We start from the raw sequence: 226676 nt of genomic DNA, 5'->3' as shown, positions 1-226676 counted from the left end.
CCCTGCGCCAAGCCTTGGCCATTTCCAGCAGGCCCCAGTTGGCCAAGAACCGGTAGTGCAGCCAGTATTGTTTGATTTCGGTGAGCTCGTGACGCAGTCCCTTGTTAAGATACTCGATGACTCTGGGGTCGCCCTTCATGATGAACTCCAAGGCTTGAGGTTGGGCCTTTTCCCTTCTTAGTTTAGAACGCTTCTGAGAAAAACTACCAAGCATCCCCGAGACGAAACCGAGAGCCACCTACCGAGAAAAACCAAGGAAGTTGGTCGCTGCGGCTCCAACTCTGGGCTCGTCCTGCGCGTCATCCTTGATCCGGCGATGCGGACAGTCGGCCTGACAGGCTAGCGCACATTCCCTATACGCCTCGTCGATGATCGTCTTGATGGTGCGCGCGCAGCGGCCACACTCAGCGCTGCAGCCGAGACAGTCATAGATCTGTTTGGCATTGCGCAGCGCATCCTCGGCCGTGTTCACGGCGTGGCGAACATCGCGGTCGGTGAGGACATTGCAGGAGCAAACGATCATGAAACCTTAAAAGGACGTCTCAGCAAGGCGGTTGAGATCGATATTGGACGGCGGTCGGGCGCCTAGAATGGTCCAAAGAGCACGGAGATGATTGAGTGGTGACCCGCCCTTGGAAGTCTTTCCCTGACCTTTGTTCCTTGCAGATCAGCAGAACTTTGTATGTTCACTCGCTGCGACCGCTAACCGCAGATCCGGCCGAGAACACGGGAACGCCGCTCCGTTCCGCCCAAAGATCGACACTCTCGGTTAGCGTAGATGACACAACTGGAGTCTGCTGGCCCTGAGATGCAGTCACCACTGCATTCTGGGTATTGTTGAAGACCTCCTCTATCCCCCTCGAAGAATCCATCTGCGTAAGAAGAGCGGTCATCAGCCGGCTATGTAGTTCATCAGGGTCTTCGACGATTGCACCAGGCGCGGCTGAGCTCAGGGTCAGCGCATTCTCAACTCCTTGAATGGGCGCAAGCCCATGTGAATAAGTCCTGAAGCGTCGCTCGTAAGGGTTGCGGCGCGAAGCCTCAATAACTAGGAGCCTGACGCGTGCTCCTGAAGTCTGGAGTTGCGAGAGGAGATGGTCAATGCTTAGCCCTTGTAGACGGATATCTTCTTCACTCCAAATCTTCGCATCGACTGGGATTAGATAATTGTGTCCGTCAGACTGGATTCCGTAACCTCCGAAATAAACTAACACAGTCGAGTTCGAATGTACTCTTGCCCTTAGATGATCGACTGCGTGTGTCATGTCCGAACCCGTGGCATTTTCAATGGCATCGACCAGAAAGCCGTGCTCGCGAAGAGCATTTGTCAGGCCTTCCGCGTTGCGTGTTATTATGGGAAGAGGAGAGTCAGCATCGGGATAGGCCGAATTGCCAATCACCAGCGCCAGTCGACTAGTATCGAGGGGCGCGGATTTGCCTGACCAGATGGGATCGCTGATGGGCCGAGGCGTCTCCCGTTGCCTTGTCCCGTCGAGACTGGTTAAGAGCAAGCTGAGCGAGACTGCGACGCCGACTAGTCTGGGAGATCTCATTCCATTATGGTCTCCGACGAAACGCGCGTTTCCGTTTGCTGTCAATTCCGTCGCGCCGTCCAGTAGCCTGAACAGCGCGCTGATCCTGAGTGGCCGCTCCAGGTCCCCCGACCGGACGTCGCAAACAGTTTGCCCGCGCCCGCGGCATATTTGTCTTGGACCGTCACGGAAGCGCGAACCGCGCCCGTTTTTGCAACGTATCCTCGAAACTTCACGAGATTGGGATGCGTGACAATTCCGTTGGTCACATCGACAGTGAAGCTGTAAGTGGAATCGCAGGTTCCTCTTTGCGTCACGAAGACGAGGTCCCAGGAGCCGTCGTAGGACGATGAACCGTATGCTGCCCGTGCAGAGTGGTGACTCCGCCGAGCCAATAAGTGCACGTCTGTCGTCAAATCCGGTATCGTCGCCCTGGTCGACGCGCCATTGATCGGTGAGGCTGACGATTTGGCCGTGGCGGCGATCGCGATAGGAACAGCAATTGCGAGCGCACTCGCGAGCTTGCAGACCTGAATCCTCATGGAAGCTCCTGTTCGCTTTAAACCACGCAACGAGAATGACCTTGCAACTCGGTCGAGGGAAATCACCTCTCGCCATGGAGTCGATAGACGACCATTATTGCCGCTTTGCTGGGCGAAACTACAGTGAGGAGGCAGTTCAAGGCGACGACGAGTTAGGAGCCTCTGCGGACGTGGCGAGCAGACAATCATGTAACCACCCATGGCGCGGCGAACTCATGCGCTAGAGCGTGATGACACCAACTTCGAGTGATACGCATTCGAAGAACCAAAGTTTCCGTCGTGGTAAAGGACACCAGTGGACGACGGGCTCTTGTGGCCGAAGGAACCCCGGCGCATCGCGACGCTGGTTTTGCGCGGATTGACGGTTGGTACCCTCGAACCCGGTCGGGACGGCCGCGCCCCCGACGTCCTCGGTGCGCGGAGCTTGCTTAAACCGACGCCTCGAGTGTTAGAAATCCGTGCGAGTGGCGGACACCGTACTACGGTGGAAGGCGCAAAGCCATGTCGGGCCGTGTGCCTTCAGAGGGACAGGCGGTTCTTCTCTCCGCATCGATGCGGTGGGAGACGGCGAGGTGAGGGGCCGGTCTTTCTGCAATGCTCTGGGTCACGGTTTACTCGCAGCTCCGATTGCGGCGGGGTGTACGGGCGCTTGGGCTTTACGACCGCGCTCGCAGCACTAGTGTTTTTGCCGAGAGATCAGCTCCGCCGAAAGTATGACCGCGTGAGCACCTCTTCGCGCCAGCCGAGAGTTCCGCTCCGGGCCGCAGCACGTGACGCACTACTTTTGCTGTTCCGATAACGGCTGGCTATCGACTTCATGGCGAGAGGTGATTTTCTTTTCCACCGTCGCTGACCCAATCTTAATCAGTCATCGCCCGCTCGCGGCTGCGGCCGAAGTCGGCCTTCCGTTGGACGATCACAAGAGGTCCGACATGCACATCGAAGAGACGGCCCGCATTTCCTTGCCCCGCTCTGTCGAACACCCGCCGTTGGAGAATGCCGTGGTGCTCGTGGAGGCGGCGAGTGTTGCGAACGGATTGGAGCGTGCGTTCAGCACAAGTGTGAGTTGCGTGCGCGATGACGATACCGGCTGCATTGCGTCGAGATGTATGGAGATCCCAGTCGTCGGATCCAACGGCGAGGTGTCGGGCGTCTTGTGCCATACCAATCTGTTCGATGCGCGAGCCGCGGTCGCTGCTGGCGAGCGGCCCCCTGTGAGAATGGCGCGCAAACACTTGGGCTCCGTTCAGCGATGAAGCTTATGATCCCGCCCGGCCGCCTCGATCGTGCAGTCGATCACAAAACAGAGCACGTGCTCGGCCCCGCCGATGCCGAGATCTCGCTGGTTGAGTACGGCAGCTACGCCTGTCCGCACTGCAGGGCTGCCAACGAGCGCATCGCGCAGGCGCGCGATCAACTTGGCGACCGCGTTTGCTATGCCTTCCGCCACAGGCCGCTCACGGACAACAGTCTTTCCTTCCGTGCTGCGGAGCTCGCTGAGCTTGCTCAGACGCCAGAGACGTTCTGGTCCGCGCACATCAAGCTGATGACGAGGTCGATGCAGCTCACAGAGGACGACCTTTCGGCGGTGGCCGCTGACCTAGGTGTGCATGCCAACCCCACGCTTCGCGATAGCGACGCGGTTCGGCGCGCGAAGGCGAGGGTGGAGTCGGACATCGCGAGTGCACGCGCGAGCGGCGTGAGATTCACGCCGACATTTTACATTAACCGCCGGCGCTACGACGGACCCTGGGACGAAAGTTCTCTCGTTGATGCAATGCTTGGCACGCTTGGCCACCGCGTCGGTACGGCTGCCCTAGACTTCGCGAGCTGGGGCCCGTCCGCCGGCATTTTGCTCGTCGTCGCTACTGTGGCGGCGATTGTCTTGACGAACTCGCCGAGCGGGCCGGCATTCGAGGCGCTCTGGCGCTGGGAGTTCGGCGTGAGCTTGGGCAGCACAGCCTTTCGGATGTCCATCCTCCATTGGGTCAACGACGGGCTGTTGACGCTGTTCTTCCTCGTTGTTGGATTGGAAGTGAAGCGCGAGATGACAGTCGGACACCTCGCAAGCCGTCGCTCCGCGGCGCTTCCGATCGCGGCCGCGCTCGGCGGCATGGTTGTGCCGGCGTGTCTGTATTCGCTGGTTCTCCCCGTGGGGCCGTGGTCGTACGGGTGGGGCGTTCCGATGGCGACCGACACCGCGTTCGCGATTGCCTTGATTGCAGTGATGGGCTCCCGCGTCCCCGTCGAGCTGCGTATCTTCCTCACCGCGGCGGCCATCGTTGACGACATCGGTGCGATCGTCGTCGTCGCCGTGTTTTACTCCGGCGAAATCCATCTGGCCTACCTTGCTGCTGCGGCGATGGTTATAGTTGCGCTAGTGCTGCTGAGCCGATCTGGGGTGTACCATCTCTCGCCCTACATCCTGATGGGCGCTGCGCTGTGGGCGCTCATATACGCGAGCGGTCTCCACGCTACATTGGCCGGCGTGTTACTTGCCTTGTTCATTCCGACGCGACCGCCCGCCAATCTGGCAGCCCTGATGACGCAGGCGAGCACCATCATCACGTCCGAGGCTCGGCATGAGGGCGAAGTTCTCAGGCGCGGCCCCTCCACTCCAGCCCTGCAGGCGCTCGACGCAATCTACGATAGGATTGAATCGCCCGCCGATCGACTGCTACGACACGCCGGCGCGCGATCGAGCTACGCCGTCCTCCCTATCTTCGCATTGGCGAATGCCGGAGTGACGATCAACCCAGGCGTCCTCGCTGGCCATGGCCGTCTCACGGCTGCGATCGTCGCTGGTCTCGCTATAGGAAAACCGCTCGGCGTCTTCCTCGCGGCCGCAGCGGCAGTGCGCACAGGCATAGCCGTCAAGCCGACCGAATACACGTGGCGGCAGCTGGGCGGGGCGGGAGCCCTCGCTGGCATTGGCTTCACGATGTCGCTCTTCATCGCCGGACAGGCATTTCCAAGCGCCACCGACTTCTCGGCCGCAAAAATCGCTGTGTTCGCCGCCTCGAGTCTTTCTGCCGTCGTCGGGACTGGCCTGCTCTGGGGAGCTTCGCGTCAGGAGCTTATCGGAGATGTGCCGCAGGGCTCCGGCATGAAATCATCGTAGCTTGCCGCCGCTTATGCCTGACCGTGAAAGGAGATGATTCCACCTGCGACGAGGCGGTCCGCCTCTTCCACATCGCAGGCGTGAAACTTAGGGGCATTTGGTCGTGATCTCCTGGTATCCCGCCGTCGAGGACACCAGCAACGCAGAGTTATCGCGGCGAACCGTCGCATTTGAAGGAGTCGAAATGACGCACGTATATTTCCACTGCGCGAACACCAAGAAGGTTTTCGTCGATCGCCGCGGCGCCGTCGTGGATGATCTTGCTGAAGCGCGGGCTCATGCGAACCGCATCGTGCAGTCCGTCACCAAAGAGCGCAGCCTTGAGGATTGGCGTGACTGGGTTCTGCATGTCAGCGATGATCAGGGCGATGAGCTCTTCGTGGTGCCCTTCGCTTTCGTGCTCGGGGAGCCGAATTGAGGTCGCCGTGTTCCAAGCGCTCCTTTGAACCAACGCGCATATGTGCCACTTGAAAAGCAGGCCGCTGGTGCCCTAACGAAGACTATCTTTAGCGTCAGCGCCGCAACGCGCCGGCACGAATTGCGGAGGAGTGCTTGCGCGCGCTGGGCAGCTAACGTGGCCGCCAGCCTTGCGTTTCGGTGGTGGGCCAGGTTTCAGGCTTTGCAACTGGTCGCGCCGAAATCGCATGCGGTGACCAAAGACCGAAGTCCTTCGTCATGCCAGGTATTGAATTCAGATTGGCCTTTGCTCTTCCATGATGCGAGGCACAGCCTTCAATATCTCCTCCGCACCTCGCTGAAGAAGTTTGTCTCCTAGACGTGTGCCTATTGCGTCGGCTTGATCGGCCGTACCGACGCATTCATCAGCAATCTTCGTGTGGCCATCTGGATGAGTCACCTGTCCTCGAAGCGTTAATGTCCCGGCGACCCATCTGACAGAAACCCCGAGCGGTAAGCTGCAACCCGCATCGAGACTTCTCATCAATGCGCGCTCTGCGTCTACTTCGGTACGCGATTTCCGATCTTCAATCTTTTGAAGCAGTGCTATGAGTGCCGTATCTTCTTCGCGAGCTTCGACCGCGAGGGCGCCTTGGCCGACTGCATACGGGAAAACATTCGCGTCTAGAATCTGTGAGGCCTCAAGTAGCAATCCTAGCCGTGACAATCCCGCCGCTGCCAAAAGAGTAGCGTCTATTCCCTCTCGGTTCTTTGCCTTACAAAGCCTTGGATAAACGTTTCCACGGATGGGTCGAACATCCAAACCACCGCAAAGAGCGAGAAGTTGCGCTTTGCGGCGAATTGATCCAGTGCCGACGCGCAGCCCCGGTCGTAGCTGATCTAGTGTAACGCCACAAATTGCGTCACGAGGATCCGCTCTTTTGGGAACGGCCGCCAATACCAAACCGGGCTGCAATCTGGTCGGAAGATCCTTGAGAGAGTGAACGACCAAGTCAACTTCTTTGCGCGTAAGCGCGTCTTCGCTCTCCTTCGTGAATGCTCCGAGGCCGCCAAACTGTTGAAAGGACGACCGTCGATCTCTATCGCCAACCGAACTTGTGAAAACGAGTCTTACCTCAGCGGCCGGCTCGACGCCATGAATAAGATCGGCGACATGACTGGCTTGCCAGCGGGCCAAATCACTTCGCCTGGTGCCGAGGCGAATTTCCATGATCAAGACTCTGATTGTTGTGTAGCGCGCCGACTTCTAGCGCTGCGTAAGTAGCAATAAGGTCGGCACCTGCTCGTTTCAGCCGCACGACAGAACTCTGGTGCGTGAGTATCTTTCCTCGGTCCGTATTTCATCAATTCACGCCGCCCGAAACGGATAGCAGCCCCAGGATCGCAACTTCGAAAGTTGCTGGACCAAGTCGAGAACGAGGATGCCGGTTCGACGAGAATGGAATTTGAGCCTTTAGATACGAGTGCATCGATTGATTCCCCGCATCCTTCCAAGTCGAAGGGATCGACCTGTAAGGCGTCATCTGGGCTGCCGTCACTTGTGTTCATAACGAAGCGATAAAGGTAGGAACGGTGATCGAAAAATCCTGTGGTCATTATGCCAAGCCAACGGGGAGCCTCCATGATCAAGAGCCGAAGCCGCTCGATTGGATCGCGTCGCTTTCTAGTCGCCTCCTCGCACTGTGTCGTGAACGCGCATATTCGCTCGGAGTCGCGGAAATCCGGATGGATCGGTGGCGCCGGGGTGGTCACTTCGGGCAGGATGCTCACCGGCAATCCTTCGACGATAGGGGCGATGACCTTTCAGCCCTCATTCGCTGATATTCCGCAGCGGCCTCCTCGGCCGTCGCGAAGTTCTTGCTATAGATGAAGTTTTCGCAACCATTGCTGATGCGTGCATAGTAGGGTTTTCGCCGCCTAGCACAGTCCGACCGCTTCCTGACGCCGGGGAAGCCGTGTTTGTTGACTATGGTGCGTGGCATGTGAACTTGATCCCTGATGCTGGGGCGAAGCCCCTCATTGTTAAGCTCGCTTTTCTAGCGGCGCGCTATTTGAATGGATTCATTGACGTGGAATAGGTCGGAGTTTTGGCGTAGTTCGCGGGAACGTTCCAAAGCGTCGCGACATACCAGGCGGTCCAAGCAACGATCAGCAGGCTTAGCACCCAAACCCAAACAGGGATTGGCGAGGGCGATTCTGCCCGGTGCGGCTCGAATGGTTCTTCGGCTCCAAAGGCGTTGACCATGAAGCGCAGCGTACCGTGAACGACGGCCCCATCACCGAGCCCGCTGAGTGTGATCCCGGGCCCATTGCGGACCTGGAACCGAAGGCGTCGGACGCCGACTTGGCCAGTGGCGTCCTGGGCTTCGATGCGCAGGCCGTGTTCGCCGTCGGCAAGGCTCTTGGTGTCGAGCGCTATCTGCGCCGGTGGCCGCTGATCGGTGACGGGATCGGTCGCTTCGTCGAGATAGATGCGGATGCGCGGATCGGACACGTGTTGCAATCCTCTAACGGTCGGCATGCAGGACGCGATATTTTGGATGATAGGGATCCCGTTCGCCGGGGGCGACCAGCATCCACACCGCCGCCACGATGCAGCTAAGTGTCACGAGCCCGGCCCCGCCCGCCACCAGCGCGTTGCCGAGTAGTGGTCCGCCAAGACTAGGACCGCCAGCGCCACCAGCGATCGAAGACGCAGTGCAGAGGTAGCCAAGCGCCGAGAGAATCCAGGTGGTAATCGTATCGGTCATCGTCGCCTCCTATTTTTCAGCACGGAGCTTCGTGATCTCGGCAGGCGTCACCAACGGCCCGTGGTTACCCCATGACGTGCGCTCGTGATTGATGATATCGGCGATCTGTTGATCGGACAGTCGGTCAGCGAACGGCGGCATCTCTACTTCGTACTGCTGGCCGTCGATTGCCTTACCGCTAAGGCCGCGCAGCATGGTGGTGATATGTTCGGCAGGGTCAGTGGCATTAACGACCGGATCGCCTGCAAGCGGCGGAAATGTGCCAGGAACGCCTTTGCCCTCGGCGCCGTGGCAGACGCCGCAGTTGTCGGCGAAGAGCTTCGATCCTTCCGCAGCAACGAACGTCGGTGCCGGGGGCGCTACCGGCGAGACCTGTTTCGGCGTCGTTGCCTGCTTCTGCAGTGGTTCGTTGGCGCGAGCCGCGACGACATCAGCCGCACTGATTAAGGCACCACGATTGCCCCACGAGGATCGCTCGTAATCGATGATGTCAGCAATCTGCTGATCAGACAATTGATCGGCAAACGCCGGCATTTGTGCTTCATAGCTCTGGCCATTGATTACCCGCCCGCCAAGTCCGTGCAGCACAGCGCCAATATGTGCCGTGGGATCGGCATCGTTAACCACCGGATCTCCGGCGAGCGGCGGAAACGTTCCCGGCACACCCTTGCCTTCCGCACCATGGCAGGATGCGCAGTTGTCGGCGAACAATGCGGCACCCTTGGTGGCGTCAAACCCCAGGGACCCGCTCGAAGGACTCTCAGTCGCGGCGCGGGACTGCGTCGGAACGAGCGGGGGCTGCTTCAGCGACAACAAATAGGCGACGAGCGCCTTGCCGTCGTCGTTGGGGATGACGGTACCGCCTGGCGCGAACTGGGGCGGCAATGGCACCGCTGTTTCTCCTGGAGGTAGTTTGTCCACAATCCTGAACAGCCAGGGGAAGGCCGGCATGATCGATTGCGGCACAACTGCACGCGGTTGATAGAGATGGATGTACTGCCATATGCTGCTCGACTGCCGCGCGCCGATATTGCTCAAGTCTGGACCAGTGCGCTCCGAACCTAGTAATTCCGTAGTCTGGTAGGCATAATCGCCCGGCGCAGAAGGGCGGCCAAACGGCTTATCTCCGGAGAGCGGGCGTACTTGCTGGGTATGGCAATAGAAGCAGCCTTCGGAGACATAGACATCCCGACCCCGCGCCTCGATCGAGGTTAGTGGCTTAAGGCCCGGCGTCGGTGGCACCTTCGACAGCCAGATCCCCGGCAGCACGCCCATAAGAATCGCTAGTCCAGTGTAGATCAGCGTCGAACCGCCAGAAATGGCCAATGTCCTGTTCATGCCGGCACCGTCTTGGCTGCCGCAAGCTCGGTGCAGGACCTACCGTAGGTCATTGTCCAGACGTTGAAAGCGAAGACAAGATGGCCGGCGAACATCAGCGAGCCGCCGACGGAGCGCCACAGCCAGTATGGCGCGGCATCTTCGACCGACTGGATGAAAGTGAGCCCTCGAAGCCAATCGAGCCCCTGAATGGTGCCGGCGGCCGAAAGCGCCGCAACGTAGATGACAACGCCGACGGCGGACAGCCAGAAATGTATACCCATGCTCAGGTTGTAGGGATACTTGCCGGTGGCGCGCGGCAAAAGCGCATAGATGCCACCCCAGATCGCGAAAGTGACGAAGCCATACATCGTCAGGTGCGAGTGCCCTACCGTGTAATTGGTCAGATGCCAAAGCTGCTGCAGCGAGCGAAACGCCTCGAATGTGCCTTGTATCGAACCCAGTAGATAGCCGTAGACGCCGACGAGGATGAAAACCGCGGGCGAGCGATATATCCATTCGTGAGTCCCCCGGAAGGTGAGAAGGAAGTTTGCGGTGCCGCTCAGCACTGGAACCAGCATGGCCACACTGAAGACGATGGCCGTAGTCTGCAGCCACCATGGCAGTGGACTGAATTCAAAATGATGAGCGCCGATGATCGGATAGAAGATGAGATTGGTCCAGAATGCAAAGACGCCGAGAGAATATGAATAGATCGGCCGGTTCAGGAGCTTCGGCAGCGCATAGTAGGACACACCGAGCGATAGAGGCGTGAACCATAGTCCGACGGCGTTATGCATGAAGAAGGCCTGCACCGCGACCTGACCCAGTCCGTACTGATACCAGGGCAACATCGACACCACGACCATAACAATCGTCCACAGCGTGCCCCCGATAGTATACCAGTTAGAAATATAGATATGCTCGTCATCCCGGCGCTCGACAGTGGCGATCATATTCCAGACCGCGGTGATCAAGCCGAGTCCAAGGATTGCGCGAATCCACCACAGCCATTCGCGATACTCCTGGCCGTAGGTGAAGCCGAGATCGAGTGTGACCGTGCCCAGCACGGCGGCGAGATTGAGAAGCGCAAGACTGATCCATGCGAGGCGCTCGCTGTAGAGCCTTGCGCCAGAACTGCGCGCGGCGACAAACAGCGCAAGCCCAATCAGCGCCTGGCTCGCCCAGGCATAAAATGTTCCGCTGGTGTGTATCGCGCGCAGCCGACCGAACGAGAGCGCCGGCGTGGTCGCGAAATCCGGGTAAGCGAATTTGAAGCTGACGAAGAGCCCCACGGCCGTGGCGAATACAAGCCAGATTGTTGCCGACGCCACGTACGCCGCGAGCACTCGCGCCAAAACACGGTCATCCGGAGGGAGCGCGCGAAGTGGAATGGCTGCAGCGCTATCGGACATCATCCGTCTCCTCGACGACGTTGTTCAGCGCTGCCCTGAGGCGCGCCAAAAGCGTGACGTCAGCGGCATTGCAACCGGGCCGGCTGGAGAATCCGGCGCGATCACGTTGTCCTTATTTTTGTAGCTGAGCTGGTCGGAAACATGGATCGTTTCGCCAATCCTGTCCGCCGTTACGTACCGGTAGCCATCTTCCCATGGTTCACCGAAATCGGCGGCTTTACCACTTACTGAGGCCGGGTTTACGCCGTTGCTTTGCATATCGAGCCTCCTGGCTTCACAATCTGAGCGCGTGTTGGTGACGTCATTTGAAAGCTGCGATATGACGACGCGTTGGAGAATGAGCTTGCAAGGCCCGCCAAGGGAAATCACCTTTCGACATAGAGTCGATATACGATCGTTATCGCCGACCAACGGCGTCGTAGTGAGGAATGCCACCCGTCGCATCTCCAGAGATCCAGGTTGCCCTACGCTGATCGCCTAGGTTGCGACAAGGGTAAGCAGGCGTCGCTATGGAACGAGCAAAACTCGATCTGTCCAAAGGCGCGAGCGCCAGTCGCTTGGATATGCGCCTGCAGGCATTCCACGCTATGGCGTCGTCACACCGCGGAGGCGGCAATAACGATCGTCTATCGACTCCATGGCGAAAGGTGATTTCACTCGGTGCAGTTGCATGGTCATTCTTCGACTATCGTCATTCAAATACTAAATGCCGCCAACGAGACGCGACCAGCGTGAAAAGCAACGAGGGGCAATATGAAAGACAACAGTTTGAGGTCGGTGATGCGACCCGTGTCTCGGGCCAACTCAGCCGGCACGAAAATCGCAACCTGATAGCGCCTGCTTCTCGATGAATTCGGTCGGCTCGCGGAGATCTCGATGATGGAACGACAGATGTGGGCGACCGACGCCAATGCCGTCAAGAGTTCAGCGCGCTTCGGAGCAACGTTGGACACCGCCGTTCAGGAGAGGCTTCATGTCCTCGTCGTCGCCGCACTCGCCGCGGCGGGCAACGTGCGCAGCCAGGCGTGCGGCACGCCTCGATGCGCCAGCAACCTGGTCGGTGTGGCGAGACTGGCCTTTCCTGAACAGCTCGTCGAAATCACCTTCAGGGTGACGCTGCCCGGAGCCAGAGGCGAAGCGGCGGTGGTGAATTTCCAAGTTAGGTAATCGCTTTGCGCAGCACTTCTTCTCGCTACGGCGCCGGCGCCCTATTGTTCCATTGGCTGACGGTCATGCTGGTTCTTGTCGCTTATGTGCTGAGCAGTGGCGATGGCTACTCGCTCTATTCCGCCTCCGCGGACGGGCTCCGGAGGATTCACGAGACGCTCGGAATTTTTGTTTTCAGTGTCGTCGTACTGCGGTTGGTATGGAGGCTGATCGACAGCGCGCCAGCGAAGCAGCCGACGCCGCGATGGATGACCCTGATCGCGCAGCTCGTCCACTTCGTGCTTTATGTGTTCCTCATTGCGATTCCAACAACGGCCGTGCTTGGTACCTGGCTTGAGGGGATTCCCGTCACTCTTCCCGGATTCGACATCGCTCCGCAGATCACGAAAGCGCATGGTCTGGGTCATCTGATGATGGAAATACATGCCACGCTAGGTAACGCCATCCTCTGGGTTGCCGGCGTGCATACAGCCGCGGCCCTCTTCCACTACTTTTATCTGCGTGATGAAGTGTTTCAGTCGATGATTCCCGGCGCATGAATGATCAGCCCGAGTACCGCGAAGAGCCGTATTCCCTCTGAAATTGGCGATGTTTGCTTGCAAAATTCACTGAATCTCATGCGCTGCCGCTCCAACTGACAGGAGTTCGTCGCGACAGCGCACTAACACAAATACGGTAGATGGTGTCAAAGTCCGTGCCTCCTGCAGGAAGCCGAGGTCGCCCTCGACCGGTTTTAGCTGGTGCAATTTGAGTCGCCGAATTGCCGATTACCCAATCAAGTCTAGCGACATTGAGGCGCTTGTTCGACGTCGCGCAAGTAGTTTGCGCAATCGTAACGCGTGAAGATCTGCGTTGGGGTTGCCGATCCTGCCGCAAACAGCCTCGACGGCGCGGGCAGTTGGCTTGTCGTAGAATGTGCTAGCGAGCGTGGTTAAGATCCGTTCGATGCGGTGCAGGCCCGGCGAACCGAGTGAACGCATTGTACTCGTCTATCGTTAGCTCCTTGAGGACGTTCGTTGCTCACTGCGTCTGAAGCGTCAGTTGGCAGGAGTGGTGAGCGGGCTGTCATTGGTGTCAAGGACGAACAGGGCGAGCAGCTTCGCCGGCTCGGTCTTGCTCGCGTTGCGGCTGATCGAGTGGAGCGAACCCGGAGATTCAGACCAGCTCTCGCCGGCCCGATAGATGCGCGTCTCGCTATCATTTACCTTCGACTCGATCGCGCCAGAGATCACATATGCATAGATAAAAGCAGAGTTCGCGTGGGTGTGGGGCGGAGAGGCCGCGCCCGGTGCGTAATCGACTTCCACAGCAATCAGCGACTTGCCAGGGATATTGGGAATAGCCGCCTCGAAGTTCTTCGTGACGGTTTCCGCCCCGCTATCATGGGCGCAAATAGGGCCGGTCATCGAGAAGGCGAGAGCGGCGCTGAGGACGATAATGGTTTGGATCTTCATGGGCTTTGTCCTTTTGAGCAACAAGTCGGAAAGATGATGATCCTCGATGGGAAAATCACGATCATATCCGTTATAACGGGCGGGAAGAGGTCGTCACGAGACTGGCTATTTCAAATGTTATCTGAAACTCGTGGTGGAACGTTGGGCTCGCTTGAGCGATGCTAAGCTGACGTCACCTCACGGGAAAATGTCTGACTGTTATGGTTTTTATTCCAACGCGTCCATTGTGCTGATGAGGTCCGACGCGAGACGAGCCCGCGTGCCGCACGCACCTGGAGAATTAGGTGTGCCACGTCAACGCTACACATGACGTCATTGGCGCCATGCAATGTCAGTCCAGGAGTGGATAGGCGGCCGTTTGCCGCAGGCTGGGACGTTGATCGATTGCCGAGGCGGCGGTTTCTGCAGACGCGGCCACTGGCATCTGGCTCGGGGGCGCACTGCGCGAGTGACTATAACTATCGTTTATTGATTTTATGGCGACAATCAATTTTGCGTTGCCGACGTCCTTTGGTCAATCTCCGAGCTAACGTCGTATAATTCGATCCTGCGACCGACATACAATGTCGGCTTGAGAAGCTAGGCGGCTCGATAATGCGAAGCAACGACCTCATCGTATCGGCGCGCCTTCCGGAGATGGGATCAGCGAGGAGACCTGGCCACCGGATGCGGGGCCGTTCTTGAGGAAGCCGCGGGCGGTTTGAGCGCCTTGCGGTTCAAACAGTGAGGCCGATTATGATGCTGCAAAACGGCGACACCTTTCCATCTCTTACCTTCGCTCGCGTCGGGGGCGGAAAAATCAGCCTGCCTGCCGATCTTGCAGGTTGGTTCGGCGTGGTTTTATTCCATCGTGGCTCCTGGTGCCCGTACTGCAACGCTCAGCTCGCCAGTTTCGCGCGAGCGGCAGACAAATTTGTCGGTGAAGGCATCAAGGTCGTCTCGGTATCGGTAGACGACCGGGAAAAGTCGGAGATGCTCGTCGAAAAGCACAAAATCGGTTTCCCCGTCGCTTACGGTGCTGACGCGCGAGCGGTTTCCGCGGTGACCGGCGCCTTCGTTAATGACGATCCCGTCTGTCTCCAGGCAACCGGCTTCGTCCTGAACCCCGAAGGCCAAGTGGTGACGGCCGTCTATTCGACCCGCGCGATCGGCCGTCTGATGCCCGACGATGTGCTCGGTTTTGTCCGCCACCTCAAATTTTTAGCAAAAAATTGAAAGCAGCAAAGCAGCGGGGGATTAGCTGGGAGATCGATGGATGGCGCACGTGTCTGGATGGCGCTTGGCCAAGGACATGATTCAGGAATGTTTTGCGTGGTTGGCTAGGGTTCGGCCACGACGTCTGCAGCGGCTCACCTAGTCAGATAACCGCAACACTTTCGACTAAGTGCTGGCATTCCGGTTTTGCAAGCTATCTAAGTTGGCGAACGTTGCTAGTAGCAGCTCCCATCAGGGCGAAGGTCATTTCCTGCAACCAAACAAAAGATCGCGCTATGATCTCCGCCTAGCTAGGCCGAACATCAGCGAAACGAAGGCGGAACCCAGCGACCATCCGACGTAGCGAGCCGCAGCATTCATCCCACTTGCAGCTGGGCTACGTTCTATGGATCCAGCCGTCATCATCGCAGTGTTTGTTCGGGGTTTAGAAAAGGCCGAAGCCGACACCCACAAAGGGCTAACTCATAATTGATGCTCACCGCCTTACGCCCGATATACCGTCCGAGAAAGCCGAGCTTGTCGTTCGATTGATCCTTCTTGAGCAGGATGAGCGGCATTTTCTCAATGGAGACTGGATTGATCCTCAAGGCTTGGCGACAAAGAGCAAGAATAGCTTTTGCGATCGATCAACTCTCGGTCGGGCGTTCAATCTCGCGCGCCGCGGCAGATGTCGGCTTCAGCAGCGTTGCCGCGTTCTCGTTTTGCCTTCCGGCAGTTAATGAAAATACCACCGACTGCCTTTCTTCACTATCTTCCGAAGCGGGTCGTCTCGTCAGTAGGAGAATGCGAGAGCACGCCTTAGATTGGCTATAGGGTAGCTGCAGCACCGCAAGTGCCGATGACCTGGGCGATGGAGCGTAAACGGAAGCGGGTCGGGACTTCTCCGCCAGGTCCCATCGGCGATCGCCGGATCGTAGTCATCGCTTGGCAGCGCCATACGATGAGACGTATGGTTTCCACGGGCCTCGCTGAAAAAGGCGTATGCCAGGCAGTTTTGTGGTCGAAACTCACGAAGCGAATGCACCGATTCTGATTCCAGACATTCCGGCGATTATCGCTGATGCTACGACGGTGCTTATAGCGATGCAGACACCCCAAAGTCGACCGGCAGTACGTTGATCGACACCGTGTGCGATCAGCACCACCCTTAATCCTGAAGCGAGGTGGCTCAAGACAAAGAAGACGCCGAGCGCGTAGTGAGGGAGCAGACGGATGTTCCAAGCGTCATGAATGAGCCCAGTCGGAGCTCCGATCGCGAAGTTCCAATCCGTGGGTATGCCGAGAAAGCTTCGTGCGTAGACGAAGACCGAATTCATGTGGCCGAGAATGAAGACTGAGAGATAGGCGCCCGAAGCGACCTGATAGGTCCTCTGGAAGTCATGCGCCGAGGCGCTCCACCGCCACGCCAGAAGGAGGCCGGTCCCTATCTGGAAAAGCATGGTTGCAACCAACAAGGGTTCACCTACGGCAGAGCGATAAACCACGCGTCCGATCTTCATAACTGCGGCGTGCGCATCAGGACCTATCAAGCCAAACAGATGGTTCGCTAGATGAAACACCACATATAGGCTCAGGACCACGGCCGTTACTCCATGGACAACCCGCCAACCTCCGACCACAGGCTCAGCTGATTCAGCCGGACCTCGTGCAGACTGCGACCATTTCGCGATTGCGAGCCAGATCGCGCACCAGATCACCTCATCGGGAATAGGGCTCTTGATTAGGGCTTGCACAACGCCGAGAAAAACATAGAGCGTCGGCGACACAACGCTCGCATAGGCGAGGCGTCTTGAACCGGGATCGGACGTTGGTCGACAAGCTAGAGCGATCCCGAGGAACGGCACCACGAACGCAACGACCAAAACACTGGTCGCGCAGGCGATTGCGACGGGTGGCAGGCTTGCGGCTTGCGTGCCGACGATAGCATGGAAAGCATTGAGCAGAAATGGATAACAAATCGCCGCCGCCGCCGGCGCAAGAGCGACATAGCCATCGCGCTTCTCGAGACGCCTACTGCGATTTTGCCCGTGAACAATTGCGTCCATCATCCACCCTACAGAGTCACGGTTAAGAAACCGGGTTCGAGACGACTTCCGAGATAGGCGGGCCTTCGAGTATTGTCTGCGTCGCGCATCGGTGTTCCGATCAATCGTTCATTGCTGGGTGGAGTGTCTCTTTCGATCAATCACCGTCTTCATTGTGCTTTTGAATGTTCGACCGGTGTCATAGCAAGAGACGGTAGCGTCAGTCGAAGCTTCCGCCGAAGGCAAGTAATGTCCTGATAGAATGGCGGATCTTAGCACACAAGCTGCCCAATTCGCCTATGAGCCGCCGGCTAAAATGTATTTGAGTTATTCATGCGCATCATGAATGGCTCACCTTTACTGTTCGTAGTGCGTGTCGCTCGCGCAGGTTACTGATGAGCGTCTCTTCGAGCTCGCGACCGAAGTCGCGGCAACGGTGTGCGTGTCGTGACGCCGTTCGTTGCGGCTCAACGCGGCTCAGGAGTCTTTGCTGAAACGAAGCGCCGGGCTCAGCGTGCGGTGTGGTCGTGCATTTCGACTACATAATCATGCTAATCGGAAAGCAGCAATAACCATCGTTTATCAAGTCGATGTCGAATTGTAATTTCCCTTCGCCGTGCTGCAGGGTCACTCTCTAAAGCATCTTCGTGTCGTAACGTTCAACGCTGAACCGACACGCGGAACACGATGCTATTGGAGAGTCGACATGCAATGCAGCGGCGCAATTGAGGCTGTCGCGTCTCTTGGCGGTGCCGTCAGCCAAGTTATCTACTTCCAAGACATTGCTGCCGTTCGTGCGGTAATTGCCTTTGTATCGATCGAACATGACCGCAAACTTCGCAAGGCCGCAAGATACCTGTCTCAGTCAATGCGGCGTTCTAGCTCGCTTGGGAGAGCCGGAAGTGAGCGCAGCTGAAAGAATGGCTGTGGCGATCCAGTTCATCGGACGTCCGTTTCGTCGCTTTCGCAGATGCGTTGGCGCATCGATCTGCATGCTACTTGCGCTTACGCTCGCGGGCTGCAACGAGAAGGCGCAATCGCAGGTGGTCGCGCCTCCGCCGTCCGTTACGGTGGCGCAACCGGTCAAACGCACCGTCACCGACTGGGACGAGTTCACCGGCAGGTTCGAAGCGATCCAGGAGGTGCAAGTCCGTGCCCGCGTCGGTGGCTTTGTCACCAGTGTCGAGTTCAAAGACGGCGACATGGTGCACGCCGGCGATCTGCTCTACATCATCGACCCTCGCCCGTTCGAGGCGGTGGCGACCCAAGCGGACGGTCAGCTCGCCGATGCGCGCGCCAAGACAGAGCTGGCCAAGCGCGAGCTTGAGCGCGGGCTCACCCTCGTAAAGACCAGTGCTGTCTCCGAGCAAGTCGTCGACCAGCGTCGCGCGGCATTGGAGGCCGCTCACGCCGCTGAGACTATTGCCGAAGGCGCGCTAAAGGCCGCCCAGCTTAATGTCGAATTCACGCATGTGGTGGCACCGATAACCGGCCGCGTCAGCCGCCATTTTGTGAGCGTCGGCAACCTCGTGCAGGGGAGCGACAACGGCGGCTCGACGCTACTTACCACGATTCTTTCAATGGACCCAATGTACGTATATTTCGACGTTGACGAGGCGACCTATCTTAAGAACAACAAACTGTGGTTCGAGGGTAAGCGGCCGAGCTCACGCGATACGCCTAATCCAGTGCAGGTGGCGCTGACCGGCGAGACCAAACCATCGCACGACGGCCATATGGATTTCATCGACAACCGGCTCGACGTCTCCACCGGCACGCTTCGCAGCCGCGCGATCATCCCGAACCACGATCTATCCATCCTGCCCGGCCAGTTCGGCCGCGTGCGGCTAATTGGCTCCTCGCCCTATGAGGCGCTTCTTTTGCCAGATGTAGCGATCGCGACCGATCAGTCGCGCAAGATCGTGTTCGTGGTCAAGGATGACAACACTGTGGAAGCGCGTGCGGTTGAACTCGGTCCGTTGGATCAGGGACTGCGCGTTGTTCGCACAGGCCTGAAGCCGGAGGATCGTGTCATCATCGACGGCCTCCAGCGAGCACGCGTTGGCGCTAAGGTGAGCCCGCGCAGCGTCGAGATCAGCGGCAGTAAGTCATGAATCTCGGACGTCTTTCCGTCAATCAGCCCATTCTGGCGATGGTGCTGTCGATCGTGCTCTTGATTGTGGGCGCGATCGCGTACCAGACGCTGCCCGTCTCTGAATATCCGCAGGTAGTGCCGCCTACGGTTACGGTCACCACGCAATACCCCGGCGCCTCGGCACAGACTGTGTCCGATACGGTCGCAGCTCCCATCGAGCAGGAGATCAATGGGGTCGAGGACATGCTGTACTTGTACAGCCAGGCGACCTCCAACGGCCAGCTCACGATAACCGTGACTTTCAAGCTTGGCACCGATCTCGACAAGGCCCAAGTGCTGGTGCAGAACCGCGTCGCGATCGCGCAGCCGCGGCTGCCGGAGGAGGTGCAGCGCAACGGAGTAGTCACCCGTAAGAACTCACCCGACATCCTGATGGTCGTGTTCATGCTGTCGCCCGACGATAGCTTCGACCAGCTCTACATATCGAATTATACGCTGTTGCAGGTGCGCGACCAGCTTCTGCGGCTCGACGGCATTGGCGACATCCAGATGTTTGGCGCGCGCGAATATTCGATGCGGTTGTGGCTCGATCCTGACCGGATCGCCAATCTCGGTATGACCTCAAGCGACGTCATTGCCGCGGTCCGGGCCCAAAACCTGCAGATCGCGGGCGGCCAGATCGCAGAGCCACCGATTGCGGATCGCGCATTCCAGCCGAACCTGGTCTTCACTGGGCGCCTCAAGGATATCAGGCAATTCGAGGACATCGTGGTGAAGGCTGGTTCCGACGGCCGTACCGTACGGCTGCGCGACGTTGCGCGGATCGAGCTTGGCGCGCTGGCCTACACTACCAACAGCTTCATACTACGAAAGTCAGCCGTTGCGATGGTGGTGACGCAGCGGCCCGGATCGAACGCGCTCGCCACCGCGAAACATATCTCCGACACGATGGTGCAGCTCAAGACGAGCTTCCCAAAGGGGCTCGACTACAATATCGGCTACAATCCGACCGAATTCATCGCCCAGTCGGTTCATGAGCTGATCAAGACGATTTACGAGGCGATGGCGCTCGTGGTCATCGTGGTGCTGGCGTTCCTTCAAGGTTGGCGGCCTGCGATCATCCCAATTGTTGCGATCCCGGTGTCGCTGGTCGGCACATTTGCAGCGATGGCGGTGCTCGGCTTCGGCATCAATAACCTTACGCTATTCGGCCTCGTACTTGCGGTCGGCATCGTGGTAGACGACGCCATCGTGGTTGTGGAGAATGTCGAGCGACATCTCCAGGCAGGTATGAGCCGGCGCGAGGCGGCTCTCAAGACGATGGAGGAGGTCGGCGGCGCGCTGGTCTCGATCGCCCTCGTGCTCTGCGCGGTGTTCGTGCCGACCGCGTTCCTCGGCGGCATTTCCGGGCGATTCTTCCAGCAATTCGCCGTCACAATCGCGGTCGCGACCGCGATCTCTTGCTTCTGTTCGCTAACGCTGTCGCCAGCACTGGCCTCCCGAATTCTTACTCCGCATGAGCAGAAACGTCCAACGGCGCGCTGGAACATCGTTGCACGGGGTTGGGACGGCTTCACCGCGCTTTTCAATTGCATCTTCGAGCGCCTAGCGCATGGCTACGCGGCCGCCACCGCCTTCGTGATCCGACACACGGTGGTGATGCTGGCAATCTACCTCGCGCTGATCGGCGGTGCTGGCTGGCTGCTCGCCACCACTTCTCAGGGCTTCATCCCGGCGCAGGATCGTGGTTATCTGATCATCTCGGTGCAATTGCCGGGCGCCGCGTCGCTGGTGCGGACCACCGCGGTGGTGCGGGAGATCGAGCGAATTGCGCTGGATACGCCAGGGGTCATCCGTGTCGCGGCGTTTGCTGGCTTCTCCGGCGCGACCCGCACGCAGGCGGGCAACGCCGCGGCACTGTTCCCCGTCTTCGACGACCCCGAGGCGCGAGTTAGGAAGGGCCTGACTGCCAGCGTGATCACTGCGGATCTGCGAAAGCGGTTGTCGGCGATCCAGGGCGCCTTCATCATCGTCATCCCACCGCCTGCGGTGCCAGGCATCGGCACCGGCGGCGGCTTCGCCATCCGCATCCAGGATCGACAGGGGCGCGGTCCCGAGTTGCTCGGAGCTGCCACGGACGAACTCGTGGCCGCCGCGCGGAAGTCGCCAAACCTAACGTCGGTGTTCTCGCCGTTCACGGCGAATACGCCGCAGCTATTCGTCGACATCGATCGCGTGAGGGCGCAGAAGCTCGGTGTTCCCATCGCCAGCATTAACGATGCGATCCAAACCTACTTCGGTTCGACCTATGTCAACGATTTCAACCTGTTTGGGCGCACCTATCATGTCACCGCGCAGGCCGATCTGCCATTCCGAAGAGAGGCCTCTGATTTGGCGCGGCTGCGTACCCGCAACGCGGCCGGTGACATGGTTATGCTGGGGAGCGTAGTAGACTTCAAGGATATCTCCGGGCCCGATCGTGTCGCGCGCTACAATCTCTACTCAGCATCCGAGCTGCAGGGCGAGCCGGCGCCAGGCGTGAGCTCGAAGACCGCGCTCAACACCATCAAGCTATTGGCCGACAAAACATTACCGAGCGGTTTTTCTTTCGAATGGACCGATCTGTCCTATCAACAGGTGACGGGTGGCAATGCCGGGCTCTATGTGTTCCCGATCTGTGTGCTGTTCGTCTATCTGGTGCTGGCGGCGCAGTACGGCAGTTGGACGCTACCACTCGCGGTGATCCTGATCGTGCCGATGTGCCTCTTCGCGGCCACCATCGGCGTGCGCATCATGGGCGAGGACATTAACATCCTGACCCAGATCGGCTTCGTGGTGCTGGTGGGACTTGCGGCCAAAAACGCGATCCTGATCGTCGAGTTCGCGCGGGACATCGAGCTTGAGGGTAAATCGCGCCTGGAGGCGGTGATCGAGGCTTGCCGGTTGCGACTGCGGCCGATCCTGATGACCTCGTTCGCCTTCATCCTCGGCGTGCTGCCGCTCGTCGTCTCCACCGGACCCGGATCGGAGATGCGCCAGGCCGTCGGCGTCGCCGTGTTCTTCGGTATGCTCGGAGTTACGCTGTTCGGCCTAATCTTCACGCCGATCTTCTACATGGTCGTGCGCAACCTCGCGGAAGGAGCGGATGAGGGCAAGCCGAACCACGCGATGGCCGCCGCGGCGGAGTGAGTTGCGGTTACGCCGAGATGAAGCCAGAACGGCCGCCGCCGAAGAGGCAAATTACCGAGGAGAGAATTCCCATGAAGGCGATCATTGTGACGGACCGGGCTGCGGGAACGGCCGGTATGAAGCTGGTGGAGCAGCCCGAGCCACAGGCAGCGATAAACGACGTCGTCGTTCAGGTTCGTGCGTCGGGTTTCACGTGGGATGAGCTGACGTGGCCACCGACCTGGACCGATCGCTTCGATCATGACCGAACACCGTCGATCCCTGGGCACGAGTTGGCCGGAGTGGTCACCGCGCTCGGCTATGGCACGACGGGGCTGTCGGTGGGACAGCGGGTTTTCGGCCTCACGGACTGGTATCGCGACGGAACACTGGCTGAGTATGTCGCGGTCGAGGCGCGCAACCTCGCGGCGCTCCCGGGCGACGTCGATTTCACCGTGGGCGCGAGCCTGCCGATGCCGGGCCTGACCGCGTGGCAGGGACTGTTCGAGCACGGCCGCCTTCAGGCGGGGCAGAGCGTCCTGGCGCACGGTGCGGCTGGCGTAGTCGGTTCGATGGTGAGCCAGCTCGCGCGAGAGGCCGGCGCCTATGTCATCGGCACCGGACGCGCTGCCGACCGTCAGAAGGCGCTCGACTTCGGCGCTCAGGAGTTCGTCGACCTCGAGAACGATGTTTTGGAAGACGTCGGCCAAATCGATCTGGTTTTCGATGTCTTCGGCGGCGACATCGCAAAGCGGTCGGTGCGGCTGGTTCGAGCCGGAGGAACCCTTGTTTCAATCGTCGGGCCAAGCGAGGAACGGCCCGCCAACGGCTTGGCAGTCGATTTCATCGTCGAGTCCGATCGTGCCCAACTGCGTGAGATCGTCCAGCGGGTACGGGACGGGCGACTGCGGACGAACGTTGGCAACATCGCGACCCTCGACGATGCCGTCGCTTCTTTCAACCGGACCGAGCGACGCAAGGGGAAGACTATCATCCGCGTTCGTCCGTAGGGACCAGTGCCCCTTGATGCATGCAGTCGGCCGGCGCGGTCCGGGTCGACCGCCTGCGTCTTATCAGCCCTAGCCACCACGAGGCATCCATGGTTTTCACGTTAAAGATCAACGGCACACCCCATGAGGTCGATGTCGACGGCGACACCCCGCTGCTGTGGTGCTCCGCGATGTGCTCTGTATGACCGGGACCAAGTTCGGCTGCGGCCAGGCGCTGTGCGGCGCCTGCACCGTGCATGTCGACGGCCAGCCGTTCCGCTCTTGCCAAACACTGGTCGACAGCATTGGCGATAGCGCGGCCACCACGATCGAGGCGATCGGCCAGGCGCCGCAGGGTGCAGCCTTACAGAAGGCATGGCTGGAGCTGGAGGTGGCGCAGTGCGGCTACTGTCAGTCCGCCCAGATCATGTCGGCGGCTGCGCGGCTCAGGCCGCTTGTTCCGGATTTTTCTTTCCACGTTCGCTCATCAGACACGGGATCAGGCAATTGGGATGCTTGCGCAGACGAGGCGGCAGTAAAAAGATGCTTAGACGTTCAACTGAGCCGTGCCCTGCCAAGGTCTCGCCCAACGATCCGCTACTTCAACGTCGCAAGATAGGCATCGAGGTCAGCCCGGTCCGTCGGGTTCTTCAGCCCTGCGTAGGGCATCTTGTTTCCGGGAACTACCTTCTGGGGCGATTCCAAATACGCATCGAGGATCTTCGTATCCCAGACAATATCGGACTTCTTCATCGCGTCACTGTAGGGGAACCCGGGAGCCGTACCCGCCTTTCTGCCGACGATTCCTCCCAGGCCAGGCCCCACACGATTGGCCTGATCCGTAGCGTGGCACGTTGCGCAAGCTTGGAAGATGGTCTTTCCGTGCGCGGCGTCCTGCGCGTGGCCTGGATTGGCGGCGGCTCCCGCAAACAAGAGCGCCGCGAGAATCGCACGAAGTGTTCCTGCGCTGTTCATTACGAACATCCTTTCTTATCGGGATCAGAGGTGGCGCGGCTGCGCGAAATCGTTGAGATCGTCTCCGAGTCGAGGCGGGTGGCGCCGAGCAGACCAGATCCGCGCGGCTACAGCCGGGCCCTACATTGGTACTTTCATCGCGCATCCTTCGCTGGCCGCGCGCGTCACGGCGAATCGCGCGATAGTTTCAGTCCTTAACGGGACGGCCGCGTGCGCTCGACCGCCCGCCACACCGAAAGATCGGATACAGGGGACAAAATGAGAAATTCCTTTTGGACATGCATTCGATAGGCGTGAGATATCGTCCAAGAGGCCTGTGGGCGTGGCGTAGGACGACACAAAAAGGGCAATTCGTGATCACTCTTTCCCGTTGGGTTGCTTCGAAACGTCATGCGCGAGCACTCCTTCCAGCTCGAGCCTGGATCCGGCTCCAGCGCTTCGCGGGGAAACAGGTAGGGAAGCACCAAATCGGCCCGGATTGACTTCGGCGTGACGATCGCGACAGAAACGACGAGATCGCGACAAGTGCGCGGCTTGAACCGCGGTAATACTCACCTGCGCGCGGCTTTTGATCTGGAACGTGCCCATCCCCCGCCTTACGATTCGTCGCATACGAGTTGCTAGGGGGGCGAGCAGTCCGCGGTCACATCACGACCTGCGGGTCCGACACCCGTGCCTACGATCGGTCCGTGACGAAGCCAGCTGTTGCTGACGCGCGTCGGCGTGCGTTCACGCGAATTCATAAAGTTCCCAAGTCGTTGAGACGCTCAGCGGGCTCATTCATGTTACAGCTGAATATATCTAATTCGGCTGTCACCACTACTGGGTCAGCCGCAAGTGGCTATTTGTCCTGCGTGTTTAGTCGGAGGCAACGAAGACCGAACCAATCAAAATCCCAGATCAAGTTAAGGCGCGGAAGGACCCTTCGCTCGGTTGCGAGATTGGCTGCTTGCGAGATGCGTCCTCTCGCCGCCCGCGCTGAGCTCATGAACCTGAGTAACATAGAGGCGTTTTGGACGTGGCAGGTGAGCCATTCTGGCGTATATCGCGACAAGACCTCGACAAGTTGATGACCACATTGGACGTCACCTTCGTCAGACTATCGCAATGCGTGCTTGCGACGGGGGCTCACCTGGGCGTCGCCTGCGCGGATGCCACCACCATCCACTACTGTCTTCGAGGCGTCGGGTTCATTCTCCTGGAGGGTGAAACGCCCATCCGCCTGACGCCGCATACGCTGGTGATAGTCCCGCCTGGACGAGCAATGACAATTGTCGCCACGGAGCGCCCGACCGCACTACGGAAGGTAGGCAAGGGCGGCGACTGCCTCTTCGTGCCCGGCTCGACGTACCGGCACACCATCGGCGATGGCGAGCCGACACTGGTGCTTGCGTGCGGCATGTTTCGAGCCACCTACGGCCCAGCACTGGACTTGTTCGCATCCCTTGCAACGCCCATTGTCGAGACGTTCGACGTACATGACCAACTCGACCAAGTGATAGCCTGCGCAATAGCCGAGCTCGCGGCCCAGGACGTCGGTGTGGGGCCAATGTCGGCGGCGCTGCTGAAGCTCGTGTTGCTCGCGTTGCTTCGACGTTGCCTAGTCTCGACGAAATCGTGGGTCGAGCGCTTCGCGATCTTAAGCGACCCGCCGATCGCACGAGCTTTCGCCGAGATGGCCTCGCGCCCCTCCTTTCCGCACACCGTACAAAGTCTATCCCAGGCCGTCGGTCTCAGCCGCTCAGCTTTCATGGCGCGCTTCTCAACTGCCTTCGGTGAGGCGCCCATGTCTCTCCTGCGCCGCCTTAGGATGCGCCTCGCTGCTGACCTGCTCTCAGCCAACGCGCTATCGATCGACCAGGTCGCCCTAAACGTCGGCTACCAGAGCCGGAGCAGCTTTACGCGCAGTTTTCGTCGGTACTACGGCAGCGACCCTTCAGAATACCGCTCCAAAGCGCAGAGCGCACGGTCCTCAAGGGCTGTTCCAACTGAGGATGCGATCGAGCAATCCGATGCCGCGTGAGAATTTCGTCCGCAAGAGCGTTGGCGCCGCCGCCGGCGAGCTCATTGCGGCCTTGTGATGACACCCGAGCTCGATCAACTCAGTGCCCTCTTGGGTCGGGGCGCGAGCTAAGCGTCGACATCTCAGGCGGCGCGCTGCTCGTGGAGCTGGCTCCGGCATCTCGGTGAACGAATTCTGCGGAATCCCGACCTTCAACGAGTTGACGCCACGGCTGCATCGCGCATCCAGTCGAGGCTCGGTGCGGATTCAGGCGAGCGTCTTAGCTCGTTTGCACCGCGTAAGCCCTCGGGCCATGAGATCGACGCGCTGGAAGCCGCTCGCCCTCTGCGTGCTCGCCGGCGCGGGCGCGCTCGCCATCTCCGGGAGCCTTTCGTGCGGCATTTCCTTCTGGGGGGCTTCGATCGACCAGTCTCGAAACCGCGCGACTTTGATAAAAGCGTCCAGCGCCGGCGAGTAGCGGCGCCCCTGCACGGCCAGCAGCCGCACCTCCCGCGAAATCGGGTCGCCTTCGAGCGGAATAGTCTTGAGCGTCGGAAGGCATGGCATGTGCTCGGGCGCGAGTACCACGCCGAAGCCAGCGGCGGCCAGGTACTGGAGGTGCAAGTCGTGACCGCTGCAGTGGCCCAGATGCGGCGGTTCCTTGGGGAAATACGACCGTTGAATCTTTGGGGCGACGTCGCATCCGACGCGCTCCAGCAAGACGGTCTCGCGGAGGTCGTCAATTCCGATCGAGGGGCGATTTGCGAGCTGGTGTGTCGGCGCCAGAACCGCGACGTAGCGCTCTTCGAAGAGCAACCAGTCGTCGATGCGGGCGGGTATGTCCTGCACGTCCCCGACGATTGCGGCGCTGATCTCCCCCTCAAGCAGCAGGTCGATGAGCTTCTCCGCCGTGCCCTCGCGCAGCTCGACATTAAGTCCTGCGACGAACTTTGCAATCTCAGTGATCAGATCGACAATGAGCGAAGCCGAAATAGAGGGGGCGAGGCCGATCTTGAGTGGCGCGATCTCCTTGCGTTGAAATTCTTTAGCTCTGCGACGTGCCGTTTCTGCCGAGGCCAGTGTGCTGGCCAGCATCGGAAGAACCTCCTTCCCGAGGTCGGTGAGCTGCGTCAGCTGGCGCTCACGATAAATTAACGGGCCCCCAAGTGCCTGCTCCAGCTTCTGGATCCCCTTGGTCAAAGCGGGCTGTGTTACATTGCACTGCTCGGCCGCGCGGGTGAAGTTAAGCGTGGACGCGACCGTGAGGAAATAGCGAACTTGATGAAGCTCCATGGGTCTCCGATAACTTGCTCCTGTCTATGCACTTGACGCCGTGACGGGGGGCCGCCGAAATGACGGCATATGGATGCCACTTGCATGCACACGTTGGAACGGCTCAGTCTATTGGTTTGGACGCACGGACACGCTTTCTGGAGGCTCTGAGAGCTGGGCTAGTGCGCAGCGAGGTGGGCGGAGCTCCCTGACGAGGAAATCGGCAAACCCCTCACGAAAAGCGCATTCAGTTCTATCGAGCCGAAATCCCATTCAGGCAGCACCCGCACGAGCTGCCCAGTCTCCAGCTCTGCCCGCACGCTGATTTCGCCCGACGCGGCAATCCCTAGCCCGGCGACGGCGCTTGCTGTGGCTCCTTCGCTGGTGGTGATCGCGAGCTGACTCTCAACGCGCTCGGAGGTGATACGGCCGTCTTTTGCGTAAGGAGAGTCGGCGACGAGTGCGCCGGACTGACGATCACCGAGTGGTGCGCGAGGTCCGAGAGCGTGTCGCTCTCGTAGGTAGTCCGGAGGGGCCGCAGTACCCTCGGAAGCTGTATGATTGACCCTTCTTCATTTTAGCAAGAATGAGGGATTTGCCCGCCATACTCACCACGGCGACCGCAGCTCAAGGGCGAAAATCCGCGTCACGAATCTGATCCGAAAGTTCCGTCGAGCCGATCCTCATCGACGAGTGCGCCCTCTTCCCGCGGCAAGGCGAGCCTCAGTCCTCCCAGCGACGGTCGGCCGGCAACTCCAAGACGAAATATAGTTTTCTTTCAACCGGCCTCATCGAAAATATAGAACCTAGCATCGCCCGCTCATCGTGTACGGGCCGAAATCGGTTTCGCGTGAAGGTGCGAGCCTGATTGCGAAGCAAATCCCGCAGGGATTGTGGCGTCCGCCGGTTCGAAGCGGACGAACTCTACGATTTGTTCGAGTGCATTAAACCTTCGGATCGTCGTCCCACGCCCTTTTGGGTGCCCGAGCTCAACCGGCGCTCAATTGAGCCGCTCGTGACAATCGCCTTAACTTGGCGCAACGGAGATCAAAGAAAGACCTGGATGCGTTAGCGCCCGGCCGAAATGTAAGTCCCTCGCAACACCTGCCATTCTGGAGCCTGATCATGAGAAGAATCACTGTTCTCGTCGCCTCGGCTCTGATCATTGCATCTACTAATGCCGGGCCTGCCGCAGAGTCCAACTTAAACAAGGATGTTATCGCCGCTCGCGCGGCCTTGGCGACGGTGCACAGAAAACCCGCCAATGCGGCCGACAAAGACGAGGCTTGCCGCGTCTACCTCGCCTCATTCTATCAGTCCGCGATGCTGCGGCAAGCCGCTGCTGGCGGCGTCGACGGCGCGAGGGTGTTAACTGCGCTCGATTCCGTGATCAATATTTTCAACGATCTGTTGGCGCCGAAATGCGGCGGTTGACCCTCACTGTGCTCTGACAATGACCAATGGGCGCGGGGCCGCAGATGATCGTATTCCCGTTTACAACCACCTGGATATGGTTTGAGACCGCCATGGCAATTCACTCAATCTCCAACACTACACTCCACAATTTGGTCGCAGGTCCCACGATCTTTATCTGCGACGAGTGCGTCGAGCTCTGCAGGGACGTCATCCGCGAGGAGAACAAGTCCTCGCTGGTCAAGTCGCGCGACGGCATTCCGACGCCGAAGGAAATCTGCAAGGTGCTGGACGATTACGTGATCGGCCAGAGCCATGCGAAGAAGGTCCTGTCGGTCGCGGTGCACAACCACTACAAGCGCCTCAACCACCAGACCAAGCACAACGACGTCGAGCTCGCGAAGTCGAACATCCTGCTGATTGGTCCGACCGGTTCGGGCAAGACGCTGCTCGCGCAGACGCTCGCCCGCATCCTGGACGTGCCGTTCACGATGGCGGATGCGACCACGCTGACCGAGGCCGGCTATGTCGGTGAGGACGTCGAGAACATCATCCTGAAGCTGCTCCAGGCCGCCGACTACAATGTCGAGCGCGCCCAGCGCGGCATCGTCTACATCGACGAAATCGACAAGATCAGCCGCAAGTCCGACAATCCCTCGATCACGCGCGACGTATCGGGTGAGGGCGTGCAGCAGGCCCTGCTCAAGATCATGGAAGGCACGGTGGCTTCGGTCCCGCCGCAGGGCGGCCGCAAGCATCCGCAGCAGGAGTTCCTGCAGGTGGATACCACCAACATCCTGTTCATCTGCGGCGGTGCCTTCGCCGGCCTCGAGAAGATCATCTCGGCGCGCGGCCGGTCGACCTCGATCGGCTTCGGCGCCCAGGTGCTCGCGCCGGAAGATCGCCGCACCGGCGAGATCTTCCGTCACGTCGAGCCCGAGGATCTCCTGAAGTACGGTCTCATCCCCGAGTTCGTCGGCCGTCTGCCGGTCGTCGCGACGCTCGAGGACCTCGACGAGACCTCGCTGAAGAAGATCCTGACCGAGCCGAAGAACGCGCTGGTGAAACAGTACCAGCGCTTGTTCGAGATGGAGAACATCGAGCTGACCTTCGCCGACGAGGCGCTTGGCGCGGTCGCCCGCAAGGCGACCGAGTGCAAGACCGGCGCGCGCGGATTGCGCTCGATCCTCGAGGCGATCCTGCTCGAGACCATGTTCGACCTGCCGGGCCTGGAAGGCGTGGAAGAGGTGGTGATCTCCCGCGAGGTCGTGGAAGGCACGGCGCGTCCGCTCTACATCTATGCCGATCGCTCGGGGCGCACGGTGGGAAGCCGCTCTATAGCGTACTAACTCGACCGGGCCGAACGACTGACGCCTACAACATCCGATCCGTTACTTGTTCTTACCCCCTCGTTTGCTAACTGCACGGGTGTCCAAATCGACGTCAACGAACCTTAATCGCTAAATAGTACGATAATGTGCCATGATAGGAGTGAAACGTGGGTGAGATCATTCGATTTGCACCAAAGTCAGAGCGAGAGCGAGCTCGCCTTGTTCGAGAAGCTCGAGCAATCTATGACAGCGTCTTCCCGCCGTCTGAATTCGCCTGCGACCAGTCGGACAATGCATGCGCAAGCCACATGCGCGTGGGCGCAGACATCCATCGCGGCGATGGGGGCGTATCATGATCGCGATCATCGCCGTACTCTGCAGCCTTTCTTCTCCAGCAAATTGCCACGAGCAGACCGTCACCACCTCGAACTTCGCTGACATCTCGATGCAGTCCTGCCTGATGGGGGCACCGCAGCTTGCCGACTGGATGAATCAGCATCCGACCGAGCGCCTCGCGGCATGGCGCTGCGTGCTCGGCAAAAAGGATGGCAGGGGCGCTTAGGGTCCCCGGGCCGATTTTGCTCCTCAAATAGGTTCCGCGACTCCGCGCTCGATCAGCGAGGAGTCAATTTGCTTGGGTCCAGGCGGGCATGAGGAAATCCGCCAGGACTGGGATGAGATAAGCGCGGCCGAGCTCGACCAAGGCGGTCATGATCAATTTTCTGATCGGAGTGAAGTATTCGCCGTAGGCGGCAGCTAACCGGTCACGTCAGCGACAGACGTCGATCACCACCTGTGCGCCGGCCGTGGCTCTTTGGCCATCTCCAGTGACGATGTTGATGAACACGACGCCGCGACGATGTCTTGCCCCCTGGAGTAGAACGATCTTCGAGCTAATGATGCCTGTGCCGCCGATCACTATCTCCACAGGTTACTTTCCTTCGACGGTCGCGGGACGTTCACATTGTTTCGATACTCCACCGAGGAGCTGCAGGCTCTTCCTGGCACGTCCAGTAGAAAGTAAAGAAAACAAACTTCGTAAACGCGCCCATGGAAGCTCCCACCGTCGCGGTTGAGGCGTCGCGGGTAAATTCGATGGCATGGACCGCTTCCGCCCTACGACGAAAGACCCTCGCTCCTCTTAAGTCCTAAGGGGGTTATTTGATGAGCGCGGTAAGCGCCTTGTCATTGGTGTCGAGGCAGTAGACAGCGAGCAGCCTCGCGCCTGAACTCACATCAGCGTGGGGCGGCCATCGATAAGGCTGCGCTACGCGGCGGTCGAGATAATGGTTCGGATCTTCGCGGACTTTCTACCTCTGGGTATCTACCAGCCTTTTTTCGGAGCCGGAACTTATGCCCCGATGGGCTTCACACCGTACTTTTGATAGTAGGTACTCCTGATTTCGTCCTGACTTCGAGGAGGGCGGGCGAAGACATGGGCTGGAGATAGCAACGGGCTGATTGAAGTGGTTTCGATTTTGACAACGTGATCGACAGGATACTCTAGGCCATTCGTCGCCCGAACCCAGTCGGCGATCATTAAGGACTCGCCATCTTCTGGCGGCAGTATCAACGCACGGCCCTTGAATCGGTAGCCGCGCCTCTGGAAGATGTCGACGACGTTAATTTCGACAGCGGGATTGCGCTTCAAGTTCAATATCGTCCGAGGCGAGGCGATGTCGGCGAAGTATAGAATGCCGGTTCTCACCGTCAAAGACGCCTTCGGGGAAAGATTTGGCGTTCCATCCTCGTTGACTGTCGCCACAAACGACAATATCGCTTGTTTGATGATTGCCTCCATGTCGGCAGTGATTTCAATCATAGATACCATCTCCTTGCTCTTCGCGAGCGCTTCTAGCCAGCTGTCACTTGCAGCCCGCGTTGCACCGCCGGCCGCGCGAGGCCACGGGTGAGCCACGCCTGCACATGAAGAAAGCGGTCGAAGCCGACGAGATCGCGTGCTTCGTAGAAGCCGATCAAATTGCGCACCCAGCCGAGCAGCGAAATGTCGGCGATGCTGTAGTCGGCCCCCATCACCCAGTCCCGGTCCGCGAGCCGTTGGTCCAGGACACCGAGCAGCCGCGCTGATTCGTTCGCGTAGCGGTCGCGCGGGCGCTTGTCTTCATAGGCCTTACCGGCGAATTTGTTGAAGAACCCGACCTGGCCGAACATCGGCCCCACTCCGCCCATCTGCCACATCACCCACTGGATCGTTTCATAGCGAGTGTTTGGATCGGCCGAGATGAATTGTCCGGTCTTGTCGGCAAGGTAGAGGAGAATCGCGCCCGATTCGAACAGCGCGAGCGGTGTTCCGCTAGGCCCATCAGGGTCGTAGATTGCGGGAATCTTTCCGTTGGGGTTGAGCGCGAGAAACGCCGGGTCGTGGGTTTCGTTCGCCATGATGTCGATCCGGTGCGGCTCGTAAGGAAGGCTCGTTTCCTCAAGCATGATGCCGACTTTCACTCCGTTGGGCGTGGAAGTGGAAAAGAGTTGCAGCCGATCGGGATACTGCGCCGGCCAGCGCGCAAAAATTGGATGATCGACGGTCACTTTCTTCCTCCTAGATAAGCGGGCCGCGCCGGGCCGGGGCAAAGGCGAATTCTCCGCCAGGATGCGAGCCGAGCTTGCCCGCTGGTGCATCCAGAAAAGCAGGCAACGATACGGCCGCGGTATGGCATGGGTATCCGGGCACGACCTTGGAAATCAGCTGAGAGACGACGGGATGGATGGGCACAGCCTGCCCCACGCACAGGCCCGCGGGGAAGCGTTGACAATCCATGGGGGAGGGGATAACCGCTCGCCTTCGCTGCTTCCTCACGGACGAACTCGGATGATCGTTTTCCCGCTGATCCGTCGCGTCGGATTGAAAGCGGCGACAGCCTCATCAAGGGGCGCGATGTTTCCGATGTTTGTACGCAGTCGTCCGTCCCGTACCCGCTGGACGATCTCACCCAGTTGCGCGCGATCGGACACCAGAACAAAGTCGATCGCCAAGCCGTCGGCGGGCCGCGCTTCGGTCGGCCCGGCGATGGTTACCAACGTTCCTCCGGTTCGAACCAGGCCGGCGGACCGCTTACCGATCTCGCCCCCGATGACGTCGAAAACCAGATGGACACCGCCGGCGCCTTCGAGATCGTCGTTCTCGAGGTCGACGAACTCCTGCGCGCCGAAGTCGATCGCTTTCTGACGGTCGGCGGCACGTCCCGTGCCGATGACGTAGGCACCGGCCTCTCGTGCGAGCTGTGTCACCATCGAGCCGACCGCGCCGGCCGCGCCGTGCACGAGAACGCTCTGCCCCGCCTGAAGGCGACCGTGCACGAACAGTCCCTGCCAAGCAGTCAGGCCCGGCATCGCCACGGCCGCCCCCACCGAGAACTCGACGTCTCCTGGCAGCGGTGCGAGATTGCGTGCCTCCACTGCCACATACTCGGCCAGAGTGCCGCCGCGATACGAGTCCGAGAGACCGAACACCCGTTGTCCTACCGACAGTCCGGTCGTGCCATAGCCGAGAGCGGTGACAATACCTGCCAGCTCCTGGCCGGGAATCGTTGGCGACCGGTCACGGTCGAGACGATCGGTCCAGGTCGAAGGCCACGTCAGCTCGCCCGAGGTGAATCCAGACGCATGAACCTGAACGACGACGTCATTTATCGCTGCCTGCGGCTCGGGTCGCTCCACCAGCTTCATCCCCGCCGTTCCCGCAGCCTGGTCCGTCACAACGATCGCTTTCATGGGAATGATCTCCTCTGTCATTTGTCTCATTGCTGGGTATGTTGCGGCGATAATCTGCGCTTCAATCCGGATAAAGCGGCGCCCAGAATAGCGACGATTCTCATGACACTGTTCCCTGTACTGGTGAACCGCTAGCGGTCGAGCCGTCGGACGTGCTCTTCCCGGTCCTGTCGATGTGCGGATTGCGCGCACCGAGAAGGGTGAATAGGGTGGCGACGACGGCAAGTCCGCCGTATCCGAGCGTGATCTGCGGAAGCGAGAACAGGCTGGAAAGTTGCCCGGAGATGAGGCTCGGGAAGGCGGCGCCGCTGTAGCAGAGAAGGTAGATCGCGCTGAAGATTGGTGCCCGTTCGGCGAGAGTGCTCCCGTGCAGCAAGCCGCGTGTGGCGGCGCTGATGGCGATGCCCTGGCCGGCACCGGCAACCATGGTCGCGGTGATGAACAACGCCAGTGCGCCGGCTAAGATTGCAGTGCTGATGCCGATCATTCCGGCCACGAAGGTGATCATACCGACGCGTTGGGCTACCGCGGATGTGAACCAGCCACCAATGGGAGCGCCCAGAACGCTGGGGGTCATATAGGCAGCGAACACTAGCCCGAGGATCAACGGGCTGCGGGTGTGGAGTTCATCTTGTACAAGCGCAGGCATGAACGCTTGGTAGAAGCCCCCGCTGGCCCAAGTAGCCAGAAACACCGCCGCCGCGACAGGGAGCAGATGCCTGACCCGCGCCGGTACGCTGACTTGGGGTAACAGCGATCGCCAAGCGCCCGGAGTCGGAGTTGCTGTTTCCGGACTGATTGCGACGAGTGCAACAGACAGTAATAGGAAGCAAACGCAGACGAGATAGATGAGTTCGCGCGGCCAGGGGCCGAACTCAACAAGCGCGCCGGATGCTATGGCGCCGATAGCGACGCCGAGCATCGGTCCTTGACTAGTGACAACGGACGCCAACCATTCCGGTCTGCTGGGTGCCGCATCGACGATGTAGGAGGTCAGACTGCTGCCAGCCAACCCGGTGCCGAGGCCGACGAGGAGCCGACCGGCCAGCAGAGTGTCGATGTCGTGCACATTCAGCAACAGCAGACACCCCAGCAGGAGAAGACCGAGGCTAGTGATCGCAGTGACCCGGCGGCCCAGATGATTGGACAGCCGTCCCAGTACCAACAGTGCGGATATGGTGCCGACGGCGTACGCAACGACGGCCATCGAAATACCGGCGTTAGTGAACCCGTCTTCTGTCCGGTAGGTGTTGTAAAGGGGGATCGGAGCGGCCGCAGCGGCGAATGAGACCACCAAGGAAACTACCGCTGATAAAAATGCCAGCGGGAGCATTCCGCTCCTGTAAGACTTGCTGATCACTGGTGGCAAGTTTTGCATCGAGTAGCGAATCGATCGTCTTCCAAAGAAATCGGGCGCGCAGATCCGAGTTCTCCGGTTGGTTTGCTTCACTAGGTGGCGGTGATATTGGTGCCAAGCTGACGAGTGGCCCCATCGCTGAGAACTGCCACATCTGTCCTTTGGATATTGTCGATCAGGTACTGCCATCGTCGATCCGCGTGGCGTACGACGCCGCTCGCTGAGCCTTCAACGTATTTGCGACTTAGACCGTTGCCATCAATTGACCGATCCAGCCCGATCAGCGCGAAATCGCCGTCAACGTACACATGACGCGCGCTGGCCTTGAGCGGCAAACCGTACTTGAGATCGCACTCGAGTCGAGCGGCGATTTCGGTGGTAGTAGTTCGTCCGTCACTCGTAATGAAGACGGGCTTTGGGTCATACATTGGCATCATCGCGCCGACCTTCGGAGTGAAAACGCTCGAGCAGCGACGTCAGAATGTTTTCGGGTTTGGAAGCGAGCGGATTGGGTCCGGACATCAGGGGTTTCCTGCTCGTGTTGGCTGAAACGGTTGTCCTGGTCGTTATTCGACTGAGTGGCTGTCAAGGTCGCAGCGCGGCTCGAAAGTTTCCAATAGCCAGTACTTATGGTTTCCATAGCGGGGGGAATTGTGCGGCGACAATCCTCAATCCCGTTCTTAGATCAAGGCAAGTTGCTTAGCCGCGGCTGTGTCATCTACGTTAACCGAAAGCGTTGATCTTCGGCCGGCGTGGAGCGGTGCTTCTGTGTTCTCCGTCCGATCTGCAGCTACCGGTCGCCCCCGATTGACCAAGCAGAATTTTTGCTGACCTCCAAAGATCAAAGGTCAAGGCTGACTCCCGCGGCGGTCGACACGCAACCATCTCCTCCTTGTTTGGAGCCTCCGACGCGCACTGGCTTCGTCTCCTATCGGTGACGCCGTATCACTGAGGGGCTTCCTTCGAGTTTCATGATCATCTGCTCCTGTAATTTCTTCAGCGACAGGGATGTTCGCCACGCAGTGAACACGGCTGACGCCGCGCTGCGCAATGCCAAGCAGATCTATGGGCACCCCGGTTGCACGGCCGCTGCGCGCACACCGTGAGGACGATTATCGACGAGGCGTACAGGGAGCGTTCACTAGCCTGTCAGACTTGCCGCCCATGGTGGGACCAAGGATGAATGAGTCCAAACTCGCGTCGAAAATAGCCTAGGTTCCCTTAATTTACCGGACAGCGCCTCTCGGTTTCACGACCAGAGAATGCCTGTCTGCTTGTTCTTCGTCAGAATCGTTCTAAACTTGCGAGGGTCAAGAACGAGCCTCAAGTCTTGGAGTTCACCATGCAGGGCGACCCGAAAGTCATCGAGTATCTCAACAAGGCACTGCGTCACGAGCTCACGGCAATTAATCAGTACTGGCTGCACTACCGCTTCCTGAATAATTGGGGTCTCCTAGAGATGGCTAAGGTCTGGCGCAAGGAGTCCATCGAGGAGATGGAGCACGCTGACAAGCTCACCGACCGCATCATCTTCTTCGATGGTTTCCCAAACATGCAGGTGCTCGATCCCCTGCGCATCGGCCAGAACGTCAAGGAGATTATCGAGTGCGATCTCGCCGCGGAGATGAGCGCGCGTGCCCTATATGAGGAAGCGGCGACCTATTGCCACGGCGTAAAGGACTACGTTACGCGCGACCTCTTCGAGAAGCTGATGAGCGATGAGGAACATCACATCGACTTCCTCGAAACCCAGCTCGATCTAATCGGCCGCATCGGCCCCGAGTTCTACACCCAGAAGCATGTCGGCGGGCTCAAGACCGAAGAGCACTGAATTGTTGCGCCGTCCATGGCAATCGAAGAGGTGTGGCGACGAGCAGCTGTAGCGATTGGTGCCGCTCACGCTTCAGTTGTGCTCGATCGCAGGCAACCGTGCGCTTTGCGACCACGACGTTCCAGCGCCGCGGATGCCGGTTCATGGAGGGCCGTGGTTTCGCCACCGGCGAATGACGAGTTTTCCATGATTGCCGACCGGGTCCGTGCAACGAATGGCCCGGGGTATTCTGTCCATCCTCTCGTCAGAATTGAAACCACTTCAATTTCACGGCTTCTTTCTCGCGCTCATGTCTTTGCTGATCCGCCTTGGGAGCCAGGAAGAGATCAGGAACACATACCGTGGAAAATACGAGCTGATCTCCGGGCCGTAGTAATCAGAAGCGCGCTCGGCGCAATACAGTATGCTGCGTGGCAATTCAGGTTCTCGAGGTTTTATGTCTCAAATCGACTGGTTGAGTCATCTCCTGCAAATCATCACCGTTACCGGCCAGCTTGAGGTCCGCTGCGCCTACGGCGCACCATGGCGTATTATCTGGCCGAGGGCGGCGGCGAACGAGATCCCCTACCATGTCATAATCAAGGGCCGTGCCATTTTCGAGGACCCTGAATCGAGAACGGTGCAGGAGCTTGGGAGCGGGGATATCGTGCTGCTCCCTCACGGTTCGGCGCATGTGCTGCACGACGGTAGCGGCCAAACGCCGATCAACACGCACGAAAGCAGGGGCTCCGCAGGATGGATGTTGAGCGAGAACAATGGACCGGGTGAGCAACTAGATCTGCTGTGCGGACGATTTTTCGTCGTGCCACCCCATGATCGATTAGTCCGCAACTACCTGCCAGCAAATCTGGTCGTGCGGGCTCTGAAAAACCACGGGGAAGAGGACATCGCGTCGGCATCGAGTCAACTTTCCGGACTCGTCAGCTTAATGCGAATGGAGTCCGCTGGGGATAGAGCGGGAGGACGCGCCATTCTGAACGCGCTTTCTTCGATCTTGTTCACTCTGGTTCTCCGCGCCGCGAGCGAATCTGGAAAATCCACCGAAGGCTTGTTGGCCCTTGCTGGCCATCCGAGATTGGCGCCGGCCATTGCGGCGATGTTCGCTGATCCGGCGCGACCTTGGAAGCTTCCCGATCTGGCCGATCTATGCGGCATGTCACGCGCGACATTCATGCGCCAGTTTCAGGACAAGTTAGGTCGCTCCGCCCTCGACCTGTTGACCGATCTGCGCATGAGCATGGCCGCCAACGAGCTCAAGAAGCTTAGGATCAGTACGGAGGCTGTGGCTGAGACGGTCGGGTATCAATCGGTTTCGGCCTTCCGGCGTGTATTTGCGGAGAGGATGGGGATGACACCAGGCGAATGGCGCCGACTGGCGCACAATGGCGATGAGTCCGAACCTTCGCCAGAATGATCCTTTTGAGCGCCAATTTGAGCCAATAGAGGCTAGAAAAGATCATACCCCACGGTAAATTGGGCTCCGTCACTTGATAACGGAGCAACCCAATGAACCAAGCCGCTACAACTGTTGCCGCTGCCGATCCGGAGCCCTGCCGTTCACTTGGGCAGCCGCTGCCGACAAACGCCGTGATCGAAACTATTCTGAGCCGCAGTGCTGCGAAGTATTACGACTCGACGGCCGTCCTCAGCGACGATCAGATCCGCGACCTCGTGCGGATCGGCACGTCAGCGCCGACATCCTTCCATCTGCAGAACTGGCGCTTCATCGCCGTGCGCTCACCCGAAGCAAAGGCTCGGCTGCTTCCGATTGCCTGGAATCAGCCCGCAATTACCGAAGCAGCCGTCACCTTCATCATGGTCGGCCAGTTGGCCGATGCCAGCACCGTCCCTGACCGTCTGGCGCCAGTCGTGGAAGCGGGGATCATGCCGGCACAAATGGTCCCGGAATGGGAGGGGCCCGCCCGCGGTCTTTACGACAATCATCCGCAGCGCCAGCGCGACGAGGCTGTACGCTCCGCTACCTTCGGCGCCGCAGCCATCATCTATGCAGCCCGCTCGCTAGGCCTGAGTTCGACACCGATGATCGGCTTCGATGCAGAAGCCGTGCACAAAGAGTTCGGCCTGGCCGAACACGAAATCCCGGTCATGCTGTTGACCGTCGGGCCGGAGCGGCCCGGCAACTGGCCGCAGAAGCCGCGTCTGCCCGTGGCCGACGTGCTGCACTTCGCATAACCAACTCTGAAATCAACTATCCAAGGAGAAATATCATGGCCAGAGCTGTCGCTCTGAAGCCGGACCACGTTCCGGCCGATTCGAAACCGACCCTCGATATGTTCACCAAGAACATCGGGTTCACGCCAAACATGCTTGCGACCTTCGCGCAAAGCCCGATCGCGTTCAACGCATGGGCCGCTCTGCTCGGCTCCTTGAGCAAGGCACTCGACGTCAAGACCCGCGACAGTATCGGCCTTGCGGTCTCCGAGGTGAACGGCTGCAACTACTGCCTGACGGTGCATAGCTTCACGGCGGAGCATATGGCCAAGCTGCCGGCGGAGGACATTGTTCTCGCCCGAAAGGGTCACGCAACCGACCCGAAGCGGGATGCCGCCGTCCAGTTTGCACGCAAGATCATCGAGAGCCGAGGCCATGTCACAGACGCCGATCTGCAAGCCGTCCGCGATGCTGGCTACACGGATGCGAATATCATGGAGATCGTCGCGCTCGTGGCCATGTACTCGCTGACGAACTTCTTCAACAACGTGTTCAATCCCGACAAGGACTTCCCCGCAGTCGCACCGGCCGGCTCGATCTGAGCCTGCCAGTGGTATCAACCGCCTCCAAGGAGCTATGGAGGCGGTTGATGCAAGAGCTTCCTAGCCATTTGGATCCCTCGCATGAATATCCTCCATATTGATAGCAGTCCTCGCTTGAAATCTCATAGCCGTGAGCTTTCGGCGGCGATCGTCAAGAAGCTTCTTCAGGTTGCGCCGGATGCGAGCATCAGGCAGCGTGATCTTGGAGCTGATCCTCTGCCTCACGCCACGGCTGACTACGCGGATACGCTGTCATCGCCGGCCACACTGGCGGCACCGCTGAAGGGCGCTTTGGACCTTGCCGAAACACTCATTCGGGAAGTCGAGGCGGCTGATGTGATTGTCATTGGAACGCCAATGCACAACTTCACTATCCCTTCGGTTCTTAAAGCGTGGATCGACCAGGTCCTGCGCGTCGGCCGCACAATGGAGTCAACGCCCGTCGGGAAGGTGGGAATGCTTCCGGATCGTCCGGTTTTTATCGGCGTCGCTTCCGGCGGCGTCTTTACCGCAGAGCGAGGAAATCAGCCTGATTTTCTCACGCCCTATCTGACGCTGGCACTGAACTCTATTGGGCTAAAGACGCTGCAATTCCTTCCGCTGCAGGCCACCGCGTTTATTGAAGAGGGCCAAGCTTCGCTAGCGAGCGAGAAGGCAATTGACGGTATCGACTTGACAGTCGTGCGAGAGCTTCGAGACGTCGCTGCTTGATCAGCCGTGCTCTCGAGTATCGCCAGACCGTATCGCAATGCTCTCCGTGCTCTGGACAAAGTCGCACCAGCGGCATTCTGAGGGCCCATGGCCAGCCTTGACAAGCGCCCGTTTAACCTCCGGCCCCCCGCGGGACTATCAACACGAGGTCTTCCGATGATTAGTACGCTTCCGCAAATCGGCGACAGGATCAACGACAAATCAGCATCGCCCGATGAAAGCAGCGTTCGCGACTGGATCGGAGCAGATGGCTTCGAATACTGGGCCAAGCTGCGGTCCTGGATCGATGAATCTTACCCCGAAGTTTTCGCGCCGGATTGGCTCTACGGTGGAAAGAACCGCGGTTGGTCCCTGCGTTACAAGAAGACCAAGGCGTTCTGCCACCTGGTGCCGGAATTCCGACGAGTTTCAGCTGTGGTGGTCATGGGTAGAGCAGAGCGAGAAAAGTTTGAGGAGCGACGCTATGTTTGGCACCCGCAATTGATCAAACTCTACGATGACGCGAAAACATACATCGACGGAAAATGGCTAACGATTGCCGTCGCATCGGCAGATGATCTGCATGATGTGACGAACCTTCTGACTATGAAGCGCCCGCAAAAGTCGCGCGGTTGAAGGTCAAAGGAATGCTGGTTTGCTGGCGATAGCTCCAAGGATATGAATCTTTCCGCTTCAATCGGAGTCTGCCGCGCCGCCCCGACGCCGAGCAGCAGCCCAACGCCGCCTGCCTTTATGCCCGTCGCAGGCTCCTGCAGCCGGCTGGGGGGCTCCTGGCGGCTAGGCAGACTTCGCGACCAGCATTGCCTGTTCGACGCTCACTGATTGGCTCATGCGTGCCGATACAGAATGATTGGAACGCCCGGAGCAAATTGGCTCAGGAAGTCGAAGTCCGGCTCGCACAGCGGGCCGGCGTGGCTCGTGCCAAGGAAATTGCGATGCTCGGGCGTCGACATACCCCCGCTGTGACTCGAACCCCCGACCGGTCGACAAGGGCGAGATGGTCGCGTGAGAGGAGATCGGGATCTGACCACCGATTGACCATCGAAACGACGGGAACAAACGGCGATAAAGGTGGTCAATCGCGAGCAATTTTCATTGTTTTTGTTGATCTTTTCGGCCGCTATTTACGTTCGGGACGCAGGGGTCGCAGGTTCGAATCCTGCCACTCCGACCATTCTTCCAAAAGTCGACGTTTTCCAAAGGCTTGGCGGACCGGCCGCCGGCGCCTCGGAACGCCTTTTTGCAACGATTTCGGGATCGGGTCCACGGCCGATTTGGCCGGGCAGGGCCGCTTGTTGCGGCGACATGGCTTGTTGGTTGTCGGCGCTGACGCGCCGCAGGTGTGGGTCCCGCCTACCGCCGCGCCACCACCACGCCCACCAGGAACGCCACCATCAGCGCCGGCAACGGGGCCTCGCGCACCATGCCGCGCACGACGTCGGGCCAGTGCTGCTCGGGGACCAGTCTCGGCGATCGTACGGTAGGCGCGGACTCGATATCCCAGTGTGATGCGAGTTCGGCGATCTCGCTTTGCGCGAGGCGCACGCCGTCACGCACGCGGTAGATCGCGGCCTCCGATCGCTCGCGCGGCGCGAGCGCCGTCAGCGTCGCGATGGCCGTGCGCAACGTCATCTCGCCAAAACCTTGCAGCCTCACCTGCTCCTCGGGATCGGACGTCATGCAAAATCCCTCACAGCGCAAAGTGGCGCGCGACGGCGAAGGCCGCCGTCGCGCACAGGACCAGCGTGGAAACTGCGCCGGCGATGCCGCGTGCGAGATGGGCCCGTGTAAGATGCCTGGTCATGATCGTGCTCCATGCTCTGCATGGAAATGGCGGCGATGGATCTTGGTTCCTGCGCGCAAGAAGCGAATCGGCGAACTTACTTCCGCAGCAACTCGCTCAATGCCGCCGTCGCCTCGGCGCAGCGGATGTCGTCGATCTCGCGCGACAGGCTGATCGCGCTCGCTCTCAGTTCTTCGAGTTTCCAGGTCTCCGGATGCTGGTTTTCGAGCTGAACAAGACGCTTGTTCAGATCGTCCAGTCTCGATTGGAGCTGCCCGATGCTGGCGTCTCCATTCACCTTCCAAACGCGCTGTGCACGCATCGTCGTTCCCTTAGCTGTCTCACGGCCTTGTGAGAGCGGTTCGTGGCCGGAATGGGAGTTTGTTTTGTCCGGCTTCAGATCGTGGGGAACCGTTGCAGATTCGCAACGATTTTCGGGGGTGATGCGCGGCCGCCGACCGCTGCACAATGATACCCACAGGCATGGAATTTGATTGTGCCTGCATCGGTGGCAGTTGCATCATCGGGCCCTCGGGGGAGATCACCCGCGAGATGCACGACCACGGGCGACGAGATCGCGCTGGCGCGCTGCGATCCCGATCTCTGCAACTCGTACAAGCGCACCACCTTCAATTTCGACGTTCACCGCCAGCCGCAGGCATGGGATGATCGTGGAACGGAAGGATGTGACGATGACGGCGCATGGGACGCCGGTATTGCCGAAGGGGGATATCCGTAGCCCGGATGGAGCGAAAAGCTAATCCGGGGCCGCTCGCCCGGTATTGCGCACTCCATCACCGTCACCCTGAGGTGCTCGCCTCTTTGGCGAGCCTCGAAGGGCGACGGCCCGACTGTGGCCGTCCATCCTTCGAGGCTCCCCATGGGACGCCTTGCGTCCCATGTCTCGCACCTCAGGATGACGGAATGAGCGTCGGTGTGTCGGCCGCTGTCAATCCACGCGCGCAAAAATATTCCACTTTACCGAAATTCGGTTTCGGCGTATGTGTCGCCCATCCCGGCTCACCCAAGAGGGGCGACTATGTGGTCGTCACTGTCGCGAGCCGGGTCTGCGGTGGACGCGGCAGCGTCGGCACGAGAGGCGCGGGCAGGGCGGGTAGTCCCTGTGAGCCCGAGGCTTCGTGCGGATGAGCGGCGCTGCTAGGCTTCGTCTCGTCTGTAAGTTTCCGGCTTCGTCGACAGGGCTGGAAAAACTGCGGCGAAATGGCGGGCCGTGCGTACGGCAAAACCGTGTGGTCCTGGCCGTCGTTGCTACGGTCAAGTCCTTGCGAAGGTGCGAGCGAGCCCAACCGGGCAGACTGCATCATCCAAATTCGCGGGGCGAGGGAGGCCAGAAGGAATGGTCGGCTCCCGGGAGATCACGGCATAAGCCGTCCAGCCATCGCGCAGGGAAGGCCGAGTGATCGGCCACACCTGTATGCTGCTGTGCGGTCTCCTTTGCGCGTGCGCTCTTCGCGCAGCAGACCGCGGGTGCGAGCCGGCACCCGGCCTTCCCTGCGCCCTCTTGGATGAGAGGGGAGCGAGACGAAGCAAAGCTCGGGCGAATGAAGCCGCGAGATCGGGAAGGCGTGTCTGCGACTTGAGTGCATGCCACAAACCAGATCTCGTAGGGTGGGCAAAGCGCAGCGTGCCCACGCCTTGTCGCTCATGGAGGGAGATCGTGGGCACGGCGCTATGCGCCTTTGCCCACCCTACGGCACCGCCGCTGGGATGTGCACTAGAGTATCGCAATGACGATGCTGAAGCAGCGAGATCTCACTCCATGACCGTCACCCTGAGGTGCGCGCTCGGCGGCGCAACCGCGCCGCGGAGCAAGCCTCGAAGGGCGACGGCCCGGCTGCCAGCTCGGCCGTGCATCCTTCGAGGCTCCCGATGGAGCGCTTCGCGCCCCATCACTCGCGCGTCAGGATGACGGCATCACAACCAATTGTCTTTATTAGGAAACAATCATTCCCTAATAACCCGCAATGCAAAAAGCCGCCCGCCGATCCCCGTCTGCCGCCCGTCCGCCCGGTCGTCCCCGGGAATTCGACATGGATACGGCGCTGGATCGCGCCGTGCGGGTGTTTCGCGAGCGTGGCTATCATGCGACCTCCATCGGCGACCTCACCGCGGCGATGCGGCTGGCGACGGGGAGTATCTACAAGGCGTTTCGCGACAAGCATGCGGTGTTCCTGGCTGCCTTCGAGCGTTATACGGCGCGGCGCCAGGAGCAGACCCGCAGTGCCGCCGCGCGTGGCACAAACGGACGCGATCGGGTCCGCAATTTGCTGCTGTCCTATGTCGCGCAGTCCCAGGGCACCGAGGGACGGCGCGGCTGCCTCGTGGTCGGCAGCGCGGTCGAGTTGTCGGCAGTCGATTCCGTCGTCGCCGCCCGCGTCGGCGCGCAGCTCAAGACCAACGAAGACTTCATCGCCGGCCTCATTCGCGAAGGGCAGGCCGACGGCTCGATTCCCGGTCATGTTGCGGCTGACGACACCGCGCGGCTGATGATCTGCATCACGCAGGGCCTGCGAGTCGTCGGCAAGGCGCGCCTGCCGCTCGACGGGACCCGCCTCGTCGGCGTCGCGATGAAACTGCTCGCCTGAACTTTTGACTTGTTAGGGAACGATCGTTCCCGATTCCGGAGACCGTACGTTATGACGATGAATGCCACGATCGAGACCGCGCCCGGGCCGGATGCGGTGTCGCAGCGCCTGACCTTCGTGCTTGCCGCGGCCTGTGGCATGATCGCGGCCAACATCTACTACGCGCAGCCCCTGATCGCCCCGATCAGCGCCGCGCTCGGCCTGTCGCACGCAGCGGCCGGGCTGATCGTCACCATGACGCAGATCGGCTACGGCACCGGGCTGCTGCTGATCGTGCCGCTCGGCGATCTCGTCGAGAACCGTATCCTGATCTGCTCCGTCATCACGCTCGGCGCCGCGGCCCTGCTCGCCGCCGCGTTCGCCACCCATGCGCTGCCGTTCCTGATCGCCGCGCTGTTCATCGGCCTCGGCTCGGTCGCGGTGCAGATCATCATTCCCTATGCCGCGCATCTGGCGCCGGAAGCCATCCGCGGCCGCGTCGTCGGCAACGTCTCGACCGGCCTGATGCTCGGCATCATGCTGGCGCGTCCGGTTTCGAGCTTCGTCACCGCGGCGCTGTCGTGGCACGCCGTGTTCTTCGCTTCCGCCGCGTTGATGATCGTGCTGACGGCCGTGCTCTGGATGTCGCTGCCGAACCGCAAGCCGGTGACGCGGATGCACTATGGCGAACTGTTGCTGTCGATGCCGCATCTGGTGCGAGCAACGCCGCTGCTGCGGCGCCGGGCGCTCTACCAGGCGAGCCTGTTCGGCTGCTTCACTTTGTTCTGGACGGTGGCGCCGCTCCAGCTTGCGGACGCGTTCGGCTTCACCCAGCGCGGCATCGCGTTGTTCGCGCTGGCCGGCGTGGCCGGCGTGTTCGCGGCGCCCATCGCCGGACGGCTCGCCGATCGCGGCCACAGCCGCATCGCGACGCTGGTCGCGATGTTGCTCGCGGCCGGGGGCTTCCTCGTGACCTATCTCGGCGCGCCCGGCTCGATGCTGAACCTGGTCTGCCTGGTTGCGGCGGCGATTGCCATCGACGTCGGTGTCCAGGGCAACGTCGTGCTCGGCTTCCGCGCAATCTTCGCGCTCGGGCACGAGCACCGCAGCCGCCTCAACGGGCTCTACATGGCGACGTTCTTCGCGGCCGGTGCAGCCGGCTCAGCGGTCGGCGCCTGGGCTTTCGCGCAAGGCGGCTGGACGCTCGCATCGGCCATCGGCCTCGCTCTGCCCGTCATCGGCTTGCTCTATGCGGCGACCGAATAGCCGCCGGCCGCAGCAATTGTGCGATGCGGGCGTTTACCAAGGCTCGCACACGAAGCCGCGGGCGGCGCAATTTCCGTCTCGCGATTTCGGTGCCGCTGTAGTACTTTGGTCTCAAGCGGGCCAGGTTAATGGGCGGCAGGGGGAGGCTGATGAGGCGTGCGGGGCTGTTTGGCGTACCGCGGGTACGGCCATGGTCGTGGCAGGCGTTTCTGCTCGGATGCGTCGTTGTCGCCATGTCGGCTGCTTTTCAGGGCATTTGCGTCGCGCTCGGCGCAAAGCTCTATTTTGCAGCATTCCTGCCCGGCCTGTTCATGCTCGGCATCGTTGCGGGCACGCCGGCGGCGGGATTTGCCGCGCTGTTCACCATTCCCCTGGTGTGGTGGGCGTTCATTCCGCCCTTCTTCGAGTTCAACGCGCTGAGCAGCGCAAATACCGATTCCATCAACCTGTTCTGCCTGCTCGCGGTGCTGCTGATTGGCCTTGCCGATCTCTGCCGCGAGACCATGAGGATCGTCAGCCAGGGCGGGCTGAAGTCCCCGGGCGAGAGCGCGGCAACGAATCCGCAATAATTCGCCTTTGCACGACCGTGCGCGTTGCCTGCGCGCAACAGTCCGGCAACCATCCGCAAGCTTGCCGCGCGCCGCTAACTTTTCGAAAAAGATTTGGCCGCAGGTTCTCCCCCGGGAATGACGAGGGAGTTTTCGGACATGAACGGTCAAGCCATCTTGGAGAATGTGCGCCGCTATCGCGGCATCGCATCGCTTTATCGCCAGACCGCTGCGTTCCGCCCGGGCCAGAGCTGGTCGCTGCTGGAGCAGGCGAAGGATTGGGAAGCGCGGGCGTTGTCGGAGCTGGAAGCCTATTTCGCGTTGCGCGCGGACTACGCCGCTCCGCTCGCAGCCTGATTGTTAACCATCGCTCACGATATGATCGTCAGATCGGGCGCGGGCACCACGAATTGTCCGCCCCAGGCGCGAACCTCCGCCAGCTGGGCGATGATCTCGTCTTTCAGATTCCAAGGCAGGATGAAGACGTAATCGGGCCTGGCGGCGATCAGGGCGGCGGGATCGCGGATCGGCAGATGCGTTCCCGGCAGCAGCAGGCCCTGCTTGTGGGGATTGCGGTCCACGGTAAACGGAATCAGCTCGCGCGTGATACCGCAATAGTTGAGCAGCGTGTTGCCCTTCGCGGGCGCGCCGTAAGCCAGCACCGTCTTGCCCGCGCGCCCCGCCGCGACGAGGAAGTCGCGGATCGTCTCGCGCTTGGCCGCCACCTTCGCCTGAAAATCACGATAGATCGCGGGCTGGTCGAGCCCCGCCATGGCCTCGCGCCGGCGCAAATTATCGAGCGCAGGCGAGGCTCTCGGAGGCGCGGTCTCGCTGCAGACGTGCAGACGGAGCGAGCCGCCATGCGTCGGCAATTCATCCACGTCGAAAACGCGCAAGGCGTGTGCGCGAAACACCTTATCGAGGGTCGCGAGCGAGAAGTACGACAGGTGCTCGTGATAGATCGTGTCGAACTGGATGGCTTCGATCAGATGCAACAGATGCGGAAGCTCCAGCGTCGCGCGCCCGGTCTCGGGCAGGAGAATGCGCAGGCCCACGACGAAATCGTTGATGTCGGGAACGTGCGGCAACACGTTGTTGGCGACGATCAGCTCGGGCCTGTGGCCTTCGGCGCGCAGCGCGGTCGCGACATCGCGGCCGAAATAGCAGGTCCGGGTCGGGATCCCCTTGGCGGTCGCAGCGGCTGCCGGACCGCTGGCCGGCTCGATTCCGAGCGCGCGGATGCCGGCGCGCTGGAAATATTGCAGCAGATATCCGTCATTGCTGGCGATCTCGATCACCTCGGACGCTGCGCCGAGCTTCGCGCGGGTGATCATCTCGGCGGCGTAACTCTCCGCGTGTCGCAGCCAGCTCTCGGAATAGGACGAGTAGTAGAGATACTGCGCGAAGATGTTGGCCGCCGGCTCGAATTGCGGAAGCTGCACCAGCCCGCAGGCACCGCACGCACGGGCATGCAGCGGATAGGTCGGCTCGGTCGCATCCGCCTGCTCCGGCGGCAGATAAGAATTCGCCAGAGGCGACAGGCCGAGATCGACGAAGGTCTCGTCGAGCTCCTGCGCGCAAAAGCGGCATCGGTGCCTGTCCATGAACGGATCGTCCCGTTGTGCCGTCGTGCCGCGGCTGTTAGTGAATTCTCTCAAGCCACGGAAATTCCGACAAGGTTGCGCATGATGCAACCGAAAAGGCGTTTCGGTGAACCGACGTTCGCAACGGCGGCGTCGCGGCGCGGAGGCCCGGGATGAAGTTCACTGCATTGGCTCTCCCAGGCGTAATTGAAATCGGGATCGAGCCGGAGACCGACGCGCGCGGATTCTTCGCCCGGCTGTTCGACACTGAGGCCTTCGCGGCGCAGGGCCTGCCGACGCATTTCGCGCAACACAGCCTCTCGCATAACGAGCGCGCCGGCACATTGCGGGGCCTGCACTACCAGGCGGGCCGGCCGGAGGCCAAGCTGGTGCGGTGCGTGGCCGGCCACGCCTTCGACGTGATCGTCGATTTGCGTCGCTCGCTGCCGACCTACGGACAATGGTGCTCGGTCGAGCTCGCCGCCGATCGCCGCAATGCGGTGTTCATTCCCGCTGGATGCGCGCACGGCTTCCAGACGCTCGTCGATGGGACCGAGTTGATGTACTGCATCGATGTGCCCTATGACGCGCAAGGCGCGGCGGGCATTCGCTGGGACGATCCATCGCTGGCGATCGATTGGCCGCTTGCCGATCCGATCCTGTCCGCGCGCGACCGCGCGCTGCCGTGTCTCGCATGAGGCGGGTGCTGGTCACGGGCGCGTCGGGCTTCATCGGCCGGGCGCTGCTGCCTGTGCTGGCTGTTCGCGGCTTCGAGGTCCACGGCATCGCGCGCGCGGCTCAACCGACGATGGCCGGCGTAACGTGGCACGCGGTCGATCTTCTCACCGAAGCCGGCCGCGCGCATGCGCTATCCGCATCGCGTCCGACCCATTTGGTTCATCTCGCTTGGGAAGCCCGGCCGGGCCGTTATCGCGAGGATCCAGTCAACCGTCTCTGGGCAGAGGCGAGCATTGACCTGTTGTCACGGGCGCGAGCCTGCGGCACCAAGCGCATCCTCGGCATCGGAAGCTGCTTCGAATACGGACCGCAGAGCGGCCTCTGTGAGGAACGCACCAGCCAATGCCGTCCGACGACATTGTACGGACGAGCCAAGCTCGCTACGGCCGAGGCCTATGTCGCGGCGGGCGCCGCCTGGGGCCGGGTGTTTGTCCCGTTCGGGCCGCACGAGCCCGAGGCGCGCCTGATCCCTTCGCTGATCCGGAGCCTTCGCGCAGGAGCGAACTTCGATTGCTCGCATGGCGGGCAGCTGCGCGATTTCGTCTATGTCGATGACCTCGCGCAGATGATCGCCGCCGTGCTCGACAGCGAAATCTCCGGCGTCGTCAATCTCGCCAGTGGCGAGACGCGCAGCCTGCGCAGCGTGATCGAGCATGTCGCAGGTCTCCTCAAGGCACGGCATCTGGTCAGGTTCGGCGCCGTTGATGCAATGGGAGTCGACGCCGAGCCGATCATTGCCGCCGACGTCCGCCACCTCCGCGGCGTGACTGCGGGCGTGCCGGTCATCGGATTCGAGGAGGGCGCCGCGCGCGATCTCGCATGGTGGATCGACCGTCTGCCGGGGAGGGGATGACGTGCGATCTCCTCGCAACAGGCCGGCGGCAAGCGGCACCCGTGGCAATTACGGAGTTGTCTGGCTGGGTGCCTGTGCTAGCAACGGGCCGACCGAAATCTCCCTCACGTCGGCCGGGGCAAGCAATGATCACGTTCAACCGCATCTTCACGACCGAGCGTCTGCTTCAGATCATCGTGATTCTGGCGGCGACCGTTGCCATGAAGCTGATGAGCTGAACGCGGGCTGGTTATCGCGCGCCGAACTCGGGCACGTCGGGCAGATAGTTCGACCCTTCCGAGCCCAGAAAATCGAACATCGCCTGCGCCGGCGGCAGCAGCACCTTGTCGCTGCGGCGGATCACGTACCATTGCCGCACGATCGGCAGCCCCGCGACGTCGAGCACGATGAGCCGGCCCTCGGTGAGCTCATGCGCCACCGTGTGGGCCGAGATAAAGGCGATGCCGAGCCCGGCGATGACGGCCTGCTTGATGGTCTCGTTGCTGCTCATCTCCATGCCGATGATCGGCTCGAGATCGGACTTCTGGAACATGCCCTCCATCAGCGTCCGTGTGCCCGAACCGGGTTCGCGGGTGAGGAAGGTCTCGTGCACGAGGTCGGTCAGGTTGAGGCCGGAATCGTTCTCCAGCCAGTGTCCCTTGCGCGCGACGATGATGTGCGGATTGCGCCCGAGCTGGCGGACGTCGACCGTGACGTCGGCCGGTGGCCGACCCATCACCGCGAAATCGAGGTCATAGCCGTGCATGGCCTCGCGGATCTCCTCGCGATTGCCGATGGTGAGCTTGATCTCGATCTTGGGGTACCGCTTGGAGAACGCCGCGATCGCATGCGGCACGAAATATTTCGCGGTCGAGACCGCGCCGAGATGCACTATGCCGCCGGTCCGCCCGGCGAGCAGATCGAGGGCGCCCTGGCAGTCCATGATGGCGGCCTCGACGCGTTCGGCCAGCGTCAGCACCTCCTTGCCCGCCTCGGTCAGCAGCATGCCGTCGCCGGTCCGCTGCACCAGCGGCAGGCCGGCGAGGTCCTGAAGCTGCCGGAGTTGCTGGGTCACGGCCGGCTGGGTCAGCCCGAGATGGCCGGACGCGGCCGTCACGCTGCCCTTGGCCGAGAGCGCCGCAAGCGAACGCAGCTGCCGGATCGTCAGATGCCGGAGCTGGGCCGCCGCGTGGCCAGGGCCATTATAAGAAAATTCTTTGACGCTCATTATGAATAGAAATTTTCCTTATTAAGCTGCCCCTGTCAATCTCCTGATGCCGGGACTGACCGTACCGACCTCCAGAGGGGAGGGAACTGGATACGGCGCCGGCAAAGGGGATGCGCAGATGACCGGGCAACTGAGGCTGGACGACCACCTTCAACGGTATTCCGAGACCGCACCTCACGCGCTCGCCGTGGCGGCTGCGGTCGATGCCATCGCGGCAGCGGCGATCGAGATCGCCGACCTGATCGCCACCGGCGATCTCGCGGACGCTTCCGGCCTGACCACCGGCCGCAACAGCGACGGCGACGTCCAGCGCGATCTCGACGTGCAGGCGGATGCGATCCTGCGCCGCTGCCTCAGCAAGCTGCCGGTCGCGGCGCTCGCGTCGGAAGAGATGCGCGAGGCCCAGATCGGCGATCGCGAGGCGAAGATCTGCATTGCGATCGATCCGCTCGACGGCTCCTCCAACATCGACATCAACATGACGGTCGGCACGATCTTCTCGATCCTGCCGGCGCCCGATGATCTCTCGCTCGCCTTCCATCAACGCGGCTCGGCGCAGCTTGCGGCAGGCTTCGTCACTTACGGGCCGCAGACCTCCCTGGTGCTGACGCTCGGCGAAGGCGTCGATATCTTCACGCTCGATCGCAAGGCGGGCTGCTTCCGCCTCGCGCGCAGCGGCGCGCAGATCGCCGAGGCCTGCGAGGAGTTCGCGATCAATGCGTCGAACCGCCGGCACTGGGATTCGCCGGTGCGTGCCTTCGTCGACGAGTGCCTCGCCGGCGTCGAGGGGCCTGCCAACCACAATTTCAACATGCGCTGGGTCGGCTCGCTGGTCGCCGAGGCCTACCGCATCCTCACCCGCGGCGGCATCTTCCTCTATCCCTCGGACGCGCGTGCCGGCTACGGCGACGGCCGCCTGCGCCTGACTTACGAGGCGCATCCGATGGCTATGATCATCGAGCAGGCCGGCGGCTCCGCCACGACGGGGCGCGAGCGCATCCTCGATCTCTCGGCGCAGAGCCTGCACCAGCGCGTGCCGCTGATCATGGGATCGAGCAACGAGGTGCGCCGGGTCGAGGAGCTGCATTGCGATCCGCTGCTGGTCGCCAGCGTCTCAGCGCCGCTGTTCGCGCGGCGCGGATTCTTCCGGCTGTAAGGAGGGCGCCCGATGTCCAGAAAGCATCCGATCATCTCCATCACCGGCTCCTCCGGCGCCGGCACCACCTCGGTCAAGAAGACCTTCGAGCAGATATTTTTCCGCGAGAAGGTCAACGCGGCCTACATCGAGGGTGACGCGTTTCATCGCTACGACCGCGCCGAGATGCGCGCGCAGATGGCGAAGGAGGCCGATCGCGGCAACAAGCATTTCAGCCATTTCAGCCCCGAGACCAATTTGTTCGAGGAGCTGGAGCGCGCGTTCCGCGACTATGGCGAGACCGGCACGGCGACGACACGGCATTACGTGCATGACGCCGAGGAGTCCGCGCTGCATGGCGCGGCACCCGGCACCTTCACCGACTGGAAGCGGCTGCCGGAGAATTCGGACCTGTTGTTCTATGAGGGCCTGCACGGCGCCGTCGTCACCGACAAGGTCAATGTCGCGCGCTATGCCGACCTCAAGATCGGCGTCGTGCCGGTCATCAATCTCGAATGGATCCAGAAGCTGCACCGCGATCGCAGCGCGCGCGGCTATTCGACCGAGGCGGTCACCGACACCATCCTGCGGCGGATGCCCGACTACATCCACTACATCTGCCCGCAATTCACCGAGACCGACATCAACTTCCAGCGCGTGCCGACGGTGGACACCTCCAATCCGTTCATCGCGCGCTGGATCCCGACGCCGGACGAATCGATGGTCGTGATCCGCTTCAAGAACCCGCGCGGTATCGACTTCCCCTATCTCCTCTCGATGCTGCCGCAGAGCTGGATGTCGCGCGCGAACTCGATCGTGTGCCCCGGCGCAAAGCTCGATCTCGCGATGCAGCTGATCCTGACGCCGCTGATCATGCAGCTCATCGAGCGCAAGCGCAGCTTGAAGTGAACCAGGAGAGAATCCGATGAACATCTCCGTCCACGCCGAAGCCGACCTCACGGCGGTCACGCACAACGATCTCGCCAACGCCGTCCGCTTCCTCGCGGTCGACGCCATCGAGACCTCGCAGTCCGGCCATCCCGGCCTGCCCATGGGCATGGCCGACGTCGCAACCGTGCTGTTCTCGCGCTTCCTGAAGTTCGACTCGGCGCACCCCAACTGGCCGGACCGCGACCGCTTCGTGCTGTCGGCGGGCCACGGCTCGATGCTGCTCTACGCACTGCTGCATCTGACCGGCGGCGACGTCAGCCTCGATGACATCAAGGCCTTCCGGCAATGGGGCTCGAAGACGCCGGGCCATCCCGAATATGGTCACACGCCGGGCGTCGAGATGACGACAGGCCCGCTCGGGCAGGGGATCGCGACCGCGGTCGGCATGGCGCTCGCCGAGCGGATGGCCAATGCGCGACATGGCGACGGTCTCGTCGATCATTTCACCTATGTCATCGCCGGTGATGGCTGCCTGATGGAGGGCCTCAGCCAGGAGGCAATCTCGCTCGCCGGCCATCTCGGGCTTGGCCGCCTGATCGTGCTGTTCGACGACAACGGGATCTCGATCGACGGGCCGACCTCGCTGGCAACGTCCGACGACCAACTCGCGCGTTTCGCCGCCTCCGGCTGGTCGGTGCGCAGCATCGACGGCCACGATCCCGAAGCGATTGCGCAGGCAATCGCAGAGGAACGCGAGACCGCAAAGCCGTCGTTGATCGCCTGTCGCACCATCATCGGCTACGGCGCGCCTGATCGGCAGGGCACGGAGAAAGCCCATGGTGCGCCGCTCGGCACCGAGCAGACCGCGGCGGCGCGCCGGACGTTGGGCTGGGACTATCAGCCCTTCGTGGTGCCTGTTACCGTCCAGAAGGCGTGGCGGATGATCGGGCAACGCGGCCAGGTCGATCGGCTCGCCTGGCTCGATCGCTATGAATGCGCGACGGCCGAGCAGCGCGACATGTTCATCGAAGGCAAGGCGGTTGCCCTGCCAGCCGCCTATGCGATGGCCGCGGCGAAATTGCGCGAACGCTTTGCGTCCGAGCGGCCGAAGCTCGCGACGCGGCAGGCCTCGCAACAGGTGCTCGACGGCATCGCCGGGACGATTGCCGGCCTGGTCGGCGGCTCCGCGGACCTGACGCATTCGAATCTGACGCACGCCAAGGTGCAGGCTCCGGTCAAGAATGGCGCGTTCGGCGGCGACTACATCCACTACGGCATTCGCGAGCACGGCATGGCCGCCGCGATGAACGGCCTCGCGCTGCACGGCGGCTTCATCCCGTACGGCGGCACGTTCCTCGCGTTCTCCGACTATAGCCGGCCGGCGATCCGCCTTGCGGCGCTGATGCGGCTGCGCGTCATCCATGTGATGACCCACGACTCCATTGGCCTCGGCGAGGACGGCCCGACGCACCAGCCGGTCGAACACCTTGCCGCGCTGCGGGTGATCCCGAACCTGCTGGTGTTCCGTCCCGCCGACGCGGTGGAGACGCTGGAGGCCTGGGACTGCGCGCTCAATTCCGAGAATCGTCCGTCTGTGCTGTGCCTGTCGCGGCAGGCGTTACCGACCTTCCGTAGCGATGCGCGCGGCAGAAACCGCGTCGCACACGGCGCCTATCTCGTCGTCTCGCCGGATGGCGGACGCGACGTGACACTGATCGCAACCGGCTCGGAAGTCTCGATTGCACTGGAAGCCGCCCGCCTGCTTGCGACCGAGCACATCCGCGCCGCCGTGGTGTCCGCGCCTTGCTTCGCCCTGTTCGAGGAGCAGCCGGACGAATACCGCGCCAGCGTGCTCGGCACCGCGCCGCGCGTCGGGATCGAGGCGGCCGTGCAGGGCGACTGGTCGCGCTGGATCGGCACTGAGGGCGAATTCGTCGGCATGCGCGGCTTCGGCGCCTCGGCGCCGGCGCCGGTGCTGTACCGCGAATTCGGCATCACACCGCAAAGCATTGCGGAAGCCGCCCGCCGGGCGATCGCTCGCAAGCGACAATAAGGAGGACTTCACGTGGCCCGTATCACCCTTCGCCAACTGCTCGATCACGCCGCCAGCCACGGCTATGCCGTGCCGGCGTTCAACATCAACAATATGGAGCAGGGCATCGCGATCATGCAGGCGGCGGCCGAGGTCGATGCGCCCGTCATCATCCAGGCCTCGCGCGGCGCGCGCAGCTACGCCGGCGATCTCATGCTCTCGCACATGATCGATGCGCTGGAGCGGACCTATCCCGACATCCCGCTCTGCATGCATCAGGACCACGGCAATGACGAAGCGACCTGCGCCTCCGCCATTGCCCACGGCTTCACCTCCGTCATGATGGACGGCTCGCTCAAGGCCGATGCCAAGACGGCGGCCGATTACGAGTACAATGTCGCGATCACGCGCCGCGTCGTCGATCTCGCCCACTGGGTCGGCGCTTCCGTCGAAGGCGAGCTCGGCGTGCTCGGCTCGCTCGAGCACGGCGGCGGCGAGCAGGAGGATGGCCACGGCGTCGAGGGCACGGTCAGCCACGACCAGCTCTTGACCGATCCCGATCAGGCAGTCGACTTCGTTCGGGCGACCAAGGTCGATGCGCTCGCCATCGCGATGGGCACCTCGCACGGCGCCTACAAGTTCAGCCGCAAGCCGGACGGCGACATCCTGGCGATGCGTGTGGTCGAGGAGATCCACCGCCGCCTGCCGAACACGCATCTGGTGATGCACGGCTCCTCCTCGGTGCCGCAGCCGCTGCAGGACATGTTCAACCAGTTCGGCGGAGAGATGCCCCAGACCTGGGGCGTGCCGGTCGAGGAGATCGTTCGTGGCATCAAGAGCGGCGTGCGCAAGGTCAATATCGACACCGACTGCCGCCTCGCGATGACGGCCGTGTTCCGCAAGGTCGCCGCGCAAACGCGTTCCGAGTTCGACCCGCGCAAATTCCTCAAGCCGGCAATGGACGCGATGCGCGAACTCTGCCGCGACCGTTTCGAGCAGTTCGGCACCGCGGGCCATGCCAGCAAGATCAAGGTCGTTCCCTTAAGCGAGATGGCACGACGCTATCGCGCCGGCGAGCTCGATCCGCGCATCGACGCCCGCGAACCCGTTGCGGCTTAGTCAATCGGAAACAACAGAGAAAACAACAGGAGAGAGACATGAACGCACATGCAGGCACGGTTCGCGGCAAAGAGCGCTATCGCTCCGGTGTGATGGAATACAAGCGCATGGGCTATTGGGAGCCCGATTACACGCCAAAGGACACCGACGTCATCGCGCTGTTCCGCGTGACACCGCAGGAGGGCGTCGATCCGATCGAAGCGTCGGCCGCAGTGGCCGGTGAATCCTCGACCGCGACCTGGACCGTGGTGTGGACCGATCGCCTGACCGCGGCGGAGAAATATCGCGCGAAATGCTACCGCGTCGATCCCGTGCCGGGCACGCCGGGCTCGTATTTCGCCTACATCGCCTACGACCTCGACCTGTTCGAGCCGGGCTCGATCGCGAACCTCTCGGCCTCGATCATCGGCAACGTGTTCGGCTTCAAGCCGCTCAAGGCGCTGCGGCTGGAAGACATGCGTTTCCCTGTCGCCTATGTGAAGACCTTCCAGGGGCCGGCGACCGGCATCGTGGTCGAGCGCGAACGGCTCGACAAGTTCGGCCGGCCGCTGCTGGGAGCGACGGTGAAGCCGAAGCTCGGGCTTTCGGGCCGCAACTATGGCCGCGTGGTGTACGAGGCGCTGAAAGGCGGACTCGACTTCACCAAGGACGACGAGAACATCAACTCGCAGCCCTTCATGCACTGGCGCGACCGTTTCCTCTACTGCATGGAGGCGGTGAACCGCGCGCAGGCGGCTTCGGGCGAGGTCAAAGGCACTTACCTGAACGTCACCGCGGGTACGATGGAGGACATGTATGAGCGCGCCGAGTTCGCCAAGGAGCTCGGATCGTGCATCGTCATGATCGACCTCGTGATCGGCTACACCGCGATCCAGTCGATGGCCAAATGGGCGCGGCGCAACGACATGATCCTGCATCTGCATCGCGCCGGTCACTCGACCTACACGCGGCAGAAGAGCCATGGCGTGTCGTTCCGCGTCATCGCCAAATGGATGCGGCTCGCGGGTGTCGATCACATCCATGCCGGCACGGTGGTCGGCAAGCTGGAAGGCGATCCCAACACCACGCGCGGCTATTACGATGTCTGCCGCGAGGACTTCAACCCGACCAAGCTCGAGCACGGCCTGTTCTTCGACCAGTCCTGGGCGAGCCTGAACAAGATGATGCCGGTCGCCTCCGGCGGCATCCATGCCGGCCAGATGCATCAGCTGCTCGACCTGCTCGGCGAAGACGTCGTGCTGCAATTCGGCGGCGGCACCATCGGCCATCCCATGGGCATTGCGGCCGGCGCGATCGCCAACCGCGTGGCGCTGGAAGCGATGATCCTCGCCCGGAATGAGGGCCGCGACTACGTCCACGAGGGGCCCGAGATCCTGGCTAGGGCGGCCGAGACCTGCACACCGCTGAAGGCCGCGCTCGAGGTCTGGAAGGACGTGACGTTCAATTATCAATCCACCGACACGCCGGACTTCGTGCCGACCGCGCTCGAAACCGTTTGAGGAGACGCAGCATGAAACTCACTCAGGGTTGCTTTTCGTTCCTGCCCGATCTCACCGACGACCAGATCTATAAGCAGGTGCAATATTGCCTTGGCAACGGTTGGGCGGTGAATATCGAATTCACCGACGATCCTCATCCCCGCAACACCTATTGGGAGATGTGGGGCCTGCCGATGTTCGACCTCCAGGACGCCGCCGGCGTGATGATGGAGCTCGCGGAGTGCCGCAGGGTGTATGGCAACAAGTACATCCGCATCAGCGGCTTCGATTCCAGTCACGGCTGGGAATCGGTGCGGATCTCCTTCCTCGTCAATCGGCCTCCGCATGAGGCGGAGTTCGAGCTGGTGCGGCAAGAGGTGGGCGGCCGCGCGATCCGTTACACCACTGTGCGGAAACCAGCCCACGCGTCGACTTAACGATCCGCTTCCGCGCGGAGCTCTCCCTGCTCCGCATCCTTGGCGGACCAACTGCTTCGCCGCTCCCCCGCGGCGAAGCTCTTTTCTTCGAGGGTAGCCATGCTCGATGTTCCCCACGCAACCACGACTGAGTCCAACGAGACCCAATTCGATCTCCGCAAGGAAGCCGAGGCAGCCGGGATCACCGACACGCTGCAGCAGCTCGAGCAGGAGCTGATCGGATTGAAGCCGGTGAAGAACCGCGTGCGCCAGATCGCCTCGCTGCTGCTGATCGAGCGCATCAGGCAGCGCGCGGGCCTGGCATCGGCTCCGCCGACGCTGCACATGTCGTTCACCGGCAATCCCGGCACCGGCAAGACGACCGTCGCGCTGCGCATGGCCAAGATCCTGCACGGGCTCGGCTTCGTGCGGCGCGGGCAGGTGATCTCGGTGACGCGCGACGATCTCGTCGGCCAATATATCGGCCACACTGCGCCGAAGACCAAGGAGATCCTGAAGAAGGCGATGGGCGGCGTGCTGTTCATCGACGAAGCCTATTATCTGCATCGCCCCGACAACGAGCGCGACTACGGTCAGGAGGCCATCGAGATCCTGCTCCAGGTGATGGAGAACCAGCGCGAAGACCTCGTCGTGATCCTCGCCGGCTATGGCGAGCGCATGACGAGCTTCTTCGCCTCCAATCCCGGCTTCCGCTCGCGCATCGCCCACCACATCGAATTCCCTGATTATGCGGAGGCCGAGTTGCTCGTCATTGCCGAGCTGATGCTGAAGGAGCGGGGCTATCGCTTTTCGGCCACGGCCCGTGAGGCGTTCGAGAAATACATCGCATTGCGTCGAACTCAGCCGTTCTTCTCCAATGCGCGTTCGATCCGCAACGCCGTCGACCGCATCCGCTTGCGGCAGGCCGATCGCCTGGTGTCCGACCTCGACCGTATGCTCGATGTCGACGATCTCGAAACCATCGATCCCATGGACGTCCTGGCGAGCCGCGTCTTCAGCGGTGGCGCCGATGCGCGGAGTGCAAAGCCATGACCAGAGAGATCATGATTGCTCCCTCGATCCTGGCCGCGGATTTCGCGCGCCTCGGCGAGGAGATCGCCGCAATCGACACGGCCGGCGCCGATTGGATCCATTGCGACGTCATGGACGGACACTTCGTGCCCAACATCAGCTTCGGTGCCGATGTCATCAAGGCGATCCGCCCGACGACGAAGAAGATATTCGACGTGCATCTCATGATCGCGCCTGTCGATCCCTATCTCGAGGCGTTCGCAAAGGCCGGGGCTGACGTCATCACGATTCACGCCGAAGCCGGCGCCCATCTCGACCGCTCGCTGCAGGCCATCCATGCCCTCGGCAAGAAAGCCGGCGTCAGCCTGTGTCCCGCGACTCACGAGAGCGCGATCGAATATGTGCTCGACCGCATCGATCTCGTGCTGGTGATGACGGTCAATCCGGGATTTGGCGGCCAGTCCTTCCTCGAATCCCAGCTCGAGAAGATCGAACGGATCAAAGCCATGATCGGCGACCGGCCGATCCGGCTGGAGGTCGATGGCGGTGTCACGCGCGACAATGCCGCTGCCGTGGCGGCCGCGGGCGCCGATACGCTGGTGGCGGGTTCCGCCGTGTTCCGCGGCAAGAGCGTTGCCGAATATGCCGCGAATATCGAGGCCATCCGCGTCGCCGCCGAGACAGGCCGGGTTGTGAAGCGGCAAGATAATTCTACGCAGCCGCTACGCGTCAGCGAGGCAGGCCGTATCCGGTAGACTACGGAAGGCGCAAGCCGGAAGATCCGCCCGTGCCGGTTGTCCCACGGCGTGGCACATATCTCCGGGGTTCCACGGAGGTTGCGGCAAAAAGCGATCGCGTCTTTCAGGTCGGGGTAACCAACGCATTCGAGGCGAAAATTCGATTAACGCTCGCGCAATGCTGTGCATCGCAACCTGCGTGCAGGAATGCCAAGAGAGCGCGGGGATGCGGATCAAGGCTATTGCCAGGCATGAGGCCTGCGCGCGGCATGGGGCGATGGCGTGAGCATGCATCGCTTGTTCGCCGAGCAGCTTCGCTGCGCGACCGATGCGGCCGGACATGTCGACGTCCTCAAGCTGGGCGAGCTTGTCAGCGCGGCCTATGACGCGAGCGATCGCGACCGCCAGCGGATGACCGACGCACGCGCTCACACGCACGATGAGGTCGAGCTTGATCTGCTGCGAACCCAGGAATTCCTCGACACCATCGTCGAGAACATTCCGATCGCCGTCTTCGCGAAATGCGCGAAGAGTTCGCGCTATATCCTGCTCAACCGCGCCGGGGAAGACTATTACGGCGTGCCGCGCGAACAGATGCTCGGCCGAACACCTGAAGAGATATTCCCGGCCGACGTCGCGCGCGTAGTCATTGAACAGGATCGTCGAGTCGTTGCCAGCGGCATGCCGATGTTCCTCGAGGAGCATCTGCTCGACATCGGCGTCAAGGGCCACGACCGTGTGGTCAATTCACGCAAGATGCTGATCGCGGATGGCGCCGGCGAACCGCAATATCTGGTCGGTGTGATCGAGGACGTCACCGAGCGCGTCACCACCCGCGAACGCATTAGCCATCTTGCGCATCATGATGCGTTGACCGACCTGCCGAACCGCAGCGCCTTCAACGCCGTGCTCGGCGAACGGCTGGAGCGGGCGCAGGAGGCGGCGACCAGTTTTGCCGTGCTCAGCCTCGATCTCGATCGCTTCAAGGAAGTCAACGACGTGTTCGGCCACCCCGTCGGCGATCTGCTGATGCGGGCAGCGGCGGACCGCCTTGCCGAGGAAGCCGACAGCGCCTTCGTCGCCCGTATCGGCGGCGACGAGTTCATGATCCTGATGCCCGATGACATCAGCCGCGATGACGTTCTGGCGCTCGCCGAGCGCCTGGTCGAGAGCATCGGCCAGGAGCTGGAGGTCGACGACTATCTCTCCCATGTCGGCCTCAGCGTCGGCATCGCGTTCTATCCGGACGACGGCGTGAATGCCGCCACGCTGCTCGCCAACGCCGACTCGGCGCTCTATCGTGCCAAGCGCGAGGGCAGGGGCCGGGTGCGCTTCTTCGAATCCGAGATGGACCAGGAGCTGCGCGACCGCAGGCTGTTGCAGCACGACCTGCGACAGGCGCTGGAGCAGAACCAGTTCCTGGTCTACTTCCAGCCGCAGGCGCGGGTGGATGGCGAGGTCATCGGCTTCGAGGCTCTGCTGCGCTGGAACCACCCGACGCGCGGCTTCGTGCCGCCGGACCAGTTCATTCCGCTCGCCGAAGAGAACGGGCTGATCGTCCAGATTGGCGAATGGGTCTTGCGCGAAGCCTGCCGCGAGGCGGCATCCTGGCCGCGGCCGCTGCAGGTCGCCGTCAATCTGTCGCCGATCCAGTTCCTGGCCGGCGATCTCGAACGTTCGATCCACCAGATCCTGCTGGAGACGGGGCTGACGCCGACGCGGCTCGAGGTCGAGATCACCGAGGGCGTGCTGATCGGCGATTTCACCCGCGCGCTCAATCTGCTGCGGCGGCTGAAGGCGCTCGGCATCCGCATCGCGATGGACGATTTCGGCACCGGCTATTCCTCGCTGTCCTATCTCCAGTCGTTCCCGTTCGACAAGATCAAGATCGATCGCAGCTTCATCTCCAATCTCGAGGCGACGCCGCAATCGGCCGAGATCGTCCGCGCGGTCCTGAGCCTCGCGCACGCGCTGCATATCCCGGTCATTGCCGAGGGGGTGGAGACGGAAGCGCAGCGTGCCTTCCTGGCGGGGGAGGCCTGCGAGGAGATGCAGGGCTATCTGGTCGGCCGACCCGCCCTGATCGAGCGCTATCTCGACCTGGTCGGCATGACCGTGGAGAGCCGGCTCTACGCCTAGAGCGCGATGCGATTAGAATGAATCGTCATCGCGCTTTAGGTTGTTATTTAAGCATGATCCGGAAAACCGCTGCGCACTTTTCCGGATCGTGCTTTAGTCCCTGGCTCCGGTGGCGGGTTACCGAGTGTCAGTCATCGACATTTGGAACCTTGGCCCGGATACGCGCTTCCCAAGAACGAGCCGAGGTCAGGCGCGCGACGGGCGCAGCAAATCTTTTGCATAATCGCCATCGGCCTGACGCAAATCGGGGCAATAAGCCTTGTGAGTGCGAGGGAGGGTCTCATGGAGAACGTACGTCGCTACCGGGCGCTGGCGTCCCTCTGTCGTCAGCAGGCGGCCTACCGGCCGCTACAGAACTGGGAACTCCTCGGCCAGGCCGAACATTTCGAATATCTCGCTGAGGTCGAGCTCAAGGCGCATTTCGACGCGTGCAATGTGCAACACGACGAGGGCGCTGCCGCGCCCGCGACGTGGGAGACCCCGGTCGCCGCGTGACGGCGCCGGGCCGGCCCGGCTCAATGCGACATCAGCGTCGGGACCGTCATGGCCTGCAGCATGGCGCGGGTGACGCCGCCGAGAACGCGCTCCTGCAACCGCGAATGGCCGTAGCCGCCCATCACCAGGAGATCGAGCCCCTCATCGGCCGCCAGTGACAGGATGGTCGGCTGGATGTCGGCGCGCGTCGCTGACAGGCCGACCGTGCGGGTCGACAGTCCGCGCCGGCCGAGGTGTCTTGCCAGGCCGTTCGCTGAAGCTTCGTCGGAGACCGCGGCGGCCTCGTTGATGGTGATGATCACGATCGCATCGGCGCGCGCCAGGAACGGCGCCGCGTCGTGCACGGCGCGAGCCGCGAGGCGGCTACCGTCCCAGCAGATGCCGATCCGGTTCGCCTTGAAAGGTCCATGGAAGGTGTAGGGCAGGAACAGCACCGGGCTGCCCGCCTGAAACAGGATTTCGCCCGGCACGTCGTTGTCGAACGAGCTTTGCGCCGGATCTGGCTGCAGCACGACGCTGAGGTCGTGCAGTCGCGCCATCTCGCCGAGCGAGCCGGCCGCATCCACCGGGATCGCGCCCAGCGCGCGGCAGCCGTAGGAGATGCCGGCGTTCGCCGCTTCGATGCCAAACACCGCGAGCGCGGCCTCGGCCCGCTCGACTGCGCGCTCGCGCTCCAGTTCGAACACGGCCGCCACCGCGGCGCCGCCCTCCATTACGTAAGCCGCACTGGTTGCGACATAGCCGATCGCAACTGCGTCGAGATGGGCGTTGAACTGCGCCGCGAGCGAAATCGAGCCGTCGATCGCGGAACGCATGGGACGTTCGGTGGGGATGTGAACGAGAATGTCTTTGTACATGGCGCGCCTCCGATGAACATCAGCCGGTGGCCGCAGTTTTTCACCGCCGGAAGGGCACGCGTTGAGCTGCATCAAATGCGCAGGGGAGGACTTCCGCTGGGGCGCGCGCATTGTTTGCCAAGATTTAATCGGATGGACGGGACGTCGTAAGGTGACGATGGCCATGTTGGAGGCAAGGCGACACCTTATCCAACATGGACATTTCGACATGAACGATCGCGTCAATTCCGACACCACGACGTCCCGCAGGATCTTGAGGCCGCGCCGGCTTGCGCTGCTCGGCACCGTGGCCGCGCTCGGCGTGGCCGTGCTGGCGGCTGCTCCCGGCTCTTCGCCGTTCGGTCCGAGCTCCTTCATTACCCCGGCCGAGGCCGCCGAATCCGCTGCGACGCCGCCGGGCTTTGGTGACCTCGTCAGCAAGGTCAAACCCGCCGTCATCTCGGTACGGGTCAAGATCGACCAGGACAACGACAAGAGCGCGATGCTGCAGCAGAACCGGATGGATCAGGACGAGGACACCCCGTTCGACCAGTTCTCGCGGCAGTTCGGCTTCCGTGGTCCGGGCGGCATGAACGGCATGCCGCGCCAGCGCCATCAGATGATCACGGGCGAAGGCTCCGGCTTCTTCATCTCCGCCGACGGCTATGCCGTGACCAACAACCACGTCGTCGACCACGCCGAGTCGGTGCAGGTGACCATGGATGACGGCACGAGCTACACCGCCAAGGTCGTCGGCACCGATCCGAAGACCGATCTCGCGCTGATCAAGGTTGACGGCAAGAAGGATTTTCCGTTCGTCAAATTCTCCGACCAGAAGCCGCGCATCGGCGACTGGGTGGTTGCGGTCGGCAATCCCTTCGGTCTCGGCGGCACCGTGACTGCCGGCATCGTCTCGGCCAGCGGCCGCGACATCGGCAACGGCCCCTATGACGACTTCATCCAGATCGATGCGCCCATCAACAAGGGCAATTCCGGCGGCCCGGCCTTCGACATGAGCGGCAACGTGATCGGCGTGAACACCGCGATCTTCTCGCCCTCCGGCGGCTCGGTCGGCATCGGCTTCGACATTCCGGCCTCGACCGCAAAGCTCGTCGTTGCGCAGCTGAAGGACAAGGGCGCGGTGACCCGTGGCTGGCTCGGCGTGCAAGTGCAGCCGGTTACCGCCGAGATTGCCGACAGCCTCGGCCTGAAGGAGGCGCGCGGTGCGATCGTCGACAATCCCCAGGATGGCAGCCCGGCGGCCAAGGCCGGCATCGAGGCGGGTGACGTCATCACCGCCGTCAACGGCACCGCGATCAAGGATTCGCGCGACCTCGCCCGCACGATCGCGACCCTTGCGCCTGGCAGCTCAGTGAAGCTCGACGTCTTCCACAAAGGCGACAGCAAGACGGTGACGCTCGCGCTCGGCGAACTGCCGAACGAAAGGCAGGCCAAGGCCGATGTTGGCAAGGACCAGCCGGGCCCCGGCACGCCGCGCCTCGGTCTTGCTTTGGCTCCGGCCGGTGACGTCCAGGGCGCTGGCCAGAAGGGCGTTGTCGTCACCGAAGTCGATCCGCAAGGGCCGGCGGCGCAGCGCGGCATCCAGACCGGCGACGTCATCCTCAATGTCGGCGGCAAGGCCGTCGCCAATGTCGGCGACGTCCGTTCCGAGCTGGCGCAAGCCAAATCGTCCGGCAAGCGCAGTGTGCTGTTGCAGGTCAGAGGCGCACAGGCGACCCGCTTCGTCGCGGTCCCACTCGCCTGAGGCGAACCTCGATCGGCATAGATCAAGAAAGGCGGCCCTCGTGGCCGCCTTTTCCGTTCGGCTTCAGGACTGCCGGGAAGCGATCGATAACATTCTCGTTAACGGCAGCGACGATGACGCGGTTCGTCCGAAAAAGCCGTGTTCGCTCATCAAAGTTCCGAACCGTGCAGGTCGCCGGCGGCAACGATGCCACCGGGACGCAAGCGTGGAACTTCGAACTTGCCGCCGGCTTCTGGAACTGGCCGCTGGTTCGCATTTGATCGGTGCCGACATGGATCGATTGAAGCTCTCGCTGAGGAGTGCGCTGCTCGTGGCGCCATTCGTGCTGTGGGGCGGAGACGCTCTCGGGCGGGACGACGGCCGCTACGCGGATTCACCCCTGAAGCCATGGTTCGACAGTTTGCGCAGCCACCTTGGTCCGTGCTGCTCGGATGCGGATGGCTTTGCCGTCGCCGATCCCGACTGGGAGTCGCATAACGGGCATTATCGCGTGCGTCTCGACGGTGAGTGGATCGAGGTGCCGGACGAAGCCGTCATCACCGAGCCGAACCGGGCCGGCCGCACCATGGTGTGGCCGGTGAAGACCGCGTTCGGGGTTTCGATCCGCTGCTTCATGCCGGGCAGCATGATCTGACGCGGGTCAGCGTCAGCGCTTGCTGGATTTGCGCTTCGACGATTTCCTGCTTGTCTTCTTCGTCGTCCTCTTCTTGGACGTTTTCCTGGAGGTCTTCTTGGCAGCCTTCTTCGGGACCTTCTTGCCCTTCTTGCGTGCCTTCGACAGTCCGATCGCGATCGCCTGCTTGCGACTCTTCACGCGTCCGCCACGGCCTTTGCGACCGCTCTTTGCCGTGCCCTTCTTGTAGCGGCGCATCTCGCTCTCGACATCGCTGCCGGAGCTGCGCGAGTAGCGGCGCTTCTTTGCCTTGCGTGCCATGCATGTTCTCCCTTGGCCGGGGAGAACCATTCGACACGGGCATGGTTCCCGAAGGACGCGGACAGCGTTCCAGGCGCAGCCTAGAAGGAATTCGCCAGCTCGATCTCGGCTTCCAGCACCTGGATGCGACGTGCGGCCTCGCTGAAGGACAGATCGCGCGCATATTGCGCGGGCTGATACGCTTCTTCACTCAGCCGTTTCAGCCTGAGCCCCTGCGTCCGTGTCATCTGCTCGGCAAGGAAAACCCTGGCGTCGTATTTGCCTTGAACCTGCATGTCGCTTCTCCGCTCTGAAATCGTGACTTGACTATATGTTCTTATTTTGTTCTAACAAGCCATGGACAACAGAATTAACGAAATTCGACGTCAAATCAGCGCCTTGAGGGTTGAGATGGCCGGCGTCGAGGCCTCCGTGCGCGATCTCATCAACGGCGACCGCGATTGCGTCCAGCAGGCCTTGGCGCAGATGGATTTGCGCCGGAAGGTCAATTTGCTGATCGGCGAATGGAAGGCTGCCGGCGGCGGCGATGTCCTGCCTGACGTTCGCGACCGGGTGCGCCTTCGTCTCGTGAAGACAGTCGTTAGTCCCGAGCGCGCGAGCACGCGGCGCTGAACCTTTTGGGGGGGGGCGCCATGGAGGAAGACCCGGACACTTACCGGATCTTGAGGTTGCGCGCCGAGATTCTCGAATTGGGCTCTGCCATCCGGCAATTGCAGCGTGCGGGTCTCGACGATGCTGCGGCCCAACTTCTGATCGGACGCAAGCGGGCGCAGCTCGAACAACTCGTGAAGACGAATGCTGCGAGCCGCGCGCTCAACTCTGAAACGCGTCGCCCGTAATGTGCTGACGCGGGCGCTCGACGGTGTGGCGGCTCGATTGCTGATCGGCATCAAGAAAATAGAAAAAGCCCCGCGTCGCGGCGGGGCTTTTGATGTCGTGTCGGCCTGAGCTCACTTGGTATTGCTCATGCCCTTGCTGCTCTGGTTCGTCATGGTGCCGCCCTGGTCCGAGCCGGGACCGGAGCCGCCTTGGCCGGAAGGATCCGCGCCCTTCGAGGCCTTGGTGTTGGCGCCCGTGGTCTGCGAGGACGACATCGATGATCCGTGTTTCGCCTTGTGCGACTTGGCCTGTGCGGCGAGCGGCGCGGCGGCGAGGCCGGTGGCCAACATTGCGGTGAGAACGAGCTTGGCCGTTGTCATGCGGGGAACTCCCTGAGTTAAATTGACGCAGGCAGCCAACCGCCATTTGCCGAAGGAGTTCCCGACAAACGCATCTGTCGCGCGCACGCGCGCTTCAAGATTGCTTGTCCTCAGCGAGGATGAACACGACGCCGGTGAGTGTCGCGCCGATCGCGAACGTCGTCACCAATGTGAGGGCGAAGACGATTACGGCCTGGCTTCCGCCGTGATCGAGCAGCCTGGCGACGGCGGGATTGGACAGGATCAGCGCGAGGCTGAAGGCGAGGCCGAGGGCTGCGCCCATCATCGCATGCGTCATCAGCTTGATGAGGCCGGTGGGAGAGATCAGGTCCGACGACTTTTTTGCGCGCATGGGAACTGCATCCCGAACTGACATGCAAACGCGGACGATATTCACCGGTTCCAAACCCATGAAGGAATTGTCATCACCGGCTTCATCCGACGTTCATGCCGGGCCTGCGAGGATAAGCGTCGGCAAACCGGGAACATTCGATATGGGTAAGGTAGTCTTTCTTTACCGCTCGCTGGCCTATCGCAACGCGGCTGCGGACATGCTGCGCAAGGCCCGCAAACTGCCGCGCGGCGCGGAGCGAAGTGCGGCCCGCCGCTACGCGAGGGCGCTACGCGATCTCGCTCAGACGGAAGCCTGGCTCGAAGGCCGCCTTGCCGAGGAAGCGCGGCCGGCGCGGCAAATCAGGATGGCGGCGTCGGGCTAAAGCATGATCCGGAAAAGTGCGCAGCGGTTTTCCGAAAAGATCATGCTCGAATAACGACCTAAAGCGCGATGACGATTCATCCTGATCGCATCGCGCTTCAGCCCGAGGCGCGTTGCAATTCGGCGGAGCCGGGGGCGTCGAATTTTCCGGGTGCGGTCGTCGCCGTCTTGCGTGTCAGCGGCACCTCGAGGCGGCACAACAGTCCTTCGGCTCGCCAATCGAATTGCGCCTGTCCACCGAGCTGGGACTCGACGCTCGCAAGCAGGCTCCGCGTGCCGAAGCCGCGAGATTTCGGGGTCATGACGAGCGGACCGCCGGACTCTTCCCACCTCAGCGTCAGCAGCTGGTCCTCGACCTGCCAGCCGATCATGAGCCGTCCCGACCTGGTCGAGAGTGCGCCATACTTGGCCGAGTTGGTGAAGAGCTCGTGCAACGCGAGCGCCAGCGTCTGAGCCGTCGCCGGCACCAACTGGACCTCCGGACCCGCCAATACGATCTGGCCGCCGAGCGAATAGGGCGCAAGCTCCTCGTCGATCAGCTTGGAGAGCTCCGCGCCCTGCCAGCTCGACAGCGACAGGATGGTGTGCACGCGCGCCAGCGCGTTGATGCGTCCCTCGACGGCGTTGACATAGGCCTTGACCTCGTCGGCACGGGTGAGACGCACGATGGACTGCGCCAGCGCCAGCGCATTCTTGGCGCGATGATCGACTTCCCGCGCCAGCAGATTCTGCCGTTCCTCGGCTCGCTTGCGTTCGGTGATGTCCACGGTGACACCGCTCACACGCACGACACGACCGCTGTCGTCGACCGTCGCGGCCGCCGTGCCGACGCACCAGCGCACCTCACCGTCGGGCCGCACAATGCGAAACTCGGTCTCATAGGCCCGCGTGCCCTTGTTGAACTCGGCGATCGCCTTGCGCAACTGATCGACGTCGTCGGGATGCAACAGCGCCTGAACGTTGGCCGGATTGACCTCGAAGCTCTCCGGGCCGACGCCAAAGATGCGATATTGCCCCTCGTCCCACATCCAGTCGCCGCTGATCCAGTCCCAATCCCAGGAGCCCATCTTGCCGGCGGCGATCGCCATGCTGCGCCGCTGCTCGCTTTCGCGCAGCTTCGCGGTGGAGTTCTCCAGTTCCGCGGTGCGCGCGCGGACGCGGTCCTCGAGCTCCTGGTTCAGCCGTTCCAGCTCGCGGGTCTTGCGGTACAGCTCGGCAAACACCTTGATCTTGGCGCGGAGCACCTCGGGCACGACCGGAACCGGCACGTAGTCGACCGCGCCCATCTCGTAGCCGCGCAACCGGTCGATGTCGCTGACCTGGATGGCGGAGATGAAGATCATCGCGGTCTTCTGGAAGCGCGGATGCTCGCGGATCATCGCGGCGAGCTCGAAGCCGTCGAGCTCGGGCATGCAGACGTCGACCAGGATCACCGCGATCTCGGTCTTGAGCAGCACCTCCAGCGCCTCGCGTCCGGACGAAGCGATCACGAGGTTCTCGCCGAGTTCCTTCAGGATCACCTCATAGGCGAGCAGCTTGGCCGGCTGGTCGTCGACGAGCAGGATGTTGACCTTTTCGTGGTCCATTCGCGGGCCCAACTCAGCGGTGCAGCCACATGCGGATCGCAAGCAGCAATTGATCGGTGTTGACGGGTTTGGCGAGGTAATCGGACGCGCCGGCTTCGAGGCATTTTTCCCGGTCACCCTTCATCGCCTTGGCGGTCAGCGCGATGATCGGAAGGCGGGCGAAGGCCGGGTTTTCGCGAATGACGCCGATGGTCTGGTAGCCATCCATCTGCGGCATCATGATGTCCATCAGAACGATGGCGATCTCCGGATTGGATTCGACCAGGGTGACGGCTTCACTGCCGGTCGTGGCAGTCAGCACCTTCATGCCGCGCCGTTCCAGCACGCTCGACAGCGCGAAGATGTTGCGGGCGTCGTCGTCGACGAGAAGCGCGGTCTTGCCGATCAAATCCTCGTCGGAACTGTTCAGCTTCTCCAGCATGCGCTGCTTCTCGACCGGAAGCTCCGTGATCACGCGGTGCAGGAACAGCGCGGTCTCGTCGAGCAGGCGCTCGGGCGATTCCACGCCCTTGACCACGATGCTGCGCGCCATGGTGTGGAGTTCCGCATCCTCCTCCGCCGAAAGCTCGCGGCCGGTGAAGACCACGACCGGAACGTTCGACAGCGCCTCGTCGTTGCGGATCTGGTCCAGTACCTCGAAGCCGCTCATGTCGGGCAGCCGGAGGTCGAGCACCACGCAGTCGCAGGGCGCCTCGCGCAGCGTCGAGAGCGCGCCGGCGCCGGTGTCGGTCGTCACGATCTCGATGTCGTCGTGGTGCAGCAGCTCGCGGATCGAAAGCTGCTCGGCCTCGTTGTCTTCGACGATCAGGAGCCGCTTGCGCCTGGGACGCGCATATTCCTTGATCTGCGTCAGCGCCGCCGAGACGCCCTCGGTCGTCGTCGGCTTGTTGACGAAGGAGAACGCGCCACGGGCCAGCGCATGCTGGCGGTCCTCGTCGAGCGTGATGATCTGCACGGGGATGTGGCGCGTCAGAGGATTGTGCTTGAGCTGGCTCAGCACGGTCCAGCCGAGCATGTCAGGCAGGAACACGTCGAGCGAGACTGCTCTCGGCTGGTACTGCTTGGCAAGCTCCAGCGCCTCGGCGCCGCGGCCGGCGACCAGAACCTTGAATCCCTTGTCGCGCGCGAGGTCGACCAGCACACGTGCATAATGCGGGTCGTCCTCGACGATCAGGAGGATGCTGTCGCCAGGCTCGAGGTTGAGCCGGTCGTCGGGAAGCTGCTCGATGACGCGCTGCTGCTCCGGCGCGGCCGGCTGCAGCGCCGGCGGCTGGTTGTATTGCTGCGGCGCGGGTGCGGCGCGCGGCGCGAGCGTCGGGCCGGAATATTTGAGCGGCAGATACAGCGTGAACGACGAGCCCTTGCCTGGCGAGCTGCGCAGATGAATCTCGCCGCCGAGCAGGCTTGCCAGTTCGCGACTGATCGCAAGCCCAAGGCCAGTGCCGCCATATTTCCGGCTGGTGCCGGCGTCGGCCTGCTGGAACGCCTCGAAGATCAGCTTCTGCTTCTCCAGGGGAATGCCGATGCCGGTGTCGGACACTTCGAACGCGATCACCGCCGGCGCGGAGTTCAGTACCGGATGATCCGTTCCCCAGCCGCCGACCGCGGCGGCGACATTGAGGCGCACCTCGCCTTCGGCGGTGAACTTGAAGGCGTTGGAGAGCAGGTTCTTCAGCACCTGTTGCAGGCGCTTGGAGTCGGTGACGATGCTGCGTGGGAGGGCCGGATCGACGTCGATCTTGAATGACAGATTGCGGTTGTCCGCCTCATGCCGGAACGGCCGTCCGACGGTCTCCAGCAGGTTCGCGGTCAGGATTTCCTCGGCGTCGACCGTCACCGTGCCGGATTCGATCTTGGACAGATCCAGAATGTCGCTGATGAGATTGAGCAGGTCGGTGCCGGCGCCGTGGATGGTGCGGGCGAATTCGACCTGCTTGGCCGAGAGGTTGCCGTCCGGATTGTCGGTGAGCTGCTGTCCCAGGATCAGGATCGAGTTCAGCGGCGTGCGCAGCTCGTGGCTCATATTGGCGAGGAATTCGGACTTGTACTTCGAGGTCAGCGCGAGCTCGGTCGCCTTTTCCTCGAGGGCGCGGCGGGCCTGCTCGATCTCCTGGTTCTTGCGCTCGACCTCGACGTTGCGCTCGGCGAGCTGCTGTGCCTTCTGTTCGAGCTGGTCGTTGGTCTGCTGCAATTCGCGCTGCTGGGTCTGGAGTTCGCCGGCAAGCTGCTGCGACTGCTTGAGCAGGCCTTCGGTCTGCATGGTCGCTTCGATCGAATTGAGCACGATGCCGATGGAGTCGGTGAGCTGCTCCAGGAAAGTCATCTGGGAGGTCGTGAAGGAGACGAGCGAGGCGAGCTCGATCACGGCCTTGACCTGGCCCTCGAACAGCACCGGTAGCACGACGAGGTTCTTCGGCGCGACCCGGAACAGCGCCGAGTTGATCGGCACCGCGTCGGACGGAATGTCGGCGACCACGCGCGGCCGCTTGTCGAGCGCGCACTGGCCGATCAAGCCGTCGCCGAACTGCAGCACGCGCTGATACGGGTAGATGCCGTCACTGGCATAGGAGGCCAGCAGCAGGAGCTGCGGATTGTCCTCGCTCTCGACCTGGTAGATCACGCCGGTATGGGCGTTCACCAGCGGCGACAGCTCGGTGAGCAGCAGCCGGCCCACCGTGGTGAGGTCGCGCTGGCCTTGCAGCATGTTGGTGAATTTGGCGAGGTTGGTCTTCAGCCAGTCCTGCTCGGTGTTCACGTCCGTCGTGAGACGGAGGTTCGTGATCATCGTGTTGATGTTGTCTTTCAGCTCGGCGAGCTCGCCGCGGGCGTCGACCTGGATCGACCGCGTCAGATCGCCTTTGGTCACGGCGGTCGCGACTTCCGCGATCGCGCGCACCTGCGAGGTGAGGTTGGCCGCGAGCAGGTTGACGTTACCAGTGAGGTCCTTCCAGGTGCCGGCGGCGCGGGGCACGTCGGCCTGGCCGCCGAGCCGGCCTTCGACGCCGACCTCGCGTGCCACCGACGTCACCTGGTCGGCGAAGGTCGCGAGCGTCTCGGTCATGTTGTTGATGGTATCGGCGAGAGCGGCGACTTCGCCCTTGGATTTCACAGTGAGGTTCTGCTTGAGGTCGCCGTTGGCGACCGCGGTCACAACCTTGACGATGCCGCGGACCTGCTCGGTCAGGTTCGCCGCCATGAAGTTGACGGTGTCGGTGAGATCCTTCCAGGTGCCGGCGACGCCGGGCACCTGGGCCTGGCCGCCGAGCTCGCCCTCGGTGCCGACCTCGCGCGCCACGCGGGTGACTTCGCCCGCGAAGGCGTTGAGCTGGTCCACCATGGTGTTGATGGTGTTCTTCAGCTCGAGGATTTCGCCCTTCACGTCGACGGTGATCTTGCGGGACAAGTCACCGCGCGCGACCGCCGTGGTCACTTCGGCGATGTTGCGGACCTGGGTGGTGAGGTTCGCCGCCAGCAGGTTGACGTTGTCGGTCAGATCCTTCCACGTGCCGCCGACGCCGGGCACGACGGCCTGACCGCCGAGCCGGCCTTCGGTGCCGACCTCGCGCGCCACGCGCGTCACTTCGGCGGCGAAGGAGCGCAGCTGCTCGACCATGGTGTTCAAGGTGTCCTTGAGCAGCAGGATCTCGCCGCGCACGTCCACCGTGATCTTCTTCGACAGGTCGCCGCCGGCGATCGCGGTCGCGACCTCCGCGATGTTGCGGACCTGAGCCGTGAGGTTCGAGGCCATGAAGTTGACGTTGTCGGTGAGGTCCTTCCAGGTGCCGGCGACGCCGGGCACTTCGGCCTGACCGCCGAGCTTGCCTTCGGTGCCGACCTCGCGCGCCACGCGCGTCACTTCGCCGGCAAAGCCGTTGAGCTGGTCCACCATGGTGTTGATGGTGTTCTTCAGCTCGAGGATTTCGCCCTTCACGTCGACGGTAATCTTGCGCGACAGGTCGCCGCGCGCCACGGCGGTGGTCACTTCGGCGATGTTGCGGACCTGGGCGGTGAGGTTGCCGGCCATTGAGTTCACGGAGTCGGTCAAGTCCTTCCAGGTGCCGGCGACGCCCGGCACGTTGGCCTGACCGCCGAGGCGGCCTTCGGTGCCGACCTCGCGCGCCACGCGCGTCACCTCGCCCGCGAAGCGGTTGAGCTGGTCGACCATCGTGTTCAGCGTGTCCTTGAGCTGCAGGATCTCGCCGCGCACGTCCACGGTGATCTTGCGCGACAGGTCGCCGCCGGCGATCGCGGTCGCGACCTCGGCGATGTTGCGGACCTGGGCGGTGAGGTTGCCCGCCATCGAGTTCACGGAGTCGGTCAAGTCCTTCCAGGTGCCGGCAACGCCGGGCACGCCGGCCTGGCCGCCGAGCTTGCCGTCGGTGCCGACCTCGCGGGCGACGCGCGTGACTTCGCCGGCGAAGGCGTTGAGCTGGTCGACCATGGTGTTGAGCGTTTCCTTCAGCTGAAGGATTTCGCCCGACACGTTCACCGTGATCTTCTTCGACAGATCGCCCTTGGCGACCGCGGTCGCGACCTCGGCGATGTTGCGGACCTGGCCGGTGAGGTTCGAGGCCATCGAGTTGACGCTGTCGGTGAGGTCCTTCCAGGTGCCGCCGACGCCGCGCACGACGGCCTGGCCGCCGAGCTTGCCTTCGGTGCCGACCTCGCGGGCGACGCGCGTGACCTCGCCGGCGAAGGCGTTGAGCTGGTCCACCATAGTGTTGATGGTGTCCTTCAGCTCCAGGATCTCACCGCGCACGTCCACCGTGATCTTCTTCGACAAATCGCCGCCGGCAACTGCCGTCGTCACTTCCGCGATGTTGCGGACCTGCGCGGTCAGGTTCGAGGCCATCGAATTGACGCTTTCGGTGAGGTCCTTCCAGGTGCCGGCGACGCCGAGCACGTTGGCCTGGCCGCCGAGCCGGCCCTCGGTGCCGACCTCGCGTGCGACGCGCGTCACTTCGCCGGCAAAGGCGTTGAGCTGGTCGACCATGGTGTTGAGCGTCTCCTTCAGCTGAAGGATTTCGCCCGAGACGTTCACCGTGATCTTCTTCGAGAGGTCGCCGCTCGCGATGGCGGTGGCGACGTCGGCGATGTTGCGGACCTGCGCGGTCAGGTTCGAGGCCATGAAGTTGACGTTGTCGGTGAGGTCCTTCCAGGTGCCGGCGACGCCAGGCACCTGCGCCTGGCCGCCGAGCTTGCCTTCGGTGCCGACCTCGCGCGCCACGCGGGTCACTTCCGAGGCGAACGAGTTGAGCTGGTCCACCATGGTGTTGATGGTGTCCTTCAGCTCCAGGATCTCGCCGCGCACGTCCACCGTGATCTTGCGCGAGAGGTCGCCGCGCGCCACGGCGGTGGTGACGTTGGCGATGTTGCGAACCTGCGCGGTCAGGTTGCCGCACATCGCGTTGACGGAGTCGGTCAGGTCCTTCCAGGTGCCGGCGACGCCGGGCACGATCGCCTGGCCGCCGAGCTTGCCGTCGGTGCCGACCTCGCGCGCCACGCGCGTCACTTCGGAGGCGAAGGAGCGGAGCTGGTCCACCATCGTGTTGATGGCTTCCTTGAGCTGGAGGATCTCGCCGCGGACGTCGACCGTGATCTTCTTGGAGAGGTCGCCGTTGGCGACCGCGATCGTCACCTCGGCGATGTTGCGAACCTGGTTGGTCAGGTTGTTCGCCATCGAGTTGACGCTCTCGGTAAGGTCCTTCCAGACGCCGGTCACCTCAGGCACCTGGGCCTGGCCGCCGAGCTTGCCTTCGGTGCCGACCTCGCGCGCCACGCGCGTCACCTCGGAGGTGAACACGCCGAGCTGCTTGATCATGGTGTTGACGATGGTCGCCGACTGCAGGAATTCGCCCCGGAGCGGACGGCCATCGACGTCGAGCTTGACGGTCTGAAGCAGGTCGCCTTGCGCCACCGCGGCGACCGCACGCGTCACCTCGCGGGTCGGCCACAGCAGATCGTCGATCAGCGTGTTGACGGAGCCTTCCATGTCGGCCCAGGAGCCGGAGGCGAGGCCGAATTTCACGCGCTGGCGCGTCTTGCCCTCGCGGCCGACCACCTGGCCGACCAGCTCGAGCTGCTGCGCCATGCGCTGGTTGGCGGCGATGATTTCATTAAAAGTGTCGGCGATCTTGCCGTCGATGCCGAGATAGTCGCCGCTCATCCGGACGGAGAAATCGCCGCTACGCATGGCCTGCAGGGCGAGCAGCAATTCGGCCCGGGAATCCGGATCCGATACACCATTGGGTTTTGGCTTTGGGACGCGACGACCGGACCGTGATGCAGATCCGGGATCGAGGTCGCTCATACTGATTCCCCCGCAGGTGTCGGCCGAATCCACGGCAAGACGCAATTGTCAAAATAGAGCGTCAGCCAAATTCGAAATCAAGCGCCAACGTGTGACGCGAGGTATGGAACCTGTCTTGCTCAGCCCGACGGCAATAACCGCAACCCGCTGAATTGGTTCCATTGGGGTCCAAAAAAGAAACCGCATCGGCGACCCGCCCCATTGTCGGTCCCCGGAAGGCCCCTTCGGAACGGAGCGCCGAGCCTCGCGGTTAGCCCCAAAACAGGGAGAAGGGATATGAAAGCAGGACTTGCTGCGATCGTCGTCATGCTGTTTGCCGGGTCAGCCTTGGCACAGGGCGGGGCGCCCAGCGGCCGCGGGGCGGTGACCGGCGATCCCGCCGCGAGCTCCGCCAGCCCGAAGGCGGATTCACCGACCACGGGGGCGGCGACCCGGTCGAACCCGAGCGGAAGCGGCACCTCATCTTCGGGCGGCAAGGATGACAATGGCGATGCGGGTCGGGACAAGATGCCGGAGAGCGACCGCACCGTGCGGCCGCAGAGCCAGCAACATCATCCGAACTCCAAGTAAGAACTCCAAGTAACGAGGCTACTTGTCCGCCATGGTGCGCTCGGCGTTCTTGACCTGCGCGCGCAGCATCGGGAGCTGCTCGCGCGCAAACGTTGCGAGCGCCGCATTGTCGGGCGCCTTCAGGTAGCTTTCGAGCAGCTTGATGGCCGATTCGTATTCCGGAATCTGCGAGGCATAGAAGCTTCGGACGTAAGTCGGTCCGTCCGAGGTTTCGGGCTCGATCAGGCTGGCGCCGACGGACGTCGTCTTGCCGACGCGCGGCTCCGCGCCGATCGCCTCCTGGATCTGCTTCAGCGCCTTGTCGCGCTTGGCAGCTTCCTCGGCACGCAAGGCGGCGAGGTTCTTGACCTCGGCGTTGCCCTTCAGATCGGTGCTCTCCAGGAGGCCCTGCTGGAAGCGGCTGAAATCATAGAGGCCGCTGATGACGTCGGTCGCGCTCGGAGGGCGGTCGCCAGACTTTCGTTCACCGGTGCTGTCGGCAAGCGCGGCGGTGCTGATGAATGCCAGGACGATCGCGACAGGAACTCGCATCGATATCAAACAGCGAATCACGGGCGAAGTTCCCTGAACATTACGATCCGGAAAGCGGGTTGCGACGCGAGAGTTCCGTCCCCACGTCTTCAACATGAAACAGTCTGACATCTTCAGGGATAATGCCGACAACTGTCTTCAGCTCGCTGAGCGCGCCGAGGGACAACCCGCTCATAAGCGCTTTTCGCGCATGGCGGACGCCTGGACGGCGCTCGCTCACGAGCAGGATTGGCTTGATGGCGAAATTCCGCCCGTCGTGGTCCGTTTCCCTCAAAAGCAGGATGCGTGAGGGCCCTCTCTTCGTGAATCCGCGTGTGAGACCGCTCACGGAACACAAGTGACCAATCCAGGATGATCAGGGAATAGTCGATCGCGTTGGTTTTCGCTTCCAGAAGGAGGTTTTGTGATGGCTCCACGTCTGGCTCTTCTTTCACTCATTCTCGCCTTTGGTGTCTCGGTTGCGTTCGCGACGGTGACGACGGTGCGCCAGGTTCATCTGGAGAAGGCATCGGCTGCGGTCCACGCGGCGCACAGCTAACGCCGCGCCGGAACATTCGACGCCGCAGTGCGTAACCGCTTCGACACATCAGGAGAGGCGAAGCACATCATGGCCCATTCCGACCACGGCATCGTCAAGGACAAGCGGGCGGAGGAACAGCCGCGCGACAAGCAGCGCGCGCAGTCCGTGCACAAGACGGATCCGCAAAAGACGGGTTCGAAAGGCTCACCGTCGCGGGAGGCGACGCGCGATCCCAAGCTGAACGACAACAGCAAGACCCCGGGCTCAGGCATGACGCCGGACGATTCCGGCGACGCGCCGAGCGGCTAACATCGCATCGCGCTTTAGACGCAACGGATTAGCGCGAGGAACGAATCCTCGCGCAAGGCGTCGACAGGTTGCTTCCGGTTGTCATGCCCCCGGTGCGCCGGAAGCAATCTCCAAGGACGGCCCTGGCATCCACCGTGCCGGGGTCGTTCGCTTATGAACGGTTCTTGCGGGTCAGCCCCCGGTGCCGTTCTCGGGATCTTCCTGAGTATGTCCGTCGGGTCCGCGGCCGAACACGCCGAAGCTGCTCGACTTCACACCCGCACCTGCGTCGACGCCGACGGCGGCCAGTCCGAACCTGAGCAGTTCGCGGACCGCTGCCGCACGCGTCGGCATGCGATGTTTGAACCGGAAATCGTCAACGGCGGCCAACTCGTCCGGCGAGAGCATGACCTGAAGGCGCTCGGCGCGAAGGTCGTTCATGGTCGATCACGCAATTGAGTAGATTGAGTAGGTTACTCAACAAACTAACTTGGCGGGAGTTCCACAAGAGTCGAAAAAGACGCCAAATGAGTAAGAAAGTATAGCAAAATCAATAGGTTATTATTGAAACGACTTTGGCGGTGGCGCATTCTCTTGGAAAGGGAGAGAAGCCATGACGGACGAAGTCAGGTTGCCCCGAAAGCTTTCCGAAGAGCCGGAAGCCCCCAAGCCGGTGCGTCCCAGCCACCAGAAGGTCATCGAACAAGTCGAGCGCTGGGCCAACAGCCCGGGGCTGCAGCCACCGAGGACGGAAGATGCGAAGACGATCTGAGCCACATACATTCGAGCAGCGTCTCGGGGCGCAGAAGCTGCGGCTGGAGCACGAACTGTCGGGCTTGGCGGACGGCCCCCAGCGTGACGTTATTCTGGCGCGCATCGATCAGCTTCAGACGGCCGCCGAAATGTATGGTTTTCTGAAGCTACGGGAAGAGGCCGCGGCCCCTCGCTGATGGCCCCATGGGTTCGGTCTGCGTGGTGCGCGAGGTGATGCGAAGCTTTCGTCGCAGCCACCACGCCGACACCGACACGGCCGCCCATACCAGGATGGCGGCCACGAATGCGCCGATCACGGTTGTCGAAACCACGACATAAAAGACTGCAGCAAATGCCGCCAGGCCGATGCTTCCCAGGCCGGCACCGGCGGCATCGAGCGCCGCGGCCTGCTGCCCGCGTCTGTCTCCGCTGAGGCCGGCCTTTTCCTTGGCGCGGCGCTGATGGCTTTCGATCAGCGTTGCGCTGGCGCAGAAGATGGCGGGGAGCGCGAGGAAGAGACCGCCGACGGAGACGCCGAAACCTGTGGTCACGGCCCCCGCGAGGACGGTCGCCAGTCCGCCGAGCAGAAAGCGGATACCATACTCGTACCACCGCGTCTGTTTGAGCGCCGATGTAGACAGTTTGACCAGCATCAGGCAGCACCTCCGAAACCCGCGAGCAGAGCGAAGGCGACGACGAGCCATGCGGCAAAAGCGAGGGTGGTGGCTGGCAGAGCGGAGAAGTGAAACCTCATCAGGAGATGGCAGACGACGAGGCTGTAGCAGCCGAGTGCGATGGCACCATAGATCATCGTCCAGCTTTCGGCGGCGACATATCGCGGGCCGTGCTGGACGACGGCTATGCTGAGGGTGGCCAGCGCGACCGACGGCGCCGCGCCGAGCAGGCCGGCAAAGCTCTTCGGTCGCAGCATGTCGCCCAGGATCGCGAAGGCAGAGACGATCAGGCCGCCGGCGATGAAGCGCAGGAGATATTCGGTCATGACCGGACCCGCGAGGCTTTAGGCCGCCGTTTCGCCAGCGTGAACGGCCTGAACAGTCGCTCGACGGCGACGCCAAGCGTAAAGCCCGCCACCACATCGCTGGCCCAATGCGCAAGCACCACGACGCGCGTCAACGATAGCACCACGGCAAGGGCGCGGACCGCCCGACGCCGGGCAGGCGGAAACAGGCCGGCCGCCGAGGCGAGAGCGCCCATATGCACGGCGTGACCGGAGGGAAATGCGTCGCGGGATCGCCCCGAGAAGGGGACGCCACGCCAATGACCGGTGACGGTCAGCCGGTCCGGCCTGGTCTGATCGAACACGGACTTCAGAACATGCGGCAGTATGGCCGTCGCCAGCGAGACCATCAGAACGTGATCTGCAACGGGACGCTGCTGCGGGTGCCGCAGCCGGGTGTAGAGCCATCCCGCAGCGGCCAGCGCGATGAGCACATGCTCGTCGGCCCCCCAGGTCAATATCTGGGTGGTATGCTCAAGCCCCGAGTTGGTGTTGTGTGCGATCTCGTTCGCGATCGCCGTATCGATCCGGGTGGGTTTGACTGTTACGAGCGCCATCGGTGAGCCGGCGATATTTCCTCCATGACAGATTTGTAAAAGCTTGGAGACAAAGATGGTTCCTGAGCTCCAGCGAGCGTCCCAGCTCTGCTAAGGCTGCCCCGATCCACCCGCCGCCCCGTAAACCTGGCCGGTCGCATAGCTGGCGTCGGCGGCGGCAAGCTGCACGTAGATCGAGGCGAGCTCGACCGGCTGGCCGGGGCGGCCGAGCGGCGTCATGCCGCCGAATTTCTCGAGCTTCTCCATCGTTGCGCCGCCGGAGACCTGAAGCGGCGTCCAGATCGGTCCGGGCGCCACGCCGTTGACGCGGATGCCCTTCGACGCCAGCTGCTTGGCCAGTGCCTTCACATAGTTCATCGTCGCTGCCTTGGTCTGCGCATAATCGTAGAGATCGGGCGAGGGATCGTAAGCCTGCTCGGAGGTCGTGCCGATGATGCAGGATCCGGGCTTGAGATGCGGCAGCGCCGCCTTGATGATCCAGAATGGCGCGTAGATGTTGGTCTTCATGGTCGCGTCGAAGTCCTCCGAGGAGACGTCGAGGATGGAGGCGCGCGCCTGCTGCCGGGCGGCATTGTTGACGATGATGTCGAGACCGCCAAGACCTTGCACGGTCTGCTCGACCAGCCTTTTGCAGAAGGCTTCCTCCTGGAGATCGCCGGGGATCGCCAGCCCGGTGCGGCCTTCCTTCTTGATCAGCGCGATCACCTCCTGCGCATCCGGCTCTTCCGCCGCCAGGTAATTGATGGCGACGTCGGCGCCTTCGCGCGCATAGGCAATGGCGGCGGCGCGGCCCATGCCGGAATCGCCGCCGGTGATCAGCGCCTTGCGGCCGGCGAGCCGACCGGAGCCCTTGTAGCTGGTCTCGCCATGGTCCGGCCGCGGCTCCATCTTGCCGGCGAGGCCCGGCCAGGGCTGCGACTGCTTTTTGAACGGCGGCTTCGGAAAGCGGCCGACGGGATCGATCAGCGGCTGCTCGGCCATGTGCGGATCTCCTTTCGCGGTCGAAGACGCCGGCGTGCCGCGGCGAGCGACATGCTCGCGGCGCGAACGACGTGCCGGCTGGATATTGGGGTCCTGTCCTGCTGGGCCACGATGCTCTCCGCGACGTCCGTGATCGCAATCCACGGGAGACAGGCATCGGTGCCGGGACGCAGAGGACGCCGGCAAAGCCGGCGCCCGCGTTCGAGGTTTACTTCGCCTGGCCGACGCTCGGCGCCTTGCCGAGCTCCTTGGCCATGTCGAGATGGTGCTTGAGCGCCGGCAGAGTCTTGCCGGCCCAATCCTTCAGCGTGGAATTGTCGCCGCCCTTGGCGTAGCGCTCGAACAGCGACACGGCATCCTCATGGGCGCTCACCTGATAGGAATTGTAGTCCGAGCTGAAGTCCTTGCCATTCGCACTCTTGAGCTTGTCGAGCTTGCTCTGGTGCGAGCTGTCGAGCGCCGTCGGCAGGGTCGCCTGCACCTTGCCGTCACCGACGAGGCCCTTGAGCTCGGTGCTGGTCTTGGTGTGGTCGGTCACCATCTGTTGCGCGAAGCTCTTCTCCTGCGCGTTGCCCTTTTGCGTGGCAAGCTTGCTCGACTCGATCTCGAACATGTCGCTGATGGCGACCTGCTTGACGAAGTCGGCAGTCGTTGGCGCGACACCGAGCGCCGAATTGACGCCGGTCTTCTCGCCCAGCGACTGGGCGATCGCGGGCCCGGCGACAAGCACGCAGGCAAGGGCGATGATGGTACGTTTCATGGTTCGGTCCCTCCGTGGGCGCGCGGCCTCTTGCCGCGTGGTGTTGCGCCGATCAACACGTCGCATGCACCGAGGTTCCTAACGACTAATCCGTCGGATTCCGCCCGGTGCGCGGATTGATGGGATCGGTCGGTTTGCGTCGAAGCCGCTCGGGCAGAAACGGCTCGGCGGGGGCGGCCGTGGCGTCGGCACGCACATCGGCATGGTGCTGCGCGCGCTCGTGCGGAGTCCTGTTGTCGTTGAAATGGTATTTCACGTCGACGCCATCGACGGGATCGTTGACGCCGTGCTGGATGTCGCGAAAGTCGCTCATGGTTGACCTCATTGCTTTCCGGGCAGGATCGTTTCGAGCACCTGCCGCGCTGCTCCCTTGATCATCCCGCTTTCGTTCGAATCGCCCTTCAAGAGGGCGAGCGAGAAGTTCTTGGCCTGCTGAAGCGTGATATGCGGCGGCAGCGGCGGCACTTCGGGATCGGTCTTCACCTCCAGCACGACGGGCATCTCGCTTCCCAGCGCCTGCTCCCAGGCCGAGCCGAGCAGCTGCGGGCTGTCGACGAAGATGCCGCGCAGGCCGATGAGCTCGGCGAAGCGTGAATAGGAGACGTCGGGAATTTGCTGCGAGGCTTCGAATTTGGGATCGCCGTTGATGATGCGCTGCTCCCAGGTCACCTGGTTGAGGTCCTCGTTGTTGAAGACGCAGACGATGAAGCGCGGATCGCGCCAGGAGCGCCAGTATTTCGCGGCGGTGATCAGTTCGGCCATGTTGTTCATCTGCATCGCGCCGTCGCCGACGAGGGCGATCACCGGACGGTCCGGATGGGCGTACTTCGCGGCGAGCGCATAGGGCACCGCGGCGCCCATCGAGGCGAGGCCGCCGGAGAGCGAGGCGATCATACCACGCCGCATCTTCAGGTCGCGGGCGAACCAGTTGGCGCAGGAGCCGGAATCGCTGGTGATGATCGCACGGTCGGGCAGGCGCGGCGACAATTCCCAGGCGACGAGCTGCGGATTGACCGGCGCTGCCGGCTGATGTGCCCGGCCATCCAGCGTTTTCCACCATGTCGTGACGTCGTCTTCGATACCCTGGCGCCAGGCGCCGTCGCTCTTGGGTTTCAGCCGCGGCAACAGAGCGCGCAGCGTCTCGGCGGCGTCGCCCACGAGGCCGACCTCCATGGGAAAGCGGATCGACATCATGCCGGCGTCGATGTCGATCTGCACGCCGCGCGCTGCGCCTTCCTTCGGCAGGAACTCGGCGTAGGGGAAGGCGGAGCCGACCATCAGCAGCGTGTCGCATTCCATCATCATGTTGTAGCTGGGCTCGGTGCCGAGCAGGCCGATCGAGCCGGTGACCCACGGCAGGTCGTCGGGCAGCGCTGCCTTGCCGAGCAGCGCCTTGGCGCAGCCGGCCGAGAGGCGGTCAGCGACGGCGATCACCTCGTCGGTTGCGCCAAGCGCGCCGGCGCCGACGAGCATCGCGACCTTCTTGCCGGCATTCAGCACTTCCGCGGCGCGATCGAGATCGGCCTCACGCGGCATGATGCTGGGCGCGCTATAACCAATGCCGGAATGCAGCGTGCCGTGTGCACGTGGCGGGCTCTCGAAAGCTTCTTCCTGCAGGTCGTTGGGCAGGATGATCACGGTCGGGGTCCGCCGCGCCAGCGCGATCCGCACGGCTCGGTCGATCAGGTGTCGCACTTGCGCAGGCGAGGATGCCTGCATGACGTAGGCGCCGGCGACGTCCTTGAACATCGAGAGAAGGTCGAGCTCCTGCTGATAGTGTCCGCCGAGAGCGTTGCGGGCCTGCTGGCCGACAATCGCCAGCACCGGCTGGTGATCGAGCAGCGCATCGTAGAGCCCGGTGATGAGATGCGAGGCACCTGGGCCCGAGGTCGCGATGCAGACGCCGAGCTGCCCTGAGAATTTTGCGTAGGCGCTGGCCATGAATGCCGCCATCTCCTCGTGCCGCGCCTGCACGAAGCCGATCTCTTCTGCCTTGCCTTGGGCCCGGCTCATCGCGCCGAACACGCCGTTGATGCCGTCGCCGGGATAGCCGAAGATGTGTCGCACGCCCCATTGATGCAGACGCTGGACGATGAAGTCGGAGACGGTCTGGGACATCGCGCGTGGCTCTCGGTTGTGCGTGAAGTTCAGAGAACGGCTCCTTCCCTGCGATGTTCCTGGCCCGCTTCCGGGAACATCTGCGCCGGAACGATCGCTTGCTCATCCGGTTGATTCATATTGGCTGAGTGGAGGATTAAGATGCTGAATCAAGGCGAGCTGGGCCGCAGCGAGATGGGACGGCTGATCGGCAGCGACAAGGTCGAGGGAACGTCGGTCTACGGCGCCGACCGCAACCGGATTGGTTCGATCGAACGCGTGATGATCGACAAGGTCAGCGGCAGGGTGTCTTACGCCGTGCTCGGCTTCGGCGGATTCCTGGGCCTCGGCAACGACCACTATCCGTTGCCCTGGCAGTCGCTGAAATACGACACGGAGCTTGGCGGGTATGTCACCGGCATCACCACCAAGGAACTGGAAGGGGCCCCGAAATATGGCGAACGAAGCGATTGGAACTGGGGTGATGACGCAGCTGTGCGCGGCATCAACTCCTATTACGGTGTTCCCTTCGCTTGACGTTCCCGGAAAGGGAGATCGATGAGCAAGGAACGGCCCAACGACGATCCCCGGCAGCAGAACGACTGGGGTTCGCATCGGCAGACGGACAAGCCCTGGAAGGGCAATCCGGAAAAGGAGCAGGGAGCGGACGAGGAGAAGCCCGATCTCGAGAAATGGCACGAGACGAAGACGCACTGAGACAGGCGGGTTTCCCGTGAGACGTCAGAGACAGCGCGGCACGCAACTGTGCCGCGCTTCCTTTTTGAGCAGGCATTCACGAATGGCGGCGGGCCTCTCGCGATGCGGAACCATGCTTCGGTGCTGCGGTTAGGCTCGCGGCGGGCGAGGCGGCTCGTTGCCACCTGCCGCCGGTTGAGTCCCGAGAAAGGTGTTGGCCGTGGATGCTCAAACCCGGGAGCGTGGGCCGTCCGCGGAGCAACCGCAGAGGGCGAAGGAAGCGCCAAGAACGCCTCCCGATCATACAAGCGAGACCAGTCAGCCGGCGAAGGCGCCGTCGCTGCGAGACCGGCTTCGTCAGCATTGGCTGCTGGCAACCGCCGGCGCCTTCGTGCTGATCGCCGCGCTCGTTGGCGGTCTGCTCTATTGGCTCGAGGCGCGCCACTATGAATCCACCGACGATGCTTTCGTCGCCGCGCGCAGCTTTTCGGTGGCCTCGAAAGTCGGCGGCTACGTGACCGACATCCCGGTGACGGACAACCAGCACGTCAGTGCGGGCGATCTCCTCGCCAGGATCGACGAGCGCGACTACCGTATCGCCATCGATCAGGCCAATGCGCAAGTCGCCAGCGCCAAGGCGAACGTCGCCAACGTCGAGGCGCAGATCGATTCGCAGCAGGAGCAGATCAAGCAGGCCCAGGCACAGCTCGAACAGGCGCAGGCTCAGCTGCAGTTCTCGCAAGAGGAGTTCAAGCGCGCCGAGGATCTCGTCGAGAAGGGGGCCGGCACCGTGCAGCGCCAGCAGCAGACCCGTTCCGACCTTCAGGCCCAGCAGGCCAATACCGAGCGCGCCAAGACCGCGGTGACGGCGGCGCAACTCGGCATCAAGACGCTGCAAGCCCAGCTCGAAGGCGCCAAGGCGCAGCTTGAGCAGTCGCAGGCGCAGCTCGATCAAGCCAAGCTGAACTTGCAGTACACCAACGTCGTCGCGGCGCAATCGGGCCGTGTCGTCAAGCTCTCGGGCGCCAAGGGCACCTTCGTCACGGCGGGACAGAGCCTGATGATGTTCGTGCCCGACGAGGTCTGGATCGTCGCCAACTACAAGGAGACGCAGCTGAACGACATGCGTCCGGGCCAGCCGGTCGAGATCCGCATCGATGCCTATCCCGGCCGCAAGCTCACCGGCCATGTCGATTCCGTGCAGCCGGGCTCCGGCACCGCGTTCAGCCTGCTGCCGGCGGAGAACGCGACCGGCAACTACGTCAAGGTGGTGCAGCGCGTGCCGGTGAAGATCGTGGTCGACAACTGGCCGGCCGATCTGCCGGTCGGTCCCGGCATGTCGGTCGTGCCCTGGACCAGGGTGCGATGACGGACGCTGCGCAAGGCGGCGCATCCGCAGGCGGCTGGTCGCCGGAGCGCTCCGCGGCCGGCGGGCACAATCCCTATTTGATCGCCTTCGTGGTCTCGATCGCGACCTTCATGGAGGTGCTCGACACCACCATCGCCAATGTCGCGCTTCGCCACATCGCCGGCGGGCTCGCGGTCGGCATCGACGAGAGCACCTATGTCATCACCAGCTATCTCGTCGCCAACGCGATCGTGCTGTCGATCTCGGGCTGGCTGTCGACGGTGATCGGCCGCAAGCGCTTCTACATGATATGCGTCGCGATCTTCTCGATCGCATCGCTGCTGTGCGGCTTCGCCTGGAATCTGCAATCGCTGGTGCTGTTCCGCATCCTGCAGGGCCTCGGCGGCGGCGGCATGGCCACCAGCGAGCAGGCGATCCTCGCCGACTCCTTCCCGCCGCACAAGCGCGGCCAGGCTTTCGCCATCTACGGCGTCGCCGTCGTGGTCGCGCCGGTGATCGGTCCGACGCTGGGCGGCTGGATCACCGATACCTACAGCTGGCACTGGGTGTTCCTGATCAACGTGCCGATGGGGCTGCTCTCGCTGTTCCTGGTCGGTACGCTGGTCAAGGAGCCGTCGGGAGCGGAGGAGGAGAGGGAGAAGCTGCTGAGCAAGGGCCTGCGCGTCGACTATGTCGGCTTCCTGCTGGTCGCGATCGGGCTCGGCTCGCTCGAATTCGTCCTCGACGAGGGTCAGCGCAACGACTGGTTCGGGTCGAACATGATCGTCGTCTTCGCGGTGCTGGCCGCGGTCTCGCTTGTCGCGCTGATCCCGTGGGAGCTGACGCGGGAAGATCCGATCGTCGATCTTCGCTTGCTCGGCCGGCGCCAGTTCGCCGCCTGCTTCCTGGTGATGCTCGGCACGGGCGCGGTGCTGATCTCGACCACCCAGCTGCTGCCGCAACTGCTCCAGACCGAGCTGAACTACACGGCGATGCTGGCCGGCCTCGCGCTGTCGCCCGGCGGCATCGCGACCCTGGTGCTGATGCCGGTGGTCGGCCGCCTCGTCAGCACGGTGCAGCCGAAATATCTGATCATGTTCGGCGCTGCCATCGTCGCGTTCTCGATGTGGCATCTCACCGGGCTCACCGGCGACATCACCTATAGCTATGCGGCGCTGTCGCGCATCTTCCTCGCGCTGGGCCTGCCATTCCTGTTTCTGCCGGTGACGACCGCGTCATATGACGGCGTTCCGCCTGACAAGACCAACCAGGCCTCTGCGCTGATCAACGTCGCCCGCAACATCGGCGGATCCATGGGCGTCGCGCTGGCGCAGACGGTTCTGGCGCAGCGCCAGCAATTCCACCAGAGCCGACTGATCGAGCACGCCGCGCCATCCGACCTCGGCTATCAGCAGACCATCGACGCGATGACGCGCTACTTCCAGGCGCAAGGGTCGAACGCGAGCGATGCCGCGTCACAGGCGCTCGCCTGGGTCGGCCGCACCTTGCAGCAGCAGGTTGATTTGCTCGCCTATATCGACGTGTTCTGGACGCTGGCGATCATTGCGGTGCTGATGATCCCCACGGCGGCGGTGCTGCGGCCGATCAAGCTGGGCGCGCCGGCGCGGGGACATTGAGAGTATGCACTGTGGCTTGGTCTTACCGCGATTGACGCTGTCTCCCCGTCACCCTGAGATGGCCGCTTCTTCAGCGGCCCTCGAAGGCGACGGCCCGGCTCGCAGCTGGGCCGTACATCCTTCGAGGCTCACCTAGCGGCGCGCCGCGCCGCTAGGATCGCACCTCAGGATGACGGGACTTGCAACCAGACTTGGTGTCTCGACTCACCTCCTCGGCTCCTTTGGCCCGCTCCCTCGGAGAGAAATGGTGACCGCGGCGCAAAAGTCCGGCTAGACTGAACCCAACCTGAGCAAATTCCGGGAGGCGAATTAAGTGAAGACCGCGATCACCGAGCTGTTCGGCATCGAGCACCCCATCATCCAGGGCGGCATGCATTTCGTCGGCTTTGCCGAGCTGGCCGCTGCCGTCTCCAATGCCGGCGGGCTCGGCATCATCACCGGCCTCACGCAGAAGACGCCGGAATTGCTCGCCAAGGAAATCGCGCGCTGCCGCGACATGACCGACAAGCCGTTCGGCGTGAACCTCACCTTCCTGCCGACCTTCGCGGCGCCGCCCTATTCGGAATACATCGCGGCCATCGTCGAGGGCGGCATCAAGGCGGTGGAGACGGCGGGCCGCAGCCCCGAACAATACATGCCGGCGCTGAAGGCGGCGGGCATCAAGGTCATCCACAAATGCACCTCGGTGCGTCACTCACTCAAGGCCGAGCGGATCGGCTGCGACGCCGTCAGCGTCGACGGCTTCGAGTGCGGCGGTCATCCCGGCGAGGATGACATTCCCAACATGATCCTGCTGCCGCGCGCGGCGGAGGAACTGAAGATCCCGTTCGTTGCCTCCGGCGGCATGGCCGACGGGCGCAGCCTCGTCGCGGCATTGTCGCTGGGCGCGGCCGGCATGAACATGGGCACGCGCTTCATCGCCACCAAGGAAGCGCCGGTGCATCAGAACGTGAAGAACGCTCTGGTCGCGGCGACCGAGCTCGACACCCGCCTGATCATGCGGAGCCTGCGCAACACCGAACGCGTGCTGAGGAACGCCAATGTCGATCGCCTCATCGAGATCGAGCGCGAGAAGGGCGACAAGCTGAAGATCGACGACATTCACGACCAGGTCGCGGGCGTCTATCCCAGGATCATGCTGGAGGGACAGATGGACGCCGGCGCCTGGAGCTGCGGCATGGTCGCAGGGTTGATCCATGACATCCCCTCCTGCAAGGAACTCGTCGATCGCATCATGAGCGAGGCGGAACAGATCATCCGCAGCCGTCTGATGGGGTTCCTGGATGGGACGGGGGCGACGCGAAAGGTCGCCTGACACCGCCAAACTTCTTAACCACGGCGGCAAATGGACGCTGGAATCGCGCGCGAGGCCTCCTAAATAAGGATAAAATACCTTCAAAATCAATTTCAGGAGGCATCCGTGGTCCTGAAAAGCGTTTCTTTTGCAGTTGCCGTTGCCCTCGTGATCGCATGGGGTGGCTTCGCGCGCGCTGACGACTACAAGCCTGATGAATATCTCGGTCTCGACCTTTCGAAGGCCGTTCTGTCGCCGAAACGGCTCGGGCCCGAGACCCAATTCGCGCCGGTTGCACTCGAGGCGAAGGGTGGCAACGAGGCGCAGGCCCGCGCCGAGCCGGTCGACGTGCCGAAGAAGGTTGCCGCTGAGCGCGTCCGTGTAGCCGAGCCGAAGGTCGCGCACGGCAAGCCGGCGCAGCCGCGCGGTGGAGCCCGCGCCAAGCTCGCGCATCGCCGCAGCAATCCGCTTGATGCACAGGCGAGAGATACCCGCATCCAGACCTGGCCCTGTCGTTCCGGCGGCATCTGCAACTGGCAGCGCTAGACGCTTCGTTTCTTCTACGCCTCTCCCCGCCTGCGGGGCTATCTCGCCCCGTCATCCGCGCGTCGCAAAACCGTAGGCGCGGAGTCAAGAAACCGTAAGGGTAGGAGTCAAGGAGCGCAGGCACCTTCCGTCGCGATTCGACGAAGGTTTCCTGAATGGCAACGCTCCGCGCTTCGCGCGCATGGACCCGGCGGCAATTCCTGGTCCGCTCGACCTCCAGCCTCGCCGTCGCCTCGCTCGGCACGCTCTCAATGCCGCACCTCAGCCGCGCCGCCGACCGGCCGCAGATCGCGGGCGGTATTCAGTCCGGCGATGTTTCTGGCGACTCCGCCGTGATCTGGGCGCGCGCCGACCGGCCCGCGCGGATGCAGGTGGAATGCTCGACCGTCGAGAGCTTCAAGACCATCATTGCGTCAGCTTCGCGCGACGCTCTGCTTGATGCGGATTTCACCGCAAAGCTGCTGCTGAACGATCTGCCGCCCGGCCAGGATATCTTCTACCGCGTGCGCTTCGACGACGTCGCGACCGGCATTGCCGGCGAAAGCCGCATCGGCCATTTCCGCACCGCGCCGTCCGCTGGCCGCTCGATCTCGTTCCTGTGGTCCGGGGATGTCGCGGGGCAGGGCTGGGGCATCGACATTTCGCGCGGCGGCTATCGCAGCTATCGCACCATGCTCGACAACCGCCCGGATTTCTTCATCCACTCCGGCGATCACATTTACGCCGACTGCACGGTCCCTTCCGAGCAGAAGCTGCCGAACGGCGAGATCTGGCGCAACCTCGTGACCGAGGAAAAGTCCGAGGTCGCGCACACGCTGGCGCAGTTTCGCGGCAATTACAAATACAACCATCTCGACGAGAACTTTCGCGCCTTTCACGCCGAGGTGCCGATGTTCGCGCAGTGGGACGACCACGAGGTCACCAACGACTGGTCGCCGGCCTGCAGCCACGACGAGGCCGGCTATGAGGACGACGGCACCCCGCGCCTGATTGCGCGCGCCCGCCGCGCCTTCTTCGACTTCATGCCGATCCGCGATATCGGCGCAGAGCAAGGCCGGGTCTATCGCAAGATCGCCTACGGCCCGCTGCTCGACGTCTTCATGATCGACATGCGCAGCTATCGCGACGACAGCTGGAACAAGGGCGGCGATCACCGCGGCTGGATCTTGGGTGCCGAGCAGCTCGCCTGGCTGAAGCGCGAGCTTGCGGCCTCGCGCGCAACCTGGAAGGTGATTGCGGCTGATCTTCCGATCGGCCTGATCAGTCTCGACGCCGTCGCGCTCGGCGATGGGCCGCCCGACCGGCGCGAGCACGAGATCGCCGACCTTCTGGCCTCCATCAAGCGCGCCGGCGTGCGCAATATCGTCTGGCTCACCGCCGATATGCACTACACCGCCGCGCATTATTACGATCCCGGCAAGGCGCAGTTTCAAGACTTCGAGCCATTCTGGGAGTTCGTTTCCGGCCCGCTACACGCCGGCACCTGGGGCCCGGGTGAGCTCGACGACACCTTTGGTCCGGTCCCGATGTACCAGAACGGCTGCAGTGCGGCGCAGGGCGAGAATTTGGCGCCGTGTTTCGGACTGCAATTCTTCGGCCGCGTCGACATCGACGGCGCCAGCGGCGTGATGACCGTGACCTTGAAGGACGTCGACAATCGCGACCTCTGGTCGGTCGACATCGTGCCGCAATCGCAGATCCGCCCGGCCGTGGTGGCGCAGCATTCGTGAGGGGCGATACGCTGTGCGCGGGTCCGGCCATGACGAAGGATAGGCATGGCGCGCCGCTAACCCGATCTTGATTGGCCGCGCTGCCCATGCCGGGCTATGCTGCTCGCTCCCGCCATCTCTTTTCCATCACCGAAGAGTCCGCCCACGCGGCAACGCCGCGTGCTTCCAGCGGGTTGAACGACGTCAGGAGCCTGTTCATGGACAATCTGAAGACCCAGGGCATCAGCATGCCCAAGCTCGGCCTCGGCACCTTCCGCCTGCAGGGCGATGCCTGCCGCGCCGCGGTCGAGAGCGCGCTGTCGATCGGCTATCGCCACATCGACACCGCCGAGATGTACGCCAACGAAGAACCCATCGGCGCTGCCCTTGCCGCGGCTCGCCTTCCGCGCGGCGAGCTGCACGTCACGACCAAGGTCTGGCATGAGAACCTCAGCCCCGACGCGATCCGGCGGGCCTTCGATGCCAGCCTGAACAAGCTCAGGCTCGATCATGTCGATCTCTATCTCGTGCACTGGCCGTCGAAGGCTGCGAACTGGGGTGCGGTGTTCGAGACCCTGATGAAGCTGAAGCAGGAGGGGCGTACGCGGGCGATTGGCGTTGCCAATTTTACCACGGCGCTGCTCAAGACCGTGGTTGAGGACATCAGGGCGCCGATCGCCTGCAACCAGATCGAATATCACGCCATGCTCGATCAATCGAAGGTGCTGGCCTATCTCGCCGCGAAGTCGATCCCGCTGGTGGCCTATTGCCCGCTCGCGCAAGGCCGCATCGCTTCGGAGCCGGTGCTGGCGGAGATCGGCGCCAGGCACAACGCGACCGCCGCGCAGGTGGCGCTGAAATGGCTGCTCGACCAGGACGGCGTCGCCGCGATTCCGAAGGCCTCGCGCCGGGAGAGCCAGCAGGCCAATCTCGATGCGCTGAAGATCACGCTCGACGATGCCGACCGCAACAAGATCGCGGCGCTGCCGAAGGACCGCCGCTGCGTCAATCCGGGCTTTGCGCCGGCTTGGGATTAGCTTCGTTTCAAACGCGCATGGCAGGCTCGTAGGGTGGGCAAAAGGCGCACTTGCGCCGTGCCCACCGCCTCTCGGCACTATGGAAGCGGTGGGCACGCTTCGCTTTGCCCACCCTACAAGACTGACGACACGCAAAAGAAATGGCCCCCGAGAGGGGCCATTTCCATGATGCGTCGCGCGTTAGTCCCAGTGGTGATGGCGATGGCTGCGCTTGATCACCACGACCTTGTCGCGATTGTGCCAGCCACGATGCCAACCATGGTCGCGATGGCCGCGGAATTCGGCGCGAGCGCCGTACGGCCCGTGATGATGGTGGTGGTAGCCGCCGCGCTTGATCACCACCGTCTCCGCGCTCGCCAGCGTCGGCGCCGCGATCACGAGCGCACCCAGGGCCGCAACCACATAACCAAGCTTCTTCATGATGTCCTCCTCCAATCGAATGCAAATCTAAACCGCGCATTCGCGCGAACGTTCCGGAGGAAACGCGGGAGAATTCTGAACAGCTGTTCAGGTGACTAATCGCAGCGTTGCTGCGCCGGCGTCGGCGCGCCTGTCGCGACGTACTTGCCGTCCCTGATCGTGTACTCGCCGCGCTCGCTGCGATTGTAGATCGCGCGCAGGCTGCCATCCTTCGCCAGCAGCAGCCCGAACTCACGCGCCTGGTGCAGCGAGGGGAAGTACACCATCACATTGAGCAGGCCCTCGGCGCCGACGGTGGCCGACACCACCTCGTTCTCGTCATTGGCCTCGCCGAAATTGCGCCGGTACATCACCCGGCCGTCCTTCCGGATTTCGTAAGTCAGGAGCGCGCCCTTGTCACGGTCGGGCCGGACGGCGCAATCGACCGCCCACGAGCCGAGCAGGCCCCATTGCTCGACCGTCGCGGTCAACGTCTCGGCACCTGCCGTGGAGGTGATCGCCGCCCACAGCATCGCAGCCGCGATCCAGCGGCTCAAACAACGCGTCATGTCCTGAAGAAACCCCGCCTCGAAGAATTCCAAAGTGTAGCATCCCGCCCGCTTCCGTCCATGGCTGCGGCCGATCGCTCGCGAATTTGATCCGCGTCAATGAGGCCGGTCTTTTCCGGGGTAGGATGGCGTTTCCCGAAGGCGAACCTGGATAGACCAATGCTGAATCAAGTCATGGATTTTGCGGGCGAAGTGCTGCCGGGGAGCTGTGCCGTGCCGCCCTATTCCGAGACCGCGTTTCTGACCGAGCTGGGCGATCGCTTGAGGTCCTCGCGCATGCGCTGCGACCTGTCGCGCCGCGAGCTGGCCCGCCGTTCCGGGATTTCCGAGCGCTATATCGCCCAGATCGAAGCCGGCAAGGGCAACGTCTCGATCGTCCTCTTGCTGCGGCTGGCCTCCGCGATCCACGGCAGCCAGCCACAGGCGGCTTGACGCTTCGAGGTGACCGCCATGGGGCAACTCGTACTCGCGGCCAAGGTCACCCACGTTCCATCGCTGATGCTGTCGGAGCTATCAGGCAGCCCGTTACGCGACGCGCGCAAAGCCGCCGTCGATTCGCTGCGCGAGCTCGGCCGGCGGGCGAAAGAGCGCGGCGTCACCTGCTTCGTGGTGTTCGACACCCACTGGCTCTCCAATTTCGGCTACCACATCAACGCCAATGCGCGGCATTGCGGCTCGTTCACGAGCCACGAGGCGCCGCAGATGATCCAGGATCTGCGTTACGATTTGCCGGGTGACACGCGCCTGGCCGAAGCCATCGCCGACAGGGCCGGGGACGCCGGCCTGAACGTGATCGCCCATCAGGTGGCCAGCCTCGGGCTCGAATACGGCACCGTCGTGCCGATGCACTACCTGAACCGGGACGGCTTCGCGAAGGTCGTCTCGGTCGCCTCGCCGCTCTTCACCTCTTTCGAGGAGAGCCGGATCCTCGGTGAAGCGACCCGGCGCGCGATCGACGAATCCGGTGAACGGGTCGCCATCCTCGCCAGCGGTTCGCTCTCGCACCGGCTCTGGCCGAACAAGAAGCTGGGCCCCGAGGCCTGGACCTCGGTCGCCAGCGAGTTCAACCGTCAGGTCGATTTGCGCGTGCTCGAGCTGTGGCAGAGCCGCCGCTACCGCGAATTCCTCGACATGCTTCCGGATTACGCCACCAAGTGCAACGGCGAAGGCGGCATGGCCGACACGATCATGCTGTTCGCCGCGCTCGGCTGGTACGACTATCGCGGCGCCGCCGAGCAGCTCTGCGACTATTTTCCGTCCTCCGGGAGCGGCCAAGTCAACGTGGAGTTTCACGTCGAGGCGTGAGGCCGCGGCCTCAAGCCCGCTTCTCGACATTGGCACTCCGGGCCGGCACCCCGAACTCCTTGCGGCAGACCTCGGCCAGCACGGCGACGCCTTCGCGGATCTGCTGATGCGTCGGGCTCGCAAAGCACAGCCTGAGGCGCGAGCTGGCATGGCTCTTGTTGGTCGACCATTCCGGCCCCGGATTGATCGAGACCCCGGCGGCGAGTGCGGCCTGATAGAGTTTCAGCGTATCGACCTGGTCGGGCAGCTTGACCCAGAGGAAGATGCCGCCCTTCGGCTCTTCGAATTCCGCTGCCGTGCCGAACTGCTCGTTCAGCGCCTCCATCAGCGTGTCCAGCTTGGTGCGCAGCGCCTTGGTCAGCGCCGGCACATGGCTCGCGAAATGCGGCTTGCAATAGGCGGCGAGCACCATCTGCTCCAGCGCGCCGGAGCCGGCATCGGTCTTCAGCGCCAGCATCCGCGACATCACCGCCCAGGGCGCCACGATGAAGCCGACGCGCAGCGCCGGCGCGATCGATTTGGAGAACGAGCCGATATGGATCACGCCGCCGTTTGGGCTCATCGCATGGATCGCCGGCGGCCGCTGCCCCGACCAGACGAGGTCGGCATAGCAATCGTCCTCGAAGATCGGCACGCCATACTCGGTCGCGAGCCGTACCAGCTCAGTGCGGCGGCTCTCGGGCATGATGCTGCCGGTCGGATTCTGCACCGTCGGAATGGTGTAGATGTATTTCGGCCGGATGCCGCGGCTCTTCAGGTCCGCCAGTGTCGCGGCCAGCACGTCCATGCGCATGCCGTCCTTGTCGAGGGGGACGCCGACCACATTGACGCCGAGCCGCGCCAGGCGGGTCAGCGAGCCCTGATAGCTGTCCTGCTCGAAAATGACGGTGTCGCCGCGGGTCAGCAGCGTCGCGTTGACGAGGTCGAGCGCCTGCAGTGAGCCGGAGACGATCAGGAGATCGTCGACGGTGCAGTTGATGCCGGCATCGCGCTTGAGCTTCGTCACCAGGAATTCGCGCAAGGGCAGGTAGCCCTGCGGGCCATGCGCCAGCCCATAGGTCGCGAGTGAGCGGCCCTCGCGTTGGAGCGCGAGGTTGGTCGCCTCGATCAGGCCGTCGAGCGGCAGTTGCTCGGAATCGTTGTTGCCGCCGACGAAACTGTATTTGGCAAGGCCCGTCCAGCGCGCAGAAGGGGCCGGCAGCCCTGCCGGAAACAGGGGTGCGAAATCGAAGCTGGACGTCATGGGGGTGTTCCTCGTTTTGTTCTTGTTGAGCCAGCCGGTGTTGCGCCGGCCAGCCTTACTTCTTGCCAGCCGTCCGGGTCGGACGGACTCACTTCTTTGTGGCCGTCCTGGTCGGACGGCCCTGGCTGATGAAAGCGTAATGCGCATTGGCGACGCCGCCAACCATGAGGGCCTCGACCACGGGCTCGGCGATCTCGCCCGTCGCAGCCCAGTCGACCAGGAAATTGGCCCCGGTCCCGCCGCGCACGTCGTCGGTCGGAATGAAGATCGAGACGGTGGCAAGTGGCCTCAAGGCCACGGGCGCCTTCAGATAACTCTCGACCTGCTTGCCTGCGGTGTCGAAATAGGCGATGCGTTTGATCACCAGTGCTTGCGTCTCGGAGGCGTTGTGAACACTCAAGGTCACCGAGAAGTCGACGCGCAGCTTGCCCTGGCTCATTGCGACGCTGGAATAGGCAGGCACGTAGAATCCACCGGAGATTGCAAGTTCCTCCTTCGGCAGCGCGGCGAGGGAATCGGCAAAGTTCTGTTCAATATTGACCTTGGATTGTGCGGCGGCGGGCACGGCAAAGGCGAGGGGGCATAGAAGCATTGCTGCGAACAGCCCTTTTCGCATGTGACGAATTGCTCGCTTGCCGCGCCGCAACCCGTCTCTAGGGTGCGGCAAAACGGACCAATTTGGCATGCACGAGCTCATTCGCGACATCACTCTCTGTATTCTGTTTGCCTGGATGCTGGGCCTTCTCGCCCATTTCTCCCGGCAGCCGCTCATTCTGGCCTATCTTATCGCCGGCTTTTGCATAGGTCCATTCGGCGCCGGCTGGGTCCATTCGCAGGAATCGATCGGCGTCATCTCCGAGCTCGGCCTGATCTTCATGCTGTTCATGATCGGGTTGGAGATCGACCTGAAGAAGATCGTGCGGGCGGGAAGGGTGATCCTGTTCGCGGCGGGTGGCCAGCTGCTCGGCGGCTGCCTGCTCGGGGTCCTGTTCTTCGTCGGCATCGGCCTGTCGCTCGGCGGCGGGCACTTCGATGCGGTCTATCTCTGCGTCGCCTGCGCGCTGTCGAGCACCGTGATCATCGTCAAGGTGCTCTACGAGAAACGCGAGCTCGACACGCTGCCGGGGCGCATCACGCTCGGCGTGCTGGTGCTGCAGGACATCTTCGCCATCCTGTTCCTGGCGGTGCAGCCCAGCCTTGCCAATCTGCAAGCCAGCGTCATCCTGCTCTCGATCGGCCGTGTCGCGGTGCTGGTCGCCGCAGCTCTGCTGGTGAGCCGCTACGTGCTGCCGCGGCTGTTCCACCAGATCGCCCGGCGGCCCGAGCTGATCCTGCTCGGCGCACTGGCCTGGTGCTTTCTCGTCGCCGAGACCGCCGAGCGGCTGTCGCTGTCGCGCGAGATGGGCGCCCTGATCGCCGGCGTCTCGCTCTCGACCTTTCCCTACGCGCTCGACGTCACCGCCAAGGTCACCACGCTGCGCGACTTCTTCATCACGCTGTTCTTCGTCGCGCTTGGCATGACCATTCCCGTCCCCGGCCTCTCCGTGATCTGGCTGGCGCTGATGATCGCGGCTTTCACCGTGGTGAGCCGCCTCGTCACCACCTTCACGCCGCTCTATCTGATGAAGCAGGGCTTGCGCGCCAGCCTGTTGCCGGCGCTGAACCTCGCGCAGATCTCCGAGTTCTCGCTGGTGGTGATCCAGACCGGCGTTGCCGATCACCATATCGCAGCGCAGACGGCGAATGCCGCCTCCTTCGCCTTCGTGGTGCTCGCGGTGCTCTCGACCTTCGCGATGAGCCGCAGCGACGAGATCACCCGCTGGGCCATCGGCCCCCTGAAGCGGATCGGCCTGCGCGATCTCGACCACGGCAACGGCCATGCCGAGGAGGGGCACGAGGGCGGCCATGGCGAGGCCCGCCGTATCGTCATCCTCGGCTTTTTCCGTGCGGCGAGCGCGCTGCTGGCCGAGATCGAACGGCAGGCGCCGGTGCTGCTCGAGCAGATCACCGTGGTCGATTTCAACCCCAATGTGTACCAGACGTTGCTGTCGCGCGGCCTGCACGTGATCTATGGCGACATCAGCAGCGCGGATACGCTGCTCCATGCCGGCGTCGGCAAGTCCGAGATGATCATCCTCAGCGTGCCGGATTCGCTGCTGAAGGGCGCCAGCAACGAGAAGCTGGTCCGCCACGTCCGCGCGCTCAATCCGACCGCCCTGATCGTGGCCACGGCCGATCTCCTGTCGGACGTGGAGGAGCTCTATGCGGCCGGCGCCAGCTACGTCACCGTGACCCGCCTTAGCGACGCTCATGAGCTGTTTACCGTGATCGAGGCCGCGCAGGCCGGCCTGCTGACCGACAAGCGCGCCGAGCTCGACCAGCGGCTCGGCGAGCGCCGCGAAGTGCTGCCCTGACGCGGGGACCGGCCGTCTTCCTTCCCGGCATTCCGCGCCTATATCCCTGGTATCTTCGGTGCAAGCCTGCCCACCTTGGCAGGCCTGCCGTCGGGCATATGCGGTTGCGTCCAGGACACTAGCGCCCCGGCCCAAGTCCGGCTAAGCCTCCCGCCCATAACCGATAGAGATTGGGACATGCCCGATAGCGTCCAGGAAGTCTTGCAGGCCTTTGCCCGGGGTGAGCTCGTGGTCGTCACCGACGACGAGGACCGTGAGGGCGAGGGCGATCTGATCGTCGCCGCCTCGCTCTGCACCGCCGAGAAGATGGCGTTCATCATCCGCCATACGTCAGGCATCGTCTGCGCGCCGGTGACCACCGAGGACGCGCGCCGCCTGCGGCTCGATCCGATGGTGGCCCACAACGATTCCGCGCACACCACCGCCTTCACGGTGTCGATCGACTACAAGCCCGATGGCGGCACCGGCATCTCCGCCGAGGAGCGCGCCTCCTGCTGCCGCGCGCTGTCCAATCCCAATGTCGGCGCCAATGATTTCGCCCGGCCCGGCCACATCTTCCCGCTGATCGCCAAGGATGGCGGCGTGCTGCTGCGCTCGGGCCATACCGAGGCCGCCGTCGATCTGTGCAAGCTCTCCGGCCTGCCGCCGGTCGGCGTCATCAGCGAATTGATGAACGACGACGGCAGCGTGATGAAGGGCGAGCAGGTCGCCCGCTTCGCCGCCCAGCACAAGCTGAAGCATGTCACCATCGCGGACATGATCGCCTACCGCCAGGCGCGCGAGAAGCTGATCGAGCGGGTCTCGACCTTCGTCACCGAAAGCCCGATCGGACCCTTGCAGGGCTATGCCTATCGTTCGCCGTTCGATTCCATCGCCCACGTCGCGTTCGTCTACAATGGCGTCGGTGACGGCAAGAACGTGCTGACGCGCTTCCACAAGCCGAACATCGTCAAGGACACCTTCACCGGCCACAAGCGCATGGCGGCCGTGCTCGAGCATTTCAAGAAATCAGGCCGCGGCGTCCTGGTTTACTTGCGCGACGGCGCGGCCGGTGTCCCCGTGTCCCCGTTGCCCGACGAGAGCGCGACCGAGGCCGACCGCAACCGCCAGTGGCGCGAGGTCGGCGTCGGTGCGCAGATCCTGCGCGATCTCGGCGTCACCTCGATCCGGCATCTCACCTCCTCGGTGCACGACTACAAGGGCCTGTCCGGCTTCGGCATCGAGATCGTTGCCAACGAGCAGCTCGAAACCTGACAACGGCATTTCCGGTTCGTCGGTGTTGCGCCCCGGAACGACCGAAACCAGGATGCAATTGCACTTGTTGCCGCGGCGCTTTAGTTTGTCGGGCAAATTTTGACGGAACCAGACGAAAGGACGTTTCATGAGCGTGCGCCCTCAGGCCAAGGACAAGCCGGCTGCGGCTTCTTTCCAGTGGGACGATCCGTTCCTGCTCGACGAGCAGCTGACCGAAGACGAGCGCATGGTGCGCGACACCGCCCGCGCCTACGCCCAGGACAAGCTGCTGCCGCGCGTCTCCAAGGCCTATCTCGAAGAGAAGACCGATCGCGAGATCTTCAACGAGATGGGCGAGCTCGGCCTGATCGGCATCACGCTGCCGGAGGAATATGGCTGCGCCAATGCGAGCTACGTCGCCTATGGCCTCGTCGCGCGGGAGATCGAGCGGGTCGATTCCGGCTATCGCTCGATGAACTCGGTGCAGTCCTCGCTGGTCATGTACCCGATCTACGCCTATGGCGACGAGAACCAGCGCAAGAAGTACCTGCCGAAGCTCGCCAGCGGCGAGTGGGTCGGCTGCTTCGGCCTGACCGAGCCCGATGCCGGCTCCGATCCGGCCGGCATGAAGACCCGCGCCGAGAAGGTCGCGGACGGCTATCGTCTCACCGGCAGCAAGATGTGGATCTCGAACGCGCCGATCGCCGACGTGTTCGTGGTCTGGGCCAAGTCGGCCGCGCATGACAACCAGATCCGCGGCTTCGTGCTGGAAAAGGGCATGAAGGGCCTGTCCGCGCCGAAGATTGGCGGCAAGCTCTCGCTTCGCGCCTCCATCACCGGTGAGGTCGTGATGGACGGCGTTGTGGTTCCGGAAGATGCCCTGCTGCCCAACGTCTCCGGTCTCAAGGGTCCGTTCGGCTGCCTCAACCGTGCCCGCTACGGCATCTCCTGGGGCGCGCTCGGCGCCGCCGAGGACTGCATGCACCGCGCGCGCCAGTACACGCTCGACCGCAAGCAGTTCGGCAAGCCGCTTGCCGCGACCCAGCTCGTGCAGAAAAAGCTCGCCGACATGGAGACCGAGATCGCGCTCGGCCTTCAGGGCTCGCTTCGCGTCGGCCGCCTGATGGACGAGGGCAAGTTCGCGCCCGAGATGATCTCGATCATGAAGCGCAACAATTGCGGCAAGGCCCTCGACATCGCCCGTGTCGCGCGCGACATGCACGGCGGCAACGGCATCTCGATCGAGTACCATGTGATGCGCCACGTCCATAACCTCGAGACGGTCAACACCTATGAGGGGACGCATGACGTCCACGCGCTGATCCTGGGGCGCGCCATCACGGGCATTCAGGCGTTTTTCTGAGCGGCTACGCGGTGAACGCGTGAGGCACGAGAACTCTCCAACTGCGTCATGGCCGGGCTTGTCCCGGCCATCCACGTCTTAAGCCACGCGAAGAACGTGGATGCCCGGCACAAGGCCGGGCATGACGAAGTCAGCAAGGAATGAGCAAGCCATGTCCGACAATGACGACGTCCCGTTCAACCGCAACTTTCCGCTGAAGCCGGGCGTCGTCGAGGAAGTCCGGCCCGGCGTGCGCCGCGTGCTCTGCAACAATCCGAGCCCGTTCACCTTCACCGGCACGGTCAGCTACATCGTTGGCAAGGGCAATGTCGCGATCATCGATCCCGGTCCCGACGATGCGGCGCATGCGGCTGCGCTGCTCGATGCCGTGCGCGGCGAGACGGTGAGCCATATCTTCGTCACCCACACCCATCGCGACCATTCGCCGAACACCGCGCGGATCAAGCAGGCGACCGGCGCGCCGGTCTATGCCGAGGGCCCGCACCGGGCCTCGCGCCCGCGCTTCGAGAGCGAGAAGCACAATCCGGAATCCGGCTCCGATCGCGACTTCGTACCCGACATCCGGATCGCGCATGGCGATGTCGTCGAGGGCGACGGCTGGCGGCTCGAGGCCGTTGCGACGCCCGGCCACACCGCCAATCATCTGGCATTCGCCTGGCCGGAGCGAAAGTTCAACTTCGTCGGCGATCACGTGATGGGCTGGTCCACCTCGATCGTGGCGCCGCCCGACGGCTCGATGATCGACTACATGGACTCGCTCGACCGGCTCGCCGCACGCGAGGAGGATCTCTATTTCTCCGGCCACGGCCCCGAGATCCCCGACGGCCAGCGCTTCGTGCGCTTCCTGATCCGGCACCGCAAGGCGCGCGAGGCCTCGATCCTGCACCGCCTCGCCAAGGGCGAGACCGACATCCCGACCATGGTCCGCGCGATCTATATCGGTATCGACCCGAGGCTGACGACGGCCGCCGGCTATTCCGTGCTGGCGCACCTGGAAGACCTGGTCGCCCGCGGCGTGGTGGCGACCGACGGCGATCCCGTGATCGGCGGGACGTATCGGATGGCGTAGGGGCGAATGGGGAGTAGCGAGTAGCGTTCCATTCGCTATTCGCTATTCGCTACTCGCCATTCGCCAGTTTCATTTCTTCACCGTCTTTGCCGGCGCTTTCGGCGGCGCCACCGGGGTCTTCTTCACCGGCTTGAGCGCGTCGGCATCGGCGGCGGTGTTGAGATCGTCGATGAATTTCTTGACCCGCGCGGCATTGCTGCCGAGATCGCTGTCGAAATTGCGCGAGGCAGAGCGGATGTCGACGCGGGAATCATCGCCGTCCGGCACGAACCTTATCGAAATGTCTTCGCGAAACCCCATGATCGGCGTGCGCGCCACCGCCTCGATGCGGCCGATGCGGCGCGGCGGCTGCGGTGCGCGCTCGTCGATGATGATCCATTTGCGCTTGTTGACGAGCTGGAGCGCGATCGCATAGGCGCGGTCGACGGAGATCTCGAGCTCGACGGGCTCGATATCAGGGTAGAAGTGGCGCTGCTGCTCCGCCGAATAGAGGCCGGCATAGACCGCGGTGTTGGTGCCCTCGCCGGTGCGCAGGCGCGCCAGCGCGTCGAAACGCGGCGGATCGATCGGGTCGGTGGTGATGTCGTAGATCGCCGGCAGCTTGCGATATTGCAGGGCCAGATAGGCGGGATAGGCGAGGATCGCCCCGTCGATCAGCAAAGCGAGCAGGATGCGCGCCATGCCACGCGAGCCGTTCTGCCAGATCGCGGCAAAGCCGGCGAGCCCGAACAGGATCGACAGGCCTGATATCGCGAGCCCGCCGAAGAAGGTCGCAAGGGCCGGCTTCGGCTCCAGGAAATCGAAGCGGACGATGATGATCGAGACCACCACCGCCACCACCGCGAACACGGCCAGATTGCGCGCCCAGCTCGCGAGGCTGGACACGGGCTCCGACTGATAGGGAGCGGAAAACCTGCGGGCCATCGAGTGAGCTCTGCCGGGGTTGGCGATGCCGGCCAGTTCGGCGCGACGAGGGCCGTTGAGACCACGGCGCGGGGGCAAATTCAAGGGAGATCGGGCTGTTATGACCGGTCATTCCGGGGCGGCTCAAGGAGCCGAACCCGGAATCTCGAGATTCCGGGTTCGATGCTTCGCACCGCCCCGGAATGACGTTGCTTGCTTTGCCGCTACGCCGCCGCGTTCGGGAAGCGATAATCCCTAAACTGGTCGCGCAGCGCCGTCTTCAGGATCTTGCCGGTGGCCGTATGCGGAATGCCCTCGACGAAGGCGACGTCGTCGGGCATCCACCATTTGGCGATCTTGCCGTCCATGTATTTGAGGATGTCCTCGCGGGTGGCCTGCTGGCCCTGCTTGAGTTGCACGATCAGGAGCGGCCGTTCGTCCCATTTGGGGTGGAACACGCCGATCACGGCGGCTTCGGCCACGGCCGGATGGCCAACCGCGAGGTTTTCGAGGTCGATCGAGGAGATCCACTCGCCGCCGGACTTGATCACGTCCTTGGAGCGGTCGGTGATCCGCATGTAGCCGTCCTCGTCGATGGTCGAGACGTCGCCGGTGTCGAAGAAGCCGTCCTCGTCGAGGATGTCGGTGTCGACGCGGTAATAGGCCTTGGCGACGGCGGGGCCGGAGACCTTGAGGCGGCCGAAGGTCTTGCCGTCCCAGGGCAGCTCCTTGCCGGCGTCGTCGGTGATCTTCATCTCGACCGCGAAGGGCGCATAGCCCTGCATCTGCAGCACGTCGAGCCGCGCATCGCCGGTGGCGTTCTGGAACGGCGGCTTCAGCGCCGCGACGCTGCCGATCGGGCTCATCTCGGTCATGCCCCAGGCGTGACGCACGTTCGAGCCCATGTCGAGGAAGGCCTTGATCATCGAGCGCGGCATCGCCGAGCCGCCGCAGATCACCATCTTCAGGTCCGGCAGCTTGAGATTATTGGCGGTCATGTGCTGGAGCAGCATCAGCCACACCGTGGGCACGCCGGCGGTGTGCGTCACCTTCTCGGTCGAGAGCAGCTCGTAGACCGAGGCGCCGTCGAGCTTGGCGCCGGGCATGACCAGCTTGGTGCCCTGCGAAGGCGCGGAGAAGGCGATGCCCCAGCTGTTGGCGTGGAACAGCGGAACCACCGGCAGCATCGTCTCGGACGCGCTGGTGCCGAGCGCGTCGACATTGTTGGCCATCAGCGCGTGCAGCACGTTGGAGCGATGCGAATACAGCACACCCTTCGGGTCACCGGTCGTGCCCGACGTGTAGCACATCGCGGCTGCCGTGTTCTCGTCAAAGTCCTTCCATTTGAATTTGCCGTCGGCCTCCGCAATCCAGTCCTCGTAGGCGACCACATTCTTCAGCGTCGTCTGCGGCATGTGCGCCTTGTCGGTGAGCACGACGTAGCGTTCCACGCTGGTCAGCTTGTCGGCGATCTTCTCCAGGACCGGAACGAAGGTGATGTCGGTCATCACGATGCGGTCCTGCGCATGGTTGATGATCCAGGCAATCTGCTCGGGGAAAAGGCGGGGATTGACGGTATGGCAGATGGCGCCGATCCCCATGATGCCGTACCACACCTCGAGATGGCGCCAGGTGTTCCAGGCGATCGTCGCGACACGGTCGCCGAGCTTGATACCGTCGCGCTCCAGCATCTGCGAGACCTTGAGCGCGCGCTTGTGGATCTCGGCGTAATTGGTGCGATGGATCGGTCCCTCGACCGAGCGGGTAACCACCTCCTGCTTGCCATGAATTTTGGCGGCATGTTCGATGATCCGGTGGCAGAGCAGGGGCCAATCTTGCATCAAACCAAGCATTCCGACGTTCCTCCGAGAAGTCGCTGGGCGCGTTGTCGCTCTCAGCGTTGGGCCAAAGAATTGTCATGAGTTTTAGCCTGCCGGACTTTCGCCGCAAATGGTCTTGTCGCGGCTATATGTCCGCTGGCGCGGCAATGGTTACCGCTGCGCTCGGGCTGTCGCTCGTCCTCGCCGAGAGGGCAGAGGCGCGAAAATACACATCCCCACTGGATATCTTCGGTATCGCCGCACCACGGTCGCGCCCCGCGGTTCATTCCGCCAGGATCCCGCTGCCGAGACCGCGCCCCGAGGAGGCGCCCAAGGCATCGGACAAGGCATCGGACGAGGCTCCGCCGGACGCGGACGGCAAGCCTCTCGCGGACAAGCCCGGCGCCGACAAGCCCGCCGAGGCTGCGGCACCAGCCCAAAAGCCGGTCTCGGCCTGCCGTCTCGCGCTGACCGAGGAGATCGCGATCGCGCCCTCGATTCCGGATATCCGCGGCCCCGGCGCCTGTGGCGGCGAGGATCTGGTGCGGCTGGAAGCCGTCGTTCTGCCGGACAAGCGCAAGGTGACGGTCAAGCCGGCGGCGATTCTTCGCTGCACCATGGCGTCGGCGATCGCCGATTGGCTGCGCAAGGACATGGCGCCGCTGGCCACCAGCCTCGGCTCGACCATTGGCGAACTCGACAATTTCGATTCGTTCGAGTGCCGCGGACGCAACCGCGTCGTCGGCGCGCTGCTGTCAGAGCACGGCAAGGCCAATGCCCTCGATGTCCGGGCCATCAAGCTGACCAACGGGCAGTCGATCGGCCTCACCGACCGCACCATGTCGCGCGACGTGCGCGAGCGCGTGCTGCACTCGGTCTGCGCGCGCTTTTCCACCGTGCTCGGCCCGGGCTCGGACTGGTACCATGAGGACCATATCCATCTCGACCTGGCGCAGCGGCGCAACGACTACCGGATCTGCCAGTGGAACGTCTGGGATCCCCTGCCGCAGGTCGCCCCGCTGCTGCCAGCGGAACGCCCCGAGGAGGCGCCACCGCGCGAGGTCGCGGCCAAGCCCGAGGTCAAGCCCGAGGCCAAGCCTGAAGAAAAGGAAGGAGCTGACGACGAGGAGGTGGAGAAGTCTCCGGCGCCTGCGAAAAAGCCGGCGGCCGATGCCAGCAAGTCCCAGCCGCGCAAGCCGGCAACAAAAAAGCGCCGGTGAAACCGGCGCTTTTCGATCGCAGAGATCAGCAGGCGATCAGTAGCTGCCCGCCTGGCCGGTTTGGCTGCCGCCGAGCGCCAGCCGCGAATTGTAGGGCGAATCGCCATGCTTCGGCTCGAGCACCACGACGAGGGTGCCGAGCTTGACGCGATCATAGAGATCGATCGCGTCCTCGTTGGTCAGACGGATGCAGCCCGAGGAGATCGAAGCGCCGATATATTCCGGCTGATTGGTGCCGTGGATGCGGAACAACGTGTCTTTCCCGCCGGAATAGAGGTAAATCGCGCGAGAGCCCATCGGATTGTCCGGGCCGGGTGCGACATAGGTCGGCACGCCCAGGCGCGAAATTTCGCCGGGGGTGGGGTGCCAGGCCGGCCACTCGGTCTTGCTGCCCACCTTGGCGATGCCCGACCAGGCCATGGCCTCTTCGCCAACGGTGATGCCGTAACGGATCGCCTTGCCGCCATCCAGCACGTAATAGAGATAGTGATTGTCGGAATCGACCACGATCGAGCCCGGCGATTCCTTGCGGTGGTATTGGACGATGGCGCGGCGGAACGGCTCGGCAACCGGGGTGTTCTCGTACCGAACTTTGGCGAGCAGTTCCTTGTCCTTCGGCTTGAAGGCTTTGGTGTCGGTCGCCTCGAAATGCGTGGCCTGCATGCAGCCCGACAGCATCAGGCCGGCGGCCAGAATTCCCAACTTAACTTTCAGCGACGACATGATTTGGTTCCAATCAAAACAATACCGTGCGGAAGGCCTGAGCTTACTGCCCAAGTTCCTCGACTCCGTTAATCCCATTATCGTTGAAATCTGCCACAATTCCAGCACTGAAGGCCTTATCCCGCGCTGCGAGACCCAAGCTGTGGCTTTTCTGCCGCAAGTTTTGCGGCCCCGTGAAGATTTTTGGGCCAAAGGGGGCCGGACTGTCGATTCCGTACCACAGTTGAGCCATGGCCGCGCCACAAATGCAAACGCTCCATTAATGTGGTTGTCATCGTGAACTTGTCAGAATCGCGCTAAGGGCTGTCATTCTGCCGCAGGTTCTCTGGAGTCGTGCATGTTTTCGGTGTTTGTTCCCTCCGAGTCTGTCCTGAAGAAGGTTGTCATCGAAGATCTTGCCGCGGTGCCCGAAAGCGCGGTCTGGATCGACCTCGTCAACCCCACCGCGGCCGAGGACAAGGCAGTGGAGCGGCTCGCCGGCATCGCCATCCCGACCCGGGAAGACATGCAGGAGATCGAGATCTCCAGCCGTCTCTATATCGAGAACGGCGCGCGCTACATGACCGCGACGCTGATGTGCCACTCCGATACCGACATGCCCCGGACCACGGCGGTGACCTTCATCCTCGGCGACCACCGCCTGGTGACGGTGCGCTACGACCTGCCGAAGCCGTTCGCCCTGGTCGAGGCCAAGCTTGCCCGCTCCTGCACGCCCTCCATTACCGGCGAGATGGTGCTGATGGAGCTGCTGGACGCCGTGATCGACCGCTGCGCCGACATCCTGGAGCGCTGCGGCGCCGAGATCGACCAGGTCAGCCACGACATCTTCGAGCCCGAGAGCGAGCGCCACGGTCACGCCAAGCAATATTCCCAGATCCTGATCTCGATCGGCCGCAAAGGCGATCTGACCTCGAAGGTTCGCGAGAGCCTGGTGTCGATCGGCCGTGTCGTCACCTTCCTTTCGGCGGTGGTGGAGGGGGTGAAATGGTCGAAGGACATGCGCGAGCAGCTCAAGACCATGCAGCGCGACGTTGCCTCGCTGACCGACCACGCCTCCTATCTCTCCAGCAAGATCACCTTCGTGCTCGATGCCATGCTCGGCGTCGTCAATCTCGAGCAGAACAACATCATCAAGCTGTTCTCGGTGATGGCCGTCGTGCTGATGCCGCCGACGCTGATCGCCTCGATCTACGGCATGAACTTCAAGATGATGCCGGAACTCGAATGGGCGCACGGCTATCCGATGGCGCTGGTGATGATGCTCGTCGCCGCGATTCTTCCGTACTGGCTCTTCAAGTGGAAGAAGTGGCTCTGATCCCGTCGCGCTCGGAAAATAGCTACCGAGACCTTACGCCGGTCGCACAGACACGGTGAATCGTGTCGCAGAATAGATCGGGATTGCGGCCGCGCCGTGATGTGTTCGCCGTGCCGCAATTCCTCCGGTAAAATTTGAGCGGTGGGCTGAACGTTTGCGCGAAACTTGTCTGCGATAAGCAGTGCGTAGCCGCGAGGAACAACCATGGTTGAAAAACACATAACGTCGCCCCGCAACGTCATCGACCTGGCGAACTATCGTCAGGTCCTGGCGAGCGGCAAGGCGTCGTCGATGTCGGCACGCATGTGCCGGCACTGTGGTGCTCCGCTGCTCGACGGTGAGAATGACGACGACTGCTCGACCGCATTCAGCACGGCCGCTCCACGGCCGCGCGACAGGTCACGTCGGATTCGAATCGATTGAGGAACGGAAGGCGAGGGCGATCCAGGTCTTGCGGCGGCGTTGTCTGGATCGCCTTGCTTCCCTTTTGTTCAGGACAATCGGCTGTGACGTCCGATTGGCGGGTGCGTTAGAGACCGGCTGAACCCCCATCCAGCCAAAACGGGGCCTGTGTCGGGCTCTGTCAATCCAAGCGCGCGAAAATATTCCACTTTACCGAAATTCGGTTTCGGCGTATGTGTTGCCCATCCCGGCTCACCCAAGAGGGGCGACTATGTGTCGTCACTGTCGCGAGCCGGGGTTGCGGTGGACGCGGCAGCGTCGGCACGAGAGGCGCGGGCAGGGCAGGTAGTCCCTGTGAGCCCGAGGCTTCGTGCGGACGAGCGGCGCTGCCAGGCTTCGTCTCGTCTGTAAGTTTCCGGCTTCGTCGACAGGGCTGGAAAAACTGCGGCGAAATGGCGGGCCGTGCGTACGGCAAAACCGTGTGGTCCTGGCCGTCGTTGCTACGGTCAAGTCCTTGCGAAGGTGCGAGCGAGCCCAACCGGGCAGACTGCATCATCCAAATTCGCGGGGCGAGGGAGGCCAGAAGGAATGGTCGGCTCCCGGGAGATCACGGCATAAGCCGTCCAGCCACCGCGCAGGGAAGGCCGAGTGATTGGCACCACCTGTATGCTGCTGTGCGGTTCTTTCTGCGTGTGCTTTTCGCGCAGCGGACCGCGGGTGCGAGCCGGCACCCGGCCTTCCCTGCGCCCTCTTGGATGAGAGGGTGGAGTGATCAAGCAAAGCTCGGGCGAAATGCGCCGCGAGGCCGAAGAAGCGTGTCTGCGAGCTGAGCTACGTGCCACAAACCAGATCTCGTAGGGTGGGCAAAGCGCAGCGTGCCCACGCCTTGTTGCTTATGGACGGAGATCGTGGGCACGGCGCTATGCGCCTTTGCCCACCCTACGGCACCGCCGCTGGGATGTGCACTGGAGCATCGCAATGACATGTGTGAGGAAAACATGCGCCACAATCCGCTCTCGTGCCCCAGACGCAGTGCAGCGTCACTGCGTGCCGCAACGCGTCCGGGACACGAGAGAGCGAGGTTGTCGCCCTTGCTCCGTCACTGCAATGACGCGAACGGACTACACGTGCTGGCCGCCGTTGATGTGGATCTCGGCGCCGTTGACATAGGACGAGGTGTCCGTGCACAGCACGTAGATGATCTTGGCGACCTCGTCGGGCGTGCCGAGCCGGTGCATCGGAATCTGCTGTTCGACGATCTTCTCGGTGCCCGGCGACAGGATCGAGGTATCGATCTCGCCCGGAGCGATCGCGTTGACGCGCACGCCGACGCGGCCGAAATCGGAGGCCATCTCGCGCGTCAGCGCCGCGAGCGCGGCCTTCGACGTCGCGTAGGCGGCGCCCGCGAAGGGGTGCACGCGCGAGCCCGCGATCGAGGTGACGTTCACGACCGAGCCCTTGGCCGCCTTCAATTCCTCGATCAGCCCGCGCGCAATCATGATCGGCGCGAAGAAGTTGACGTGGAAGACGTGCGTCCAGGTGTCGAGATCGGTGTCGACCGAGCCGAGCCTGGAGCCGCCCACGCCCTTCGGCGAGATCGCGGCGTTGTTGACCAGCGCATGCAGCGCGCCGCCCTCCAGCCGGCTGCGGATCTCGCTGATCGCGCGCGCGGTATCCTCGGGATTGCCGAGGTCGACCTGGATGTGGTCCTCGGGCCCCGCGTCCCACGGACAGTCCTCCGGAAACGGATGCCGCGAGCAGGTGATGACGCGCCAGCCCGCCGAGGAGAAGCGGATCACGGTGGCGTGGCCGATGCCGCGGCTGGCTCCGGTCAGGAGCAGTGTACGGCGCGGCGCATTGGACGAATGCGGCATGGACATCTTTCAGGTCGGCCTAAAGCTTAGGGATACATCCGCGTCTTGGACCACTTCTGGCCGGCCGCGTCACGGCGAAATTCGATGCGGTCGTGCAAGCGGAACGGGCGGTCGTGCCAGAACTCGATGCGTGAGGGCGTGATGCGCCAGCCGCTCCAGCCCGGCGGCCGCGGCACTTCGCCGATGACGTATCTGGCCGCGACTTTCGCGATGGCCTGCTCGAAAGCGAAGCGGCTCTCCAGCTCTTGCGACTGCTTGCTCGCCCAGGCGCCGATCTGGGCCTGCTTGGGTCGGGTGGCGAAATAGGCGTCGGCCTCGGCCTCGGTCACCGGCGTCACGTTGCCGCGGATGCGGACCTGACGGCGCAGCGACTTCCAGTGAAAAAGTAACGCTGCCTTAGGATTTGCGGCGAGTTCGCGGCCCTTCTGGCTGGCGATGTGGCTGTAGAAGACAAAACCCTCGGTATCGAAGCCTTTCATCAGCACCATGCGCACGTCAGGCAGCCCGTCGGGGTCGACAGTTGCGAGCGCCATGGCGTTCGGATCGTTCGGCTCGCTCTTGATCGCCTCGTTCAGCCAGGCCTCGAACAGCGCAAATGGCTCGTCGGCGGCGGTGAAATCACCGGATGTTAAGGGTGTCTGGTGTTTCATCGAGGTCGTGTCGGTCATGTCTGGAGTCCGAGTTGCGTCCCGCGGCCCAAAACGCGTTGTTGTCCGCTACCGCCCTATATAGGGCATGGGGACGCGTTGGCCTATCGGCGATCCGGCCGTCCGGCTTTGTCATGACGATCATTGTCATCGGGCTCGGTGCCGGAGGATGCAGCTTTTCCCGCAATGACAAGAGTGCCTACGCCAAGGCCGATGACAGCGACCTCACCGGTTCGATCGCGCGGCCGGCGAAGGACGCCCCGCCCACCGAGACCGATCTTGCCTTCGCCCGCAACGCCGCCTCCGACGTCCTCAGCAAGGGCGACAGGGATTCCAGCCAGCATTGGGAGAATCCGGAGACCGGTGCGCGCGGCTCGGTGACGCCGATCGCGCAGTCCTATGCCGCCGAGGACGGCCGCAGATGCCGCGATTTCCTGGCGAGCTACGTCAACGGGGCGACCGAAAGCTGGCTCCAGGGCGCCGGCTGCCAAAGCACCCGTGGCCGTTGGGAGATTCATACGCTAAAGCCGTGGCGGAGCTAGGATTCGGCGCGCGCCCCTAGTTGCAAAAATGCCACTCTCTTCCCACATGAATCCCTGGTGGGGCGGGGAGCCCTTTGAACAATTCGATTTCTTGAAGGAGACGTGACGGATGCGCGACCCCTATGAGGTCTTGGGGGTGCCGCGGAGCGCCAGCGCTGCCGCGATCAAGAGCGCCTATCGCAAGCTTGCCAAGAAGCATCATCCCGACAGCAACAAGGACGACCCGAAAGCCGCCGAGCGCTTCTCCGAGATCAACTCGGCGAACGAGATCATCGGCGACGAGGACAAGCGCAAGCAGTTCGACCGCGGCGAGATCGACGCCGACGGCAAGCCGCGCTTCCAGGGTTTTCCGGGCGGTGGCGGGCCGCGCGGGCGTGCCGGCCCCGGCGGCTTCGAAAGCTATACGTTCCGCTCCGGCGGCGGCCCCGGCCAGGGCGGCGGTGCGTTCGAGGATATCCTCAACAGCATGTTCGGTGGCGGGATGCGTGGCGCCCGGCCTGGGGCCGGCGGCGCCGGGCAGTTCGAATTCGACACCGGCGGCGTCGGGCTCGATCTCGACGTGAATGTCGCCATGTCCGTCTCGCTGGAAGAGGCGGTCAAGGGCGGCGAGAAGCGCGTCCGACTGCCGACCGGCAAGGAGCTCAACGTCAAGATTCCGGCCGGCGTCACCGAGGGCCAGCAGATCCGGCTCCGGGGGCAGGGCGAGTCCGCGCAGGGCCATCCGCCCGGCGATCTCCTGATCACCATCAGCATCGCGCCGCACGCCCACTTCAAGGTCGAGGGCGCCGACTTGCGGATTGATCTGCCAGTGACGCTCTACGAGGCCGTGCTCGGAGCCAAGGTCCGCGTGCCCACCCTCGGCAATGCCGTGGAGCTTTCGGTTCCGAAGAACACTTCCAGCGGCCGGACCTTCCGCCTTAAAGGTAAGGGATTGCCGAAATCTGGCGGAACCGGGGATCTCTTCGTCACGATCAGGATTATGCTACCGGACGGGAACGACGCCGAGCTTGAAGCATTGATGGAGAAGTGGCGGGACCAACACCCCTACAATCCACGTAGCGGGCTCGGCTAGGGCGCTAGCCGAGGCATCCCGACGATCGGAGCATTCTCTCCCCGAAAGGATGATGCTCAACATACGCCTGAAGCGCGGTTCGCGCTTCGACGCTGACGTTCGAGACGTGTCGGTTGCCCGGCGGGGCAGCCGATAAAAAGGTGCGGCCTCGAGAGGGGGACCAGCGCGGTACCAAAAACCCCAATCGAGGCCGCCCGCGTCGATCGGCGGATCGAACGCTGCTCATTTTCGCGTGATCATCCGGTGCGATAATGAGACGCGCCGATGTCTTCATTCCAAATTTTCAATGACGGAATCTAGGCACCGCCCTCAAGCGGCTGTCTAGGTGCCGTTTTTCTCGGCCTGATCATAGACCGCCTGCGCCACCTTGGTCAGCCGGTCGCGATCACCGCCACCGCTGACGACGTAGCCGACGCCGCGCTCGGCCCAGAACAGCGCACCGTCCTTGTCCGTCCTGGCGTAGCGCATTTGCGTCGCACCATTCTCGGTCTTGGCGGTGTAGATCGTATAGCGCTCGCCCGAGGCGCCCTCATACATCAGGAACGAGGCCGGGCCGTTCGGACCCGGCAACAGCCGGCCGCCAACGAGCTTCAGCCCGCTCGCCTCCAGGTTCGGCGCGAACACGGTCCAGCCGCAACGCCGGGTCAGCCAGGCCTGCAGGTGGTCGCGCTCGTTGCCGCCGACCTCGACGGGGTGGCGGACCTCCACGACATAGAGGCGGTGGGCGTCGAGCGCGTCCGCCGTAAAGCTCCGGAAGGTGGAGGGGGCATTGGCGGCGCCATGCCCGACCCAGCCGGCGGCGCCGCCGGCGACGAAGGCGACCAGCACCGCCGCCGCGGCGCCGTAGAGCCATTGCCGCGGGCGGCGTTCCAGCCGCTCGAGCTCCAGCCGGGCCGGCACCGGCTCCTGGGCGACGGAATCGTAGCGGGCGTGCAGCATCTCAGCCATGGCGCGCCAGGACTGCACGCGCTCGGCCTCTTCAGGATGGGCGGCGAGCCAGGCCTCGACGTCGGCGCGGCGCTCGGCCGGCAGCTCGCCGTCGACATAGGCGTGCAGCTCGTCCTCGGTCACTGGGATATTGCGGTCGTTCATATCAATCGTCTCTGGCTCTGTGGCCTTAAATGTCGTTCAAAGCTCGACGTCGTTCGCTGCATCGGGAAGCTGCAGCCGAACCATATGCGATGCATCAACCCTGCCATCATTTCACCCGCCTGAGCGTCGGGCGCTCGCCCTCCAGCGAAGCCTTGACGTGGGCGCGGGCGCGGGCCAGGCGCGACATCACGGTGCCGATCGGCACGCCCTGGATGTCGGCGACCTCGCGGTAGCTCATGCCTTCCAGCATCACGAGGAGCAACACCGAGCGTTGCTCCTCGACGAGCGTCGCCAGCGCCCTCTCGATGTCGCGCCCTTCGGCTTCGGTGCCGCTGGCATCCGGGTTGTTCTCCGTCAGCTGCGTGAACTGCGGCCGCCTTGCCAGCGAGCGCCGCCGGTTCTTGTTGAGGTTGGTCAGGATCGTGTAGAGCCAGCTCCTGACGTCGCCTCCGAGAAACAATCGCTCCGAACGCAGCGCCCGCACCAGCGTGTCCTGCACCAGATCGTCGGCCGCATCCGCGTCGCGCGTGAGCGCGCGGGCGTAGCGGCGCAACGCCGGGATCATGGCTTCCACACTCTGGCGAAACGCACTCATTGCGGTCTTGACGTCCTGGTATCAGGCGCGAGCGCCTATAGCGATCATAACACCCGAACGGAACGGCTATTCCGGCGCTCGAAACAGCGTTAACGCGGCGTATTAGGGCTGTACCGCAGGGGAGGGCTGGTGTACCTCCAGACCTCACCAAGAGTTCGACGGGACGTTCAAAAATGGCGCAGAATTCGGGTCTGATGCAAGGAAAGCGCGGAGTGGTCCTCGGCGTTGCCAACAACCGCTCGATCGCCTGGGGCATCGCCAAGGCGTGCCACGCCGCCGGCGCCGAGCTCGCCTTCACCTATCAGGGCGATGCGCTGAAGAAGCGCGTCGAGCCGCTCGCTGCCGAGATCGGTGGTCTCGTGCTCGGCCATTGCGACGTCACCGATGCTGCGACCATCGATGCTGCGTTCGCGGTGCTGAAGGAAAAATGGGGCAAGATCGACTTCCTGGTGCACGCGATCGCCTATGGCGAGCAGCTCGACGGCCGCTACGTCGACACCACGCAGGAGAATTTCTCCAAGTCGATGCTGATCTCCTGCTACTCGTTCACGGCGGTGGCGCAGCGCGTAGAAAAGCTGATGACCGACGGCGGCTCGCTGATCACGCTCAGCTATTACGGCGCCGAGAAGTGGATGCCGCATTACAACGTGATGGGCGTCGCCAAGGCGGCGCTGGAGGCCAGCGTGCGCTATCTCGCCGCCGATCTCGGCGAGAAGGACATCCGCGTCAACGCGATCTCGGCAGGTCCGATCAAGACGCTCGCGGCATCCGGCATCGGCGACTTCCGCTATATCCTGAAGTGGAACGAGGCCAACGCGCCGATGCGGCGCAACGTGTCGACCGAGGACGTCGGCGGCAGTGCGCTGTATTTCCTCTCCGACCTCTCGCGCGGTGTCACCGGCGAGGTGCATCACGTCGATTCCGGCTATCACGTGCTCGGCATGAAGCGCCCGGACGCGCCGGACATCTCGTTCGGCGGCAAGGACTAGCTTAAATCCGGAATTCCCGTGCCCACGATCTATTATCTTCGCCATGGTGAGACCGAGTGGAATGCGCTCGGGAGGCTTCAGGGCACCAAGGACGTTCCGCTGAACGCGCGTGGACGCGGTCAGGCCGTGCAAGCCGGCAGCATTCTCGCCGACCTGTTCAAGCGCGAGGGTCGCGACAAGGCGGCGTTACCCTATGTGTCGAGCCCGCTCGGCCGCGCGCGCCAGACCATGGAACTTGCGCGCGGCAAGCTGGAGCTGCCAGTTGCCGGATATGCGCTCGATGATCGCCTGCGTGAGATCGGCTATGGAGTCTGGGAAGGTCTGACCCTGGCCGAGAGCGAGGCGAGGGATCCTGACGTGTATGCCCGGCGCCTCACCGACAAATGGTCGGTCGGCCCCGCCGGCGGGGAGACCTACGCCGATGTCCAGGTCCGCGTACGGGCCTGGTACGACCAGCTGCGGACCGACACCGTTGCGGTCGCCCATGGCGGGACCTGCCGGGCCCTGATGGTTTCACTCGGCCTGGAGACCCCCCTCAGTGCCGCCGAACTCTATATCGAGCAGGGCGCCGTCTACGTGTTCCGCGACGGGCGGCTGGAGAAGTTTAGCTAGTCCCATCCGCCGTCATTCCGGAGCGGTGCGAAGCACGAACCCGGAATCTCGAGATTCTCAGGTGCGCAAGGGCGCACCGGAGTTCGCCCTTCGGGCGCCCCGAATGACCGAGTGTGTTTGACCCCGGTGTTCCCCCGCGTTACCACCACAAGTCAGAACTGACTTACGCACCAGCGAGAAGCGATGTCCTTCAACACCTTCGGCCACATGTTCCGCGTCACGACCTTCGGCGAGAGCCATGGGGTGGCGATCGGCTGCGTGGTCGACGGTTGTCCGCCCATGATCCCGCTGACCGAGGCCGACATCCAGGGCGATCTCGACCGCCGCCGGCCCGGCCAATCGCGCTTCACCACCCAGCGCCAGGAGCCGGATCAGGTCAAGATCCTCTCCGGCGTGATGGCGCATCCGGAGACCGGCGTGCAGGTGACGACGGGCACGCCGATCGGGCTCCTGATCGAGAACACCGACCAGCGCTCGAAGGACTATTCCGAGATCAAGGACAAGTTTCGCCCCGGTCACGCCGACTTCACCTATGAGGCCAAATACGGCCTGCGCGATTATCGCGGTGGCGGCCGCTCCTCGGCGCGCGAGACCGCGACGCGCGTTGCCGCCGGTGCCATCGCGCGCAAGGTGCTGCCCAACGTGAAGGTGCGCGGCGCGCTGGTGCAGATCGGCCCGCACAAGATCGACCGTGCGAAGTGGGACTGGGACGAGATCGCCAAAAATCCGTTCTTCTGCCCGGACAAGGACAAGGCCGCGTTCTTCGAGACCTATCTCGACGGCATCCGCAAGAGCGGCTCCTCGATCGGCGCGGTGATCGAGGTCGTCGCCGAAGGCGTGCCGGCCGGCCTTGGCGCGCCGATCTACGCCAAGCTCGATTCCGATCTGGCGGGCGCGATGATGACCATCAACGCAGTGAAGGGTGTCGAGATCGGCGCCGGTTTCGGCGCGGCGGAGCTCACCGGCGAGGAGAACGCCGACGAGATGCGCACCGGCAATGACGGCACGCGCTTTTTGTCCAACCATGCCGGCGGCGTGCTCGGCGGCATCTCCACCGGGCAGCCGGTGGTGGTGCGTTTCGCGGTGAAGCCGACCTCCTCGATCCTGCAGCCGCGTCTCACCGTCGACCGTAAAGGTGCGGACACCGAGATCTTCACCAAGGGCCGCCACGACCCCTGCGTCGGCATCCGCGCCGTCCCCGTCGGCGAAGCCATGATGGCCTGCGTGCTGGCCGACCACTTCCTGCGCGACCGCGGGCAAGTGGGACGTTAGCAAAAGGTCTTCATGTCGCGGTACCAGCCCACCGCGCAGCTTGACGTTCCCACAACTTCGTCCGCAAATGCGGACATGCAAAGCTCCGAGCTCCAGCGCATCACCAACTGGCTGATTGACGGCGCACGGTCGTCAGGCACCCCGGCCGAGATGATTGCGGATGTCTGCGAGCATCTGGTCGAAGCCGGCCTGCCAATCTGGCGGTTCGGCATCTTCATCCGTACCCTGCATCCCGAAATCTTCGGCCGCAACTTCATCTGGCGGCAGGGCGAGGAGGTCGAGGTCGGCACCGTCGATTTCGATATCCTGGACACGCCCGAATTCGCCGCGAGCCCGCTCCGCATCGTGTTCGAGCAGGGGATCGAGGTCAGGGGGCGCGTCGGCGATCCCGACAATGCGCGCTTTCCGATCGTCAAAGACATGGGTGCCGAAGGAGCGACCGACTACATCGCTGTGCCGATGCCGTTTCTCGACGGCTCGGTCCACGCCACGAGCTGGGTGACACGGCATCCCGGCGGCTTCACCGACGATCACATCGCGGCGATCCGCTCCATCGTGACGCCGCTGGCGCGCGTCAGCGAGATCATCAGCCTGCGCCGCACCGCCGAGATGCTGCTCGACACCTATGTCGGCAACCGTGCCGGCGCGCGCATCCTCGGCGGCCAGATCCGCCGCGGCCACAACGACACCATGCAGGCCGCGATCTGGCTCTCGGACCTGCGCGGCTTCACCGCGCTGTCGGACCGGCTGCCACCCGAGACGGTGGTCGAGATCCTCAATCACTATTTCGACTGTCAGGTGACCGCGATCCGCGGCCATGGCGGCGAAGTCCTGAAATTCATGGGCGACGGCCTGCTCGCGGTGTTTCCGATCGACGAATATGTCGGCGATGCCGCCCATGTCTGCACGCGCGTGCTGGAAGCGGCGCGCGAGTCCCGCACCAGCGTCGAGGCGCTGGCCTTTCCGGTCGGCGACGCCGTCGAGCGTTTCCGCTTCGGCGTCGCGCTGCACGTCGGCAACATCCTCTACGGCAATATCGGCGGCGGCAACCGCCTCGACTTCACCTGCATTGGTCCCGCCGTGAACCTTGCCGCAAGGCTCGAGAAGATCACGGGCCGCCTGGGGCGGACCGTCGTGGCCTCGGAAGGTTTTGCCAATGTCTGCCGCCACGACTGGCGCGAGCTCGGCGAGTTTCCGATCGCGGGATTTTCCAAGGCTCAGCGCGTGTATGGGCTTGGCGAGGAAACGCCGGTGGTGATGGCCTAGCGGACGGCACCGTCGGCGAAACTAGTCAGCGCGCACATATGACTGCCTCAGCCCAAGCGTCAGGATCGTCAGAGTGATCCACAGCCGCAGCATCGCAAAGCTGAAGATGAAGACGAAATAGATCAGGTTCTTGCTGAACTGGCTCGCTGACGAGGTCTGCCAGAAATTCCAGATCGCGCTCCGCACCGCTTCCTGTCCGTAGGCGAGGGCGACGTTGATGACACCGAGCGCGATCACGGCGGCGCCGAGCCACAGCCCGCGCCGTGCGAACTCGCCGATGGCGCCGAACAGGGCGACCCTGCCGTCATCGCGCTCGGCACGGACGATCATGAGCAGCACGATGGTGGCGATCCATGCACTCCAGAAGCGCCCGGGATGGGTGAACTGGTCGAACGCCATGCCATCGAGCCCCGCCAAGAGATGATACGAAGCCTCAAAGCCGGCTAATCTGGCGCTGAGCGCCGCCGCGATCATCACGAGCATGATCCGCCACAGGATCGAGAAGGACAGCTTGAACTGCTCGCCCAATGTCAGCGCGCCGAGCGAGGATTGGCCGCCAGCCGCCTCGATCGATTGTTGCGCCGTCGCGAAGAAGGCCAGGAGCACCGAAATGTCGGCAATGATGATGGCTGGCAGCGCCACGGCGCCGCCGCCGAACGCGATCACCCGCATCGCAGCCGCCAGGATCAGCCAGGGCAGGGCGTGCAGGAGCTTGAACGGACCGAACGAGGTTTCTGGGCGGGCCGGCTTGAGCGCGAGCTGTTTGCGCAGTGCAGCTGTCATCTCACCGTGGTGACACAGGAGATTGAACCTGCGGTAGCGGGGATCGGTAAAATTGACCGGAAGCGGGCAAACGACGCCCTATTCCTCCGGCTCGGTCGTGAACAGCAGTGGATAGCCCTTGGCGCGGCCGGCATCGGTGGCGCGGGTGGCCTTGGTCTCGGCGACGTCCCTGGTGAACACGGCAACGACGCAGGCGCCGAGCTTGTGCGCGGTGATCATCACCTTGTAGGCCTGATCCTCGGTCATGCGGAATTCGGCCTTCAGGATCATGGTGACGAATTCGCGCGGCGTGTAGTCGTCGTTGATCAGGATGACCTTGTGCAGCTTCGGCCGCTCGACCTTGGTCTTGGTCCGCGTCTTCGGCTTGGTGACAGTGTTGTTCATTCCGCCTCCCGGACACGCGGGCTCGGGTTCCCTGCCGCAGCGATCAGCTTGCGGCCTTCGCACCATATTGCAGGACCTGCACCTTCTCCAAGGTGATCAGACCGCTCGACATCATGCCATCCAGGATGGGCAGGAATGCGTTGATGTTGTCCTCGCTGTCGACGATCTCGATCAAGAGCGGCAAATCTTCCGAAAGCCGCAGGATCTTCGAGGTGTGCAGCCGGCTCGACTTGCCGAAGCCCATGGGGCCGCGCAGCACGGTGGCGCCGGCAAGGTGCCGCTCGCGCGCGGTCATCACGATCGCTTCATAGAGCGGTTTGCCGTCGAAATGGTCGCTCTCGCCGATGAAGATCCGGAGCGAAACTGCCTGATTGGGGATTTGCATGGTCAACTCCTCGTCAAGCGGTTGTAGCGGCTCGCCATCATATGCCCTGCCCATACCGACACCAGCCAGCAGATGATGGACGCCGCGATATAGGCGAGCGCGGTGTATTTCATGCCGCCGTGGAACAGGCGGAAGGTCTCCAGGCTGAAGGTCGAAAAGGTGGTGTAGCCGCCGCAGAACCCGGTCATGACGAATTGCCGGTGCTCGGGCCGCGCCAGCATGCGGCCGTCGGGGCCGGTCAGCGTCGCGTAGAAGCCGATGATCAGCGAGCCCGTCGCGTTGATGAACAGCGTCGCGAAGGGAAAGCCCGGCCCGGTGTCGAGCGCCAGCCCGACGAGATAGCGCGTCAGGCCACCGACGACGCTGCCGGCGGCAACCCAGGCATAGAGCATCGCAGTGCGCCAGCGCTCGGCGGGAGCGTTCATCGGCCTCTAGCCTCCCAGGCCGTCCGCAAGGAGGAAACCGCAACTGACGGCGGCAAGGCAGAGCCCGACCGAGAGCACGACATTGCCGAGCGCATGCATCGCCTCGCCGTTACGCGCGAGTGTCAGGGTTTGCAGGCTGAACGAGGACACCGTGGTGTAGCAGCCGAGAAATCCCGTCACCGCGAACAGCCACGGATTGGGCGTGGCAAAGGCCGAGCCGGGATGGGTCGCCAGCGCGCCGAGAATGCCGATCAGGAAGGCGCCGGTGACGTTGATGGTCATGGTGCCCCACGGAAACGTCTCGCCCAGCCGCCGCGCGATCACGCCGGAAATAAAATAGCGCGCGCAGCCGCCGAGCACGCTACCGACCATGATCGCGATTGCTCCGCTCAGCACGATGAACGACCTCCCATCCTCATTTGTCCTCCGCGGCCAGACTGTTGCCGACGGCCAAGAGTCCCACGAGCGAGACCAGCGCGAAGCCGAGTCCCGCAAAGAAGGTTCCTGCCGGACCATAGGCGTCCCACAGCGCGCCGGCGATCACGCTCGCGGCCAGCAAGGCAAGGCCGGTGAACAGGTTGAAATAGCCGAACGCGGTGCCGCGCAGGCTGGGCGGCGCGGCGTCGGCGACGAGGGCCGAGAGCAATCCTTGCGTCAGTCCCATATGCAGCCCCCACAGCACGACGCCGAGTGCGAGGCCGCCAAGGCTCGGCAGCAGCGCCAGCGCGAGATCGGCACAGGCGAGGAAGACGAGCCCGAGCGCGAGCAGGCCGGTCCGGTTGATCCGGTCCGAGAGCACGCCGGCCGGATAGGCCGACAGCGCGTAGGCGATGTTCATCAGCACCAGCACCGCCGGCACCCACATCGCATTGAGCCCGATGTTCTGTGCCCGCAGGATCAAGAAGGCCTCGCTGAAGCGGGCGAGGGTGAAGACGACGCCGACGGCCACGACGCGCCAATAGACCGTGCCGAGCTGCCGCATCGCGGCGAGATTGAGCGGATTCCCCGCAGGCTCCCGGCTCGGATCCGGCTCCGGCTCGCTCACCGCGAACGCGATCAAGCCGAACGACAGGAAGGCCGGTAGCACCGCCACCCAGAACACCGCGACAAAATTGTCTGCCGTCCACCACATCAGGCCGATCGCCACGAGCGGCCCGAGGAAGGCGCCGATGGTGTCGAGCGACTGCCGCAGGCCAAAGCTCGCCCCGCGCAGGCCGCGAGGTGCGATATCGGCGATCAGCGCATCGCGCGGGGCGCCGCGTATGCCCTTGCCGACACGGTCGATGAAGCGCGCGGCCACCAGCCATCCGACGCTGGGGGCAAGCGGGAACAACGGTTTGGTGAAGGCCGCGAGCCCATAGCCGAGCACTGCGAGCAGTTTGCGGCGGCCGAGCCAGTCGGACAATGCGCCGGAGAAGATCTTCGTGATCGAGGCCGTCGCCTCCGCGATGCCCTCGATGAAGCCGACGGTGAGCGTCGAAGCGCCGAGCACGGTGACGAGATAGACCGGCAGGAGCGCGTGGATCATCTCGGAGGAGATGTCCATCAGCATCGAGACGAAGCCAAGCACCCAGATCCCCCTGGGCAACCCGCTACGTGCAGCAGTCGGTGTCGTCGTCGTCACGTCGTCGCCGTCTCCTTCGCGTTCTCCTGGCCAAAGGCCAGACAACAAAAAACCCGCCACCGGCGGGTTTGTCCATGCTCCCGCCAAAGGCAGAGGCCCAATGATTGCCCCTCCTCAAGCAGGAGTCATCAGCCCACTACGGTCCAGGATACGGGTTCAAGGCCGCCGGGCGGTTATCGGGGGACTCCATCCCCATCTGTCTGGCCAACCTAGCATGGAAATCGTGCCGGACAAGTAGGCGGGACGCTCTGTCCCGCGGCTCGTCGTTCCGGCTTTGCGCATCGCGAGCCCGATGATGCGAGCAATCTGGCGCGTTCCAGCGGCGCGAGCGCGGCAACACGGCGGCAGCTTTGCGCAAGGGCGTGCACATACCCAACCCGCAGCTTCCTAACCTGAATGTGAAGCGCAAGCGATCTTCGCCCTTTGCGGCTCGGCGATTGCATGTCACCATCGCGTCATACGACGGGAGACTGCGATGCGCTTGCTGTTCTCGATCGGGGCTGTGCTGGTTGCCGGCATGTTTGCCGGAGGGGACGTCGCGGGCATCGCGGCACCAGGACCAAAATTTGAACCGCCAAAGAACGAGCCGCAGCGGCTTGCGGCCGACAAGGACGCGCAGACGGTCGACGTCGAGCTGATCCTCGCCGTCGATGTCTCTTACTCCATGGACATGGACGAGCTCGCGATCCAGCGCGAAGGCTATGCGCAGGCGATCCAGTCGAAGGAATTTCTTCAGGCGCTGAAGCTCGGTCCGAACGGCCGGATCGCGGTGACCTATTTCGAGTGGGCCGCCTCGAGCGACCAGAAGATCATCATTCCCTGGCGGCTGGTCGACGGACCGGAGACGGCCGATGCGGTTGCCGCCGAGATCATGAAGACGCCGATCCGGCGCGCCTCGCGTACCTCGATCTCCGGCGCGATCACGTTCGCGATGCCGCTGTTCGACGAGGATCCCTATCGGGGCCTGCGCCGTGTGATCGACATTTCCGGCGACGGCCCCAACAACAATGGCGGCCCCGTCACGGTGGCGCGCGACGCCGCGCTGGAGAAGGGCGTCGTCATCAACGGCCTGCCGATCATGGTCAAGGAGCCGTCCTATTCGACCATGGATATCGACAATCTCGATTTCTATTACGAGGACTGCGTCATCGGCGGTCCGGGCTCCTTCGTCATCACGATCAAGGACCGTGACAAGTTCAAGGAGGCGATCCGCACCAAGCTGCTGATGGAGGTCGCCGGCCGCACGCCGGAGCGCCCCGTGATGCGCGTCGCCGACAAGGAGCCGCGCGTCAATTGCCTGATCGGCGAGAAGATCTGGTCGGACCGTTGGGGACGATGAAGCCCCCCGGCTGAGACCTTTTGCCCATCCAACCGGCAGTTGAACTTAACGGCTCGTTAACCGGTGCATGGCCCTAATCGGTCGGTTTCTGTCCGTTTCAGTCGGCGTCCCGATATCGCTGAAGCCAAACGAAGTGGGTCGGTCGGGCCCGTCTTCCGAGCAATCACATGGCCGTCATCTCATCGAGCACCAGCCAGATTTCTCCCGCCAATGAGCGGCTGTATCACCAGAGCGCGCTGCTCGGTGACTGGAAGGGCAATTGGGTGGGCAACAACCAGCCCGTCGGCTTCAAGGTCGTGAACATCCGCGGGGCCCGCGCGCAGGTCGAGTACACCCATAACGGGCACACCGAGCGCGGCTTTGCCGAGGTCCAGGGCACGCTCATCACCTTTGGCGGGGTGACGGTCGGCACCAAAGACGGCAAGAACATGGTGATGCTGTTCTCCTTCGGGGGCGCTGGCAAGCAGACCGCGAATCTCGAGAAGCAGGCCCCGCCGGCTTCCGACAGCCGTCTCATGGGAAGCTGGGGCGGCTATTCCAGCGCCAACGGCAAGAGCGCGAGCTTCAAGGTGCTCGCGGTCAATGGCAAGGAAGCCCAGGTCAGCGTCACCACCGACGGCGTCACCCGCCAGGGCACCGGCTACGTCTACAAGAACGTCATCATGTTCGGGCAGACGCAGATCGCGACCGATGACGGGCAGAACGGCAAGGTCATCTACCAGGTCGGCACCAAATCCTTCATGGTGCCGGTGACGAAATATCCGCCGGCCGATTCATCGTCCTCCGTGGACAGGACCGCCTGAACGCGCGGCGCTCCGACACGCGCGGGGGCCTGCTGTCCTCACCATTTCGGCGCCCGCTTCTCCACGAACGCCCTCAAGCCCTCCTGCGCCTCATCCGACGTCGCGACGTTGCAGAAATCGTCCACGGCGCTCGCAATGCTGCGGCGATAATCGAGATCGATCTGGCGCATGAAGGCGGCGCGGCCCATCCGCAGCACCGTGGCCGATTTGCCGGTGAACTGCGCAGCGAGCTTCGCCACCTCGGCCTCGAGTTCGGCATCGCCGACGACGCGGTTCACCACGCCGAGCTCGCGCGCTTCCATGGCGCTGAAGACCCGGCCGGTGAACAGCAGCTCGAAGGCGCGATGGCGCCCGACGATGCGCGGCAGATGTGCGTAGTGGATCGCGGGAATGACGCCGACGTCGATCTCGGGATAGCCGAACGTCGCGCTCTCGGCTGCCAGCACCACGTCGCAGGACACCGCCATGGTCATGCCGCCGCCGCGCGCCGCACCGCCGACCGCGGCGATCGAGGGTTTTCCGAGCCCGTACTGGGCATCGTAAAGGTCGATATAGAGCGCCCGGAGGAATTCCCGGATCTCGGCGCCGGATCTGCCAAGCAGGATGTCGAGGTCGAGGCCCGCCGAAAAACGTTTTGCAATTGCGCTCGCCAGCACGACAACGCGTGCGCCGTCGTCATCCGCAGCGCGGCGGAAGGCGGCCACAACTGCGCGGATCATCTCGAGGCTCAGCGCATTGACCGGTGGGCGGCGCAGCGTGATGCGGGCGATGTTGCCAAAGCACTCGTACGCGACGGGATTGTCAGAGGTCACCGAGTTCTCCATGCCTTGATCGGGACAGCACCTTCAACTGCCGCTCGACCTTGCGCAAGACGTCGCAGGCGGCCGCAAGGGCGCCATCGCCGATCAGCTGCCAGACATCATTAGTCCGTTCCGCCAGATGCGGGATCGTCAGCGGCAAGTGCGCGGCTTCATGACCAGCTTACGTTGCGGCGCGGCCCGTGCAAGACCTCGGGCGCGCATGCTAGGCTGCACTCTGGAGATTGCTCGCGACGGAGAGGACAGATGACCGACGAACATCCCATGTTGGCCGGCTCGGCCACCGTTTTCGTCGTCTCCGACATCGCCGCGAGCCTCGCCTATTACCGCGACGTGCTCGGGTTCGAGGTCACCTTCGAATATGGTGAGCCGCTGTCCTACGCCTGCCTCTGTCGCGAGGAGGTCGCCCTGCATCTGCTGGCAGCGGCCAGGACGAAACGCTTGCCCGGGCAGGGCGGCCTCTGCATTTTCGTCCGCGACGTCGACCTGCTCTATGCCGAATTGTCCGGCCGTGGCGCCAGGCCCATCAACCAGCCGGAGGATCGCGATTACGGCATGCGCGATTTCGACATCGTTGATGCCGACGGCAATCAGCTCACTTTCGGCATGGGTATCCCGGAACCCTGAGGCGATGCCGGCGCGGCCTCGCTGGCATTTCTCATCGCCGGAGGGTATGATTTGCGAGGTTTTCGAAGGTTACCTGAATGTCCCGCCTTGCAACTTCATGCGGTCTTGCAGCTATCGGCGCCGTACTCTGCCTCAGCGGCACCTCCGTTGATGCACAAGTTGCACCGCTGAGATATGTCATACCGGGCGGACCGTTTGGCTTTGGCGGCAGCGATGGCCAGGGCTCCGATCCTTACGGCAATTTTCCGAGCTTCAATGCCGGTGACGCAGGCGGGCGCACCAATTTTGCGAACGGCTTCTTCGTCGGCAGCCAGCGCGGCAACCTCAATTGGAGCGGGCTCAGTCAGACCGGACTTGGTCAGAGTGGATTTGGTCAGAGTGGTTTTGCCGGCAATTTCAGCGCGCTCTCGTATGACAGCACCCAGTTCGGCTACACCACCAAAACCTTGGGCGACATGCCCGTCACCTTTTTTGCCGGTTTCGACACGCTGAAATATGGCAACGGCATCGGCAGCTCGCTTGCGCCGCTGACGTCCGGTGCGACGCCCGGCACCAGCGCATTTGCGGGCGTCGAGTTCAAGCCGACCTCCAACCTCAGTCTGTCGTTCGGCGCCGGTTTCATCCAGCAGGACTCGGGTCGCATGGACAGCGATATCAGATCGAACATGCTGCCCGGCGAGTCGCCGGCCCTGAGTGGCCTTCGGCGTTAGGATCTCATCACCAGTTCAGGCGGACGCCGCAGCGATTTCGGCAGGTCAGGGCCGTACCCGAAACGCATCACGATATCGGGGCGCCGCTCACCGAGTCCGAGTGAGGCCGCGAATTGCGGCCTCAGCGCCGCCACCTCGACCGGCTGGTTGACGAAGGCATATTTCAGTCCCAGCGCGGTCGCCTGCAAGCCGAAGCGCTGGCAGGCGCGCCCCACTGCAATCCAGCGCGGTGTGTCGCTGCGATTGGCCGCGAGCACGACGACGCCCGCAGAGCCGACGAGCTGTTCGCGGTACTTCTTGTTTTCGCCGCTCTCCGTGAAGACGAGTTTCATAAGCGGCCGCGCCAGCCACGACGGCAGGGACAGGTTTCCCGAGGCGGGTGAGAACAACCCGTCCATGCTCGCGAGCGCCTCCGTCTCGTTGAAGCGAATCCAGTTCACGAGCTCGCGCATGAAGGCCCCGTCGCGCATCTGCGCGGCGTTGCCTTCGATCACGTAGTCGGCGACCTTCGCGATCGCGGCGTGCTCGGTCAGCAGGATGGTCGTGACATCAGGTTCGCGACAGGCGTTCTCGAGCCGGCGCAAGGTCTCGGGCGGGGCCGGCCTGCCGTCGAACGTCGCGCGCGTGCACTGCCGTACCGGAATCGCGGCCGCCAACGCCGATGCGGCTGGCGGTGTTTCCTCGAGCGTGATCACGATGCGGTCGCCGTCGATGACCGGGTCGGCGCGCCAGCCCAGCGTGGATGCAGCGAGGATGAGGTTTTCGGCGGCGCAGCCGAGGCTGACGAAGAGGTGATGATCGTCCGGATCGACGGCTGGACAGCGGCGCGAAAAATCCGGCGCGATCGTGATTTCGTTGCCGTGCGCGGAGAAGACCCACGGCTGGGTGTTATGGCTATTGACGGCGAGGGTGGCAAAGCGCACGAGCTCGCGATCCCGTGGCACGGCCTGCAGCGGAGCCCGCGACGTCGTCACCGCCGCGTCATAGGTCATCGTTGCTCCCGCGGCAGGGAAGCCGCCGATCGCAGCCGCGGGAATCCCGAGTGCGGCCGCGATGAACTGCCGTCGGTCAACCACAAACGTCCGCTCCATGTCCTTGCGCAGCATGCCTCTAGCAGCAACGGGCGCCAGAACGATTGACCGGAATCAAGATCAGATGACCGGTCCACGCAATTCTGGTTTGGGCATCACGACAAGCCCGCCACCAGCGGCCTTTGCAGGTGCCTGGCCATCAGTTCCGCCGCCTCCGTGTAACGTCGCGTTTCCAGGACGTCGAGCAGGCGCAAATGCTCGCGCACGTGCCGGCGCATGCCGTCGCGGTCGGCGAAGCTGCGATAGGCGAACAGGCGTCTGATCGAGTTCACGCGCTTGAGCGCTTCGAGAAAAAAGGGATTGCCGGCGCCGCGGATGATGTCTTCGTGGAATTCGCAGCCGGAGTGAAAGATCTCGCCGATCGTCATCTTCTCGATCTCGCCTTCGAACACGCGCTGTTGGCGCTCGCGCAGGCGCGTGATCACCTCCTGCGGCAGCGTAAAACCCGGCTGCGCGATCGCCGCCGGCTCGATCACCGCGCGAAACGCCTTGGCCTGTGCTTGAGCTTCGGGGCTTGAGACCGTCTCTGCGAAACGCCAGCCATAGCCCGGCAGGCGTGCGATCCAGCCCTCGGCAGCGATCCGGTCCAGCAGCCGCTGCAGCTCGGCCCGCGTGACGTCATAGCGGCGCATCAGTTCCGCCTCGGTAACGTCGGTCGGCAGCCGGCTCGCGAGCACGTCGCCTGCGACGGACGCATAAACCTGCTCGTTGCGCCTCACTGCCGCGAGCGCCGGTTGGGCTGCGCCGCTGGTGGGATTCTTCGCCAGCACAAAACCACGATGCGGCTCGCCGCGCGCCAGCCCCGCTGCTTCCAGCGCCTTCAGGCCGAGCCGGATCGGCGCGCGCGAAAGGTCCAGCGCGTCGGCAAGCCTTTGTTCGATCAGGCGGTCGCCGGCCTTCATGCCTTCGCGCCGGGCCAGCGCCATGATGAGCCCGGCAAGGTGTTCGGCGCGTTCGGAACCGTTCTTGTCGGTGCGTTGTCGGGAACTGTCTGATGAGCTCATTGCACTGCACGCGAGATTTAGGGCTTGACAGACTGTCCCACGGATTGTTCTTTTATGCAACAATATACAATCGACCCAGGGAGAGCCCGATGGCACGCGCGCCGGATGTCCATATTTGCGAGGTCGCTCCCCGCGATGGTCTGCAGAATCTCGACATCTTCGTTCCGACCGAAGCCAAATGCGCGTTGATCGACACGATCGCCGCTGCCGGCGTGCGCGAGATCGATGCCGGCTCGTTCGTGCCGCCAAAGGTCGTGCCGCAGTTCGCCGACGTCGATACGGTGATGACACACGCGCTCACGCACAAATCGGCGACCATCGGTGCGCTGGTGCCGAACGCGAAGGGCGCCGAGCGCGCCATCGCCGCCGGTGTCAACGCCGTCTACTTCGTGATCTCCGCCAGCGAGACGCATAATCGCGCCAATGTGCGCCGCACGGTCGATGAGCAGATCGAGGGATTTCGCGCGGTCCGCGCCGCGATCGACGCCCGGCCCGTGGGCCAACGGCCGCAATTGATGGGCGCGATTGCCACCGCCTTCGGCTGCTCGCTGGAGGGCGAGGTGAGCGAGGCAGCCGTGTGCCGGGTGGCGCGCGCTTTTGCCGAGGCCCGTGCCGACGAGATCGGCCTTGCCGACACCGTCGGCTATGCCACCCCGAAATTGATCGGGCAGATCATCCAAGCCGTGCGGGGTGAGGTCGGGTCGCAAATGACGCTGCGGCTGCATCTGCACGACACGCTCGGTGCGGGCCTTGCCAATGCCGTCGCTGGTCTCGAAGCCGGCATCCGCCGTTTCGACGCTGCGGTGTCCGGCCTCGGTGGCTGCCCCTTTGCTCCCGGTGCGCGCGGCAACATCGTCACCGAGGACCTCGTATTCATGCTGGAACGCATGGGGCTCTCCACCGGCATCGACCTCGACCGTCTGATGCAGACGCGCGAGATCCTCGCCCGCCATATCCCGGCAAAACATTTGACGGGGCATCTGCACGAGGCGGGCATTCCCAAAGTCCTGCGGAGCGCGGCATGACCACGGCTGCACATGAGACGGCATCGGAGCTTCGCCCGCTCGCCGGGCTTCGCGTCATCGAGTTCAGTCAGATGGTGATGGGGCCGAGCTGCGGCTTGATCCTGGCCGATCTCGGCGCCGACGTGATCAAGGTCGAGCCGCCCAAGGGCGACCGCACCCGCACTTTCAAGGGCCCAGCCGCCGGTTTCTTCGCCACCTACAGCCGCAACAAGCGCAGCATCGCGCTGGATACGTCGACCGCGGACGGCCAGAACGTCGCACGCAGGCTGATCGAGAACAGCGATGTCCTGATCGAGAATTTCCGGCCGGGCCTCTTGAAACGGATCGGCCTCGACTACGAGAGCGTCGCGGCGTTTGCGCCCCGCCTGATCTATTGCTCGCTCAAGGGGTATCTGCCCGGCCCGTACGAGAACCGCCTCGCGCTCGACGAGGTGGTGCAGATGATGGGTGGCCTCGCTTATATGACCGGCTTGCCCGATCGTCCCATGCGCGCCGGGGCCTCGGTCAACGACGTCATGGGCGGCATGTTCGGCGTGATCGCGATCCAGGCCGCGCTCGCCGAGCGGCAGCGGACCGGCCGCGGCCGTTACATCCAGAGCGCGCTGTACGAAAACAACGTGTTCCTGATGGCGCAGGCCATGATGTGCGAGGTGGTCAGCGGCCAGCCGTCGATCCCGTATTCCATCAAGGACAGTCCGTGGCCGGTCTACGATCTCTTCGACACCAGGGACGGCTCGAAGCTGTTCGTCACCATCGTCGGCGAAGAGCAATGGGCGGCGTTCTGCCGCGCCTTCGATCGTGACGCCTGGCTCGTTGATCCGCGCTTTGCCACGAGCAACGACCGCGTCGATCATCGCAGCTGGCTGATCCCGGAAATCGCGAAGATCTTCAAGCAATGGGACAAGGCCGATCTCGCCGCGCGCCTCGAGCAGCTGGATCTGCCCTACGCGCCGGTCAACAAGCCCGGCGATCTCTTCGATGATCCGCATCTCAACCAGTCGGGCGGCCTGACCGATATTCGGCTGCCCGATGGCGGTGAGGCCAAGACACCGCTGTTGCCGATTTCCATGGACGGAAGGCGGCTGCCCAACCGCTACGATCCACCTGGGATCGGTGAGCACAGTGGGGAGATCCTGCGCGAGATCGGCATGTCTCCGGAAGACATCGAGGCGCTGCGACAAGCAGGGACGATCAAGTTCGCGCCGTCCTGACCGATCGGCGTAATCGAACAAAAAACGAGGGAGGAGGAGCACATGAGCATTACCAGGCGCGAGGCGCTGATCGCGGGCTCCGCATTGGCCGGAGCATCGCTGTTGCCGGGGCGATTGCTTGCGCAAAGCAAGCAGGTCTCCCTTGCGTTCGGACCGGTGTCGCCGGTCTACGCCATCGGCATGATCGCCGAGCTGAAGGGGTACTTCAAGGACGAAGGGCTCGATTCCAAGCTCGTCACCGGCAATGCCGGCACGTTCGGCCGCCAGACGCTGGCGGCAGGACAGGCGCTGTTCGCCCATGGCGATGCCAGTCACCCGCTCCAGCTCGGCGCGCGCGGCAAGCCCTGCAAGATACTGCTCGCTACCGAGATGGTGTGCTCCTACGCCAACATCATGGTCCGGCAGGACCTCCACGACAGCGGCATCAATTCGGTCGAGAAGCTCGCCGACTACAAGCGGCCGGACGGCGCCAAGCCGATCGTTGCCGCCACCGCGATCGGCTCGGGCACCTGGGTGTTCGGCACCTATGTGTTCGAAGCGCGCGGGCTCGGCGACAAGGTGAACTGGGTCGCAGGCGGCGGAACCAACACGATGTTCCCCTCGCTCCAGACCAAGCAGTTCGATGCCATCATGGCGCCGCCGAGCTGGATCGTCGAGGTCGAGAAGAAAGGGTTTGGCAAGACGATTTACGACACGTCCAAGCCGGGCGTGTTCGAGAAGGATTTCGGCGGCACGCTGCCCGTGCTCGTGATCTACACGCTCCAGGACACGGTGGAGCAGGACAAGGCGTTGGTGCAGGCCTACGTCAATGCGATCTACCGCGCGATGGCGTTCGTGAAGGCGGCGCCACTCGCGGAGGTGCAGGCGCTGGTCACGCCGAAATATTTCTCGGGCATCGATCCCGACGCGGTCAATGCCGAACTCGGCTTCGACAAGTCGACCTGGGCCTATGACGGCGTCATCGACAAGACTGCGTTCGAACGCGGCGCCAAGCCCTGGTACCGCAAGGGCACGGATATTCCCGAGACCAAATACGAGGATGTCGTCGACATGAGCTTCCTCCAGGCCGCCAGGGCGAAATACAAATGATCGCCGCGACGGGCCAGGGCCTTGCGCTCGCGCGCGACGAGGATCACACAGCGGCAGCGCGCGTCCGCATTGCCGTGCAGGGGCTTGCCAAGCGCTTCAACGCGTCCGGCCGCGAGTTCGTGGCGGTGGATGACGTCTCATTCGAGGTCAAGCAGGGCGAGTTCGTTGCGCTGCTGGGTCCATCCGGCTGCGGCAAGAGCACCATTCTCAACATGGTCGCGGGGCTGCTGCCGCGCTCGGGTGGACGCATCCTAATCGACGAGGACGCGGTCGAGACCGGCACGGTCAACCCCAGGGTCGGTTATGTCTTCCAGCGCGATACGCTATTTCCCTGGCGAACCGTGGAGCAGAACATCGGCTATGGGCTGGAGATCGCCGGGTTGCCGAAGACCGAGCGCGCCAGCCGCGTCGCTTCGGCGGTCGAGAAGGCCGGGCTCTCGGGCTTTGGTCAGAGCTTTCCACGCATGCTGTCCGGCGGCATGCGCCAGCGCGTCGCCTTGATGCGCACGCTGATCCTGGAGCCCGAGATCCTGCTGATGGACGAGCCGTTCGGTGCGCTCGACACCCACACCAAGCTGGAGATGCACAAGACGCTGCTGGAGATCTGGGAACGCGAGCGGCAGACGGTGCTGTTTGTGACGCACGATCTCGGCGAGGCGCTGACGCTCGCGAGCCGCATCATCCTGCTTTCGGCGCGGCCCGGGCGACTGAAGGAAGACTTCGACGTCGCCATCCCGCGGCCGCGTGACCCCGTGGCCGTGCGCGAGAGCGCCGAATTCGGCCGCCTCTATTCTCACATCTGGCACTCCCTCGGCGAAGAATTCCGCCGCACCAGGGTCGATTGACCATGTCCAACAACCGCGCCGTGATTCTGTTCTGGCAATTGGCCATTCTCGCAGCCGTGCTCGTCATCTGGCAGTGGGGCTTTGAATGGAGCAAGGCGTTGCTGCCGAGGGCTTACGTGCCCAAAATCCTCGATCCCTATTTTGTCGCCAAGCCGTCGCTGATCTGGCAGAGCTTTCTGCGGCTCGGCTGCTTCGCTGACGCTGGCGGCTTTGCCGCCTGCATCAGGGGCAACGACAACAATCTTTGGCTCGCCACGCTCGTCACGCTGAAGAATACCTGGTGGGGCTTTCTGTTCGGCTCTGCGAGCGGGATCGCGGCTGGCCTGGTCCTCGGCCGTTCGGATTTCCTTGCCCGCGTGTTCGGACCCTACATCGTGGCGCTCAACTCGATACCGCGCATTGCGCTGGTACCGCTCGTCATCCTGATCTTCGGCCTTGGCGATCTCTCCAAGATCGCGACCGCCTGGCTCGTCGTGTTCTTCGTGGTGTTCTTCAACACCTTCGAGGGAACGCGTGCGGTCGACCGCGACCAGATCGCTGCCGCCCGTCTGCTCGGCGCCAGCGAGTTCACCGTGCTGCGTACGGTCGTGATCCCGTCCGCGCTCGCCTGGGTGTTCGCTTCGCTGTTGCCGGCGGTGTCTTTTGCGCTGATCGGCGTCATCGTTGGCGAGTTCATCGGCGCCGAGCGCGGCCTCGGCAAGCTCATCATCGAGGCGGAGGCGCGGGCCAATGCCAGCGAGATGATGGTGGCCATCTTCGTCATGATGTTCGTCGGCATCCTGCTGGCGATCGCGGTGCGCTCGCTGCAGTCCTATCTGCTACGATGGCAGCCGCAATTCGAGCCATCGGCATAGCGGCCTGACCTCAACGGCTGAACCGCGCCACCAGCTCCACATGCGGCGTGTGCCGGAACTGATCGACCGGCACCACCGCCTCCAGCCGATAGCCGCCGTCGATCAGCAGCCGCGCGTCGCGGGCAAATGTCGCGACGTTGCAGGACACCGCGACCACGACGGGTACTTTGCTCGCGGCGAGCTTAAGCGCCTGCGCCTGTGCGCCCTGGCGCGGCGGATCGAACACCACGGCGTCGAAGTCACGTAGCTCGGGCGGCACCAGGGAGCGGCGGAACAGATCGCGCGGCTCGGCCTTGATCGGCTTCAGGCCCGGCGTGCGCGCGGCTTTCGCCAGCGCTGCGACGGCGCCGGCGTCGTTGTCATAGGCGGTGACGCGGGCCTTCTCTGCGAGCCGCAGAGCGAACGGACCGACACCGCAGAAAAGGTCGAGAACCTCCTTGGCCTTGCCGATGCGCTCGGCGACGAGCGCTGCCAGCGTCTCTTCGCCCGCCACGGTCGCCTGCAGAAACGAGCCCGGCGGCAGCGTCACCTCGGCGCGGCCCATCTTTATTGTCGGCGCCAGGCGTTGCAGCACCAATTCGCCATGCCGCGTCAGCCGCGCCAGGCGATGCTGCTCGGCGACGCGCGAGAGCGCGGTGACGAGCGGCGTCGGCAGCGGGCCGGAGCCGCGCACGTCGACATCGAGGCCGTTGGCGGTGGCGGTCACCTGGATGTCGAGGGGCTTGGTCACCGGCATCCTGGACGTCAAAGGCTCGGCGAGCGCCCAGGCGGCATCGATCGCGCCGTCGAGTGCGGGATCGAGGATCGGGCAGCGATGGATCGGGATGACGTCGTGTGAGCTCGTCGCCGAGAAACCGACCTTGAGGATATCATGCGTGCCGAAGCGGCCATGCAGCGTGACGCGGCGGCGTCCGGCGCCATGGGCATCGACCAGCGGCGCGACCTCGCATGCGATGCCGGCCTGGGCCAGCGTCTCCACCACGATGCCGCGCTTCCAGGCGTGATATGGCTCGGCCGCCCAATGCTGGATGGCGCAGCCGCCACAGACGCCGAAATGCGGACAGAACGGCTCGATGCGCTCGGGGCTTGCGACGTCGACTGCGAGCAGCTTGCGGCGATCGGGATGGTTGCCCACGACGTGATCGACCTCGACGGTCTCGCCGCCAAGCGTGTAGGGCACATAGATCGCTTCGCCGGCGTCGAGGCTGACGCCGTCGCCGCGATGGCCGACATGATCGATCCTGATGCGCTCAACCACGACGCGCGCCCAGGAAGAATTCGATATTGCCGTCGCCGCCGGTGATCGGCGAGGGGAATATCTCGATGTCGGTGCAGCCGAGCGAAGCGGCAAAGGCGGCGATGTCGTCGCAGATTTCCCGGTGCACGGCGGCGTCGCGGACGATGCCCTTCTTGTTGTGCTTCCTGTCAGCCTCGAATTGCGGCTTGATCAGCGCCAGCAGGCTCATCGGCGCTGCCGCCAGCGACAGCGCCACCGGCAACACGGTCTTCAGCGAGATGAAGCTGACGTCGATGACGACGACATCGGGCCGTGCCGGCAGTCGTTTGCCATCATAGCTGCGGATGTCGGTCTCTTCCATCGACACGATCTTGGGGTGGTCGCGCAGTGAGGGATGCAGCTGGCTGGTGCCGACGTCGATGGCGAACACGAGGCTCGCGCCGTTCGCCAGCAGCACCTCGGTGAAGCCCCCGGTGGAGGCGCCGACGTCGAGGCAGACGTGGTCCTCGATCTCGATCGGATACCGCTCCAGCGCGCCGGCGAGCTTGACGCCGCCGCGGGAGACGTAGGGGTGCGCGGGCTCGGCCTGGATCACGGCGTCCTCGGCAATCGTCTCCGACGGTTTGGCGACCGGCTTGTCGTCGGCGGTGACGAGCCCGGCCTCGATCGCGGCGCGCGCCCGCGCCCGGCTCTCGAACAGGCCGCGCTCGACCAGCAATACATCTGCGCGCTTGCGGGCAGGGGACATCACGCTCTCTTGGTACGGCTCTTGGTACGGGTCTTGGGACGCTTCTTGGGACGATTGATCTGCTTATGTAGCGATCAATCGCGCGGCCGCCATCCGGACGCAAGCCTCGAACGCGGCGAGATCATGCCAGACGTCGATCGGCATCGCGGCCGGCGTCACCAGCGGACAGCCGTGCAGCTCCAGCGCATGGATCATCATGAGATTGTCGACGAGGCCGAAATCCTCGACCGTCAGTCCCTGCGCGTCGACCAGCCGCCCATCCTCGGAAGTGACCTCCATGAAGCGGCCGACACGGTCGGCATAGGCGGCACCGTCGTTGGAATAGGCCAGGCAGAATTTGCGGCGGCCGGCCATGTAGCCGAGCTCGTAGACGGTGCCGGGATCGGCGCCGGCGCCGCGGAACGGGGTGAGATTGGCAATGATGGCGTCGGCCGCATCCATCATCGCCTCGTTGCCGCAGAAGATCTGCCGCGCGGCATCGGGCGCGGTGAGATCGATGGCGTTGTCGAGGGGATAGAGGCCGGTGAGCCCGTGCGCGGCGCAAATATCGACCTTGCGCCGGCCGATCTCGATCGCATCCGGCAGGAACACGTCGGGGCCTGCCAGATAGATTTTCATGGCTGACTGCTTCGGAGAAATTCAGGCGAGCTGCGAACCGCGGCGAAAACTGCGCTCCCTCTCCCGCTTGCGGGGGAGGGTTGGGGAGGGGGTGTCTCGGCAATCGAGAACCCCCAAGAGGCGAAAACCCTCACCCGGATCGCTTCGCGATCCGACCTCTCCCGCAAGCGGGAGAGGTGTACCACCTCAGGCCAGCTTGACCGTCTCGGCCTTCACGTCCTTGCCGAGCGCCTCGAACACCTTGGCGACGATGCCCTTGGCGTCCAGACCGGCGCGGCCGTACATCGCGGCCGGCGTGTCGTGGTCCTGGAACACGTCGGGCAGCACCATCGAGCGGAACTTGACCATGCCGGTGTCGAGCACGCCCTGATCGGTCAGGTACTGCGCGACATGCGAGCCGAAGCCGCCGACCGAGCCTTCCTCGATCGTGATCAGGATCTCGTGGTCGCGCGCAAGCTTGAGCACCAGCTCGGTGTCCAGCGGCTTCATGAAGCGCGCGTCGGCGATCGTGGTCGACAGGCCGTGGGCTGCGAGCTCGTCGGCCGCCTTCTCGCATTCGGCGAGGCGCGTGCCGAAGGAGAGCAGGGCGATCTTGCTGCCCTGGCGAATCACGCGGCCCTTGCCAACCTCGAGCGGAATGCCGACCTCGGGCATCTCGATGCCGCGGCCTTCGCCGCGCGGATAGCGCAGCGAGCTCGGACGGTCGTCGATTGCGACCTGGGTCGCCACCATGTGCACGAGCTCGGCTTCGTCGGCCGCGGCCATGATCACCATGTTCGGCAGGCAGCCGAGATAGGCGTTGTCGAACGAGCCGGCATGCGTGGCGCCGTCGGCGCCGACGAGGCCGGCACGGTCGATGGCGAAGCGGACGGGCAGGTTCTGGATCGCGACGTCATGCACGATCTGGTCGTAGCCGCGCTGCAGGAAGGTCGAGTAGATCGCGCAGAACGGCTTGTAGCCTTCGCTGGCAAGACCGGCGGCGAAGGTCACCGCGTGCTGCTCGGCGATACCGACGTCGAAGGTGCGGCCGGGGAAGGCCTTGTTGAAGATGTCGACACCGGTGCCGGACGGCATCGCCGCGGTGATGGCGACGATCTTGTCATCCTTCTGCGCTTCCTTGACGAGGCTCTGGCCGAACACGTTCTGGTAGGCCGGCGCATTCGGCTTGGCCTTGGCCTGGGTGCCGGTCGCGACGTCGAACTTGACGACGGCGTGGTACTTGTCGGCTGACGCTTCCGCCGGGCCGTAGCCCTTGCCCTTCTGCGTCACGACGTGGACCAGGATCGGGCCGGTCTCCATGTCGCGGACGTTCTTCAGGACAGGCAGCAGATGGTCGAGATTGTGGCCGTCGATCGGGCCGACATAGTAGAAGCCGAGCTCCTCGAACAGCGTGCCGCCGTCCATCATGAAGCCGCGGGAATATTCCTCGACGCGGTTGGCGCGGTTGGCGATGATCTTGGGCAGGCGCTTGTTGATCTGCTTGGCCGCATCGCGCAGCGTGCGATAGGTCTTGCCGGAGTAGAGCCGCGACAGATAGGCGCTCATGGCACCGACCGGCGGCGCGATCGACATGTCGTTGTCGTTGAGGATGACGATTAGGCGCGAGTTCATCGCACCCGCATTGTTCATGGCTTCATAGGCCATGCCGGCCGACATCGCGCCGTCACCGATCACGGCGATAACGTTGTTCTTGCCGCCGGAGAGGTCGCGCGCCACCGCCATGCCGAGGCCGGCGGAGATCGAGGTCGAGGAATGCGCCGCGCCGAACGGATCGTAATCGCTCTCGCTGCGCTTGGTGAAGCCGGACAGGCCGCCGCCGGTGCGCAGCGTGCGGATGCGGTCGCGCCGGCCGGTGAGGATCTTGTGCGGATAGGCCTGATGGCCGACGTCCCAGATCAGCCGGTCGCGCGGCGTGTCGAAGACGTAATGGATCGCAGTGGTGAGCTCGACCACGCCGAGGCCCGCGCCGAAGTGACCGCCGGTCACCGAGACGGCATCGATGGTCTCCTGCCGCAGCTCGTCGGCAACCTGGCGAACCTGCTCGATCTTGAGCTTGCGCAGGTCTTCCGGCGTCCGGATGGTGTCGAGAAGCGGCGTTTTACTGTATGCGTTCACGGCGATTTCCAATTTGTCAGCGCCGGAAGGTCATTCCGGTGCGCGATGGGTTTGCACAATATCGGCGCAGCGCGAGTCCTCAAACCGTCGGAGCCACCTGCATGGGGCAAGGCCCCGTCTTCAAGCTTAGGTAAGCTTAAGTGCGCTCCGGTTCAGTCTCTGTGATCCCTGTCACTTAGATCGGCTTCGTCCGTCCCAGCCAATTTCATTAGCAGTTTGAAGCGCTTGTCGTCGGAATTCTCTGCCCACGCAAGGCTTGCAAAAAGCCACACTCCGCGCAGCTTTACACCAAAGCTTGGGCCAAAGCCAACCCGCAGGACCGATTGGGGGTATGCAGATGCAACCGGCGGGCCAGAGTGGTTAACCGTGGCCCGGGACAATGGGTTCCAGCCTTGCCGGGTCCCCTGGCAGGCTTTTCCGCCTGAATGAGATCTTTTTTTGGTCCCGAGGACGGATTTCCGGACGGATGGCATCGATCCGGTTGCACGGAACCGTGCTGGTTGGCGGGATCGCGCCGTGCGTTCATGAAATCATGGCGGCCACGCTCCCGTGATGACGTTTTGGGGCCTCCCCTCGGAAAGGCTGAGCGGGAACTCTCGGCTTTCCCTACTGCACGTCCAGCGGCGCGGTGCCGGTGGCCTGGCCGCTGGCATCGGTGGTGATCTTGTCGACGCGCGCCTCGGCCTGGCGCAGCAATTCCTCGCAGCGGCGCTTCAGCGCCTCGCCGCGCTCGTAGATCGTCACGGACTCCTCGAGCGGCACCTTGCCGTCCTCGAGCCGCTTCACGATCGTTTCGAGTTCCTCGATCGCGCGCTCGAAGGTGAGCCTGGAGACGTCGACTTGAGTATTTTCGGCCATATCCGTTTCCGATTGCCCGATTCGCTTTCCTTGCAGTGAAGGCGGGTTTTGCGGGCTTAATGTGGCGGGCGTCGTCAGGCGCCCATCAGGGCGCCGACATGCGCCGTAACAGATTCTTTCAGTCCCTGCAGGTCATAGCCGCCCTCGAGCACCGAAACAACGCGCCCTCCCGCGGACTTGTCGGCGAGATCCATCAGCTTGCGCGTCACCCAGGCATAATCCTCCGCGCGCAAATTCAGCGAGGCCAGCGGATCGCGATAATGCGCGTCGAAGCCGGCGGAGATGATGAGCAGCTCGGGGCTGAATTTCTCGAGCTGCGGCAGAATCAAATTCTCGAACGCGGAGCGGAATTCCGGCCCGCCGTCCTCGGAGGCGAGCGGTGCGTTGACGATGGTGTCGTGGTCGCCGCGCTCGCCCGTCGCGCCGGTGCCCGGAAACAGCGGCATCTGGTGCGTCGAGCAGTACATCACGGTTGGGTCCGACCAGAAGATGTCCTGCGTGCCGTTGCCGTGATGCACGTCGAAATCGACGATGGCCGCGCGCTTGATGCCGTATTTGCGCTGGGCGTGGCGCGCGGCGATGGCGACATTGTCGAAGAAGCAGAAGCCCATCGGCTTGCCGATCTCGGCGTGATGGCCGGGCGGACGCACCGCGACGAAGGCGTTGCGATGCTCGCCCGCCATCACCGCTTCGGTCGCCGCCACCGCGCCGCCGACACCGCGCATCACCGCTTCCCACGTGCCAGGGGACATCGAGGTGTCGCCGTCGATATAGACCTGCCCGCTGCTCGGTGCGATGTGGCGCAGCTCGGTGACGTAGTGCTCGTTGTGGCACAGCGTGACGAGATCGAGATCGCCCTCCGGCGCCTGGTCGCGCACCAGGAACTGGAAGCGCTCATGCGACAGCGCTTCCTCCACCGCACGCAGGCGATCCGGCCTTTCAGGATGTCCCGGCGGCGTGACATGGTCGAGGCAGGCCTTGTGGGAAAGGAGAAGCGTGCTCATCAGGTCGGCCTCATGGATCCGGGCTTTCGACGTCGCTTGGCGCATCCGGCGCCAAAACGCAATGCAAATCCCAATCTATGCGTTTGAACGGGAATGGCAAAGGGTCGTCCGGTTCTGGCCCGTTTGATCCGGATCAATTCACGCGCAGGATGCGACTCAGCGGCAGCGGGCCGATCGGACCGTGCGCCCGGAAGAACGCGAACAGCGCGTCCGCGTCGTAGCCGCCATATTGCGGCGCCGTGCCTTGTTTGGCGACGGTAAAACCATCGCCGCCGACCGCGAGGTAATCGTTGAGGGTGACGCGGTAGCCGCTGGCCTGCTCGATCGGCCTGCCGCCCAGCGTCATCTTGTCGGCGATCACGCGCTCGCCGAATGGCTTCGACGCATCCCAGGCATAGCTGAACCCGTTCGATACCTGGAGAATCCGCGGCCGCTTCGGGTCCAGCCATTGCTGCTCGAGCATGTCCTTGAGCTGACTGCCCGTCAGCGTCATCGTCACGAGGCGGTTGCGGAACGGTTGGCTGGCGAAAACATCGCCGAAGGAGATCGCGCCGTTCTCCTTCGGGACGATGTCGGTGCGGATGCCGCCGGGATTGGTGAGCGCGATGACAGCGCTGCCATCCTTGGCGTCCCTGGTCGCGGCAAGCTGCGCGTCCGCGATGATGTCGCCGAGCGCGCTTTCGCCGGCCTCGTTCGGCACGCGCGACAGCGTCTGCGTCACCGATCCGGCCGGCCGGTTGGCGATCGGCGCCGAGAGCTTGTCATAGGCCTCGATCAGCGCGGTCTGCTCGGCGTCCTTCGCCAGCGAGGCGTTGGCGACGATGACGTTCTCGGCTTTGGCGCTGACGATGTCGCGGGTTACAGGATCGAGCTTGAGATCGATCGCGGTGACCAGCGTGCCGTATTTGTCGCCGCTGGTGACGAGCCGTCCGTCGATGTCGCAGACATAGGCGCGGTGGGTATGGCCGCTGACGACGACATCGACGGCGCGGTCGAATTTTTTGACGATATCGACGATCGGCCCGGTGATGGCAGGGCATTCATTGTAGTCGCCGGCGGGCTCGCCGCCCTGGTGGATCAGCACCACGATCGCCTCGACGCCGCGCGCCTTCAGCTGGGCGACCTGCGCATTCACCGTCTCGGCTTCGTCGCGGAATTCGAGCCCGGCGATGCCAGCAGGCGAGACGATGCCCGCGGTCTCCTTCAAGGTCAGCCCGATGAAGGCGATCGGGATGCCGTCGAACTCCCTGATCTCGTAGGGCGGCAGCACGCTGTTGCCCGTCGCGGTCTCGATGGTGGACGCGGCGAGATAACGGAATTTGGCGCCCGTGAACGGATGCGGCCCCTGGCAGCCGTCGACCGGATGACAGCCGCCGTTCTGCATCCTGAGCAGCTCGGTCTTGCCCTCGTCGAACTCGTGATTGCCGACCGAACTGATCGCAAGCCCCATCAGCGAAAGCGCCTCCACGGAAGGCTCGTCGTGAAACATCGCCGACAGGAACGGACTCGCGCCGATCAGGTCGCCGGCGGCGACGAAGATCGTGTTCTTGTGTCCCTCGCGCAGCTGCTTCACCAGCGTCGCCATGTATTCGGCGCCGCCGGCCGCCACCATCACCTTCCGGGCTCCGTCCTCGGGATCATTGATGCGAATGCCGCCCGGCGGCGGACGCAGATTGCCGTGAAAATCGTTGATGGCGAGCACGCGCAGCTCGACCGGCGCGGCGGTCTGGGCCGAGGCGGGGAGGGCGGAGGCGAGAGCGAGGGCGGCAAGGATGGATCGTAAGGCATTTCGCATGGAACCAAGATTAGTCGGTCCACGCGAAGATTTCACGAAGCATTATCGTAACCGTGCTGGACTTCTCCCCAACCTCAGTATCGTAGGGTGGGCAAAGCGAAGCGTGCCCACGTCTTAAGGCGTTGGCACGGCGCAAGTGCGCCTTTGCCCACCCTACGATACTGGACTCGCGGAGAGAGCCCGCTACTTCTTCTTCCGGTTCGCAAACGCATTGAACGCCGCCACCGCTTCGTCAGATTTCAGCCGCTCGCCGAACAGATGGCCTTCCTGGTCGATGCGGCGGGTGAGCTCTTCGGCCGGCGCGCGCAGCAATTTGCGGGAGGTTGCGACCGCCTCGGCCGGCAGCCGGCAGATGTCGCGCGCCACCTTGCGCGCCTCGACCTCGGTATGTCCGGGCGACACCACGGTGTTGACGAAGCCCGCCGCGTGCGCCTCCGCGGCGGAAAAAGTCCGCCCCATCACCAGCATGGCAAAGGCGCGCTGATATCCCATCGTGTTCGGCATCAAGAGGCTGGCGGCGCCGACCGGCACCAGCCCGAGATGGATGTAGGGCGCGGAGAAGGTCGCAGCGTTCGAGGCCAGCACGTAGTCGCAGTGAAACAGCATCACGGTGCCCATGCCGATCGAGGCGCCGTCGACGGCGGCGATGATCGGCTTGACGTTGAGGGCGAGCGAATAGAGGAACTTCGCGCCTTCCGACAACGTCTCGGGGCGCGCGGTGTCGGCGTGCATGAAATCGTCGATATCGTCGCCGGCAGTGAACACGCCTGAGCCGCCGGTGATGATCATGCAGCGGATGTCGGGGTTGTTCTGCGCGGTGTCGATCGCGTGGCTCATCTCCCGATACATATCCTGGGTGATGGCATTCTTCTTGCCCGGGCGGCGCAGGGTGATGATACGCGTTCCGCGCTCTTCGGTGACGACGATATTGCCATTCGGCATGAGAGCCCCCTGCGCTCGCCGCGATGCTCGCCGCTTCGCGAGTCTCGCCGAGCATCAGCCTACATGATCCCGCAGGCGTGCCAATGCGCTGAGTCAACCTTTTCGGAGCCAACGCATCGCAACAATTGGCTACAATGTTTCATTTGAAAAACCAGTGGTTGTGGTGCACGATCCCGCGGTTCCATGTGATCCGATTGCCCGATTGATGATTGCCGCAACCCGCATCGACGAATCCTCGCTGCACTACCGCGGCTGGCGCGTCGTGCTGGCCTGCTTCCTGATGGCCTTCTTCATGTTCGGCTTCGGCCTGTATGGCCAGGGCGTCTATCTCGCCGAGCTGCAGCGCGCCCATGGCTGGCCGGGCACGCTGGTCTCCACGGCCAGCACGTTCTCCTTTCTCCTGACCTCCGTCCTTGTCATCTTCACCGACGATCTGCTCGCGCGCATCGGCTTGCGGTCGCTGATCCTGTGCGGCCTGGCGGCGCTCGGCGCCTCGACGGTGCTGCTGGCGCTGATGCAGACGCCCTGGCAGCTCTATCTCGCCTATGCGCTGATGTCGGTCGGCTGGACCGGCATGGGCACCGTGGTGATCGCGACCGTGCTGAACTCCTGGTTCGAACGCCGGCGCGGGCTGGCGCTCAGCCTCGCATTCAACGGCGCGACCTGCGGCGGCATCATCCTCGTTCCCCTGCTGCTGTCGCTGACCGGCAGCATCGGCTTTCGCTCCGCCATGCTGGCGGCCACGCTCGCGATGATGGTGCTGGTGCTGCCGGTGGTCGTGACCTTCATCGGCTGGCCTGCCGGGACCTCGCCGGCTTCGGGCGGACGCCCTTCCGGTGAGAGCACGGCCGCACCAAGCCATTCCCGCAAGACGCTGCTCGCCAACGCGGCGTTCTGGACCATGGTCTTGCCGATCGCGATCGCGCTGCTGGCGCAGATGGGATTCATCATCCACCAGGTGACGTTTCTCGAGCCGCTGATCGGCCGCTCGGCCGCAGGCGGCGCGGTCACCATCATGGCGGCGATGGCGGTGGTCGGCCGCCTGTCGCTCGGCCTGTTCGTCGACCGGCTCGATCCCCGGCTCGCCTGCGCGGCGTCGATGACGAGCCAGGCGGCGGCGCTGTTCGTTCTCGTGCAGAGCACGAGCCCGACGGTGCTGCTGGTGTGCTGCGCCGTCTACGGCTTCTCGATCGGCAACATGATCACGTTCCCGCCCTTGATCATCCAACGCGAGATCGGTGCCGCCGCCTTCGCCGCCGCAATGGGATTGGGCACCTCGATCAGCGGCGTCGTCAGCGCCTTCGGTCCGGGCATCGTCGGGCTCGTGCGGAGCTTGACGGGCAATTACACCGCGGCTTTCGCGATGTGCGTCGTGCTGGATCTCGTGGCGGCGGGCGTCGTGTTGTGGCGGCCTGGGAGAAGCGCGAAGGCCGTGGCCTCGTAGCCCGGATGGAGCGAAGCGTAATCCGGGATTCGTGCCATGAGCGAGGTCGGCCCCGGATTGCGCTGCGCTCCATCCGGGCTACAAGGCCTCCTTACCCCAGCAACACCGCATCCGCCGCTGCGACGGACTCCGCGCTCTCGGTCACGGTGCGCTCGAGCGCGCCGGCCTGCACACTGATGTTCTCGGCGAAGAAGCGTGCGAGCGAGACGTAGCGTGGCGCATCGGTGAGGCCGTCGGCCTTGGCGGCGAGTGCTTCGGAGGCGAGCAGGCAGCCGCCGAGCGTCGAGCCGAACTGCTGCAGATAGGGTGTCGCGCCGGCAAGCGCCTCGTTCGGCGCGGACGTCACGCGCTCCAGCAGCCATTTGCTGGTGCGGGTCAAGGCCTCCAGCGCTTCGCGCAGCTTGACGCCCGTGGTGCCAAAAGCCGGATCGTTCGACGCTTCGACTTTCTTGACCGTCGCTGCGAGCTCGTCGAGCAGCGCCCAGACGGCAGCGCCGCCATTGGCCGCGAGCTTGCGCGTGACGAGGTCGATCGCCTGGATGCCGTTGGTGCCCTCGTAGATCGCGGTGATGCGGGCATCGCGATAATGCTGGGCCGCACCGGTCTCCTCGATGAAGCCCATGCCGCCATGCACCTGCACGCCGAGATAGGCGACCTCGTTGCCGATGTCGGTGGAATAGCCCTTGGCCATCGGCGTCAGCAGCGCCGCGCGCGCGGCGGCATCCGCTCGCACCTTGGGATCCCTGGCACGCGTCGAGACGTCGATCGCGACCGCGGTCGCATAGCAGATGGTGCGCGCGGCGGCGGTCTGCGCCCGCATCCGCATCAGCATGCGCTTGACGTCGGGATGCACGAAGATCGCGTCCGAGCCTTCGCTCTTGCTGCCGACGGCGCGGCCCTGCTTGCGCTCCTGCGCATACGACAAAGCCTGCTGGTAGGCGCGATCGGCGACGCCGACGCCCTCGAGGCCGACGCCGAGACGGGCCTGGTTCATCATCGTGAACATGCAGCGCATGCCCTGGTTCTCTTCGCCGACGAGGAAGCCGATGGCGCCGCCATGATCGCCCATGGTCATGGTGCAGGTCGGGGAAGCGTGCATGCCGAGCTTGTGCTCGACGCCGCTCGCATAGATGTCGTTGCGCTGCCCGAGCGAGCCGTCTGCATTGACCATGAACTTGGGCACGAGGAACAGCGAGATCCCTTTGGTGCCGGCGGGCGCATCGGGCAGGCGCGCCAGCACGAAATGCACGATGTTGTCGGTCATGTCGTGCTCGCCATAGGTGATGAAGATCTTCGTCCCCTTGATGCGATAGGTGCCGTCGGCCTGCTTCTCGGCGCGGGTTCGCAGCGCGCCGACGTCGGAGCCGGCCTGCGGCTCGGTCAGCTGCATCGTGCCGGTCCATTCGCCGGAGACGAGCTTCTCGAGATAGATTGTCTTCAGCTCACTGCTGCCATGCGCGTCCAGCGCCTCCATCGCCGACGCCGTCAGCAGCGGGCAGAGGCCGAAGGCGAGGTTCGAGGCGCTCCAGATCTCGGTGCAGGCCGCATTGATCGCGATCGGCAGGCCCTGGCCGCCGAAATCTTCGGGGCCGGACACCGCGTTCCAGCCGCCCTCGGTCCAGCGCTTGTAGGCGTCCGGCCAGCCCGGCGCGGTCGTCACCTTGCCGTCGCTGAGCTTGATGCCGTGCTCGTCGCCAACCTTGTTGAGCGGGGCCAGCACGTCGGTTGCGAACTTGCCGGCCTCCTCCAGCACGGCCGCGGCGATGTCGGCGTCGAAATCGCCGTAATGACCGGCCTCCACGGCAGCCTTGAGGCCGGCGCCGTGATTGAGCGACAGCAGCATGTCAGAAATCGGCGCGCGGTAGGTCATGGCTCACTCCCGTGGACAGGTCTTGGCGCCCTATTCCCATGAAATGGGGGAGGTCTCAATGGGGCGGGAGGGGCCGGACGGTGGCGGTCAGAACGGGGCCGTCGCGGGCCCATAAAGAGAGTGTAGCGGCGCCGAACCCGGGGCTGTGGTATTTTGGCCCTTCAGGCGGTTGAAATGCTGCGCCGCTCCCTATAGACCGGCTGCGACCAAGGGAATCTGCGGTAGCCAGTTCTTCCGCCGGCCCCCAGGTCGCCTGTTGGGGCGTAGCCAAGCGGTAAGGCAGCGGATTTTGATTCCGCCATTCGGAGGTTCGATCCCTCCCGCCCCAGCCAGATTGCCCGCCCCGCCTGAAATACCTCACGAAACCGGCCTGGCTGGGGAGCTGCTGCACAGCTCTGCGACACACTGCTGCTGCACAGGGTGTGTTTCGCGATGGCTGTCCACATCTTCGCCGGGAAGCCGTCCGTGTATTACTGGCGGCGCCGACCGCCGCGTGTGCTTGCCAATGTCCTGGATCGCCCGCATCTTTTTCTGAGCCTCCGAACGACCAGCCACGTGGTGGCACGTCGGCTGGCTGCTCAGCTTGACCTCATCCTGGAAGATGCCGCGATGCTCGCCGATACCGAAGACCTGCACCTGTCAGGGTCCCAAATTGAGACAATGCTCCGGGGCGTCGTCGACAAGCATCTGACGAAGCTCGAGCGCGTCGCGCACGCTGCCAAGACTTCGCCCGGGTTCGACTTCGAACAAGCACGGTTGGGCGATAAGCGAGCGTTTTGGGCCTATGCCTTACTGGACGCGCAGGGCTCTACTGCCGCCGTGCGCGCAGAGGATCGCATTCGGATGAGCGCCGACGGGCTCTCGGACGCAGATATCGACGCCGTGCAAAATCATCTCGCCATGCTCCGGATCAACGAAATGGTCCCGACGAATGGGCACATCCTCCGGCGAATGGTCGATGCGGTCGGCGCGACCCCGACGGCGATGAACATCAATGTCGCGCAGGGGACGTACTTCCGGGGAATGAGGCTCGCGCTGGCTGAGATCGACCGACGCTACGGGAGCCGTCGCGTCGAGGATGAGGGTTTTGTGGATCGCATGCTGCTTGCGAGGAGCGATCCACCGCAGCAGGTCTTGCCGTCCGAGGCCGGCAGCCGTGCCGGTCCCAGCGATCCACCGAAGGCTGAGAGCGACCCTACGCCGTCGGTCGCAATGGCGGATTTCTCGAAATTCGCGGACGATGTCATCCTGCATAATGCCCGAGACGGTCGTTGGGACGACAAGACCCAGCGGCAGGCGAGAAGCATTTCGAACCTGTTCATCAAGTTCATGCTGCAGGACCAACACGTCCAGGACTTAAACGCCCTGTGCCAACAGCATGTCGGCAAGTTCGTCGATTTTCTTCGGTCGGGCATCTACAAGAATTACGGAAAGTCCGCCAAGGATGAAGGCCGGAGCATCGCCGAGCTGCGCGCTGTTGCTATGGCACATCATTCAAGCGAACGCGGGATCGCCGGCGATACGCTCAATCGTCACCTTACGTTCCTTGCTCAAATCTTCCGGCACGCAGTTGCGCGCGGGGTTGGCAGCCTCGCAGAGATCGACCTCGTTGCACTTCGCTCGAAGGGCAAGAAGAAGCGCGCGCGGGACGAGAGGGCCAAGTTGCCCTTCGAGCAGGCTGCGGCCATTTTTCGGACGCCTCCGTTCAACAATTGTGCAGCTTGGGATCGGTTGGACGAACCGGGACCGGAAGGCCTTAACCAGATCTTCCATTGCGCTCTCTATTTCGTGCCGATCCTCATCTACTATACCGGCTGCCGCCGGGAGGAATTGTGCGGGCTGATGGTGGACGACGTCGTCCTCGACAATGGCGATAGTCCCTATCTCCATATTGCCAAGAACCAACGGAGGCGGATCAAGAATCCTCAGTCGCAGCGGAACATCCCGTTGCATGTGGAGGTGCTTCGGCTCAATTTCGTTGCCTACGTCAAGGCCATCAAAGCGCTTGGTTACAAGCTGCTTTTCCCTGACCTTTATTCTCCCTCCAGCCGATCTCCGTTAGGCGATCGCTTCTACAAGCAGTTCAACCCCATTCTGGAAGGCGCAGGAGTAACGGAGGAAGGATTGGGCTCCCATGCGGTGCGCCATCTGTTCGGCGCGCAGCTCAAGAAGAAATTGGTAGCGGAGGAGGATCGGGCCGACCTGCTTGGGCACGGTGGCGACAGCGAGACCAGCGAGCGCTATTGCGAGCCGCATGAAATCGCGACCCTCCTTAAGTTCGTGGAGAAGCTGCCGGTCGTGACAGCGCATTTGCGGCCGCAGGAGGTGCAGCTGCTGCCGTGGGTGTTGAAGAAGGAGGTTGCGCCGTTTTCTCAGCCGTCGCGGTCGAAACGTAACGCTTCACCGCTGCCGCGATCGCCCAAGTCCTCTTAAGTCTTTGAAGTTTCGCCGATCCTTTTGTCACCGATCCATAGATCTATCCCTCCGATCTGCGGGCGGTCCAGGGCCGTAGAGGCGCTTGCCGAACGCCACGACGTTGTCCTTATGCGCTATCGACTTCCTATTCGCTCCTCGGTTGCAAGAGGGGCCTTCCTGCTACAATCTCGGCCAGCCCCCACTACGTGAGGAATTGGCGATTCGCATGCACATCACGAAAGCGAAGATCAGAAATTATAGATCACTTGCACATTGCGATATTGAATTCCGTGACGGCCTGAACATTCTCGTAGGCGACAACGAAGCTGGAAAATCAACGCTCCTCGAAGCCATCAGCCTGGCGTTGACTGGCTCCTTGACCGGACGGCCTCTTGCCCAGGAGCTACACCCGTTTCTTTTTTCCGTGCAGGCGACCCGCGACTACCTTGCGGCGCTGCATGGCGGAAAGCCCGCAACTCTTCCGGCAATCACGATCGAGCTGTTCTTTGGCGATATCCCGGAACTCGCCGAGTTCAGGGGTGATAACCATTCGGAGAAGCCAGGGGATCTCCCGGGCATTATCTATTCGATCGAATTCAACGACGCGTACAAGGACGCCTACGAGCAATATATAGCCAAGCGCGACGACGTTCGCTCGATCCCGGTCGAATACTATCAGGCCGTCTGTCGATCCTTCGCGCGAAAATCCGTATTGCCGCGTCAGATTCCGCTATCTCCCCTCATCGTGGATGCCAGCCGCATCACCACGATCACGGGTGCGAACCGCTATGTGACAGGTCTCATTCGGGAGGCATTGCCGGCGAAAGAGCAGGTTCAGTTGTCCGTCGCCTATCGGAAGCTCAGGGAGCTCTTTCTCGCCGACGACAGCATAAAGCAGATCAACGCAAAGTTCGTGGAGCGCCACGGGGAAATCTCCGAGAAGACCCTCTCGATGACACTCGATCCAACGGCGCGGGGCGGCTGGGAAAACGCCGTCATGCCGAGCCTCGATGATGTTCCCATTACCCTCGTAGGCAAGGGGGAACAAAACGCCGTCAAGATCAAGCTGGCGCTTGAGAATAGCTCCGAGGCAAATGTGTTCCTTATCGAAGAGCCCGAGAACCATCTTTCCTTTTCCCGCTTGCACGGTCTCATCAATGCGATAACGAAGAAGGCGGGCTCGCGCCAGCTCATCATCACGACGCATTCAAGCTTTGTCCTCAACAAGCTAGGCATCAACAACGTCATCCTGTTCAGGAACGGCGATTCCATGAGGCTCGATGCGCTGACTGCGGATACCTACGAATATTTCAAGAAGCTGCCCGGACACGACACGCTGCGGCTGCTGTTGAGCAGCAGAAGCATTCTTGTCGAAGGTCCGTCCGACGAGCTTGTTGTTCAAAAGGCGTTTATCGAAAAGCACGGCGTAAGCCCGCTCGAAAAGGGCGTAGACGTGATTTCGGTGAAAGGGCTGGCGTTCAAACGGTTTCTCGAAATCGCAAAGCTTCTCGGCATCAAGACCGACGTGGTCACGGACAACGACGGCGATGTTGAAGCGTTGAAAACCAAATACGCCGATTACCCTGCGGATGGTAAGATAAACGTCCGTTACGATGATGACGAAGCATTCCCAACGCTTGAGCCCCAGATGCTCAAGGCCAATAGCCTTGAGCTCCTGAACAGCGTGCTCGGCACCGACTACGCCGATTCAAGCGAGCTGACCGAATACATGACCAAGCCCGCTAACAAAACCGACGTCGCCCTCAAGATTTTCGACACGACGGAGGCGATAGCTTTCCCCGGCTATATCAATGCCGCCGTCGAATAAGATCGTCTTTGCGTCGGCAGGCGCGGGCAAAACAACGGAAATCGTGACGCAGGCGCTTTCGATGCGTCCGCGGAAGGTTGCGATTACCACGTTTACGCTCAAGAACGTGGAGGAGATTAGGCGCAAGCTGATTGAGCTAAGCGGATGCGTGCCGCCGGAGATCACGATCTATCCGTGGTACACCTTCGTCCTTCACGAGATGGTGCGCCCTTATCAAGGCTTCGTTCATCAGGAGCGGGTCGCGGGCGTTCACTTCGCCAAGGGCGCCACCCGTACCTATGTCCAGAAGGCAGACGTTGCCCGGTATTATTGCGACCGCGAGAACCAGGCCTACTCCGACCGCCTTGGCGATTTTGCCTTGCTGTGCAATGAGGCGAGCGATGGGAAAGTCATTCGCAGGTTGAACGATATGTTTGCCCACATCTTCGTTCATGAGGTGCAGGACCTTGCCGGATTTGACATCGATGTCCTGGAGCTGCTGCTCCGCTCTCCCATTGCCATGTCACTTGTCGGCGACATTCGTCAGTCGACATATCGCACCAGCTACGCGACAAAGAACAAGAAGTTTTGCGGACGCGGCTTCATTCTGAAGGCCGAAGCCTGGAAGAAAGCTGGGCTGTGTGAAGTCACTTACATGGCACAAAGTCGCCGTTGCATCCAACCGATCTGCGATGTGGCCGACCTCATTTTTCCTGATCTCCCCAAAGCTCAATCGAAGAACGAGAGCCAGACCGTACACGACGGCGTCTTCGTGGTGCGGACGATCCACGTCGAGGAATACCGGAGGCAGTATCAACCGAAGGTGCTTCGGCTCGACCGGCGATTTGGCGCCGGTCTCCCGGCCGAGAACTTTGGCGTGGTCAAAGGCCTCGGTTTCGAACGCGTTCTGATCATTCCTTACGGAGGGATCACCAAATGGCTCCGCACAGGTAAGCCGGAGCACGTTGCCGGGTCGGCAGACGAGGTCTATGTCGGCATTACCCGTGCTTATCAGAGCATCGCTTTTATCCACGATGGTGATGTGGCCGTGCCGGGAATTTCGATCTTTGAGCCATAGGCTCAAGGATATCGATGCGGCTCGTGTTAGAATGGCGCGATGACCGAATCCCCGCCCGAACAGGACCAGCCTCGCTCACCCGGTATCATGGCGCGAAACATCGCCGATCCCATAAAGCTGTCCGGCCTCCAATTGCACGGCGTATCCGCGGAAAACAGCCGCGGAGGGAATACCATCCAGGTCTACACAAGGCTGAGCCTCACTTCGGACGATCAGTTCTTTCATCGCGTGGCGGAGGGCCTGAGCAATCACATCGAATACGTCGCGCGGCAGTCCGGACGCGCCGTCAACCTCAAGCGCGCCGACGTCGTCCTCCTCGTCGTACATCTGGACGACACGGGCGACTTGTGGCTCGATACCGCAGCGGTCGCACTTCAAATCAGGGCCAAGCGAGACATGGTCGCTGGGGCGGTGGTGTTCGAGTACGACATTGCTGACGTTACCGGCATGAGTTTTCCTCTTGTCCCGATCGGCAAAGAAGATCGTGTCGTCTGCATTTTTCGCGAAGGCTGGCGCTTTGGCATGTTCTTCGATTTCAACCCTGATGCCGACTTTTCCGTAGAGGAAATGCAGCGCGACCTTGGCTCGCTGCATCGCAGGTTGAAGTACCGGGATCTCTACGATGCGATCGCCGACCAGGCCGTGTTTTCACGGCTCGTCGCCGCAGGCTAGTTTCCATTCGTAGAAATTCTCGGCCCCGAATTTGGAGGGCTCCTAAAGTTCAGCGAAGCCGGATTTGAGCTCGATGAAGAGGAAACGAAGATCCTGGCGAAGTTCGACTCTGAGCGGATCGAGCGGATGTTCGGCCGGTGGATGGCGAAAGCGCATTTTGCCGGCAAGGAACGGCTCTTGCGCTCGGCGCTAAAGTCCTTCGCGGAAGGCGACGCCGTACCCGTGCTCAAAATCGCCTTGACCGAGATCGAAGGAATTTTGGGTGACGCCTATCGCAAGGTTCATGGAAAAGGCGCGCGGATTAAGAAGCTGCTGGAATTCGCAGTCGCGTCGGCTGAGGCAAAGGCGGGGCATCCGGATACGCTCTTGTTCCCGGCCGCCTTCGCTCATTATTTGAGATCGCACACCTTCGCTGACTTCGATCCCGCAGCTCGGACAGGCAATGCCAGTTCGCGGCATGCGGTCGGCCACGGTGCGGCAGCGCCTGAAACTTATACGATGGTGCGAGCGCTTCAGGCCCTGCTTACCCTCGATCAATTGGCCTTTTATACGTGAAGCGCGCTGTCATGCTGTGATTTCGAGCCACCTAACACTGATGAACGTTGGTCGCAGATCTTATCAGTGCTCAGATTCAGCTGCATGAAGCTCAAATCTACTCCGCCGCCTCGCCCTTCGCCTCGATCATTAACACATCAAGGCTCTCTATCTCCTGCATTGCCCGACCAGCGATGCCCTGTAGATCGCCGTAGAGGCCGGCGGTGGAGTCGAGCACGCCGCGGAGCTGTTCTTCGCGCTTTGCCCAAAGCCGCATCATCGTCTTGCGTTCGCGGTCGAGGTCGGCCTGCATGTCGGTGAACTTCTCCACGATCGCATCGATGCGATGGCGGAAGCGGGGACCGGTCAGATAGCCGTACATCATCTCCATCTTGGTCTGCTGGCCTTCCTGAGCCTGACGGCTGCCGGCGAGGTCGATCAGCCCGTGCCGGAGTACGATCGCCAGCGGGACGGCGAACCGAGGCTCAGCGACCCAGACGTTGTCGACCAGTCCAAAGGTTTCGACGTCCTTTGGCAGGGCGCTCGAGACAATGAGGGCGACCTCCGCCTTGGCTGCGCGCTGGTCGCTCCTCAGTTTGGTCAGCCAGTCGTCGCTCCAACGCTTGGTCCGCTTCGATTCCCACAGGATTGTGCCGCAGGTCTGTCCACCAGGACCGAACACGCGATGGAGGACGTCGCCGCCGAAATCGCCCTTCGGCACCGGCTCGATGAGATCGCGCGGAAACTGATTGCGAAGCAGGGATTCCAATTCGAGCTCCAAGGCTTCTCCTTGCAGCTGCTGTGAGCCCTGTTCGGCCCGGCGGCGGAGTTCCTCGATCTGCCGGTTCATGCCGGCGATCTGGGCTTCCTTCTCCGCGACTCTCGCCTTGAAGCCGTCCTCGGCCTCCAGCTTGGCCTTCTCGCGCACGGCGGCAAGTGCCTGCTGGACCTTCGTCTCGATCGTGAGCTCGACTTCGCGCTTGGCATCGTCGAGCTCGCGCTCCTTGCGGAGCATGTCCGCCTGGATCTTCTGGGCCGCGGCCAACTTCTCGTTGTTAGCTGTGAGCATCTGCTGCAAATCCGCCAGCTGCCGGTCGCGCGCGCCGAGTTCATCGGCGATCGCCAGGCGTGCTCGCTTTGCTTCCGTTTCGACGATACTGGACCGCTCCGCCTTCAGCTTTGCGGCGACCTGTTCGTCGACGGCCTCGCGAGCTTTCGCGATTTCTTCGCTGGCCTGCCTGAGCAGCGCTTCGCGCCGGCCAAAGTCCGCTTCCTTGGCAGCAAGCTGCTGGTCGAACTTCCGGCGCGTCTCGGCAATCAGGGGCGCGGCGAGCGACTCTGTCAGCTTGATTTCGGTGCGGCAGCTCGGGCAGACGATCTGGGGATCAGTCACGGTATTGGTCCTCGGATGATTGCCCGCGATAGTACTGGGCGAGGGAGCGCCGTTTAAGCCCTGCGCGCGGGTTATCCCGCGCAATTGCGGCGGCCGCGGCCATAGCGGCCGGGTCTTTCCGTCGTCCTGTGCCGCCATGATCAGTTCCTCGATGCGCGGAGGTCGCGTTCGCGCAGGACAGCCTCGACAATGCGGCGCAGACGGCGCACCGAGCCGCCGGGCCAGTGCTTCGCCACGGCCTCACGCTCATCGCCATCGAGCGGCGTCACCCAGCTCTGGTCGAGGCCGCGCTCCTTGGCGAGATCAACGATCACGGCCGGCAGCAGCGCGTCGAGGTCATTTGCGGTCGGCTTGGGAAAGGTCACGATGCGGAAACGGTCCCTGATTGGACTTGGCAGTGGATCGAGACGGTTGGCGGTGGCGATGTACGACACCTGCGACAGATCAAGATTGGTCTGCAGCGCGGGGTCGGGGTAGCGGGCGCTCGTTTCCGGCTCCAGAAAGCGCAGAAGCGTGTCCCAGAGCCGACCATGGTCCGACCTGGTCGCCGCCTTCTCGATCTCATCGATCAGCACAAGTGGATTGGCGACGCGCCCTTGCGCGATGGCGAGGAAGGCGTGACACGGCTCGGCCGAGTACCAGCGGCGATCCGTACCTCCAAAGACGGCGCCATCCGAGCGGCTGCCGTCGGTGCGCCAAACGCTGATGCCCAACACCTCGCCAAGGCGCCGGGCAAACCGGCTCTTGCCGCCGCCGGGCTCGCCGACAATCAGGAGCGGGCGCAAACGGACCGTGGTGCGCCCAACAAGATCAGCAAGCACGAAATCGATGACGTCGATGGCGTACGGGAACTCGAACTGCAGAACGCTGCGCGCCTCGTGGAGCGGCGGCACCTCAACGAGCGGCAAAGCAGTGTTAATGACATTCTTCAGCGGGCCCAGGATTTCTTTGAGTTTGACGTTCTTCATCTCGGCCTCGGACAGACGCGCGACGACGAGATGATGGTCGGGTATGAGTTCAGAGTCCGGGACGGCTTCTTGCTTGACAGTTTCGGTCCGGTCCTCGGCTTCCCGCTTTTTCCGGCGGTCTTCCTCCTCCTTGAGTTGGAGCCGTAACGCGGCCTTGGCGGCGGTGGTGCGGTGCTCGGCCATGCGGTGCCCTACCACGGAAGCGTTCATCGCAGCAGAAAACTTTCTCGGCAGAAAATGCGTGCAGGCCGGCAGCGCGGCCCAGCCATAGGTGAACCGTTCGAGATCGCAGCGAACCTTCTGTTCGAGCCGCAGCGAATTCACCTGAAAGGCTTTGACCAGCGCCTTGGCGACCCTGCGATGCTGCTGGAAATGTTCGTCATCACGCGGCGTCGGCAAGCTGACGAGCCGGACGCTATCGGCAAGACTTCTGAGCTCAGGCTCATTCTGAGCGGCAGCGCGGCGATCAAGTTCAGTCGCCAGTGCCATTGCGGCCTCCAACGACCTGCTGGTGGCCCAAGCGACATTGTGGGGCAGTCCCGGGCAAAGCTCGTTGATTTCCGCGATAAGCCGCTCCTCAAGGTGATCGGCTCCGTCGACGGCGAGCAGGCCATAGCGCAGAAGCCGCGGCAGGCCTTTGAGCCGCTCGTCCCAATCGGCCGAATCGGCCGCCGCGCCGATCAAGGCCGCGTCCTCAGCTGCCGGCAGATCGAGATCGTCGCCGTCGTCGCTCTTGGCGCTCATGCGTCGGCCTCCGTGCGGTAGCTGGCCGAGCCCAGCACCACGCTCTCGTTGAGGTCGGAGTTCTGGAGGGCGCGGCTAGTGCCCTCGCAAGAACGGCTGGCGACGCTCGTACACCACGAGGTCGACAACTTGGTTATGAATGGATGGTCCAGTTCGATACTGCGAAGGAGATGCGCAACGACCAGGGTGGCTGTCGCGTCGCCAGCGAGGGCGCAGCGCAACAGCGCCGTCATGGCAATGTCGACCGTAAGCGTCACCTCGTGGATGGGCAGAAGCGAGAGCGCCAGGCCGATGGCCGCGGCAGCGTCACCGTAGAGGGCCGCAGCAAACTCCTCGCGACGGTCCATCACGTAGATAGTGTCGAGCGTGTCGATGATCAGTTGGTGCTCAGCATCGCGAAGGAGGTTAGAGGGTAGGGTCCGCCACCACGCGAGCGGCGTGAGATCCTGAGCGGCGAGAGGCCACCCGGAGTTGGCCGGCCTGGAGATATTGGCCCGATCAGCAGCATCGCCAGCGGGGACGCCGAGGTCCTGATGCCGGCGCTTGCGCGCCGGCATTTCCATTTTGTTCGACATGATTGGATCCCTCAGCCTGCGATCAAGATCGGCTCGGGATAGCGGGAATTGACCCACTTGCCGCTGCTGACATGCGCACCGGTCACGACCTTTGCCGCGATGGCCGCCGAGGGAAAGCAGACGGCCACGCGGAGGCGCGCCCGGTTTTCGATGCCGGGGATGACGGCCAGTGCGTCGGCCGCGGCGAGTTCGGCCCGGCGAGTATGCAGGATCGGGTTGACGCTCGGGTTCACGAGGCTGCGCACCTCCGACCCGGCCGTCACCACGAAACCGTCGCGGACCGGGTAGCCGCGGGCCCAGAGGTCGCCGTAGGCGAGCTCCAACTCACTGCCGAGCGGAGGCAAGCCCGTCACGTCGATCTGCATCGGCCCGGTGTCTTCCGGCTCGATCGCCATATCGGCCTCGGCCGCTTCAGGCTTGCGACGCTGGCTCGCGAAGTTACTGCGCAGCACGCGGCAACCGGCATCGAACAGGAGCCGCTCGCCGTGCTCGACGAAGTGGTCGAGTGAGGCCCGCTTGTGATTGGGGAGCTCCAGCACTTGCGGGTTCGTCCCCTTCATGACGTCGACCAGGTCGGCCTGCTCGGCAATCTGCGTGAGACGGAATTGCAAGTAGATGGCGGCCGTCTTGTCGAACCAGGCGCGCTGGTACCCCGAGATGACGTAGACTTCACGGGCGAACGCCTTCGACGGATCGCCGGAATGCTCGCCGAGCCTGCGGCCGGCATTGCCGGTTTCGCCGATATAGGCCGTCGCATGATCCGCAAGGATGTAGCAGGCCGGCACAGCAGCGAGAGTGAGCGAGATGTCTTTCACCATCGCGAACGGGAAGACCGAGACGGTGAGGCGACCGACGTCGTCGTGGACCTCCCGAAGGCCGGCGATACCGCCCATCGGGCGATGGATGTTGCTAGTGCAGGCAGGCTGCACGGAGGTGTGGTTGAAGAAAAAGGACATTGTATATCTCTCTGGGTTGAGAGATCACGAGGCCAACGTCGTTTGAACCGGACCGGACCTTTGAGCCGTCACGCCTTCACAGCGGATCACCGCAATGAAGCGTGTTTGGCATCATCGGCTCTTCGATCTGCGCCTTCCAGCTGCGTTGAGAGCAGATGCACTACATCTGCAAGCTCGGCCGGAGCGTGGGACGAAAACCGATCAGTCCATGTGGCGCATCTGCGTCACACGACGAAGGGCCTTGCGATCTGGTCTAGCCGTTGGACAGCTGGGTGATGGCGGTGGTCGTGTCGGTTGCCGTGGTCACCGGATTGGCGGTGGGCACACAGCCAATGGCGGTCAAATTAGACCGGACCTGAAACGCCAGAGAGGGGTGGGGCAGTGGCGCCGAATCGGCGATATAGTCAAATCTAGCCATGATCGATTCCTTACAATCGGTTGTGGTTAGGCTGCCGTTCGGTGTTCCAGACCGGGCGGCAGCCGCTTCGCTTCGTATGTTCTAAGAAGCTCCCCAAAATATGCTCATGCGAGCGGCGAGATACCAGCCTTACCGCGATGAAATGGTTAACGCAGTCTCGGTATCCGGCATTGCCGCCTGTAGGAGCTCTTGAACTGCCAGAGATGTGTCGCGCGAAAACGACCGAGTTCGCGGAAAGTCGGAAGGTAGCGTACGTTCGGCACCCGACGGACCCAGCGCAATCGAATCGTTGACTGACCCGCCGCTCCAGATCGATATGTTTCTGATTCACCGTGCTGCCTGGATTGCAGGCCAGCATGGATGGCCAAGCCTTACTCTCTGGATCTTCGCAAGAGTGTCGTAGCCGCGATCGAAGGAGGGATGTCCCACAATCAGGCACCCAAGGAGTCTTGGGATCGCGATCAGCACCGCAATCGGCTGGATGCAACGGGTCGAGGGGACCGGCAGTTACAAAACGTGGCTCGGGCTCTTGCCCACATCTTGATCTCGTGCTGCCTTGCGCGGTGTTTGCTGACATGGTGTGCTCCTCCCCGTAGACCGGTACGAGCTCGGGTCACGAGCCTTCCGTCAAGAGATCAGCAGCGGCGCGCAAGTTCGAGTCACGAACGCAAAATGCCCGCTCGCGTAGCGCGTGCTTCCCGACGACGCAGCCACTATTTCCGTCTCGTTCTCATCTCGATTCACCCTTTCGGGGAATTGCGACTTGGAATCGCGCGGCGTCGAATTGGCGCAAGCAATCCGGTCGCTCACCAGACTGAACCAACAGGGAGACGAGACATCATGCGCCAAGCCCCCTACGAGAGTTTTGAAGGCCAGCCGGATCCCGAGCGCCGCCGTCTCCTTGGCATCGCCCTCGCAGGCGTCGCCGGGTCGATCCTGCCGGCAGCGTCGCGCGCGGCCACTGGTGCGCCGTCCGAAAAGGTCGATGTCGACGACATTGCCTACCTGACGGCCGGCGAGGCGCTCGCGAGATTCAAGGCCAAGACGCTATCGCCGGTCGAACTGTTGCGGGCGCAGATCAAACAGGTCGAAGTGTGGGAGCCGACGCTCAAGGCAACGACGTACACCTATTTCGACGAGGCGCTGGATCAGGCACGGATTGCGGAGGGCAAGTACACGCGCGGTGAACCGGTCCGCCCGCTGGAAGGCATCACGTGCTCCATCAAGGACTATCACTCCGTCAAGGGAAAGATCACCACCTACGGCTCGCGGCTCTACAAGGATTTCGTTCCGGACCAATCCGCGCCGACTGTGGAGCGCCTTCTCGCCGCCGGGGCGATCATGCATTGCCGCACGACGACACCGGAGTTCGCGCATTCAGGTGTGACGGCGTCCTTGCTTTGGGGCGTCACGCATAACCCGTGGAATCCTGCCTATACCCCCGGCGGCTCGACAGGCGGAGGCGGCGCGGCCCTGGCTGCCGGCTACACGACCTTGCAGGACGGCACGGATGGTGGCGGGTCCATTCGCATCCCGGCCGCGATGAACGGCGTGTTCGGCTACAAGCCGCCATGGGGACGCAACCCCGACGACCGCGAGCACCCGAATGAGTGGCTGATCCACTATGGCGGACTGGCCCGCAGCGTGGGCGATTGCGCTCTGATGCAGAACGTCACGTCCGGCCAGCATCCGGCCGACATGTCGTCCCTGCGGGACAAGATGGTCATTCCGCCGGCCTTCGACGGCATCGCCGGCATGAAGATCGCACTGTCGATGGACCTCGGCTATTTCGCGGTCGATCCCGAGGTCGAGAAGAACACACGCAATGCTGTGTCGGTCCTGCGTTCGCTCGGCGCCGTGGTCGATGAAGTCGACATCGGCTGGACCAAGGAAGTCGAAGAGACATGGAATACAAGGTGGCAGGGCGTGTTCTACGCGCTGGCGGGCAGTCTTCTGACCAAGTCGCGCAACGACGTGGACCCGTACGTCATCAAGATCCTCGAAGAGGGCAAGAAGCACGACGTCACGAAGTTCTACAACCTGAATACCGTGCGGCAGAAGATGTACGCGTCGATGACGAAGATCTTCGAGACCCACGACGCACTGATCTGCCCGACGACGGCAACGACGAAGATCGTCGCAGGGCGCAGCAGCGAAGAGCCGCTCACCATCAACGGGAAGTCGGTGAACCCGTTTATCGGCTGGTTCATGACGTATCCCTTCAACCTGGTCGGCACCCTTCCCGTGATGTCGGTGCCCACCGGTTTCGATGCTGAAACAAGCGTGCCCACCGGGATGCAGATTGTCGGTCCAGCCTATGACGACTTGAAGGTGTTCCGCATCGCGTCCGCATTCGAAGGCGCGACGCACCCCTGGCAGCATCGGCGACCGAAGCTGGCTGCCTAGCCTGGCTTGACACAGGCGGGCCGCAGGAGGACCATTATGGCCCATGATGAGAGATGGACCTTGATGTCTCTCCCGGCAGCTCACGCATTTCCCACCGTCGGCCGCGAAGCTCTGATGGAAAGCTTCGCGGCCGACCTCGAACGGGCGAGCGACCTCGAGTCCGCTTTGGATGCGTTGCATCAAACCCTGTCGGGTCTGGGTTTTTCCGCCTTCGCCTATGGCATGGCCAGCACGCCGAGAGCGCAAGACGGCAGCTTCGTATCACCCATCGTGAAGACGCGAGCCTTTCCAAATCGATGGGACCGGCACTGGAGCCACCTTTGCGACCCGTACTACCGGTTTTGCTTCACGACGACCTTGCCCCTGAGGTGGATCGACGTGCAGGCACTCGAACGCCTGAGCGCTGGCGAGCGGGCGTGCGTGGACCACCTGAACGACAAGAACCTGCACTACGGCATCACGGTTCCGATGCATATGCCGAACGGGTCATTTGCATTCGTCAGTGCGATTTCGGAAAGCGCCACCAAGTACGAAAACGGTTCTTCACCGACGGTCGTCAATGCGCTCTTCGCTTTATGTCATCAATTCCAGAACACCTCTCTTCGGAGATGGTTGTGGAACCAAGCCGCCGACACCAAGGCTTGGCTCAGCACGCGTGAGAAGGAGTGCCTGTCCCTCGCCGCGCAAGGGAAGACCTCGGATGACATTGCTCTGATCCTTGGCTTGTCCTGCGAGACGGTACGTTCTCACATGAAGCGTGCGATCGCGCACCTCAACGCGTCGAACAGGCCGCATGCGATAGCGAAGGCGATCCAGCTTCGGCTCATCGACATGCCATTCGCCTAAAACAACTTGTTCAACCTACGGCGGAAAAAGTGCAGGAGTGCGCCCATGCTGAGCGCACCAAAAGGCGAAGGCTGGACGCGAACTAGGCTGGCAACGCTGCTCGGCACAACGAAGCGACGCATTTCTGGTGCGGCGGGAACAGGCTGTGAATTGAGGAGCAGCCAAGTGCTTGATTTCTTGATGGGCCCGGAGGGACTCGAACCCCCCAACCAGACGGTTATGAGCGGCAGACTATCGATCAGCTAGGTTGGTTTCGCAGTCCTTTCTTTTGGATCGATCGCATTCGTTGCGCTTTGGTTGGGGCTTTTCTGGTGCGAAACTGGCGCGGTGACGCCTCGCTCGAGCAGAGGAGCCGAGAATTACATCTGCAAGTTTCGGGCTTTGATCCGGCATAGATCCACGATGTCGCCAAACTCGCTGTGGGTGTCCCAGAGGCAGCAGTAATCGAATCTCAAAGCAACTATGGCTGCCATGGCTGGCCGGTTGGCAAACCGCCGACGGCCTAGGGGTGCCGCACAGTTGCGCGACGTGTGAGCTTGCGACAAGTGCGCAGTGCAACCCATCTCGAGGGCTATGTCTCCAAACGTTTCGCGATTCCTTGAAGCTCACGGACGAAGGCGGCGATTGCTGGATTTCGGAGTTCGCCTCTTCGAAACGCAAGCAGTATCTTCCGAGGAAGAGCAGGGGAGACACGCCGCATAGCAACTCGTCCCCGATAATGCTTGACTCGGTGCACTCGAAGTCCGGGGAGTACCGAGACCGTCCGCCCGGATTCGACGAACGCAAGGACCACTTCGAATCCGTTACAGTATCCCCTGATGTTCGGTTCGAAACCTCTCGCGCGGCATTCCCTGACGATCATCTCGCCATATGCGTTTGATGCCGTATCCAGGGCCCAGCTATCGTGTCGTAGGTCGGAAAGGTGCACGGACTTCTTTGCCGCCAATGGATGAGCAGCAGGCAGCATCGCGAAAAGCGTATCCGTGGTGATTTGCATGGTCTCCACGTTTGCCTCGAGCTGACTTGGGGGTACCGTGAGGTCGTCTATCAATGCGATATCCGTCTGCCATGCTCTCAAAGCTGCCAAGCCGTCAGTCGGCTCCATCTCGTGGAAGCTCACTCTAAGTTCTGGATGCAGATCGGCGAGAGCGGCGATCGTTGGCGGTACCAGCACCGCTGCGACGGAAGGAAAAGCGGCCACGCGCAGTTCGCCGGCAACCACCTGCTTCATGGCAGCGAGATCGGTCTTCGCCTCCTCCAGAGCCGCCATGATGCGGTTCGTGTGCTCGACGAGACGTAGACCCGCCGGGGTTAAATTGACTCCGCGGCCCCGGCGCTCGACTAACGCCAAGCCGGCTTCGGCTTCCAACTGAGTGATTTGCTGCGAGACGGCTGACGGTGAAATGAACAAAGCTTCGGCGACGGCTGCCATTGTCTTGCGCAGCGCGAGTTCACGAAGCGCTCTCAAACGACCGAAATCCATCGTCTGCACACCGATCCTGCCCAAAAACTACACTGCAATTTTGCTAACGTATTAGTCAAGGCGAATTAAGTAGACCTAACGATCGGTTCGCCCCTAGCTTTTTCCTGACTGCCCTGCCAGCCAGACATCCTGGGCTGGTGTCGGGCGACGAGTTTACCGGGCGGAGCACTTAGGCTCCGCAAGTGGCAGCGACCATTTGGCAGTGCCAAGCAAATCAGCAGCTAAGAGCGTGACAAAGCGCCGTACGACAATAGGCAGTGAGGAGAATGACTATGCGACTTTCAAATTGTTTCCTTGTATTGGCGTTGACAGCGAGCGCGCTGGCGGCAAATCCAGCTTCAGCTACCGTCTTAGATGCGGTGAAGCAGCGCGGCACGCTGAATTGCGGTACAGACAATACCGCCCCGGGATTTGGATATCTCAACACAAAGACCGGCAAGATGGAGGGGCTCGACGTTGACTTCTGCCGCGCGATGGCCGCTGCCGTGCTCGGCGACGCCTCAAAGGTCAACTTTGTTGTCGTAACCGACAAGAGCCGGTTCAACGCGCTGCAAACCGGTCAGGTCGACGTCGTGTTTGCCCATACCACCGTGAAGCCCGTGCGCGAATCCGCCATCGGTATCGATTTTCTGCCGATCAACTTCTACGACGGCACGGGTGTGATGGTGAAGGCGTCATCTGGCGTCAAATCCGTATCGGAGCTTGATGGGGCGACGATCTGCACGACTCAGGGTTCGGGCACCGAGAGCACGCTCGCCGGCACGATCAAGGCGCGCGGCTTCAAGAGCACCAAAGTCCTGACCTTTGAGAATCTTGAGAAGCTATTCGCCGCGCTCGAAGGAGGTCGTTGCAATGCAATGTCCACGGATAAGTCCGCCCTTGCCGCCTGGAGAGGCAACTCCGCCCAACCGGCAGACTACGTGATCTTGCCCGACACCCTGGACAAGTCGCCGTTTGCAGGCTTCGTCGTCGCCAACGACTCGAAATGGCGCAATGTATTGCGCTGGGCCACATTCGCGCTGTTCCAGGCTGAGGAATGGGGAATCACGTCGGAGAATCTCGGAGAGAAACTGAAGAGCCAAGATCCCTTCCTGCAAAAGTTTCTCGGTGTCAAAGGAGGGTTCGGCAAAGACTTTGGAGTGGCAGATGATTTCATCGCCAGCATGATCAAGGCCGTGGGAAACTACGGTGAGATTTATGATCGAAACCTTGGCCAGAAGACGCCTTACTTCATCGACCGTACGGGCACTCCGAACGCAACCTGGGCCAAGGGTGGCGCCGAGTACTCCCCGCCGTGGAACTAAGCTGACGTCTTGGAGCGCGCAGGCCGTTGGCCTGCGCCAAATCCAGAGAGATGCGCATGGCGATAGAGATAACTAGTACGCATGTTATCAGCACTTCGCGTCGGCGGCTGCTGCTCACGTCGCGGTGGACTCTGCAAGCCGCGATCGTGGTCCTTGCGCTCGCGTTGCTCGTGTGGTTCGGCGTCGCGGTTCGCGAGGCTTTGGCCAAGAAGGGCGTGGAATTTTCGTTCAGCTATCTTTGGACCACGGCAAACATCAGCCTCAGTGAAGGGCTAACGCTCGTCTTCGATGGCTATCTTCCGAATCTGGCACCATTCAACGCCTCCGATACCAACTTGCAGGCACTGCTCGCCGGCCTCTGGAATACGCTCAAAGTCGCCCTGACCGCGATCGTTCTGTCGACATTATTCGGAACGTTGGTCGGTATTGGCCGTCTGTCGACAAACTGGCTCGTCCGCAAGCTTTCATTTGGACTGGTTGAATGCATCCGCAACACGCCGCTCTTGATCCAGATCGTGTTCTGGTACTTTGCGGTGGTTCTCCGCTTTCCCCCAGCCAGCGCCGCATCGGATCTGTTCGGGGTGATGATTGCAAGCCAATCAGGCGTCTTCCTTCCCGCGGTCATCGCTTCTGAAGCGGCAAATCCGTCATCCTGGAGCCTCCTTGCGGCTACTTGCGTTGCACTCTTCGCCTTCATTCCTTTCCGGCGTCGCAAGGGAGCGCAAGTCATCTTGGCGCTATCCATAGCCGCCCTGATAGGAGCGGTGTTGAGCGGGTTTCCGTTGGCGCTTGAGTTCCCGAAAGCCACCCGTTTCGGAGCCAGCGGCGGCACAGCGCTTTCACCGGAGGTGACGGCTATTCTGGTTGCGATCGTGGTGAACAGTTCGGCCTACGTAAGCGAGATCGTTCGTGGCGCCATTGACTCGTTGCCGAAGGGCCAATGGGAGGCGGCTGCCTCGCTGGGCCTGCCGCGCTCCTTTACGTTGCGCGATGTCATTCTACCTCAGGTGTTTAGGATTGTACTGCCCTCTCTGGGAAACCGCTATATCAGCCTTACGAAGGACACCTCGCTCGGCATTGCGATAGGTTACCCGGACCTCTTCAACGTCTACGGAACGGTCTCAAACCAGACCGGGCGCAACCTGGAAGGGGTCATCATTGTCATGGTGACATACCTGATCTTGAGTTGGGTCATCAGTGCTTGCGTGAATGCCGTCAATGCGCGCGTGAATGCTACGAGGACGTCGAGATGAGTGCCGTCGCAATGCGCTGGCTGCGCCACAATCTCTTCGCGAAGCCGTTTGATATCGCGCTCTCGCTCCTGATCATCCCACTCTTGGCATGGGCGGCCTACGGTTTTGCGCGTTGGTCGTTGTTCGAAGCACGCTGGGGCGTCTTGGGCGACAGTATGCGCGTCCTTATGATCGGTATCTATCCTCCAGATCAATTGTGGCGGGCGTGGTTCTCGGTGGCCGTAATCGTCGCCATGTTTGGCGCCGGCTTAGGGCTGTCCCTTCCTCCGCGCAAGCAAGCGCTCCTGGCGATCGGTCTATTAAGTTGCTGGCTCGGCGCAGTGGTCGGCTCAGTCTACGGTGTTGGCCAGGGGGCACTCGTGGTGGCGTGCGCGCTTCTCTTCATCGCCAATTGGAAATTCGTTGCCGTGAATCGGAGAGCACAGCGCTTCGTCATCGCCGGGTCGCTGTTCGGGATCGTGTCCATTTTCGTCGTTCTCTCTCCGCCCGGACTGGAAGTCTGGGGTGGCCTGCTGCTCAGTGTCATCCTGACGCTTTTGGTTTCGCTTCTCTCCCTTCCTTTCGGTGTTCTTCTCGCATTTGGACGCCAAAGCCGGATTCCCAGCCTGCGGATCATTTGCACGGCTTACATCGAAACGATGCGCTCGGTGCCGCTCATCCTGGTGGTCTATTGGGTTTGGATCATAGTTCCGCTGTTGGCGCCCGGAACGACGGTCCCGAGCTTGTTGCGGGGAATGGCAGGCTATTCGCTGTTCTTTGCGGCTTATGTCGCGGAATACGTCCGCAGCGGCTTGCAAGCAGTGCCGAAGGGCCAAGTCGAAGCCGCGCGCTCGCTCGGAATGGGAGTGTGGTCGCGCAATGTCGACATCGTTCTCCCACAGGCCCTGCGCGTGGTCGTGCCCGCCCTGGTCGGGCAAATTCTCGATATTTTCAATGGTGCCACCCTGGTCTTCATCATCGGGCTGACCGATTTCCTGCGCGCAGGACAAATGATACTCGCCGATCCTCAGAACGGCGGGAGGATCAACGAGATCTATCTATTCCTGTTCGTTGTCTACCTCGCCATTGGCGCGGCGATCACCTACGCGTCGCGACAGATCGAAGCTCGTCTCGCAAGAGGATCGCGATGAACGCAGGTCATGTACAGCCCTCTCTCGCCGCGCGTGATGCGATCGTGAGCATCGCGCACCTGAACAAATCGTTCGGCGCCTTTCATGTGCTCAAGGATGTCGATCTCGATGTCGCGCGCGGCGAAGTCGTCGTCGTTATCGGCGCGAGCGGCTCGGGCAAGTCGACGCTGATACGTTGCGTCAACGGTCTTGAGACGTATCAAAGCGGCCGCTTGCGGGTCGATGGCTACGATATGCCGACGGAGGCGGACAGGGCGGTTGGAGGAGAAAAGGAACTCGCCAGCATCCGCAAGGGTGTCGGTATGGTGTTTCAGCAGTTCAATCTGTTTCCGCACATGAGCGCGCTGGACAATGTTGCGATCGCACCGGTCAGAGTACGGGGCAAGAGCAGAGAACAAGCTCACGAAAGCGGGCTTCGTCTTCTTCAGCGCGTCGGGCTTCGTGACCACGCTCACAAATTTCCAGCGCAACTGTCCGGTGGGCAGCAGCAGCGTGTGGCGATCGCCCGCTCGCTGGCCATGGAGCCTCACATCATGTTGTTCGACGAACCGACCTCAGCGCTCGATCCGGAGATGGTCGGCGAAGTACTCGACGTCATGAGAGAACTCGCCCGCGAAGGAATGACCATGATGATCGTGACGCACGAGATGGGCTTCGCGCGCGAGGTGGCAGACCGCATCGTCTATATCGATCACGGTCGAATTCTCGAGATCGGCAAGCCCGATCAATTCTTCGACTGCCCGGCTCACGAACGGACGCGTACTTTCTTATCAAGGGTACTGAAGCATTGATCGTCGGAGATCGCGAGCGACTGTTCAAAGCACAACGGGCGCCGCTCCAACAGAAGAAGGACACGAAATGAAACAGTCGATCGCCGCGATGCCTGTCAGGCCATCCGAGGGCAAATTTGTGGAGATGTTCGCAGCGGATGCTCGTCAGGTCGGGGCGGACGTGGTCGATCTCATTGCGAAGGATCGGGACCTCGAAGCGCGGTCGCTCAACCTTATCGCGTCGGTCTCATATTGCCCGCTCGGGCTGCGTCAGATCGAAGGCACTCACCTCGTTAATCGCGCGCCGATGGGGTTGCCCGGCCGCCGCTCGGTAGCCAACTGCGAGTTCCTCGATCTGATCGAGAACTTGGCGATCGACCGAGCCAAATCGATTTTCGGTTCAGAATATGTCAACGCGCAGGCGCTTTCCTCTACAATCGCCAATGTTGCGGTGCTCAGGGCGCTTCTGCCGCGCGATGGAGGGCGCCTTCTGACCTTTGATGAACTGGCCGGTGGACACGTCAGCCATGGAGCGGAGCGCCACATCACGCGCCATGCCCGCGAGGTCGCTTCATTCGGCGTCACAGCGACGGGCGCTATAGATTTCGATCAAGCGAGGGATCTCGCGCGAAAAGCCCGTCCGCATGTGATCCTTGCTGGGCCTTCGTCTTATCCCCGTGAAATAGAGTTCTCGGTTCTTCGGGCGATAGCCGACGAAGTGGGCGCACTTCTTTTCAGCGATATTGCTCACGTCGCAGGACTCATCGCGGCCGGTCTTCACGCAAATCCCGTTCCGATTTCGGACGTGTCGACTACCTCCACGCAGAAGACATTGTGTGGCCCCCGAAACGGCGCCTTCGTATTCGCCAAGCAGCGGTTCGGGGACGCGATTGATGCCGCTATCTATCCTGGGCTGCAGGGCCCGGCGGCCTCCAATATGATCGCGGCACGCGCCGCTCAGTTGGAGATGGTTTCGCGCCCCGCGTTTGCGGAACTCATGCGGAATATTGTAGCAAATGCAAAGGCGCTTGCATCTGGTTTGGAGCAGGGCGGCCTCGATCTTTACACAGGAGGCACCGATTCCCACATCGTCATGGCCTATTCGGGCGAGAAGTGGTCGCAAGCTGCGCTAGTCGCAGTGCTTGGTTCGTACGGCGTTCTCGGCAATGCCATGCGAGCCCCAGATCGATCGGGGGCTCCGCTTACGTCATTCCGCTTTGGCACTACGGGCGTGACGATCCGAGGCATGAGCTCCGCTGATGTCCATGAGCTCGGACGTGAGATCGCGTCAATCTTCGTCGCTGGTCCGGATGCCGCATTCGATCAACCTCGGGCAGACCGCCTGCGGCAGCTCGCGACGGCGCATCCGATCCCGTCTTTCGTGGACTGACTGGTGTGCCAAAGCTGACAGAGGATCAGGAGACGGGAACTTGACAACTCTTGCGGACCAACGCGCCTCGGTGGGAGGCGGCGATCCCTCGGGCCAACGTCTACTCGCCACGGCGTTGGAACTGGCAGCCCGAGAACCGATGGTCATGAAGATGCTCGCACTCGATTTGGCCGGCGTCTCGGATGACTGGGAGCTGATGGCGGCGGTGCTTGCTGGGACGATTGGTGACGCAGGTGTGCGGTCCATTGTACGGTCGACCATCCTGGAAGTATTTCGTAACGACACGTCAACGCCATTAGCGTCGATGATCGACATAGCGGTTGCGACCAGTCGAAATTTCGAGACCGGCGGAGAGATCGCAACTCTGCTGTTTGCACGCGGAGTCCACGTTCTAATGGCGCATCGGGTATCGCATTCGCTGTGGCGCGCCGGAAAAAAGGAAATCGCGCTGGCCGTGAAAGCGATTTTTGGCCGGACGTTCGGAACCGACGTTCACCCCGCGGCGGAATTCGGATCGGGAATCTGGCTCGATCACGGGCTCGGGTTTGTCGTCGGGGAGACGGCAAAGATCGAGGACGGAGTGAGCATCTGGCACGGTGTGACGCTGGGCAGCACCCTCAAGGACGAGGGACCAACGCGCCATCCGAGGTTGCGGCGTGGTTCGACGGTCGGAGCGGATGCAGTCATCCTAGGCGATATCGATATCGGGGAGGGAGCGGTGGTCGCGGCCGGCTCGGTGGTGGTCACGTCAGTGCCTCCAGCCACGACTGTTGCGGGGGTGCCGGCAAAGCAGAAGACGCGCACTACGGCATCGTTTGCTGGTTTCGGTACTGTATAGCAAGCGGGTGCGCATAAATGACCTCGTTCCTAGGAATTGATCATCCGCTTATCGTCGTCCGCGACATCGATGAGGCGGTACGGCGCTACAAGTCGCTGGGCTTCACGATCACTCCAGTAACCAGACATCCCTGGGGTACAAGCACGGCCGTTGCAATGTTCGAGGGATGTCTGCTCGAATTGATGGGGGTCTATGACGAAAGCCTGATCGACGAAAAGCCCGTCGGTGACTTTCGCTTCGGCAGGGTCGTACGCGATCACCTGGCTGAACGGGAGGGAATCTCACTTTGCGCCCTCCACAGCGAGGACGCCGAAGGTGACGCGGCGATCGTGGTGCAGCGGGGGATCTCTTGTCAGGGAACGATCGAATTTGGCAGAGACGTCGTGTTGCCCGATGGTCGAAAGGATCGAACGCGGACGACGCTCAAGATTTTTAACGATCCCCGCTTGCCGCGACTCTCGAACTTCGCGTGCCAGCAGCACCGTCCGGATCTGATCTATGTACCGGCCTGGCTCTCGCATCCGAACAAATCGTACGGAATCAGTCAGGTCACAATCTTGGCGGAGGCGCAGGATCACGACCGAGTACGTCGGCGTCTGGCTGGTCTCTATGGAGAAGCGGCATTATTTCAGTCTGACGAAGGATTTGGAGCAAAGACAGGAAACGGCAGCTTCATTGTTCTCGATCCGAAGCAAGCCGAACGGCGATATGGTGCAATTCCCGCGGAGATCCTGGCCCAACCGGGACCTTGTTATATCGCGATCGACATCCGCGTGCCTTCGGTCGAAGGAGTCGTACCCTTCGTTGAAGCCGCCGGCGTTCCTCACCTTCGGACAGCAGAATCGCTTTTGCTGAGCGATGCCAAGTACTACGGCAACGTCTTCCTAACCTTCGCGGTACCTTCCGCTACGGGCGAAGCCTGAAACGAGGCCTGTCAGAGGCAGTCTACGAGTTTGGGGATCAAACGGATGTCACGGGCCGTCGACAGAGAAGTACAGCAGGTGGCTGTCATCGCCACCGGCGGTACGATTGCTCAGCTTGGCCCGCACGCACCAACGGTGCCAATCGAGGAACTGCTTCGCAGCGCCGATGGGCCCACTGCCGTCCGGACCGAGCAGCTCTTTCAGATACCGAGCCCAGACATCACGCCCGAACATTGGAGGTTGCTGGCGAGGCGCATTCGAGAAATCCAGTCCGATGCTGAAATTGCTGGCGTCGTGGTGACGCACGGCACCGACACGTTGGAGGAGACGGCTTATTACCTGCACCTGACGATCGGATCGGCCAAACCGGTGGTACTTACCGGCGCAATGCGTCCGTCAGACGCACTCGATGCCGACGGCCCTCGAAATCTTCAGTGCGCTATCGAGCTCGCGGGTTCGAGGGCCGCCGTGGGGGCCGGCGTGCTCGTTGCAATGGGCGACAGGATAGAGTGCGCGCGCGATGTTTCGAAACGGCGCACGAGCACTTCGGACGCGTTCGGCAGTGGGCTGTGCGGAGCGCTCGGCTATTTCACGCCGCGCGGCCCTTCATTCGAGCGACTGCCCGCGCGGCGGCACACGATAGGTTCGAGATTCGCCGGTTTTGACGGCGCACTTCCGGAGATCGGCATCCTCTACAGCTTCGCGGGAGCCGGTGCCGAAGCGTTGTCGAGGCTGGCAGAGCCAGCCGCTGGAATTGTGCTTGCCGGAACCGGAAATGGGAATGTCCCGACCTCTCTGCGGAAAACCATCGCCGAACTGACGGGGCGAGGCAAGGCGGTCGTCAGGTCGAGCAGGACGAACGCGGCCACCGTGGTGAGAGGAGGCGAATTCAATGACGATCAGGCCGGCACGATCGCCGCAGGCTCGCTCAATCCACAGAAGGCGCGCGTTCTGTTGGCGCTTGCCCTCGCTCAGGGTCTGGGGCGCGAAGCCATTCAAGAAGTCTTCGATGAGTATTGAAATGTTGCCCGCGCTCGGGGCCCGAATTGAGGCACGAAGGAGCGACGCGATGGAAGGAAAGACAGATGTCTCGTCACTATGATGTGAAGGCTGTTCGAAAAGAGTTTCCGGCGGTCGAGAAGATAACCTATCTCGATTCCGGATTTCAGACGCCGCTGGCACGCCCGGTGAAGGCGGCTTTCGACCTGTTTCTGAATGAAGGCCTCGCGAACGCAGGTCCAAAGCATGTGTGGCTCGAGCGGTTGGAGCACACGCGCTCCAAAGTGGGGCGGCTCCTCGGCGTACCCGCACACGAGATCGCATTCACGAAGAACACCTCCGAGGCAATGAACATCGCGGCCAACGCACTGCCTCTTGTCTCGGGAGACAACGTGTTGATGCTTCACGGTGATCACCCAAACAACGCCTATGCCTTTCTGCATCTGGCAAGGAAGGGCGTCCAAGTGCGCTTCATCCCCATGACAGCCGTCGTGGACTCCGAAAGCTTTCGCCCGCATATCGACGCGAGGACACGAGCGATATCGATGTCGCTCGTTACGTTCCACGCGGGCCACAGGTTCGACATCGAATCCGTCGGATCTCTCTGCAAGGAGCACGGCATCGACTTTGTAGTAGACGTCATGCAGGCAATTGGAATCGTGCCAATCGACGCAAAGAAGAGCGGAGCATCGTTCATGGGTTGCGGAACGCACAAAGGACTGCTCGTTCCGCAGGGACTCGGCCTTTTGTATTGGAATAGTTCGCTGACCGAGCTTGAGCCGTGTTATCTTGCAGCCGCCAGCCTCGCCGAGCCACCGGCAGATTTTATCGCAAGACCAGACAACATGCGACCGGCGCCGGGCGCGACTCGGTTTGAGCTGGGTAACTACAATCTACCCGCTATCCAGGCTCTTGGCGCCGCCATCGATCTGATCGATCAGATCGGACTGGCAAACGTCGAGGCACACTGCTTCGATCTAGGCGATCATCTGATCGAGCGCCTGGACGAGATCGGCGTCGGACTTGTCGGTCCGCGCGACCGCCGGTATCGTGCACCGCATATCTACGTCCTAGCGCTGCCCGCGAACGACTGGATGGACTATCTCGCGGAGAGCGACATTCGAGTTTCGCCTGAACGCGACGGCATCCGGGTTTCGCTCGGTATGTTCAACATCGAGGACGACATCGATCGTTTGATCGAAGCCATCAAGCGAAGGTACGTGGAGGCCCACGGTGCGGTACGAGAAAGCAGACCAGTTCGGGCATTGTGACCCCTGATGACCAAGGCCGTCCCGGTAAAAAGAGCTATGATCGCAAGCCAGCCCGCCCATTTTTGGATCAGCCTCTTCGATCTTTTCAGGATCGGAATCGGGCCCTCCAGTTCGCACACGGTCGGCCCAATGGTGGCGGCTGCGCGTTTCGTCGCTGGGCTGCCTCCCGCGACACCAATCGAGGCGATCGAGGTGGAACTATTCGGTTCGCTCGCGCTCACCGGGAAAGGTCATGGAACAAATACAGCCGTAATTTTGGGGCTACTCGGCGAGGCTCCGGATCTGGTCGATCCGGACCGGGTCCCCGTACTGGTCGCGCGCGCGACGCACGATCGGCGCATACGGTTACCGGACGGGCAATCCATTGCATTCGATCCCGCTGCGGACATTCGTTTTACGAGGCGCGTTCTCTCTCGGCACCCGAATGCTTTGACATTCACAGCACGAACCCGCTTGGGTGCGCTCACGGAAACATACTATTCGGTCGGTGGCGGCTTCGTCGTGACGGATTCAGACGCCGCAGCAGGCGTGGCGTCGGACGGGCAGGTTCCGTACCCCTTTAATTCCGCCGCTGAGTTGCTGGATCGCTCCAAGACCGCGGCCCTCTCGATTGCCGAGCTGCAGCGTGCGAACGAGCGAACCCGGCGCACGGACGCGGAGATTTCCGCGGGGATCGCACGGATATGGGCGGCAATGAAGTCGTGCGTCGAGCGCGGATTGCGCTCGGAGGGCGAGCTTCCGGGCGGGTTGCACGTGCGACGCCGAGCACCCGGATTGCACGCGCGACTGTGCGCTACGGCTGGACGAAACGAACACGACCCGCTCTATGGCATGGATTGGGTCAATCTCTTCGCTCTGGCCGTTAACGAGGAGAATGCAGCCGGCGGTCGCGTCGTCACTGCACCGACCAACGGAGCCGCCGGCATCATTCCGGCGGTGCTGCACTACTACGACCGTTTCGTCAGCGGGGCTGCCGCCGAAGGCATCGAAACATTCTTCCTGGCAGCCTCGGCGGTGGGTGCGCTCATCAAGCACAATGCTTCCATCTCAGGCGCTGAAGTTGGCTGCCAGGGCGAGGTTGGGTCTGCCTGTGCCATGGCTGCGGCCGGTCTCGCCGCAGCTCTCGGCGGCAGCAATGCCCAAATTGAGAACGCCGCCGAAATTGGGCTCGAGCACAACCTTGGTCTCACATGTGATCCAGTGGCCGGTCTGGTTCAGGTCCCCTGTATCGAGCGGAATGCCCTTGCCTCGGTAAAGGCGATTAATGCGGCGCGGCTCGCGCTCCATGGAGATGGTGCGCATTTTGTGAGTCTGGATCAGGTGATCCGGACCATGCGCGACACAGGACGAGATATGCTATCCAAATACAAGGAGACCAGTGAGGGCGGCTTAGCCGTCAACGTCATTGAGTGCTGAGCCTGGAACAACCCTCCTTACTCATGCCGACCTCGAGGGGCGGCTGCTTCGATACTTTCTCGCCGTCATCCGTGAAGGATCGATCCGCGGCGCCGCGGAGACCCTGAACGTCGCCCCTTCCGCCGTCAGCCGCCAGATCAGTGAACTAGAACATCGGCTCGGACTTCCGTTGCTAAATCGTCTTCCACGCGGTGTCACCCCGACGGAAGCAGGCCTCGCGATCGCTGAGCATGCCCGGCAGCAAATTGACGATTCCGATCGGCTAATAGACTACCTCCGCCAACTGCATGGTCTCCGCCTGGGTTCGCTTCGCGTCATGTGCGGCGAAGGCTTTATCAGCGATCTATTCGATCACGCCGTTCGAGCGTTCCTGGAGACCTACCCTCAGGTCCGGATGCAGGTGCTTCTCGGCACTACACCGGAAATCCTAGCCGCGGTCGCGGAGAGCCGCGTCGACGTGGGCCTCGCCTACAGTCCACCACCACATGTCGGCGTCCGGGCAGTGTCGATTGCGCGCCAACCGCTTTGCGCACTCGTGCTGCCGGACCATCCCTACGCATTGCGCGCCAGTCTTGAGCTTTCCGAGCTCGTTGGCGATGCGTTGGCCATGGCGCCGCGGACTCATGGACTTCGGATGCTTACCGACCGCGTCGAAGCCGAGCGCGGCATTCACCTGGTGCCGATGCTCGAGACGAGCTCGATCGACTTCCTGCGGCGCTTCGCTCTTGCCGGCATGGGCGTCGTGTTGCTGCCGGCGTTCACCGCCCTGTCGGACATCACGGCGGGGCGTCTGGTCGCCGTCCCGCTCGCGGACCCTTTGCTGGCCGAGGCGAGCGTACAGTTGTTGATCCGCTCGCAGCGCCGCATGACGCGAAATCTCGAGCGCTTGGTTCTCGCGCTCACGACCGGGATGAGTGCATTCCGGCCGGCTTCTGCCGGGTCTCATCGGGTCGTCTCGAGCACGTAAGTGCTCCGTTGCCGTAAGCGCAACAAGCGTTCCGAAAATTGCCGTTGTCCCAGCCCCCGTCATGTCGAGAAATACGACCATGAACGGATCGCGAAAGGGATGACGATGCAGATAGCACATGTCGGTGTGATCGGGCTGGGCAACATGGGCCTCCCCATGGCCACCACGCTGGCCCGCAAGGGATTTCAGGTTTCGGGATTCGACCTTTCAGCTCTTCGCCGCGAACTGGCCAGCCAGCAAGGAATCGCTACGCTCGAGCTCGCCGAACTGCTGCGCACCGCCGACGCCATTGTTTCGTCGTTGCCGCTCGGTCGCGACGTCGAGTCGGTACTGACTACTCCAAATGGGTTGCTGGCGCGCAGCGACCGACGGGTCACCGTGATCGATACCTCGACAGCCGATCCTGCCACCACTCGCCGCCTTTCCAAGCTTCTCGCGGAAGCCGGACACGGCCACCTCGACGCGCCGGTGAGCGGAGGCCCTTCCGGCGCTGCCGATGGCAAGCTCACGATGATGATCGGCGGGACCGAGCACGATTTCGCGGAGGCCCGTCCGGTCATTGAGGCTGTCTCCGCGAAAGCCGTCCACGTCGGTCCGTCCGGAGCCGGAAACGTCGCGAAGCTCATCAACAACATGCTGGTCGCGGCCCATATGGTGACGACCGGCGAAGCGCTCCGCTTGGCCGAAGCAGCTGGCGTCTCAGCCGAGGCAGTGCTCCAGGTGGTGAATGCCGCGACCGGCCGCAGCGCGATAAGCGAAATCCATTTCCCGAAGTGGATCATGTCGGGCCGTTTCGACAGCGGCTTCTCGGCTGGACTGATGAGAAAGGATGTCGGCCTCGCCGCAGACTTGGCGCGGCAGGTCAATATCGAGTTGCCGTTGAGCCAGGAAGTCGCCCGGCTCTGGCTCGCGGATCGTTCCGTCGTCGCGGACACCGACGATTTCACCCGGATGGCTGGATATCGGAAAAGCTTGGCGGAGTAGACAGGATCCATCGCGATCGGGGTGCAGAGGGAGGAAAGTCACGATGAGCGTAACGACGCAAGAACAAGCCGACACCATGCTGAGCTCGACGCCGAGCGCCCTTCGAGCGTGGCGCGTGCACGTTTGGGTTCTGGTCATTACCCTCATTGCGGAAATGATCGGCAACGTGAGTGTTCCGCTGGGAATCGGCACCGTCGTACTGTTGCCTCTCGTATGGGCGATGATTCTTGGCGCCGCGGTAAGCATCGCATCTGCGCGCTTGCCGAGCCCTATCGGGCTCAGCCTGGGCGAGCAGAAGGCCGCTTCGACCATCATCCAAGCGGCAGTCCTGATCTTTGTCGCCAAGCTCGCTTTGCTGGTCGGCGGCGCCATCCCGGAGCTTGTGAAATCCGGCCTGGCGCTTGTGTTTCAGGAGGTCGGCCACTTCCTGGGGACTGCCTTGCTCGGTCTACCGATCGCGTTGTTGCTAGGCATCAAACGTGAAGCCGTGGGCGCCACGTTCTCGGTCGGTCGCGAGCCGAGCCTGGCCATCATTAGCGAGCGGTACGGCATGAACTCTCCCGAGGGCCGTGGAGTGATGGCCGAGTACATCACTGGTACGGTGATCGGCGCGATTTTCATCGCGCTCGTCGCCAGTTTTCTAACAAGCCTCCACATCTTCAATCCGCTCGCGCTCGCGATGGGTGCGGGCGTCGGCTCCGGCTCGATGATGGCCGCTGCATCGGGCGCGATTGCAGCACAACAGACGCCGGAATTGAGCAAGCAGGTCGCAGCATTCGCGGCCGCATCCAACCTAATCACGACCACCGTCGGGACGTACTTTACGCTATTCCTCTCGCTACCGTTCTCGAATTTCATGTATCGGCTGCTCGAGCCGCGGCTCGGCCGTCTGGCTCGTGCTCGCACGAAGCCGGCATCAGACGTCGAGGTCAAGGAGCATGACCAATCAGTTCTGCCGCTGCTCGGACTGGTCGGCTTGCTCGCAATTGTCGCGATTTATGCGCTGATCTTTGGGAATTGGATCACATATCATGTCCCTCCGACGAATGCGGTGCTCGGAGCGGTCATCATCGCCGCGGTTGCCGCTGCCGGTGAAATTCTGAAGCGCGTGCTTCCGTTCCGAGTACCGGCAGTATTCTGGGCAACGCTGATCGGAATGGCTTTGACGGCCCCGTATTGGCCGGGGAGCGCCTGGTTCGCCGCAACGACTGGCAAGATGAACTTCCTCGCGCTTTCGACGCCAGTCTTGACCTACGCCGGCCTTTCGCTCGGCAAAGATCTGGCGGCCTTCCGGGCCCTCGGCTGGCGGATTGTCGTGACGTCGCTGGCTGCCAACGCGGGGACTTTCATCTTCGCGACACTGATCGCCGAAGCTCTCATGCGGAGCGGATCATGATCCAATCGAAGTCTTCTTCGGCAGATCCCCGGATTGCGCAACTAGTGCACTCGCGGTGCCTTGAAGGGCGGACACTTTGGATCGGAGGTGAGTGGCACTGTGCCACCGATGGTGCCGTGTTCGAAACCACCAGCCCGATCGACGGCTCGTTTCTCATGAACGTGTCGCGAGCGAAGGCTGCGGACGTCGATGCGGCTGTTCGCTCGGCCGCATCTTCAGCGCCTTCCTGGGGCGCGGACGGAAGCGCTCGAGCCACCGTCATGAGGCAGATCGCCAACGAGATACGGCAGCAGGCCCGGGCATTGGGCACGATCGAGACGCTCGACAGCGGGCGCGCAATCGCGGATACCGCTGGGGCTTCGGTAGTTCATTCGGCCGGCCTATTCGATTATTATGCAGGCCTGGCCGACAAACTCCACGGCAGCACGGTGCCCATGGGCCGCGAGGCGACCGCCCTCGTGGAGCGTGAGCCATTCGGCGTCATCGCCGCGATCGCCCCGTGGAACTATCCGCTACTCAACGCTGCGACGAAAATTGCCCCGATCATCGCATGCGGTAATACGCTCGTTCTCAAGCCGGCCGAGCAGACGCCTCTCGTGACACTCATACTAGCTCGATTGATGCAACAGGCCGGGCTCCCGGATGGTGTGGTCAATATCGTGACCGGCTTCGGTGCTGAGGCTGGCGCCCCGCTAGTGGCGCACCCTGACGTCGGCAAGATCAGCTTCACCGGCTCGAGCGCGACAGGGCGTCATATCGCTGCGGAAGCCGGCCGATCGCTGAAGGGCGTTGTCCTCGAGCTTGGCGGAAAATCTCCGCTCGTCGTCTTCGAGGATGCCGACCTGCAAAGGGCCGCACGCGCGGCTGTATTCTCGACATTCATGAATGCAGGTCAAACGTGCACGAGTTGCGCGCGCGTACTCGTAGCTCACGATGTGCTGGAGCAGTTTGAAGCACATTGCAGGGCAGAAGCTGCCTCGCTCCGGGTCGGCGACCCTCTCGACCCCGAGACCCAGATCGGACCGATTGTGTCGGTCGAACAGCTTGAGCGGGTCCGGCGTCTGACCGCTGGTGTCAGCGGCGAACAAGTGGCGAAAAAGGAATATCGTCCAATCGGCGGCGGCCATTTCTTCCCGCCGACAATCGTGTCGCGCTTCCCTGCCGACAGCGATTTCGCGCGAGAAGAGATCTTCGGTCCTGTGATGGCGATCCGGAGTTTCCAAAGCGATGAAGAGGCCTGGTCGCTTGCCAACGACACGGCTTACGGATTGGCAGGGTCCGTCTGGACTTCCTCTCTGCACAGAGCCGAGCAGGCCAGACGCCGCCTTCAGTGCGGTATCGTATGGATCAATTGCGTCCACTCTCTGTCAGCGGGAACGCCGGTGAGCGGCCACAAAACAAGTGGCCTTGGGATCGAATACGGCCTGGAAGCCGCAGATCAATACATGAAAGTCAAGACCACGGTGATGATGTCAGGGGCCTGGAACAGTCCGTTCGCCACGCGGCTTTAGTCCACACAACTCGAGGAAGACAAGATATGAGCGACGAACTACTGAAGTTGGGCAAGAAGATCCGAGGCGAAGTGATCGGGCAGGAGCGATCCGAAACTGCTCTGCAAAGCGCCACCGACTTCGACCGTCCATTTCAAGAACTGGCCCTCAAATATTGCTGGGGCGAAGTCTGGGGTAGCACGGATCTCGACCGTCGGATGCGCAGTATCGTCAACTTGGCGACCCTGGCGGCAATGGCGAAGCCGAACGAGCTCAAGATTCACCTGCGTGGAGCCCTTACCAATGGCGTGACACGCAAGGAGATCCAGGCCATCTTCATGCAGATCTGCATCTACGCTGGCGTTCCCACCGCCGGCGAGGCCTTCAAGGTGGCCCGCGAAGTCTTTGCGGAGCCCGAATTCGCGAATAAGGGCTGACGCACCTGACGAGTTGAAGGTCGGGGGCAATCGCGCCCCGACCTTTGCCTCCGTCAAGGTCTCACCAGAGAAGCAGTCGACGCCAGTCCAGCGTGCCGCCGGTCCGATGCAGGAGGCACTCGTCCACAGCGGGTACCTGGGATGCGAACACTCTTGCAACTCCCAAGGCGTTCGTCACAGGCCTTGCCGAAACTGAGAGGTGAGATGAACCCGGTCGATCGATTCGAAGAGGTCGTGAGGTGGCGCCACCATCTGCACCGGCACCCGGAGCTTGGGTTTCAGGAGCGCGAAACCTCCGCCTTTATCGCGCAGAAGCTAACTGGTTGGGGGCTGGCCGTTCAGACGGGACTTGCTGGTACGGGCGTGGTCGGGACCCTCTCGCGCGGCTCGTCGCGACGAACAATCGGAATCCGAGCCGACATTGATGCCCTCCCGATCCTAGAGGCCTCAGACATCTCCCACCGCTCGTCGCGGTCTGGCATCATGCACGCCTGCGGACACGACGGCCACACAGCCATGCTCCTGGCCGCCGCTCGGGAGTGCGCTACTCACGGACAGTTCGACGGAACCGTGCATTTCATTTTCCAGCCCGCGGAAGAGAATGAAGGCGGCGCGCGTGCCATGGTCGAACAAGGGTTGTTCCAACAGTTTCCGGTCGACGCAGTTTACGCACTTCACAATTGGCCCGCGCTCTCCATCGGAACATGCGTTGTCCGCGATGACGCGATGATGGCCGCATTCGCGACATTCGAGATCAAAGTACAGGGAAAGGGCGCGCATGGCGGAATGCCGCACGAGGGCCACGATCCCGTTGTCGCGGCGAGCCAGATCGTCTGTGCCTTGCAGACGATCGCAAGTCGAAACGTAGCGCCGCTTGAGGCCTCCGTCGTAACCGTGACACAGGTACACGCAGGCGATGCATGGAACGTCATTCCGGAAACGGGCATCATCCGCGGGACCACGCGCTGGTTCGATTCTGGAGTTGGTGAACTGATTGAACGACGAATCGGCAAGATTGCCGCGCGCGTCGCAGAGGCTTTCGACTGTACCGCCGAAATTGCCTACACGCACCGCTATCCTGCCACCATCAATCACAAGCCTTGCGCGGAATTCGTTCGGAGCGTCCTTGACGAGAAGCGCATCTTGGCCTGCCAAGATGCCAAACCTAGCATGGCTGCGGAGGATTTTGCCTTCATGCTCCGCGAGGTCCCCGGCGCCTATGTCTGGCTTGGCGCCGGGAAGCCCGGAGAGAATCCCGGGCTGCATTCACCTTATTTCGACTTCAATGACGACGTGATCCCGCTAGGGATCGAACTCTGGGAGGCGGTCATCTCGAGTGCGCTCAGACCAGAATGAGGGCAGACCCCGCGCTCTAGCGCAAGGACCAAAAGTAAGCTTTGCGGCGCTCGCGCGCGGGCTCGACAAAAGGGTTGATTCAGCCCGCCACGTGGCGGGCGAGAATGGCCGGACGCGGCGTGTAGTGGCGCCGCCCGCAGTGACTTGAAAGGGAGATTCATGACGCGTGTTGGAATGATCGGTCTGGGGCTGATGGGCCGCTCGATTGCGGCAAATCTCGTGAAGGCGGGATTCGATGTGACGGCTTACGATGTCCGTCCTGAAGCCGAAGGCGATGTCCAAGGACTGCGATTTGCAAAGAGCCCAGCCGAAGTGGTCAAGGCCAGCGATACTGTCCTGCTATCGTTGCCGGGTCCAAAAGAAGTGGAGGAGATTTGCGTCGGCGAGCGGGGGCTGGCGGCGGCGCTCAACCCGGGTGCCCAAATCGTCGACCTCTCGACCAACTCGGTTGCGATGGTGCGCGCCTTGAACAAGACGCTGGGCGAGCGAAACATTGCGTTCCTCGACGCGCCGGTCAGCGGCGGCCCCGTCGGCGCTGCCGATGGCACCTTGGCAATCTGGGTTGGCGGAAGCCGCGAAGCATTCGAGAAGACGTTGCCGGTGCTCGAGGCGATCGGCAAGTATATCAGCTACATGGGTGATATCGGCACCGGTACTATTACGAAACTGGCCCACAACGTCGTCGCGAACATTCGGACGGCGATGCTGGGCGAGGTTCTCACGCTTGGTGTAAAGGGCGGCATCGCGCCGGAGGAGCTTCTTGCCGCAGTCCGCAACGGCTCACATGGTCGCACGCGCACCTTCGACAGCATGGCAGGCAAGATCTTGGATGGTACCTTCGATACGCCCTTGTTTCGGCTGAGGCACGCTCGCAAGGATATGGCGGTCGCGCTGGAGCTGGGTGAAGAACTCGGGGTGCCGCTCGACCTCACGCGCCTGACTTTGGCGAAGTTGGACGAGGCCATGGACCGCGGCTGGGGCGACCGAGACTCCAACGTCCACATCAAAATCCAGCAGGAGAAGTCTGGAATCAATATCCCTTCGGTTTCGCCAGAGGTCCTGAAGGCGATTGTGTCTCGTCCGTGAGCGCGACCCAGACTTCATTGAATGGGATCGAGCTCGCCCGCTCGATGATTGCGTGCGACTCGCGCCCTTCCGTGTCGAACGTGCCGCTGCTCGAGCTCATTCAGCGCCATCTTTCGGGTTGGCAGCTCGAGCGAGTCGACTACGTCGATGAAGGTGGGGTGCCGAAAGGTAATCTCGTCGCGCGCTGGCCCACGAGCACGAGCCGGCTGGCCTTCGCCGGCCATCTCGATACCGTCACCGATGCAGGCTGGACGACCGACCCGTTCGCGGCCGACCTCGAAGGTGACGAGATGGTGGGGCTCGGCGCCGTCGACATGAAGGGGCCGATCAGCGCCATGTTGGCGGCGGCGACCGGGCTACCTCACGATTGTCGGCCGTTGATAGTGCTTACAGCTGACGAAGAATCCACGAAGCGTGGAGTGCGCGAGGTCCTTGGCCGAAGCGAAACCCTCCGCGAGTTTCGCCCGCACTGCTTCATCGTAGGCGAGCCAACAAACTTTAGGCTCGTTCGGGGACATCGCGTTGACGTCCAATTCGTGGTCACTGCGTGCGGACGCCAGGCTCACTCCTCGACCGGCAAGGGCTTGAACGCAAATATCCAGCTCATTCCGTTTCTGAGCGAGCTCCGACGTTTGCATCTGCGATTGCGCGAAGACACGACCCTTCATGACAGGCAATACGACCCGCCGTTCTGCGATCTGAACTTCACGATCGAAAACTATGGCACCCTTCCGAATACGACTGTCGGCCTAGCCACGTGCAAGATTAAGCTTCGCTATTCCAAATCGTTCGATCCGCAGTTCGTGATCGATGAGCTGTCGAAGATGGCCGAAGCAAGCGGGCTCGACCTCGTCATGCAGCGGGAAGCGCCGCCGCCCGAACTCTCGGCCGACGCGCCACTCGTGCGCGCCGTTGAGGCAATCATAGGAGACACGGCCACCGTTGTGGGCTTCGGCACGGAAGCTTCCGAATATACGCGCCTCGCGCCGTCTTTAGTGCTCGGACCCGGGTGCGTCGACCAAGCGCACAAGCCTGGGGAGCGGATTCCCATCGGCGATATTCGTCGCGCGCAGGTTCTCTATTCCGAGCTGGCCCAGCGACTTAACCGGAAGCTGCCCGTCGAGTCCGCCCATGAACGGTGACGACTCGATCATGGTGCTTGCCAAGTTTGGCGGCCGGACCCCGCTCACCGCCACATTTGGGGCGCGTCGCTGAGCGCCTGCGGCCGACCTGCATCAAATTGGGTGAAACACCGTGAACAAAACCGGCCGGGGATGACCACCACATGAAGAAGATCAATAACTTAGAATATGCTCACTGCGTTCGAGACGCGGGCGTCGCACCTGGTAAGATCGCAACTTGGACTGAATGTCGGCATCGGTGGTTGCGCCTCCTGGATTTGAGCCTTTGCGGCAGGCGAAAACTCCATCTCTGGCCGTAGCTCAATTGGTAGGTTTTGACCCTGGAAAGTCGAAAATACTTTATCTTTTAATGGGGATTGACTGACTCCTCCGCCATTTGCACGATTTTCCGCGACACCGTGCGCTCGATGGCATCACATCGGCCTGCCCGCATGGGCTCTCGCCCGTGCTGGTCTCGCAATCCGGAGTTCAGCTACGCAGCACCGATGCAAAGTGTGCCTGGCGGCACATCGCACAGGTAGATGGTCAGTGCGTCCGAGACTGCCGAGTGCCCTCGCGCGCCACCTGCATATCGGCGCGGCAAACAGACGGAACGCAGTGAGCGCCGCCATAAGAATTCGCTATGGCGGCAGACCGCAGTCGTGCTTCCCCCGACGAGCGACGTAAATCTATTTTTTTACCGTCAGCCGCAGCAAAAATTCAAACAGTAATGGCCAAAAAAAGCGGCGGAGTTGGCAAAGGCAATTTGCAGCAGCAAGGGAGAGGGACATGACGATCGAGTTGAGTCGGCGGCGATTTTGCCTCGGAACGGCCCTGGTCGGACTTCAAACCATCTCGTCCGGCGCTTTCGCCCGAACCGAGGACGGCACCGTCAAGCTCGGCCTCGTCGCACCGATGAGCGGGCCGAATGCCCGCTACGGTGCTTTCTCGCTGCGCGGCGCCCAGATGGCGGCGAAGGAGATCACGGCGGCCGGCGGTATCGGCGGGCGCAAGATCAACATCCTGGCCGGTGACAGCCAGGGCACCCCGGTCGAGGGCGTCTCGGCGACCAAACGGCTGATCGACCAGGATCAAGTCGATTACATCATCGGCGACGTCTCGAGCTCGGTGACGCTGGCGATGCAGCCGGTGGCCGAGGATGCCGGCGTGCTGCTGCTCAACGCGGCCTCGTCGAACCCGAAGATCACCTACAAGGCCGGCGTCGGCGGCTTCAAATGGACCTATCGTAACTATCCGACCGACGAGAACCGCGCGCTGGTCGTGCTGCAATACGCCGCCGAGAAGAAGGGCTTCACCAAATACGCCGTGCTCTCGGTTGACAGCGACTACGGCCGCGCGGCGATCGAGTTCACCAAGAAGTATCTGCCGCGCTTCAAGAGCCAGATCCTGACCGAGGATTACTACAAGGAAGGCGAGGTGGATTTCCGCAGCGTGCTCTCCAAGATCCGCGATTCCGGCGCGCAGGCGATCATCATGTACGGCAACGCCGACTCCACGCCGATCGTGGGGCGCCAGATGATGGAGGTCGGAATCGCCGGCAAGATCCCGCTGATCGGCAACGCGGAGTTCAACACCGAGAAGACCATTAAGGCGGCGCCGAAGGCGCTCGAAGGCGCGATCGAGGCCGCTGCCTGGCTTCCAGCCTACGACTCCTCGAAGAGCAAGGCCTTCGTCGAGAAATTCACCGCCGAGTTCCGCGAGGCCCCCAACAATCACGCCTATGTGCACTGGGAGACCGTGCACCTCTTGGCCAAGGCGATCGAGGAGGCGCAGAGTATCGACGGCGAGAAAGTCCGCAACGCGCTTTCCAAAATCCACTATGCAAGCGCGGTCGGCGATGTCACCTTCGACGATCACAATCAGGCCCGCTTGCCGATGATCCTGCTCGAGATCGAGCACGGCAAGCCGGCTATCAAGGGAGCCTATTCGGCCGAGATCGACTATCCCAAATAGGACTCAGCACATGTTCTACACGATCATCGAGCAGGTCGTTAACGGCATCGTATCCGGATCGGTCTATGCGATCGTTGCCGTCGGCATGACGATGATCTTCGGCGTGCTGCGCGCCATCAATTTCGCCCATGGCGAATACTACATGCTCGGCACCTTCGGGGCCTGGTTTGCGATCGAGTATTTCGATCTGCCCTATCCGGTGGCGATCGTGATCGGCGTGGTGGCGACTGCGGTGATCGCTGTCGTCATCGGAAATTTGGTGATGCAGCGCATCGTCGGGGCGCCGGCCGAAGCCGGCGTGCTCGCGACCTTGGGCGTCGCGCTGATCCTGCAGAACACGATCATCCTGGTGTTTGGCGGCAGCTACAAGTTCTTTTCGGGCGGCTATATCGAGCCGGTCACGGTGTTCGGTTTCACCTTGGCCGAGCAACGCATCCTGATCATCATCGTCGGTCTCATCGTGTTCGTCGGCCTCGAGCTGATGGTCACCTACAGCCGGATCGGCAAGGCGATGCGCGCGGTGTCGCAGAACATCGAATGCTGCGCCGTCGTTGGCATCGACGTCCGCCACGTCGCGCTCTGGACCTTCATCCTCGGCGCCGGCCTTGCGGGATTATCGGGTGTGCTGACCGCGCCCGTGAATGTCAGCGTCTACGGCGGCATGGGCGAGCTCATCACCTTCAAGACCCTGCCGATCATCATCATGGGCGGGCTCGGCAATGTCCGCGGCACGTTCGTGGCGGCGATGATTCTGGGCATCGCGGAGAGCCTGGTTGCGACTTATGTCGGGCTGCAGTTCCGCGACACCGTGGGGTTTGCGACCCTGATGCTGGTGCTGATGTGGCGTCCGCACGGGCTGTTCTCCGCGCAGGCGCGCTTCTGATCGCAGGGATGTGACACCTTGACCGAGATCGCCCGAGACCAGACCATGCCACCAGCCGAACGCAAAGTTGCGACGGGATGGGATCTGCGGCTTCCGTTCGGCCTCGTGCTCGCAGCGCTCGCCTGCGCCGCGCCGCTGTTCCTCGGCAACTATCCGCTGCACGCAATCATCATCGCTCTGATCTTCCTGCTGCCGGCCCATGGTCTCAATCTGCTGCTCGGCTACACCGGCCTGCTGTCGCTGGCGCAGGCGGCGTTCTTCGGCATCGGCGCCTATGCCTCGGCGCTGCTGGCGGTGCATTTCGGCACGCCGTTCTACCTGAATTTCCTTGCCGCCGGGCTCGTCACAGGCGTGGTCGCGCTGCCGCTCGGAATTCCCGCGCTGCGCTTGCGATCGACGTCGTTCGTGATGTGTACGCTCGGCTTCGTGATCATTGGCCAGGCGATCGCCAAGAACTGGATCAGCCTGACGCGCGGCGACATGGGACTGGCGGCAGTGCCCAAGCCTTACTTTGCGCTCGGACCGGCCTCGTTCACCGTCAGCGGCACCGTCGGCTTCTACTATCTCGTACTCGTCATTGCCGCGCTGGCAACGCTGGCGGTCTACCTGATTGTGCGCTCGCCGGCCGGCCGCAACATGATCGCCATCCGCGAGAACGAGACGCTGGCGGAATCCGTAGGGATTCCCACCTGGCACTACAAGCTGGTCGTCTTCATGATCAGCGCCGCCTTTGCCGGGCTCGGCGGCAGTCTCTATGCGCATTACCTGACCGTGGTCAGCCCACTGACCTTCCAGATGTACTATTCGACGACAATGCTGATCATCGTGCTTGGCGGCGGGGCGGGCACCATATCGGGAGTCATCTTTGGCAGCCTGCTGTTCGTCGGCCTCACTGAAGCGCTGCGTGTCGCGCCGGAACTTCGCATGATCGCCTACGGCTTCTTCCTGCTCGCCCTCGTGTTCTACTTCCCGAACGGGTTCGCGCCGCTGATCGGCCGCTTCTGGTCATTCCTCGAGAGGCGCAAATGAGCGGGCTACCGATCCTCGACATCTCCGGCCTCTGCAAATCCTACGGCGCCGTGCGCGCGGTCGACGGTGTCGACCTGCATGTCGATCGCGGCGAGATCTGCGGGCTGATCGGACCCAACGGGTCCGGAAAATCCACCTTTTTCGACTGCGTGAGCGGGCTCGCGCGGCCAAGTGCCGGAGCGGTGAAGCTCGATGGTCAGGACATCACGGGCTGGTCGCTGAGCGACATCGCCCACGAAGGCCGCATGCTGCGATCGTTCCAGAAGACCGTGGTGTTCTCGGCGCTCGATATCGAGGAGAATCTTGTGATCGCCGGGCAGATGTTCACCTTTCCCGGGATCCTGTCGACCTTCGGGATCGGCGCTGCCGCGCGCAACCGCGTCGCCGCTCTGCGGGAGCGGGCGCGCGAGCTGATCCAGATCGCGGGTCTCTGGGATGTGCGCTTCCAGCCCGCGGGAAAACTCTCCGGCGGACAGCAGAAGCTGATCCAGTTCGCCTCGATGCTGATGCCGGAACCAAAGCTCATCCTGCTCGACGAGCCCATGGCCGGGATCAATCCGAAACTGATCGAGCGTGTGGTCGAGAGCATTCGCCTTGCCAACACCTCGTTCGGCGTCAGCTTCCTGATCATCGAGCACAACATCGACGTGGTCACGAGCCTCTGCAAGCGCGTGGTCGTATTCGACCAGGGCCGCAAGCTCGCGGAGGGAACACCGGACGAGATCGTGCAGAACCAGGCGGTGCGGGAGGCCTATCTCGGTGGCTGAAACCTCTCTCTCGATCAAGGGCCTGCGCGCGGGCTACGGCTCGCTCGACATTCTCAACGGTGTCGATCTCGACGTGCCGCAGGGCCAGTTCGTCGCGCTGATGGGGCCGAACGGGGCCGGCAAGTCGACGCTGCTGAAGACGCTCTATGGCATGACCGCCGTAAAGGGCGGCCGCATCAACTGGCAGGGCAAGGACATCAGCGCGCTGAAGTCGCGCGCGATCCTGGCCGAAGGCATCTCCTGGGTACCGCAGGGCCGATGCAACTTTCCGGTCATGACGGTCGACGAGAATCTGCAGATGGCCGCCTACACGCTGCGCGATGCCAGGGTGAAGGCGGAGCGCGACTATGTCTACGATCTCTTCCCGATCCTGAAGACGCGCCGCAACACGCTGGCGGGCAACATGTCCGGCGGCGAGCAGCAACTGCTCGAGGTCGCGATGGCCGTGCTGCAGCGGCCAAAAATCCTGCTGGTTGACGAGCCGTCGGTCGGCCTGTCGCCGACCGCGATCGGCATCGTGTTCGACGAGCTCGCGCGCATCAACGCGGCTGGTCAGACCATCCTGCTGGTCGAGCAGAACACGAAGAAAGCCATGCAGGTCGCACAGCGCGCCGTCATCCTGCGGCTCGGCAAGGTGATCTGGGACGGCCGGCCCGCCGACATCACCCATGACGAGCTCGGCGAGCTCTTCCTCACCGGCCGCATGCGCGGTGAGACCGATGTCGAACATTGATACGACTTGCAACTTAAAGGACGACCACTGTGACGATCTTCGTGCCGGCCGCGCGCGTCTCGCGCATCAAGATATCTCCGACCACGGCGGCGTCCGCGCGGGTGCGCGAGCTGAAGGCTGCCGGCCGCGACATCGTCGACATGGCGATCGGGGAGCCTGACTTTGATACGCCTGATGACGTCAAGGCGGCGGCGCATGCGGCGATCGATCGCGGCGAGACGAAATATACCGCCGTCAACGGCACCGTCGCGCTGCGCAAGGGTATTATTGCCGACTACAAGCGGCGCCTTGGGCTGGATTACGCGGACAACGAGATCTGCGTCGGCGGCGGCGCCAAGCAAATATTGTTCCTCGCGCTGATGGCGAGCGTGGAGGAGGGGGCGGAGGTCATCATTCCCGCGCCCTATTGGGTATCCTATCCCGACATGGTCATCGCCAATGACGGCAAGCCTGTGATCGTCCGCTGCTCCGAGAACCAGGGCTTCAAGCTGACGGCGGAGGCGCTGGAGGCTGCGATCACGCCGAAGACGCGCTGGCTGATCCTCAATGCGCCGTCGAACCCGACCGGCGCTGCCTATTCCCGCAGCGACCTGGAAGCGCTTGGCGCCGTGCTGCTGCGCCATCCCAATGTGCTGGTGCTGTCTGACGATATCTACGACCAGATCTGGTATCGCGACGAGCCGGCGACGACGCTGGCCGCCGCGGTGCCCGCCTTGAAGGATCGCATTCTGCTCACCAACGGCGTCTCCAAGACCTACGCCATGACCGGATGGCGGATCGGCTACGCCGCGGGTCCTGCGCCGCTGGTTTCGGCGATCAACAAGCTGCAATCACAGATGTCGTCCTGCCCGTCGTCGATCAGCCAGGCGGCGGCGGCCCATGCGCTGACCAGCGACCAGTCGTTCGTGCGCGACAGCGTCAAGCTCTACAAGGAGCGCCGCGACTATGCCTGCGCGCGGCTCAACGCGATCCCGGGCCTGTCGTGCCTGGTGCCTGATGGTGCCTTCTATCTCTATCCCGGCTGCGCCGGCGTGATCGGCAAGACCGCGCCCGACGGCAAGGTCATCGAGAACGATCTCGACTTCGTGCTCTATCTCTTGGACGGTGTCGGCGTCGCCGCCGTTCAGGGCGCGGCCTACGGGCTGTCGCCGTATTTCCGGCTGTCGATCGCGACCTCGATGGAGGCGATCAAGGACGCCTGCGACCGGATTGAGCAAGCCTGCCGGGCGCTACGCTGAGAAACCGATTGAAATCAATGGGCTAGATAAGGAATAGTGCCGGTCAGGAGCGTGGTTCCAGAGCAGCATTCGATCCTCATGAGCGTCGATTTCAGGAAGCTGAAGAGCTTCGTCAAGGTGGTCGATGCCGGCAGCGTTTCGCGCGCCGCCGGCCTGCTGCGCACCGCGCAGCCGGCGCTGTCGCAGCAGATCGCGGCGCTGGAGAGCCACTTCAAGCACAAGCTGCTGCTGCGCAGCAATCACGGCATCGTGCCGACCGAAGCCGGCCTCATCCTCTACCGTCACGCACAATTGCTGCTGAAGCAGATCGAGCAGGCGCAGATCGACATCGATCAATCGACCAAGGCGCTGGCGGGACGGGTGTCGATTGGCTTGGCGACTTATTCGGCGTCGAGCACGCTGTCGTTGCCGATCTTGAAGGAGATGTCCGCGCTGCACCCGCAGATCATCGTCCACATCAACGACAGCTTCGGTCACGTGCTGAGCGAGCTGATCATGACCGGCAAGATGGACATGGCCATGATCTACGGCTCCGGCCCGATCAAGGGTGTCAAGCTGCAGCCGCTGTTCCGCGAGGAACTGTATCTGGTCTCGCGCGCCGAGACGATGGCGAAGAAGCCGACCGACGAGCCGCTGCCGCTGTCGGCGCTGGCCGATGTCAAGCTGCTGCTGCCGAGCCAGGGGCATTTCCTGCGGCGTCTGATCGATGAGTCGCTGGCGCGGGCGCGGGTGACGCCGAACGTCGCCTCCGAGATCGAATCCGTCTCCGCGCTCGGTGCGGCCGTGACCGAGGGGCTCGGCTCGACCATCCTGCCGGCCTCGGTCGCCGCCGCCAGCGCGTCGAGCTTTGCCGGTGTCGAGGTGCGGCGGCTGGTGCGCCCCGCCATCGAGGCGACCGTCTCGCTGTGCGTCTCCGATCATCTGCCGCTGTCGGAGCCCGCGCTGGCCACGCGCTCGGTGCTTCTGACCGTCGTCGAGAAGCTGATGCGCAGCCATCCGCAGGGGATCCGGGCGGTCTGAGCACGGCTGCTGGTCTCGGCCGTTCTACTGTGCATGGGGTTGTTTTCGCGATTTTGTGGTGGTGTGCGCGCCGGTTTCGTCAGGCCATAAACAAAACCTATGGCGGCAGACCGGAGTTGTGGTGGTCGCGTGGAGGCGCATTTCCTACCCTCGAAGATAATCGCTCCGAGGAAACAGATGGCCAAGCTCGCATTCGACACCGGGGGTACCTTCACCGATTTCGCGCTGCTCGACGACAAGGACGAATTGCATCTCCACAAGGTGCTGAGCACGCCGGCCAATCCGGCTGAAGCCGTGGTTCGCGGCGTCTCCGAGTTGCTCGCGGAATTCGGCGACGTCGTCGATCTGGATCATCTGCAGGTGTTAGGCGCGACCACCGTCGTCACCAATGCGGTGCTGGAGCGCAAGGGCGTCAAGACCGGCTTCATCTCGACCGCCGGTTTTCAGGACATGCTGCGCATCCGCAACGAAGGACGTTACGATCTCTACGACCTGAATCTCAGATATCCCGACCCGCTGGTGACGCGCGCGAACAGTTTCGGCGCTGTCGAGCGGATGTCCGCCGACGGCGAGGTTATCACCGCGCTAGAGGAGGACACCGTTCGCGAGATCGCCGGACGCTTGCGCCACGAGGGCATCAAGTCCGTCGCCGTCTGCCTGCTGCATGCCTACAAATATCCTGACCATGAGCAGCGCATCGCCGCGTTGCTGCGCGAGGAAGATCCCGATATCTTCGTGTCGCTGTCATCGGAGGTTTGCCCGGAAGTCCGCGAGTTCGACCGCGCCTCGACCACCGTCGTCAACGCCTATACCCGGCCGCAGATGTCCGGCCACGTCGCCCATCTCGAACGCGAATTTGCCGCCAAGGGCATCAATCGCCAGGTGCTCTGGATGACGTCGTCGGGTGGCCTCGTGCCGAGCAGCCGCGCTGCGGAGCTGCCGGTGCGCCTGATTGAGTCGGGGCCGGCGGCCGGTGCCGTCGCCGCCGCCGAATTCGGCCGCATCGCCGGCGAAGCCAGCGTGCTGTCCTTCGACATGGGCGGCACCACCGCAAAGCTCTGCCTGATCCCGAACGGTGAGCCGACCGTCGGCACCGATCTCGAAGTCGCGCATTATCATCGATTCCGCAAGGGATCGGGCTTTCCCTTAAAGATCCAGTCGATCCGGATGATCGAGATCGGCGCCGGCGGCGGTTCGATCGCGGCGAAGAATCCGCTCGGCCTGCTCGACGTCGGACCGCGTTCTGCGGGTGCGCTGCCGGGTCCCGCCGCGTATCAGCGTGGCGGCACCGAGCCGACCGTGACCGATGCCGACATCCTGCTCGGCTATATGGGCACCGAATCCTTCGTCGGCGGTTCGTTCAAGGTGTCGAAGGATGCGGCGCTCACGGCCATGACGAAGCTTGCGTCCTCGCTCGACGTCAGCGTGCCCCGCTGCGCCTTCGGCATTCACGACCTCGTCAATGAATCCATGAGCAAGGCGGCGGCGGTGCATGCGACCGATCTCGGCGTCGATCCGCGCAGCTTGCCGATGGTCGCCTTCGGCGGCGCCGGTCCCGTGCATGCCTATGGCATCGCACGCAAGCTCGGTATCAAGCGCATCATCTGCCCGACCGGCGCCGGCGTCACCTCGGCGATCGGCCTGTTGATTGCGCCGGTCGCGATCGATCTCTCCGCGAGCTTCCCGATGCAGGTCGAGAATTGGGATTTTGCCGCGATGGATCGGCTGCTCGGCGATCTCGCAGCCCAGGGCGCGGAAGTCGTCCGTGCCGCCGGCGTCGCGCCCGAGACCATCACCAACACCTACACGGTCGACATGCGCCACGTCGGTCAGGGCCACGAGATCACGGTAACGTTGCCCGATCGCAGCCTGCCGCGCGAGCAATTCTTCGAGCAGTTGCTCGGCAATTTCTACAAGCTCTATCGCGAACTGTTCGGCCGCACCGTCGCGGGCTCGTCCGTTGAGGTGATCACCTGGCGCCTGCGTTCCAGCGGCGAGAAGGATCAGGTCACCCGCCCGCACACGCGCCACGCTGCCGAGGCCAAGAAGGGGTCGCGTTCGGTCTATTTCAGCGAGCGCGGCGGCTTCGTCGAGACGCCGGTTTACGATCACTACAAGCTGCCCGTGGACGCGCCGATCCAGGGACCCGCGATCGTCGAGCAGCGAGAGTCGACCGCCGTTGTCGGCCCGAGCGGTACGGCGCATGTCGACATCAACGGCAATCTCGTGATCAACATCGCCTAAGGACGACGCCTCATGTCCGTGAATGCTGCCGATTTCAACGATCCCATCAACCTGCAGGTGATGTGGAATCGATTGATCTTCATCGCCGACCAGGCCGACATCGTGCTCGGCCGCACGGCGTTCTCGCCGATCGTGCGCGAGAACCACGACTATGTGACCGTGCTGCTCGACAGCCGCGGCCGCGCGCTGGCGCAATGCACCTGGTCGATCCCGGTGTTCATCACCTCGCTGCCGGTCGCCGCGCAGAAATATTTCCTGCCGAAGTTTCCGGTCGAGACGTTGCAAGAGGGCGACGTACTCGCCACCAACGATCCGGAGATCGGCACGGGCCATCTGCCTGACGTCACGATGATCACGCCGATCTTCAGGAACGGCAAGGTCGTGGCCTATGCCGGCTCGATCGCGCATCTGCCCGACATCGGCGGCGCTCCCTTGCACTCCGAGGCCAGCGACATCTTCGAGGAAGGTATTCGCTTCCCGATCGTGAAGCTGCACAAGGCGGGCGTTCCCAACCAGGACGTGCTCGACATCATCGCCGCTTCCGTTCGCCTGCCGACCGAGGTGATGGGCGATCTCGAATCCATGGTCGCGGCCAACAACGTGATGGGCCGCGAGCTGGTCAAGTTCCTCGATGAATACGATCTCGACAGCATCGATGAGCTGGCCGATGCGATCCACACGCGCTCCGAGGCGCAGACCCGTCGCGCGATCCGGCAATGGCCGAACGGCACTTACAGCGCCGAAGTGCTGCTCGACGGCTACGACACCGACGTGACACTGAAGGCCGCCGTGATCGTCCGCGACGATTCCATTCACGTCGACTACGCCGGAACATCCGAGCAGATCCTTCACTCGATCAATTGCCGCACCAATTATCGCTACGCTCATTCGGTCTATGCGCTGAAATGCCTGCTCGACCCGGATACGCCGAACAACGAGGGCTGCATCACGCCGATCACGGACGAGGCACCGCTCGGCTCGATTCTCAATCCGGAGGAATGGACGGCGGGCAATTCGCGTAACCTGATCGGGCATGTCATCCCCTCGCTGATCTTCAAGGCACTGGAAGGCGTGGTGCCTGACAAGGTGATGGGTGACAGCGGCGGCGCGCCGATCTGGGCCGCCAACTGCGTCGGACGGCGTGACGATGGTTCGCAATACGGTTCGGTGCAGAATTTTCATGGGGGGCAGGGGGCCCGCGCCGAATTCGATGGTCTGGATACGCTGAGCTTCCCGTCCAACTGCAAGGTCACGGCGATCGAGATGTTCGAGATCGCGGTGCCTGTGCTCACCGAGTGCAAGGAGCTGATTGCGGATTCCGGCGGCGCCGGCAAGAGCCGCGGCGGCCTCGGCCAGCGCGTCGTGCTGCGCAATCTCGGACGTAACCCGATGAACATCTACCTGGCGTCCGAACGCGTGCGCCATCCCTGCTTCGGCGTCGTCGGCGGCAAGTCGGGCAGCGCCGGCAAGGTGTACCGGAACGGCGAGCCGCAATTCCCCAAGGGCAGGGTCGTCTTGAAGACCGGCGACCGCCTGGAGGTCGAGACGCCGGGCGGCGGCGGCTGGGGACGCACAGCCGAGCGTGCGGCCGCGGCGATCGAGCTCGACCTCGCCGAAGGCTTGATTACGCCCGCGGCCGCGAGGCAGATTTACGGCTATCAGCGCTCAAGCGTAGCGGCGACCGCCGCCGAATAGGGACATCATGGGTCTGCTCGATGGAAAGATCGCACTCGTCACCGGAGCCGGAACCGGGATTGGGCGCGAGACCGCGATTCTGCTAGCACAGGATGGTGCAACGGTCGTCCTGACCGGGCGCCGGATTGATCCGCTGCGGGGCGTTGTGGCCGTGATGGAGAAGGCCGGCGGCAAGGCCGTTGCCCACGTGCTGGATGTGGCCTCGCGCGAGGCGATCCTGGAGACGGTCGCCTGGGCCAAGCGCAATGTCGGTGCGATCGACATCCTCGTCAACAATGCCGGCAGCGCCAGCAAGGTGCTGAATGCGCGCTTCCTCAGCGAAGCCGAGTGGAACGCCACGGTGAACGTCAATCTCACCGGGGTCTTTAACCTGACCCAGGCCGTGCTGGAGGACATGATCGCGAAGAAGGAGGGCACCATCATCACGGTGTCATCGCTGGCTGTGGTCAATCCGAACCTGCTCGGCGGCGCGGCCTATGGTGCGGCCAAGGCCGGCGTGAAGAATTTCATGACCTTCCTGCACAACACCTACCGGAATCAGGGCATCCGCGCGACGACCATCCTGCCCGGCGAGACCGACACCCCGATCATGGACAATCGCGCCCGGCCGCCGCTCGAGGGCGAGCGGGCGGTGATGCTCAATCCGCACGACGTCGCGCGTGCGGTGCTGCTCTGTGCGAGCCTGCAAAAGGGCGCCGTGATCCCCGAGCTGCACATCTGCCCGACCTTCATGCGCGATACATCGGCCGACATCGAGGCGGCCCGCTGGGTCGGCGCGCCCGAAGGCCTTGCCGACAAGAAGAGCTGAACTGAGAGGATTTTCCATGAACGGAGCCAAATTGCGCGAACGTCTCGCCAAGGGCGAGGCGATCACGATGTTCACGCCGCATCATGCCTCATCCGGACTGGCGGTGCGCCTCGTCGAGCTCGGCGCGGACGCCATCTTCGTCGATTGCGAGCATGGCACCTGGAGCTTCGAGGACGTGCGCGTCACGGCCCAGGCGATCCGCGGGGCCGGCGGTGCGGCGATCGTTCGTCCTCACTCGCATGAACGGCCGCTCCTGATCCGCTACCTCAATGCCGGCGCCGATGGCCTGATGGTGCCGATGGTCGATACCGCGGATCAGGCCCGCGCCATCGTCGAGGCGGTCCGCTATGCCTGTCCCGCCGACCACGAGAAGCGGCTCGTCATTGCCATGATCGAGACGCCCAAGGCGATTGACGACATCGAGGCGCTGCTTGCAGTGGAAGGCATCGATGTCTTTTTCATTGGTCCCGGCGACCTCTCGCAGAACATGGGCTATCCGCCGGCTCCGCCGTTCGGACAGCCTCGTCCGCAAGCGGTGATCGAGCGGGTCGAGTTTGCGGTCAAGAAGATTCGCGCGGCTGGCAAGATCGCGGGGACGCTGGTGACATCTGACGAACTACCGCTCTGGCTCGAGCGGGGCGTCAAATATTTCTATATCCATTCGGACCCGTTCCTGCGGATCGGACTGGCCAATGTCAAGAAGATGTTCGGACGGTAATTCCGGACGTATGGACAGAGCTCGGCGTGGATTAAATTGTCCAATCTCGCAGGCTCGTCACCGGTCCGTCAGAGCACATCATCCCGGTCAGGCCCTTGAAGCGCCCGAGCATCTCGGATTGCCGACCAGGAAATAGAAGCTGATCCCAAAGCAGAGCGCGCCAGCGCGCGACAATGGCAGCTCATGCGCACAGTGACGGCGTCGATCAATCTGGCTGCGAAGATCGCGGCGATCGGGCAGCGCGCGGTCCAATCGGCGCGATCCTGATATCGTTCGGGATCGACCTGATGTAAGTCCGGGCATAGTTTGCCCGCAGAGACCGCATGTTCGCCCGCAAATGCGTTCTTACGCGCCCGCAATTTCGGGCATAGTCGCCCTGCACTGAGAAATTAGATCGAAATTACAACAGGTCTGGCGACACCAACCAGGACACCCCGACTAATGCGGTGTGACCGCGAGTGACAGCAGGTCTCCTGGCCCGCGGGTCGTTGCATGTCGCCGCCTTCCCAAGCCGGCAGGCCAAGTAGGCAGGCCAAGTGGCGCTTGGCGAAGACTCGCCGCTTACAGTTGGGGGGCAGCCACGGCGGTGAAGGAATTCCGCACTGTATTCCCTTGTACGCTGGGCTCGTGTGCAGAGCTGGTTCGGGTTCGTGCCGTTAGGGGCCGTTTTCCCGAGGATTGCCCGTCGGCGGCCTATCGTTGGGCCGCTCCTGCGCTGTCATTCGATGCCGCCGGTCCGCGGAATCTTCGTGTCTATTTGGTACGGTACGACTCCTCTTTCGATTGTACCTACGTCAAGCGGGTGCCCGATCGGCGGTAGCGCCCGGTGACGACAATCTTTGCGCTCGCAGGCCCTGCATCCTGGCCCGATCGGGTCGATCGCATCGAGATCGTCCAGGTCCATGCCTTTCGAGTAGATCGTCTCGTTTGCATAGGCAATCTCGCATCCGAGTCCGACCGCAACGGCGCGCGGCCGGCTAAGATATGAACCTGCCGAGAGGCTCACGGTTCGAGCTACCGAAAGATACCTGGTCCCATCCGGGGTGGCAGCTAACTGGACCAGGATGCGCCCAGGATGCGAAAACGATTGATGCACGTTCCAGAGGGGGCAGGGACCTCCGAAGCGCGCGAACTGGAAGCGGGTGGCGCTGCTGCGCTTCAGCACGTTTCCGGCAATGTCGATCTTCAGAAAATAGAACGGGATTCCAGGAGAGTTCCGACGTTGCAGTGTGCTTAAGCGATGACAGACCTGTTCGAAGCTCGTGCCGAAACGCCGCTGAAGGCGTTCGATGTCATACCGAGCTTCGCGCGCGGTGTTGAGAAATGCCTCGTACGGCATGACCAGGGCTCCGGCAAAGTAATTGGCGAGGGCGACGCGTGCCAGCGAAGCGGCCTCCTTATTGCTCAATCGTGCCTGTTTGATCTGGCGCTCGATGCTCTCTCGCTCTTCCAGGAGGCCGATTACGTGAGCGATCCAGAAGAGCCGGCTTTCTACCGGAGCATCTGCGGACAGAAAGAGTGTCTTGGCGCTGTTATCGAGTCGCCAGATCATGCCCTCGCCAAGATCCTCCAGAGCGTACTCCGTTCTGATTCCATACGCGTCGCGCAGATATCTGATGAAGTCTTCGCTGCGATTCTCGGGGTGGAAATTTCTTGCTTCAGCGAGCCGTTCGGCAGCCCGGTCTAGCGTGTCGAAATAGTTTCGCTTCGATTGCACCCAATCTCGGACCTCATCGTAAGGAAAACGGCTCGCTGCAGCCACATCATTCTGCGCAACGCGCGTTTGAAGGGAACGATGCTCTTCTTCGAGCGCAAGATAACCGCGATAAAGATGAAGAAAGCGCTGCGCGATGTCTGGGGCGACACGAACAGCCGCGCTCGCTTCGTCGGCTGATATCGCTGACCCGAACAGCGGGTCGCTGGCAGTTTCACGCAGTTCGCTCGCGAGACGCAAATCGTCGTCGGCTGCGAAGTAGTTGGGCTCAATGCCCAGTAACCGGCTGAGCCGAGTTAGCAACTTGCGCGTGATTGGCCTCTGATCTCCCTCCATTTGGCTGAGATAACCCGCGGAAATGCCAAGAGCGTCTGCGAGTTCGGCTTGAGTGGTCCCGCGTTGTTCGCGCAGTCGCCGCAGCCGGTCGCCCGCAAAGATCTTGTGTAGTTTTGTCACTTTACAGACTTTACAAAATGTGCCGTGTCGTCAGCAGTTTTAAGCACTTTCTTAGTCCTCCAAACGTGCCCAATTTGCTAAGTTTGCATACATTCGAGTGAGGTGCAAAGGCCATCAAACGTCGCCGGCCGATCCGGGGAACTGGCCTAGCCGCCCAATCGTGAAGTTCGGAAAACAGTGGCCGCTACGGGCTCGTCCCGGTTGGCGCCGCCGTCTTGCGAGGCTTTGGGAAAGTGACCGCAGAACCCGCGGATCACGCCCGGATCAAGCGCGGCTTGCACCCTACGTAGAGCGCGCTTTTTTTGGTTCGCCCCGAGTCGAACCTAACTGTGAGGACTTACGCCGCCGTGACTACATTGGCCGAACTCGAAGAAAGACGTGCCGGCGCCAGGTTCGGCGGCGGTGAGAAGCGCATCCAAGCGCAGCACGCCCGCGGCAAGCTGACCGCGCGCGAGCGCATCGAGCTCTTGCTCGACAAGGGATCGTTCGAGGAGTTCGACATGTTCGTCGAGCACCGCTCCACCGAGTTCGGCATGGAGAAGACCAAGGTGCCCGGCGACGGCGTCGTCACCGGCTGGGGCACCGTCAACGGCCGCAAGACCTTTGTCTTCGCGAAAGACTTCACGGTGTTCGGCGGCTCGCTGTCCGAGACCCACGCGCTGAAGATCACAAAGCTCCAGGACATGGCGATGAAGGCGCGGGCGCCCATCATCGGCCTCTATGACGCGGGTGGCGCCCGCATCCAGGAGGGCGTTGCCGCGCTCGCCGGCTATTCCTACGTGTTCCGCCGCAACGTGCTGGCCTCGGGCGTGATCCCGCAGATCTCCGTCATCATGGGCCCCTGCGCCGGCGGCGACGTCTATTCGCCGGCCATGACCGACTTCATCTTCATGGTGAAGAACACCAGCTACATGTTCGTCACCGGCCCCGACGTCGTGAAGACCGTCACCAACGAGGTCGTCACGGCGGAAGAGCTCGGCGGCGCCTCGGTGCACGCGACGCGCTCCTCGATCGCCGATGGCGCCTTCGAGAACGACGTCGAGACGCTGCTGCAGATGCGGCGCCTGATCGACTTCCTGCCGTCCAACAACACCGACGGCGTGCCGGAATGGCCGAGCTTCGATTCGATCGAGCGCCTCGACGATTCCCTGGACACGCTGATCCCCGACAATCCGAACAAGCCCTATGACATGAAGGAGCTGATCCTGAAGGTCGTGGACGAGGGCGATTTCTTCGAGATCGCGGATGCGTTTGCCAAGAACATCGTCACGGGCTTTGGCCGCATCGCCGGCCGCACCGTCGGCTTCGTCGCCAACCAGCCGATGGTGCTGGCCGGCGTGCTCGACAGCGATGCGTCTCGCAAGGCCGCGCGCTTTGTTCGTTTCTGTGATGCCTTCAACATCCCGATCGTCACCTTCGTCGACGTGCCGGGCTTCCTGCCCGGTACCGCGCAGGAATATGGCGGCCTGATCAAGCACGGCGCCAAGCTGCTGTTCGCCTATTCGCAGTGCACCGTGCCGCTCATCACCATCATCACCCGCAAGGCCTATGGCGGCGCCTTCGACGTTATGGCGTCGAAGGAAATCGGCGCCGACATGAACTACGCCTGGCCGACCGCCCAGATCGCGGTGATGGGCGCCAAGGGCGCGGTCGAGATCATCTTCCGCAGCGACATCGGCGACCCCGACAAGATCGCCGCGCGCACCAAGGAATACGAAGACCGCTTCCTGTCGCCGTTCATTGCTGCGGAACGCGGCTATATCGACGACGTCATCATGCCGCACTCGACCCGCAAGCGGATCGCAAGGGCGCTGGCGATGCTGAAGGACAAGAAGGTCGAGATGCCCGCGAAGAAGCACGACAATTTGCCGCTATGACAATGTTCAAGAAAATCCTGATCGCCAACCGCGGCGAAATCGCCTGCCGGGTCATCAAGACCGCCCGCAAGATGGGAATTGAGACGGTTGCCGTCTATTCCGAGGCCGACCGCGACGCCCTCCATGTCGAGATGGCCGACGAAGCCGTGCTGATCGGGCCGCCGGCCGCGGCCGAGAGCTATCTGGTGATCGAGAAGATCGTAGAGGCCTGCCGCAAGACGGGCGCTGAAGCCGTGCATCCCGGCTACGGCTTCCTCTCCGAGCGCGAGGCGTTTCCGCGCGCGCTGGAAGCCGCCGGCATCGTCTTCATCGGCCCCAACCCGGGCGCGATCGCCGCGATGGGCGACAAGATCGAATCCAAGAAGGCGGCTGCGAAGGCCAAGGTCTCGACCGTGCCCGGCTATCTCGGCGTCATCGAGGACGACAAGCGCGCGGTCAGGATCGCCGACGAGATCGGCTACCCCGTCATGATCAAGGCCTCCGCCGGCGGTGGCGGCAAGGGCATGCGCATCGCGCATTCGAAGGCCGAGGTCGCCGAAGGTTTCAACCTGGCCAAGGCGGAGGCCAAGGCCTCGTTCGGCGACGACCGCGTCTTCGTCGAGAAGTTCATCGTCGATCCCCGCCACATTGAGATCCAGGTGCTCGGCGACAAGCACGGCAACGTGATCTATCTCGGCGAGCGCGAATGCTCGATCCAGCGCCGTAACCAGAAGGTCATCGAGGAGGCGCCGTCGCCGCTGCTCGACGAAGCGACCCGCCGCCAGATGGGCGAGCAGGCGGTCGCATTGGCCAAGGCCGTGAACTACGATTCCGCCGGCACCGTCGAATTCGTCGCAGGCCAGGACAAGAGCTTTTACTTCCTGGAGATGAACACGCGCCTCCAGGTCGAGCATCCCGTGACCGAGCTCGTCACCGGCGTCGACCTCGTCGAGCAGATGATCCGGGTTGCCGCCGGCGAGAAGCTCGCCATTGCGCAGAAGGACGTCACGCTCACGGGGTGGGCCGTGGAATCGCGCCTCTATGCGGAAGATCCGTTCCGCAACTTCCTGCCTTCGATCGGGCGCCTGGTGAAATATCGCCCGCCAGCGGAAGTGAGCAAGGACGGCATCACCGTGCGCAACGACACCGGCGTGCAGGAGGGTGGCGAGATCTCGATCCATTACGATCCGATGATCGCAAAGCTCGTCACGCACGCGCCGTCGCGCGCGGCGGCAATCGAAGCGCAGGCGACTGCGCTGGATTCGTTCTATGTCGACGGCATCCGCCACAACATCCCGTTCCTGTCGGCGCTGATGCACCATCCGCGCTGGCGTGAGGGCAATCTGTCGACCGGCTTCATCGCGGAAGAATTCCCCAAGGGCTTTGTGGTGCGCGTGCCCGAAGGCGAGGTTGCCCGGCGCATCGCCGCGGTCGGCGCCGCCATCGATCACGTGCTCGGCGAGCGCAAGCGGCAGATCTCCGGTCAGATGGGCGGCCGCATCGTGCAGCGCGAGCGCCGCCGCGCGGTGTGGCTTGATCGCCAGGAGATTTTGCTCGAGGTTGCCCGCGAGGGTGAGGCGATCGCGATTCGCTTCGTCGACGCCGAGGGCAAGGCCGGCAACGCGCATCTGTTGCAGTCGCCCTGGAAGCCCGGCGATCCGGTCTGGCAGGGCACTATCGACGGTCATTTCGTTGCGGTACAGGCGCGCCCGATCGCCAACGGCATCCGCCTCGCGCATCAAGGTGTCGAAGTGCCGGTCTATGTCTGGACCGAAGCGGAAGCTGCCTCGGCGCGCCTGATGCCGGTGACGACGGCCTCGGACAGCGGCAAGAAGCTGCTGTGCCCGATGCCCGGCCTCGTCGTCTCGATCGCGGTGACCGAGGGGCAGGAGGTCAAGGCCGGCGAAACGTTGGCGGTGGTCGAAGCCATGAAGATGCAGAACGTGCTGCGTGCCGAGCAGGACGGCACCGTGAAGAAGGTCCACGCCAGCGCCGGCGCGACACTCGCGGTGGATGCGCTGATCCTGGAGTTCGGATAGCGCATTCGGTACGCAATCGACGAAAAATTCTGAAGGGAGATGCAAATGGTAGCCGCTTCGGGTTCGCAAACGGTCGGAGGAAACGGCCCTCTTGCCGGCGTTCGTATCGTGGAATTCGCCGGCATTGGTCCCGGCCCGTTCGCTTGTATGATGTTAGCGGATATGGGGGCCGACGTAGTGACTCTGGATCGCGTCGGTGCTGCCAGAAACTTGAAGGGCATTGCGGAGCGCGGTCGTAAGTGGGTGCATGTCGATTTAAAGGACGACAAGAGCAGAGGCGACGTCATCGAGCTTCTCCACACGGCCGACGCCCTGATCGAGGGATTTCGTCCGGGTGTGATGGAACGCCTAGGGCTCGGTCCCGAAGTGATTTTCAAGTGCAATCCTCGAATAGTGTACGGGCGGATGACCGGTTGGGGGCAACATGGACCTCTCGCTAACGCGGCTGGTCACGATATCAACTACATCTCAATCACAGGTGCGCTCGCCGCGATCGGCACGCGCGAACAGCCCATCCCCCCGCTCAATCTGGTCGGTGATTTCGGCGGAGGTGCGCTCTATCTTGTCGTCGGAATCCTTGCCGCGCTGATGGAAGCGACAAAGTCGGGCAAGGGACAGATTGTGGACGCCGCAATGTGCGACGGAGCGGCCTCGTTGATGACTATGTTCTTCGATATGAGCGCTACAGGGGATTGGGTGGAAGGCCGCGAGCAGAACCTGCTGGACGGAGGCGCGCATTTCTATGGTGTCTTCGAATGTGCTTGCGGCAAGTTCGTCTCGGTTGGATCTATTGAGCCGCAATTCTACGCGCTCTTGCGACGGCACGCAGACCTGCATGATCCTGAGTTCGATGCTCAGATGAATCGTGCCGCCTGGCCAAAACTGAAGAAAAGACTTGCAGACGTTTTTAAGAGCAAGACGCGCGAGGAGTGGTGCAAGATCATGGAAGGCACCGACGTTTGTTTCGCCCCAGTCTTGACGATGGCAGAGTCCTCGCGACACGACCACATGGTTTCGCGTGAAGCCTTTCTCACTCGCCACGGGGTCCTCCAGCCGGCTCCGGCGCCACGGTTCTCGAGGACACCCTCAATGGTCCGCGAGCCTGAAGAACTGCCGCTCGCGGCGCTCGTGAGCTCCTGGAGATTCGCCGATAGGTCTAGGTGACCTGAGGCCTAGTCATTTCCAATTGGCGGTGATCCATATTTTGCGCCGATCTGAAGGAGGCTCAAACAGTGACGCCCGATGACCTGTCGCTCGCGGCCGAGTTTCCAAAGGCGCAGCACGCGGACTGGTGCAAGCTGGTCGACGGCGTGCTGAAGGGCGCGCCGTTCGAGAAGCTGGTCGGCAAGACTTACGACGGCCTCAGGATCGAGCCGCTCTATCCCCGTGCCAAAGGTGTTGCGCCGGTGACAGGACGGCCGGCGGCCGCGCCGTGGCAGATCATGCAGCGGATCGATCATCCCGATGTGACTGCTGCGAATGCGCAGGCACTGACCGACCTCGAGAACGGCGCGACGGGCCTTGCGCTGGTGTTCGCCGGCGGCAGTGGCAGCCACGGTTTCGGTCTGGAACCGACGGCCGATGCAGTCGCGAAAGTGTTGAAGGACATTCATCTCGATGCCGGCATTGGCATCGAGCTTCAGGTCGGCCCGCAATCCCGGATGGCCGCGATCCATGTCGCGGAATATGTGAAGAGCAACGGCCTCGATCCCGCCGCCTGCAATATCCGCTTCGGGCTTGATCCGCTCGCGGCCGGTGCGGTGTGGGGCCACAGCCCTTATAGCTGGAACGAGATCGTCCCTGCCGTCACCGGCGCGATCAAGGGCCTCGCCGCGCTCGGTTTCAAGGGACCGTTCGCGTCTGCCGACGGACGGGTGATCCACGATGCCGGCGGCTCCGAGGTGCAGGAGCTTGCCTTCGTGCTCGCCTGCGGCGTCGCTTACCTACGCGCCATCGAAAGCGCGGGCGTTCCGCTGGAGCAGGCGCAAGGCATGATTTATGCGCGGCTCTCCGCGGATGCCGACCAGTTCCTGACCATGGCAAAGTTCCGCGCGCTGCGATTGCTATGGGCGCGCGTCGAGACCGCCTGCGGCCTGACGCCAAAGCCGCTGTTCATCGCCGCCGACACCGCCTGGCGCATGCTGACGCAGCGCGATCCCTATGTGAACATGCTGCGCGCGACCATCGCGACATTCGCAGCCGGGCTTGCCGGCGCCAATGCGATCACCGTGCTGCCGCATACGCTGGCGCTCGGGCTGCCCGATCCGTTCGCGCGCCGCGTGGCGCGTAACACGCAGCTTCTATTGCTTGAGGAAAGCAACCTCGCCAAGGTCAGCGATCCCGCGGCCGGTGCCGGCGGCATCGAGACGTTGACGGCACAGCTCTGCGACGCCGCCTGGACGCTGTTCCAGGACAGCGAGAAGGCCGGCGGCGCCTTCGCCGCGCTTCAGCAGAGCCTGTTCCAGAGCAAGGTCGCAGCCGCACGAAAGGCGCGCGACGCGAACATCGCAAAGCGGCGCGACGTGCTGACCGGTGCCAGCGAGTTTCCGAACCTGCATGAGAGCGAGACGGCGGTGCTGAAGGCAACGCCCATCGCACTGGCACCTTATGGCGAGGCCAAATACAAGTTCGATGCACTCGCCCCGATCCGGCTTGCCCAGCCGTTCGAGGCACTGCGCGACAAATCCGATGCGGCGTTGAAGGCGCGGGGATCGCGGCCAAGCGTGTTTCTGGCCAATCTGGGCACGCCCGCGGATTTCACGGCGCGCGCAACCTTTGCAAAAAGCTTCTTCGAGGCCGGCGGCATCCAGGCCATCGACAGCGACGGTTTTGATGATCCCGCCAAACTGACCGCCGCCTTCAAGGCTTCCGGCGCCGCGCTCGCCTGCCTTTGTTCCAGCGACAAGGTCTATGTGGCAGAGGCGGAAGCCGCAGCCCAGACGCTGCAGGGCGCCGGCGCGCGGCGCATCTATTTGGCAGGGCGTCCCGCTGACTCAGAAACGGCGCTGCGTGCGGCAGGCATCGGCGGATTGATCTTCGCGGGCACCGACGCGCTCGCCACCCTGCAAGATGCATATCGTTGGACGGAGTCCACATGACCCGCATTCCCAATTTCGCCGACGTCGCCTTCGAGCGCGCTGCCGCTGCCGCGCCAGCCGGCAGCGCCGAGCCGTGGCTGACGCCCGAGGGCATTCTGGTGAAGCCCGGCTATGGCGAGGCTGATCTGGCCGGGCTCGATTTCCTCGAGACTTATCCCGGCATCGCGCCTTACCTGCGCGGTCCCTACCCGACCATGTATGTCAACCAGCCCTGGACCGTCAGGCAATACGCCGGCTTCTCCACGGCAGAGGATTCCAACGCGTTCTACCGCCGCAACCTCGCAGCCGGACAGAAGGGCCTCTCCGTCGCCTTCGACCTCGCCACCCATCGCGGCTATGACAGCGACCATCCGCGCGTCGGCGGCGACGTCGGCATGGCCGGCGTGGCGATCGATTCCATCTACGACATGCGCACGCTGTTCGCGGGGATTCCACTCGACCAGATGAGCGTGTCCATGACCATGAACGGCGCGGTGCTGCCGATCCTCGCGCTCTATGTTGCGGCTGCGGGCGAACAGGGCGTGGCGCCGGAGAAGCTCTCAGGGACCATTCAGAACGACATTCTGAAAGAGTTCATGGTGCGCAACACCTACATCTATCCGCCCGCCCCCTCGATGCGGATCATCTCGGACATCTTTGCGTACACCTCGCAAAAGATGCCGAAATACAATTCGATCTCGATCTCCGGCTATCACATGCAGGAGGCCGGCGCGACGCAGGACCTCGAGCTCGCCTATACGCTCGCCGACGGCGTCGAATATCTGCGTGCCGGCCTTGCCGCAGGCCTGGATGTCGACCGGTTCGCGCCGCGTCTGTCGTTCTTCTGGGCGATCGGCATGAACTTCTTCATGGAGGTCGCCAAGCTGCGCGCCGCGCGCCTGCTCTGGGCGAAGCTCTTGAAGCCGTTCAACCCGAAGGACCCGCGCTCGCTGTCGCTGCGCACGCATAGCCAGACCTCGGGCTGGTCGCTGACCGCGCAGGACGTCTTCAACAACGTGATGCGCACGACCGTCGAGGCTATGGCGGCAACGCAAGGCCACACCCAGTCGCTGCACACCAATGCGCTCGACGAGGCCTTGGCGCTGCCGACCGATTTCTCGGCCCGCATCGCCCGCAACACCCAGCTCTTCCTCCAGCAGGAGAGCGGCACCACCCGCATCATCGATCCCTGGGGCGGCTCGTATTACGTCGAGCGGCTGACGCGCGATCTCGCCGCGAAGGCGTGGGTCCACATCCAGGAGGTCGAGGAGCTCGGCGGCATGGCCAAGGCGATCGAGGCCGGCGTGCCCAAGCTCCGCATCGAGGAAGCTTCCGCCAAGACGCAAGCCCGCATCGATGCCGGCAAGCAGGCGGTGATCGGCGTCAACAAGTACAAGCCGACCGACGAGGCGCCGATCGACATCCTCAAGGTCGACAACACCAACGTCCGCCGCTTGCAGATCGACAAGCTGACGCGGCTGAAGTCCGAGCGCAACCAGAAGGACGTCGATGCCGCGCTCGCCGCGTTGACGCGCTCGGCCGGCGAAGGCAACGGCAATCTGCTCGCGCTCGCGATCGACGCGGCGCGCGCGAAGGCGACCGTCGGCGAAATTTCGGACGCGATGGAGAAGGTGTTCGGCCGGCACCGCGCCGAGATCAAATCCATCACCGGCGTCTACAAGCGGGAGGCGTCCAGCATGGGCAACCACGTCGAGAAGGTTCAGGCGCTGATCGACGCTTTCGAGGAGGCAGAGGGCCGCCGCCCGCGCATCCTGGTCGCCAAGATCGGCCAGGACGGCCACGACCGCGGCCAGAAGGTGATTGCATCTGCGTTCGCCGATATCGGCTTCGACGTCGACATCGGGCCGCTGTTTGCGACCGCGGACGAAGCCGCCCGGCAGGCGGTCGAGAACGACGTCCACATCCTCGGCGTCTCCTCGCTCGCCGCCGCCCACCTCACGGCCGTGCCCGAACTCAAGGCCGCGCTGAGGAAGCAGGGCCGCGAGGACATCATGATCATCGTCGGCGGCGTGGTGCCACCGCAGGATTACGACGCGCTCTACGCCGCCGGCGCCGAAGCCATCTTCCCGCCCGGCACCGTGATCGCAGACGCGGCCGAGGAGCTGATCGAGAAACTCAACGCACGCCTTGGACATAGTGAGGCAGCATAGATTGGTTGTGCGGCCAGTGCGGATGGTTCGAGTTGGTCGAGGGAGCAAATGCGAGAAGTCGTCCATCTAAAGGCATGCTAATCCCGTGAGTACCAAGAGACGATCATGCACACCCTTGATCTGATTCGTGACGAGATAAACCACATGCGCGTTAAGGTTGGCCGCCACCGCAGAGAAATCTCTCGGCTTCAACAAGCCGGACTAGAGGTAGCTTCTACGGAAGCGCTTATAGGCAGGATGCTGGCCAGAATTGACGAACTCTGCGTTCAACGTAACGAGTTAAGGAAAGTCGTGCCAAACGCTACGAAGGGTAAGGTCGGACATCGGAAATGGTGAGACATATTCCTGTTCCTTGGCGGACTGCTCGTCGCCACTCGGAGCCGTGCGGTCGGAGAAGGACCTGGCAGGATCGTTGATCGATGAAGAATTTTCGTTTGATGATCGCGCAACCAACAGAGGTTTCGTCTGCAGTCCGGTCATTTCCGAGGCGCCAGTTTCTTTCTTGGCCTTGCCATTGACAGTTGTTTCCTAAGCCTCTTAGGAGGCACCGGCCCTTCCGATCCGTGCAAAAGCTCAAGGAGATTCAGATGAGGAAAGTGCTTGCCGCCAAATTGCACGGTATCCACGTTACGGAGGCCAATCTTCATTACCACGGTTCGATCACCCTTGACCCAGATCACTGCGAAGAAGCGGGCATCCTGCCCATGGAATTCGTGGAGATTTGGAACAAGAGCTCCGGTGCGCGGATCTCGACCTACGTAATTTTTGGCGCACGGGGTTCGCGGTGTTGCGTGCTCAACGGAGCTGCCGCGCGTACCTGCCAGGTGGGTGACGCGATTATCGTCTGCAGCTCGGCGTACGTCGTACATACGGAAATAGTCCAGCAGACGCCGAAGATCCTCACGTTCGATCGCGATAATCATAGGACCGATCGCATGACATATTCGGTCAATCGGGATGATACGGGGCGCTATTCCTTCGAGATCCTGGGTGAGGCAGGCGACGTAAAACCCATACCGCTTCGAGCCCCGGAATCCAACTGAGGCAGTCTGACGGCACAGGATGAAGAATGAGCCACACCTCCGAGTCGACGGTCGAGCGAATCACGCTTCCGATGCTGCAACGTTGGAAGGAGGACGGGCGGCGCCTCGTGATGACGACCGCCTACGATGCAGTTACTGCCCGCATTGCGGACCCGATCGTGGATATGATCCTTGTCGGAGACAGCGTCGGTAACGTTTGCCTCGGCTTTGATAATACGCTTCCAGTCAGCATGGCGATGATGAATCACCATCTCGATGCAGTCGCGCGCGCCAAACCGCGAGCTTTGCTCGTGGCCGATATGCCATTCCTTAGCTTTCACCTCAGCCCAGGGGACACGATCCGCAACGCCGGAGGATTTTTGCAGCGTGGCGCCGACGCCGTAAAGCTAGAGGGGGGAGCCAAGCGCGTAGGAGTGATACGTAGCTTGGTCGACTGTGAGATTCCCGTGATGGGTCATCTCGGTCTGACCCCGCAGAGCGTCAATGCAATGGGTGGATTCAAGGTGCAGGGCCGGAAGGCCGATGATGCCTTGCGCCTGCTCGACGACGCTCAACGGCTGCAAGAGGCCGGCTGCTTCGCTCTGGTCCTTGAAGCCATCCCGGCCGAGCTCGCTGCCCGAGCAACTGAATCCCTGACGATACCCACCATTGGGATCGGCGCGGGTCCCGATTGTTCAGGTCAGGTGTTGGTTTTCCACGATGTCTTGGGCTTGATTGAAGGCCATCGCCCTAAATTCGTTCGCACCTATGCCGATGGCTTCCAACTGTTGCAGGAGGCGCTGTCGCGTTGGGCTGTCGATGTGCGTAACCGTACATTCCCGGCACCGCAAGAGTCTTATCGGCTTCCCCAAGGCATAGGTGAAACGATCGCAAACTGGGCGCCTTCCAACAGAATCCGATGTGAGGCGTAAAGATGCAGACAATCACGACGGTCGCCGAGCTTCGCCGGGCTCTCGCCGAGGCACGTAGAGCCGACAAGCGCGTCGGATTTGTACCGACAATGGGCTACCTGCACGACGGCCACTTGTCGCTTATCGAGGCCAGCCGGGCGCAATGCGACGTCACCGTGGTTAGCATCTTCGTTAATCCGACCCAGTTTGGGCCAAACGAGGATCTCAGCACGTATCCGCGCGACTTCCAGCGCGATGAAAAACTATGCGGCGATGCCGGAGTTGCGATTGTGTTCGCTCCGGGTGTGGAGGACATCTATCCGGCTCAATTCGAGACCTTCGTCGAGCCAGGCGAGCTCGGAAAATCACTTTGCGGCGCTTTCAGGCCCGGACATTTTCGCGGCGTCGCGACGGTCGTATCCAAACTGTTCAACATGGTGCAGCCCGACGTCGCGTTCTTCGGGCAGAAGGATTTTCAGCAGTGTGCAGTCGTGCGTCGCATGGCCATCGATCTCAACCTTCCGATCGAGATCGTTATCGTGCCGACCGTTCGGGAAGCGGACCGTCTCGCAATGAGCAGCCGCAACCGGTACCTCAGCGAGAAAGACCGAGGGCAGGCCCTTGCCATCAGTCGTGGACTGTTCGCCGCAGCGGAGGAGTTCCGCTTGGGAGAGCGGAACGTGGACAGGCTGATCGCAGTAGCCAAGAAGCATTTGGAAGCGGTCGATCGGCTGCAGTACCTTGAGCTCGTCGACGGCGATACGCTCATGCCCGCTGTAAGTCCGCTGCGCCACCCCGCGGCACTATGCGTGGCCGCCTACGTCGGTTCGACGAGGCTGATCGACAACGTGATACTTCAGCCAACTCCGTAGTGCGACTGAAGCGAAAGAATCGTCTTGATTGAAGCTGTCCGGCGCGAGGCGCCTTCCGCAGACCGTTCTCACCTTCGGGGCGCGACTGAGGGGATCATCTTCGAAGAAGTGCAGTTTCGGCGTGCGGACCGCCAGGTTCTAGCCATTCCCGAGCTTTACCTAGCTGAGCGCCGGACCGGCCTGATTGGTGACAATGGTTCAGGCAAGAGCACGATGTTGCGGCTGATGAACGGGTTGCTCTTGCCGACTCGCGGGCGCGTCGAGGTGGCGGGCCTCGATACAGTGCGCCATCGCAAAGACCTTCCGGCGCAGGTCGGCTTTCTGTTTCAGAATCCCGACCACCAGCTCATCTTTCCTACTGTGGTCGAGGAGGTCGCCTTTGGACCTGCGGAGCGGGGAATGTCAGCGCCAAAGGCGCGCCAACAGGCGATGGCACTGCTCGAGCGGCAGGGCTGCGCTCAATGGGCGGACCGCAACGTCAACGAGCTGTCCGGCGGCCAGAAGCAGCTTGTCTGCATCCTGGCGCTCCTCGCAACGGAGCCATCGATCCTCTTGATGGATGAGCCTTTCGCCAGTCTCGACTTGCCGACACGATTACGGATGCATCGCAGGATAACGACGCTTCCGCAGCGGGTCGTGATGGCGTCTCATGATTTCGAACTGCTCGCGGAGTTCGACCGCATCATCTGGCTGGATGCGGGCCACGTCCGCCTCGATGGCCGACCCGCAGAAGTGCTGCCTGCCTACCGGGCCCATGCAGCGGTCGTAGCGGCAGAGGACGCCCTGGCGTCATGATAACCGACGGCCTTGCGCCACAGACGTGGTTGCACCGGGTACCGGCCGGCGCCAAGCTTGCCGGCCTTGCCCTCCTCAGTGTGCTACTGCTGCCGGTGGGCGACTGGCGAATTCTGGCGGGCGTGTTGGCCCTGATTGCCATGGTCTATGCCGGCTCCGGCCGCGTCGGCATGGCACGCCTCAGCTTGCTGCGGCCATTGCTGCCGCTGCTTGTGGTCGTCGGCGGCGTGCAGACTGCATCGGGCGATTGGAATGCCGGCGCCGTCGTCACCATGCGGCTTCTGGCGATGCTTCTGCTCGCCGATCTCGTCAGCATGACCACCACGATGAGCGCGCTGGTGGAGGTGCTGACGCCGGTGCTCCGCCTGCTACGCCCGCTTGGCGTCAATCCGCGCAAGATGGCGCTTGCCGTGGCACTTGTTTTGCGTTTCGTGCCCGTCCTGATGACGCGATGGCGCGCGCGCGAGGAGGCCTGGAAGGCACGCACGCACCGACGCATTCCGCTGCGATTGGTGGCCGCTTTCGTCGCCGACATTCTCCAGCTTGCGGACCGCGTCGCGGAAGCGCTCGATGCGCGCGGTTTCGACCGCTCCGCCGCCAATCATCACTCACCCCCGTTGTAGGAGAAGATCTCGTGGCGTCCCGCGCTTTCGTTCGTATCGCCCTGCTTGCCGCCATCATCGCAGCGCTCGGCATGGTGCCCGGCATCGTCTTGCCGATCGCCATGGGTGTGCCGATCACGGCCCAGACGCTCGGCGTCATGCTGGCCGGGATCGTCCTCGGCCCCCGCCATGGTGCGCTTGCGGTGTTGCTGTTCCTGTTCGTGGTGCTGCTCGGAGCGCCGCTGCTGTCGGGTGGACGCGGCGGTCTCGGCGTGCTTTTCGGACCGTCGGTTGGCTTCCTGCTGGGCTGGGTTCCCGCCGCCTTCGTGTCGGGTCTTGTGATGGCGCGGCTGAGGACCTTGCCGGTATTCGCGGCGGCGCTCGTTGCCGCGATCACGGGCGGCATCGTGGTGGGGTATGTCTGCGGCATTCTCGGCCTGATGGCGATGGCAAGGATGAGCTTGCCGCAGGCCTTGACTGCAATCGCGGTGTTCGTGCCGGGCGATCTCTTGAAGGCGCTGGCCACCGCGTTTGTCGCGGGGGCGTCGCATCGGAGCTATCCGGCCGCAATCGTCAGCCGTTCATGACCACGGCCGCCACCATCACTGCAACGCTGTCGCGCCATGCGTGCGAAACGCCGGACCGGCCGGCCGTCATTTGCGACAATCATGCAGTGAGTTGGAAAGATCTCAATCAGGCCGTCAATCGTCTAGCCGGACATCTGGCGAAGGTGGTGCCGGCCGGCCGCGGCGTCGCCTTGCACCTGCCGAACGGGCCGGCGCTCGTGCTGCTGTTTCTCGCTGCCTGCCGCGCAGGTAGGGAAGCTCAAATTCTCGATCCCTCCTGGCCGACAGAGACGGCGCGGCTTGCGATCACGGCGCTGGTGCCGGGGATCGTCGTGAGTGGCGATGCAACATTGGCCGGGGACACCGAGGTGCTGGCGGTTGTCGATCCTCACGGCTCGTTCGAGTCCGTCGCGGACGCCATTGGCGCCGGCCCGTCGACCGCAGCGATGGCCGAGCCCGATCCGCTGACTCCGTTCTATATCGGCTTCACCTCGGGATCGACCGGAATGCCGAAAGGATATCGCCGCCACCATCAATCGTGGATCGAGAGCTTTCGGGCCGGGGACCGCGAGTTCGATATCGGCGCCGGCGACATCGTCCTCGCACCGGGGGCGCTGACGCATTCCCTATTCCTCTACGGCCTTGCGCATGGGCTCTATGTCGGGGCAACCGTCATTCTGTGCCGCCAGTTCCGGCCGAATCTCGTCAACCGCCTGATCGCGGTCCATCAGGTCAGCGTGATTTACGGCGTGCCGACCCAGCTCGAAATGATGATCGAGGCCGCCACGCGCGATGGCCTGCCGCCGTTCCCAAAGGTGCGGTGGATGTTGTCGTCAGGTGCCAAATGGCAAGGTCGCGCGTTGGCCGAACTGCGGCTGCAATTTCCCGCGGCGCGCTTTTCCGAGTTCTACGGCGCGTCTGAACTGAGCTTCGTTACCGTGGCGAAGGACGACGAGGACGTCCCGTCGGACTCCGTCGGGCGTTCGTTCGCAGCCGTCAGTCTCACCATCCGCGATCAACTCGGGCGCTGCCTTCCGCCCGGAGAGACCGGTCTAGTGTTCGTGGCAAGTCCGTTCCTCTTCATGGAGTATGCCTGCGGAAGCGAAACAGTGCTGCCACGATACGGCGACGCGGTGTCGGTCGGCGACATCGGCATGCTCGACGCGCGCGGCTTCCTGCGGCTCGCCGGCCGTGCCAGCCGCATGATCATCACAGCTGGCAAGAATGTGCATCCGGAGGAGATCGAGCGTGTGCTCGAGGGCCATCCCGCCGTGGCCGCGGCTGGGGTTCTTGGCGCCGTCGACGAACGTCGGGGCGAGCGGCTGGTGGCTTTGCTGAGGCTGGGTCCGAAAGGGCGCATAGCGTCTTCCGATCTGATCAGCCATGCCCGCCTGAGCCTGCCGCTCTACAAGATCCCGCGCCGTTTTGCCGTGCCATCGCACTGGCCGCTGACCTCGTCCGGCAAGACCGATTTCCATGCGCTGCGCCGGCTCTGGGAAGCCGGCGACTGCGAGGTGCTGCGATGAGCGCCGCATATCTCGTCGCTGCACGCCGGACGGCGGTCGCCCCTCGGGGCGGCGCGTTTAAGGCAGTGGAGGTCGATGAACTCGGAGCGGCGCCCATTCGGGCCGTGCTGGCCGACACCGGCATCGCGCCGGAGGCGATCGACGACGTCATCTTCGGCAACGCATTGTACGGCGGCGGAAACCCGGCACGGCTCGCCGCGCTGCGGGCAGGTCTTCCGGATCACGTCCCGGCCCTGACCATCGATAGCCAATGCTGCGGCGGCCTTGACGCGATCATGTTTGCCGCCGAGCGTATCGGGAGCGGACGAGCAGACGCCGTCATAGCCGGTGGTGTTGAGAGCTTCAGCCGTGCGCCGTTGCGCGCGCGGCGGCCGCGCCATGCCGACGAGGCGCCGCAGTCCTACGATCGTCCTCCGTTCGCGCCATGGCCGGAGCGGGACCCTGACATGATTGCCGCTGCCGCGACGCTGGCCGAAAGGTTCGGCATTTCGCGCGCACGACAGGATGAATATGCGATCGGAAGCCATCGCAAGGCGCTGCAAAATCCGCCCGGCGCGGCGGAGATCGTGCCGCTCGCCGACCTGTCGCACGATGCCTTTCCCCGCGCCCTGGCGGGGACCACCTGTGCACGCCTTGCGCCGCTCGCGGGCGACGCTGCGTTCGGCGTGACGCGTGCGACGGTGGCGGTCGAAGCCGATGCTGCAGCAGCCCTGCTCGTCGTGTCCGAGGCAATGGCCCGGCGGCTCAACGCGAGGCGGCCTTTGCGGATCGTGTCGGCGACCCGTCGCGGCGGCGACCCCGCGATGCCCGGCACAGCACCGATTGCGGCGGCTGAGAGCCTCCTTGCGGCGGAGCGGGTCGCGCCGGCGCGGATTGCGGTGGCCGAGGTCATGGAGGCCTTTGCTGCCCAGGCGATTGCTTGCGTCGACGGCATTGGGGTGCCGGAGTCTTCGCTCAATCGTGGCGGCGGCGGACTCGCGAGAGGACACCCGATCGGTGCATCGGGCGCGATTCTGGCCGTGCGCCTTTGGCACGAAATGCAGTCGGAATCATCCGGTGCGATAGGGCTGGCGGCGATCGCGGCAGCGGGCGGGCTCGGCAGCGCACTGCTTGTGATGGTCTGAAGAAGGGATGCCGCGATGATTGAAATGCCGCCAGGTTCCGAACCGCTGCCACAGGCGGAGGCGCTTCGCGTCGAGCGGGCGATTGATCTTGCAGCCTTCGTGGGGACCGAACTCGCTCCCGGCCGCTGGCGATCGGTAACGCAGGATGAGGTCGACCAGTTCGTCGCGCTGACGGGTGATCGAAACTGGGTTCACACCGATGTGGAGCGGGCCAGGCGCGAACTGGACGGAGCGACGATCGTGCCGGGCCAATTGCTCCTGGCGCTCGTTCCTGCTTTTCTGCAGGAGGCCTATGTGGTCATCGGTGCCACGCAAAGCCGAGCGGCTGCTCTCCGCTCAGTTCGGTTTCGTTTCCCGGTGCGTCCGGGCGATATGTTTCGGCTGCGGGCGCGATTGACCCTCGTGGAGCAGCGATCGCACTTTGTGCAGGTGGACGCAGCGTGCGACCTCGAACTGAACTCGGGACAACGCGCGCTGACGTCACGGCGCACGGACGTCTTTTTCGACTGAACCGCGATCTCGGCCTGGGCTTCGAGCAGATGCTAGCCTGGCACAGGACGGGATGAATTGCCTTGCTGAGCCCGTCATCGGGCGCGCGCTTGCGCGCCCCCGTTGACCCACAGTGCGCCGTGCCCGAGCTGAAGACCGCACTGAAGAGGCCGGGCCGCGAAATCATCGTCGGCGGCGTCGCCGCAGGATCAGGTACACACCCGACCGCTGAGCCGCCCAGTAGAATCGAACATCCAAGGGCCGTTGTCGGAGAGTACGCCCACCACATCGCTAGGCTGCAAGCCCGCCGTCGAAAAGCCACTTTGCAACGCGTGGTGAACGATCCTCTAGCTAGGCTTAACTCACGACCTCGCCGGGTAGCCGTCATGATGAAGATTGGGCGGTCGAAGCGCTTGGGTCTCCAGATACACAAATCCTCATTGGACGCTCTCTTTCCGAGGAAGGTGCGGAGTTGGATTTCGAACTGAATGGCTGGCGAGGTTTGTGATTATCGAGCTGATCGCCCGATCTCGGTCCCACCCGCGACGGGGCTTCACTGCAATGCGCCGGTAAGGACAGGCCGCCCCTGTTTTGGCCTCTCCATTCTTTGATTTGCTTGAACTTCGAGCTTGAACGGGAATTGATATTGATGTCACGTTACTGATCGCAAGCTGGTGGTCAAGGGACCATGATGCTACGGATGGCACATGTTGGAGACCGATGATTCTGTTTTGGAGCCCCTAGCCCCTGCCACGGCAAAGGGGGCGGCAATGCGTCAGCGCCTCCTCAACGCCTCGGCGCGTGTATTCGCGCGCAAAGGATATGAGGCCACTCGGGTCGAGGACATCGTCAAGATCGCTCGAACATCCTACGGCAACTTTTACCGCCACTTTCGGAACAAGGACGAGATTCTGCTGGCGGTATTGCAGCCTTTGGTCGACGAGATCTACGTCGCGAGTAAGCGAAGGATTGGTCGCTCACTGAAGGCAAGCGAAGCAGAGTTCATTGAGAATACTATCGCGTACCTCAAGATCTATGCCCGACACCGCAAGCTATTGCGCGTCATGCGCGAAGCAGCAGCGCGCGGTGAGAAAGCCACATTTCTATCTCTCTATGTCAAGGAGCGCAGCCGCTTCGTAAGACGCACGACGACTTGGCTGACTCGGCTTCAGGGACTGGGCGAACTGAGCCGTGAACTGGATCCCGAAATGGCTGCTGAAGTGCTCGGCGCCACGATGGAGCAGGTTGCTTATATGAAATTTGATCTCGCCTCGGGAGATCCGAGCGACGCGGAAATTGAGCACATTGGGTCGCATTGCGCGAAGGTCTGGTACCGAGGCGTATTTGGCGCGGTCAAAGAAGATCCCGTCGCTCCGAACTAACGTCACGGCGTCTTAGCCCTATAGCCCTATTCAGGAGACGCGGTCCGCCACCGATACGACCGCGTGCTGCGGCAAACAAGCATCCCACTTGGTCATAAGAGTCGTAACCGCGAATTGCGGTCGAGCGCTCGTCATCAAAGAAGCCCGCGGATTGGTTTGGCACACTCCAGCGAAGCCCGGTTGACGAGGCTTCCAATCAGTAATATGACGTCAATGTCACTTTTAAAAACCACTGCAGAAGTGCAGCAGTTCGACATGGGAGGAGCCGATCAAATCGGCATAAAGGTCAATGAAAACAATTGCTTTATTGCCTTTCCGACCTGTCCTGAGCGCGATCGCTCGGGTCCGCCCTGTTATCGCTTCTGTCGAATGTCAAACGGCGGGCGCGTTGTGATTCTGAATGAAACGCAACTCGCTATCCGCGACGAGGTGCGCAAGTTTGCTCAGGAGCGAATTGCTCCTCACGCGCGCGAATACGAAGAAGCCAAGGCGTATCCGTCGCAGCTCTTTCAAGAGCTTGCGAGTCTTGGGCTGATGGGGATGACGGCTCCCGAAGCAGTCGGCGGATCCGGCGCGGACTACGTATCCTATGCACTTTCGCTCATTGAAATCGCCGCGGCGGACGGCGCTCTCTCTACGATTCTGAGCATCCAAAACAGTCTGGTCGTATCTGGTCTGTTGAAGGACGGTACGCCGGAGCAGCAAGCGGAATTTCTGCCCTCGCTCGTCGCCGGGCAAATGATCGGCGCGTTCGCGCTAACAGAGGCGGAGGCGGGCTCGGATGCCTCGGCGTTGAGGACGCGTGCCATCCGCGCAGATGGTGGATACAAGCTAAACGGAGCGAAGCAGTTCATTTCGTCGGGGCGGACTGCCGGGCTCGCGATCGTGTTTGCCGTAACCGATCCCGCTGCGCGCAAGCGCGGCATCTCGGCCTTTCTGGTCCGCACCGACCGCACTGGGTACTGCGTCGAGAGAATTGAAGACAAGATGGGGCAGGCGGCATCGGACACTTGCGCCCTTCGGTTCGATGACGTCTTCGTCGAAGAGGGAATGCGGCTCGGTCCGGAAGGTGCCGGCTATTCCATCGCGCTCTCCAACCTCGAGGCCGGCCGCATCGGTATTGCGGCTCAATGTGTGGGGATGGCACGCGCCGCTCTCGATGCAGCGGTGAAGTACGCCGGTGAGCGCAAGAGTTTCGGAGCGCCGATCATCTCGCATCAAGCCGTCGGGTTTCGCCTTGCGGATCTCGCCGCAAGGCTGGAGGCCGCTCATCAGCTCGTGCTGCATGCGGCCGCGATGAAGGACGCCGCTATTCCATGCCTCAAGGAAGCGTCCATGGCCAAGCTCGTCGCTTCCGAAACGGCCGAGGCCGTCGTTTCCGGCGCGCTGCAGACATTCGGCGGCTACGGCTATCTGGAAGATTTTGCCGTCGCCAAGATCTATCGCGATGTGCGCGTCTGCCAGATCTACGAAGGCACATCGGACATCCAGCGGATGGTTATCGCCCGCGACCTCGCGAGAGGCGCGGCAGCGCGCAACTAGCAACGAAGTGCCCCGAGGAACCTCCATGTCAGATCCAGTCGTCATCGCGAGCTACGCAAGAACGCCCATCGGCTCGTTTCAGGGGGCGCTCGCTCGTTTCAAGGCGACCGAGCTTGGAGCCGCGGCCGTGAAAGCGGCGGTCGAGCGGGCTGGCGTCGCGACGGAAAACGTCGGTCAAGTCATCATGGGCTGCGTATTGCCGGCGGCTCTCGGTCAGGCTCCCGCTCGCCAAGCCGCAATCGGGGCGGGGTTGTCGCTTAGCGCTCAGGCCACAACGGTCAACAAAATGTGCGGCTCGGGCATGCAGGCCGCAATCCTGGCTCACGATGCGATTGCGGTGGGCTCCGCTGATGTTGTCGTCGCGGGAGGCATGGAAAGCATGACGAACGCGCCGTATGCGCTACCCAAACATCGCGGCGGCGCCCGTATCGGGCACGACCGCATCGTCGACACGATGATGATGGATGGCCTGGAGGACGCGTACACTCCCGGCAAGGCAATGGGCGCGTTTGCGGAAGATGCCGCGCGCGAATTTCAATTCAGTCGCAGTGCTCAGGATGAATATGCGCTGCGGTCCCTGGATCGGGCCAAGGCCGCCATGTCAAGCGGAGCATTCGCTGACGAGATAGTGAGTCTGCCGCCGGCAGCCAAGGCTGCATCGGTGGTTGATACCGATGAGCAGCCCGGAAAGGCCAAGCCGGAGAAGATACCTCTCCTCAAGCCGGCATTTGCTCCTGACGGCACCATTACTCCGGCCAACGCGTCATCGATTTCCGATGGGGCTGCTGCCCTGGTCATGACCCGGCGCAGCATCGCCGAGAAATTGGGACTGCCGGTTGCCGCGACGATCCGCGCGCACGCTGCTCACGCCCATGCGCCGGCTCTGTTCACGACGGCTCCCGTCCCTGCGATCCAGAAGGTCCTCGCCAAGGCCCAGTGGTCTTCCTCGGACGTCGATCTTTACGAGATCAATGAGGCCTTTGCCGTGGTGGCGATGATCGCAGCGCGGGAGCTCAATATTCCGGCCGAGAAGCTCAACGTCAACGGCGGTGCGACCGCCCTCGGCCACCCCATCGGCGCCAGCGGTGCGCGGATCATCGTTACCTTGCTCGCTGCACTCAAAGCGCGCGGCCTCAGACGGGGCGTCGCCAGTCTCTGCATTGGCGGCGGCGAAGCGACGGCGATGGCCATCGAAATCTGAAATCGGAAAACGCAAGGAAGCACCATGCAAATCAAAGGAACAGCCGCGATTGTGACGGGCGGCGCGTCAGGCCTTGGCGGCGCGACAGCGGAGGGACTGGCCGCTGCCGGCGCCAAGGTCACCATTCTGGACCTCAACGCCGAGCTGGGCGAGGCGCACGCCAAGGCCATTGGCGGGCACTTCGTCAAGGTGGACGTTACTGACGAGGACGGTGTCGAGCAGGCGCTCGAGTCAGCCGAGCGCGCTGCCGGCAAGGCGCGCATCCTGGTCAACTGCGCAGGCCTCGGCCCACCCGGTAAAGCGATCGGTCGAGACGGCAAGGCCCTGCCGCTGCGAGATTTCGCCAGGACCATCAACATCAATCTCATCGGCAGCTTCAACGTGCTGTCGAAGTTTGCCGCCCGCCTTCACACGGCCGAGACTGCCAGTGAGGAGCGGGGCGTCATCATCAACACCGCGAGCGTTGCCGCATTCGATGGTCAAATCGGCCAAGCTGCCTATTCCGCATCGAAGGGCGGAATCGTCGGCATGACCCTGCCGCTCGCCCGCGAGTTCGCGCGCTACGGCATTCGCGTAATGACGATCGCACCGGGCATCTTTCTTACTCCACTGCTGATGTCGCTTCCGGAAGAGGCGCAGAAGTCGCTGGGCAAGCAGGTCCCATTTCCCAGCCGGCTCGGGCAGCCGTCCGAATTCGCTCAGATGGTCGAGTCCATCGTCGCGAATCCAATGCTCAACGGTGAAACAATCCGACTCGACGGCGCGATCCGGATGGCACCGAAATGAGCGGGGTCGGCGCGGAGCGTACTCAAGAGATCGCGGATCGCGTTGAGCGTTTCGTTCGGGATGTCGTGGTCCCGTTCGAGCGCGACCTCCGGCGAGATCATCATGACTGTCCAAAGGATGAATTGGTCACGGAGCTGCGCGAACTCGCGCGGGCTGCGGGGGTATTGACGCCGCACATCCTGGCCGACGGTTCACACCTCTCGCAAGGTGAAACCGCAATCGTCCTGGTCAAGACGGGTCTATCGCCGCTCGGCCCGCTCGCATGCAACACGGCGGCTCCCGACGAAGGCAATATGTACCTTCTTGGTAAAATCGGCTCGCCTGAGATCAAGGAGCGCTTTCTAAAGCCGCTCGTCGAGGGCCGCGCGCGGTCGGCCTTCTTCATGACCGAGCCGGCGGAAGAAGGCGGAGCGGGATCCGACCCATCGATGATGATGACGACCTGTCGTCCTGATGGCAACCAGTGGGTTGTGAATGGACGCAAGGCCTTCATCACCGGGGCCCGCGGAGCCAAGGTCGGCATCGTGATGGCAAAGGCCGAGGAGGGCGCCTGCATGTTCCTCGTCCATCTGCCCGATCCAGCGATCACTATCGATCATGTGCCAAATACGATCGACAGTTCGATGCCAGGCGGACACGCTGTTGTGACCATCCGCAATCTGCGCATCCCAGCCGACCAGATGCTCGGACACGTGGGTGAGGGCTTCAAGTACGCGCAGATCCGGCTTGCGCCGGCCCGGCTGTCGCATTGCATGCGCTGGCTCGGCGCCTGCATTCGTGCCAACGAGATCGCGACCAGGTACGCGAACCGTAGACAGGCTTTCGGCAAGACGCTCATCGATCACGAGGGCGTTGGCTTCATGCTTGCTGACAACCTCATCGACCTCAAACAAGCTGAGTTGATGATCTCTTGGTGTGCGAGCGTCCTGGACACCGGATCGCTCGGAACAAACGAGAGCTCCATGGCCAAAGTCGCGGTGAGCGAGGCGCTCATGCGGGTCGCCGATCGTTGCGTCCAGGTCATGGGCGGAACGGGTGTCACCAACGAAACCATCGTCGAGCAGGTCTTCCGCGAGATTCGTGCGTTCCGCATCTATGACGGTCCTACCGAGGTGCACAAATGGTCGCTCGCGAAGAAGATCAAGCGCGATTGGCAGAAGGCAAACTCGTGAGCGCTCTCGACGAAGCTGCAAACTCCGGATTGGCAGAGCCCTCTGACGCCCATCGTCTCGATAAAGATACCTTGGCGCGCTGGATGACGGCCAATGTCGAGGGCTTTCGAGGGCCGCTCAACGTGTCGAAATTCAAGGGAGGCCAGTCAAACCCGACCTACTGCCTTCAGTCAGCAGACGAGGTCTACGTGCTTCGGCGGAAACCGCCAGGTCCATTGGTATCTGGAGCACACGCCGTCGATCGCGAGGCGCGCGTGCAGCGCGCGCTATCGCAAGCTGGGTTTCCCGTCGCGCGCATTTATGGGTATTGCGCCGACACGTCAGTTATCGGCAGCGAATTCTATGTGATGCAGCTTATCGAAGGCCGCATTTTCTGGGATGCAACCTTCCCGGACGTGAGCCGTGAACAGCGTCCTTCCTACTTCGACGCCATGTGCGACGTTATCGCGCAACTGCACTCCATCGATCCCACTTCGATCGGGTTGGGCGACTATGGAAAGCCGGGCAGCTATTTCGCGCGGCAGATCAGTCGCTGGTCCCGCCAGTATCAGGAAGACCCGGAGGCCGGGCGCGACGCGAACATGGACCGCCTCGTCAAAGAGCTGCCGGCGCGAATTCCCCAGGGTGAGGAGGTTGCGATCGTCCATGGGGACTTTCGCTGCGACAATCTCATCTTTCATCCCCGGGAGCCTCGAATCATTGCCGTGCTCGATTGGGAGCTTTCGACGCTCGGGCATCCACTTGCTGACTTCGCCTACCACGCGATGATGTATCGCATGCCTCCACACATTGTTGCCGGTCTGGCGGGTACAGATCTGACGGCGCTGAATATCCCGGGAGAAGCAGATTACATCGACAGGTATTGTCGAGCGACCGGCCGCGACGCAATTGACGACTGGCACTTCTACGTCGCGTTCAACTTCTTCCGCCTTGCGGCGATCATGCATGGCATCGCCGGGCGAGCATTGCGCGGTACGGCTTCGTCGGTACAGGCGATGGAACGCGGCAAGACCTTCCCGGAGCTGGCGACTCTGGCTGTCCGTGCGCTGGAAAACCTCCCATGACTGCTCCAATCGAGTTATCCTGCGCCGACAAGATCGCGACGCTGACCCTGGCGCGCCCTGACCAAGGCAACACAATCGATCCGGCCATGGCTCGCGCCCTCTTGCAGGCCGCCGAACGCTGCAATGACGATGATGATATTCGATGCGTCGTGCTGACTGGGCGCGGCAAGCTCTTTTGCGGAGGCGGGGATGTTAGCGCTTTTGCCGCAGCGGGTGCCGACGTCTCGGCCTTCCTCGAGGATCTGGCGAAGACGCTGCATGCGGCCGTGATACGCCTTATGCAGATGAAAAAGCCGCTGATCACGCTCGTGAACGGCCCGGCCGCCGGAGCCGGCATGAGTCTGGCAATGATCGGCGATTTCGCGTTGGCAGCCCGCTCAGCTCATTTTGCGCCAGCTTACACAGCCCTGGGCCTGAGCCCGGACGGTGGAATGAGCTGGCTGCTGCCGCGGGTGGTTGGCCTCAGGCGGGCTCAGGAGATCATCCTGTCAAACCGTCGCGTGCAGAGCGATGAGGCCGAGCGAATTGGCCTTATCACGCGCATCGTTGATGGTGAGCAACTGCTTGCCGCTGGCCGCGAGATCGCGACGAAACTCGTTGCCGAGCCCGTGGCAGCGCTAGGGGCTGCTCGGCATCTCCTCCTCGAAAGCTACGATAGCTCGTTGGAGACCCAGCTTGACCGGGAGATGCGGAGCATCGCCGCGCTCGGCAACTCCGAAGAAGCGCGTCGTCGTGTGGCGGCGTTCGTCGCCCACCGAAACTCAAAGGGATGAAAAGGAACAGGCCATGGCAGAAGCATATATCGTCGAAGCAGTGCGGACGGCGGGTGGTAGGCGCAACGGCAAGCTTGCTGGTTGGCATCCCGCCAATATGGCGGCAGAGACCCTTAATGCAGTCGTGGACCGCTCTGGGATTGATCCTGCCGTTGTCGAGGACGTGATCCTGGGTTGCGTGACGCAGGCCGGTGAGCAGGCGTTCGCCTTCGCGCGGAATGCGGTGCTCGCCTCCAACCTCCCCGGATCCGTTCCGGCCGTGACGATCGACCGCCAATGTGGAAGCTCCCAGCAGGCGGTGCAGTTTGCCGCACAAGCGGTGATGTCGGGCACGCAAGACGTCGTCATAGCTGCCGGCGCGGAAAGCATGACCCGCGTGCCGATGTTCTCGAACGTTTCGTTGCACCAAAAGGAAGGTATTGGCACCGGCCCTGTCAGCGACCGCATTCAGAAGCGGTTCGGTGTGGAATCCTTCAGCCAGTTCGAGGGCGCCGAAATGATTGCACAGAAGTACGGGTTTGATCGGCTGACCTTGGACCGCTTCGCGCTCGAAAGCCATCGGCGTGCCGCAGAGGCCACGAAATCCGGAGCGTTCAAGAACGAGATCGTTCCGCTCAAGATCGACAGCGGCGAGCATACCGTGGACGAGGGAGTTCGGTTCGACGCGTCGCTGGAGTCGATCGGCTCGGTGAAGCTCTTGAAGGACGGTGGCGTGGTGAGTGCCGCTAACGCCAGCCAAATCTGCGATGGTGCATCCGCGGCGCTGGTCGTGAGTGAGAAGGCTCTCAAAGAACACAATCTGAAGCCGATCGCGCGAATCGTCGGTCTTACAGTAACCGCCGGCGATCCCGTCATTATGCTTGAGGAGCCGATCAATGCGACGCGCCGCGCTCTCGCAAAAGCTGGAATGAAGATCGGTGATGTCGATCTCTACGAAGTGAACGAGGCATTCGCGCCGGTACCGCTCGCTTGGCTTCAAGCGATCGAGGCCGACCCTGCAAAGCTCAACGTCAACGGCGGCGCGATCGCACTCGGTCATCCGCTTGGCGCTTCGGGCACGAAGCTCCTTTCGACTCTGGTCCACGCTCTGAGGGCTCGGGGCAAGCGATACGGCCTTCAGACCATGTGCGAAGGCGGAGGCATCGCCAACGTAACCATCGTCGAGGCCTTGGGATGACCTTCCAAACTCGCTTCACGGAGCTCGTCGGTATCAGGCATCCCGTCATGCAAGGCGGCATGATGTGGGTGGGGCGTGCCGAGCTCGCCAGCGCGGTCTCCAACGCTGGCGGCTTGGGCGTTCTCACGGCGTTGACCCAGCCGACGCCGGACGATCTGCGGCGGGAGATCGATCGCTGCCGATCGATGACCGATAAGCCTTTCGGGGTCAATCTTACGATACTGCCCTCGGTGACGCCTCCGCCTTACGCCGAATATCGTAAGGCCATCATCGAAAGCGGGATCAGGGTGGTCGAGACGGCGGGGGCCCGGCCACAAGAGCACGTCGAGCAGTTCAAGTCTCACGGCATCATTGTCATTCACAAGTGCACTTCGGTTCGACACGCCTTATCCGCCGAGAAAATGGGAGTCGACGTCGTCTCGATCGATGGCTTTGAGTGTGCCGGCCATCCCGGAGAAGACGACGTACCTGGTCTCGTGCTGGTTCCTGCCGCCGCAGACAAGATTACGATTCCGATGCTGGCCAGTGGTGGCTTCGGCGATGGTCGTGGTCTCGCGGCTGCTTTGGCGCTTGGTGCCGACGGAATCAATATGGGGACGCGGTTCTGCGCGACCGTCGAAGCTCCGATCCACGAAACAGTGAAGCAGTTTCTTGTTCAGAACGATGAGCGCGCAACGAACCTCATTTTTCGCAAGTTCCGGAATACGGGTCGCGTCGCCAGGAATAGCGTGTCCGATAAGGTCGTTGAGATTTCGAGCGTACCTGATGCCGCCTTCGATGACGTCCGACCGTTAGTGTCCGGTGCGAGGGGACGCGTTGCGCTCGAGACAGGGGACCTCGATGCCGGGCTGATCTGGGCCGGCCAGGTCCAAGGGCTCATTCACGACGTACCCACGTGCAAGGACTTGGTCGAGCGGATCGTTGCCGATGCCAAGGTCACCATTCGTGGGCGGCTCGCTGGATTGCTGAAGCCTGAAGTCCTTCCGGTTTGAAGAGAATGCCGGCCCGCCGGCCTGTGGGGAGTGGATGTATCAAGTGAGGCAGATGAGGGATCTAGGGGCTTTGCTCTCGATTCGTGAGGTGACAGTCGCTTTCGGCGGCATCGTCGCGCTCAACGGCGTGTCCTTCGACATGCACAAGGGCCAGATCCTCGGATTGATCGGTCCCAACGGCGCCGGCAAGACCACGCTGTTCAACTGCCTTTCGCGGCTCTACCAGCCGTCGTCCGGCGACATCCTGATGGAAGGCGCCAGCATCCTGACGCGCCCGCCGCACCGGATCGCCGAGATCGGCATCGGCCGCACCTTCCAGAACGTGGCGCTGTTTCCGAACCTGTCGGTGATGGACAACGTCCGCGTCGGCACGCATGCGCGCACCTCCAGCGACATCATCAGCGACTCGCTGCGCCTCGCCTGGATCCGCCGCAGCGAGACCGACGTGAACAAGAAGGTGCACGAGATCCTCGCCTATCTCGACCTCGAGGACGTCGCCCACACCGTCGTGTCGGGCCTGCCGTTCGGCACGCAGAAGCGCGTCGAGCTGGCGCGTGCGCTCGCGGCCGATCCGAAGATCCTTCTGCTCGACGAGCCAGCCGGCGGCCTCAACCACGAGGAAGTCTACGTGCTCGGCGACCTCATTCGCCGCATCCGCGACGACCGCCACATGACCGTGCTGCTGGTTGAGCATCACATGGGCCTCGTGATGTCGATCGCCGACCACGTCGTCGCGCTCAATTTCGGCAAGAAGCTCGCGGAAGGCACGCCGGCCCAGGTGCAGGCGGACCCCGACGTCATCAAGGCCTATCTCGGGAGCAAGGACCAATGACGACATTGCTCAACGTCAAGGACCTGCGCGCCTATTACGGCCAGGTCCAGGCGCTCCATGGCCTGTCCTTCTCGCTCAACGAGGGCTCGCTGACGACGCTGCTGGGCGCCAACGGCGCCGGCAAGACCACCACGCTGCGCGCGATCTGCAACATGGTGCGCTCCACCGGCGCGATCGAGTTCGACGGCAAGCCGCTGAACAACCGCTCCACCGAGAGCATCGTGCGGTTCGGCATCGCCCATGTGCCGCAGGGCCGCGGCACCTTCACCACCATGACGGTCGAGGAGAACCTCCAGCTCGGGGCGATCACCCGCAAGGACAGCGCCGGCATCGTCTCCGACATCGAGCGCATGTACGCGCATTTCCCGGTCCTGAAGCAGCGGCACACGCAGCAGGCGGGCACGCTCTCGGGCGGCGAGCAGCAGATGCTCGCAGTCGCCCGCGCGCTGATGCTGCGGCCGAGGCTGATGCTGCTGGACGAGCCGTCCTTCGGCCTTGCGCCGCTCGTCGTGCGCGACCTGTTCGGCATCCTCGGCAAGATCAACCGCGAGGACAAGGTGTCGATCCTGGTGGTCGAGCAGAACGCCCAGCTCGCGCTCGAGCTCGCCGACCAGGCCTATGTGATCGAGACCGGCCGCATCGTGATGTCGGGCAACGCCAAGGACATCGCGAACAACGAAGAAATCCGCAAATCCTATCTGGGTTACTGAGGGAGCCGGGACAATGGAGCTGTTCACCAACCAGGTCCTGGCCGGCATCGCCACCGGCGCGATCTACGCCTGCATGGCGCTCGCCGTGGTCATGATCTACCAGGCGATCGACCATCTCAACTTCGCGCAAGGCGAGATGGCGATGTTCTCGACCTTCATCTCCTGGCAGTTGATGCAATGGGGCGTACCCTATTGGGCCGCCTTCCTGATCACGCTGGCATTTTCCTTCGTCGCCGGCATCGCGATCGAGCGCATCCTGTTCAAGCCGCTCGCGAAGGCACCGGTGCTGACCAACGTCGCCGGCTTCATCGCACTGTACGCGATCATCAACTCCTCGGCCGGCCTGCTCTGGGACTTCACCATCAAGCAGTATCC

Annotated in this window: 216 protein-coding genes, 1 tRNA gene, 3 pseudogenes and 2 riboswitches (1 of these 222 running past the window's edge); of the genes and pseudogenes, 144 read left to right on the top strand and 76 right to left on the bottom strand. The window is 62.7% G+C overall.

The window, feature by feature from the left end; translation table 11 throughout:
* The 4 genes and pseudogenes from GGD66_RS30715 to GGD66_RS30700 form a co-directional block, all read right to left on the bottom strand.
* A pseudogene (locus GGD66_RS30715) lies at positions 1 to 139 on the bottom strand (bacterioferritin); its annotated part reaches 41 nt to the left of the window's first position; the annotation flags it as partial.
* Positions 140 to 238: 99 nt separating this feature from the next.
* Positions 239 to 523: a bacterioferritin-associated ferredoxin gene (locus GGD66_RS30710; RefSeq protein ID WP_183260070.1), complete on the bottom strand. Its 285-nt coding sequence runs from the start codon at positions 521 to 523 to the stop codon at positions 239 to 241.
* Between the two features lie 163 nt (positions 524 to 686).
* Positions 687 to 1400, bottom strand: coding sequence for a caspase family protein (locus tag GGD66_RS30705; RefSeq protein WP_183260068.1), 714 nt, complete (start codon positions 1398 to 1400; stop codon positions 687 to 689).
* A 194-nt stretch (positions 1401 to 1594) separates the two neighbouring features.
* Entirely contained in the window at positions 1595 to 2074 is a 480-nt protein-coding gene (locus GGD66_RS30700) for a hypothetical protein (protein WP_246789032.1), read from the bottom strand.
* Between the two features lie 932 nt (positions 2075 to 3006).
* Between GGD66_RS30700 and GGD66_RS30695 the strand changes: the two genes are divergently transcribed.
* The 3 genes from GGD66_RS30695 (at position 3007) to GGD66_RS30685 (ending at position 5613) form a co-directional block, all read left to right on the top strand.
* Positions 3007 to 3330, top strand: coding sequence for a hypothetical protein (locus tag GGD66_RS30695; RefSeq protein WP_128935395.1), 324 nt, complete (start codon positions 3007 to 3009; stop codon positions 3328 to 3330).
* A gap of 5 nt (positions 3331 to 3335) precedes the next feature.
* Positions 3336 to 5195 carry a Na+/H+ antiporter NhaA gene (gene nhaA, locus GGD66_RS30690; RefSeq protein ID WP_246789031.1) on the top strand — a complete coding sequence of 620 codons (1860 nt, stop codon included), beginning with the start codon at positions 3336 to 3338 and terminating at the stop codon, positions 5193 to 5195.
* A gap of 103 nt (positions 5196 to 5298) precedes the next feature.
* Positions 5299 to 5613, top strand: a complete 315-nt coding sequence (locus GGD66_RS30685; RefSeq protein WP_409362386.1) for a DUF6894 family protein — start codon at positions 5299 to 5301, stop codon at positions 5611 to 5613.
* Positions 5614 to 5886: 273 nt separating this feature from the next.
* Here the strand turns inward: GGD66_RS30685 and hemC are convergent, their stop codons facing one another.
* The 6 genes from hemC to GGD66_RS30655 all read right to left on the bottom strand — a co-directional run bounded on the left by hemC (position 5887) and on the right by GGD66_RS30655 (position 11529).
* Positions 5887 to 6822 carry a hydroxymethylbilane synthase gene (hemC, locus tag GGD66_RS30680; protein WP_183260064.1) on the bottom strand — a complete coding sequence of 312 codons (936 nt, stop codon included), beginning with the start codon at positions 6820 to 6822 and terminating at the stop codon, positions 5887 to 5889.
* An 837-nt stretch (positions 6823 to 7659) separates the two neighbouring features.
* On the bottom strand, positions 7660 to 8106 hold the full coding sequence (locus GGD66_RS30675; RefSeq protein WP_128935392.1) for a cytochrome C: 447 nt from the start codon (positions 8104 to 8106) through the stop codon (positions 7660 to 7662).
* Between the two features lie 13 nt (positions 8107 to 8119).
* Positions 8120 to 8362, bottom strand: coding sequence for a hypothetical protein (locus GGD66_RS30670; protein ID WP_183260062.1), 243 nt, complete (start codon positions 8360 to 8362; stop codon positions 8120 to 8122).
* Between the two features lie 9 nt (positions 8363 to 8371).
* Positions 8372 to 9700, bottom strand: a complete 1329-nt coding sequence (locus tag GGD66_RS30665; protein WP_183260060.1) for a c-type cytochrome — start codon at positions 9698 to 9700, stop codon at positions 8372 to 8374.
* Positions 9697 to 11094 (bottom strand): cbb3-type cytochrome c oxidase subunit I, encoded by a 1398-nt coding sequence (locus GGD66_RS30660; protein ID WP_246789029.1) that lies wholly within the window; start codon positions 11092 to 11094, stop codon positions 9697 to 9699. The genes GGD66_RS30665 and GGD66_RS30660 overlap by 4 nt, the downstream gene beginning before the upstream one ends.
* A gap of 24 nt (positions 11095 to 11118) precedes the next feature.
* Positions 11119 to 11529 carry a hypothetical protein gene (locus GGD66_RS30655; RefSeq protein WP_183260058.1) on the bottom strand — a complete coding sequence of 137 codons (411 nt, stop codon included), beginning with the start codon at positions 11527 to 11529 and terminating at the stop codon, positions 11119 to 11121.
* Between the two features lie 441 nt (positions 11530 to 11970).
* On the opposite strand from GGD66_RS30655, the gene GGD66_RS30650 reads away from it, so the two are divergent.
* Both GGD66_RS30650 and GGD66_RS30645 read left to right on the top strand, forming a co-directional pair.
* Entirely contained in the window at positions 11971 to 12261 is a 291-nt protein-coding gene (locus GGD66_RS30650; RefSeq protein ID WP_183260056.1) for a hypothetical protein, read from the top strand.
* Positions 12262 to 12326: 65 nt separating this feature from the next.
* Positions 12327 to 12800, top strand: a complete 474-nt coding sequence (locus GGD66_RS30645) for a cytochrome b/b6 domain-containing protein (RefSeq protein ID WP_245473819.1) — start codon at positions 12327 to 12329, stop codon at positions 12798 to 12800.
* A 498-nt stretch (positions 12801 to 13298) separates the two neighbouring features.
* Here the strand turns inward: GGD66_RS30645 and GGD66_RS30640 are convergent, their stop codons facing one another.
* Complete coding sequence (locus GGD66_RS30640; protein ID WP_128935386.1) at positions 13299 to 13715, bottom strand: cupin domain-containing protein; 417 nt, start codon at positions 13713 to 13715, stop codon at positions 13299 to 13301.
* A 735-nt stretch (positions 13716 to 14450) separates the two neighbouring features.
* On the opposite strand from GGD66_RS30640, the gene GGD66_RS30635 reads away from it, so the two are divergent.
* A complete protein-coding gene (locus GGD66_RS30635) occupies positions 14451 to 14930 on the top strand; it encodes a peroxiredoxin family protein (protein WP_246789027.1) in 480 nt (159 codons plus the stop codon).
* Between the two features lie 1007 nt (positions 14931 to 15937).
* Here GGD66_RS30635 and GGD66_RS30630 read toward each other — a convergent pair.
* A complete protein-coding gene (locus GGD66_RS30630; protein ID WP_246789025.1) occupies positions 15938 to 16978 on the bottom strand; it encodes a hypothetical protein in 1041 nt (346 codons plus the stop codon).
* Positions 16979 to 17946: 968 nt separating this feature from the next.
* Here GGD66_RS30630 and GGD66_RS30625 point away from each other — a divergent pair.
* The 4 genes and pseudogenes from GGD66_RS30625 to GGD66_RS30610 all read left to right on the top strand — a co-directional run bounded on the left by GGD66_RS30625 (position 17947) and on the right by GGD66_RS30610 (position 23825).
* Positions 17947 to 19068, top strand: a complete 1122-nt coding sequence (locus tag GGD66_RS30625) for an efflux RND transporter periplasmic adaptor subunit (protein ID WP_246789065.1) — start codon at positions 17947 to 17949, stop codon at positions 19066 to 19068.
* Complete coding sequence (locus GGD66_RS30620) at positions 19065 to 22238, top strand: efflux RND transporter permease subunit (RefSeq protein WP_183260052.1); 3174 nt, start codon at positions 19065 to 19067, stop codon at positions 22236 to 22238. Before GGD66_RS30625 ends, GGD66_RS30620 begins: the two co-directional genes overlap by 4 nt.
* Positions 22239 to 22309: 71 nt before the next feature.
* Positions 22310 to 23227, top strand: a complete 918-nt coding sequence (locus GGD66_RS30615) for an NADP-dependent oxidoreductase (protein ID WP_183260050.1) — start codon at positions 22310 to 22312, stop codon at positions 23225 to 23227.
* Positions 23228 to 23316: 89 nt separating this feature from the next.
* Positions 23317 to 23825: pseudogene (locus tag GGD66_RS30610) on the top strand ((2Fe-2S)-binding protein).
* Here the strand turns inward: GGD66_RS30610 and GGD66_RS30605 are convergent.
* Positions 23804 to 24181 carry a cytochrome c family protein gene (locus GGD66_RS30605; RefSeq protein WP_128935382.1) on the bottom strand — a complete coding sequence of 126 codons (378 nt, stop codon included), beginning with the start codon at positions 24179 to 24181 and terminating at the stop codon, positions 23804 to 23806. The pseudogene GGD66_RS30610 and the gene GGD66_RS30605 overlap by 22 nt on opposite strands.
* Positions 24182 to 25250: 1069 nt before the next feature.
* Between GGD66_RS30605 and GGD66_RS30600 the strand changes: the two genes are divergently transcribed.
* Positions 25251 to 26204: an AraC family transcriptional regulator gene (locus GGD66_RS30600; RefSeq protein ID WP_210321718.1), complete on the top strand. Its 954-nt coding sequence runs from the start codon at positions 25251 to 25253 to the stop codon at positions 26202 to 26204.
* Between the two features lie 246 nt (positions 26205 to 26450).
* Here the strand turns inward: GGD66_RS30600 and GGD66_RS30595 are convergent, their stop codons facing one another.
* On the bottom strand, positions 26451 to 27476 hold the full coding sequence (locus GGD66_RS30595; RefSeq protein ID WP_183260045.1) for a LysR family transcriptional regulator: 1026 nt from the start codon (positions 27474 to 27476) through the stop codon (positions 26451 to 26453).
* A 1104-nt stretch (positions 27477 to 28580) separates the two neighbouring features.
* On the opposite strand from GGD66_RS30595, the gene GGD66_RS30590 reads away from it, so the two are divergent.
* The 4 genes from GGD66_RS30590 (at position 28581) to GGD66_RS30580 (ending at position 30761) form a co-directional block, all read left to right on the top strand.
* Positions 28581 to 28889 (top strand): hypothetical protein, encoded by a 309-nt coding sequence (locus tag GGD66_RS30590; RefSeq protein ID WP_183260043.1) that lies wholly within the window; start codon positions 28581 to 28583, stop codon positions 28887 to 28889.
* A gap of 92 nt (positions 28890 to 28981) precedes the next feature.
* On the top strand, positions 28982 to 30217 hold the full coding sequence (clpX, locus tag GGD66_RS30585) for an ATP-dependent Clp protease ATP-binding subunit ClpX (protein ID WP_183260041.1): 1236 nt from the start codon (positions 28982 to 28984) through the stop codon (positions 30215 to 30217).
* A gap of 149 nt (positions 30218 to 30366) precedes the next feature.
* Positions 30367 to 30555 carry a hypothetical protein gene (locus tag GGD66_RS41680; RefSeq protein WP_312014202.1) on the top strand — a complete coding sequence of 63 codons (189 nt, stop codon included), beginning with the start codon at positions 30367 to 30369 and terminating at the stop codon, positions 30553 to 30555.
* Positions 30552 to 30761, top strand: coding sequence for a hypothetical protein (locus GGD66_RS30580; RefSeq protein ID WP_128935376.1), 210 nt, complete (start codon positions 30552 to 30554; stop codon positions 30759 to 30761). Before GGD66_RS41680 ends, GGD66_RS30580 begins: the two co-directional genes overlap by 4 nt.
* Positions 30762 to 31550: 789 nt before the next feature.
* Here the strand turns inward: GGD66_RS30580 and GGD66_RS30575 are convergent.
* The 5 genes from GGD66_RS30575 to GGD66_RS30555 all read right to left on the bottom strand — a co-directional run bounded on the left by GGD66_RS30575 (position 31551) and on the right by GGD66_RS30555 (position 35716).
* Positions 31551 to 32021 (bottom strand): pyridoxamine 5'-phosphate oxidase family protein, encoded by a 471-nt coding sequence (locus GGD66_RS30575; RefSeq protein ID WP_128935375.1) that lies wholly within the window; start codon positions 32019 to 32021, stop codon positions 31551 to 31553.
* A gap of 32 nt (positions 32022 to 32053) precedes the next feature.
* On the bottom strand, positions 32054 to 32749 hold the full coding sequence (locus tag GGD66_RS30570; protein ID WP_128935374.1) for a glutathione S-transferase N-terminal domain-containing protein: 696 nt from the start codon (positions 32747 to 32749) through the stop codon (positions 32054 to 32056).
* A 264-nt stretch (positions 32750 to 33013) separates the two neighbouring features.
* Complete coding sequence (locus GGD66_RS30565) at positions 33014 to 33931, bottom strand: NADP-dependent oxidoreductase (protein ID WP_183260039.1); 918 nt, start codon at positions 33929 to 33931, stop codon at positions 33014 to 33016.
* Positions 33932 to 34031: 100 nt separating this feature from the next.
* A complete protein-coding gene (locus tag GGD66_RS30560) occupies positions 34032 to 35264 on the bottom strand; it encodes an MFS transporter (protein ID WP_210321716.1) in 1233 nt (410 codons plus the stop codon).
* 116 nt (positions 35265 to 35380) lie between these two features.
* Complete coding sequence (locus GGD66_RS30555; protein ID WP_183260035.1) at positions 35381 to 35716, bottom strand: hypothetical protein; 336 nt, start codon at positions 35714 to 35716, stop codon at positions 35381 to 35383.
* A gap of 914 nt (positions 35717 to 36630) precedes the next feature.
* On the opposite strand from GGD66_RS30555, the gene bfr reads away from it, so the two are divergent.
* The 6 genes from bfr to GGD66_RS30525 all read left to right on the top strand — a co-directional run bounded on the left by bfr (position 36631) and on the right by GGD66_RS30525 (position 41219).
* Positions 36631 to 37119 carry a bacterioferritin gene (bfr, locus tag GGD66_RS30550; RefSeq protein ID WP_183260033.1) on the top strand — a complete coding sequence of 163 codons (489 nt, stop codon included), beginning with the start codon at positions 36631 to 36633 and terminating at the stop codon, positions 37117 to 37119.
* A 436-nt stretch (positions 37120 to 37555) separates the two neighbouring features.
* A complete protein-coding gene (locus GGD66_RS30545; RefSeq protein ID WP_183260030.1) occupies positions 37556 to 38533 on the top strand; it encodes an AraC family transcriptional regulator in 978 nt (325 codons plus the stop codon).
* Between the two features lie 92 nt (positions 38534 to 38625).
* Positions 38626 to 39312 (top strand): nitroreductase family protein, encoded by a 687-nt coding sequence (locus GGD66_RS30540; protein WP_128935370.1) that lies wholly within the window; start codon positions 38626 to 38628, stop codon positions 39310 to 39312.
* Between the two features lie 35 nt (positions 39313 to 39347).
* Positions 39348 to 39893 (top strand): carboxymuconolactone decarboxylase family protein, encoded by a 546-nt coding sequence (locus GGD66_RS30535; RefSeq protein WP_183260028.1) that lies wholly within the window; start codon positions 39348 to 39350, stop codon positions 39891 to 39893.
* 81 nt (positions 39894 to 39974) lie between these two features.
* A complete protein-coding gene (locus tag GGD66_RS30530; RefSeq protein WP_183260027.1) occupies positions 39975 to 40604 on the top strand; it encodes an FMN-dependent NADH-azoreductase in 630 nt (209 codons plus the stop codon).
* Positions 40605 to 40760: 156 nt separating this feature from the next.
* Positions 40761 to 41219 carry a DUF3788 domain-containing protein gene (locus GGD66_RS30525; protein ID WP_183260026.1) on the top strand — a complete coding sequence of 153 codons (459 nt, stop codon included), beginning with the start codon at positions 40761 to 40763 and terminating at the stop codon, positions 41217 to 41219.
* 738 nt (positions 41220 to 41957) lie between these two features.
* Here GGD66_RS30525 and GGD66_RS30520 read toward each other — a convergent pair.
* Together GGD66_RS30520 and GGD66_RS30515 are read right to left on the bottom strand one after the other, a co-directional pair.
* Positions 41958 to 42284, bottom strand: a complete 327-nt coding sequence (locus GGD66_RS30520; RefSeq protein ID WP_183260025.1) for a hypothetical protein — start codon at positions 42282 to 42284, stop codon at positions 41958 to 41960.
* Between the two features lie 200 nt (positions 42285 to 42484).
* Complete coding sequence (locus tag GGD66_RS30515) at positions 42485 to 42709, bottom strand: hypothetical protein (RefSeq protein WP_092262508.1); 225 nt, start codon at positions 42707 to 42709, stop codon at positions 42485 to 42487.
* A 179-nt stretch (positions 42710 to 42888) separates the two neighbouring features.
* On the opposite strand from GGD66_RS30515, the pseudogene GGD66_RS41675 reads away from it, so the two are divergent.
* The 5 genes and pseudogenes from GGD66_RS41675 to GGD66_RS30495 form a co-directional block, all read left to right on the top strand.
* Positions 42889 to 43148: pseudogene (locus GGD66_RS41675) on the top strand (hypothetical protein); the annotation flags it as partial.
* 1224 nt (positions 43149 to 44372) lie between these two features.
* Complete coding sequence (locus GGD66_RS30510; RefSeq protein ID WP_092262511.1) at positions 44373 to 44993, top strand: TetR/AcrR family transcriptional regulator; 621 nt, start codon at positions 44373 to 44375, stop codon at positions 44991 to 44993.
* Positions 44994 to 45044: 51 nt separating this feature from the next.
* The gene (locus tag GGD66_RS30505) at positions 45045 to 46238 is read left to right on the top strand and encodes an MFS transporter (protein ID WP_183260024.1); all 1194 of its coding nucleotides are present in this window, start codon (positions 45045 to 45047) and stop codon (positions 46236 to 46238) included.
* Between the two features lie 149 nt (positions 46239 to 46387).
* On the top strand, positions 46388 to 46807 hold the full coding sequence (locus tag GGD66_RS30500; RefSeq protein ID WP_018321773.1) for a hypothetical protein: 420 nt from the start codon (positions 46388 to 46390) through the stop codon (positions 46805 to 46807).
* 138 nt (positions 46808 to 46945) lie between these two features.
* Entirely contained in the window at positions 46946 to 47143 is a 198-nt protein-coding gene (locus tag GGD66_RS30495; RefSeq protein ID WP_026202615.1) for a hypothetical protein, read from the top strand.
* 14 nt (positions 47144 to 47157) lie between these two features.
* Here GGD66_RS30495 and GGD66_RS30490 read toward each other — a convergent pair whose 3' ends face one another.
* Complete coding sequence (locus tag GGD66_RS30490; RefSeq protein WP_183260023.1) at positions 47158 to 48390, bottom strand: class I SAM-dependent methyltransferase; 1233 nt, start codon at positions 48388 to 48390, stop codon at positions 47158 to 47160.
* Between the two features lie 152 nt (positions 48391 to 48542).
* Between GGD66_RS30490 and rfbC the strand changes: the two genes are divergently transcribed.
* Complete coding sequence (gene rfbC, locus GGD66_RS30485; RefSeq protein WP_183260022.1) at positions 48543 to 49067, top strand: dTDP-4-dehydrorhamnose 3,5-epimerase; 525 nt, start codon at positions 48543 to 48545, stop codon at positions 49065 to 49067.
* Positions 49064 to 49960 (top strand): NAD(P)-dependent oxidoreductase, encoded by an 897-nt coding sequence (locus GGD66_RS30480; RefSeq protein WP_183260021.1) that lies wholly within the window; start codon positions 49064 to 49066, stop codon positions 49958 to 49960. The genes rfbC and GGD66_RS30480 overlap by 4 nt, the downstream gene beginning before the upstream one ends.
* A 229-nt stretch (positions 49961 to 50189) precedes the next feature.
* Here GGD66_RS30480 and GGD66_RS30475 read toward each other — a convergent pair whose 3' ends face one another.
* Positions 50190 to 51167: a LysR family transcriptional regulator gene (locus GGD66_RS30475; protein WP_092262524.1), complete on the bottom strand. Its 978-nt coding sequence runs from the start codon at positions 51165 to 51167 to the stop codon at positions 50190 to 50192.
* 118 nt (positions 51168 to 51285) lie between these two features.
* Here GGD66_RS30475 and GGD66_RS30470 point away from each other — a divergent pair, with 118 nt between their 5' ends.
* The 10 genes from GGD66_RS30470 to GGD66_RS30425 all read left to right on the top strand — a co-directional run bounded on the left by GGD66_RS30470 (position 51286) and on the right by GGD66_RS30425 (position 62641).
* Positions 51286 to 52323, top strand: coding sequence for a class 1 fructose-bisphosphatase (locus GGD66_RS30470; RefSeq protein WP_018321766.1), 1038 nt, complete (start codon positions 51286 to 51288; stop codon positions 52321 to 52323).
* 12 nt (positions 52324 to 52335) lie between these two features.
* The gene (locus tag GGD66_RS30465) at positions 52336 to 53211 is read left to right on the top strand and encodes a phosphoribulokinase (RefSeq protein WP_018321765.1); all 876 of its coding nucleotides are present in this window, start codon (positions 52336 to 52338) and stop codon (positions 53209 to 53211) included.
* Between the two features lie 16 nt (positions 53212 to 53227).
* Complete coding sequence (gene tkt, locus GGD66_RS30460; protein WP_183260019.1) at positions 53228 to 55246, top strand: transketolase; 2019 nt, start codon at positions 53228 to 53230, stop codon at positions 55244 to 55246.
* A 12-nt stretch (positions 55247 to 55258) separates the two neighbouring features.
* A complete protein-coding gene (gene fba / locus GGD66_RS30455) occupies positions 55259 to 56344 on the top strand; it encodes a class II fructose-bisphosphate aldolase (protein WP_183260017.1) in 1086 nt (361 codons plus the stop codon).
* 38 nt (positions 56345 to 56382) lie between these two features.
* On the top strand, positions 56383 to 57843 hold the full coding sequence (locus GGD66_RS30450; protein ID WP_183260015.1) for a form I ribulose bisphosphate carboxylase large subunit: 1461 nt from the start codon (positions 56383 to 56385) through the stop codon (positions 57841 to 57843).
* Between the two features lie 11 nt (positions 57844 to 57854).
* Positions 57855 to 58259, top strand: coding sequence for a ribulose bisphosphate carboxylase small subunit (locus tag GGD66_RS30445; RefSeq protein ID WP_018321761.1), 405 nt, complete (start codon positions 57855 to 57857; stop codon positions 58257 to 58259).
* Between the two features lie 99 nt (positions 58260 to 58358).
* Positions 58359 to 59291 (top strand): CbbX protein, encoded by a 933-nt coding sequence (cbbX, locus tag GGD66_RS30440; protein ID WP_183260013.1) that lies wholly within the window; start codon positions 58359 to 58361, stop codon positions 59289 to 59291.
* Positions 59288 to 60025 carry a ribulose-phosphate 3-epimerase gene (gene rpe, locus GGD66_RS30435; protein ID WP_183260012.1) on the top strand — a complete coding sequence of 246 codons (738 nt, stop codon included), beginning with the start codon at positions 59288 to 59290 and terminating at the stop codon, positions 60023 to 60025. Before cbbX ends, rpe begins: the two co-directional genes overlap by 4 nt.
* Before the next feature lie 270 nt (positions 60026 to 60295).
* The gene (locus GGD66_RS30430) at positions 60296 to 62146 is read left to right on the top strand and encodes a bifunctional diguanylate cyclase/phosphodiesterase (protein WP_210321733.1); all 1851 of its coding nucleotides are present in this window, start codon (positions 60296 to 60298) and stop codon (positions 62144 to 62146) included.
* A gap of 282 nt (positions 62147 to 62428) precedes the next feature.
* The gene (locus GGD66_RS30425; protein ID WP_063203548.1) at positions 62429 to 62641 is read left to right on the top strand and encodes a hypothetical protein; all 213 of its coding nucleotides are present in this window, start codon (positions 62429 to 62431) and stop codon (positions 62639 to 62641) included.
* A gap of 20 nt (positions 62642 to 62661) precedes the next feature.
* On the opposite strand, the gene GGD66_RS30420 is transcribed toward GGD66_RS30425, so the two are convergent.
* Entirely contained in the window at positions 62662 to 63498 is an 837-nt protein-coding gene (locus GGD66_RS30420) for a universal stress protein (RefSeq protein WP_183260008.1), read from the bottom strand.
* 208 nt (positions 63499 to 63706) lie between these two features.
* Here GGD66_RS30420 and GGD66_RS30415 point away from each other — a divergent pair, with 208 nt between their 5' ends.
* Together GGD66_RS30415 and GGD66_RS30410 are read left to right on the top strand one after the other, a co-directional pair.
* The gene (locus tag GGD66_RS30415; protein WP_183260006.1) at positions 63707 to 65242 is read left to right on the top strand and encodes a Do family serine endopeptidase; all 1536 of its coding nucleotides are present in this window, start codon (positions 63707 to 63709) and stop codon (positions 65240 to 65242) included.
* A 271-nt stretch (positions 65243 to 65513) separates the two neighbouring features.
* Complete coding sequence (locus GGD66_RS30410; protein ID WP_026202613.1) at positions 65514 to 65876, top strand: hypothetical protein; 363 nt, start codon at positions 65514 to 65516, stop codon at positions 65874 to 65876.
* 12 nt (positions 65877 to 65888) lie between these two features.
* Here GGD66_RS30410 and GGD66_RS30405 read toward each other — a convergent pair whose 3' ends face one another.
* Entirely contained in the window at positions 65889 to 66176 is a 288-nt protein-coding gene (locus GGD66_RS30405; protein ID WP_092262543.1) for a DUF6496 domain-containing protein, read from the bottom strand.
* A gap of 80 nt (positions 66177 to 66256) precedes the next feature.
* Entirely contained in the window at positions 66257 to 66451 is a 195-nt protein-coding gene (locus GGD66_RS30400) for a DUF3072 domain-containing protein (RefSeq protein ID WP_018321749.1), read from the bottom strand.
* A gap of 115 nt (positions 66452 to 66566) precedes the next feature.
* On the opposite strand from GGD66_RS30400, the gene GGD66_RS30395 reads away from it, so the two are divergent.
* Positions 66567 to 66788: a hypothetical protein gene (locus GGD66_RS30395; RefSeq protein WP_092262545.1), complete on the top strand. Its 222-nt coding sequence runs from the start codon at positions 66567 to 66569 to the stop codon at positions 66786 to 66788.
* Between the two features lie 20 nt (positions 66789 to 66808).
* Entirely contained in the window at positions 66809 to 67015 is a 207-nt protein-coding gene (locus GGD66_RS30390) for a hypothetical protein (protein WP_091964874.1), read from the top strand.
* A 111-nt stretch (positions 67016 to 67126) separates the two neighbouring features.
* Here GGD66_RS30390 and GGD66_RS30385 read toward each other — a convergent pair whose 3' ends face one another.
* A complete protein-coding gene (locus GGD66_RS30385) occupies positions 67127 to 67375 on the bottom strand; it encodes a hypothetical protein (RefSeq protein WP_018321746.1) in 249 nt (82 codons plus the stop codon).
* A gap of 94 nt (positions 67376 to 67469) precedes the next feature.
* Positions 67470 to 67727 (bottom strand): hypothetical protein, encoded by a 258-nt coding sequence (locus tag GGD66_RS30380; RefSeq protein WP_092262548.1) that lies wholly within the window; start codon positions 67725 to 67727, stop codon positions 67470 to 67472.
* 142 nt (positions 67728 to 67869) lie between these two features.
* On the opposite strand from GGD66_RS30380, the gene GGD66_RS30375 reads away from it, so the two are divergent.
* Positions 67870 to 68091, top strand: a complete 222-nt coding sequence (locus tag GGD66_RS30375) for a hypothetical protein (RefSeq protein WP_183260004.1) — start codon at positions 67870 to 67872, stop codon at positions 68089 to 68091.
* 97 nt (positions 68092 to 68188) lie between these two features.
* Here the strand turns inward: GGD66_RS30375 and GGD66_RS30370 are convergent, their stop codons facing one another.
* A complete protein-coding gene (locus tag GGD66_RS30370; RefSeq protein WP_179735290.1) occupies positions 68189 to 69676 on the bottom strand; it encodes an HWE histidine kinase domain-containing protein in 1488 nt (495 codons plus the stop codon).
* Between the two features lie 13 nt (positions 69677 to 69689).
* On the bottom strand, positions 69690 to 75986 hold the full coding sequence (locus GGD66_RS30365; protein ID WP_018321742.1) for a HAMP domain-containing protein: 6297 nt from the start codon (positions 75984 to 75986) through the stop codon (positions 69690 to 69692).
* 276 nt (positions 75987 to 76262) lie between these two features.
* Between GGD66_RS30365 and GGD66_RS30360 the strand changes: the two genes are divergently transcribed.
* Complete coding sequence (locus tag GGD66_RS30360) at positions 76263 to 76556, top strand: hypothetical protein (protein ID WP_018321741.1); 294 nt, start codon at positions 76263 to 76265, stop codon at positions 76554 to 76556.
* 18 nt (positions 76557 to 76574) lie between these two features.
* On the opposite strand, the gene GGD66_RS30355 is transcribed toward GGD66_RS30360, so the two are convergent.
* The gene (locus GGD66_RS30355; RefSeq protein WP_018321740.1) at positions 76575 to 77087 is read right to left on the bottom strand and encodes a DUF4142 domain-containing protein; all 513 of its coding nucleotides are present in this window, start codon (positions 77085 to 77087) and stop codon (positions 76575 to 76577) included.
* 94 nt (positions 77088 to 77181) lie between these two features.
* Between GGD66_RS30355 and GGD66_RS30350 the strand changes: the two genes are divergently transcribed.
* From GGD66_RS30350 to GGD66_RS30345, 3 genes are all read left to right on the top strand, one after another.
* Positions 77182 to 77376 (top strand): hypothetical protein, encoded by a 195-nt coding sequence (locus GGD66_RS30350; protein ID WP_092262557.1) that lies wholly within the window; start codon positions 77182 to 77184, stop codon positions 77374 to 77376.
* 117 nt (positions 77377 to 77493) lie between these two features.
* Positions 77494 to 77625, top strand: coding sequence for a hypothetical protein (locus tag GGD66_RS42080; protein ID WP_283806143.1), 132 nt, complete (start codon positions 77494 to 77496; stop codon positions 77623 to 77625).
* A 69-nt stretch (positions 77626 to 77694) separates the two neighbouring features.
* On the top strand, positions 77695 to 77916 hold the full coding sequence (locus GGD66_RS30345; RefSeq protein ID WP_028144043.1) for a hypothetical protein: 222 nt from the start codon (positions 77695 to 77697) through the stop codon (positions 77914 to 77916).
* A 171-nt stretch (positions 77917 to 78087) separates the two neighbouring features.
* On the opposite strand, the gene GGD66_RS30340 is transcribed toward GGD66_RS30345, so the two are convergent.
* Positions 78088 to 78336 (bottom strand): hypothetical protein, encoded by a 249-nt coding sequence (locus tag GGD66_RS30340; RefSeq protein ID WP_183231748.1) that lies wholly within the window; start codon positions 78334 to 78336, stop codon positions 78088 to 78090.
* Between the two features lie 172 nt (positions 78337 to 78508).
* Between GGD66_RS30340 and GGD66_RS30335 the strand changes: the two genes are divergently transcribed.
* Positions 78509 to 78667 (top strand): hypothetical protein, encoded by a 159-nt coding sequence (locus tag GGD66_RS30335; protein ID WP_018321736.1) that lies wholly within the window; start codon positions 78509 to 78511, stop codon positions 78665 to 78667.
* A gap of 148 nt (positions 78668 to 78815) precedes the next feature.
* Here GGD66_RS30335 and GGD66_RS30330 read toward each other — a convergent pair whose 3' ends face one another.
* From GGD66_RS30330 to GGD66_RS30300, 7 genes are all read right to left on the bottom strand, one after another.
* Positions 78816 to 79301 (bottom strand): hypothetical protein, encoded by a 486-nt coding sequence (locus GGD66_RS30330; protein ID WP_183260003.1) that lies wholly within the window; start codon positions 79299 to 79301, stop codon positions 78816 to 78818.
* The gene (locus GGD66_RS30325; protein WP_092262571.1) at positions 79301 to 79648 is read right to left on the bottom strand and encodes a DUF3147 family protein; all 348 of its coding nucleotides are present in this window, start codon (positions 79646 to 79648) and stop codon (positions 79301 to 79303) included. Before GGD66_RS30325 ends, GGD66_RS30330 begins: the two co-directional genes overlap by 1 nt.
* Complete coding sequence (locus GGD66_RS30320) at positions 79645 to 80223, bottom strand: phosphatase PAP2 family protein (RefSeq protein ID WP_183260002.1); 579 nt, start codon at positions 80221 to 80223, stop codon at positions 79645 to 79647. The genes GGD66_RS30325 and GGD66_RS30320 overlap by 4 nt, the downstream gene beginning before the upstream one ends.
* Before the next feature lie 90 nt (positions 80224 to 80313).
* The gene (locus tag GGD66_RS30315; protein WP_183238063.1) at positions 80314 to 81204 is read right to left on the bottom strand and encodes an SDR family oxidoreductase; all 891 of its coding nucleotides are present in this window, start codon (positions 81202 to 81204) and stop codon (positions 80314 to 80316) included.
* 208 nt (positions 81205 to 81412) lie between these two features.
* Positions 81413 to 81964 (bottom strand): DUF4142 domain-containing protein, encoded by a 552-nt coding sequence (locus GGD66_RS30310; RefSeq protein WP_183260001.1) that lies wholly within the window; start codon positions 81962 to 81964, stop codon positions 81413 to 81415.
* 85 nt (positions 81965 to 82049) lie between these two features.
* A complete protein-coding gene (locus tag GGD66_RS30305) occupies positions 82050 to 82277 on the bottom strand; it encodes a hypothetical protein (protein WP_183260000.1) in 228 nt (75 codons plus the stop codon).
* Between the two features lie 8 nt (positions 82278 to 82285).
* Positions 82286 to 84082 (bottom strand): thiamine pyrophosphate-requiring protein, encoded by a 1797-nt coding sequence (locus GGD66_RS30300; RefSeq protein WP_183259999.1) that lies wholly within the window; start codon positions 84080 to 84082, stop codon positions 82286 to 82288.
* Between the two features lie 141 nt (positions 84083 to 84223).
* Here GGD66_RS30300 and GGD66_RS30295 point away from each other — a divergent pair, with 141 nt between their 5' ends.
* The 8 genes from GGD66_RS30295 (at position 84224) to GGD66_RS30260 (ending at position 92328) form a co-directional block, all read left to right on the top strand.
* Positions 84224 to 84598, top strand: coding sequence for a PRC-barrel domain-containing protein (locus tag GGD66_RS30295; protein ID WP_028144036.1), 375 nt, complete (start codon positions 84224 to 84226; stop codon positions 84596 to 84598).
* 21 nt (positions 84599 to 84619) lie between these two features.
* A complete protein-coding gene (locus GGD66_RS30290; RefSeq protein WP_183259998.1) occupies positions 84620 to 84778 on the top strand; it encodes a hypothetical protein in 159 nt (52 codons plus the stop codon).
* 199 nt (positions 84779 to 84977) lie between these two features.
* Complete coding sequence (locus tag GGD66_RS30285; RefSeq protein ID WP_183259997.1) at positions 84978 to 86126, top strand: HlyD family secretion protein; 1149 nt, start codon at positions 84978 to 84980, stop codon at positions 86124 to 86126.
* Positions 86123 to 87742: a DHA2 family efflux MFS transporter permease subunit gene (locus tag GGD66_RS30280; RefSeq protein ID WP_183259994.1), complete on the top strand. Its 1620-nt coding sequence runs from the start codon at positions 86123 to 86125 to the stop codon at positions 87740 to 87742. The genes GGD66_RS30285 and GGD66_RS30280 overlap by 4 nt, the downstream gene beginning before the upstream one ends.
* A gap of 313 nt (positions 87743 to 88055) precedes the next feature.
* A complete protein-coding gene (locus tag GGD66_RS30275; protein ID WP_183259992.1) occupies positions 88056 to 89057 on the top strand; it encodes a nitronate monooxygenase family protein in 1002 nt (333 codons plus the stop codon).
* Between the two features lie 105 nt (positions 89058 to 89162).
* Positions 89163 to 89582, top strand: coding sequence for a hypothetical protein (locus GGD66_RS30270; RefSeq protein WP_183259989.1), 420 nt, complete (start codon positions 89163 to 89165; stop codon positions 89580 to 89582).
* Positions 89583 to 89737: 155 nt separating this feature from the next.
* Positions 89738 to 91312: an alkaline phosphatase gene (locus tag GGD66_RS30265; protein WP_183259987.1), complete on the top strand. Its 1575-nt coding sequence runs from the start codon at positions 89738 to 89740 to the stop codon at positions 91310 to 91312.
* A gap of 197 nt (positions 91313 to 91509) precedes the next feature.
* Positions 91510 to 92328, top strand: coding sequence for an aldo/keto reductase (locus tag GGD66_RS30260; RefSeq protein WP_026202609.1), 819 nt, complete (start codon positions 91510 to 91512; stop codon positions 92326 to 92328).
* A 180-nt stretch (positions 92329 to 92508) separates the two neighbouring features.
* Here GGD66_RS30260 and GGD66_RS30255 read toward each other — a convergent pair whose 3' ends face one another.
* On the bottom strand, positions 92509 to 92748 hold the full coding sequence (locus GGD66_RS30255) for a hypothetical protein (RefSeq protein ID WP_092262629.1): 240 nt from the start codon (positions 92746 to 92748) through the stop codon (positions 92509 to 92511).
* A 95-nt stretch (positions 92749 to 92843) separates the two neighbouring features.
* Positions 92844 to 93296 carry a hypothetical protein gene (locus tag GGD66_RS30250; protein WP_177237516.1) on the bottom strand — a complete coding sequence of 151 codons (453 nt, stop codon included), beginning with the start codon at positions 93294 to 93296 and terminating at the stop codon, positions 92844 to 92846.
* Positions 93297 to 93455: 159 nt separating this feature from the next.
* Between GGD66_RS30250 and GGD66_RS30245 the strand changes: the two genes are divergently transcribed.
* Entirely contained in the window at positions 93456 to 93728 is a 273-nt protein-coding gene (locus GGD66_RS30245; RefSeq protein ID WP_026202606.1) for a helix-turn-helix domain-containing protein, read from the top strand.
* An 18-nt stretch (positions 93729 to 93746) separates the two neighbouring features.
* Complete coding sequence (gene hpaD / locus GGD66_RS30240; protein ID WP_183259985.1) at positions 93747 to 94601, top strand: 3,4-dihydroxyphenylacetate 2,3-dioxygenase; 855 nt, start codon at positions 93747 to 93749, stop codon at positions 94599 to 94601.
* A 10-nt stretch (positions 94602 to 94611) separates the two neighbouring features.
* Here hpaD and GGD66_RS30235 read toward each other — a convergent pair whose 3' ends face one another.
* Both GGD66_RS30235 and GGD66_RS30230 read right to left on the bottom strand, forming a co-directional pair.
* Positions 94612 to 95844: a PLP-dependent aminotransferase family protein gene (locus GGD66_RS30235; protein ID WP_183259982.1), complete on the bottom strand. Its 1233-nt coding sequence runs from the start codon at positions 95842 to 95844 to the stop codon at positions 94612 to 94614.
* An 88-nt stretch (positions 95845 to 95932) separates the two neighbouring features.
* Complete coding sequence (locus GGD66_RS30230; protein ID WP_026202604.1) at positions 95933 to 96460, bottom strand: DUF3124 domain-containing protein; 528 nt, start codon at positions 96458 to 96460, stop codon at positions 95933 to 95935.
* Positions 96461 to 96527: 67 nt separating this feature from the next.
* On the opposite strand from GGD66_RS30230, the gene GGD66_RS30225 reads away from it, so the two are divergent.
* The 4 genes from GGD66_RS30225 (at position 96528) to GGD66_RS30210 (ending at position 101923) form a co-directional block, all read left to right on the top strand.
* On the top strand, positions 96528 to 98258 hold the full coding sequence (locus GGD66_RS30225; RefSeq protein WP_183259980.1) for a cation:proton antiporter: 1731 nt from the start codon (positions 96528 to 96530) through the stop codon (positions 98256 to 98258).
* Positions 98259 to 98435: 177 nt separating this feature from the next.
* The gene (gene ribB, locus GGD66_RS30220; RefSeq protein ID WP_092263360.1) at positions 98436 to 99512 is read left to right on the top strand and encodes a 3,4-dihydroxy-2-butanone-4-phosphate synthase; all 1077 of its coding nucleotides are present in this window, start codon (positions 98436 to 98438) and stop codon (positions 99510 to 99512) included.
* Between the two features lie 127 nt (positions 99513 to 99639).
* Positions 99640 to 100854 (top strand): acyl-CoA dehydrogenase, encoded by a 1215-nt coding sequence (locus GGD66_RS30215; RefSeq protein ID WP_018321712.1) that lies wholly within the window; start codon positions 99640 to 99642, stop codon positions 100852 to 100854.
* A gap of 151 nt (positions 100855 to 101005) precedes the next feature.
* Entirely contained in the window at positions 101006 to 101923 is a 918-nt protein-coding gene (locus GGD66_RS30210; RefSeq protein ID WP_092263357.1) for an MBL fold metallo-hydrolase, read from the top strand.
* A 69-nt stretch (positions 101924 to 101992) separates the two neighbouring features.
* Here GGD66_RS30210 and GGD66_RS30205 read toward each other — a convergent pair whose 3' ends face one another.
* Both GGD66_RS30205 and GGD66_RS30200 read right to left on the bottom strand, forming a co-directional pair.
* The gene (locus GGD66_RS30205; protein ID WP_018321710.1) at positions 101993 to 102847 is read right to left on the bottom strand and encodes a DUF1499 domain-containing protein; all 855 of its coding nucleotides are present in this window, start codon (positions 102845 to 102847) and stop codon (positions 101993 to 101995) included.
* A 203-nt stretch (positions 102848 to 103050) separates the two neighbouring features.
* Entirely contained in the window at positions 103051 to 104679 is a 1629-nt protein-coding gene (locus tag GGD66_RS30200; RefSeq protein WP_018321709.1) for a fatty-acid--CoA ligase, read from the bottom strand.
* A gap of 65 nt (positions 104680 to 104744) precedes the next feature.
* Between GGD66_RS30200 and GGD66_RS30195 the strand changes: the two genes are divergently transcribed.
* Positions 104745 to 105866, top strand: coding sequence for an extensin family protein (locus GGD66_RS30195; RefSeq protein ID WP_183259977.1), 1122 nt, complete (start codon positions 104745 to 104747; stop codon positions 105864 to 105866).
* Positions 105867 to 105902: 36 nt separating this feature from the next.
* On the opposite strand, the gene GGD66_RS30190 is transcribed toward GGD66_RS30195, so the two are convergent.
* Entirely contained in the window at positions 105903 to 106589 is a 687-nt protein-coding gene (locus GGD66_RS30190; protein WP_018321707.1) for a L,D-transpeptidase, read from the bottom strand.
* A gap of 337 nt (positions 106590 to 106926) precedes the next feature.
* On the opposite strand from GGD66_RS30190, the gene GGD66_RS30185 reads away from it, so the two are divergent.
* Together GGD66_RS30185 and GGD66_RS30180 are read left to right on the top strand one after the other, a co-directional pair.
* On the top strand, positions 106927 to 107904 hold the full coding sequence (locus GGD66_RS30185) for a magnesium transporter CorA family protein (RefSeq protein WP_183259976.1): 978 nt from the start codon (positions 106927 to 106929) through the stop codon (positions 107902 to 107904).
* Positions 107905 to 108108: 204 nt separating this feature from the next.
* Complete coding sequence (locus GGD66_RS30180; protein ID WP_038972668.1) at positions 108109 to 108327, top strand: hypothetical protein; 219 nt, start codon at positions 108109 to 108111, stop codon at positions 108325 to 108327.
* A gap of 1100 nt (positions 108328 to 109427) precedes the next feature.
* Here the strand turns inward: GGD66_RS30180 and GGD66_RS30175 are convergent.
* Together GGD66_RS30175 and pdxH are read right to left on the bottom strand one after the other, a co-directional pair.
* Complete coding sequence (locus GGD66_RS30175; protein ID WP_183259974.1) at positions 109428 to 110180, bottom strand: SDR family NAD(P)-dependent oxidoreductase; 753 nt, start codon at positions 110178 to 110180, stop codon at positions 109428 to 109430.
* A 26-nt stretch (positions 110181 to 110206) separates the two neighbouring features.
* Positions 110207 to 110848 carry a pyridoxamine 5'-phosphate oxidase gene (gene pdxH / locus GGD66_RS30170; RefSeq protein ID WP_018322567.1) on the bottom strand — a complete coding sequence of 214 codons (642 nt, stop codon included), beginning with the start codon at positions 110846 to 110848 and terminating at the stop codon, positions 110207 to 110209.
* A 113-nt stretch (positions 110849 to 110961) separates the two neighbouring features.
* On the opposite strand from pdxH, the gene GGD66_RS30165 reads away from it, so the two are divergent.
* The gene (locus GGD66_RS30165; protein ID WP_018322568.1) at positions 110962 to 111369 is read left to right on the top strand and encodes an RT0821/Lpp0805 family surface protein; all 408 of its coding nucleotides are present in this window, start codon (positions 110962 to 110964) and stop codon (positions 111367 to 111369) included.
* Positions 111370 to 111478: 109 nt separating this feature from the next.
* Positions 111479 to 112441, top strand: coding sequence for a DnaJ C-terminal domain-containing protein (locus tag GGD66_RS30160; RefSeq protein ID WP_018322569.1), 963 nt, complete (start codon positions 111479 to 111481; stop codon positions 112439 to 112441).
* A 321-nt stretch (positions 112442 to 112762) separates the two neighbouring features.
* On the opposite strand, the gene GGD66_RS30155 is transcribed toward GGD66_RS30160, so the two are convergent.
* Positions 112763 to 113533, bottom strand: a complete 771-nt coding sequence (locus tag GGD66_RS30155; protein ID WP_183259971.1) for an anti-sigma factor — start codon at positions 113531 to 113533, stop codon at positions 112763 to 112765.
* Positions 113534 to 113639: 106 nt separating this feature from the next.
* Positions 113640 to 114128: an RNA polymerase sigma factor gene (locus GGD66_RS30150; protein ID WP_018322571.1), complete on the bottom strand. Its 489-nt coding sequence runs from the start codon at positions 114126 to 114128 to the stop codon at positions 113640 to 113642.
* Between the two features lie 173 nt (positions 114129 to 114301).
* Between GGD66_RS30150 and fabI the strand changes: the two genes are divergently transcribed.
* The 4 genes from fabI to GGD66_RS30130 all read left to right on the top strand — a co-directional run bounded on the left by fabI (position 114302) and on the right by GGD66_RS30130 (position 118267).
* A complete protein-coding gene (gene fabI / locus GGD66_RS30145) occupies positions 114302 to 115117 on the top strand; it encodes an enoyl-ACP reductase FabI (RefSeq protein WP_183259970.1) in 816 nt (271 codons plus the stop codon).
* A gap of 12 nt (positions 115118 to 115129) precedes the next feature.
* A complete protein-coding gene (locus GGD66_RS30140) occupies positions 115130 to 115729 on the top strand; it encodes a histidine phosphatase family protein (RefSeq protein WP_092259947.1) in 600 nt (199 codons plus the stop codon).
* Between the two features lie 183 nt (positions 115730 to 115912).
* Positions 115913 to 117001, top strand: a complete 1089-nt coding sequence (gene aroC, locus GGD66_RS30135; RefSeq protein WP_092259945.1) for a chorismate synthase — start codon at positions 115913 to 115915, stop codon at positions 116999 to 117001.
* A 75-nt stretch (positions 117002 to 117076) separates the two neighbouring features.
* Positions 117077 to 118267 (top strand): adenylate/guanylate cyclase domain-containing protein, encoded by a 1191-nt coding sequence (locus GGD66_RS30130; RefSeq protein ID WP_183259968.1) that lies wholly within the window; start codon positions 117077 to 117079, stop codon positions 118265 to 118267.
* A 21-nt stretch (positions 118268 to 118288) separates the two neighbouring features.
* On the opposite strand, the gene GGD66_RS30125 is transcribed toward GGD66_RS30130, so the two are convergent.
* From GGD66_RS30125 to GGD66_RS30100, 6 genes are all read right to left on the bottom strand, one after another.
* Complete coding sequence (locus tag GGD66_RS30125; RefSeq protein ID WP_183259966.1) at positions 118289 to 119050, bottom strand: hypothetical protein; 762 nt, start codon at positions 119048 to 119050, stop codon at positions 118289 to 118291.
* 78 nt (positions 119051 to 119128) lie between these two features.
* Positions 119129 to 119434 carry an ATP-dependent Clp protease adapter ClpS gene (gene clpS / locus GGD66_RS30120; RefSeq protein ID WP_018322577.1) on the bottom strand — a complete coding sequence of 102 codons (306 nt, stop codon included), beginning with the start codon at positions 119432 to 119434 and terminating at the stop codon, positions 119129 to 119131.
* Between the two features lie 43 nt (positions 119435 to 119477).
* Positions 119478 to 119819, bottom strand: coding sequence for a DUF190 domain-containing protein (locus GGD66_RS30115; RefSeq protein ID WP_018322578.1), 342 nt, complete (start codon positions 119817 to 119819; stop codon positions 119478 to 119480).
* A gap of 2 nt (positions 119820 to 119821) precedes the next feature.
* Positions 119822 to 120244: a fluoride efflux transporter CrcB gene (gene crcB / locus GGD66_RS30110; RefSeq protein WP_183259963.1), complete on the bottom strand. Its 423-nt coding sequence runs from the start codon at positions 120242 to 120244 to the stop codon at positions 119822 to 119824.
* Positions 120245 to 120250: 6 nt separating this feature from the next.
* Positions 120251 to 120640, bottom strand: coding sequence for a fluoride efflux transporter CrcB (gene crcB / locus GGD66_RS30105; RefSeq protein WP_183259961.1), 390 nt, complete (start codon positions 120638 to 120640; stop codon positions 120251 to 120253).
* Between the two features lie 19 nt (positions 120641 to 120659).
* Positions 120660 to 121868 carry an MFS transporter gene (locus tag GGD66_RS30100; protein WP_183259959.1) on the bottom strand — a complete coding sequence of 403 codons (1209 nt, stop codon included), beginning with the start codon at positions 121866 to 121868 and terminating at the stop codon, positions 120660 to 120662.
* A gap of 112 nt (positions 121869 to 121980) precedes the next feature.
* Positions 121981 to 122071: riboswitch (Fluoride riboswitch) on the bottom strand.
* Positions 122072 to 122343: 272 nt separating this feature from the next.
* Here GGD66_RS30100 and GGD66_RS30095 point away from each other — a divergent pair.
* Together GGD66_RS30095 and GGD66_RS30090 are read left to right on the top strand one after the other, a co-directional pair.
* Positions 122344 to 123207, top strand: a complete 864-nt coding sequence (locus tag GGD66_RS30095; protein WP_092259935.1) for a DUF1194 domain-containing protein — start codon at positions 122344 to 122346, stop codon at positions 123205 to 123207.
* Between the two features lie 167 nt (positions 123208 to 123374).
* Entirely contained in the window at positions 123375 to 124010 is a 636-nt protein-coding gene (locus GGD66_RS30090) for a hypothetical protein (protein ID WP_018322583.1), read from the top strand.
* A 38-nt stretch (positions 124011 to 124048) separates the two neighbouring features.
* Here the strand turns inward: GGD66_RS30090 and GGD66_RS30085 are convergent, their stop codons facing one another.
* Complete coding sequence (locus GGD66_RS30085) at positions 124049 to 124822, bottom strand: enoyl-CoA hydratase/isomerase family protein (protein WP_312014201.1); 774 nt, start codon at positions 124820 to 124822, stop codon at positions 124049 to 124051.
* The gene (locus tag GGD66_RS30080; RefSeq protein ID WP_183259956.1) at positions 124812 to 124970 is read right to left on the bottom strand and encodes a hypothetical protein; all 159 of its coding nucleotides are present in this window, start codon (positions 124968 to 124970) and stop codon (positions 124812 to 124814) included. Before GGD66_RS30080 ends, GGD66_RS30085 begins: the two co-directional genes overlap by 11 nt.
* Before the next feature lie 104 nt (positions 124971 to 125074).
* Here GGD66_RS30080 and GGD66_RS30075 point away from each other — a divergent pair, with 104 nt between their 5' ends.
* Together GGD66_RS30075 and GGD66_RS30070 are read left to right on the top strand one after the other, a co-directional pair.
* Positions 125075 to 125455 carry a VOC family protein gene (locus tag GGD66_RS30075; protein WP_092259931.1) on the top strand — a complete coding sequence of 127 codons (381 nt, stop codon included), beginning with the start codon at positions 125075 to 125077 and terminating at the stop codon, positions 125453 to 125455.
* A 77-nt stretch (positions 125456 to 125532) separates the two neighbouring features.
* Positions 125533 to 126165, top strand: coding sequence for a hypothetical protein (locus GGD66_RS30070; protein ID WP_183259954.1), 633 nt, complete (start codon positions 125533 to 125535; stop codon positions 126163 to 126165).
* Here GGD66_RS30070 and GGD66_RS30065 read toward each other — a convergent pair.
* The gene (locus GGD66_RS30065; RefSeq protein ID WP_246789023.1) at positions 126162 to 127271 is read right to left on the bottom strand and encodes an Acg family FMN-binding oxidoreductase; all 1110 of its coding nucleotides are present in this window, start codon (positions 127269 to 127271) and stop codon (positions 126162 to 126164) included. The two genes, GGD66_RS30070 and GGD66_RS30065, sit on opposite strands and share 4 nt — an antisense overlap.
* Before the next feature lie 80 nt (positions 127272 to 127351).
* Positions 127352 to 128356, bottom strand: a complete 1005-nt coding sequence (locus GGD66_RS30060) for a GntR family transcriptional regulator (RefSeq protein WP_244550723.1) — start codon at positions 128354 to 128356, stop codon at positions 127352 to 127354.
* Between GGD66_RS30060 and GGD66_RS30055 the strand changes: the two genes are divergently transcribed.
* The 5 genes from GGD66_RS30055 to GGD66_RS30035 are packed head-to-tail and all read left to right on the top strand — an operon-like array spanning position 128350 to position 133284.
* The gene (locus GGD66_RS30055; RefSeq protein ID WP_183259952.1) at positions 128350 to 129285 is read left to right on the top strand and encodes a hydroxymethylglutaryl-CoA lyase; all 936 of its coding nucleotides are present in this window, start codon (positions 128350 to 128352) and stop codon (positions 129283 to 129285) included. The two genes, GGD66_RS30060 and GGD66_RS30055, sit on opposite strands and share 7 nt — an antisense overlap.
* Positions 129282 to 130496, top strand: a complete 1215-nt coding sequence (locus GGD66_RS30050; RefSeq protein ID WP_183259950.1) for a CaiB/BaiF CoA-transferase family protein — start codon at positions 129282 to 129284, stop codon at positions 130494 to 130496. The genes GGD66_RS30055 and GGD66_RS30050 overlap by 4 nt, the downstream gene beginning before the upstream one ends.
* A 42-nt stretch (positions 130497 to 130538) precedes the next feature.
* The gene (locus tag GGD66_RS30045; RefSeq protein ID WP_092259923.1) at positions 130539 to 131585 is read left to right on the top strand and encodes an ABC transporter substrate-binding protein; all 1047 of its coding nucleotides are present in this window, start codon (positions 130539 to 130541) and stop codon (positions 131583 to 131585) included.
* Entirely contained in the window at positions 131582 to 132430 is an 849-nt protein-coding gene (locus GGD66_RS30040) for an ABC transporter ATP-binding protein (RefSeq protein ID WP_018322591.1), read from the top strand. Before GGD66_RS30045 ends, GGD66_RS30040 begins: the two co-directional genes overlap by 4 nt.
* A 2-nt stretch (positions 132431 to 132432) precedes the next feature.
* Positions 132433 to 133284, top strand: coding sequence for an ABC transporter permease (locus tag GGD66_RS30035; RefSeq protein ID WP_179735357.1), 852 nt, complete (start codon positions 132433 to 132435; stop codon positions 133282 to 133284).
* Between the two features lie 10 nt (positions 133285 to 133294).
* Here GGD66_RS30035 and GGD66_RS30030 read toward each other — a convergent pair whose 3' ends face one another.
* From GGD66_RS30030 to GGD66_RS29995, 8 genes are all read right to left on the bottom strand, one after another.
* Complete coding sequence (locus GGD66_RS30030) at positions 133295 to 134542, bottom strand: methyltransferase (protein ID WP_183259948.1); 1248 nt, start codon at positions 134540 to 134542, stop codon at positions 133295 to 133297.
* Complete coding sequence (locus GGD66_RS30025; protein WP_183259946.1) at positions 134535 to 135269, bottom strand: TlyA family RNA methyltransferase; 735 nt, start codon at positions 135267 to 135269, stop codon at positions 134535 to 134537. The genes GGD66_RS30030 and GGD66_RS30025 overlap by 8 nt, the downstream gene beginning before the upstream one ends.
* 63 nt (positions 135270 to 135332) lie before the next feature.
* On the bottom strand, positions 135333 to 135887 hold the full coding sequence (locus GGD66_RS30020) for a nucleoside 2-deoxyribosyltransferase (RefSeq protein WP_183259944.1): 555 nt from the start codon (positions 135885 to 135887) through the stop codon (positions 135333 to 135335).
* Positions 135888 to 136073: 186 nt separating this feature from the next.
* A complete protein-coding gene (dxs, locus tag GGD66_RS30015) occupies positions 136074 to 138002 on the bottom strand; it encodes a 1-deoxy-D-xylulose-5-phosphate synthase (RefSeq protein ID WP_183259941.1) in 1929 nt (642 codons plus the stop codon).
* A gap of 606 nt (positions 138003 to 138608) precedes the next feature.
* A complete protein-coding gene (locus tag GGD66_RS30010; protein WP_008132970.1) occupies positions 138609 to 138860 on the bottom strand; it encodes an exodeoxyribonuclease VII small subunit in 252 nt (83 codons plus the stop codon).
* A 74-nt stretch (positions 138861 to 138934) separates the two neighbouring features.
* The gene (locus tag GGD66_RS30005; protein WP_026202776.1) at positions 138935 to 139864 is read right to left on the bottom strand and encodes a histone deacetylase family protein; all 930 of its coding nucleotides are present in this window, start codon (positions 139862 to 139864) and stop codon (positions 138935 to 138937) included.
* Positions 139865 to 139997: 133 nt separating this feature from the next.
* Positions 139998 to 141659, bottom strand: coding sequence for a bifunctional UDP-sugar hydrolase/5'-nucleotidase (locus GGD66_RS30000; RefSeq protein ID WP_183259939.1), 1662 nt, complete (start codon positions 141657 to 141659; stop codon positions 139998 to 140000).
* A 183-nt stretch (positions 141660 to 141842) separates the two neighbouring features.
* Complete coding sequence (locus tag GGD66_RS29995; RefSeq protein WP_183259938.1) at positions 141843 to 142601, bottom strand: enoyl-CoA hydratase-related protein; 759 nt, start codon at positions 142599 to 142601, stop codon at positions 141843 to 141845.
* Between the two features lie 205 nt (positions 142602 to 142806).
* Here GGD66_RS29995 and GGD66_RS29990 point away from each other — a divergent pair, with 205 nt between their 5' ends.
* Complete coding sequence (locus tag GGD66_RS29990) at positions 142807 to 144045, top strand: MFS transporter (RefSeq protein ID WP_183259936.1); 1239 nt, start codon at positions 142807 to 142809, stop codon at positions 144043 to 144045.
* Positions 144046 to 144136: 91 nt separating this feature from the next.
* Here the strand turns inward: GGD66_RS29990 and GGD66_RS29985 are convergent, their stop codons facing one another.
* Positions 144137 to 145915, bottom strand: coding sequence for an acyl-CoA dehydrogenase (locus GGD66_RS29985; protein ID WP_183259934.1), 1779 nt, complete (start codon positions 145913 to 145915; stop codon positions 144137 to 144139).
* Between the two features lie 257 nt (positions 145916 to 146172).
* Here GGD66_RS29985 and GGD66_RS29980 point away from each other — a divergent pair.
* The 6 genes from GGD66_RS29980 to GGD66_RS29955 all read left to right on the top strand — a co-directional run bounded on the left by GGD66_RS29980 (position 146173) and on the right by GGD66_RS29955 (position 152442).
* Positions 146173 to 146247, top strand: a tRNA-Gln gene (locus GGD66_RS29980).
* Positions 146248 to 146347: 100 nt separating this feature from the next.
* Positions 146348 to 148348: a tyrosine-type recombinase/integrase gene (locus GGD66_RS29975; RefSeq protein WP_183259932.1), complete on the top strand. Its 2001-nt coding sequence runs from the start codon at positions 146348 to 146350 to the stop codon at positions 148346 to 148348.
* A gap of 208 nt (positions 148349 to 148556) precedes the next feature.
* Positions 148557 to 150158, top strand: a complete 1602-nt coding sequence (locus tag GGD66_RS29970) for an ATP-dependent endonuclease (protein ID WP_183259930.1) — start codon at positions 148557 to 148559, stop codon at positions 150156 to 150158.
* Positions 150142 to 151215: a UvrD-helicase domain-containing protein gene (locus tag GGD66_RS29965; RefSeq protein ID WP_183259928.1), complete on the top strand. Its 1074-nt coding sequence runs from the start codon at positions 150142 to 150144 to the stop codon at positions 151213 to 151215. The genes GGD66_RS29970 and GGD66_RS29965 overlap by 17 nt, the downstream gene beginning before the upstream one ends.
* A 39-nt stretch (positions 151216 to 151254) precedes the next feature.
* A complete protein-coding gene (locus GGD66_RS29960; RefSeq protein ID WP_183259926.1) occupies positions 151255 to 151887 on the top strand; it encodes a hypothetical protein in 633 nt (210 codons plus the stop codon).
* 126 nt (positions 151888 to 152013) lie between these two features.
* Positions 152014 to 152442 (top strand): hypothetical protein, encoded by a 429-nt coding sequence (locus GGD66_RS29955; protein ID WP_210321712.1) that lies wholly within the window; start codon positions 152014 to 152016, stop codon positions 152440 to 152442.
* Between the two features lie 97 nt (positions 152443 to 152539).
* On the opposite strand, the gene GGD66_RS29950 is transcribed toward GGD66_RS29955, so the two are convergent.
* The 5 genes from GGD66_RS29950 to GGD66_RS29930 form a co-directional block, all read right to left on the bottom strand.
* A complete protein-coding gene (locus tag GGD66_RS29950; protein ID WP_183260279.1) occupies positions 152540 to 153814 on the bottom strand; it encodes a DUF2130 domain-containing protein in 1275 nt (424 codons plus the stop codon).
* A gap of 140 nt (positions 153815 to 153954) precedes the next feature.
* The gene (locus GGD66_RS29945; protein ID WP_183259924.1) at positions 153955 to 155526 is read right to left on the bottom strand and encodes an AAA family ATPase; all 1572 of its coding nucleotides are present in this window, start codon (positions 155524 to 155526) and stop codon (positions 153955 to 153957) included.
* Complete coding sequence (locus tag GGD66_RS29940; protein WP_183259923.1) at positions 155523 to 156101, bottom strand: hypothetical protein; 579 nt, start codon at positions 156099 to 156101, stop codon at positions 155523 to 155525. Before GGD66_RS29940 ends, GGD66_RS29945 begins: the two co-directional genes overlap by 4 nt.
* Before the next feature lie 11 nt (positions 156102 to 156112).
* Positions 156113 to 156994, bottom strand: a complete 882-nt coding sequence (locus GGD66_RS29935; protein ID WP_183259921.1) for a hypothetical protein — start codon at positions 156992 to 156994, stop codon at positions 156113 to 156115.
* A 316-nt stretch (positions 156995 to 157310) separates the two neighbouring features.
* Complete coding sequence (locus tag GGD66_RS29930) at positions 157311 to 157475, bottom strand: hypothetical protein (RefSeq protein WP_183259919.1); 165 nt, start codon at positions 157473 to 157475, stop codon at positions 157311 to 157313.
* 672 nt (positions 157476 to 158147) lie between these two features.
* Here GGD66_RS29930 and GGD66_RS29925 point away from each other — a divergent pair.
* Positions 158148 to 159881, top strand: a complete 1734-nt coding sequence (locus tag GGD66_RS29925) for an amidase (RefSeq protein ID WP_183259916.1) — start codon at positions 158148 to 158150, stop codon at positions 159879 to 159881.
* A 36-nt stretch (positions 159882 to 159917) separates the two neighbouring features.
* Positions 159918 to 160727: a LuxR family transcriptional regulator gene (locus GGD66_RS29920; RefSeq protein ID WP_183259914.1), complete on the top strand. Its 810-nt coding sequence runs from the start codon at positions 159918 to 159920 to the stop codon at positions 160725 to 160727.
* Positions 160728 to 161298: 571 nt separating this feature from the next.
* Here the strand turns inward: GGD66_RS29920 and GGD66_RS29915 are convergent.
* A complete protein-coding gene (locus GGD66_RS29915) occupies positions 161299 to 162210 on the bottom strand; it encodes a LysR family transcriptional regulator (protein ID WP_183259912.1) in 912 nt (303 codons plus the stop codon).
* A 272-nt stretch (positions 162211 to 162482) separates the two neighbouring features.
* Between GGD66_RS29915 and GGD66_RS29910 the strand changes: the two genes are divergently transcribed.
* The 29 genes from GGD66_RS29910 (at position 162483) to GGD66_RS29770 (ending at position 195450) form a co-directional block, all read left to right on the top strand.
* Positions 162483 to 163514 (top strand): amino acid ABC transporter substrate-binding protein, encoded by a 1032-nt coding sequence (locus GGD66_RS29910; protein ID WP_183259911.1) that lies wholly within the window; start codon positions 162483 to 162485, stop codon positions 163512 to 163514.
* A 56-nt stretch (positions 163515 to 163570) separates the two neighbouring features.
* Positions 163571 to 164767: an ABC transporter permease subunit gene (locus GGD66_RS29905; protein WP_183259909.1), complete on the top strand. Its 1197-nt coding sequence runs from the start codon at positions 163571 to 163573 to the stop codon at positions 164765 to 164767.
* Positions 164764 to 165897 carry an amino acid ABC transporter permease gene (locus GGD66_RS29900; protein ID WP_183259907.1) on the top strand — a complete coding sequence of 378 codons (1134 nt, stop codon included), beginning with the start codon at positions 164764 to 164766 and terminating at the stop codon, positions 165895 to 165897. Before GGD66_RS29905 ends, GGD66_RS29900 begins: the two co-directional genes overlap by 4 nt.
* A complete protein-coding gene (locus tag GGD66_RS29895; RefSeq protein WP_210321710.1) occupies positions 165894 to 166688 on the top strand; it encodes an amino acid ABC transporter ATP-binding protein in 795 nt (264 codons plus the stop codon). Before GGD66_RS29900 ends, GGD66_RS29895 begins: the two co-directional genes overlap by 4 nt.
* Positions 166689 to 166755: 67 nt before the next feature.
* Entirely contained in the window at positions 166756 to 168057 is a 1302-nt protein-coding gene (glyA, locus tag GGD66_RS29890; protein WP_183259904.1) for a serine hydroxymethyltransferase, read from the top strand.
* Positions 168058 to 168097: 40 nt separating this feature from the next.
* Entirely contained in the window at positions 168098 to 168895 is a 798-nt protein-coding gene (locus GGD66_RS29885; protein WP_183259902.1) for a serine acetyltransferase, read from the top strand.
* A gap of 17 nt (positions 168896 to 168912) precedes the next feature.
* Positions 168913 to 169818 carry a VOC family protein gene (locus tag GGD66_RS29880; protein ID WP_183259900.1) on the top strand — a complete coding sequence of 302 codons (906 nt, stop codon included), beginning with the start codon at positions 168913 to 168915 and terminating at the stop codon, positions 169816 to 169818.
* Between the two features lie 45 nt (positions 169819 to 169863).
* A complete protein-coding gene (locus tag GGD66_RS29875; RefSeq protein ID WP_183259898.1) occupies positions 169864 to 170838 on the top strand; it encodes an asparaginase in 975 nt (324 codons plus the stop codon).
* Between the two features lie 65 nt (positions 170839 to 170903).
* Positions 170904 to 172088, top strand: a complete 1185-nt coding sequence (locus GGD66_RS29870; RefSeq protein ID WP_183259896.1) for an aminotransferase class V-fold PLP-dependent enzyme — start codon at positions 170904 to 170906, stop codon at positions 172086 to 172088.
* Positions 172089 to 172094: 6 nt separating this feature from the next.
* Positions 172095 to 173504 carry an L-serine ammonia-lyase gene (locus GGD66_RS29865; protein ID WP_246789021.1) on the top strand — a complete coding sequence of 470 codons (1410 nt, stop codon included), beginning with the start codon at positions 172095 to 172097 and terminating at the stop codon, positions 173502 to 173504.
* The gene (locus GGD66_RS29860; protein WP_183259894.1) at positions 173494 to 174471 is read left to right on the top strand and encodes a LysR family transcriptional regulator; all 978 of its coding nucleotides are present in this window, start codon (positions 173494 to 173496) and stop codon (positions 174469 to 174471) included. Before GGD66_RS29865 ends, GGD66_RS29860 begins: the two co-directional genes overlap by 11 nt.
* A gap of 99 nt (positions 174472 to 174570) precedes the next feature.
* A complete protein-coding gene (locus GGD66_RS29855; RefSeq protein ID WP_283814498.1) occupies positions 174571 to 175455 on the top strand; it encodes an NAD(P)-dependent oxidoreductase in 885 nt (294 codons plus the stop codon).
* Between the two features lie 43 nt (positions 175456 to 175498).
* Complete coding sequence (locus GGD66_RS29850) at positions 175499 to 176851, top strand: DUF3100 domain-containing protein (RefSeq protein ID WP_210321709.1); 1353 nt, start codon at positions 175499 to 175501, stop codon at positions 176849 to 176851.
* Positions 176852 to 176967: 116 nt separating this feature from the next.
* Complete coding sequence (locus GGD66_RS29845; RefSeq protein ID WP_183259892.1) at positions 176968 to 178362, top strand: aldehyde dehydrogenase; 1395 nt, start codon at positions 176968 to 176970, stop codon at positions 178360 to 178362.
* Between the two features lie 26 nt (positions 178363 to 178388).
* Positions 178389 to 178778: a carboxymuconolactone decarboxylase family protein gene (locus tag GGD66_RS29840; protein ID WP_183259889.1), complete on the top strand. Its 390-nt coding sequence runs from the start codon at positions 178389 to 178391 to the stop codon at positions 178776 to 178778.
* A gap of 204 nt (positions 178779 to 178982) precedes the next feature.
* Positions 178983 to 180134, top strand: coding sequence for a M20 aminoacylase family protein (locus tag GGD66_RS29835; protein ID WP_183259887.1), 1152 nt, complete (start codon positions 178983 to 178985; stop codon positions 180132 to 180134).
* Between the two features lie 159 nt (positions 180135 to 180293).
* Entirely contained in the window at positions 180294 to 181220 is a 927-nt protein-coding gene (locus GGD66_RS29830; RefSeq protein WP_183259886.1) for an NAD(P)-dependent oxidoreductase, read from the top strand.
* Positions 181217 to 182362: a M20/M25/M40 family metallo-hydrolase gene (locus tag GGD66_RS29825; RefSeq protein ID WP_183259884.1), complete on the top strand. Its 1146-nt coding sequence runs from the start codon at positions 181217 to 181219 to the stop codon at positions 182360 to 182362. The genes GGD66_RS29830 and GGD66_RS29825 overlap by 4 nt, the downstream gene beginning before the upstream one ends.
* A gap of 768 nt (positions 182363 to 183130) precedes the next feature.
* Entirely contained in the window at positions 183131 to 184315 is a 1185-nt protein-coding gene (locus tag GGD66_RS29820; RefSeq protein WP_183259882.1) for an ABC transporter substrate-binding protein, read from the top strand.
* A 10-nt stretch (positions 184316 to 184325) separates the two neighbouring features.
* Positions 184326 to 185198, top strand: a complete 873-nt coding sequence (locus tag GGD66_RS29815; protein ID WP_183259880.1) for a branched-chain amino acid ABC transporter permease — start codon at positions 184326 to 184328, stop codon at positions 185196 to 185198.
* A 45-nt stretch (positions 185199 to 185243) separates the two neighbouring features.
* Entirely contained in the window at positions 185244 to 186227 is a 984-nt protein-coding gene (locus GGD66_RS29810) for a branched-chain amino acid ABC transporter permease (protein WP_183260268.1), read from the top strand.
* Positions 186224 to 186994, top strand: a complete 771-nt coding sequence (locus tag GGD66_RS29805; protein ID WP_183259877.1) for an ABC transporter ATP-binding protein — start codon at positions 186224 to 186226, stop codon at positions 186992 to 186994. The genes GGD66_RS29810 and GGD66_RS29805 overlap by 4 nt, the downstream gene beginning before the upstream one ends.
* Entirely contained in the window at positions 186987 to 187727 is a 741-nt protein-coding gene (locus GGD66_RS29800; protein ID WP_183259875.1) for an ABC transporter ATP-binding protein, read from the top strand. The genes GGD66_RS29805 and GGD66_RS29800 overlap by 8 nt, the downstream gene beginning before the upstream one ends.
* A gap of 29 nt (positions 187728 to 187756) precedes the next feature.
* Complete coding sequence (locus tag GGD66_RS29795; protein ID WP_183259872.1) at positions 187757 to 188965, top strand: aspartate transaminase; 1209 nt, start codon at positions 187757 to 187759, stop codon at positions 188963 to 188965.
* 78 nt (positions 188966 to 189043) lie between these two features.
* On the top strand, positions 189044 to 189985 hold the full coding sequence (gene nac, locus GGD66_RS29790; RefSeq protein WP_183259870.1) for a nitrogen assimilation transcriptional regulator NAC: 942 nt from the start codon (positions 189044 to 189046) through the stop codon (positions 189983 to 189985).
* Between the two features lie 177 nt (positions 189986 to 190162).
* Positions 190163 to 192229, top strand: a complete 2067-nt coding sequence (locus GGD66_RS29785; RefSeq protein WP_183259868.1) for a hydantoinase/oxoprolinase family protein — start codon at positions 190163 to 190165, stop codon at positions 192227 to 192229.
* 12 nt (positions 192230 to 192241) lie between these two features.
* Positions 192242 to 193924 (top strand): hydantoinase B/oxoprolinase family protein, encoded by a 1683-nt coding sequence (locus tag GGD66_RS29780; protein ID WP_183259866.1) that lies wholly within the window; start codon positions 192242 to 192244, stop codon positions 193922 to 193924.
* A gap of 7 nt (positions 193925 to 193931) precedes the next feature.
* Positions 193932 to 194732 carry an SDR family oxidoreductase gene (locus tag GGD66_RS29775; RefSeq protein ID WP_183259863.1) on the top strand — a complete coding sequence of 267 codons (801 nt, stop codon included), beginning with the start codon at positions 193932 to 193934 and terminating at the stop codon, positions 194730 to 194732.
* A 16-nt stretch (positions 194733 to 194748) separates the two neighbouring features.
* Positions 194749 to 195450 (top strand): HpcH/HpaI aldolase/citrate lyase family protein, encoded by a 702-nt coding sequence (locus tag GGD66_RS29770; protein ID WP_183259861.1) that lies wholly within the window; start codon positions 194749 to 194751, stop codon positions 195448 to 195450.
* 445 nt (positions 195451 to 195895) lie between these two features.
* Positions 195896 to 196107: riboswitch (cobalamin riboswitch) on the bottom strand.
* A gap of 61 nt (positions 196108 to 196168) precedes the next feature.
* On the opposite strand, the gene GGD66_RS29765 is transcribed toward GGD66_RS29770, so the two are convergent.
* Positions 196169 to 197620: a short-chain fatty acyl-CoA regulator family protein gene (locus GGD66_RS29765; RefSeq protein WP_183259859.1), complete on the bottom strand. Its 1452-nt coding sequence runs from the start codon at positions 197618 to 197620 to the stop codon at positions 196169 to 196171.
* Positions 197621 to 197967: 347 nt separating this feature from the next.
* Here GGD66_RS29765 and GGD66_RS29760 point away from each other — a divergent pair, with 347 nt between their 5' ends.
* From GGD66_RS29760 to GGD66_RS29635, 26 genes are all read left to right on the top strand, one after another.
* Positions 197968 to 199497: an acyl-CoA carboxylase subunit beta gene (locus tag GGD66_RS29760; RefSeq protein WP_183259857.1), complete on the top strand. Its 1530-nt coding sequence runs from the start codon at positions 197968 to 197970 to the stop codon at positions 199495 to 199497.
* A gap of 2 nt (positions 199498 to 199499) precedes the next feature.
* The gene (locus tag GGD66_RS29755; RefSeq protein ID WP_183260266.1) at positions 199500 to 201515 is read left to right on the top strand and encodes an acetyl/propionyl/methylcrotonyl-CoA carboxylase subunit alpha; all 2016 of its coding nucleotides are present in this window, start codon (positions 199500 to 199502) and stop codon (positions 201513 to 201515) included.
* Positions 201516 to 201560: 45 nt separating this feature from the next.
* A complete protein-coding gene (locus GGD66_RS29750) occupies positions 201561 to 202679 on the top strand; it encodes a CaiB/BaiF CoA-transferase family protein (RefSeq protein WP_183259856.1) in 1119 nt (372 codons plus the stop codon).
* A 68-nt stretch (positions 202680 to 202747) separates the two neighbouring features.
* On the top strand, positions 202748 to 204613 hold the full coding sequence (locus GGD66_RS29745) for a methylmalonyl-CoA mutase family protein (protein ID WP_183259854.1): 1866 nt from the start codon (positions 202748 to 202750) through the stop codon (positions 204611 to 204613).
* The gene (gene scpA / locus GGD66_RS29740; protein ID WP_183259852.1) at positions 204610 to 206763 is read left to right on the top strand and encodes a methylmalonyl-CoA mutase; all 2154 of its coding nucleotides are present in this window, start codon (positions 204610 to 204612) and stop codon (positions 206761 to 206763) included. Before GGD66_RS29745 ends, scpA begins: the two co-directional genes overlap by 4 nt.
* Before the next feature lie 587 nt (positions 206764 to 207350).
* Positions 207351 to 207806 carry an aspartate 1-decarboxylase gene (gene panD / locus GGD66_RS29735; protein WP_183259850.1) on the top strand — a complete coding sequence of 152 codons (456 nt, stop codon included), beginning with the start codon at positions 207351 to 207353 and terminating at the stop codon, positions 207804 to 207806.
* Between the two features lie 26 nt (positions 207807 to 207832).
* A complete protein-coding gene (gene panB, locus GGD66_RS29730) occupies positions 207833 to 208717 on the top strand; it encodes a 3-methyl-2-oxobutanoate hydroxymethyltransferase (RefSeq protein WP_183259848.1) in 885 nt (294 codons plus the stop codon).
* A gap of 2 nt (positions 208718 to 208719) precedes the next feature.
* Positions 208720 to 209568: a pantoate--beta-alanine ligase gene (gene panC / locus GGD66_RS29725; RefSeq protein WP_183259846.1), complete on the top strand. Its 849-nt coding sequence runs from the start codon at positions 208720 to 208722 to the stop codon at positions 209566 to 209568.
* Between the two features lie 24 nt (positions 209569 to 209592).
* Positions 209593 to 210363: an energy-coupling factor ABC transporter ATP-binding protein gene (locus tag GGD66_RS29720; protein ID WP_210321708.1), complete on the top strand. Its 771-nt coding sequence runs from the start codon at positions 209593 to 209595 to the stop codon at positions 210361 to 210363.
* Complete coding sequence (locus GGD66_RS29715; RefSeq protein ID WP_183259843.1) at positions 210360 to 210986, top strand: energy-coupling factor transporter transmembrane component T; 627 nt, start codon at positions 210360 to 210362, stop codon at positions 210984 to 210986. Before GGD66_RS29720 ends, GGD66_RS29715 begins: the two co-directional genes overlap by 4 nt.
* An 11-nt stretch (positions 210987 to 210997) precedes the next feature.
* Positions 210998 to 211552, top strand: coding sequence for a biotin transporter BioY (locus tag GGD66_RS29710; RefSeq protein WP_312014200.1), 555 nt, complete (start codon positions 210998 to 211000; stop codon positions 211550 to 211552).
* Positions 211549 to 213057, top strand: coding sequence for an AMP-binding protein (locus GGD66_RS29705; protein ID WP_183259841.1), 1509 nt, complete (start codon positions 211549 to 211551; stop codon positions 213055 to 213057). The genes GGD66_RS29710 and GGD66_RS29705 overlap by 4 nt, the downstream gene beginning before the upstream one ends.
* Positions 213054 to 214181 (top strand): thiolase family protein, encoded by a 1128-nt coding sequence (locus GGD66_RS29700; RefSeq protein ID WP_183259839.1) that lies wholly within the window; start codon positions 213054 to 213056, stop codon positions 214179 to 214181. Before GGD66_RS29705 ends, GGD66_RS29700 begins: the two co-directional genes overlap by 4 nt.
* 15 nt (positions 214182 to 214196) lie before the next feature.
* Entirely contained in the window at positions 214197 to 214691 is a 495-nt protein-coding gene (locus GGD66_RS29695; protein ID WP_183259837.1) for a MaoC/PaaZ C-terminal domain-containing protein, read from the top strand.
* A gap of 686 nt (positions 214692 to 215377) precedes the next feature.
* On the top strand, positions 215378 to 216052 hold the full coding sequence (locus GGD66_RS29690) for a TetR/AcrR family transcriptional regulator (RefSeq protein ID WP_183259835.1): 675 nt from the start codon (positions 215378 to 215380) through the stop codon (positions 216050 to 216052).
* A 390-nt stretch (positions 216053 to 216442) separates the two neighbouring features.
* Complete coding sequence (locus GGD66_RS29685; protein WP_312014207.1) at positions 216443 to 217594, top strand: acyl-CoA dehydrogenase family protein; 1152 nt, start codon at positions 216443 to 216445, stop codon at positions 217592 to 217594.
* A gap of 25 nt (positions 217595 to 217619) precedes the next feature.
* A complete protein-coding gene (locus GGD66_RS29680) occupies positions 217620 to 218795 on the top strand; it encodes an acetyl-CoA C-acyltransferase (RefSeq protein ID WP_183259834.1) in 1176 nt (391 codons plus the stop codon).
* 24 nt (positions 218796 to 218819) lie between these two features.
* Positions 218820 to 219581, top strand: a complete 762-nt coding sequence (locus GGD66_RS29675; RefSeq protein WP_183259832.1) for an SDR family NAD(P)-dependent oxidoreductase — start codon at positions 218820 to 218822, stop codon at positions 219579 to 219581.
* Positions 219578 to 220753, top strand: coding sequence for an acyl-CoA dehydrogenase family protein (locus GGD66_RS29670; protein WP_183259830.1), 1176 nt, complete (start codon positions 219578 to 219580; stop codon positions 220751 to 220753). The genes GGD66_RS29675 and GGD66_RS29670 overlap by 4 nt, the downstream gene beginning before the upstream one ends.
* Positions 220750 to 221817, top strand: a complete 1068-nt coding sequence (locus tag GGD66_RS29665) for a phosphotransferase (protein ID WP_210321707.1) — start codon at positions 220750 to 220752, stop codon at positions 221815 to 221817. The genes GGD66_RS29670 and GGD66_RS29665 overlap by 4 nt, the downstream gene beginning before the upstream one ends.
* Entirely contained in the window at positions 221814 to 222590 is a 777-nt protein-coding gene (locus GGD66_RS29660; RefSeq protein WP_183259825.1) for an enoyl-CoA hydratase/isomerase family protein, read from the top strand. Before GGD66_RS29665 ends, GGD66_RS29660 begins: the two co-directional genes overlap by 4 nt.
* Before the next feature lie 13 nt (positions 222591 to 222603).
* Positions 222604 to 223767: an acetyl-CoA C-acetyltransferase gene (locus GGD66_RS29655; protein ID WP_183259823.1), complete on the top strand. Its 1164-nt coding sequence runs from the start codon at positions 222604 to 222606 to the stop codon at positions 223765 to 223767.
* Complete coding sequence (locus tag GGD66_RS29650; RefSeq protein WP_183259821.1) at positions 223764 to 224759, top strand: nitronate monooxygenase family protein; 996 nt, start codon at positions 223764 to 223766, stop codon at positions 224757 to 224759. Before GGD66_RS29655 ends, GGD66_RS29650 begins: the two co-directional genes overlap by 4 nt.
* A 34-nt stretch (positions 224760 to 224793) precedes the next feature.
* Positions 224794 to 225591, top strand: coding sequence for an ABC transporter ATP-binding protein (locus GGD66_RS29645; protein WP_183259818.1), 798 nt, complete (start codon positions 224794 to 224796; stop codon positions 225589 to 225591).
* Positions 225588 to 226301, top strand: coding sequence for an ABC transporter ATP-binding protein (locus tag GGD66_RS29640; protein ID WP_084810310.1), 714 nt, complete (start codon positions 225588 to 225590; stop codon positions 226299 to 226301). The genes GGD66_RS29645 and GGD66_RS29640 overlap by 4 nt, the downstream gene beginning before the upstream one ends.
* Before the next feature lie 13 nt (positions 226302 to 226314).
* Positions 226315 to 226676 (top strand): ABC transporter permease subunit (locus tag GGD66_RS29635; RefSeq protein ID WP_409362385.1); only part of this gene is annotated, 362 nt, incomplete at its 3' end.

Source organism: Bradyrhizobium sp. CIR48, from assembly GCF_014198315.1.
GTDB lineage: Bacteria > Pseudomonadota > Alphaproteobacteria > Rhizobiales > Xanthobacteraceae > Bradyrhizobium.
The sequence above is the reverse complement of the archived record's forward strand: the minus strand, read 5'-3'. Positions and strand labels throughout refer to the sequence as shown.

Bases quoted from the DNA above. Each gene is read 5' to 3' on its own strand.
- GGD66_RS30710 (WP_183260070.1), bottom strand. From the start codon at position 523: ATGATCGTTTGCTCCTGCAATGTCCTCACCGACCGCGATGTTCGCCAC.
- GGD66_RS30700 (WP_246789032.1), bottom strand. From the start codon at position 2,074: ATGAGGATTCAGGTCTGCAAGCTCGCGAGTGCGCTCGCAATTGCTGTT.
- GGD66_RS30695 (WP_128935395.1), top strand. From the start codon at position 3,007: ATGCACATCGAAGAGACGGCCCGCATTTCCTTGCCCCGCTCTGTCGAA.
- nhaA (WP_246789031.1), top strand. From the start codon at position 3,336: ATGATCCCGCCCGGCCGCCTCGATCGTGCAGTCGATCACAAAACAGAG.
- hemC (WP_183260064.1), bottom strand. From the start codon at position 6,822: ATGGAAATTCGCCTCGGCACCAGGCGAAGTGATTTGGCCCGCTGGCAA.
- GGD66_RS30670 (WP_183260062.1), bottom strand. From the start codon at position 8,362: ATGACCGATACGATTACCACCTGGATTCTCTCGGCGCTTGGCTACCTC.
- GGD66_RS30665 (WP_183260060.1), bottom strand. From the start codon at position 9,700: ATGAACAGGACATTGGCCATTTCTGGCGGTTCGACGCTGATCTACACT.
- GGD66_RS30660 (WP_246789029.1), bottom strand. From the start codon at position 11,094: ATGTCCGATAGCGCTGCAGCCATTCCACTTCGCGCGCTCCCTCCGGAT.
- GGD66_RS30650 (WP_183260056.1), top strand. From the start codon at position 11,971: ATGATGGAACGACAGATGTGGGCGACCGACGCCAATGCCGTCAAGAGT.
- GGD66_RS30645 (WP_245473819.1), top strand. From the start codon at position 12,327: ATGCTGGTTCTTGTCGCTTATGTGCTGAGCAGTGGCGATGGCTACTCG.
- GGD66_RS30640 (WP_128935386.1), bottom strand. From the start codon at position 13,715: ATGAAGATCCAAACCATTATCGTCCTCAGCGCCGCTCTCGCCTTCTCG.
- GGD66_RS30635 (WP_246789027.1), top strand. From the start codon at position 14,451: ATGATGCTGCAAAACGGCGACACCTTTCCATCTCTTACCTTCGCTCGC.
- GGD66_RS30630 (WP_246789025.1), bottom strand. From the start codon at position 16,978: ATGATGGACGCAATTGTTCACGGGCAAAATCGCAGTAGGCGTCTCGAG.
- GGD66_RS30625 (WP_246789065.1), top strand. From the start codon at position 17,947: ATGCTACTTGCGCTTACGCTCGCGGGCTGCAACGAGAAGGCGCAATCG.
- GGD66_RS30620 (WP_183260052.1), top strand. From the start codon at position 19,065: ATGAATCTCGGACGTCTTTCCGTCAATCAGCCCATTCTGGCGATGGTG.
- GGD66_RS30615 (WP_183260050.1), top strand. From the start codon at position 22,310: ATGAAGGCGATCATTGTGACGGACCGGGCTGCGGGAACGGCCGGTATG.
- GGD66_RS30605 (WP_128935382.1), bottom strand. From the start codon at position 24,181: ATGAACAGCGCAGGAACACTTCGTGCGATTCTCGCGGCGCTCTTGTTT.
- GGD66_RS30600 (WP_210321718.1), top strand. From the start codon at position 25,251: ATGACCACATTGGACGTCACCTTCGTCAGACTATCGCAATGCGTGCTT.
- GGD66_RS30595 (WP_183260045.1), bottom strand. From the start codon at position 27,476: ATGGAGCTTCATCAAGTTCGCTATTTCCTCACGGTCGCGTCCACGCTT.
- GGD66_RS30590 (WP_183260043.1), top strand. From the start codon at position 28,581: ATGAGAAGAATCACTGTTCTCGTCGCCTCGGCTCTGATCATTGCATCT.
- clpX (WP_183260041.1), top strand. From the start codon at position 28,982: ATGGCAATTCACTCAATCTCCAACACTACACTCCACAATTTGGTCGCA.
- GGD66_RS30580 (WP_128935376.1), top strand. From the start codon at position 30,552: ATGATCGCGATCATCGCCGTACTCTGCAGCCTTTCTTCTCCAGCAAAT.
- GGD66_RS30575 (WP_128935375.1), bottom strand. From the start codon at position 32,021: ATGATTGAAATCACTGCCGACATGGAGGCAATCATCAAACAAGCGATA.
- GGD66_RS30565 (WP_183260039.1), bottom strand. From the start codon at position 33,931: ATGAAAGCGATCGTTGTGACGGACCAGGCTGCGGGAACGGCGGGGATG.
- GGD66_RS30560 (WP_210321716.1), bottom strand. From the start codon at position 35,264: ATGCTCCCGCTGGCATTTTTATCAGCGGTAGTTTCCTTGGTGGTCTCA.
- GGD66_RS30555 (WP_183260035.1), bottom strand. From the start codon at position 35,716: ATGTATGACCCAAAGCCCGTCTTCATTACGAGTGACGGACGAACTACT.
- bfr (WP_183260033.1), top strand. From the start codon at position 36,631: ATGCAGGGCGACCCGAAAGTCATCGAGTATCTCAACAAGGCACTGCGT.
- GGD66_RS30545 (WP_183260030.1), top strand. From the start codon at position 37,556: ATGTCTCAAATCGACTGGTTGAGTCATCTCCTGCAAATCATCACCGTT.
- GGD66_RS30540 (WP_128935370.1), top strand. From the start codon at position 38,626: ATGAACCAAGCCGCTACAACTGTTGCCGCTGCCGATCCGGAGCCCTGC.
- GGD66_RS30535 (WP_183260028.1), top strand. From the start codon at position 39,348: ATGGCCAGAGCTGTCGCTCTGAAGCCGGACCACGTTCCGGCCGATTCG.
- GGD66_RS30530 (WP_183260027.1), top strand. From the start codon at position 39,975: ATGAATATCCTCCATATTGATAGCAGTCCTCGCTTGAAATCTCATAGC.
- GGD66_RS30525 (WP_183260026.1), top strand. From the start codon at position 40,761: ATGATTAGTACGCTTCCGCAAATCGGCGACAGGATCAACGACAAATCA.
- GGD66_RS30520 (WP_183260025.1), bottom strand. From the start codon at position 42,284: ATGACGTCCGATCCCGAGGAGCAGGTGAGGCTGCAAGGTTTTGGCGAG.
- GGD66_RS30515 (WP_092262508.1), bottom strand. From the start codon at position 42,709: ATGCGTGCACAGCGCGTTTGGAAGGTGAATGGAGACGCCAGCATCGGG.
- GGD66_RS30510 (WP_092262511.1), top strand. From the start codon at position 44,373: ATGCAAAAAGCCGCCCGCCGATCCCCGTCTGCCGCCCGTCCGCCCGGT.
- GGD66_RS30505 (WP_183260024.1), top strand. From the start codon at position 45,045: ATGACGATGAATGCCACGATCGAGACCGCGCCCGGGCCGGATGCGGTG.
- GGD66_RS30500 (WP_018321773.1), top strand. From the start codon at position 46,388: ATGAGGCGTGCGGGGCTGTTTGGCGTACCGCGGGTACGGCCATGGTCG.
- GGD66_RS30495 (WP_026202615.1), top strand. From the start codon at position 46,946: ATGAACGGTCAAGCCATCTTGGAGAATGTGCGCCGCTATCGCGGCATC.
- GGD66_RS30490 (WP_183260023.1), bottom strand. From the start codon at position 48,390: ATGGACAGGCACCGATGCCGCTTTTGCGCGCAGGAGCTCGACGAGACC.
- rfbC (WP_183260022.1), top strand. From the start codon at position 48,543: ATGAAGTTCACTGCATTGGCTCTCCCAGGCGTAATTGAAATCGGGATC.
- GGD66_RS30480 (WP_183260021.1), top strand. From the start codon at position 49,064: ATGAGGCGGGTGCTGGTCACGGGCGCGTCGGGCTTCATCGGCCGGGCG.
- GGD66_RS30475 (WP_092262524.1), bottom strand. From the start codon at position 51,167: ATGAGCGTCAAAGAATTTTCTTATAATGGCCCTGGCCACGCGGCGGCC.
- GGD66_RS30470 (WP_018321766.1), top strand. From the start codon at position 51,286: ATGACCGGGCAACTGAGGCTGGACGACCACCTTCAACGGTATTCCGAG.
- GGD66_RS30465 (WP_018321765.1), top strand. From the start codon at position 52,336: ATGTCCAGAAAGCATCCGATCATCTCCATCACCGGCTCCTCCGGCGCC.
- tkt (WP_183260019.1), top strand. From the start codon at position 53,228: ATGAACATCTCCGTCCACGCCGAAGCCGACCTCACGGCGGTCACGCAC.
- GGD66_RS30450 (WP_183260015.1), top strand. From the start codon at position 56,383: ATGAACGCACATGCAGGCACGGTTCGCGGCAAAGAGCGCTATCGCTCC.
- GGD66_RS30445 (WP_018321761.1), top strand. From the start codon at position 57,855: ATGAAACTCACTCAGGGTTGCTTTTCGTTCCTGCCCGATCTCACCGAC.
- cbbX (WP_183260013.1), top strand. From the start codon at position 58,359: ATGCTCGATGTTCCCCACGCAACCACGACTGAGTCCAACGAGACCCAA.
- rpe (WP_183260012.1), top strand. From the start codon at position 59,288: ATGACCAGAGAGATCATGATTGCTCCCTCGATCCTGGCCGCGGATTTC.
- GGD66_RS30430 (WP_210321733.1), top strand. From the start codon at position 60,296: ATGCATCGCTTGTTCGCCGAGCAGCTTCGCTGCGCGACCGATGCGGCC.
- GGD66_RS30425 (WP_063203548.1), top strand. From the start codon at position 62,429: ATGGAGAACGTACGTCGCTACCGGGCGCTGGCGTCCCTCTGTCGTCAG.
- GGD66_RS30420 (WP_183260008.1), bottom strand. From the start codon at position 63,498: ATGTACAAAGACATTCTCGTTCACATCCCCACCGAACGTCCCATGCGT.
- GGD66_RS30415 (WP_183260006.1), top strand. From the start codon at position 63,707: ATGAACGATCGCGTCAATTCCGACACCACGACGTCCCGCAGGATCTTG.
- GGD66_RS30410 (WP_026202613.1), top strand. From the start codon at position 65,514: ATGGATCGATTGAAGCTCTCGCTGAGGAGTGCGCTGCTCGTGGCGCCA.
- GGD66_RS30405 (WP_092262543.1), bottom strand. From the start codon at position 66,176: ATGGCACGCAAGGCAAAGAAGCGCCGCTACTCGCGCAGCTCCGGCAGC.
- GGD66_RS30400 (WP_018321749.1), bottom strand. From the start codon at position 66,451: ATGCAGGTTCAAGGCAAATACGACGCCAGGGTTTTCCTTGCCGAGCAG.
- GGD66_RS30395 (WP_092262545.1), top strand. From the start codon at position 66,567: ATGGCCGGCGTCGAGGCCTCCGTGCGCGATCTCATCAACGGCGACCGC.
- GGD66_RS30390 (WP_091964874.1), top strand. From the start codon at position 66,809: ATGGAGGAAGACCCGGACACTTACCGGATCTTGAGGTTGCGCGCCGAG.
- GGD66_RS30385 (WP_018321746.1), bottom strand. From the start codon at position 67,375: ATGACAACGGCCAAGCTCGTTCTCACCGCAATGTTGGCCACCGGCCTC.
- GGD66_RS30380 (WP_092262548.1), bottom strand. From the start codon at position 67,727: ATGCGCGCAAAAAAGTCGTCGGACCTGATCTCTCCCACCGGCCTCATC.
- GGD66_RS30375 (WP_183260004.1), top strand. From the start codon at position 67,870: ATGGGTAAGGTAGTCTTTCTTTACCGCTCGCTGGCCTATCGCAACGCG.
- GGD66_RS30370 (WP_179735290.1), bottom strand. From the start codon at position 69,676: ATGGACCACGAAAAGGTCAACATCCTGCTCGTCGACGACCAGCCGGCC.
- GGD66_RS30365 (WP_018321742.1), bottom strand. From the start codon at position 75,986: ATGAGCGACCTCGATCCCGGATCTGCATCACGGTCCGGTCGTCGCGTC.
- GGD66_RS30360 (WP_018321741.1), top strand. From the start codon at position 76,263: ATGAAAGCAGGACTTGCTGCGATCGTCGTCATGCTGTTTGCCGGGTCA.
- GGD66_RS30355 (WP_018321740.1), bottom strand. From the start codon at position 77,087: ATGCGAGTTCCTGTCGCGATCGTCCTGGCATTCATCAGCACCGCCGCG.
- GGD66_RS30350 (WP_092262557.1), top strand. From the start codon at position 77,182: ATGAAACAGTCTGACATCTTCAGGGATAATGCCGACAACTGTCTTCAG.
- GGD66_RS42080 (WP_283806143.1), top strand. From the start codon at position 77,494: ATGGCTCCACGTCTGGCTCTTCTTTCACTCATTCTCGCCTTTGGTGTC.
- GGD66_RS30345 (WP_028144043.1), top strand. From the start codon at position 77,695: ATGGCCCATTCCGACCACGGCATCGTCAAGGACAAGCGGGCGGAGGAA.
- GGD66_RS30340 (WP_183231748.1), bottom strand. From the start codon at position 78,336: ATGAACGACCTTCGCGCCGAGCGCCTTCAGGTCATGCTCTCGCCGGAC.
- GGD66_RS30335 (WP_018321736.1), top strand. From the start codon at position 78,509: ATGACGGACGAAGTCAGGTTGCCCCGAAAGCTTTCCGAAGAGCCGGAA.
- GGD66_RS30330 (WP_183260003.1), bottom strand. From the start codon at position 79,301: ATGCTGGTCAAACTGTCTACATCGGCGCTCAAACAGACGCGGTGGTAC.
- GGD66_RS30325 (WP_092262571.1), bottom strand. From the start codon at position 79,648: ATGACCGAATATCTCCTGCGCTTCATCGCCGGCGGCCTGATCGTCTCT.
- GGD66_RS30320 (WP_183260002.1), bottom strand. From the start codon at position 80,223: ATGGCGCTCGTAACAGTCAAACCCACCCGGATCGATACGGCGATCGCG.
- GGD66_RS30315 (WP_183238063.1), bottom strand. From the start codon at position 81,204: ATGGCCGAGCAGCCGCTGATCGATCCCGTCGGCCGCTTTCCGAAGCCG.
- GGD66_RS30310 (WP_183260001.1), bottom strand. From the start codon at position 81,964: ATGAAACGTACCATCATCGCCCTTGCCTGCGTGCTTGTCGCCGGGCCC.
- GGD66_RS30305 (WP_183260000.1), bottom strand. From the start codon at position 82,277: ATGAGCGACTTTCGCGACATCCAGCACGGCGTCAACGATCCCGTCGAT.
- GGD66_RS30300 (WP_183259999.1), bottom strand. From the start codon at position 84,082: ATGTCCCAGACCGTCTCCGACTTCATCGTCCAGCGTCTGCATCAATGG.
- GGD66_RS30295 (WP_028144036.1), top strand. From the start codon at position 84,224: ATGCTGAATCAAGGCGAGCTGGGCCGCAGCGAGATGGGACGGCTGATC.
- GGD66_RS30290 (WP_183259998.1), top strand. From the start codon at position 84,620: ATGAGCAAGGAACGGCCCAACGACGATCCCCGGCAGCAGAACGACTGG.
- GGD66_RS30280 (WP_183259994.1), top strand. From the start codon at position 86,123: ATGACGGACGCTGCGCAAGGCGGCGCATCCGCAGGCGGCTGGTCGCCG.
- GGD66_RS30265 (WP_183259987.1), top strand. From the start codon at position 89,738: ATGGCAACGCTCCGCGCTTCGCGCGCATGGACCCGGCGGCAATTCCTG.
- GGD66_RS30260 (WP_026202609.1), top strand. From the start codon at position 91,510: ATGGACAATCTGAAGACCCAGGGCATCAGCATGCCCAAGCTCGGCCTC.
- GGD66_RS30255 (WP_092262629.1), bottom strand. From the start codon at position 92,748: ATGAAGAAGCTTGGTTATGTGGTTGCGGCCCTGGGTGCGCTCGTGATC.
- GGD66_RS30250 (WP_177237516.1), bottom strand. From the start codon at position 93,296: ATGACGCGTTGTTTGAGCCGCTGGATCGCGGCTGCGATGCTGTGGGCG.
- GGD66_RS30245 (WP_026202606.1), top strand. From the start codon at position 93,456: ATGCTGAATCAAGTCATGGATTTTGCGGGCGAAGTGCTGCCGGGGAGC.
- hpaD (WP_183259985.1), top strand. From the start codon at position 93,747: ATGGGGCAACTCGTACTCGCGGCCAAGGTCACCCACGTTCCATCGCTG.
- GGD66_RS30235 (WP_183259982.1), bottom strand. From the start codon at position 95,844: ATGACGTCCAGCTTCGATTTCGCACCCCTGTTTCCGGCAGGGCTGCCG.
- GGD66_RS30230 (WP_026202604.1), bottom strand. From the start codon at position 96,460: ATGCGAAAAGGGCTGTTCGCAGCAATGCTTCTATGCCCCCTCGCCTTT.
- GGD66_RS30225 (WP_183259980.1), top strand. From the start codon at position 96,528: ATGCACGAGCTCATTCGCGACATCACTCTCTGTATTCTGTTTGCCTGG.
- ribB (WP_092263360.1), top strand. From the start codon at position 98,436: ATGCCCGATAGCGTCCAGGAAGTCTTGCAGGCCTTTGCCCGGGGTGAG.
- GGD66_RS30215 (WP_018321712.1), top strand. From the start codon at position 99,640: ATGAGCGTGCGCCCTCAGGCCAAGGACAAGCCGGCTGCGGCTTCTTTC.
- GGD66_RS30210 (WP_092263357.1), top strand. From the start codon at position 101,006: ATGTCCGACAATGACGACGTCCCGTTCAACCGCAACTTTCCGCTGAAG.
- GGD66_RS30205 (WP_018321710.1), bottom strand. From the start codon at position 102,847: ATGGCCCGCAGGTTTTCCGCTCCCTATCAGTCGGAGCCCGTGTCCAGC.
- GGD66_RS30200 (WP_018321709.1), bottom strand. From the start codon at position 104,679: ATGCTTGGTTTGATGCAAGATTGGCCCCTGCTCTGCCACCGGATCATC.
- GGD66_RS30195 (WP_183259977.1), top strand. From the start codon at position 104,745: ATGAGTTTTAGCCTGCCGGACTTTCGCCGCAAATGGTCTTGTCGCGGC.
- GGD66_RS30190 (WP_018321707.1), bottom strand. From the start codon at position 106,589: ATGTCGTCGCTGAAAGTTAAGTTGGGAATTCTGGCCGCCGGCCTGATG.
- GGD66_RS30185 (WP_183259976.1), top strand. From the start codon at position 106,927: ATGTTTTCGGTGTTTGTTCCCTCCGAGTCTGTCCTGAAGAAGGTTGTC.
- GGD66_RS30180 (WP_038972668.1), top strand. From the start codon at position 108,109: ATGGTTGAAAAACACATAACGTCGCCCCGCAACGTCATCGACCTGGCG.
- GGD66_RS30175 (WP_183259974.1), bottom strand. From the start codon at position 110,180: ATGCCGCATTCGTCCAATGCGCCGCGCCGTACACTGCTCCTGACCGGA.
- pdxH (WP_018322567.1), bottom strand. From the start codon at position 110,848: ATGACCGACACGACCTCGATGAAACACCAGACACCCTTAACATCCGGT.
- GGD66_RS30165 (WP_018322568.1), top strand. From the start codon at position 110,962: ATGACGATCATTGTCATCGGGCTCGGTGCCGGAGGATGCAGCTTTTCC.
- GGD66_RS30160 (WP_018322569.1), top strand. From the start codon at position 111,479: ATGCGCGACCCCTATGAGGTCTTGGGGGTGCCGCGGAGCGCCAGCGCT.
- GGD66_RS30155 (WP_183259971.1), bottom strand. From the start codon at position 113,533: ATGAACGACCGCAATATCCCAGTGACCGAGGACGAGCTGCACGCCTAT.
- GGD66_RS30150 (WP_018322571.1), bottom strand. From the start codon at position 114,128: ATGAGTGCGTTTCGCCAGAGTGTGGAAGCCATGATCCCGGCGTTGCGC.
- fabI (WP_183259970.1), top strand. From the start codon at position 114,302: ATGGCGCAGAATTCGGGTCTGATGCAAGGAAAGCGCGGAGTGGTCCTC.
- aroC (WP_092259945.1), top strand. From the start codon at position 115,913: ATGTCCTTCAACACCTTCGGCCACATGTTCCGCGTCACGACCTTCGGC.
- GGD66_RS30130 (WP_183259968.1), top strand. From the start codon at position 117,077: ATGCAAAGCTCCGAGCTCCAGCGCATCACCAACTGGCTGATTGACGGC.
- GGD66_RS30125 (WP_183259966.1), bottom strand. From the start codon at position 119,050: ATGACAGCTGCACTGCGCAAACAGCTCGCGCTCAAGCCGGCCCGCCCA.
- clpS (WP_018322577.1), bottom strand. From the start codon at position 119,434: ATGAACAACACTGTCACCAAGCCGAAGACGCGGACCAAGACCAAGGTC.
- GGD66_RS30115 (WP_018322578.1), bottom strand. From the start codon at position 119,819: ATGCAAATCCCCAATCAGGCAGTTTCGCTCCGGATCTTCATCGGCGAG.
- crcB (WP_183259963.1), bottom strand. From the start codon at position 120,244: ATGAACGCTCCCGCCGAGCGCTGGCGCACTGCGATGCTCTATGCCTGG.
- GGD66_RS30095 (WP_092259935.1), top strand. From the start codon at position 122,344: ATGCGCTTGCTGTTCTCGATCGGGGCTGTGCTGGTTGCCGGCATGTTT.
- GGD66_RS30090 (WP_018322583.1), top strand. From the start codon at position 123,375: ATGGCCGTCATCTCATCGAGCACCAGCCAGATTTCTCCCGCCAATGAG.
- GGD66_RS30075 (WP_092259931.1), top strand. From the start codon at position 125,075: ATGACCGACGAACATCCCATGTTGGCCGGCTCGGCCACCGTTTTCGTC.
- GGD66_RS30070 (WP_183259954.1), top strand. From the start codon at position 125,533: ATGTCCCGCCTTGCAACTTCATGCGGTCTTGCAGCTATCGGCGCCGTA.
- GGD66_RS30065 (WP_246789023.1), bottom strand. From the start codon at position 127,271: ATGCTGCGCAAGGACATGGAGCGGACGTTTGTGGTTGACCGACGGCAG.
- GGD66_RS30055 (WP_183259952.1), top strand. From the start codon at position 128,350: ATGGCACGCGCGCCGGATGTCCATATTTGCGAGGTCGCTCCCCGCGAT.
- GGD66_RS30050 (WP_183259950.1), top strand. From the start codon at position 129,282: ATGACCACGGCTGCACATGAGACGGCATCGGAGCTTCGCCCGCTCGCC.
- GGD66_RS30045 (WP_092259923.1), top strand. From the start codon at position 130,539: ATGAGCATTACCAGGCGCGAGGCGCTGATCGCGGGCTCCGCATTGGCC.
- GGD66_RS30040 (WP_018322591.1), top strand. From the start codon at position 131,582: ATGATCGCCGCGACGGGCCAGGGCCTTGCGCTCGCGCGCGACGAGGAT.
- GGD66_RS30035 (WP_179735357.1), top strand. From the start codon at position 132,433: ATGTCCAACAACCGCGCCGTGATTCTGTTCTGGCAATTGGCCATTCTC.
- GGD66_RS30025 (WP_183259946.1), bottom strand. From the start codon at position 135,269: ATGTCCCCTGCCCGCAAGCGCGCAGATGTATTGCTGGTCGAGCGCGGC.
- GGD66_RS30020 (WP_183259944.1), bottom strand. From the start codon at position 135,887: ATGAAAATCTATCTGGCAGGCCCCGACGTGTTCCTGCCGGATGCGATC.
- GGD66_RS30010 (WP_008132970.1), bottom strand. From the start codon at position 138,860: ATGGCCGAAAATACTCAAGTCGACGTCTCCAGGCTCACCTTCGAGCGC.
- GGD66_RS30005 (WP_026202776.1), bottom strand. From the start codon at position 139,864: ATGAGCACGCTTCTCCTTTCCCACAAGGCCTGCCTCGACCATGTCACG.
- GGD66_RS30000 (WP_183259939.1), bottom strand. From the start codon at position 141,659: ATGCGAAATGCCTTACGATCCATCCTTGCCGCCCTCGCTCTCGCCTCC.
- GGD66_RS29995 (WP_183259938.1), bottom strand. From the start codon at position 142,601: ATGCCGAATGGCAATATCGTCGTCACCGAAGAGCGCGGAACGCGTATC.
- GGD66_RS29990 (WP_183259936.1), top strand. From the start codon at position 142,807: ATGATTGCCGCAACCCGCATCGACGAATCCTCGCTGCACTACCGCGGC.
- GGD66_RS29985 (WP_183259934.1), bottom strand. From the start codon at position 145,915: ATGACCTACCGCGCGCCGATTTCTGACATGCTGCTGTCGCTCAATCAC.
- GGD66_RS29975 (WP_183259932.1), top strand. From the start codon at position 146,348: ATGGCTGTCCACATCTTCGCCGGGAAGCCGTCCGTGTATTACTGGCGG.
- GGD66_RS29970 (WP_183259930.1), top strand. From the start codon at position 148,557: ATGCACATCACGAAAGCGAAGATCAGAAATTATAGATCACTTGCACAT.
- GGD66_RS29965 (WP_183259928.1), top strand. From the start codon at position 150,142: ATGCCGCCGTCGAATAAGATCGTCTTTGCGTCGGCAGGCGCGGGCAAA.
- GGD66_RS29960 (WP_183259926.1), top strand. From the start codon at position 151,255: ATGACCGAATCCCCGCCCGAACAGGACCAGCCTCGCTCACCCGGTATC.
- GGD66_RS29955 (WP_210321712.1), top strand. From the start codon at position 152,014: ATGTTCGGCCGGTGGATGGCGAAAGCGCATTTTGCCGGCAAGGAACGG.
- GGD66_RS29945 (WP_183259924.1), bottom strand. From the start codon at position 155,526: ATGAGCGCCAAGAGCGACGACGGCGACGATCTCGATCTGCCGGCAGCT.
- GGD66_RS29940 (WP_183259923.1), bottom strand. From the start codon at position 156,101: ATGTCGAACAAAATGGAAATGCCGGCGCGCAAGCGCCGGCATCAGGAC.
- GGD66_RS29935 (WP_183259921.1), bottom strand. From the start codon at position 156,994: ATGGGCGGTATCGCCGGCCTTCGGGAGGTCCACGACGACGTCGGTCGC.
- GGD66_RS29930 (WP_183259919.1), bottom strand. From the start codon at position 157,475: ATGGCTAGATTTGACTATATCGCCGATTCGGCGCCACTGCCCCACCCC.
- GGD66_RS29925 (WP_183259916.1), top strand. From the start codon at position 158,148: ATGCCCGCTCGCGTAGCGCGTGCTTCCCGACGACGCAGCCACTATTTC.
- GGD66_RS29920 (WP_183259914.1), top strand. From the start codon at position 159,918: ATGGCCCATGATGAGAGATGGACCTTGATGTCTCTCCCGGCAGCTCAC.
- GGD66_RS29915 (WP_183259912.1), bottom strand. From the start codon at position 162,210: ATGGATTTCGGTCGTTTGAGAGCGCTTCGTGAACTCGCGCTGCGCAAG.
- GGD66_RS29910 (WP_183259911.1), top strand. From the start codon at position 162,483: ATGCGACTTTCAAATTGTTTCCTTGTATTGGCGTTGACAGCGAGCGCG.
- GGD66_RS29905 (WP_183259909.1), top strand. From the start codon at position 163,571: ATGGCGATAGAGATAACTAGTACGCATGTTATCAGCACTTCGCGTCGG.
- GGD66_RS29900 (WP_183259907.1), top strand. From the start codon at position 164,764: ATGAGTGCCGTCGCAATGCGCTGGCTGCGCCACAATCTCTTCGCGAAG.
- GGD66_RS29895 (WP_210321710.1), top strand. From the start codon at position 165,894: ATGAACGCAGGTCATGTACAGCCCTCTCTCGCCGCGCGTGATGCGATC.
- glyA (WP_183259904.1), top strand. From the start codon at position 166,756: ATGAAACAGTCGATCGCCGCGATGCCTGTCAGGCCATCCGAGGGCAAA.
- GGD66_RS29880 (WP_183259900.1), top strand. From the start codon at position 168,913: ATGACCTCGTTCCTAGGAATTGATCATCCGCTTATCGTCGTCCGCGAC.
- GGD66_RS29875 (WP_183259898.1), top strand. From the start codon at position 169,864: ATGTCACGGGCCGTCGACAGAGAAGTACAGCAGGTGGCTGTCATCGCC.
- GGD66_RS29870 (WP_183259896.1), top strand. From the start codon at position 170,904: ATGTCTCGTCACTATGATGTGAAGGCTGTTCGAAAAGAGTTTCCGGCG.
- GGD66_RS29865 (WP_246789021.1), top strand. From the start codon at position 172,095: ATGACCAAGGCCGTCCCGGTAAAAAGAGCTATGATCGCAAGCCAGCCC.
- GGD66_RS29855 (WP_283814498.1), top strand. From the start codon at position 174,571: ATGACGATGCAGATAGCACATGTCGGTGTGATCGGGCTGGGCAACATG.
- GGD66_RS29850 (WP_210321709.1), top strand. From the start codon at position 175,499: ATGAGCGTAACGACGCAAGAACAAGCCGACACCATGCTGAGCTCGACG.
- GGD66_RS29840 (WP_183259889.1), top strand. From the start codon at position 178,389: ATGAGCGACGAACTACTGAAGTTGGGCAAGAAGATCCGAGGCGAAGTG.
- GGD66_RS29835 (WP_183259887.1), top strand. From the start codon at position 178,983: ATGAACCCGGTCGATCGATTCGAAGAGGTCGTGAGGTGGCGCCACCAT.
- GGD66_RS29830 (WP_183259886.1), top strand. From the start codon at position 180,294: ATGACGCGTGTTGGAATGATCGGTCTGGGGCTGATGGGCCGCTCGATT.
- GGD66_RS29820 (WP_183259882.1), top strand. From the start codon at position 183,131: ATGACGATCGAGTTGAGTCGGCGGCGATTTTGCCTCGGAACGGCCCTG.
- GGD66_RS29815 (WP_183259880.1), top strand. From the start codon at position 184,326: ATGTTCTACACGATCATCGAGCAGGTCGTTAACGGCATCGTATCCGGA.
- GGD66_RS29810 (WP_183260268.1), top strand. From the start codon at position 185,244: ATGCCACCAGCCGAACGCAAAGTTGCGACGGGATGGGATCTGCGGCTT.
- GGD66_RS29805 (WP_183259877.1), top strand. From the start codon at position 186,224: ATGAGCGGGCTACCGATCCTCGACATCTCCGGCCTCTGCAAATCCTAC.
- nac (WP_183259870.1), top strand. From the start codon at position 189,044: ATGAGCGTCGATTTCAGGAAGCTGAAGAGCTTCGTCAAGGTGGTCGAT.
- GGD66_RS29785 (WP_183259868.1), top strand. From the start codon at position 190,163: ATGGCCAAGCTCGCATTCGACACCGGGGGTACCTTCACCGATTTCGCG.
- GGD66_RS29780 (WP_183259866.1), top strand. From the start codon at position 192,242: ATGTCCGTGAATGCTGCCGATTTCAACGATCCCATCAACCTGCAGGTG.
- GGD66_RS29775 (WP_183259863.1), top strand. From the start codon at position 193,932: ATGGGTCTGCTCGATGGAAAGATCGCACTCGTCACCGGAGCCGGAACC.
- GGD66_RS29770 (WP_183259861.1), top strand. From the start codon at position 194,749: ATGAACGGAGCCAAATTGCGCGAACGTCTCGCCAAGGGCGAGGCGATC.
- GGD66_RS29755 (WP_183260266.1), top strand. From the start codon at position 199,500: ATGTTCAAGAAAATCCTGATCGCCAACCGCGGCGAAATCGCCTGCCGG.
- GGD66_RS29750 (WP_183259856.1), top strand. From the start codon at position 201,561: ATGGTAGCCGCTTCGGGTTCGCAAACGGTCGGAGGAAACGGCCCTCTT.
- scpA (WP_183259852.1), top strand. From the start codon at position 204,610: ATGACCCGCATTCCCAATTTCGCCGACGTCGCCTTCGAGCGCGCTGCC.
- panD (WP_183259850.1), top strand. From the start codon at position 207,351: ATGAGGAAAGTGCTTGCCGCCAAATTGCACGGTATCCACGTTACGGAG.
- panB (WP_183259848.1), top strand. From the start codon at position 207,833: ATGAGCCACACCTCCGAGTCGACGGTCGAGCGAATCACGCTTCCGATG.
- panC (WP_183259846.1), top strand. From the start codon at position 208,720: ATGCAGACAATCACGACGGTCGCCGAGCTTCGCCGGGCTCTCGCCGAG.
- GGD66_RS29715 (WP_183259843.1), top strand. From the start codon at position 210,360: ATGATAACCGACGGCCTTGCGCCACAGACGTGGTTGCACCGGGTACCG.
- GGD66_RS29705 (WP_183259841.1), top strand. From the start codon at position 211,549: ATGACCACGGCCGCCACCATCACTGCAACGCTGTCGCGCCATGCGTGC.
- GGD66_RS29700 (WP_183259839.1), top strand. From the start codon at position 213,054: ATGAGCGCCGCATATCTCGTCGCTGCACGCCGGACGGCGGTCGCCCCT.
- GGD66_RS29695 (WP_183259837.1), top strand. From the start codon at position 214,197: ATGATTGAAATGCCGCCAGGTTCCGAACCGCTGCCACAGGCGGAGGCG.
- GGD66_RS29690 (WP_183259835.1), top strand. From the start codon at position 215,378: ATGTTGGAGACCGATGATTCTGTTTTGGAGCCCCTAGCCCCTGCCACG.
- GGD66_RS29680 (WP_183259834.1), top strand. From the start codon at position 217,620: ATGTCAGATCCAGTCGTCATCGCGAGCTACGCAAGAACGCCCATCGGC.
- GGD66_RS29675 (WP_183259832.1), top strand. From the start codon at position 218,820: ATGCAAATCAAAGGAACAGCCGCGATTGTGACGGGCGGCGCGTCAGGC.
- GGD66_RS29670 (WP_183259830.1), top strand. From the start codon at position 219,578: ATGAGCGGGGTCGGCGCGGAGCGTACTCAAGAGATCGCGGATCGCGTT.
- GGD66_RS29660 (WP_183259825.1), top strand. From the start codon at position 221,814: ATGACTGCTCCAATCGAGTTATCCTGCGCCGACAAGATCGCGACGCTG.
- GGD66_RS29655 (WP_183259823.1), top strand. From the start codon at position 222,604: ATGGCAGAAGCATATATCGTCGAAGCAGTGCGGACGGCGGGTGGTAGG.
- GGD66_RS29650 (WP_183259821.1), top strand. From the start codon at position 223,764: ATGACCTTCCAAACTCGCTTCACGGAGCTCGTCGGTATCAGGCATCCC.
- GGD66_RS29645 (WP_183259818.1), top strand. From the start codon at position 224,794: ATGTATCAAGTGAGGCAGATGAGGGATCTAGGGGCTTTGCTCTCGATT.
- GGD66_RS29640 (WP_084810310.1), top strand. From the start codon at position 225,588: ATGACGACATTGCTCAACGTCAAGGACCTGCGCGCCTATTACGGCCAG.